This window comes from Oerskovia paurometabola (assembly GCF_016907365.1).
Classification (GTDB): domain Bacteria; phylum Actinomycetota; class Actinomycetes; order Actinomycetales; family Cellulomonadaceae; genus Oerskovia; species Oerskovia paurometabola.
In genome coordinates this window covers 4,066,126-4,293,322 of the sequence record NZ_JAFBBV010000001.1, presented here as the reverse complement: position 1 = coordinate 4,293,322, position 227,197 = coordinate 4,066,126, and the positions used below count along the sequence as shown (strand labels likewise).

At 73.0% G+C, this 227,197-nt stretch carries 210 protein-coding genes (2 of these 210 running past the window's edge); 128 read left to right on the top strand and 82 right to left on the bottom strand.

The genetic code is table 11. The features are described 5' to 3' along the window. The 4 genes from JOD48_RS19165 to JOD48_RS19150 form a co-directional block, all read right to left on the bottom strand. Positions 1 to 77, bottom strand: partial view of a GNAT family N-acetyltransferase gene (locus tag JOD48_RS19165; protein WP_204810168.1) — the 5' end (the start) only. The gene continues 454 nt to the left of window position 1, outside the view; the window shows 77 of its 531 coding nt (coding positions 1-77); its start codon is at positions 75 to 77; its stop codon lies beyond the left edge, outside the window. Positions 78 to 99: 22 nt separating this feature from the next. Next, on the bottom strand, positions 100 to 1,491 hold the full coding sequence (locus tag JOD48_RS19160) for a DUF1254 domain-containing protein (protein ID WP_204810166.1): 1,392 nt from the start codon (positions 1,489 to 1,491) through the stop codon (positions 100 to 102). 152 nt (positions 1,492 to 1,643) lie between these two features. After that, positions 1,644 to 2,942: an AI-2E family transporter gene (locus JOD48_RS19155; RefSeq protein ID WP_225226859.1), complete on the bottom strand. Its 1,299-nt coding sequence runs from the start codon at positions 2,940 to 2,942 to the stop codon at positions 1,644 to 1,646. Between the two features lie 67 nt (positions 2,943 to 3,009). Beyond that, positions 3,010 to 4,236 (bottom strand): cation:proton antiporter, encoded by a 1,227-nt coding sequence (locus JOD48_RS19150; protein ID WP_204810164.1) that lies wholly within the window; start codon positions 4,234 to 4,236, stop codon positions 3,010 to 3,012. 151 nt (positions 4,237 to 4,387) lie between these two features. On the opposite strand from JOD48_RS19150, the gene JOD48_RS19145 reads away from it, so the two are divergent. From JOD48_RS19145 to JOD48_RS19130, 4 genes are all read left to right on the top strand, one after another. Next, a complete protein-coding gene (locus JOD48_RS19145) occupies positions 4,388 to 4,807 on the top strand; it encodes a DUF7144 family membrane protein (RefSeq protein WP_191790077.1) in 420 nt (139 codons plus the stop codon). 87 nt (positions 4,808 to 4,894) lie between these two features. After that, a complete protein-coding gene (locus tag JOD48_RS19140; RefSeq protein WP_191790078.1) occupies positions 4,895 to 5,329 on the top strand; it encodes a DUF6325 family protein in 435 nt (144 codons plus the stop codon). Between the two features lie 81 nt (positions 5,330 to 5,410). Further along, on the top strand, positions 5,411 to 5,758 hold the full coding sequence (locus JOD48_RS19135; RefSeq protein ID WP_204810154.1) for an SHOCT domain-containing protein: 348 nt from the start codon (positions 5,411 to 5,413) through the stop codon (positions 5,756 to 5,758). Positions 5,759 to 5,841: 83 nt separating this feature from the next. Next, positions 5,842 to 6,324 carry a DUF1269 domain-containing protein gene (locus JOD48_RS19130; protein ID WP_191790080.1) on the top strand — a complete coding sequence of 161 codons (483 nt, stop codon included), beginning with the start codon at positions 5,842 to 5,844 and terminating at the stop codon, positions 6,322 to 6,324. 60 nt (positions 6,325 to 6,384) lie between these two features. Here the strand turns inward: JOD48_RS19130 and JOD48_RS19125 are convergent, their stop codons facing one another. Next, positions 6,385 to 7,398, bottom strand: a complete 1,014-nt coding sequence (locus tag JOD48_RS19125) for a sigma-70 family RNA polymerase sigma factor (protein ID WP_191790081.1) — start codon at positions 7,396 to 7,398, stop codon at positions 6,385 to 6,387. Positions 7,399 to 7,464: 66 nt separating this feature from the next. Continuing rightward, on the bottom strand, positions 7,465 to 9,630 hold the full coding sequence (locus JOD48_RS19120) for a SpoIIE family protein phosphatase (protein WP_191790082.1): 2,166 nt from the start codon (positions 9,628 to 9,630) through the stop codon (positions 7,465 to 7,467). Positions 9,631 to 9,900: 270 nt separating this feature from the next. On the opposite strand from JOD48_RS19120, the gene JOD48_RS19115 reads away from it, so the two are divergent. The 11 genes from JOD48_RS19115 to JOD48_RS19065 all read left to right on the top strand — a co-directional run bounded on the left by JOD48_RS19115 (position 9,901) and on the right by JOD48_RS19065 (position 20,893). Beyond that, positions 9,901 to 10,281, top strand: coding sequence for an SHOCT domain-containing protein (locus JOD48_RS19115; protein WP_191790083.1), 381 nt, complete (start codon positions 9,901 to 9,903; stop codon positions 10,279 to 10,281). Positions 10,282 to 10,450: 169 nt separating this feature from the next. Next, complete coding sequence (gene zapE, locus JOD48_RS19110; protein WP_204810152.1) at positions 10,451 to 11,545, top strand: cell division protein ZapE; 1,095 nt, start codon at positions 10,451 to 10,453, stop codon at positions 11,543 to 11,545. Positions 11,546 to 11,687: 142 nt separating this feature from the next. Beyond that, complete coding sequence (locus JOD48_RS19105; protein ID WP_191790084.1) at positions 11,688 to 12,272, top strand: dienelactone hydrolase family protein; 585 nt, start codon at positions 11,688 to 11,690, stop codon at positions 12,270 to 12,272. Between the two features lie 55 nt (positions 12,273 to 12,327). After that, positions 12,328 to 14,976 carry a helix-turn-helix transcriptional regulator gene (locus JOD48_RS19990; RefSeq protein ID WP_204810143.1) on the top strand — a complete coding sequence of 883 codons (2,649 nt, stop codon included), beginning with the start codon at positions 12,328 to 12,330 and terminating at the stop codon, positions 14,974 to 14,976. Between the two features lie 179 nt (positions 14,977 to 15,155). Beyond that, positions 15,156 to 15,317 (top strand): hypothetical protein, encoded by a 162-nt coding sequence (locus JOD48_RS19095; RefSeq protein WP_204810141.1) that lies wholly within the window; start codon positions 15,156 to 15,158, stop codon positions 15,315 to 15,317. Next, positions 15,314 to 16,396: a glycosyltransferase family 2 protein gene (locus tag JOD48_RS19090; protein WP_204810139.1), complete on the top strand. Its 1,083-nt coding sequence runs from the start codon at positions 15,314 to 15,316 to the stop codon at positions 16,394 to 16,396. The genes JOD48_RS19095 and JOD48_RS19090 overlap by 4 nt, the downstream gene beginning before the upstream one ends. A gap of 73 nt (positions 16,397 to 16,469) precedes the next feature. Then, the gene (locus JOD48_RS19085; protein ID WP_191790087.1) at positions 16,470 to 17,558 is read left to right on the top strand and encodes a hypothetical protein; all 1,089 of its coding nucleotides are present in this window, start codon (positions 16,470 to 16,472) and stop codon (positions 17,556 to 17,558) included. Positions 17,559 to 17,680: 122 nt separating this feature from the next. Continuing rightward, entirely contained in the window at positions 17,681 to 18,580 is a 900-nt protein-coding gene (locus JOD48_RS19080; protein WP_204810137.1) for a universal stress protein, read from the top strand. 208 nt (positions 18,581 to 18,788) lie between these two features. Further along, positions 18,789 to 19,358: a SigE family RNA polymerase sigma factor gene (locus tag JOD48_RS19795; RefSeq protein ID WP_307824271.1), complete on the top strand. Its 570-nt coding sequence runs from the start codon at positions 18,789 to 18,791 to the stop codon at positions 19,356 to 19,358. Continuing rightward, the gene (locus JOD48_RS19070) at positions 19,355 to 20,368 is read left to right on the top strand and encodes a hypothetical protein (protein WP_204810133.1); all 1,014 of its coding nucleotides are present in this window, start codon (positions 19,355 to 19,357) and stop codon (positions 20,366 to 20,368) included. The genes JOD48_RS19795 and JOD48_RS19070 overlap by 4 nt, the downstream gene beginning before the upstream one ends. Before the next feature lie 126 nt (positions 20,369 to 20,494). After that, positions 20,495 to 20,893: an arsenate-mycothiol transferase ArsC gene (locus JOD48_RS19065; protein ID WP_204810131.1), complete on the top strand. Its 399-nt coding sequence runs from the start codon at positions 20,495 to 20,497 to the stop codon at positions 20,891 to 20,893. Between the two features lie 16 nt (positions 20,894 to 20,909). Here JOD48_RS19065 and JOD48_RS19060 read toward each other — a convergent pair whose 3' ends face one another. Beyond that, complete coding sequence (locus JOD48_RS19060) at positions 20,910 to 22,697, bottom strand: AMP-binding protein (protein WP_307824270.1); 1,788 nt, start codon at positions 22,695 to 22,697, stop codon at positions 20,910 to 20,912. A gap of 364 nt (positions 22,698 to 23,061) precedes the next feature. Here JOD48_RS19060 and JOD48_RS19790 point away from each other — a divergent pair, with 364 nt between their 5' ends. From JOD48_RS19790 to JOD48_RS19050, 3 genes are read left to right on the top strand one after another with little or no spacing between them, the layout of a single operon-like run. After that, positions 23,062 to 23,532 carry a hypothetical protein gene (locus JOD48_RS19790; RefSeq protein ID WP_239527501.1) on the top strand — a complete coding sequence of 157 codons (471 nt, stop codon included), beginning with the start codon at positions 23,062 to 23,064 and terminating at the stop codon, positions 23,530 to 23,532. After that, positions 23,529 to 24,218 carry a SigE family RNA polymerase sigma factor gene (locus JOD48_RS19055; RefSeq protein ID WP_307824269.1) on the top strand — a complete coding sequence of 230 codons (690 nt, stop codon included), beginning with the start codon at positions 23,529 to 23,531 and terminating at the stop codon, positions 24,216 to 24,218. Before JOD48_RS19790 ends, JOD48_RS19055 begins: the two co-directional genes overlap by 4 nt. After that, the gene (locus tag JOD48_RS19050; RefSeq protein ID WP_204810127.1) at positions 24,215 to 25,447 is read left to right on the top strand and encodes a hypothetical protein; all 1,233 of its coding nucleotides are present in this window, start codon (positions 24,215 to 24,217) and stop codon (positions 25,445 to 25,447) included. Before JOD48_RS19055 ends, JOD48_RS19050 begins: the two co-directional genes overlap by 4 nt. Before the next feature lies 1 nt (position 25,448). On the opposite strand, the gene JOD48_RS19045 is transcribed toward JOD48_RS19050, so the two are convergent. From JOD48_RS19045 to JOD48_RS19035, 3 genes are all read right to left on the bottom strand, one after another. Next, positions 25,449 to 26,309, bottom strand: a complete 861-nt coding sequence (locus JOD48_RS19045; RefSeq protein WP_204810125.1) for a 2,3-bisphosphoglycerate-dependent phosphoglycerate mutase — start codon at positions 26,307 to 26,309, stop codon at positions 25,449 to 25,451. Between the two features lie 28 nt (positions 26,310 to 26,337). Further along, positions 26,338 to 29,304, bottom strand: coding sequence for a helix-turn-helix transcriptional regulator (locus tag JOD48_RS19040; RefSeq protein ID WP_204810123.1), 2,967 nt, complete (start codon positions 29,302 to 29,304; stop codon positions 26,338 to 26,340). Between the two features lie 161 nt (positions 29,305 to 29,465). After that, entirely contained in the window at positions 29,466 to 29,636 is a 171-nt protein-coding gene (locus JOD48_RS19035; RefSeq protein ID WP_191790096.1) for a hypothetical protein, read from the bottom strand. A 391-nt stretch (positions 29,637 to 30,027) separates the two neighbouring features. Here JOD48_RS19035 and JOD48_RS19030 point away from each other — a divergent pair, with 391 nt between their 5' ends. Together JOD48_RS19030 and JOD48_RS19025 are read left to right on the top strand one after the other, a co-directional pair. Beyond that, positions 30,028 to 30,690, top strand: coding sequence for a hypothetical protein (locus tag JOD48_RS19030; RefSeq protein WP_191790097.1), 663 nt, complete (start codon positions 30,028 to 30,030; stop codon positions 30,688 to 30,690). Continuing rightward, complete coding sequence (locus JOD48_RS19025; RefSeq protein ID WP_191790098.1) at positions 30,687 to 31,061, top strand: UBP-type zinc finger domain-containing protein; 375 nt, start codon at positions 30,687 to 30,689, stop codon at positions 31,059 to 31,061. The genes JOD48_RS19030 and JOD48_RS19025 overlap by 4 nt, the downstream gene beginning before the upstream one ends. A gap of 58 nt (positions 31,062 to 31,119) precedes the next feature. Here JOD48_RS19025 and JOD48_RS19020 read toward each other — a convergent pair whose 3' ends face one another. Then, positions 31,120 to 32,130, bottom strand: coding sequence for an LLM class flavin-dependent oxidoreductase (locus JOD48_RS19020; RefSeq protein ID WP_204810121.1), 1,011 nt, complete (start codon positions 32,128 to 32,130; stop codon positions 31,120 to 31,122). Between the two features lie 33 nt (positions 32,131 to 32,163). Continuing rightward, positions 32,164 to 32,748: a sugar O-acetyltransferase gene (locus JOD48_RS19015; protein WP_191790099.1), complete on the bottom strand. Its 585-nt coding sequence runs from the start codon at positions 32,746 to 32,748 to the stop codon at positions 32,164 to 32,166. 66 nt (positions 32,749 to 32,814) lie between these two features. Here JOD48_RS19015 and JOD48_RS19010 point away from each other — a divergent pair, with 66 nt between their 5' ends. Beyond that, a complete protein-coding gene (locus JOD48_RS19010; protein WP_204810119.1) occupies positions 32,815 to 33,963 on the top strand; it encodes a serine hydrolase domain-containing protein in 1,149 nt (382 codons plus the stop codon). Here the strand turns inward: JOD48_RS19010 and JOD48_RS19005 are convergent. The 3 genes from JOD48_RS19005 to JOD48_RS18995 form a co-directional block, all read right to left on the bottom strand. Then, positions 33,950 to 35,719, bottom strand: a complete 1,770-nt coding sequence (locus tag JOD48_RS19005) for a SulP family inorganic anion transporter (RefSeq protein ID WP_204810705.1) — start codon at positions 35,717 to 35,719, stop codon at positions 33,950 to 33,952. The two genes, JOD48_RS19010 and JOD48_RS19005, sit on opposite strands and share 14 nt — an antisense overlap. Continuing rightward, a complete protein-coding gene (locus tag JOD48_RS19000; RefSeq protein WP_204810116.1) occupies positions 35,716 to 36,711 on the bottom strand; it encodes an HAD family hydrolase in 996 nt (331 codons plus the stop codon). The genes JOD48_RS19005 and JOD48_RS19000 overlap by 4 nt, the downstream gene beginning before the upstream one ends. 79 nt (positions 36,712 to 36,790) lie before the next feature. Beyond that, positions 36,791 to 39,136: an arylsulfatase gene (locus JOD48_RS18995; RefSeq protein ID WP_204810114.1), complete on the bottom strand. Its 2,346-nt coding sequence runs from the start codon at positions 39,134 to 39,136 to the stop codon at positions 36,791 to 36,793. A gap of 301 nt (positions 39,137 to 39,437) precedes the next feature. Here JOD48_RS18995 and JOD48_RS20270 point away from each other — a divergent pair, with 301 nt between their 5' ends. The 6 genes from JOD48_RS20270 (at position 39,438) to JOD48_RS18965 (ending at position 44,750) form a co-directional block, all read left to right on the top strand. Continuing rightward, positions 39,438 to 39,794, top strand: coding sequence for an S-adenosylmethionine decarboxylase family protein (locus tag JOD48_RS20270; protein ID WP_191790101.1), 357 nt, complete (start codon positions 39,438 to 39,440; stop codon positions 39,792 to 39,794). A 23-nt stretch (positions 39,795 to 39,817) separates the two neighbouring features. Further along, complete coding sequence (locus JOD48_RS18985; RefSeq protein ID WP_191790102.1) at positions 39,818 to 40,534, top strand: DUF4178 domain-containing protein; 717 nt, start codon at positions 39,818 to 39,820, stop codon at positions 40,532 to 40,534. 79 nt (positions 40,535 to 40,613) lie between these two features. Beyond that, positions 40,614 to 40,835: a DUF350 domain-containing protein gene (locus JOD48_RS18980; RefSeq protein WP_191790103.1), complete on the top strand. Its 222-nt coding sequence runs from the start codon at positions 40,614 to 40,616 to the stop codon at positions 40,833 to 40,835. 2 nt (positions 40,836 to 40,837) lie between these two features. Next, positions 40,838 to 42,526, top strand: coding sequence for a polyamine aminopropyltransferase (locus tag JOD48_RS18975; protein WP_307824267.1), 1,689 nt, complete (start codon positions 40,838 to 40,840; stop codon positions 42,524 to 42,526). 128 nt (positions 42,527 to 42,654) lie between these two features. Next, on the top strand, positions 42,655 to 43,491 hold the full coding sequence (locus JOD48_RS18970) for a DedA family protein (RefSeq protein WP_307824266.1): 837 nt from the start codon (positions 42,655 to 42,657) through the stop codon (positions 43,489 to 43,491). A 59-nt stretch (positions 43,492 to 43,550) separates the two neighbouring features. Next, a complete protein-coding gene (locus tag JOD48_RS18965) occupies positions 43,551 to 44,750 on the top strand; it encodes a MalY/PatB family protein (protein ID WP_307824265.1) in 1,200 nt (399 codons plus the stop codon). A gap of 6 nt (positions 44,751 to 44,756) precedes the next feature. On the opposite strand, the gene JOD48_RS18960 is transcribed toward JOD48_RS18965, so the two are convergent. Beyond that, the gene (locus JOD48_RS18960) at positions 44,757 to 45,407 is read right to left on the bottom strand and encodes a TMEM175 family protein (protein ID WP_191790106.1); all 651 of its coding nucleotides are present in this window, start codon (positions 45,405 to 45,407) and stop codon (positions 44,757 to 44,759) included. Between the two features lie 237 nt (positions 45,408 to 45,644). Between JOD48_RS18960 and JOD48_RS18955 the strand changes: the two genes are divergently transcribed. The 5 genes from JOD48_RS18955 to JOD48_RS18935 all read left to right on the top strand — a co-directional run bounded on the left by JOD48_RS18955 (position 45,645) and on the right by JOD48_RS18935 (position 51,677). Further along, positions 45,645 to 47,663 (top strand): penicillin-binding transpeptidase domain-containing protein, encoded by a 2,019-nt coding sequence (locus tag JOD48_RS18955; RefSeq protein WP_307824264.1) that lies wholly within the window; start codon positions 45,645 to 45,647, stop codon positions 47,661 to 47,663. A 64-nt stretch (positions 47,664 to 47,727) separates the two neighbouring features. Beyond that, the gene (locus tag JOD48_RS18950) at positions 47,728 to 48,030 is read left to right on the top strand and encodes a beta/alpha barrel domain-containing protein (protein WP_307824263.1); all 303 of its coding nucleotides are present in this window, start codon (positions 47,728 to 47,730) and stop codon (positions 48,028 to 48,030) included. 489 nt (positions 48,031 to 48,519) lie between these two features. Continuing rightward, complete coding sequence (locus JOD48_RS18945) at positions 48,520 to 50,037, top strand: dicarboxylate/amino acid:cation symporter (protein ID WP_204810112.1); 1,518 nt, start codon at positions 48,520 to 48,522, stop codon at positions 50,035 to 50,037. Between the two features lie 165 nt (positions 50,038 to 50,202). Beyond that, on the top strand, positions 50,203 to 50,757 hold the full coding sequence (locus JOD48_RS18940) for an ankyrin repeat domain-containing protein (protein ID WP_191790109.1): 555 nt from the start codon (positions 50,203 to 50,205) through the stop codon (positions 50,755 to 50,757). Beyond that, positions 50,754 to 51,677 (top strand): hypothetical protein, encoded by a 924-nt coding sequence (locus tag JOD48_RS18935; RefSeq protein ID WP_204810110.1) that lies wholly within the window; start codon positions 50,754 to 50,756, stop codon positions 51,675 to 51,677. Before JOD48_RS18940 ends, JOD48_RS18935 begins: the two co-directional genes overlap by 4 nt. Before the next feature lie 27 nt (positions 51,678 to 51,704). Here JOD48_RS18935 and JOD48_RS18930 read toward each other — a convergent pair whose 3' ends face one another. From JOD48_RS18930 to JOD48_RS18920, 3 genes are all read right to left on the bottom strand, one after another. Further along, positions 51,705 to 52,124: an MmcQ/YjbR family DNA-binding protein gene (locus JOD48_RS18930; protein ID WP_204810108.1), complete on the bottom strand. Its 420-nt coding sequence runs from the start codon at positions 52,122 to 52,124 to the stop codon at positions 51,705 to 51,707. A 55-nt stretch (positions 52,125 to 52,179) separates the two neighbouring features. Then, positions 52,180 to 53,106, bottom strand: a complete 927-nt coding sequence (locus JOD48_RS18925; protein WP_204810105.1) for a quinone oxidoreductase family protein — start codon at positions 53,104 to 53,106, stop codon at positions 52,180 to 52,182. A gap of 138 nt (positions 53,107 to 53,244) precedes the next feature. After that, positions 53,245 to 53,634, bottom strand: a complete 390-nt coding sequence (locus tag JOD48_RS18920) for a hypothetical protein (RefSeq protein WP_307824262.1) — start codon at positions 53,632 to 53,634, stop codon at positions 53,245 to 53,247. 112 nt (positions 53,635 to 53,746) lie between these two features. Here JOD48_RS18920 and JOD48_RS18915 point away from each other — a divergent pair, with 112 nt between their 5' ends. Next, positions 53,747 to 54,175 carry a TraR/DksA family transcriptional regulator gene (locus tag JOD48_RS18915; RefSeq protein WP_204810103.1) on the top strand — a complete coding sequence of 143 codons (429 nt, stop codon included), beginning with the start codon at positions 53,747 to 53,749 and terminating at the stop codon, positions 54,173 to 54,175. A 43-nt stretch (positions 54,176 to 54,218) separates the two neighbouring features. Here JOD48_RS18915 and JOD48_RS18910 read toward each other — a convergent pair whose 3' ends face one another. Together JOD48_RS18910 and JOD48_RS18905 are read right to left on the bottom strand one after the other, a co-directional pair. Next, positions 54,219 to 54,953, bottom strand: coding sequence for a glucose 1-dehydrogenase (locus JOD48_RS18910; RefSeq protein WP_204810101.1), 735 nt, complete (start codon positions 54,951 to 54,953; stop codon positions 54,219 to 54,221). 109 nt (positions 54,954 to 55,062) lie between these two features. Next, complete coding sequence (locus JOD48_RS18905) at positions 55,063 to 55,698, bottom strand: TetR/AcrR family transcriptional regulator (RefSeq protein WP_204810099.1); 636 nt, start codon at positions 55,696 to 55,698, stop codon at positions 55,063 to 55,065. Positions 55,699 to 56,051: 353 nt separating this feature from the next. Between JOD48_RS18905 and gad the strand changes: the two genes are divergently transcribed. Next, positions 56,052 to 57,452 (top strand): glutamate decarboxylase, encoded by a 1,401-nt coding sequence (gene gad, locus JOD48_RS18900; RefSeq protein WP_191790116.1) that lies wholly within the window; start codon positions 56,052 to 56,054, stop codon positions 57,450 to 57,452. A gap of 114 nt (positions 57,453 to 57,566) precedes the next feature. Here the strand turns inward: gad and JOD48_RS18895 are convergent, their stop codons facing one another. Then, positions 57,567 to 58,805, bottom strand: a complete 1,239-nt coding sequence (locus JOD48_RS18895; protein WP_191790117.1) for an amidohydrolase — start codon at positions 58,803 to 58,805, stop codon at positions 57,567 to 57,569. A 106-nt stretch (positions 58,806 to 58,911) separates the two neighbouring features. On the opposite strand from JOD48_RS18895, the gene JOD48_RS18890 reads away from it, so the two are divergent. From JOD48_RS18890 to JOD48_RS18865, 6 genes are all read left to right on the top strand, one after another. Next, on the top strand, positions 58,912 to 59,553 hold the full coding sequence (locus tag JOD48_RS18890) for a hypothetical protein (RefSeq protein WP_191790118.1): 642 nt from the start codon (positions 58,912 to 58,914) through the stop codon (positions 59,551 to 59,553). A gap of 100 nt (positions 59,554 to 59,653) precedes the next feature. Next, positions 59,654 to 60,361: a copper resistance CopC family protein gene (locus JOD48_RS18885; protein ID WP_204810097.1), complete on the top strand. Its 708-nt coding sequence runs from the start codon at positions 59,654 to 59,656 to the stop codon at positions 60,359 to 60,361. Positions 60,362 to 60,507: 146 nt separating this feature from the next. Then, positions 60,508 to 61,104: a copper chaperone PCu(A)C gene (locus JOD48_RS18880; RefSeq protein ID WP_204810094.1), complete on the top strand. Its 597-nt coding sequence runs from the start codon at positions 60,508 to 60,510 to the stop codon at positions 61,102 to 61,104. Further along, positions 61,097 to 62,389, top strand: coding sequence for a Dyp-type peroxidase (locus tag JOD48_RS18875; RefSeq protein WP_204810093.1), 1,293 nt, complete (start codon positions 61,097 to 61,099; stop codon positions 62,387 to 62,389). Before JOD48_RS18880 ends, JOD48_RS18875 begins: the two co-directional genes overlap by 8 nt. Before the next feature lie 352 nt (positions 62,390 to 62,741). Next, positions 62,742 to 63,308 (top strand): type IV toxin-antitoxin system AbiEi family antitoxin domain-containing protein, encoded by a 567-nt coding sequence (locus JOD48_RS18870; protein ID WP_191790122.1) that lies wholly within the window; start codon positions 62,742 to 62,744, stop codon positions 63,306 to 63,308. Beyond that, on the top strand, positions 63,289 to 64,302 hold the full coding sequence (locus JOD48_RS18865; protein WP_204810084.1) for a nucleotidyl transferase AbiEii/AbiGii toxin family protein: 1,014 nt from the start codon (positions 63,289 to 63,291) through the stop codon (positions 64,300 to 64,302). The genes JOD48_RS18870 and JOD48_RS18865 overlap by 20 nt, the downstream gene beginning before the upstream one ends. A gap of 140 nt (positions 64,303 to 64,442) precedes the next feature. Here the strand turns inward: JOD48_RS18865 and JOD48_RS18860 are convergent, their stop codons facing one another. Further along, a complete protein-coding gene (locus JOD48_RS18860; RefSeq protein ID WP_307824260.1) occupies positions 64,443 to 65,507 on the bottom strand; it encodes a LacI family DNA-binding transcriptional regulator in 1,065 nt (354 codons plus the stop codon). Positions 65,508 to 65,821: 314 nt separating this feature from the next. Between JOD48_RS18860 and JOD48_RS18855 the strand changes: the two genes are divergently transcribed. The 12 genes from JOD48_RS18855 to JOD48_RS18800 all read left to right on the top strand — a co-directional run bounded on the left by JOD48_RS18855 (position 65,822) and on the right by JOD48_RS18800 (position 82,860). Then, positions 65,822 to 67,129: an ABC transporter substrate-binding protein gene (locus JOD48_RS18855; protein ID WP_204810082.1), complete on the top strand. Its 1,308-nt coding sequence runs from the start codon at positions 65,822 to 65,824 to the stop codon at positions 67,127 to 67,129. A 144-nt stretch (positions 67,130 to 67,273) separates the two neighbouring features. Then, complete coding sequence (locus tag JOD48_RS18850) at positions 67,274 to 68,227, top strand: carbohydrate ABC transporter permease (protein ID WP_191790125.1); 954 nt, start codon at positions 67,274 to 67,276, stop codon at positions 68,225 to 68,227. After that, the gene (locus JOD48_RS18845; RefSeq protein WP_307824259.1) at positions 68,224 to 69,180 is read left to right on the top strand and encodes a carbohydrate ABC transporter permease; all 957 of its coding nucleotides are present in this window, start codon (positions 68,224 to 68,226) and stop codon (positions 69,178 to 69,180) included. Before JOD48_RS18850 ends, JOD48_RS18845 begins: the two co-directional genes overlap by 4 nt. Beyond that, positions 69,177 to 71,048 carry a glycoside hydrolase family 35 protein gene (locus JOD48_RS18840; protein WP_307824258.1) on the top strand — a complete coding sequence of 624 codons (1,872 nt, stop codon included), beginning with the start codon at positions 69,177 to 69,179 and terminating at the stop codon, positions 71,046 to 71,048. Before JOD48_RS18845 ends, JOD48_RS18840 begins: the two co-directional genes overlap by 4 nt. 51 nt (positions 71,049 to 71,099) lie before the next feature. After that, the gene (locus JOD48_RS18835) at positions 71,100 to 75,425 is read left to right on the top strand and encodes an endo-alpha-N-acetylgalactosaminidase family protein (protein ID WP_204810080.1); all 4,326 of its coding nucleotides are present in this window, start codon (positions 71,100 to 71,102) and stop codon (positions 75,423 to 75,425) included. A 290-nt stretch (positions 75,426 to 75,715) separates the two neighbouring features. Next, positions 75,716 to 75,952 carry a 50S ribosomal protein L28 gene (gene rpmB / locus JOD48_RS18830; protein ID WP_204810078.1) on the top strand — a complete coding sequence of 79 codons (237 nt, stop codon included), beginning with the start codon at positions 75,716 to 75,718 and terminating at the stop codon, positions 75,950 to 75,952. Beyond that, entirely contained in the window at positions 75,952 to 76,119 is a 168-nt protein-coding gene (rpmG, locus tag JOD48_RS18825) for a 50S ribosomal protein L33 (RefSeq protein WP_030150366.1), read from the top strand. Before rpmB ends, rpmG begins: the two co-directional genes overlap by 1 nt. A gap of 10 nt (positions 76,120 to 76,129) precedes the next feature. After that, positions 76,130 to 76,435, top strand: a complete 306-nt coding sequence (rpsN, locus tag JOD48_RS18820) for a 30S ribosomal protein S14 (protein WP_204810076.1) — start codon at positions 76,130 to 76,132, stop codon at positions 76,433 to 76,435. Between the two features lie 23 nt (positions 76,436 to 76,458). Further along, complete coding sequence (locus tag JOD48_RS18815; RefSeq protein WP_191790129.1) at positions 76,459 to 76,764, top strand: type B 50S ribosomal protein L31; 306 nt, start codon at positions 76,459 to 76,461, stop codon at positions 76,762 to 76,764. Between the two features lie 301 nt (positions 76,765 to 77,065). After that, positions 77,066 to 77,347, top strand: coding sequence for an HU family DNA-binding protein (locus JOD48_RS18810; protein ID WP_030150363.1), 282 nt, complete (start codon positions 77,066 to 77,068; stop codon positions 77,345 to 77,347). Positions 77,348 to 77,556: 209 nt separating this feature from the next. Further along, positions 77,557 to 78,771: a YibE/F family protein gene (locus tag JOD48_RS18805; protein ID WP_204810068.1), complete on the top strand. Its 1,215-nt coding sequence runs from the start codon at positions 77,557 to 77,559 to the stop codon at positions 78,769 to 78,771. A gap of 63 nt (positions 78,772 to 78,834) precedes the next feature. Then, a complete protein-coding gene (locus JOD48_RS18800) occupies positions 78,835 to 82,860 on the top strand; it encodes an SCO7613 C-terminal domain-containing membrane protein (protein ID WP_204810066.1) in 4,026 nt (1,341 codons plus the stop codon). Between the two features lie 122 nt (positions 82,861 to 82,982). On the opposite strand, the gene JOD48_RS18795 is transcribed toward JOD48_RS18800, so the two are convergent. Further along, positions 82,983 to 83,456, bottom strand: coding sequence for an Lrp/AsnC family transcriptional regulator (locus JOD48_RS18795; protein WP_191790132.1), 474 nt, complete (start codon positions 83,454 to 83,456; stop codon positions 82,983 to 82,985). A gap of 159 nt (positions 83,457 to 83,615) precedes the next feature. Between JOD48_RS18795 and pdhA (JOD48_RS18790) the strand changes: the two genes are divergently transcribed. The 11 genes from pdhA (JOD48_RS18790) to JOD48_RS18740 all read left to right on the top strand — a co-directional run bounded on the left by pdhA (JOD48_RS18790) (position 83,616) and on the right by JOD48_RS18740 (position 97,094). After that, positions 83,616 to 84,791: a pyruvate dehydrogenase (acetyl-transferring) E1 component subunit alpha gene (gene pdhA, locus JOD48_RS18790; protein WP_204810065.1), complete on the top strand. Its 1,176-nt coding sequence runs from the start codon at positions 83,616 to 83,618 to the stop codon at positions 84,789 to 84,791. Further along, entirely contained in the window at positions 84,788 to 85,819 is a 1,032-nt protein-coding gene (locus tag JOD48_RS18785) for an alpha-ketoacid dehydrogenase subunit beta (RefSeq protein ID WP_191790134.1), read from the top strand. The genes pdhA (JOD48_RS18790) and JOD48_RS18785 overlap by 4 nt, the downstream gene beginning before the upstream one ends. Beyond that, positions 85,819 to 87,822 carry a dihydrolipoamide acetyltransferase family protein gene (locus tag JOD48_RS18780; protein ID WP_204810064.1) on the top strand — a complete coding sequence of 668 codons (2,004 nt, stop codon included), beginning with the start codon at positions 85,819 to 85,821 and terminating at the stop codon, positions 87,820 to 87,822. The genes JOD48_RS18785 and JOD48_RS18780 overlap by 1 nt, the downstream gene beginning before the upstream one ends. Positions 87,823 to 87,866: 44 nt before the next feature. After that, the gene (locus JOD48_RS18775; protein WP_239528259.1) at positions 87,867 to 89,495 is read left to right on the top strand and encodes a carboxyl transferase domain-containing protein; all 1,629 of its coding nucleotides are present in this window, start codon (positions 87,867 to 87,869) and stop codon (positions 89,493 to 89,495) included. Between the two features lie 5 nt (positions 89,496 to 89,500). Further along, on the top strand, positions 89,501 to 91,690 hold the full coding sequence (locus JOD48_RS18770; RefSeq protein WP_204810063.1) for an acetyl/propionyl/methylcrotonyl-CoA carboxylase subunit alpha: 2,190 nt from the start codon (positions 89,501 to 89,503) through the stop codon (positions 91,688 to 91,690). Continuing rightward, the gene (locus JOD48_RS18765) at positions 91,687 to 92,871 is read left to right on the top strand and encodes an acyl-CoA dehydrogenase family protein (protein WP_204810062.1); all 1,185 of its coding nucleotides are present in this window, start codon (positions 91,687 to 91,689) and stop codon (positions 92,869 to 92,871) included. Before JOD48_RS18770 ends, JOD48_RS18765 begins: the two co-directional genes overlap by 4 nt. A 106-nt stretch (positions 92,872 to 92,977) precedes the next feature. After that, positions 92,978 to 93,532: a MaoC family dehydratase gene (locus JOD48_RS18760; RefSeq protein WP_204810061.1), complete on the top strand. Its 555-nt coding sequence runs from the start codon at positions 92,978 to 92,980 to the stop codon at positions 93,530 to 93,532. Further along, a complete protein-coding gene (locus JOD48_RS18755) occupies positions 93,529 to 94,422 on the top strand; it encodes an HpcH/HpaI aldolase/citrate lyase family protein (RefSeq protein ID WP_204810060.1) in 894 nt (297 codons plus the stop codon). The genes JOD48_RS18760 and JOD48_RS18755 overlap by 4 nt, the downstream gene beginning before the upstream one ends. Before the next feature lie 116 nt (positions 94,423 to 94,538). Next, entirely contained in the window at positions 94,539 to 95,219 is a 681-nt protein-coding gene (locus JOD48_RS18750) for a CoA transferase subunit A (protein ID WP_239528255.1), read from the top strand. Position 95,220: 1 nt separating this feature from the next. Continuing rightward, a complete protein-coding gene (locus tag JOD48_RS18745; protein ID WP_204810058.1) occupies positions 95,221 to 95,937 on the top strand; it encodes a 3-oxoacid CoA-transferase subunit B in 717 nt (238 codons plus the stop codon). Beyond that, positions 95,934 to 97,094: an acetyl-CoA C-acyltransferase gene (locus JOD48_RS18740; RefSeq protein WP_191790143.1), complete on the top strand. Its 1,161-nt coding sequence runs from the start codon at positions 95,934 to 95,936 to the stop codon at positions 97,092 to 97,094. Before JOD48_RS18745 ends, JOD48_RS18740 begins: the two co-directional genes overlap by 4 nt. Before the next feature lie 24 nt (positions 97,095 to 97,118). On the opposite strand, the gene JOD48_RS18735 is transcribed toward JOD48_RS18740, so the two are convergent. Continuing rightward, positions 97,119 to 99,986, bottom strand: a complete 2,868-nt coding sequence (locus JOD48_RS18735) for a lysylphosphatidylglycerol synthase transmembrane domain-containing protein (RefSeq protein WP_225226861.1) — start codon at positions 99,984 to 99,986, stop codon at positions 97,119 to 97,121. A 225-nt stretch (positions 99,987 to 100,211) separates the two neighbouring features. On the opposite strand from JOD48_RS18735, the gene JOD48_RS18730 reads away from it, so the two are divergent. The 5 genes from JOD48_RS18730 (at position 100,212) to JOD48_RS18710 (ending at position 107,124) form a co-directional block, all read left to right on the top strand. Then, positions 100,212 to 101,135 carry an HdeD family acid-resistance protein gene (locus tag JOD48_RS18730; RefSeq protein ID WP_204810057.1) on the top strand — a complete coding sequence of 308 codons (924 nt, stop codon included), beginning with the start codon at positions 100,212 to 100,214 and terminating at the stop codon, positions 101,133 to 101,135. 284 nt (positions 101,136 to 101,419) lie between these two features. Continuing rightward, the gene (locus tag JOD48_RS18725) at positions 101,420 to 103,063 is read left to right on the top strand and encodes an ABC transporter substrate-binding protein (RefSeq protein WP_204810056.1); all 1,644 of its coding nucleotides are present in this window, start codon (positions 101,420 to 101,422) and stop codon (positions 103,061 to 103,063) included. Positions 103,064 to 103,209: 146 nt separating this feature from the next. Further along, complete coding sequence (locus JOD48_RS18720) at positions 103,210 to 104,322, top strand: ABC transporter permease (RefSeq protein WP_191790146.1); 1,113 nt, start codon at positions 103,210 to 103,212, stop codon at positions 104,320 to 104,322. A gap of 1 nt (position 104,323) precedes the next feature. Further along, positions 104,324 to 105,373, top strand: a complete 1,050-nt coding sequence (locus JOD48_RS18715) for an ABC transporter permease (RefSeq protein WP_204810055.1) — start codon at positions 104,324 to 104,326, stop codon at positions 105,371 to 105,373. A gap of 17 nt (positions 105,374 to 105,390) precedes the next feature. Beyond that, the gene (locus JOD48_RS18710) at positions 105,391 to 107,124 is read left to right on the top strand and encodes a dipeptide ABC transporter ATP-binding protein (RefSeq protein ID WP_204810692.1); all 1,734 of its coding nucleotides are present in this window, start codon (positions 105,391 to 105,393) and stop codon (positions 107,122 to 107,124) included. 105 nt (positions 107,125 to 107,229) lie between these two features. Here the strand turns inward: JOD48_RS18710 and JOD48_RS18705 are convergent, their stop codons facing one another. Next, on the bottom strand, positions 107,230 to 108,069 hold the full coding sequence (locus tag JOD48_RS18705) for a CPBP family intramembrane glutamic endopeptidase (protein WP_372440787.1): 840 nt from the start codon (positions 108,067 to 108,069) through the stop codon (positions 107,230 to 107,232). 116 nt (positions 108,070 to 108,185) lie between these two features. Between JOD48_RS18705 and JOD48_RS18700 the strand changes: the two genes are divergently transcribed. The 7 genes from JOD48_RS18700 to JOD48_RS18670 all read left to right on the top strand — a co-directional run bounded on the left by JOD48_RS18700 (position 108,186) and on the right by JOD48_RS18670 (position 113,951). Further along, a complete protein-coding gene (locus tag JOD48_RS18700) occupies positions 108,186 to 109,301 on the top strand; it encodes a hypothetical protein (RefSeq protein ID WP_204810054.1) in 1,116 nt (371 codons plus the stop codon). A gap of 180 nt (positions 109,302 to 109,481) precedes the next feature. After that, the gene (locus JOD48_RS18695; protein WP_204810053.1) at positions 109,482 to 110,231 is read left to right on the top strand and encodes a hypothetical protein; all 750 of its coding nucleotides are present in this window, start codon (positions 109,482 to 109,484) and stop codon (positions 110,229 to 110,231) included. Beyond that, on the top strand, positions 110,224 to 110,529 hold the full coding sequence (locus tag JOD48_RS18690) for a transcriptional regulator (RefSeq protein WP_191790149.1): 306 nt from the start codon (positions 110,224 to 110,226) through the stop codon (positions 110,527 to 110,529). The genes JOD48_RS18695 and JOD48_RS18690 overlap by 8 nt, the downstream gene beginning before the upstream one ends. 62 nt (positions 110,530 to 110,591) lie before the next feature. After that, the gene (locus tag JOD48_RS18685; RefSeq protein ID WP_307824256.1) at positions 110,592 to 111,593 is read left to right on the top strand and encodes an ABC transporter ATP-binding protein; all 1,002 of its coding nucleotides are present in this window, start codon (positions 110,592 to 110,594) and stop codon (positions 111,591 to 111,593) included. Beyond that, positions 111,590 to 112,390 (top strand): ABC transporter permease, encoded by an 801-nt coding sequence (locus JOD48_RS18680; RefSeq protein WP_191790150.1) that lies wholly within the window; start codon positions 111,590 to 111,592, stop codon positions 112,388 to 112,390. The genes JOD48_RS18685 and JOD48_RS18680 overlap by 4 nt, the downstream gene beginning before the upstream one ends. A 209-nt stretch (positions 112,391 to 112,599) precedes the next feature. Next, complete coding sequence (locus JOD48_RS18675) at positions 112,600 to 113,550, top strand: SPFH domain-containing protein (protein WP_191790151.1); 951 nt, start codon at positions 112,600 to 112,602, stop codon at positions 113,548 to 113,550. Further along, entirely contained in the window at positions 113,547 to 113,951 is a 405-nt protein-coding gene (locus JOD48_RS18670; RefSeq protein ID WP_204810704.1) for a type II toxin-antitoxin system antitoxin, read from the top strand. The genes JOD48_RS18675 and JOD48_RS18670 overlap by 4 nt, the downstream gene beginning before the upstream one ends. A gap of 121 nt (positions 113,952 to 114,072) precedes the next feature. Here the strand turns inward: JOD48_RS18670 and JOD48_RS18665 are convergent, their stop codons facing one another. From JOD48_RS18665 to JOD48_RS18655, 3 genes are all read right to left on the bottom strand, one after another. Continuing rightward, on the bottom strand, positions 114,073 to 116,706 hold the full coding sequence (locus JOD48_RS18665) for a heavy metal translocating P-type ATPase (protein WP_239527499.1): 2,634 nt from the start codon (positions 116,704 to 116,706) through the stop codon (positions 114,073 to 114,075). Positions 116,707 to 116,879: 173 nt separating this feature from the next. After that, the gene (locus JOD48_RS18660; protein WP_191790153.1) at positions 116,880 to 117,248 is read right to left on the bottom strand and encodes a heavy-metal-associated domain-containing protein; all 369 of its coding nucleotides are present in this window, start codon (positions 117,246 to 117,248) and stop codon (positions 116,880 to 116,882) included. Positions 117,249 to 117,274: 26 nt separating this feature from the next. Then, a complete protein-coding gene (locus JOD48_RS18655; protein ID WP_191790154.1) occupies positions 117,275 to 117,616 on the bottom strand; it encodes a metal-sensitive transcriptional regulator in 342 nt (113 codons plus the stop codon). A gap of 224 nt (positions 117,617 to 117,840) precedes the next feature. Here JOD48_RS18655 and JOD48_RS18650 point away from each other — a divergent pair, with 224 nt between their 5' ends. Further along, positions 117,841 to 118,428 carry an HdeD family acid-resistance protein gene (locus JOD48_RS18650; protein ID WP_191790155.1) on the top strand — a complete coding sequence of 196 codons (588 nt, stop codon included), beginning with the start codon at positions 117,841 to 117,843 and terminating at the stop codon, positions 118,426 to 118,428. A gap of 131 nt (positions 118,429 to 118,559) precedes the next feature. Here JOD48_RS18650 and hemL read toward each other — a convergent pair whose 3' ends face one another. The 6 genes from hemL to hemE form a co-directional block, all read right to left on the bottom strand. Further along, positions 118,560 to 119,942 carry a glutamate-1-semialdehyde 2,1-aminomutase gene (hemL, locus tag JOD48_RS18645; RefSeq protein ID WP_204810688.1) on the bottom strand — a complete coding sequence of 461 codons (1,383 nt, stop codon included), beginning with the start codon at positions 119,940 to 119,942 and terminating at the stop codon, positions 118,560 to 118,562. 5 nt (positions 119,943 to 119,947) lie between these two features. Further along, on the bottom strand, positions 119,948 to 120,910 hold the full coding sequence (gene hemB / locus JOD48_RS18640) for a porphobilinogen synthase (protein ID WP_239528249.1): 963 nt from the start codon (positions 120,908 to 120,910) through the stop codon (positions 119,948 to 119,950). Positions 120,911 to 120,942: 32 nt separating this feature from the next. After that, positions 120,943 to 121,923, bottom strand: a complete 981-nt coding sequence (locus JOD48_RS18635) for a uroporphyrinogen-III synthase (protein ID WP_204810051.1) — start codon at positions 121,921 to 121,923, stop codon at positions 120,943 to 120,945. After that, positions 121,923 to 123,107 (bottom strand): hydroxymethylbilane synthase, encoded by a 1,185-nt coding sequence (gene hemC / locus JOD48_RS18630; protein WP_307824255.1) that lies wholly within the window; start codon positions 123,105 to 123,107, stop codon positions 121,923 to 121,925. The genes JOD48_RS18635 and hemC overlap by 1 nt, the downstream gene beginning before the upstream one ends. Before the next feature lie 163 nt (positions 123,108 to 123,270). Next, on the bottom strand, positions 123,271 to 124,800 hold the full coding sequence (locus JOD48_RS18625) for a protoporphyrinogen/coproporphyrinogen oxidase (protein ID WP_204810049.1): 1,530 nt from the start codon (positions 124,798 to 124,800) through the stop codon (positions 123,271 to 123,273). A 54-nt stretch (positions 124,801 to 124,854) separates the two neighbouring features. Continuing rightward, a complete protein-coding gene (gene hemE / locus JOD48_RS18620) occupies positions 124,855 to 125,964 on the bottom strand; it encodes a uroporphyrinogen decarboxylase (protein ID WP_204810048.1) in 1,110 nt (369 codons plus the stop codon). Positions 125,965 to 126,013: 49 nt separating this feature from the next. Here hemE and JOD48_RS18615 point away from each other — a divergent pair, with 49 nt between their 5' ends. Next, the gene (locus JOD48_RS18615) at positions 126,014 to 127,429 is read left to right on the top strand and encodes a glutamyl-tRNA reductase (protein ID WP_191790161.1); all 1,416 of its coding nucleotides are present in this window, start codon (positions 126,014 to 126,016) and stop codon (positions 127,427 to 127,429) included. Positions 127,430 to 127,608: 179 nt separating this feature from the next. On the opposite strand, the gene JOD48_RS18610 is transcribed toward JOD48_RS18615, so the two are convergent. Further along, complete coding sequence (locus JOD48_RS18610) at positions 127,609 to 128,037, bottom strand: NUDIX hydrolase (protein WP_204810047.1); 429 nt, start codon at positions 128,035 to 128,037, stop codon at positions 127,609 to 127,611. A gap of 254 nt (positions 128,038 to 128,291) precedes the next feature. On the opposite strand from JOD48_RS18610, the gene JOD48_RS18605 reads away from it, so the two are divergent. The 3 genes from JOD48_RS18605 to JOD48_RS18595 are packed head-to-tail and all read left to right on the top strand — an operon-like array spanning position 128,292 to position 131,057. Further along, on the top strand, positions 128,292 to 129,494 hold the full coding sequence (locus JOD48_RS18605) for an SHOCT domain-containing protein (protein WP_204810046.1): 1,203 nt from the start codon (positions 128,292 to 128,294) through the stop codon (positions 129,492 to 129,494). 4 nt (positions 129,495 to 129,498) lie between these two features. Next, positions 129,499 to 130,788: a TFIIB-type zinc ribbon-containing protein gene (locus tag JOD48_RS18600; RefSeq protein ID WP_204810045.1), complete on the top strand. Its 1,290-nt coding sequence runs from the start codon at positions 129,499 to 129,501 to the stop codon at positions 130,786 to 130,788. Beyond that, positions 130,788 to 131,057 carry a hypothetical protein gene (locus JOD48_RS18595; protein ID WP_204810044.1) on the top strand — a complete coding sequence of 90 codons (270 nt, stop codon included), beginning with the start codon at positions 130,788 to 130,790 and terminating at the stop codon, positions 131,055 to 131,057. The genes JOD48_RS18600 and JOD48_RS18595 overlap by 1 nt, the downstream gene beginning before the upstream one ends. Before the next feature lie 84 nt (positions 131,058 to 131,141). On the opposite strand, the gene JOD48_RS18590 is transcribed toward JOD48_RS18595, so the two are convergent. The 5 genes from JOD48_RS18590 to JOD48_RS18570 are packed head-to-tail and all read right to left on the bottom strand — an operon-like array spanning position 131,142 to position 134,687. Beyond that, positions 131,142 to 131,792: a hypothetical protein gene (locus tag JOD48_RS18590; RefSeq protein WP_191790164.1), complete on the bottom strand. Its 651-nt coding sequence runs from the start codon at positions 131,790 to 131,792 to the stop codon at positions 131,142 to 131,144. A 52-nt stretch (positions 131,793 to 131,844) separates the two neighbouring features. Next, positions 131,845 to 132,246: a hypothetical protein gene (locus JOD48_RS18585; RefSeq protein WP_204810043.1), complete on the bottom strand. Its 402-nt coding sequence runs from the start codon at positions 132,244 to 132,246 to the stop codon at positions 131,845 to 131,847. Next, on the bottom strand, positions 132,243 to 132,728 hold the full coding sequence (locus tag JOD48_RS18580) for a hypothetical protein (protein WP_138822270.1): 486 nt from the start codon (positions 132,726 to 132,728) through the stop codon (positions 132,243 to 132,245). Before JOD48_RS18580 ends, JOD48_RS18585 begins: the two co-directional genes overlap by 4 nt. Further along, positions 132,725 to 134,395: a hypothetical protein gene (locus JOD48_RS18575; RefSeq protein ID WP_191790166.1), complete on the bottom strand. Its 1,671-nt coding sequence runs from the start codon at positions 134,393 to 134,395 to the stop codon at positions 132,725 to 132,727. Before JOD48_RS18575 ends, JOD48_RS18580 begins: the two co-directional genes overlap by 4 nt. A gap of 1 nt (position 134,396) precedes the next feature. Next, the gene (locus JOD48_RS18570; RefSeq protein ID WP_191790167.1) at positions 134,397 to 134,687 is read right to left on the bottom strand and encodes a hypothetical protein; all 291 of its coding nucleotides are present in this window, start codon (positions 134,685 to 134,687) and stop codon (positions 134,397 to 134,399) included. Between the two features lie 146 nt (positions 134,688 to 134,833). Between JOD48_RS18570 and JOD48_RS18565 the strand changes: the two genes are divergently transcribed. After that, complete coding sequence (locus JOD48_RS18565; RefSeq protein WP_204810042.1) at positions 134,834 to 135,757, top strand: Ppx/GppA phosphatase family protein; 924 nt, start codon at positions 134,834 to 134,836, stop codon at positions 135,755 to 135,757. Positions 135,758 to 135,844: 87 nt separating this feature from the next. Here the strand turns inward: JOD48_RS18565 and JOD48_RS18560 are convergent, their stop codons facing one another. Further along, positions 135,845 to 137,308 (bottom strand): DUF2252 domain-containing protein, encoded by a 1,464-nt coding sequence (locus JOD48_RS18560; protein WP_204810041.1) that lies wholly within the window; start codon positions 137,306 to 137,308, stop codon positions 135,845 to 135,847. Between the two features lie 251 nt (positions 137,309 to 137,559). Between JOD48_RS18560 and JOD48_RS18555 the strand changes: the two genes are divergently transcribed. Beyond that, the gene (locus tag JOD48_RS18555; RefSeq protein WP_191790170.1) at positions 137,560 to 138,927 is read left to right on the top strand and encodes an FAD-binding oxidoreductase; all 1,368 of its coding nucleotides are present in this window, start codon (positions 137,560 to 137,562) and stop codon (positions 138,925 to 138,927) included. Positions 138,928 to 138,997: 70 nt separating this feature from the next. Here the strand turns inward: JOD48_RS18555 and JOD48_RS18550 are convergent, their stop codons facing one another. After that, complete coding sequence (locus JOD48_RS18550; protein WP_239527496.1) at positions 138,998 to 140,668, bottom strand: glycoside hydrolase family 10-like protein; 1,671 nt, start codon at positions 140,666 to 140,668, stop codon at positions 138,998 to 139,000. A 204-nt stretch (positions 140,669 to 140,872) separates the two neighbouring features. Here JOD48_RS18550 and JOD48_RS18545 point away from each other — a divergent pair, with 204 nt between their 5' ends. After that, positions 140,873 to 141,268, top strand: coding sequence for a PadR family transcriptional regulator (locus JOD48_RS18545; protein WP_204810040.1), 396 nt, complete (start codon positions 140,873 to 140,875; stop codon positions 141,266 to 141,268). Beyond that, complete coding sequence (locus JOD48_RS18540) at positions 141,265 to 142,314, top strand: hypothetical protein (RefSeq protein WP_204810039.1); 1,050 nt, start codon at positions 141,265 to 141,267, stop codon at positions 142,312 to 142,314. The genes JOD48_RS18545 and JOD48_RS18540 overlap by 4 nt, the downstream gene beginning before the upstream one ends. A 64-nt stretch (positions 142,315 to 142,378) precedes the next feature. Here the strand turns inward: JOD48_RS18540 and purB are convergent, their stop codons facing one another. Further along, positions 142,379 to 143,851 (bottom strand): adenylosuccinate lyase, encoded by a 1,473-nt coding sequence (gene purB / locus JOD48_RS18535; RefSeq protein ID WP_191790173.1) that lies wholly within the window; start codon positions 143,849 to 143,851, stop codon positions 142,379 to 142,381. Between the two features lie 214 nt (positions 143,852 to 144,065). Here purB and JOD48_RS18530 point away from each other — a divergent pair, with 214 nt between their 5' ends. Continuing rightward, positions 144,066 to 144,365, top strand: a complete 300-nt coding sequence (locus JOD48_RS18530; RefSeq protein ID WP_204810038.1) for a hypothetical protein — start codon at positions 144,066 to 144,068, stop codon at positions 144,363 to 144,365. Then, a complete protein-coding gene (locus JOD48_RS18525) occupies positions 144,362 to 145,864 on the top strand; it encodes an alpha/beta fold hydrolase (RefSeq protein ID WP_204810037.1) in 1,503 nt (500 codons plus the stop codon). The genes JOD48_RS18530 and JOD48_RS18525 overlap by 4 nt, the downstream gene beginning before the upstream one ends. On the opposite strand, the gene JOD48_RS18520 is transcribed toward JOD48_RS18525, so the two are convergent. Both JOD48_RS18520 and JOD48_RS18515 read right to left on the bottom strand, forming a co-directional pair. Further along, positions 145,819 to 146,319: a protein-tyrosine phosphatase family protein gene (locus JOD48_RS18520; protein ID WP_204810036.1), complete on the bottom strand. Its 501-nt coding sequence runs from the start codon at positions 146,317 to 146,319 to the stop codon at positions 145,819 to 145,821. The genes JOD48_RS18525 and JOD48_RS18520 overlap by 46 nt on opposite strands. Positions 146,320 to 146,352: 33 nt before the next feature. After that, positions 146,353 to 146,742: a phage holin family protein gene (locus JOD48_RS18515; protein WP_191790180.1), complete on the bottom strand. Its 390-nt coding sequence runs from the start codon at positions 146,740 to 146,742 to the stop codon at positions 146,353 to 146,355. A 127-nt stretch (positions 146,743 to 146,869) separates the two neighbouring features. Between JOD48_RS18515 and hisC the strand changes: the two genes are divergently transcribed. The 6 genes from hisC to JOD48_RS18485 all read left to right on the top strand — a co-directional run bounded on the left by hisC (position 146,870) and on the right by JOD48_RS18485 (position 153,127). Next, positions 146,870 to 147,967 (top strand): histidinol-phosphate transaminase, encoded by a 1,098-nt coding sequence (gene hisC / locus JOD48_RS18510; protein ID WP_191790181.1) that lies wholly within the window; start codon positions 146,870 to 146,872, stop codon positions 147,965 to 147,967. 50 nt (positions 147,968 to 148,017) lie between these two features. Further along, positions 148,018 to 148,287: a DUF805 domain-containing protein gene (locus JOD48_RS18505; RefSeq protein ID WP_204810035.1), complete on the top strand. Its 270-nt coding sequence runs from the start codon at positions 148,018 to 148,020 to the stop codon at positions 148,285 to 148,287. 452 nt (positions 148,288 to 148,739) lie between these two features. Then, on the top strand, positions 148,740 to 149,873 hold the full coding sequence (gene pdhA, locus JOD48_RS18500) for a pyruvate dehydrogenase (acetyl-transferring) E1 component subunit alpha (protein WP_239528238.1): 1,134 nt from the start codon (positions 148,740 to 148,742) through the stop codon (positions 149,871 to 149,873). After that, entirely contained in the window at positions 149,870 to 150,892 is a 1,023-nt protein-coding gene (locus JOD48_RS18495; RefSeq protein ID WP_204810034.1) for an alpha-ketoacid dehydrogenase subunit beta, read from the top strand. Before pdhA (JOD48_RS18500) ends, JOD48_RS18495 begins: the two co-directional genes overlap by 4 nt. 59 nt (positions 150,893 to 150,951) lie before the next feature. Next, the gene (locus JOD48_RS18490; RefSeq protein WP_191790184.1) at positions 150,952 to 152,397 is read left to right on the top strand and encodes a dihydrolipoamide acetyltransferase family protein; all 1,446 of its coding nucleotides are present in this window, start codon (positions 150,952 to 150,954) and stop codon (positions 152,395 to 152,397) included. 346 nt (positions 152,398 to 152,743) lie between these two features. Beyond that, the gene (locus JOD48_RS18485; RefSeq protein WP_204810033.1) at positions 152,744 to 153,127 is read left to right on the top strand and encodes a hypothetical protein; all 384 of its coding nucleotides are present in this window, start codon (positions 152,744 to 152,746) and stop codon (positions 153,125 to 153,127) included. Between the two features lie 52 nt (positions 153,128 to 153,179). On the opposite strand, the gene JOD48_RS18480 is transcribed toward JOD48_RS18485, so the two are convergent. Next, positions 153,180 to 153,548: a hypothetical protein gene (locus tag JOD48_RS18480; protein ID WP_191790186.1), complete on the bottom strand. Its 369-nt coding sequence runs from the start codon at positions 153,546 to 153,548 to the stop codon at positions 153,180 to 153,182. 395 nt (positions 153,549 to 153,943) lie between these two features. Here JOD48_RS18480 and JOD48_RS18475 point away from each other — a divergent pair, with 395 nt between their 5' ends. The 8 genes from JOD48_RS18475 (at position 153,944) to JOD48_RS18440 (ending at position 165,911) form a co-directional block, all read left to right on the top strand. Beyond that, positions 153,944 to 155,374, top strand: a complete 1,431-nt coding sequence (locus JOD48_RS18475; protein WP_204810032.1) for an MFS transporter — start codon at positions 153,944 to 153,946, stop codon at positions 155,372 to 155,374. 29 nt (positions 155,375 to 155,403) lie between these two features. After that, the gene (locus JOD48_RS18470; protein WP_307824320.1) at positions 155,404 to 157,698 is read left to right on the top strand and encodes a molybdopterin oxidoreductase family protein; all 2,295 of its coding nucleotides are present in this window, start codon (positions 155,404 to 155,406) and stop codon (positions 157,696 to 157,698) included. Next, the gene (locus JOD48_RS18465) at positions 157,695 to 159,617 is read left to right on the top strand and encodes an FAD-dependent oxidoreductase (RefSeq protein WP_239527492.1); all 1,923 of its coding nucleotides are present in this window, start codon (positions 157,695 to 157,697) and stop codon (positions 159,615 to 159,617) included. The genes JOD48_RS18470 and JOD48_RS18465 overlap by 4 nt, the downstream gene beginning before the upstream one ends. A 232-nt stretch (positions 159,618 to 159,849) precedes the next feature. Beyond that, positions 159,850 to 162,471 carry a nitrite reductase large subunit NirB gene (gene nirB / locus JOD48_RS18460; RefSeq protein ID WP_191790294.1) on the top strand — a complete coding sequence of 874 codons (2,622 nt, stop codon included), beginning with the start codon at positions 159,850 to 159,852 and terminating at the stop codon, positions 162,469 to 162,471. Beyond that, positions 162,468 to 162,926: a nitrite reductase small subunit NirD gene (gene nirD / locus JOD48_RS18455; RefSeq protein ID WP_239527489.1), complete on the top strand. Its 459-nt coding sequence runs from the start codon at positions 162,468 to 162,470 to the stop codon at positions 162,924 to 162,926. The genes nirB and nirD overlap by 4 nt, the downstream gene beginning before the upstream one ends. Positions 162,927 to 163,012: 86 nt before the next feature. After that, positions 163,013 to 163,813, top strand: a complete 801-nt coding sequence (gene cobA / locus JOD48_RS18450; RefSeq protein WP_204810031.1) for a uroporphyrinogen-III C-methyltransferase — start codon at positions 163,013 to 163,015, stop codon at positions 163,811 to 163,813. Between the two features lie 74 nt (positions 163,814 to 163,887). After that, a complete protein-coding gene (locus tag JOD48_RS18445) occupies positions 163,888 to 164,979 on the top strand; it encodes a uroporphyrinogen-III synthase (RefSeq protein WP_191790295.1) in 1,092 nt (363 codons plus the stop codon). After that, on the top strand, positions 164,976 to 165,911 hold the full coding sequence (locus JOD48_RS18440) for a sirohydrochlorin chelatase (RefSeq protein ID WP_191790191.1): 936 nt from the start codon (positions 164,976 to 164,978) through the stop codon (positions 165,909 to 165,911). The genes JOD48_RS18445 and JOD48_RS18440 overlap by 4 nt, the downstream gene beginning before the upstream one ends. 29 nt (positions 165,912 to 165,940) lie before the next feature. On the opposite strand, the gene JOD48_RS18435 is transcribed toward JOD48_RS18440, so the two are convergent. After that, complete coding sequence (locus JOD48_RS18435) at positions 165,941 to 167,431, bottom strand: MFS transporter (protein WP_204810030.1); 1,491 nt, start codon at positions 167,429 to 167,431, stop codon at positions 165,941 to 165,943. Positions 167,432 to 167,583: 152 nt separating this feature from the next. On the opposite strand from JOD48_RS18435, the gene soxR reads away from it, so the two are divergent. Then, on the top strand, positions 167,584 to 168,054 hold the full coding sequence (gene soxR / locus JOD48_RS18430) for a redox-sensitive transcriptional activator SoxR (protein WP_191790193.1): 471 nt from the start codon (positions 167,584 to 167,586) through the stop codon (positions 168,052 to 168,054). Between the two features lie 28 nt (positions 168,055 to 168,082). Here soxR and JOD48_RS18425 read toward each other — a convergent pair whose 3' ends face one another. The 6 genes from JOD48_RS18425 to JOD48_RS18400 are packed head-to-tail and all read right to left on the bottom strand — an operon-like array spanning position 168,083 to position 173,603. Continuing rightward, positions 168,083 to 169,048: a hypothetical protein gene (locus tag JOD48_RS18425; RefSeq protein ID WP_204810029.1), complete on the bottom strand. Its 966-nt coding sequence runs from the start codon at positions 169,046 to 169,048 to the stop codon at positions 168,083 to 168,085. Then, positions 169,045 to 170,094, bottom strand: coding sequence for a vWA domain-containing protein (locus JOD48_RS18420; RefSeq protein WP_204810028.1), 1,050 nt, complete (start codon positions 170,092 to 170,094; stop codon positions 169,045 to 169,047). The genes JOD48_RS18425 and JOD48_RS18420 overlap by 4 nt, the downstream gene beginning before the upstream one ends. Next, complete coding sequence (locus tag JOD48_RS18415; protein ID WP_191790196.1) at positions 170,091 to 171,161, bottom strand: vWA domain-containing protein; 1,071 nt, start codon at positions 171,159 to 171,161, stop codon at positions 170,091 to 170,093. Before JOD48_RS18415 ends, JOD48_RS18420 begins: the two co-directional genes overlap by 4 nt. Next, entirely contained in the window at positions 171,158 to 171,676 is a 519-nt protein-coding gene (locus JOD48_RS18410; RefSeq protein ID WP_204810027.1) for a hypothetical protein, read from the bottom strand. Before JOD48_RS18410 ends, JOD48_RS18415 begins: the two co-directional genes overlap by 4 nt. Beyond that, entirely contained in the window at positions 171,663 to 172,595 is a 933-nt protein-coding gene (locus tag JOD48_RS18405; protein ID WP_204810026.1) for a DUF58 domain-containing protein, read from the bottom strand. The genes JOD48_RS18410 and JOD48_RS18405 overlap by 14 nt, the downstream gene beginning before the upstream one ends. Positions 172,596 to 172,604: 9 nt before the next feature. Beyond that, positions 172,605 to 173,603, bottom strand: a complete 999-nt coding sequence (locus JOD48_RS18400; protein WP_191790199.1) for an AAA family ATPase — start codon at positions 173,601 to 173,603, stop codon at positions 172,605 to 172,607. 248 nt (positions 173,604 to 173,851) lie between these two features. Here JOD48_RS18400 and JOD48_RS18395 point away from each other — a divergent pair, with 248 nt between their 5' ends. Beyond that, a complete protein-coding gene (locus JOD48_RS18395) occupies positions 173,852 to 176,068 on the top strand; it encodes a bifunctional copper resistance protein CopD/cytochrome c oxidase assembly protein (protein ID WP_307824252.1) in 2,217 nt (738 codons plus the stop codon). A gap of 212 nt (positions 176,069 to 176,280) precedes the next feature. Beyond that, entirely contained in the window at positions 176,281 to 177,285 is a 1,005-nt protein-coding gene (locus JOD48_RS18390; RefSeq protein ID WP_204810025.1) for a putative endonuclease domain-containing protein, read from the top strand. Positions 177,286 to 177,321: 36 nt separating this feature from the next. On the opposite strand, the gene phnE is transcribed toward JOD48_RS18390, so the two are convergent. The 4 genes from phnE to JOD48_RS18370 all read right to left on the bottom strand — a co-directional run bounded on the left by phnE (position 177,322) and on the right by JOD48_RS18370 (position 181,482). Beyond that, the gene (gene phnE, locus JOD48_RS18385; protein WP_204810024.1) at positions 177,322 to 178,212 is read right to left on the bottom strand and encodes a phosphonate ABC transporter, permease protein PhnE; all 891 of its coding nucleotides are present in this window, start codon (positions 178,210 to 178,212) and stop codon (positions 177,322 to 177,324) included. Further along, the gene (locus JOD48_RS18380) at positions 178,209 to 179,096 is read right to left on the bottom strand and encodes a phosphonate ABC transporter ATP-binding protein (protein WP_204810023.1); all 888 of its coding nucleotides are present in this window, start codon (positions 179,094 to 179,096) and stop codon (positions 178,209 to 178,211) included. Before JOD48_RS18380 ends, phnE begins: the two co-directional genes overlap by 4 nt. A gap of 145 nt (positions 179,097 to 179,241) precedes the next feature. Continuing rightward, positions 179,242 to 180,177 (bottom strand): phosphate/phosphite/phosphonate ABC transporter substrate-binding protein, encoded by a 936-nt coding sequence (locus JOD48_RS18375; protein WP_204810022.1) that lies wholly within the window; start codon positions 180,175 to 180,177, stop codon positions 179,242 to 179,244. Positions 180,178 to 180,246: 69 nt separating this feature from the next. After that, complete coding sequence (locus JOD48_RS18370; RefSeq protein WP_204810021.1) at positions 180,247 to 181,482, bottom strand: TIGR03364 family FAD-dependent oxidoreductase; 1,236 nt, start codon at positions 181,480 to 181,482, stop codon at positions 180,247 to 180,249. Between the two features lie 165 nt (positions 181,483 to 181,647). Between JOD48_RS18370 and JOD48_RS18365 the strand changes: the two genes are divergently transcribed. Then, entirely contained in the window at positions 181,648 to 182,565 is a 918-nt protein-coding gene (locus JOD48_RS18365) for a GntR family transcriptional regulator (protein WP_191790203.1), read from the top strand. Continuing rightward, the gene (locus JOD48_RS18360; protein ID WP_204810020.1) at positions 182,562 to 183,350 is read left to right on the top strand and encodes a phosphonatase-like hydrolase; all 789 of its coding nucleotides are present in this window, start codon (positions 182,562 to 182,564) and stop codon (positions 183,348 to 183,350) included. The genes JOD48_RS18365 and JOD48_RS18360 overlap by 4 nt, the downstream gene beginning before the upstream one ends. Positions 183,351 to 183,381: 31 nt before the next feature. Here the strand turns inward: JOD48_RS18360 and JOD48_RS18355 are convergent, their stop codons facing one another. Next, complete coding sequence (locus JOD48_RS18355; protein WP_191790205.1) at positions 183,382 to 183,840, bottom strand: hypothetical protein; 459 nt, start codon at positions 183,838 to 183,840, stop codon at positions 183,382 to 183,384. Positions 183,841 to 183,896: 56 nt separating this feature from the next. On the opposite strand from JOD48_RS18355, the gene JOD48_RS18350 reads away from it, so the two are divergent. Beyond that, positions 183,897 to 186,128 carry a S9 family peptidase gene (locus tag JOD48_RS18350; protein ID WP_372440786.1) on the top strand — a complete coding sequence of 744 codons (2,232 nt, stop codon included), beginning with the start codon at positions 183,897 to 183,899 and terminating at the stop codon, positions 186,126 to 186,128. 123 nt (positions 186,129 to 186,251) lie between these two features. Here the strand turns inward: JOD48_RS18350 and JOD48_RS18345 are convergent, their stop codons facing one another. Further along, positions 186,252 to 186,440, bottom strand: coding sequence for a hypothetical protein (locus tag JOD48_RS18345; protein ID WP_191790206.1), 189 nt, complete (start codon positions 186,438 to 186,440; stop codon positions 186,252 to 186,254). A gap of 110 nt (positions 186,441 to 186,550) precedes the next feature. Then, the gene (locus tag JOD48_RS18340) at positions 186,551 to 187,285 is read right to left on the bottom strand and encodes an alpha/beta fold hydrolase (RefSeq protein WP_204810019.1); all 735 of its coding nucleotides are present in this window, start codon (positions 187,283 to 187,285) and stop codon (positions 186,551 to 186,553) included. A gap of 102 nt (positions 187,286 to 187,387) precedes the next feature. On the opposite strand from JOD48_RS18340, the gene JOD48_RS18335 reads away from it, so the two are divergent. Both JOD48_RS18335 and JOD48_RS18330 read left to right on the top strand, forming a co-directional pair. Next, the gene (locus JOD48_RS18335) at positions 187,388 to 188,170 is read left to right on the top strand and encodes a helix-turn-helix transcriptional regulator (RefSeq protein ID WP_204810018.1); all 783 of its coding nucleotides are present in this window, start codon (positions 187,388 to 187,390) and stop codon (positions 188,168 to 188,170) included. Positions 188,171 to 188,240: 70 nt separating this feature from the next. Next, positions 188,241 to 188,699, top strand: coding sequence for a YbaK/EbsC family protein (locus JOD48_RS18330; RefSeq protein ID WP_191790209.1), 459 nt, complete (start codon positions 188,241 to 188,243; stop codon positions 188,697 to 188,699). Between the two features lie 10 nt (positions 188,700 to 188,709). Here JOD48_RS18330 and JOD48_RS18325 read toward each other — a convergent pair whose 3' ends face one another. Together JOD48_RS18325 and JOD48_RS18320 are read right to left on the bottom strand one after the other, a co-directional pair. Then, positions 188,710 to 189,084, bottom strand: coding sequence for a PH domain-containing protein (locus JOD48_RS18325; protein WP_191790210.1), 375 nt, complete (start codon positions 189,082 to 189,084; stop codon positions 188,710 to 188,712). Positions 189,085 to 189,088: 4 nt separating this feature from the next. Then, on the bottom strand, positions 189,089 to 189,313 hold the full coding sequence (locus JOD48_RS18320) for a hypothetical protein (protein WP_191790211.1): 225 nt from the start codon (positions 189,311 to 189,313) through the stop codon (positions 189,089 to 189,091). A gap of 196 nt (positions 189,314 to 189,509) precedes the next feature. On the opposite strand from JOD48_RS18320, the gene JOD48_RS18315 reads away from it, so the two are divergent. The 3 genes from JOD48_RS18315 to JOD48_RS18305 all read left to right on the top strand — a co-directional run bounded on the left by JOD48_RS18315 (position 189,510) and on the right by JOD48_RS18305 (position 193,066). Beyond that, positions 189,510 to 190,550: a chymotrypsin family serine protease gene (locus JOD48_RS18315; protein WP_204810017.1), complete on the top strand. Its 1,041-nt coding sequence runs from the start codon at positions 189,510 to 189,512 to the stop codon at positions 190,548 to 190,550. 41 nt (positions 190,551 to 190,591) lie between these two features. Beyond that, complete coding sequence (locus JOD48_RS18310) at positions 190,592 to 190,861, top strand: hypothetical protein (protein WP_191790213.1); 270 nt, start codon at positions 190,592 to 190,594, stop codon at positions 190,859 to 190,861. An 81-nt stretch (positions 190,862 to 190,942) separates the two neighbouring features. Beyond that, positions 190,943 to 193,066 carry an NHL domain-containing thioredoxin family protein gene (locus tag JOD48_RS18305; protein WP_204810016.1) on the top strand — a complete coding sequence of 708 codons (2,124 nt, stop codon included), beginning with the start codon at positions 190,943 to 190,945 and terminating at the stop codon, positions 193,064 to 193,066. 88 nt (positions 193,067 to 193,154) lie between these two features. Here JOD48_RS18305 and JOD48_RS18300 read toward each other — a convergent pair whose 3' ends face one another. The 5 genes from JOD48_RS18300 to JOD48_RS18280 all read right to left on the bottom strand — a co-directional run bounded on the left by JOD48_RS18300 (position 193,155) and on the right by JOD48_RS18280 (position 195,498). After that, positions 193,155 to 193,412, bottom strand: a complete 258-nt coding sequence (locus JOD48_RS18300; RefSeq protein WP_191790215.1) for a hypothetical protein — start codon at positions 193,410 to 193,412, stop codon at positions 193,155 to 193,157. A 207-nt stretch (positions 193,413 to 193,619) separates the two neighbouring features. Then, a complete protein-coding gene (locus tag JOD48_RS18295) occupies positions 193,620 to 194,087 on the bottom strand; it encodes a PTS sugar transporter subunit IIA (RefSeq protein ID WP_204810015.1) in 468 nt (155 codons plus the stop codon). Next, entirely contained in the window at positions 194,084 to 194,314 is a 231-nt protein-coding gene (locus JOD48_RS18290; RefSeq protein ID WP_138822375.1) for a PTS sugar transporter subunit IIB, read from the bottom strand. Before JOD48_RS18290 ends, JOD48_RS18295 begins: the two co-directional genes overlap by 4 nt. 64 nt (positions 194,315 to 194,378) lie before the next feature. Beyond that, positions 194,379 to 194,624 (bottom strand): PTS sugar transporter subunit IIB, encoded by a 246-nt coding sequence (locus JOD48_RS18285; RefSeq protein WP_056644676.1) that lies wholly within the window; start codon positions 194,622 to 194,624, stop codon positions 194,379 to 194,381. Positions 194,625 to 194,685: 61 nt separating this feature from the next. Continuing rightward, positions 194,686 to 195,498, bottom strand: a complete 813-nt coding sequence (locus JOD48_RS18280) for a GntR family transcriptional regulator (RefSeq protein ID WP_191790217.1) — start codon at positions 195,496 to 195,498, stop codon at positions 194,686 to 194,688. Positions 195,499 to 195,731: 233 nt separating this feature from the next. Between JOD48_RS18280 and JOD48_RS18275 the strand changes: the two genes are divergently transcribed. Then, complete coding sequence (locus JOD48_RS18275) at positions 195,732 to 197,192, top strand: PTS transporter subunit EIIC (protein WP_191790218.1); 1,461 nt, start codon at positions 195,732 to 195,734, stop codon at positions 197,190 to 197,192. Then, positions 197,189 to 198,862: a phosphoenolpyruvate--protein phosphotransferase gene (gene ptsP, locus JOD48_RS18270; protein WP_204810014.1), complete on the top strand. Its 1,674-nt coding sequence runs from the start codon at positions 197,189 to 197,191 to the stop codon at positions 198,860 to 198,862. Before JOD48_RS18275 ends, ptsP begins: the two co-directional genes overlap by 4 nt. Before the next feature lie 121 nt (positions 198,863 to 198,983). On the opposite strand, the gene JOD48_RS18265 is transcribed toward ptsP, so the two are convergent. Both JOD48_RS18265 and JOD48_RS18260 read right to left on the bottom strand, forming a co-directional pair. Next, the gene (locus tag JOD48_RS18265) at positions 198,984 to 199,250 is read right to left on the bottom strand and encodes an HPr family phosphocarrier protein (protein ID WP_030150259.1); all 267 of its coding nucleotides are present in this window, start codon (positions 199,248 to 199,250) and stop codon (positions 198,984 to 198,986) included. A gap of 89 nt (positions 199,251 to 199,339) precedes the next feature. After that, the gene (locus tag JOD48_RS18260; RefSeq protein ID WP_191790220.1) at positions 199,340 to 199,498 is read right to left on the bottom strand and encodes a hypothetical protein; all 159 of its coding nucleotides are present in this window, start codon (positions 199,496 to 199,498) and stop codon (positions 199,340 to 199,342) included. A 112-nt stretch (positions 199,499 to 199,610) separates the two neighbouring features. Here JOD48_RS18260 and JOD48_RS18255 point away from each other — a divergent pair, with 112 nt between their 5' ends. Next, a complete protein-coding gene (locus JOD48_RS18255) occupies positions 199,611 to 200,531 on the top strand; it encodes a sugar phosphate isomerase/epimerase family protein (protein ID WP_191790221.1) in 921 nt (306 codons plus the stop codon). A 94-nt stretch (positions 200,532 to 200,625) separates the two neighbouring features. Here the strand turns inward: JOD48_RS18255 and JOD48_RS18250 are convergent, their stop codons facing one another. Further along, positions 200,626 to 201,237: an HdeD family acid-resistance protein gene (locus JOD48_RS18250; RefSeq protein ID WP_191790222.1), complete on the bottom strand. Its 612-nt coding sequence runs from the start codon at positions 201,235 to 201,237 to the stop codon at positions 200,626 to 200,628. Between the two features lie 210 nt (positions 201,238 to 201,447). Further along, positions 201,448 to 202,329: a TetR/AcrR family transcriptional regulator gene (locus tag JOD48_RS18245; protein WP_204810013.1), complete on the bottom strand. Its 882-nt coding sequence runs from the start codon at positions 202,327 to 202,329 to the stop codon at positions 201,448 to 201,450. Positions 202,330 to 202,439: 110 nt separating this feature from the next. On the opposite strand from JOD48_RS18245, the gene JOD48_RS18240 reads away from it, so the two are divergent. From JOD48_RS18240 to JOD48_RS18215, 6 genes are all read left to right on the top strand, one after another. Then, positions 202,440 to 203,471, top strand: coding sequence for an ABC transporter ATP-binding protein (locus tag JOD48_RS18240; RefSeq protein ID WP_204810012.1), 1,032 nt, complete (start codon positions 202,440 to 202,442; stop codon positions 203,469 to 203,471). Then, positions 203,471 to 204,418: an ABC transporter permease gene (locus tag JOD48_RS18235; protein WP_191790225.1), complete on the top strand. Its 948-nt coding sequence runs from the start codon at positions 203,471 to 203,473 to the stop codon at positions 204,416 to 204,418. The genes JOD48_RS18240 and JOD48_RS18235 overlap by 1 nt, the downstream gene beginning before the upstream one ends. 5 nt (positions 204,419 to 204,423) lie before the next feature. Continuing rightward, on the top strand, positions 204,424 to 205,032 hold the full coding sequence (locus JOD48_RS18230) for a dihydrofolate reductase family protein (protein WP_191790300.1): 609 nt from the start codon (positions 204,424 to 204,426) through the stop codon (positions 205,030 to 205,032). A 111-nt stretch (positions 205,033 to 205,143) separates the two neighbouring features. Further along, positions 205,144 to 205,464: a hypothetical protein gene (locus JOD48_RS18225; protein WP_204810011.1), complete on the top strand. Its 321-nt coding sequence runs from the start codon at positions 205,144 to 205,146 to the stop codon at positions 205,462 to 205,464. A gap of 22 nt (positions 205,465 to 205,486) precedes the next feature. Beyond that, complete coding sequence (locus tag JOD48_RS18220) at positions 205,487 to 206,167, top strand: HAD hydrolase-like protein (RefSeq protein ID WP_307824249.1); 681 nt, start codon at positions 205,487 to 205,489, stop codon at positions 206,165 to 206,167. 101 nt (positions 206,168 to 206,268) lie between these two features. After that, complete coding sequence (locus tag JOD48_RS18215) at positions 206,269 to 207,066, top strand: MerR family transcriptional regulator (RefSeq protein WP_191790227.1); 798 nt, start codon at positions 206,269 to 206,271, stop codon at positions 207,064 to 207,066. Positions 207,067 to 207,140: 74 nt separating this feature from the next. Here JOD48_RS18215 and JOD48_RS18210 read toward each other — a convergent pair whose 3' ends face one another. From JOD48_RS18210 to JOD48_RS18180, 7 genes are all read right to left on the bottom strand, one after another. Further along, a complete protein-coding gene (locus tag JOD48_RS18210; protein ID WP_204810010.1) occupies positions 207,141 to 208,043 on the bottom strand; it encodes a heme ABC transporter ATP-binding protein in 903 nt (300 codons plus the stop codon). Next, positions 208,040 to 209,050, bottom strand: coding sequence for a FecCD family ABC transporter permease (locus JOD48_RS18205; protein ID WP_191790302.1), 1,011 nt, complete (start codon positions 209,048 to 209,050; stop codon positions 208,040 to 208,042). The genes JOD48_RS18210 and JOD48_RS18205 overlap by 4 nt, the downstream gene beginning before the upstream one ends. A 215-nt stretch (positions 209,051 to 209,265) precedes the next feature. Beyond that, positions 209,266 to 210,507, bottom strand: a complete 1,242-nt coding sequence (locus JOD48_RS18200; protein WP_204810009.1) for a heme/hemin ABC transporter substrate-binding protein — start codon at positions 210,505 to 210,507, stop codon at positions 209,266 to 209,268. Between the two features lie 299 nt (positions 210,508 to 210,806). Continuing rightward, the gene (locus JOD48_RS18195; protein ID WP_191790230.1) at positions 210,807 to 211,472 is read right to left on the bottom strand and encodes a biliverdin-producing heme oxygenase; all 666 of its coding nucleotides are present in this window, start codon (positions 211,470 to 211,472) and stop codon (positions 210,807 to 210,809) included. Positions 211,473 to 211,663: 191 nt separating this feature from the next. Further along, complete coding sequence (locus JOD48_RS18190; protein ID WP_191790231.1) at positions 211,664 to 213,025, bottom strand: MFS transporter; 1,362 nt, start codon at positions 213,023 to 213,025, stop codon at positions 211,664 to 211,666. Positions 213,026 to 213,369: 344 nt separating this feature from the next. Then, positions 213,370 to 214,188, bottom strand: a complete 819-nt coding sequence (locus JOD48_RS20265) for a CPBP family intramembrane glutamic endopeptidase (protein ID WP_204810008.1) — start codon at positions 214,186 to 214,188, stop codon at positions 213,370 to 213,372. A 38-nt stretch (positions 214,189 to 214,226) separates the two neighbouring features. After that, positions 214,227 to 214,832 (bottom strand): TetR/AcrR family transcriptional regulator, encoded by a 606-nt coding sequence (locus JOD48_RS18180; RefSeq protein ID WP_056644728.1) that lies wholly within the window; start codon positions 214,830 to 214,832, stop codon positions 214,227 to 214,229. A gap of 132 nt (positions 214,833 to 214,964) precedes the next feature. On the opposite strand from JOD48_RS18180, the gene JOD48_RS18175 reads away from it, so the two are divergent. The 8 genes from JOD48_RS18175 to JOD48_RS18140 all read left to right on the top strand — a co-directional run bounded on the left by JOD48_RS18175 (position 214,965) and on the right by JOD48_RS18140 (position 223,982). Then, entirely contained in the window at positions 214,965 to 216,275 is a 1,311-nt protein-coding gene (locus tag JOD48_RS18175; RefSeq protein WP_204810007.1) for a sigma-54-dependent transcriptional regulator family protein, read from the top strand. 174 nt (positions 216,276 to 216,449) lie between these two features. Further along, positions 216,450 to 217,973, top strand: a complete 1,524-nt coding sequence (gene adh / locus JOD48_RS18170; RefSeq protein ID WP_191790234.1) for an aldehyde dehydrogenase — start codon at positions 216,450 to 216,452, stop codon at positions 217,971 to 217,973. A 99-nt stretch (positions 217,974 to 218,072) separates the two neighbouring features. After that, positions 218,073 to 218,645 (top strand): DUF779 domain-containing protein, encoded by a 573-nt coding sequence (locus JOD48_RS18165; protein WP_204810006.1) that lies wholly within the window; start codon positions 218,073 to 218,075, stop codon positions 218,643 to 218,645. Between the two features lie 141 nt (positions 218,646 to 218,786). Next, a complete protein-coding gene (locus tag JOD48_RS18160; protein ID WP_204810005.1) occupies positions 218,787 to 220,217 on the top strand; it encodes a sugar porter family MFS transporter in 1,431 nt (476 codons plus the stop codon). A gap of 81 nt (positions 220,218 to 220,298) precedes the next feature. Continuing rightward, a complete protein-coding gene (locus JOD48_RS18155) occupies positions 220,299 to 220,601 on the top strand; it encodes an antibiotic biosynthesis monooxygenase (protein WP_191790237.1) in 303 nt (100 codons plus the stop codon). A 57-nt stretch (positions 220,602 to 220,658) separates the two neighbouring features. Further along, the gene (locus tag JOD48_RS18150) at positions 220,659 to 221,222 is read left to right on the top strand and encodes a DinB family protein (RefSeq protein WP_204810004.1); all 564 of its coding nucleotides are present in this window, start codon (positions 220,659 to 220,661) and stop codon (positions 221,220 to 221,222) included. Between the two features lie 82 nt (positions 221,223 to 221,304). Continuing rightward, the gene (locus JOD48_RS18145) at positions 221,305 to 222,303 is read left to right on the top strand and encodes a hypothetical protein (protein WP_204810003.1); all 999 of its coding nucleotides are present in this window, start codon (positions 221,305 to 221,307) and stop codon (positions 222,301 to 222,303) included. A gap of 548 nt (positions 222,304 to 222,851) precedes the next feature. Continuing rightward, complete coding sequence (locus JOD48_RS18140) at positions 222,852 to 223,982, top strand: pirin family protein (RefSeq protein WP_204810002.1); 1,131 nt, start codon at positions 222,852 to 222,854, stop codon at positions 223,980 to 223,982. A gap of 13 nt (positions 223,983 to 223,995) precedes the next feature. Here JOD48_RS18140 and narI read toward each other — a convergent pair whose 3' ends face one another. The 3 genes in view from narI to narH are tightly spaced (each overlapping or abutting the next) and all read right to left on the bottom strand, a layout consistent with a single transcriptional unit that may run on beyond the window. Further along, positions 223,996 to 224,757: a respiratory nitrate reductase subunit gamma gene (gene narI / locus JOD48_RS18135; protein WP_204810001.1), complete on the bottom strand. Its 762-nt coding sequence runs from the start codon at positions 224,755 to 224,757 to the stop codon at positions 223,996 to 223,998. Beyond that, complete coding sequence (gene narJ / locus JOD48_RS18130) at positions 224,754 to 225,506, bottom strand: nitrate reductase molybdenum cofactor assembly chaperone (protein WP_239527488.1); 753 nt, start codon at positions 225,504 to 225,506, stop codon at positions 224,754 to 224,756. The genes narI and narJ overlap by 4 nt, the downstream gene beginning before the upstream one ends. Beyond that, positions 225,503 to 227,197: the 3' portion of a nitrate reductase subunit beta gene (gene narH, locus JOD48_RS18125; protein WP_191790246.1), read on the bottom strand. The gene runs 12 nt beyond the window's last position; 1,695 of the gene's 1,707 nt are visible here — the last part of the coding sequence; its start codon lies off the right edge, out of view; the stop codon is at positions 225,503 to 225,505. Before narH ends, narJ begins: the two co-directional genes overlap by 4 nt.

Sequence of the window (227,197 nt, the reverse complement as noted above, 5' to 3'; positions counted from 1 at the left end):
TGCGCCGCGATCTCCGCGACCACGGGCAGGTCGTCGCGGGACGCGGGACGGACGGTCACGGCAAGGGCGTCGGTCATCCGGGCACCCTAGCGCCGCCGGTCACACGGGGGTGATGTCGCCCAGCTTCCAGCTGCGGTCGAAGTAGGACTCGAGCGGGCCGTAGAACCGGAAGTAGGAGAACCAGTGCTTGCCCGGGACGGTCTGCACCCAGTTCGACTCGCCGCTCGGCGGTGGCGTGGGACCGAAGTGCAGGGTGACGGAGCCGTCGTCGTCCGGGACGAGGTCCGCGTCCCGCGAGCCACGGTCGCCGCGCTGCTGCTCGTTGTCGATCAGGCAGCGGGTCGCGGCGTCGTAGACCGTCGCGGACCAGAACAGCTTGGCGGGGACCTTCGCGGGCACGTGCAGGGTGTAGTGGCGCGCGCCGTCGAGCCACTCGCCGTCGGCGCCCGTGTACGCGCTGAGGTACGCCTGTCCGAGCCCGGGGGTGTGGCTCTTCATGGCCGCGGAGAAGCTCACGGCCTCGTAGAACCACGACGCGCGCTCCAGGAGCTCGTCGTAGAACGGCGCTCGCTGGTCGGAGGTCGAGAGCGCGATCGTCAGGTCCCACCGGCGGTCCTCCCAGTACCGAGAGCCGGCGAAGCGCTTGTCGAACGAGTTGGCCTGCGCGATGAGCTCACCGGCCGCCGCTCCCTCCTCGAGGATCGCGCGGAGGCGGGCGTCGGGCTCGAACGGTCGCTCCTTCTCGATCCCGAGCTGCTTGAGCATCGCGAGGTAGAAGCGGTCGCGCTCGTCGACGACCTCGTTCTGGTAGACGTCGTGCAGGCGCTCCCAGAACTCCAGCCCCGTGGGCTGGTCGCCCGACCACGGGCGCCCGTCCGGCGAGACGACCCGGGTCGCGGGCGGGTCCTCGCGCAGCGCGAACGGGTAGATCCGCACGGCCTCGACCAGGGCTCGTGCCCGTGCGTGGTCCGGGTCGAGGGTGCGGAAGCCGAACATGACGTTGACGCCCGTCGAGCGCAGGACGATGTGGTCCTCGGCCCCGGCCGGGACGTCGTGCCCGGGCGGGAGGACCAGGTGCTTGCCGCCCTGGTCTCCCGTGGGCCCCATCTCTCCCATGACGCCGAACTCCCGCTGCCAGAAGTCCGAGACCCCGCCCGCCGTGGGGCCGGCGGGGAGCTCGATGACGAGCGGACCCGTCTGCGACAGGTCGAAGAAGTTGAGGATGTACGGCGTGGTCGCGTTCGCCGTGATGAGGCCCAGCCGGTCGCGGTAGGTCACGTAGTGGACCAGGTCGGAGCCCGTCGCCCCGAACACCTCGTAGTGGACCTTCCTCCACTGCGCGTACGACACGATCGGCAACGCCCACAGGTACGCCTGGGTCGCGAGCTGGCGGTCCAGCTCGTCGAAGACCAGCGGCAGGTCCTCACGTCGTGGGAGCTCGCCGTCCCGGCGGACGGACCCGAGACGACCTGGAAGCTCGTGGTGCGACATCTGCTCTCCTCGACCTCGTGCACGGACCCGGCGGACGTCCGCGGGGCTTGACCTCTCGGCCACGATGGCACGGGGCCGGGACGTGCGCGCGGGCACGAGGCCGGTGCCTCGTCGCCGGGGGCCGGGCGCCGGGGACGGCTGCGGTGCGGGCGCTACTCGATGCCGTCGGCGTGGCGCTCGTCGACGGTCTTCGCGGCGTCGCGGCCGGCCTTGCGGTTCGCCCGACGGCGTCGCGCGACCCCGCCGTCCTTCTCGCCCGGGTCGTCGTCGGGGTCGTCGTCCTTCTCGTGGCCCGGGTCGTGCAGCATGTGCGAGTCCACCAGCTCGTGCCGCTGGATGTACGTGTTCGCGACGGCCTGGATGGTCGCGGCGATCGGGAGCGACAGGAACGCGCCGAGCGCACCGAACACCGCCCCGAAGGCGAGCACGACCACGAATGACACCGCAGGGTTCATCTCGAGGGCCCGCGCCGAGACCTTGGGCGAGAAGTACAGGTTCTCGAGCTGCTGGTAGGCGACGATGAAGATGAGGACCGCGAGGGCCTGCGGGAGCCCCTGCGAGGTCAGTGCCACGATCACGGGCAGCGCGCCGCCGATGTACGTACCGATCGTCGGCACGAACTGCGACACGACGCCGACGAACACCGACAGCGGCAGGGCGTAGTCCGTGCCGAGGATCAGCAGGAAGACGAACGTGAAGACGCTCGACAGTGCCGCGAGGACGATGCGGGAGTTGATGAAGTCGGAGACCTTGACCTGCGTGATCTCCCACAGGCGCAGGACCTCCTGCTGGCGGTTCGGCGTGAGCCAGCGGCAGATCGCGACGCGGAACTTGGGGCCCGCCGCGAGCAGGTAGTACGTCACGAGCATGATCGTCAGGAACGCGAAGATCACGCCCACGATCGTCGTCCCCACGACCAGGGCACCGGACGCGACGTCCTCGCCGAACTCGTTGAAGCCCTGCTTGAGGAGCTCGTCGGAGCTCGGTATGTCGACGTCGAACCTCGTCGAGAGGAACTCCTGGATGTCGGTGTAGAGGGCAGGGATCGACTGGACGAGCTGGACGAGCTGCTGCACGAACAGGTTGCCGAAGAGAGCGAAGATGCCGACGACCACCACGAGCCCGCCCAGCAGCGCCGTCGCCGCAGCCGCACCGCGCCGCCACCCGTGCCGGACCAGCCACACCACGATCGGCTCGAGCGCGAGGGCGATGAAGAACGCGATGAGGATGTTGACGCCGAGGCTCTCCAGGGTGCCGATCGCGTACCAGGCGAAGATCCCGACGAAGACCGCGACGACGGTCATGAAGAGAGCGCGCGGCAGCCAGCGGGGTGGCTTGCGCGGGTCGTCGGGGGAGAGGGCCAGGAAGTCTCGGGGCCGGTCGGGGTCGGTGACCGGGGCGGCCGACGCCCCAGGGGCCGGCTCCGGAGTGGTGCTCGCGTCGCTCGTCATGGGGCGAACGTAGCGAACGCGTGCGTGCGCGTGGTGCGCCCACGCCGTCGGGCGGGAAGGTCCGGCGTCAGCCGGGCGCGCGTTCCTCCGCGACCGGGACACCGTCGTCGTCGAGGTCCTCCGGGCCGGCTGAGCGCACGCCCAGGCGCGCCGCGACCCACGGCCCCGTGAGGCCGTACACGACCGCCGTCAGGAGGATCACCCCGAAGACCACGGGGACGAGCTGCTCGAACGGTTGGCCGTCGTCCTCGAAGCGCAGGGCGAAGACCGACGCGGTCGACGCCGCGACGATCCCGCGCGGCGCCATCCAGCCGACCATGACGCGTTCTCGGCTCGTCAGGACGCTGCCCGTCGTCGCGATCGACGCGACGAGCGGGCGCAGGACCAGGACGAGGAGCGCGACGATCCCGAGCGTCGGCAGGGCGTACGCCACGAGGGCGTCGAGGTCGACCCGTGCCGAGAGCAGGATGAAGAGCGTCCCGATGAGCAGCAGGCCGACGTGGCTGCCGAACTCGTGCAGCGGCTCGATGCGCGCCCAGCGCTGGTTCGCGAGCACGATGCCCAGCGTCGTGGTCGCGAACAGGCCGGCCTCCTCGTGGAACGCCTCGGCCACGGCGTACGTCGCGAGCGCCGTGGCGAACGCGAGCGACACCTCGGTCGCGGCCGGCACCCTGCCCCACCGGACCGCCGCGACGTAGACCGCCGCGGCGACGGCCCCCGTGAGCACCCCGGAGAGCGCGGTCGCGCCCAGGTGCTCGGGGGCCGCGTGGAGCGCGATGTTGGCCATCGCGAGCGCGACCGTCGCGCCGATCGGGTCGATGAAGATGCCCTCGAACGCGAGCACCGACTCGAGCGGCTGCTTGGGCCGGATCACCGCGAGCAGCGGCCCGACGACGGTCGGACCCGACACGATGAGGATGGCCCCGATCACCGCGGCCCGGGAGAACGGGAGGTCGAGCACCCACCAGCAGATCAGCGTCGCCCCGACCCCCGTCAGGACCGCGCCGAGCGTCACGAGCAGCGCGACCGGTCGCCGCGCCCCGCCCTGGAGCCGTTTCATGTCGAGCTTGAGCGACTCCTCGAACAGCAGGAGACCGACCGCCATCGACACGAGCGGGAACAGCTCGTCGCCCAGCAGGACGTCGGGGTCGACCAGCCCCGACACCGGACCGGCCAGCAGCCCCAGCACGAGCAGCAGCAGGATCGAGGGCACCTTGAGCGCCTTGGCAGCGACCTGACCCACGACCCCGAGCACGACGACCAGCGCGATCCCGCCCGTGAACCCGAGTTCCATGGACCCATAGTGGTGGTGGACGGCCGTCCGCGCAGCGGATGCCGACGCGGGAGTCCGGTGCCACGATCAGGGGGAGCGAGACTTCCGGGGTGACGCCGGGCCGGTCACGGCCAGGACGACGTCACCCGTTCTACGCGTGCGAGGAGGCACCATGGCACGGTCGTCACAGGTCACGGGATGGGTCGGCTGGGTGTGGTTCGCGGGCATCGTCCTGGTCACGCTCGGGCTGTTCAACGCGATCAGCGGCATGGTCGCCGCGTTCTCCCCCGAGAAGCTCGTCGGGCTGGGGGAGCAGGGCATCGTGGTGCTCGACGTGTCGACGTGGGGATGGGTCCACCTGGTCGTCGGGGTGCTCCTCGTGATCGTCGGCTTCGCGCTCCTCGCGGGGCGCGGCTGGGCACGGCTCGTCGCGATCGTGCTCGTCGTGCTCAACGTGCTGACCCAGTTCGTCGCGCTCCCGGCGAGCCCGTGGTGGTCCGTCGTCACGATCGTGCTCGGGATCTTCGTGCTGTGGGCGCTCGTCGTGCACGGTGACGAGGCCGAGCGGGCGTCGCAGTCGTCGCTGCCGTGACGACGGCCTGACCGTCACCCGTCCGCCCTCCCGAGACCAGCACCCACGCTTCCCGCACGCGCAACCCCGAAGAACGGAGCACCACTCATGGCCACGACACAGTTCGGTCCGGTCGAGTTCGTCGCGATCGCCTTCCCCTCCGAACGGGTCCCCGACGCGGTGAAGATCGCGATCGCCGACCTCCTCGGGTCCGACGTCGTCCGGCTCCTCGACCTCACCGTCATCCGCAAGGGGGTCGGGGGCGAGATCGACGTGGTCGAGGTCGAGGACCTCGGCGACGAGCTCGACATCACCGAGACCCAGCTCGGCAGCTCGGGTCTCGCGGGGCAGGAGGACATCGACGACGTCGCATCGAACCTCGAGCCCGGGACGTCCGCCCTCGTCCTGATCGTCGAGCACTCCTGGGCACGGCAGTTCGTCGGTGCCGTGCACGACGCCGGGGCAGCGGTGATCGCGCAGGAACGCATCCCCGCCGACGTCGTCAACGAGATCGTCGAGCTCGCCGAGACCGAGGTCGGCTGAACCCTGACCACCCTGACCACCCCTGACGGGCTGACGGGGGACCACCGCCGCACAGACATCGCACGAGAAACGGAGCACACCATGCCACTACGACGCGTCGGACGCCCAGGTCTGCTGGGCACCATGGCCCGTACCGCCGTCATCGCCGGGACGGCTTCCGCCACGGCCGGAGCCGTGAACCGGCACCAGCAGAGCAAGGCCGAGCAGCAGGCCGAGCAGCAGCAGTACGCGGCGCAGCAGCAGGCTCAGCAGCAGCAGCTCTACGCGCAGCAGGCCGCGGCTGCCCAGGCGGCACAGGCCGCGCCGACGGCACCTGCTGCGGGTGGGAACGACCTCCTGGCCCAGATCGAGCAGCTCGGCCAGCTCCACGCGAGCGGTGTCCTCAGCGACGCCGAGTTCGTGGCCGCCAAGGCCAAGCTGCTCGGCTGACGCAACGACGCCCCCATACCCCCGTATCAACCCACGAACCCGACCCACCCGCTCATGACCCGGCTCGGCCCGAGAGGACAACGATGGCTACCTTCACCGTCTGGTCGTTCGACACCCCCGGAGGCGCGGAGGTCGCGTCCCGTGTCCTGAAGGACGCGGCGTCCGAAGGGCTGATCAAGATCGTCGACCGTGCGATCGTGACCTGGCCCGAGGGTGCGAGCAAGCCCACGACGCGCCACACGCACGAGGACGAGTGGCGCGGTACAGGTTGGGGCGCCTTCTGGGGCCTGCTGTTCGGCGCGCTCTTCTTCGTGCCCGTGATCGGGGTCGCCGCGGGCGCGGCCCTGGGCGCGATCCACAAGTCGATGGAGGCCGTGGGACTGAACAAGGACCAGCTCGACCGCATCCGCGCCCAGGTCACGGAGGGCACGTCCGCCCTGTTCGCCGTGACCGAGGACGGCAACCTGGACCGCGTGGGTGAACGGTTCCACGGTCTGCACGGCGACCTCATCGCGACCAACCTCACCGACGAGGAGCGCCACCTGCTGCTCGAGACCTTCGACTGACCGCGACCAGCGCGACGTAGAGCGTGAGGGTGGGCCGGCTTCCCGGCCCACCCTCACGCTCTACGCGTCGAGATGGAGCGGCAGGCCGAAGAGCGGGTACCAGGCCTCGACGTCGAGGAACGCGTTGATGCCCGTCACCTTGCCGTCCGCGGTGTCGATCACCTGCAGCGCCCAGGCGTCGTACCCGCCGTCGGGCGCGACCCGGTACTGACCGAAGCCGAACGTGCCGTTGGCCCGGACCGGCACCATGCGCGAGCCGCGGCACTCCGCCCCCGGGCCGACCATCCACCGCTCGATCTGGACCGGACCCTGCATCCACAGCGCGTAGGGCGGCATCGAGAGCGTGGCCTCGTCGTGGAGGAGCGCCACCAGGGCGGGCATGTCGTAGCGCTCGAACGCGTCGAGGTACTTCTCCAGGAGCTCGTTCTTGTCCTCGTCCACGGGGACTGTCGGCAGGTTGGCGCCGTCGGCCCCGGGACCCGAGCCGTAGTGCGCCTGGGCGGACAGGGTGGCCCGCGCCCGCTGGAGCGCGCTGTTGACCGACGGCACCGAGGTCTCCAGGAGCTCGGCGACCTCGCTGGCCTGCCAGCGCAGGACCTCGCGCAGGATGAGGACGGCGCGCTGCTTGGGTGGCAGGTACTGCAGGGCGGCGACGAACGCGAGGCGGATGGACTCGCGCCCGACCGCGACGTCTGCCGGGTCGCCGTCCCGGGGCAGCACGCGGTCGTCGGGGACGGGCTCGACCCACGTCTCCTCCGAGAGCTGCTCGCCGAGGTTCCTCTCCTCGGCCGTCTGCGCCGCGCCGAGGCCCATGGGTCTTTCGCGGCGCTTGCGCTGGGCGATGTGGTCGAAGCAGACGTTGGTCGCGATGCGGTAGAGCCAGGAGCGCAGCGCGGAGCGTCCCTCGAAGCGGTCGTAAGATCGCCAGGCGCGGACCATGGTGTCCTGGACCGCATCGTCGGCCTCGAAGGAGGAGCCGAGCAGGCGGTAGCAGTAGCCCGTGAGCTGCGACCGGTACTGGTCCAGCAGCTCCCCGAGGTCCTCGTCCGCGACGGTCGCTGTGCGTTCGGTCATGGTGTCCTCTCGTGGGCGCGCGGCGATGTGCGCCACCTCACACGGTAGCGCGCACCACCCACACCGTCAGCGGGAGAGGGCGTCTTCCCGGGCGAGCTCGAACCAGACGGTCTTGCCCGGACCGTCCGACGTCTTGTGCTCGACGAACCAGCGGTCGGCGAACCGGTCGAGGAACTGGATGCCGCGGCCGCCCGTCTCGTGCGGTTCGGGGTCGTGCAGGGTCGGCTCGTCGGGGGACGCGTCCCGGACACCGACCCGGACGGTCGCGGGCCACACCTCGACGACCGCCTCGAGCGGTCCCTGCGCGTGCTGGACCGCGTTGGTCAGGGTCTCGCTCGCGAGCAGCATGATGGTGCGCCGCTGGTCGCGGTTGATCCCGCAGCTCTCCAGGATGTCGTCGACCCAGCGCCGCGCCGGTGAGATCGCCGCGGTCGAGTGCTCGACGTCGCGCGTCATCCGGGTGGGGCACGCGGGCGTCGGGTGGGAGTCGACGGCGGCCCGGACACGGACCGCGAGGACCGCGATGTCGTCGCGCTGGTCGCTGCCGACCAGGCGTTGGACCAGCGCGTTCGGGAGCGCGAGCGTCGAGCCGTGCCGCAGCGACGCGAGGGCCTGTGCCAGCCCCGACAGGCGTGCGCTCTGCGGGACCCCGCGTCGCTCGATGAGCCCGTCCGTGTAGAGCAGGAGCGTGTCTCCCGGGCCGAGGTGGGTCACGTGGTCGCTGCGCGCGGCGTTGGGGACGAACCCGAGCATCATGTCCGGCCGGGTGTCGAGGAGCTCGACCTTCCCGTCGGACCTCAGGATGAGCGGCGGCGGGTGGCCCGCGTTGGACCAGGACAGGTCGTAGAAGTCGCCGCGCCGGTCGAGCCGCACGACGACGGCGGTCCCGCTCGCGTGGAGCGAGAGCCCCGTGTTCGCACGGTCGAGGAGACGGAGCAGGGCCGAGGGCGACTCGTCGTGGCTCCAGGCGAACGTGCGGAGCATCGACCTGAGCTGCCCCATCTCGGCTGCGGCCCGCATGTCGTGACCCGTCACGTCGCCGATCATGAGGACCGAGGCGTCCTCGTCGTGCACCACGGCGTCGTACCAGTCGCCCCCGACCTGGTCCGTGAGCGTCGCGGGCGAGTAGGTCGAGGCCAGCTCGAGGTGGGGGATGTCGGGCAGGGCCGTGAGCATCGCGGCCTGGAGGGTCGTGGCGGCGTCGCGCCGTTCCTCGAGCAGCTTGACGCGTTCGAGGGCGTGCGCCACGAAGCCCGCGAGGCCCGCACGGGACAGGGACTCGTCGTCGGCGGTCTTGCCCTGCTCCCACCCGAGGAAGATGACCGCGAGCAGGGTCGTGCCGGAGAGCACGGGCAGCAGGGCCCGCGCGCCGACGCTCTCGTCGAGCGACTCGGAGACGTTCGGGAACGCCGCGAGGATCTCGCCCTCGTCCCGGAAGAACAGGGCCTCCTGGGTGCGGGCGACGAACGACAGGACGCGGTCCGGGTCGTCGAGGCGGGCGTACCGGTACGAGGGCGCGAGCGCCGGCTCCAGGTGGTCCATGCTCGTGTACGTCAGGCTCTTGCGCGACGGGTCGACGACCGCGAGCCCGGCGTACCGGGCCCCGATCGCCGACGACGCCACGTACGCGAGGGTCTCGCCCACGTCCTGCACGGAGGTCGCGTCGGCGAAGGCCTCGCTGAGCATGAGCAGCAGGCGGTTGCGCCGGGTCGCCTGGATGGCGAGGTTCTGCATCCGGGTCGCCCGCTCGTGCGCGATGCGCAGCTGGAGCTCGGACGTGCACGCGGCCGTCAGGTCGGCGAGGGTCGCGAGGTCGGTGTCGGTCCAGTCGTGGGGCTCGTCGTCCATCGCGCACAGCGTCCCGACGACGCGGCCGCGCTGGTCGAAGATCGGGAAGCCCGCGTACGCGAGGACGCCGAACTCCGGGATGGACGGGTTGTCCCAGACCCGGGCGTCCTTGCGCGTGTCCGGCACGACGAGCGGCTCGCGGTCGTTCGTCACGTGCTGGCAGAACGAATGGGTGAGCGGCATGCGCCGGCTGAGCTGGATGTCCTCGGGCATGCCGTGGGCCCCGGGATACACCTGCTCGTCGGACAGGACGAGGGACACGGCGGCCGTCGGGACGCCGAGCTGGCGCATGGCCAGGCGGGCGAAGCGGTCGAAGGACTCGTCCGCGGTCGGGGTCCCGAGACCTGCCTCGACCAGCTCGAAGATCGCCTGGGCCTCGGTCACCGCCTCAGTATGGCGTGCGGGCCGCGGTCCGTCATCGGGAAGCGCGGGGTGAATCGATCCTCCCCGGCGCGACGGGGGCCGCCGAGGTCGACGACGGGTCACCGTCGGCAGGCAAGGTGCGTCACCCTCGGCGTGCCCGCGAGACTTCGCATCAGGGGCGCTTCCCCCGGAACCCGCCCGTTTCGCCGCGCGCATCGTGACGCCCGTCACTAACCTGACGTCAGCGCCTCGCGCTCGCGAGCGCCGGAGATCGTCGAACGGGGCTTCACCATGGAATTCTGGGACTTCTTCTGGCTTCTGATCTGGTGGTTCGTCTTCATCGCGTACCTGATGGTGCTCTTCCAGATCCTCACCGACCTGTTCCGTGACCACACGCTCAGCGGCTGGTGGAAGGCGCTGTGGATCGTCGGTCTGGTCTTCATCCCGTTCCTCACGGCGCTGATCTACATCATCGCCCGCGGCCGGGGGATGACGGAGCGGCACCTCGCGGCCGCCAACGCGGCCAAGGCGCAGGCCGACTCCTACATCCGCGAGGTCGCGACGGGTGGTCAGTCCGCGACCGACCAGATCGCCACGGCCAAGGCTCTCCTGGACGCGGGCACCATCACGCCCGACGAGTTCGCGTCGCTCAAGGCCAAGGCGCTCGCCTGAGCCTGGTCCGTCCCCACGGCCCGACGACGGAGCTCGCCACCCCCGCCGGCGCACCTCCCGGGCACGCGAGCGGCTGACGGGTCCACGGACCGTCGGCAGAGGTGGCCCGGGCGCACGCCCGGGCCACCTCCGACGGACGGTCGCGAGCCCGTCGCGTACCCTCGGACGCGTGGACGAGGCGCGACCGAGGGACCTGATCGACGCCCCGGCGGACCCGCCGACCGTGGTGCGCGGCGCCGTCGGGCAGGACGCCGCCCGGCGCGGCTTCTCGCTCGACCCCGGCCAGGAACCCGCGGTCCTGGCCCTCGACGCCCTGGCGGGACGGCTCGACGCCCCGGCACCCGACGCGCTGAGCGGCCTCTACCTGTGGGGGCCCGTGGGGCGCGGCAAGACCTGGCTCATGGACGTGTTCCTCGCGACGGTCGCGGGGTCCGGCGGCAGCGGCTGCGTCCGTGTCCACTTCCACGACTTCCTGCGCCGCCTGCACGGCGAGCGTTTCCACCGCGGGTCGATCGACGCCGCGCTCGACGCGATCCTCGGCGAGGCCCGGCTCGTGTGCTTCGACGAGTTCCACGTGCACGACGCGGGCGACGCCATGCTCGTCGCCCGCGCCGTCCGCGTCCTCGACGAGCGCGGGGTGCGCGTGGTCCTGACGTCGAACTACCCGCCGTCGGGCCTCATGCCGAGCCCTGCCTACCACCACCTGTTCGTCCCGACGATCGACCTGCTGACCGCGCGCCTCGACGTCGTCGAGATCGGCGGCGACCGCGACCACCGGCGCTCGCCGAGCGAGGACCTGCGCGGATTCCGTGGCGGTGCGTTCGTGTGGCCCGCGACGGACGCCCGGCTCGCGGCCGCCGGCCTCGCACGCCCCGAGCCCGCCGAGGCGACGACCGTGCGCGTCGGGTCGCGCGAGCACCCTGTCCTCGCCCTTCGGGACGCGATCGTGTGGCTCGGTTTCGAGCACTGGTGCGCGGGGCGCACCGCGGTCTCGGACGTCCTGCACCTCGCCGACCGGTACGGGTCCGTGGTGCTCGACGGCGTACCGGCCCTGAGCGCGCGGGCCCCCGACACGGGGCAGCGGTTCGCGAACCTCGTCGACGTGCTGTGCGACCGCGACGTGCCGCTGCACGTCCTGGCCCACCAGGACCCCGACGAGACGCTGCGCCGCCACGGCGAGGAGGGCGTCGCGCTCGACGTCGAGCGCACGGCGAGCCGCCTGGCGCTGCTGCGACGGCTGGGGCCGGTGCCGGTCGGTCGCTGAGGCAGCGCCGCCCGGTGCGGCACCCAGCACTCCCGCACCTCCCGGTCCTCCCGCGCCCCCGCGCCCGGCGCGCGTGGGCGGTCTGCGCGATGATCGGGAGGGCGGCGTCGCTCCCCGGCGCCCGTGACGCGAAGGAGCCCCCATGGCCGAGGTACTGCTCTTCCACCACTCGCTCGGGCTGACGCCCGGGGTCCGCGCGTTCGCCGAGACGCTGCGCGAGGCCGGGCACGTCGTGCACCTGCCGGACCTCTACGAGGGCAGGACGTTCCCCGACATCGAGAGCGGCATGGGATACGTCGAGCAGATCGGGTTCGACACGATCCTCGCCCGCGGCGCGACGGTCGCGGACGGGCTGCCCGAGGAGCTGGTCCTCGCCGGGTTCTCGCTCGGGGTGGTGCCCGCACAGATGCTCGCCCAGACCCGCGAGGGCGCACAGGGAGCCCTGCTCTTCTCCTCGTGCATCCCGACGTCGGAGTTCGGCGACGGCTGGCCGCTCGGGGTCCCCGTGCAGATCCACGGCATGGACGCCGACCCGATCTTCGTCGACGAGGGAGACCTCGACGCCGCCCGAGCCCTGGTCGAGGCCGCGCCCGGCGAGGCCGAGCTGTTCCTCTACCCGGGGGACGCGCACCTGTTCGCGGACGCGAGCCTGCCCTCGTACGACGAGCACGCGGCTCGCCTGCTCACCGAGCGGGTCGTCCGCTTCCTCGACGGGATCGGGCGCTGAGGACCGACGGGCGCGGGCGACACCGCAGGCCGCGCCTGGTCCCCAGGGTGGGTCGATGAGCCTCCCCACGCCCCGCGTGCCCCTGCTCGACCTCGTCGCCCGGGCGATCGCTGCCGGGACGTCGGTGTCGGTGGTCGGGCTGCCGGGCTCCGGCCGGTCGACGCTCCTCGACCAGGTCCGCGATGCTGCGGACGACGACGGGTGGCACGTGGTCCGGGTTCCCGGCGCCGGTGGGACGGGGGACCGTCCGCTCGAGGGGCTCGTCCTCGCGGGTCTCGTCACGGGGCCCACCGGCTCGCTGGGCGCGTTGGCGACCGCGGTGGAGGACGTGGCCCGGGCCGCAGGGACCGGCCGGACGCTCTTCGTGCTCGACGACGTGGACGCCCTGGACGACGCGTCGGCAGCGGTGGTCGCTGCCGTCGTCCGGCGCGTCGGTGCGAGCGTCGTGGCGACCGTGCGGCCGCCGTTCCCGGGGGAGCGATCGGTCGAGCGGGTGCTCCTGGGACGCGACGCGACCGTGCTGTGGATGCCGGTGCTGCCGTTCGAGGAGGTGCACCGGATGGCGTCCGAGGTCCTCGGGGGCCAGGTGGACTCCGACGTGGCCGGTCGGGTCTACTCCCTGTCGGGCGGGCTGCCGGGAATCGCCCGGTCGATCGTGCTCGAGGCCCGTCGTGCGGGGCACCTGACGGAGTTCGAGGGACGGTGGATCGCTCGGCGCGACCTCTGGACGCCGGCTCTCACGGTGGCCGTCGGGCGCCTGCTCGGGGATCTCGGCGAGGAGGCTCGCGACGGGCTGGGCATCTTGTCGACGCTCGGCCCGGCCGAGGTCGCGACCGTGCGCCGACTCGTCCCGTGGCCCGTGGTCGTCACCCTCGACGACCACGGGCTCGTGCGGCTCGTCGAGGAGGAGGACCGCTCGCTCGTCGTCGTCTTCCCGCCGCTGCTCGCCGAGCACCTTCGGCACACCGGGCACGGGGCGAGGGGGCTCCATGCGCTCGAGGCGATCAGCGCCACGCTCGCGGTGGACGACGACGAGGCGACGGCCCTTCGACGGCCTCTGCTGGGCTCGCCCATGGGCTGGTCGTCGTCCCCTGAGTCCGCGGCGATCCTCGGCCGCATCCTGCGGGAGCGGGCCGCGACCCAGCTCCTGGTCCACCGGGAGGCGTGGCGGCGCGAGCCGACCAGCCGCAACACGGTGCTCTACCTGGACGCCCTGCTCGTCGACGGGGCCCCGGCGGAACGGATCAGCGAGGTGCTCGCCGAGACGCGCAGGCACGAGGCGGTCGAACCACCCGGGTACGTGGCGTTCGTGCGGGCCTGGGAAGCGGGCTACCGAGCGCTCGTGCTCCACGACGCGCGGGGGGCCCTGACCGGGCTGTCGGACCTCGCAGCCCACGACGTGGCCGGCGAGGCCCCGCTCTTCGACGCCATCGCGCAGCACGTCCGCCTCGTCGTGGAGGTCGGCGGGCACGCCGAGCAGGCGGCGGCCTGGTCCGAGCGTGGACAGGACGCTCCCACGGCACCTCGTGCGGACGACATGCCCTCGCGAGCGGAGGACGACGGCCTCGTCCGCGCCCAGGGCGGGATCCTGATCCAGTCCGACGACGTCGTGCGGCTCGTGCGCGGCGAGTCGCTCCTCGCGCAGGGTCGCGTCGTCGACGCCTGGCACGAGCTCGCCGAGGTGACCCTTCCCGAGACGTCGCCGAGACAGGACGCGGCGTCGCTCGTGCCCCAGGCGCAGATGCTCTCCGGGCAGATCGTCGCCGCGACCGACCGGTCCATGCGGCTCCTCGACGAGGCCCGCGGCACGCTCGAACGGGACATGATCGAGCCGCACGGCTACGTGGTAGCCCTGGGCCTGTTCCTGCAGGGTCGGTTCACGAGCCTGCGAGACCACCTGACGAGCATCTTCGCGATCAGTGCGCCCGCCCCCCTGCGGCCGACCACCCGCGCGGGACTGCTGACGCTCGCGGCGGCCCTGTCCTTCCTGGAGGGCAACGTCCGCAGCGCCAGGTCGCTGGTCTCGCAGCTCGAGTCGATGCGTCTGGTGGGAGCGTTCACCCCGCTCGCACGCCCCGCCGTACCCCGCGCGGTCCTGGCCCTCTCGTCCGGGGAGGGCCCCCGCGAGGCCACCCGGGAGGCATGGGACGACGTCTCCTCGCTCATGGACCGGGGGCATGTCCTGGCGGCTGTCTTCGACGGCGCGCTGCTCGTCGACCTCTGGCCGGACCAGGACCGTGCACCCCGGCTCGCCGCCCTCGCGCTCGGCGCGCAGGGCACCGTGCTCCCGGCCCTCGGCCGCTACCTCCTCGCCGCGGCGGAGCGCGATCCCGAGGCGCTGCTCCGGTGTGTGGACGACCTGAAGGACCGACGGCTCGTCGTCTACGCCACGCGCGCCCACACGGCGGCCGTCAGGCTCCTGCGCGAGGACGGCCAGAGCGCACGGGCGACGGCCGAGTCCGCGCGGCTGCGCACCGCCGCGGAGCAGGTCGGGGACGAGCTGGGCCTGCTCGTCGCGACGTCCGACACGTCGGGGCTCACCCCTCGGGAGGCCGAGGTGGCCAGGCTCGTCGCCGACGGGCTGAGCAACCGGGAGGTGGCCGCGCGTCTCGTGCTCAGCGAGAGGACGGTCGACAACCACGTCTACCGGATCTTCCGCAAGCTCGGTGTCGGCTCGCGCGACGAGATCGGACGGTGGCTCTAGCCGGGTCGTCGACCCAGGCCACCCCGGCAGGTACCCAGAGGGCCCGCCCCCCGGGCACCGGGCGCCGGACCGTGGTGCTCACGTGCCCCCTGCCAGGGTGCTCATGTCCTGCCATGCCCCGGCTGAGTGCCGCCCGCGTCGCGGCACGGTGGTTCCACCGACGAGGGAAAGGTGGAACCGTGTACCAGCTGGGTACGACTCAGGCAGGAGCAGCACTGGCCACGACAGGTGCCGTGGCGACGGGATTCTCCGTGGTGGCTGCGTGGACGCTGCTCGTGGTGGGTCTCGCGCTCGTCACGACGGCGCGCGTGCTGCGCAGGCGGCACGCCGTCCAGCGATGACGGCCGCGGCTGCGCCTCGGGTCGTCGCCGTGGTCCCCGCGCACGACGAGGCCGAGGCGCTGCCCGGCACGCTGGCGTCGCTGCGGGCCCAGACGCGTCCGGTCGACCGGGTGCTGGTCGTGTCCGACAACAGCACCGACCGCACGGTCGAGGTCTCACGCGCGCTGGGCGCCGACGTCGTGGAGACCGTGGGCAACACTGGCCGCAAGGCCGGTGCGCTCAACCAGGCCCTGGCGGTCGTGGACGCGGAGAACGTCCTGGTCCTCGACGCCGACACGTCGATCGCCCCGACCTTCGTCGAGGAGGGCCTGGCCCTCCTCGACGAGGATCCCGCGCTCGGAGCCGTGGGTGGCGTCTTCCGCGGCACCCCGCCCCGTTCGGTGCTCGAGCAGATGCAGTCCAACGAGTACGCGAGATACGCGGTGCAGATCGACGTGACCGGACGGACCGCGGTCCTGACGGGCACCGCTGCGCTGATCCGGACCGAGGCGCTCGCGGACGTCGCACGCCACCGCGGCGGGCGGCTCCCGGGACCGCCGGGTGCGGTGTACGACCCGGGGGCCATCACCGAGGACTCCGAGCTGACGCTCGCGCTGCGCACGCTCGGGTACGGGCTCGCGTCGCCGCTGAGCATGTCCTGCACGACCGAGCTCATGCCGACTGCCCGGGACCTCCACCGTCAGAGGGTGCGCTGGTACAAGGGGATGCTCGAAAACCTCCGCAGCTACGGGTTGACCCGGGTCACGGCGCGCTACGTCGGGCAGCAGGTCATGCTCGCGCTCAGCGCGTTCATGCTCATGTCCCTCGTGCTCCTCACCGCGCTCAGCGTCGCGACGGGTTCCTTCCGGATCGTGCCTGCGTGGATCGCGGTGGGTGCAGTGCTCGTCGCCGAGCGACTGGTGACGGTGTTGGACAACGGACCCAGGGCGCGGTTGCTCGCCGCGCTCGTGCTGCCGGAGCTCACGTACGACATGTTCCTGCAGGTCGCCTACCTGCGTGCCTGCCTTCTGGCGGTCGCTGTCCGAGACGTGGGATGGCACCACGTGCAGCACGCTCGGGGGGCTCCCGCAGCGGCCTGAGCCCCCTCCACGTGCCCGGTGCCCCGGCACTACCCCATGACCCCTGACGAACTCAGAAGAAGAGGAGTGGACCATGAACAACCCGACCATGCCGGCGGCAGCCCTGGCGCTGCTGCTCACCACGGTGCCCGTGGCTTCGCAGGCGTCGGCGGAGGGCGCGACGTCCCCCACCGCGGCCGCCGTCGACATCCCCACCGCGTCGGTGATCGACGCGATCCCGGACGCGGCGCAGGACTCGGCGCAGGCCACGACGACCGAGACCGAGTCCGGCGCCGAACAGGAGGTCCCGGACGTGGCAGAGGTCGCCGACGGCGATACCGACGAGGCGCCCGCCGAAGACTCGCCGGTCCCCACGGACCTCGTCGATACCGTCGATCCCGCTGCCGGCGAGGCGACCGTCCCGACCGAGGAAGCAACAGAGACCGAGGCGGCCCCGGAGAGCGTCGCCCAGGACTGTGCCGACTGCGAGGCGAACGGCGACCGGATCGTCGTGACCCCGGGGTACCAGGACGACGGCATCTACCGGCCGTTCTGGTGGGAGGCCGACGGACTGCACTTCGACGACCAGATTCCCGCGAGCGGCTACGTCAACATCAACGTGCCCGGCGCGCAGAACGTGAGCATCGACAGTCACCGCGAGCTCATCGGTGCGACCTTCATCCCCTGGTCGTACTTCGGGCTGGAGCCAGGGATGTGCATCAGGTGGACCGAGTCCAACGGTTACGACTATCACTTCGGTGAGGACAACTCGGGTCGAGGAGGGGTCGACGAGAAGGACTGGGAGTTCTGCGTGCCCAGCGCCCCGGAGCCGGACCCCGAGCCGGAGCCGACCCCCGAGCCGACTCCCGAGCCGGAGCCCGAGCCAAAGCCGGAGCCGGAGCCCGAGCCGGAGCAGATTCCCGAGCCCGCCGTCCCGGCGGTCCCGCTCGCGCCGACGGTCCTGGAGACCCCGTCCTTCCCGACCGTGACACTGGTCGAGCGGCCGTCCGAACAGGCCACGCCGACCTCTCTCCGTGCCGTGGAGCACGCCACGACGGCGCAAGTCCCCACCGGCTCCCTGGCGACGACCGGTGCGAGCACGGTCGCGGCGGCCCTCGCCGCGGGCGCCTTCGGCGCCGGGGCAGGGCTCGTGGGCATCGCTCGGCGTCGGCGAGGCCGATAGCCAGAGGCCGAGGCGGAGCGGAGCGACCTGACGCCGCCGGGTCGCTCCCTCCGCCCGCAACCGCAACCGCACCCGTACCCCCGCACGACCTGGCAGGTACCTGCCGGAACAGGAGAGACGTCATGACCATCGCACCGGTCGTCGTCGGCATCGACGGTTCGAGCACGAGCCGTGAGGCGCTGACGTGGGCCGCGCAGGAGGCCCGCCTGCGAGGAGCGCCTCTGCGCGTGATCCACGCCCGCCGCCGTCCCGCGTCCGACCCGGTCTTCGAGGGAGGCTTCTGCCTCCCGCCGATCGTTCCCGAGCCGGGCCCCGACGTTCCCCTCGACACTGCCCGCGACCTGGTGCACGAGACGGCTCCCGGGGTCCCCGTCGAGGCGTGGGTTCTCGAGGGAGCAGCGGCATCGGTCCTCCGGGAGGAGGCCGAGAACGGCGCCACGCTCCTCGTCGTGGGTTCACGCGGCCACGGGGCGCTCGGCTCGCTCTTCCTCGGTTCGGTGAGCGCTCGGCTCGCTGCGGACGCAGCGGCTCCCGTAGTCGTGGTCCCGCCCGGGGTGTCGCCTCGGAGCGACGGTCCGGTCGTGATCGGCGTGGACGGATCCACGCACTCGACGGCGGCGGTGCGGGCGGCTGCGCTGGAGGCGTCGGTCCGCGGGGTGCCGCTCGATCTCGTCTGCGCGTACACCGTCGCGGCGGACCTGCTGACCAGCCCCCTCGTCCCGCGGTCGGACGCGTTGCGGACCGAGTCCACAGATCGGGCGCGGCGCGTCGTCGAGGCGGCCGCGCAGACGGCGCACGAGGCGCACGAGGGCGTCGAGGTGCGGACGTTCGTCGTCGAGGGGACTCCCTCGGACGCGATCGCCCAGGTCGCGGGCGACACGGCCTCGCTCGTCGCGGTCGGTTCGAGGGGGCATGGGAGAGTGCTCGGCCCCGTCCTGGGCTCGGTCAGCCAGTCGGTCCTGCACCACGCGCGGTGGCCTGTCCTGGTGGCCCACGGCGACGTGCCCGACGGCGAGCGCTGACCCGTCCGCCGACGTGGCCTCTGCGCGCGACGCGAGCCGCGCGAGCGGTCAGACGGAGAGGTGCGTGAGCATCTTCCGGGCGCCTGTACCGTGCGGAAAGCGCGGCAGGCCGCTGCCCGCGACCGCCGCCACCAGGTCGACCGGGCAACCTCCGTGCCCGGTCGCACGTGTTTCCGGTGTGACGACATGGACAAGTGAGGGGGCGCTCGTGACGGGCGACAACGCCGAGGACCACCGGCTCCCTGTGGAACACAGCGAACGCCGGACCCGCGACGCGGAGTTCTCGGCCTTCATGGCAGAGGCAGAGCCGCTGCTCGTGCGGACGGCATGGTTGCTGTGCGGCGACGGGCACAGGGCGGAGGAGCTCGTGCAGACGGCGCTCGTGCGCACGTACGTGGCGTGGCCTCGGGCCAAGGCGACCGACCCGCTCGCCTATGCGAGACGGGTCATCGCGAACGCGCGGATCGACTCGTGGCGCAAGCACCGCCGTGAGCAGCTCCTCCCACCCGAGGACCTGCCCCCGCTGCAGGTGTCCTCCAGCGAGCATGCGCACGCCGAACGCGAGGAGCTCGTGCAGGCGCTCCTCCAGCTGAGCGTGCGTCGTCGTCGGGTGATCGTCCTGCGCTACCTGCTCGACCTGCCCGAGCGGCAGGTCGCGGACGACCTCGGCATCAGCCTGGGAACCGTGAAGTCCACCGCTTCGCGCGGCCTCGCTCAGCTTCGCGTCCTGCTCACGACGACGGACGCCCCGACCACCTCGAAGGAGACGACACGATGAACGACGACGAGCTGCTCGTCAGCAGGCTGCGGACCATGGCGGGGAACGTCCCGCCCGTGCCGATCGACCGGGCAGAGGTGCTCAGACGCGGGCGACGGCGTCGGGTGCTGCGGGCGAGCGGCACCACGATGGGTGTCGGCGTGCTGTGCGCGGGCCTGTACCTGGGCGCCGGCGGGGCCGGTGACGCGCCGGTGACGACGCTCGCGCCGGCCGCGAGCGGCCCGAGCCCGACCGCACCGGTCAGTCCTGCCGGCCCGGGGACGGTCGAGGCGCAGGGGGCCGTGGTCGACGAGGCGAGCGGGACGATCACGCTGCCTCTCGACTCCGTCCTCCTGGGGCGGCACGAGCACGCGACGATCACGTCCGCGCGCGAGGTGTATCTCGCGAGCTGCCTGACCGAGGCCGGGTTCGGGGACACCCTCGAGCTGGTCGGTCCGGTGCGCGTGCCGCCCGGGAACGGGAACGCGGAGAGGTACGGCGCGTGGCGGCTCGAGACGCTCGAGCAGACGGGGTACGGGGTCCAGGAGGAGGTCGACCCCAACGTCTTCCGGTCGTCCGGCCCCGCGGAGGCGCGTCGGGCCGAGTGCTTGGGCGAGATCCGGGCCCAGGGACTGGACTGGGACCCGAGCCAGTTCGAGGAGTCCGCTCCCACGGGGTGGACGCAGTACGACACCACGGGCGAGGGACGCGCCGTGCTCGCGGAGTGGCGGCAGTGCCTGACGGACGCGGGCGTCGAGCCGCCGGCAGAGGGCCAGGGCATGGTGCCCCCTGCCGCGGTGGGCGCCTCGCTCGACGAGCAGGTGCGGATCGGCAGGATCGACGTCGGGTGCAAGGACGAGCTCGACGTCGTCCAGCGCCTCGCGGACGTCGACGCAGCGGGGCAGTCCGAGTACATCGCGCGTGCCGGGGACCAGCTCGAGCAGCGCCGCTCGGTCGAGCAGGCGGCGCTCGCGGCGTCGCAGGCCTACCTCACGTCGCAGGGTCTCTCGATGGACGACCCGGCCTGGTGACCTCGGGGCTCTCGTGGCGCACCCTCGGGGGTGCGCCACGAGACGCCGGTAGCCTGGGTCTCGTGACCGGCACGGCCCACGGAGGGCCTGGCCACGGCCGGTCGGCCGACGACCAGGAGGACCCCTGTGAGCACCCCCCGATCCGTCCTGTTCGTCTGCGTCAAGAACGGCGGCAAGTCGCAGATGGCCGCCGGGCTGGCCCGGAAGATCGCGCCCGACGTCCAGGTCGACTCGGCCGGGACCTCCCCGGGGTCGAGCCTCAACGCGCTCTCGGTCGCCTCGCTCGAGGAGGTCGGCGTCGACCTGTCGGGCGAGCACCCCAAGCCCCTGACCCCCGAGCTGGTCGCGGCCGCGGACGTCGTGGTCGTCCTCGGCCGGGAGGCGCAGGTGACCACCGACGACGGGACGCCCGTCGTGGTCTGGGACACCGACGAGCCCTCGCTCCGGGGGATCGAAGGCATGGAGCGCATGCGGCTCGTACGTGACGACATCGCGGCGCACGTCCGGGACCTGCTGGCTCCCTGACGGACGGAGAGGACCGTCAGGCGGTCGGGGCCGCGCCGCCCGTCGGGTGCCCCGGCCCGTCGCCTTCGGTCGGCTTGCCCAGCACGTTCTCGCGGACGACGCGGCGCAGCACCTTGCCGATCTGCGAGCGGGGCAGGTCGGGCACGACGAACAGGTGCTTGGGCAGGGCGTAGCGGGCGAGCTTCTGCTCGCCCCACTCGCGCACGGCCGCGAGGTCGATCGGGAGCCCGCTCGCGGTGCTCTGGTCCTCGTCGAGCACGACGGCCGCGGCCACTCGCTCGTCCGAGCCCTCGCCGGGCAGTCCTACGACGGCGACGTCCCGGATCCCGGGCATGAGGCGCAGGTGGTCCTCGACCTGCGACGGGTAGATCTTGAACCCGCCGGTGATGATCATCTCCTTGATGCGGTCGACGAGCGTGACGACGCCGTCCGCGTCCACGGTCACGACGTCGCCCGTGCGCAGCCAGCCGCCGTCGAGGAGCTGGTGAGCCGTCTCCTCGGGGCGGTTCCAGTAGCCCTGGAAGACCTGCGGCCCGTGGATGAGCAGCTCGCCGCGGACCGTGCCGGTCTCGTCCGGTTCGACGTCCTTGGTCGGGTCGTCCTGGTCGACGACCCGGATGTCGGTGCTCGGGAACGGCAGGCCGAGCGTGCCGGGGCGGCGGTCGGCCGAGACCGGGTTGCCGAGCGCGACGGGGGACGTCTCGGTCATGCCGTAGCCCTCGATGAGCAGGCCGCCGGTCGCCTCCTCCCAGGTGCGCGCCGTCGTCGGGCTGATGGGCATGGCCCCCGCGAACGCGAGCCGGATCGAGTGCAGGTCGACAGGCTTGCCCGCCGTGCGGGCCTTGGCGGCCGCGGCGGCGATGCGGTCGAACATGGGCGCGACGCCCGGGAGGAAGGTCGCGGGGCGACGCTTCTGCGCGGCCAGGAACGACTCGGCGTCGAACTTGGGGAACGCGACGAGCGTCGCGCCGATGCGCGCGGGCAGGGTCAGGCAGAACATGAGGCCGAACGCGTGGAAGAACGGCAGGACGCCGTAGACGGTCTCCTCGCCCTCGCGGAACGACGCCCACGCCTGGCCCTGCACGGTGTTCGCGACGAGGTTGCGGTGCGTCAGGACCGCGCCCTTGGGCGTGCCCGTCGTGCCGCCCGTGTACTGGAGGAGGGCGACGTCGTCGGCCTCGGGCTGGGGGGTCGACGGGTCGAGCGGACCTGCGCTCGCGACGAGCCGGTGCAAGTCGGGGACGCCTGCCGTCGCCGGGCCTCGCAGCGCGGCCTTCTGCGTGCGCGCCGCCGTGACGGGCAGGTGCAGCGCGATGCGCTTGACGAGGGGCAGGTCACGGGCGATGTCGACCGACACGACCGTGCGCAGCCCGGTGCCCGGCTTCGCGGCGAGGACCGTCGGGACGGCCTTCTGCCAGACGAGCGCGACGGTCGCACCCGAGTCGGCGAGCTGGTGGGCCAGCTCGTCGGACGAGTAGGTGGGGTTGTGCTCGACGACCGTCGCACCCAGGCGCAGCGCGGCGTAGAACGCGACGAGGTGCGAGGAGCTGTTGGGCATGACGAGCGCGATCCGGTCGCCACGCCCCACGCCGAGCGTGGACAGGGCGCTCGCGGCGCGGTCCACCTTCTCGGCCAGGTGCGCGTACGTGACGGTCGCACCGAAGAAGTCGACCGCGACCCGGTCGGGCCAGCGGGCAGCCGCTCGGGCGAGCGCCGCGGTCACGGGCTCGTCGGGGACGTCGACGGTCGCGGGAACCCCTGGGGAGTACCGACTCAGCCAGGGCTGCTTTGCCAAGGTGTTCACTACTACACCGTAACCTACGGATGCGTAGGTTATGTGTGCGGCGCGTGCGAGGAACCTCGGCGGAGCCTGTGAGCACCCGGGGGAAGAACTGGGACCCGGCCGGGTGGAACCTTCGTGCCCTCGGCTGCGTGTACTGGTCGTGAGGACAACGTACCGACCCCCGCCGAGAGGTTCCGGCGCACGGGGGGCAGGGGGCACCAACGCGTCGTCCGGACCCGCGACAGCGAGGTCTCGAGCCGTCAGGGGGCGGCTCCGGGACAGGCTGGGCAGCGGGCCGGCGGGGTCGGTCGTCGTCGTCGCGAGCCTCGGGGGCTCGCTCCTCGCGGTCGGCCTGACCTGGCCCTCACCACAACCCGTCCTCAGCGTGGTCCTCCTCGCTCTCGCGCTGCCCGTGTGCGCGATTATCGTCCGGTGGTCGCTCGTGTCGCACCGCGTGACGGTACGCGGCGCCCGGGTCGTGACGACCGACGACGACAGGGGGTGGCTGGTCGTGCGCAGACCGCTGGGCACGGTGCTCCTGGACGGCTCGCGCTTCGGCGTCCTCGATGCGCAGCGGGCGCTCGCGGACCGGGTCGTGGCCGTGCACCTGTCCGGCCGGGCCGAACGGGCCGAGATCCTCGGACTGCTCGACCGCATCGTGGCCCTGGACCGGCTGGAGCACGGGACGCCAGGACCCGTGGCAGGCGACCGGAGCAGGTTCACGCCCGAGCAGAGATCGCTCCTGGGCAGGCACGTCCGCGACGGCCTGACACGGGACGTCGAGCTGCTCGAGTCCCGGCGGACGGGCCCCTCGACCGGAGAACTGCGGCCCTCGGTGCCCGGGGCGCTGCCGTGACGGCGGTCCTGCCGCTCGTGGGCGGCGGCGACCTGCAGGGCGGTCCGCGACGAGTGCCCGACGACGGCGCACCGGACCTCTTCGACCAGCAGTTCGACGAGGGGTTCCCCGCCGAGGAGGGCGAGGGCGGCGGCGTGATCCTGCGTGCGAGCCGGAACGCCGAGTTCACGGCGTTCATGGAGCAGGCCGTCGGCCCGCTGCACCGCATGGCCTACCTCCTGTGCGGCGACCAGCACCGCGCCGAGGAGCTCACGCAGCAGACGTTCGAACGCACGTACCGGGCATGGTCCAGGGCCCGCGACGGTGACCCGATCGTCTACGCGCGCAGGATCCTCGCGAACCTGCGGGTCGACACGTGGCGGCGTACCCGCCGCGAGGTGCTGTCCGGCCCGGACGACCTCCGCGACCACTCCGAGGGTACGACCGACGCGCCGCGCGCCGGCTCCTCGGTGGGTGCGGCGCCCGCCACCGTGGACGACCGCGACCTGGTCGTCCGCGCCCTCCTGCAGCTCCCCCTCAAGCAACGCCGTGTCGTGGTGATGCGGCACATGCTCGACCTCTCGGAGACCGAGGTCTCCACAGAGCTCGGCATCCCGGTCGGCACCGTGAAGTCGACCGCGTCCCGGGCGCTCGCCCGGCTCCGCGCGATCCTCGACGACTCCTCCCGGAAGGGCAGCTCCTCATGACCGGACCGCACGACGATCTCTTCGACCGTCTGCACGCTGCGGCCGACTCCGTCCCGCCCTCGACGCTCGACCTGCCCGTCGTGCTCGTCACGAGCCGACGCAAGGCCACAGCCCGGCGGGCCGTCACCAGGACCGCGGTGCTCACAGTGTTCGCCGTCCTGGGCGTCGGGGTCGCGAGCGGCCTCCCCAGCCAGGTGGCTCACGAGCTCGACCCCGCGGCGGCCTACGAGACCTTGAGCACCGAGATCGTGCATCGAGAGATCGCTCCCGGGATCACGGCCGTGGCGGAGGCGGCGGCCTACGAGCTGCCGGACGAGACCGTCGTGCTCGACACGGGCATCGAGACCGGTGCGCACGGCGACCGGTTCCTCATCATCTCGACGGTCGAGTTCTCGGCCGGTGGTCCGTTCGAGGACGCGACCGTCTCGATCGACCCGCGGACCGGGCAGATCCTCGATGCCGCGGTGGCAGAGGGGGCCGAGCCGTCGCAGGACCCCAAGGATCCTGCCTACATCCAGCAGATGGCAGATCTCGGCTACGCACCGCGAGAGACACAGCGCTTCCAGGTGGTCGCCGGGGACGAGGCCGAGCTCCGACGGCTCCGAGCAGGCGCCGAACCGACGACGGTCCTCGTGCCGGTCCTTTCTTCCGCCGCAGTCGTCGAAACCGAGGGGGGCGAGTTCGTCTTCGGCGCCGCGACGAACGAGCTGTTCGACGACGAGCCGAGCGCGTTCGTCTCGTCCTGGGAGCCCATCACACAGGCCGACGGGAAGACCGGCACGTTGCTGCTCGTCCCCACGCTGACGATCCCCGAGCGGGCGCAGGCCCCCTTTGCTCTCGCGCTGACGGGGGAGACCGCGTTCGAACCCCGGATGACGGCCTCGTCCGGGGACGGCCCCCGGACGACGGGGGCTTGCACGGAGCTGGTCGACGGGTGCGCGGTGTCCTACGACGCGCAGAGCCGGGTCGCGATCCAGAGCCAGGAGCAGGATCCCCGGTGGGCGGCGCTCCTTGCGACCGGGCCGTACGAGGACGTCGCCGTCCTGGACGCGGGCGGCGACCAGGTCCTGTTCCGGTGCCGCGCGGCCGACGACGCCACCGAGGGGTCCTTCCGGGAGGGCCTCACGACCGAGCAGGAGGACCGCATCATCACCAGCACCGCTGACCTGACCTACTGCAAGGTGGAGAGGAGCCCCTCGGACGACGGAGGCCTGCGCGTGGGCTCGTGACTCACGTCCCGCCGCGCCGCTCCAGGTCGGCCAGCTCGGCCGCCGCACGGTCCGCGTCGAGGTAGAGCCCGCCGCGGTGCACGGGCACGAGGTGGGCTGCGGCCGCCTGAGCACCCGGCTGCGCACCCGGGTCGGGCTCCCCGCCCGGGTGCGCGGCGTCGTCGGGCACCTGGCGCTCGAAGCGGTAGACGAGCGGGAGGCCCGTGGGGACGTTGAGGACCTGGACCTCGGGGGCCGTGAGCCGGTCGACGAGCATGACGAACGCGCGCAGCGAGTTGCCGTGCGCCACGACGAGGAGGTTCTCGCCGCGGTCGAGGGCCCGGCGCACCGTCGCCCACAGCGGCGCGAGGCGGTCGACGACGTCCGCGAGCGACTCGGTGTCGCGGCGCATGCCGACCCGGGCGGCGTCGGGCAGGCGGGAGAAGGTGTCCGCGACGGCCGCCGCGGCCTCGCTGCCCTCCTCGACGGGCGGCGGCCGGTGGTCGAACGAGCGCCGGTACTCCCAGTACGCGGTCTCGCCGAACTCGGCCCGGACGGACTCGCGCAGGTCGTCGGTGAACGCGCCGTAGTGCCGCTCGACCAGCCGCCACTCGGGGACCAGGGGAGGCGGCCCCGGGAGTCGCGCCGCGACGATCGCCGCGGTCGCCGAGGCACGCACGAGCGGCGAGGTCAGCACGCGGCGCGGGACGAGCGTCGGGTCCTGCGCACAGGCCGCGGCGAGCTCCGAGCCCGCCCGCTCGGCCTCGCGGACGCCGTGGTCGGAGAGGTCGACGTCGAGCAGGCCCGTGAACCGGTTCTCCGCGTTGTAGACGCTCTGCCCGTGACGCAGCAGGACGAGGGTGCCAGGGGCCGGGGCGCTCATGGCGACCAGCGAACCACACGTGCCGCCGTCAGACCTCGATCAGCCCCCGGTGGTGCGCGATCGAGACGGCTTCCGTGCGGCCCGAGGCGCCCAGCTTGGCCAGGACGTTCGAGACGTGGACGCTCACGGTCTTGCCGCTGATGAACAGGCGCTCGCCGATCTGCCGGTTGGTCAGGCCCTGCGCGACGAGCAGCAGGACCTCCTCCTCGCGGTCCGTCAGCACGGTCGTGGCGCCGCGGCGCAGGCCCGGCAGGTCCAGGCGCCCGCGGCGCGCGAGGTCCCGCAGCGCGCTCGCGAGGGGCGCGGCGCCCATGTCGTCGGCCTCCTCGAGAGCCTCGCCCGCCTGGGCGGCGGCGCCCTCGCGGTCCCCGACGCCCAGCAGCGACTGGGCCCAGCGCCAGCGGGACCGCGCGATCTCGTAGCGGTAGCCGTAGTCGAACGCTGCCGTGGCCTCCTGCCACAGGAGCGGGTCGTTCGTCCCCGTGAGGCGGGAGTGCTCGGCGCGGGCCCGCACGAGCCACGCGATGCCCTCGGGGCCGAGCTGGCCACCGCGAGGACGTCCCCGCTGGGCCGTGGTCTCCGCCGCCGTGAGGAGGGCGTCGCCCTGCGCGACCAGGTCGTCCACGGGGGCGCCCACGAGGCGGCGCTCCTCGGTCGCGTCGGCCAGCGCCGTCAGGGCGAGCGCCGAGATCCAGATCCGGCCCAGGAAGTAGTCGCTCCACGTGCGGCCCAGGTAGACGATGAGCTCCTGCGCGAGCGCCAGGGCCTCCTCGCGCTGGCCCGTCCAGACGAGCGCGTCGATCATGCACCCGCCCGCGATGAGCGCGATCTGCCCGTCGCGCCGCCACTCGGGACGCAGCGCGCGGGCGCGCTCGATCACGCCCTCGTCGCCGCGCGCGACGGCCGCGTAGAGCTGGGCAGCCGAGAGCGCGGCGACCGCGCTCGGGGGCATGGGGTCGGGGGACGTGGGCGGCGGGCGGAGGTCGCCCGTGGCGTACCGGACGAGCTCGCCGAAGAGGCGGAGCTCGACCCCGTACCCGTTCCAGCCGAGCCCCGCCGCGACCGCGTGCTCGAGCCCCGTGTGCGCCTCGACGAGGGCCTGCTCGAGGTCCCCCGAGTAGTAGCGGTTGGCCGCGATGTTGTACCAGCAGCGCATCTCCGTGAGGAGGTCGCCCGCGGCCTGGGCGCGCTCGCGCGCGTTGGCGAGGAGCTGGGCGGCGCGGTCCGCGTCGTCGACCTCGAGCACCGCGAGCGTGGTCAGGGCGTCGGCCTCGACGTCGGGGGCGTCGATCGCGCGGGCCACCGCGATGGCCTCTTCGGCGGTCTCCTGGGCGACCACGTCCATGTCTGCCCGGTCGAGGTTCATCGCGGCGCGGGCGCGGGTCGCGAGGGTCCACGCCCGGTCCTTCGACGGGGGCTCGGTGGGCAGCACCGCGAGGGCCGCGGCCGTGTGCTCGATGACCTCCTCGACGTGCTCGATCCCGAGCAGGTGCAGGGACAGCACGTGACGCAGCGACGCCTGCCGCAGCGGGTTCTCCGCGGTCATCTCGACGACCTTGCGCGCGATCGCGACCGCGCGGTCCGGCTCGCCCGCACGGCTCGCCGCGGACGCCGCCGCGACGGCCACGTCGACGCGGTCCTCGCCGAGCAGGTCCGCGGCCTCGGGCACCACGTCCCACAGACGCAGGACCTGCTCCAGGTGCCGCAGCTCCTCGGCGGGCGCGAGGACCCGCCCGGCACGGCGCGCAGCCTCGCGGGACGCGACGAGCGCCGTCGTCGTCTCGTGCGCCGACAGTGCGTGGTGGGCCCGCTGCGCGGGCGAGCCGAGCGCCGGGTCCTCGGTGAGCGCGGCCAGGTACGCGCGGTGCAGCGCGACCTGCTCGCCGGGCAGGAGGTCGGCCGAGATGGCCTCGGCGAGCAGGGCGTGGCGGAACGCGATCCTGCCGCCGTCGACGGTCAGCACGTGGTGGGCCACGGCCTCGCGGAGCGTCGCGTCGAACGCCTGGTCGAGCGCGCCCCGGGTCGGGAGCCCGCCGGGGGAGCGCAGGCCGCCGAGCGAGAACACGCCCAGGTCCTGCCCGACGACGGCGCGCAGCAAGGGCTCGGCGACCACGCGTCCCGCGAGCGACGCGATGCGGGCGAGCTGCTGGACGTCGGGCTCGAGCTGTTCGAGGCGAGCGTGCAGGACGTCCGCGAGCGACCAGGGCAGGGCGTCGGCCTGCGGGCCGGCCTCGACCAGCTCCTCGGCGAAGTACGCGTTGCCCTCCGAGCGCTTCATGACGCGCTCGAAGTCGTTCTTGGGCAGCGACCTGCCCGCGACGGCGGTCGTGAACTGCTTGAGCTCGCCCGGCGTGAACGGGTCCAGGGCCAGGTGGTCGACGCGCGGGTGGCGGCGCAGCTCCGCGAGCACGGGGCGCAGCGGGTGGCGACGGTGGAGGTCATCCGTGCGGTAGCTCGCGATGACGAGCAGGTGGTCGGCCCGCAGCCGCGCGAGGAGGAAGCGCAGGACGTCGCGCGTGGACGGGTCCGCCCAGTGCAGGTCCTCGATGACGAGGACGAGCGGGGCCCCGGGCCTCCCTGGGGCCGTGAGTGCGGCCGTGATGCTCTCGAAGAGCTGGAGACGTCCGGCCTGGTCCTCGCCGTTGCCGTCGAGGGACGAGGGGCCGGCGTCGAGGAGGCGGCCCAGCGCGGGCCGCGCGTCGATGGTCTCGTCGACGACCTCGTGGCTCGACCGGAGCTCGGACAGCGCCTCGGTGAACGGCAGGTAGGGCAGGCCGACGTCGCCGAGGTCGACGCAGTGGCTCACGACGACGGTTGCCCCCGTGCCCCGGGCGAGCTCTGCGGCACGGACCAGGAGGCGCGACTTGCCGACCCCGGCGTCGGCGCCGAGGAGGATCGCACCGGGGTCCCCGGCGGCAGCGCGGCCCACCGCTGCGGCGATCACGTCGAGCTGGTGCTGTCGTGCGACGAAGTGGGCCTGGGAGGGGCGCGGCATACTGCCCATCCTCGCAGCGGCCTGTGACGTCTGCCACGACGTTTCCTGATACTCGCCGACCGGTGTGACGAACCCCTCCTCCGGTCCGGCCGGGAACCGGTAGCCCGGTGGCGCCGAGGGCGATGGTCGACCTCGGCCCACCCGACCGGAGGAGGGCTCCGTCATCCGGTCTGACCTGTGGTGCTCGCGTGGGTACTGTGCGTCTTGTGCCCCAGGCGGTGGCTGCGGAGCCAGTGCATCAGCACGTTCTCGTGGTGGTCGTAGTCCGCGCGGACCTGCTGCTGGCGGTAGGCCACCTCGGTCTCGAAGCCCATCACGTACATCTCGTTCATGGTCGTCCCCGTTCGTGCTCGTCGGCCGCGGACGTGGTGCCCGCTGTGATCCTCACTCTCGTGCTGAGTGGGCGCGTGGTGCATCGGTCGAGCAGGTAGGTTCTGGGCGGCTACCACCTCAGGCCCGACGGCGTATCTCGCCTGAGGTGGTCTGAGGTGCCTTAGGGGTGAGGTCGCCGGGCGACGTCCACCGGGACGACGCGACGGACGGGCCCTGTGTGCGGCCGAGGACCGCCCTGCGATCAACGTCATGGCCATGGCGCTCCCGGCCGGGTCCGGCCGGCGGGTAGGCCCCCACCCGTTGCCAACCACGGGTGCCGGTCGCAGACTGGAATGGACCGGACCCCTTGATGGAGGTGCCCTCGTGACATCGACGTACGACGTGCTACCCATGCTAGGACGCGGCAAGCACCGCAACCCGAAGAAGGGCGCGTGCTTCATGGAGCTCGCGTCGTACCTGGCCGGCGAGCGCTGGAGCGACCATCCCCAGTGCACGCACCCGCTGGTCGCGATGCTCGCGCGAGCGGTCAACGACCTCACGAGCGATGCGGCCAGGCCACGCCTGGCGATCCTCATCCCGTCCGTGATCGGGCTGCGGTCCGACGACCCGCGGTGGAGCGTGTGGATCTCGCTGCGCGCGGCCCAGACGGCGCTGCCCGTCTCGCCGAGCGACCGGCAGGACGTCCTCGCGGTCGCGATCATCGCGGGTGAGCGCATGCTCGACCAGCTCGAGGGCCGTGAGCCCGGCACCCGGACGCAGGAGTCGCAGGACGCCCTGAACATGGTGCCCCGCACGGCGGCGTGGGCCGAGTCGTTCTGCAAGGGGTCGCGGCTGCGTCCCGCACGGTTCGCGCGCGACGCCGCTCCGAGCATCGTCGCGGCCGCGGTCCAGGGCATCTCGGAGGCGGGCTCACGTGACGCCGACGACGCGCTCTACGAGCTGCTCTCGTCGACGATCGAGGCGGCCCGCGGCTGGGCCGCGGCCGAGCCCGCCGAGCCGCTCGAGCCCAAGGACTGGGAGCCGGTCGTCCGCAGCGTCGGGGCACAGGTTTGACGGCGGCCGACGACGGCGGCACCCCGGGCCTCGAGGAGTCCCTCGACCTGACGGTGCCGCCGAGCGGTCCCGGCTGCGCCGAGTGCGAGTCCTCCGGCGGCTGGTGGGTGCACCTGCGTCGGTGCGCGCAGTGCGGCCACGTGGGCTGCTGCGACACGTCGCCCTCCCAGCACGCCACGGCGCACTACCAGGAGACCGGCCACCGGCTCATGCGCACGTACGAGCCGGGCGAGGACTGGTACTGGGACTACGTCTCGGAGCAGTCGTTCGAGGGGCCGGACCTCGCTCCGCCGATCGCGCACCCGAAGGACCAGGCGACGCCCGGGCCTGCCCAACGGGTCCCCGAGAACTGGCGAGAGCTCATCCACTGACCGCTTCCGCCGAGAAGTGAGTTGATGCCCCGGATCTGCGCGGATCAGGGGCATCAACTCACTTCTCGGCGGGCGACACGACCCGGGCGAGCGCGTCGAGTCCTGCGAACGGGTCGTCCTGGCGTCCGGGGTCGGGGCTCGTCGGCACGACGACGACGCTGCTGACGCCGTTCGCCTCGAGCGCGGCGAGCCGGGCGCGGACCACGTCGGGCGGGCCGACGATCGCGAGCTGGTCGACCCACTCGTCGGGCATGGCCCGGGAGAACTCCTGCGGTGTCGACGTCGAGTCGCGCAGCGCCCGGAACTCGGTCGCGAACGGCAGCGGGTCGATCTGCGCGGTCCAGTCCGCGGCGCCGAACGTGGCCAGCGCGGGCCGGACGATCTCGCGGGCCGTCGCGACGTCGTCGTGCACCACGGCGAGGGCGAACGCGACGAGCGTGTGCTCGGGCGGGGCGCTCGGTCCGGCTGCGGCGCGGCCGCGCTCGACGGCCGCGCGGACCACGCTCAGGTACTCGGGCGTCACGGGCATGTCGAGGATCGTGCCGTCGGCGACGCGGCCCGAGACCTCCAGGGACCTTGGCCCGCGCACCCCGTTGAGGACGGGAGGGGCGACAGCCGGAGGGCTGTACAACGCGACGTCATCGAGTTGTACGTAACGTCCGTCGGTGCTGAGCCGCTCGCCGTGCAGCAGCGAGCGGACGGCGCTCGTGGTCTCCTCCAGCAGCGTCAGGGGGCTCGCCGGCCACACCCCGATCTGCCGCATCCACGCGGGCATCCCGTGCCCGATCCCCAGCAGCAGCCGCCCCGGGTGGAGCTCGGCCAGCGTCCCGGCCTCGAGAGCCGTCATGGCGGGGCTGCGCACCGCGGCCGGCAGGATCCCGATACCGACGCGGATCGACTCCGTGCGCGCAAGGATCGTCGCGGCCTGCGCGATCCCACCCCGGAAGAAGCAGTCCTCGACCACCCAGACCTCGTCGAGGCCGATCTCCTCGGCGCGCGACACGAACGGCAGCAGGTCGGTGATCGGCAGGTCGCGCGGCACGATCACGCCGAGACGAGGACGGGGCACGGTGGTTCTCCTTCGGGTAGGGCGGCGCGGACGTCAGCCGAGCGACGCGTCGAAACCGGTGGGGCGCAGGACCTTCGCAGGCACCCCGGCGACGATCGTGTCGGCCGGGACGTCCTTGGTCACGACCGCTCCGGCACCGACGATCGCACCGTCGCCGATGGTCACGCCCGGGACCACCGTGACCGATGCCCCCAGCCAGACCTTGCGTCCGATCCTGATCGGTGCGGGGATCATGTCCGCTCGGCGGGCGGGGTCGACGGCGTGGTTCAGGGTCGTCAGGGTGCTCCCGTGCCCGATGAGGGTCCCGTCCCCGATCGTGATGCCACCGGTGTCCTGGAAGCGGCAGCCACTGTTGATGAAGACGTCCCTGCCCAGGGTCAGGTTCTTGCCGAACTCGCAGTAGAACGGCGGGAACACCGTGACCGACTCGTCCACGACGACTCCCGTCAGCCGCGACAGCAGACCGCGCACCTCGTCCGGCGTGCGGTACCCGGAGTTGAGATCGGCGACGCACCGCAGCGCCTCCTGGGCCGCTCCGTGCATGAACTCGTGCCGTGCGGACCCGCCCTCGATGAGTTCGCCGCGGTTCACGTGCTCCAGAAAGTCCTCGAGGTCCATCCTGCGATCCTGCCACTCCCACAATGCCCTGGCTCGACACGTCCCGTGAGGCCTACCGTCGAAGGCATGAGCCTCACGACAGGATCCTTCGCGGCGTTCGACGACCACCTCCGGCAGGCTGCCGCGGGGGACGACTTCTCGGGGGTCGTGCTCGTCTCCCGCGAGGGCGAGAAGCTGTTCGAGGGGGCCTACGGCCTGGCCTCGCGGCGTTGGGGTGTGCCGGTCAAGACCTCGACGCGCTTCGACGTCGCGTCGGTGACCAAGCTCTTCACCTCGGTCGCGGTCCTCCAGCAGGTCGCGGCCGGAACCCTCGACCTGGACGCCTCGATCCACGACCACGTCGACCTCGAGGGGACCCGCATCCCCCGGGAGGCGACCTTGCGCCACCTGCTGTCGCACACCTCGGGCATCGCGGACGACGCCGACGAGGAGGCCGGCGAGTCCTATGAGGCCCTGTGGGTCGACAAGCCGAACTACTCGGTCACGCAGACCGCGGACTTCCTGCCCCAGTTCGTCCACAAGACCCCGACGTTCCCTGTGGGCGAGGGCTGCCGGTACTGCAACGTGGGGTACGTCCTGGCCGGGCTGGCACTGGAGCGTGCCACGGGCCTCACCTACCGCGACTACGTCCGCGAGCACGTGTTCGCGCGCGCGGGCATGGCGTCGTCGGGCTTCTTCGACATGCGCGAGGCGGTCCCGGACGTCGCGGAGGGCTGGGAGCCCGTCCGCGCGGACGCGCCCGACGGCGACGCGGGCGACGGCGCAGCTCCCGTCGCGGACGGCGACGCGCCCATCGTGGGGTGGCGGCAGAACATCTACAGCTACCCGCCCATCGGCTCGCCCGACGGCGGTGCGCACGTGACGGCGGCAGACCTGGTCCGCTTCCTCGACGCCGTCCGGGCGGGCGAGCTCCTGCCGCCGGACCTCACGGACGCGTTCCTGAGCCCGCAGGCGCTGCACCACGAGATCCCGGACGCCCCGCCGGGCAAGGCGACCGCGGTGCACTTCGCGTTCGGCCTCGAGATCGAGGTCACCGCGGACGGGAGCGTCCGGTCGCTGTCCAAGGACGGGATCAACACGGGGTCGAGCGCGATCGTGAAGCACTACCCCGGGCAGGGCGGCGAGCCCGGTGTGACGATCGCGGTCGTGTCCAACAGCGAGGACGGCGCCTGGGACCCGATCAGACGGCTCGACGCCCTGGTCACCGGGGCGTAGGGGACAGGGCCTGGGCGGCCGCGACCGCCGCGTCGACGCTCGGCAGCAGGCGACCGTCGGTCGCGAGGGCAGCGAACCACGGCGAGGCCCCGGCCCGGGCCGCGGTCTCGGCCGGGACGCGTGCGAGCAGGAGCGTGCAGCCGATCCCGGCGAGCTGCCGGTCGAGGTCCGCGAGCCCGTCGAGCACGGTCGAGGTGACGCCGCGCTGGGCGCCGGACTCCAGGACCACGGCGCGCGGCGTCGGGGCGCTCGCCCTGGCGAGGGCAAGGATGCGTTCGACGGTGGGCCGGGTGTTCGCGGTGTAGAGGCCGGCGTCGAGGTGCAGGACCAGGACCCCGGGTGCGATGCCCGACTCCAGGGCCGCCTCGCGCGCGACCTCGCGCGTCACTGCGGCGTCCTCCTCGGAGTCGTCGCCCTCGGCCGTGCCGCGGTCGACCGGTGCCCAGCCGCCTTGCGGGGCACGCACGAGCGGGACGACGCGAGGCCGGTCGAGCTCGCGCAGCACGAGGACGAGCGTGAGCCCGACCCCGACCCCGACGGCGGGCAGCAGCCCGGCCACGAGGCCGATCCCCGTGGTCACGGCCGCGACCGCGAACTCGACGCGGTTGATGCGCCACAGGACCACGAAGTCGCCGACCTTGATGAGGCTCACGGTCGCCACGACGACCATCGCGCCGAGCGTGGCCTGCGGCAGGTCGTCGAGCACGGGGGCGAGGAAGAGCGCGACGAGGATCGCGAGGGCCGCGGTCACGAGCCCGGCGACCTGGGTCCGTGCCCCGGCCCGGAGGCTGACGGCGGTCTGCGAGAAGCCCCCCGCAGGGGGCATGGCGCGGAAGAACGCCCCGACCACGGCCGCGGCCCCGTTCGCCAGGAGCTCCCGGTCAGGCTCGATCTGGGGCTCGTCGGGTCGGCGGACACCGCGCCCCACGGCGACCGTCTCGAGGAACGCCATGATCGCGATCGCGGCGGCCCCCGCGAGCATCGACCCGACGAGCGACAGGTCGGGCAGGACGGGCAGCGGCAGTCCCGGAGGGATGGGCTCGATGACCTCGACGCCCCGGTCGGCGAGGCCGGCGAACGCCACGAGCGCGATGCCCACGGCCACGACGACGAGCGGGGCGGGGAGCCTGGGCGCGACGCGGCCGAGCAGCAGCAGGACCGCGACGCTCCCGACCGAGAGCGCGACCGTCGCCGGGACCGCCTCGTCCAGGTGGCCGAGCGCTGAGCCGAGCACCTGGAAGAAGCCCGTCGCGTCGGGGTCGGCGGGCACCCCGAGCAGGTGGGGGAGCTGGGCCGCGGCGACCGTCGCACCCACGCCTGCCTTGATCCCCACGAGCGTGGCCTGCGAGATGTTCTCGACGAGCGAGCCCAGCCGCAGCACCCGGGTGAGCAGCAGCAGCGCACCGACGAGCAGGGTGAGCGTGGACACGGCCCGCGCGGGGTCGTCGGCGCCGGCCGCGACCCCGGCCGCGAGCAGCGTGGAGGCCGACAGCGTCGCGATGGTCGACGTCGTGCTCATGCTCAGGGTCCGCGAACCGCCGAGCAGCGCGTACACGACGAGCGGGACCAAGCACGTGTACAGCCCGAACCCCACGGGCAGGTTCGCGATCGTCGCGTACGCCATGGCCTGGGGCACGACGACGGCGCCCGCCGACAGCCCGCCCACGACGTCGGCGCGGAGCCAGGCCGCGCGATAGCCGCGCAGGGTCGGGAAGAGGGCGGGCCGAGCCCTCGCGGCAGGGGCGACGGTCGTCACGGGTGCGCGGGCCGAGGATCGGGGCGTGGCGCACGCCGATGCCCCGGACGCGTCTCGTGTGCGGAGCCCTCCGGGGGGACGGGAAAGACCTGCGCCCAGTCGTCCCGCACGCTCACCACGGTCCATCCTTGCGCGGTTGCCGTCGCGAGAGCCTGCTCGGCGCCCGCGTCGTACGGCGGGTCCCCGCGGTCCGGGTCGTCGTGACGGACCAGCAGGGCCAGGCCTTGGGGGTGGCCGGCCGCGTAGGCGAGCATCGGCACGTCCCCGTTGGAGTTGCCGACCGCGAGCACGGGCCGTCGGCCGGTCCGGCTCCAGATGCGCACGGGCTTCTCGGGGCCGTCGTCCAGGAAGGAGAAGGTCGACCCGTAGACGACGTCGGCCTTCTCCTCGTCGAAGGCGAGCCCGAGGCTCGATCCCACGACCTGCTCGGGGGCCACGCCGTAGTAGTCCTCGGTGAAAGGCCGCATGAAGTCGCGGTCGCCGCCCGAGGTGATGTACGTCGTGAAGCCGCGCTCACGCAGGAGGTCGAGCAGCTCGCGCAGGGGCTGGTAGGTCGCGTACCGGTACGGGAGTCCGAGGGTCGGGTGGACCGCCGTGTCGAGGAAGGCGCGGACCTCGTCGGCGTACTCGCCCACGGACCGGCCCTCCTGGACCGCGACGACGGCCGCGATCAGAGGACGGAGGTCGGAGTCGTCGCCCGCGTAGTGCTTGTCGATCGCGGCGCCGAGCCAGGCGAGGTCCCCGGTCGACGCCGCCCGGTACGGCTCGGTCCGCGCCAGGTCCGGGTCGGTCGCGGCCGCCCGCGCCCACTGCTCGACGAGGAAGTGGAGCTGGACCGGCATGGGCTTCTCGGCCCACAGGGTGCCGTCGTTGTCGAAGACCGCGACGCGCTCCTCGACCGGGAGCGCTCCCGGACCGGTCGTGACCGCGGCCACGAGGTCGAGGATCGCCGTGCGGGTCGGGGTGTCGCGCCAGGACGGGAGGGCGGTCATCGGGGGTCCTCTCACCGGTTCGGGTACGGGGCGCCCGGGGTGGTCGGCACGAGGCCGACCACCCCGGGCGGTCAGGGCGTCAGTCGCGCGACATGGCCGCGGCCATGTGCGCCTCGAGGTCGAGGTAGGCGTCGTCGGCGATGTCGAAGACGACCCGTGCGATCTCGCCGCCCGTGAAGTCGAACCCGTAGCCGTACAGCGAGGAGACGGGGTCGGCGCTGTCGCGTCCGATCGTCAGCCCTTCGCCGCAGAGCGAGAAGTGCCCGAGCACCGTGCGGATGCGCTTCTCGCCGACCTGCTGGTCGTCGACGAAGAGCTTGAGCGGACCCACGCCCTCGCGGTTCTCGCCCATGCCCTCCTTGGTGAACTCGACACCGATGATGTGCTTGCCCGAGGTCGGCACCGGGGCCGAGACGCGGTCCTCGGGAGGGATGCCCAGGAAGTTGTACACGTAGTGCACCTGGCCGTCCTTGATCACGAGCGCGTGGCCGCCGAAGCGCGACCCGTGGGCGAAGATCACGCCCTGCGAGTCGGGCGTGAGCTCGACCTCGGCCGCGATCTTGTACGAGACGCCGTGCGTGTTGGCGGCGGACCGCTCAGGCACCTCGGACGTGCCCGGGTAGTAGACGAACTGCCCGCTCGGAGGCGCGGGCTGGTGGAACTCCATGGCCACGAACGTCTCGAAGTCCTTGGGGTTGCCGATGATCTGGAGGTCGTTGAGCGGCAGGACGTCGTTCTTCTCGGCCTCCTCGAGCCACAGGGCCTTGAGCTCCTCGAGCTTCTCGGGGTGCTCGGCGGCGAGGTTCTGCGACTCCGAGCGGTCGACCTCGGTGTGGTAGAGCTCCCACACGTCGTCGTCGAAGTGCCCCTTGCCGCTCACCGGCCCGTGCACCGAGACGGCCTTCCATCCCTCGTGCCAGATGCCGCGCTGCCCGAACATCTCGTAGTACTGCGTCTGCTTGTTCGTCGGTGCGTCCGGCGCGGCGCCGAACGACGGGACCATCGACACCCCAGAGAGCGGGGTCTGCGCGACACCGTTGTACGTGTCGGGGAACTCGACGCCGCACGCCTCGAGGATCGTCGGCACGATGTCGGTCGAGTGGTGGTACTGGTGGCGGACCTCGCCCCTGGCGGCGATGCCTGCGGGCCAGTGGATGACCAGGGGGTCGGCGACCCCACCCTGGTAGGTGTATCGCTTGAACATCTTGTACGGGGTGGAGAAGGCCGCGGCCCACCCGGTCGGGTAGTGGTTGTAGGTGTCGGGAGTGCCCAGCTTGTCGACCATCGTGAGGTTCTGCGCCTCGTCGTCGGGGTAGCCGCCGAAGATCTTGCCCTCGTTGACCGAGCCGTTCGGGCTGCCCTCGCCGGAGGCGCCGTTGTCGGCGCAGTACACGATGATCGTGTTCTCGAGCTGTCCGGACTCCTCGAGGTAGTCGACGACGCGCCCGACCTGGGCGTCGGTGTACTCGCTGAACCCGGCGAACACCTCGGCCATCCGGGAGAACATGTGCTTCTCCTCGTCGTTCAACGAGGCCCACGGGCGCACCTCGTCCGTCGGGGAGAAGGTCCCGTCGGGCATGGGGTTGAGCTCGGTGAGCACCGTGCCCTCGGGCAGGATGCCGCGCTCGACCATGCGCGGCAGGACCCACTCGCGGTAGGCCTCGTACCCGTCGTCGAACCGGCCCTTGTACTTGTCGATGTACTCCTGCGGCGCGTGGTGCGGTGCATGGTTCGCACCGGGGCAGAACCACATGTACCAGGGCTTGTCGGGCTCGGTCTGCCGGACGTCCCGGATCATCTTGAGCGCCTGGTCGGCCAGGTCCTTCGACAGGTGGTAGCCGTCCTCGGGCAGGTAGGGCTGGTCGATGTAGTGGTTGTCCTCGGCGAGCGACGGGTACCAGTTGTTGGTCTCCCCGCCGATGAAGCCGTAGAAGCGGTCGTACCCCTGGGCGAGGGGCCAGTTCTTCTTCGAAGCCCCTGCCGTCCACTCGTCGATCGGCACGTTGTGGTTCTTGCCGACCCAGAAGGTCGACCATCCCGCGTCACGCAGGACGTGCGCCATGGTGGCGTTCGACGGCGGGATGTGGGAGTTGTACCCGGGGAACCCCGTCGAGGACTCGGAGATCGTCGCGAAGCCGTTGAGGTGGTGGTTGCGGCCCGTCAGGAACGTCGACCGCGTCGGGGAGCACAGTGCCGTGGTGTGCCACTGCGAGTAGATCAGGCCGTCCCGCGCGAGGCGGTCCATGGTCGGCATCTCGATCCGGCCGCCGTAGGGCGACCACGAGGCCATGCCCGTGTCGTCGTAGAGCACGACGAGCACGTTGGGGGAGCCCGCCGGTGCCTTGGGCGGAAGGAACGCGTCCCAGTCCGGGGTCGAGTCCCGGACGTCGAGCTTGATCTCACCGCTGAACGGCTTCTTCGTCATGTCGCCTCCGTGGTCGCCATCGCTGTGGTCCGGAGGGCGGCACGCGATGCCGGGTGCCGGACCGAGTTCGAGTCGTGCGGTACGTCGAGGTGCGACGGGGTGCTGCCATCCCGTCTGGTGCGGACGAGCAGAGGGCTCCGGCGTCGTCGCCGGTGCCCCGGTCACTCACGCTAGGCCGGGTCGCCCGAGCGCGCTCGGCGAGCGGACCGCGCGAGCCCCCGTCCCAGAGGAGGTCGGCATTTTTCGGGAACGTCAGGCATCCGCTACCGTGACGCCGCCAGCCGCTGCTCAGGGAGAACATGTGCCGACCGATCCGGTCAACCGCAACCTCGTCTACGTCTTCGACATCTCGGGCGGGGACCCCGCTCTCCTCGACGACGAGACCACCGTCCGCACCTGCCTCTCCCAGGTCGTCGACCGGGCGGGACTGACCCCGCTCGGCGAGACCTCGCACCGCTTCGCGCCCCAGGGCTTCAGCATGGCGACCCTCCTGGCCGAGTCCCACCTCGCGGTCCACACGTGGCCCGAGGACGGCACGGCCTACGTGACCCTGACGACCTGCCGCGCACCGTCGTCGGGCAGCTTCGAGGAGGACACGCGCAGCCTGCTGCGCGAGACCTTCGCCGCGGCCGACGTCGCCGTCCGGACCCTCCTGTGAGGGCGCGCCGACCCCGGGCCCGCATGTCGCTCGGCAAGCACCTGATCGGTGCGCCGCCGTGGCGCTCGCTGCCGCAGGGAGTCGTCGTCTACGGCGAGCAGGACCCGAGCGACGGCGTCACGTACTACTGGGAGGAGTGGGAGGTCCTCGGGTACGAGAACCTCGACTTCTGGGTCGAGTACGACCACGACACGAAGGCCGTCACGCTCTACCGCCCTGCGGAGTCCGAGGAAGCCCTCGACCCGACGCGGATGCGCACGGGCCAGGTCGTCACCGTGACGCTCAGCGGGAAGAAGTACCGCACGAAGGTCACGGAGGTCGGGGTCGGGACCATCGCGTCGCTCGACGGGTCCTTCACCTACGACCTGACGGTGGGCCAGCGCGTCGCCTACGCCGAGCTCCGCACCCAGGACATGGTCCTGTCGCTCGAGAAGTTCGACGACCGCGTCATCGACCTCTACCACGGCACCGTCCTGGACGTCGCGGGGCAGAAGGCCCACTTCGGCAGGCGCGTCGCGCCGCGCGACACCAAGGTCAACCCCGTGGTCGCGTTCGTCCTGGTCCTCGCGGCGGGCATCGGCCTGTTCTCCGCGTGCGGGGACCGCGACGTCGACGACGACGACTGCACGCCCCGCACGGTCGAGCAGCAGTACGACGCGAGCGGCGACCCGCTCACGACCGACCAGACCTGCTACCGCCGATCCGTGTACGGCGGCGGTGGCGGCGGCCTCGGCAAGTAGCCGGCGCCAGGCACGACCCGAGCACGACCCGAGCACGACCCCTCGCACAGCGTCCGTCCCCACCACCCCTGGAGCCACCATGAGCCTCGCCGAGCTGCGCCTCGACGCCTTCCTGTCCACGATCGTCTACTCGGTGCTGGGCATCGTCCTGCTCGTCCTGACGATCGTCGTCGTCAACTACCTCTTCAAGCTCAACCTGCACCGCGAGCTCGTCGACGAGCACAACACGGCCTTCGGGATCATGATCGCCGGGCTGGCCGTCGCCATCGGCATCATCATCGCGGGGACGATCCTCTCCTGACCGTGGCCGGCGAGACGCAGACCCAGGCCGCGCAGGCCGCGCCGCCCGCAGGGGACGCGCCGCCCGCAGGAGGCGCGCCGCCCGCAGGGGACGCGCCGCCCGCGGCGGGTGCGCCGCCGTCGGGCCGCGGCATGGACAAGCCGACCGTGTTCGCGGCCGCGCTGCTCGTCGCGGTCGGCGGGATCATCTACGAGCTGATCCTCGGGACGGCCGCGTCCTACCTGTTCGGCGACTCGGTCGTCGCGTTCTCGGTCGCGACGGGCCTGACGCTGTTCGGCATGGGGATCGGATCCCTCCTCGCGACGCGCCTGGCCACGAACCCGGGCCTGAACTTCGTGCGCAACGAGGTCTCGCTCGCCCTGCTGGGCGGCAGCTCGGTCCTGATCCTCTACGCGGCGTTCAGCCTGACCGAGGTCTACTGGCTCGTCTTCGTGCTGCTGTCCCTCGCGCTCGGCGTGGGGATCGGCGTCGAGATCCCGCTGCTCGTCGCGCTGCTCAAGGAGCACGGGCGCGACGAGTCCGTGGGGCTGCTGTCGAAGGTCCTCGCGGTCGACTACTTCGGGGCGCTGGCCGCGTCGCTGCTCTTCCCGTTCGTCATGCTCCCGTACCTGGGACTCATGCGGACGGCGTACGCGGTCGCGCTGCTCAACGTGCTGGTCGCGGTGTTCATGCTGCGGCGCATGGGGCGGCGCACGCGCTGGACCTGGCTCGCGCGGCTCACGGTCGTGTTCCTCGTGGCGTGCTTCGCGGCGTCGAGCGCGATCGAGGGCGCGATCAACACCCGGCTCTACCAGGACCCGGTGGTCCACTACGAGTCGACGGCTTACCAGAAGCTCGTCCTGACGAGCTTCGGCGACGACGTCCGGCTCTACCTGAGCGACCAGCTCCAGTTCTCCTCGCTCGACGAGGCGAGGTACCACGAGACGCTCGCGCACGCGACGCTCACCTCGGTCGCGGCGCCGGCGTCGGTGGCGATCCTCGGGGGAGGGGACGGGCTGCTCGCGCGCGAGGTGCTGCGGTACCCGAGCGTCCGTGAGGTCACGGTCGTCGACCTCGACCCGGCCGTGACGGAGCTCGCCCGGACCGACCGCCTCGTGAGCGACCTCAACGAGCACTCGTTCGACGACCCGCGCGTGCGCGTCGTCAACGGCGACGCGTTCCGTTTCATGGACACCACGGACCAGACGTTCGACGCGGTCCTGATCGACCTGGTCGACCCGTCGAACGAGCGCATCGCCAAGCTGTACTCGACCGAGTTCTACGCCATGGTCGCGAACCACCTGCGGCCCGGGGGCGTGTACGCGACCCAGGCGACGTCGTCGTACTTCACGCCGCACGCGTTCTGGCAGGTCGCCTCGACCGTGCGTGCGGGCTCGCCCGGGCGGACCGTGGTCCCGCTGTCGGTCAACGTGCCGTCGTTCGGCGAGTGGGGCTTCGTGCTGTCGCTCCCTCCCGCCGGGCAGGGCGAGGCCACGGCGGACGGGACCCTCGGGCCCGACGGCGGGGCGCGCCTCTTCGCCGCGACACCGCTTCCCGAGGGCCTGCGCTTCCACACGCTCGACTCGCTGCGGGCGACCGCGACGCTCGCGGGCGACCACCCGGGACCCGAGGTCGAGATGCAGGCCTCGACGCTGCTGTCACCCGTGGTCTACCGGACCTATCAGCAGGACATGTCGCGCTGGCGGTACTGACGACCGGCCCCACCGGGCGTGCGCTCCGGGCCGTCCGGCGACGCACGCGCGTGAACAGGCCGTGAAGGTGCTCGGGTGAGACCTCGCCGAGGTCGAAATGTCCGGTCCAGGGCACATAGGGTCTGCGTATGCCCTTCGCGAACCTCCCTGTCGACCTCGTGCACGTGGCCGCCGCGGGCGATCCCGACCTGGGTGGTGTCGCGGGCTGGGCCGTGTCCCTCATGGAGACGCTCGGCGTGTTCGGTGCGGCCCTGGCCATCGCGCTCGAGAACCTGTTCCCGCCGCTGCCGAGCGAGGTCATCCTGCCGCTCGCGGGCTTCACCGCGAGCCGCGGCAGCTTCAACGTGTTCGCCGCCGTCGCCGCGACGACGGTCGGGTCGCTCGTGGGTGCGGTCGCGCTGTACTACGTGGGCGCGCTCGTCGGGCGCGAGCGCACGCGCCGGATCATCGGCTGGTTGCCGCTCGTCAAGCTCGAGGACGTCGACCGCACCGAGGCCTGGTTCCACAAGCACGGCAGCATGGCCGTGTTCTTCGGCCGCATGATCCCGATCTTCCGGAGCCTCATCTCGCTGCCCGCCGGGGTGGACCGCATGCCCCTGCCCAAGTTCGTCCTCCTGACGACCGCAGGCAGCCTCATCTGGAACAGCATCTTCGTCGGTGCGGGCTTCGCGCTGGGCGAGAGCTGGCACCTGGTCGAGGAGTACGCGGGCGTCCTGCAGAAGGTCGTCATCGGGGTCGTGGCGCTCGCGGTCGTCGCGTTCGTCGTGATGAGGGTCTCCCGGTCCGTGCTCGCGGGTGCGCCCCCGGCGCACGGTCGTCGTGCGCGCCCCGCCCAGCCCGACGACGACGAGCAGGCTCCCGAGTCGGGCACGGCCGAGCGGACCAAGACCCCCACGACCACGCTCGCGCTGCCCAAGGGCGTGTTCGAGCGGTCCGGGGTCCGGGCCGGGCCGTCCACCGACTGAGCCCCGAGCCATCCGGAGTGCGCCCGCCCCCCGGTAGCAGCCGTCGTAGGCTCGGTCCCGTGACCACCTCACCCTTCGCGACCGACAACCCGCTCGACGCCCTCACCCCGGACGCGCTGCGCCGTCGGACCAGCCTCAAGTGGCGGGCCTACGCCCCCGACGTGCTGCCCCTGTGGGTCGCCGAGATGGACGTCGAGCTCGCGACGCCCGTCGTCGAGGCCGTGACCGAGGCCATGCGGTCGGGCGACACCGGGTACGACTACGGCGACACGTACGCCGAGGCCCTCGCGGGGTTCGCGAAGCGCCGCTGGGACTGGTCGTTCGATCCGGCAGGTACGCGCATGATGCCCGACGTGATGCTCGGGCTCATGGAGATCCTCAAGGTCCTCACCGGGCCGGGCGACGCGGTCGTGGTCAGCCCGCCCGTCTACCCGCCGTTCTTCGGCTTCACGCAGAACGAGGGGCGCAGGGTCGTCACCGCGCCGCTCACCTCCGACTTCCGCCTCGACCTCGACACGCTCGACGCGGCCTTCGCCGACGCGACCGGGGCCACGCTCAACGGGACCGGACCGGGCAGCGGACGGCGCGCCGTCTACCTGCTGTGCAACCCGCACAACCCCACGGGCACCGTCCACACGCGCGCGGAGCTCGAGGCGCTCGCTGCCCTCGCCCGCCGCCACGGCGTGCGCATCGTGTCCGACGAGATCCACGCGCCCGTCACCGCACCCGGCGTCGCCTACACGCCGATCGTCACGGTCGCGGGGGCCGAGAACGCGATCGCGGTCCTCTCGGCCTCCAAGGCGTGGAACCTCGCCGGCCTCAAGGCGGCCGTCGCGGTCGGCGGACCCGAGGCGGCCGACGACCTGCGACGCATCCCCGAGGAGGTGGTGCACGGCGTCGGGCACGTCTCCGTGATCGCGCACGCCGCCGCGCTCTCGTACGGCACCCCGTGGCTCGACGCGGTCCTGCGCGGCGTCCGGCGCAACAAGCTGCTCCTCGCGGACCTGCTCGACGAGCAGCTTCCGCAGGTCCGCTACCAGCCGACGCAGGGCACCTACCTCGCGTGGCTCGACGCGTCGTCGGTCTCGGACGACCCGTACCGCTTCTTCCTCGACCGGGCCAAGGTCGCCCTCAACGACGGTCGGCACTTCGGGCCGGGTGGAGCCGGGCACGTGCGGCTCAACCTGGCGACGAGCCAGGAGGTGCTGACGGAGGCCGTCCGCCGGATGGGCGAGGCGGCGCGGACGGCGTCGGCCTAGCGGACCCTACGGGGCCCGGCCGTCCTTCCCGGCCCCCTCGTCCGTCCGGCCGGCCCTGCGCCGCCCGGCCAACCGGGTCAACGGCCCGGACAGGAAGAGGAGGAAGAGCCAGAACATCCCGATCCCCGGCGCGACCACCGCGAGCACGAGGATCACCACCAGCAGCAGCACCGCGACGAGCGCGCCCTTCACCTCGAGCTCGCCCCGGACCTCGGGACGCTGGAGGTCGGGGTCGCGGACCGCCAGCCACTCCACGAGCGCCAGGCTGCCCGTCGTCACGATCATCACCGAGATGTACAGGGCGTTGACCGCCGGGTCGTCGGTGCCCTCGTCCGCCAGGAGCTGGGTCGTGAAGGGGATGAACACGATGCTCGCGAGCCACAGGAAGTTGGCCCAGAGCATCGCGTTCGAGTAGTCCCGCAGGTGCTCGAACACCCGGTGGTGACCCACCCAGAAGTTCGCGATGACCACGAAGCTGATCCCGAACGCGAGGAAGGTCCCGCGCTCGTCGGAGAACAGGGACGCGACCGAGTGCTCCTCGCCGTCGGTGACGAGGTCGATCAGGGGGAGCACGAGCAGCGTGATCGCGATCGCGACCGACGCGTCGGTGAAGTTGACGAGGCGGTCGAGCCCCCGGTCCGTGCGGATCCTCGGCATCCGTGCCTCCTCCGGTCGTCTCCACTGTAGGAAGGGCCCGGCGTCCCGGCGCGGCGAACCGCATCGCGGCGAACCGCGTACGCGGAGAACCTGTGATGCTCCGGGGAAGACGTGCGCGCCGTGGCCACGCTCCCGCGTGGGGGTGGGCTAGCCTCGCAGGCGGGCGAGGACGCCCGGGTCAACTCTTCCGCCGACCCGTCGGCGGACCGTCTGCCGCAGGGCACCGAGGGGGAGCACGTGGTTCGCACGCAGCTGGTCGACAGGCGCATCGGGGCGCGACGCCTCGCTGCCAGGGCGCTCGGCCCGACCGCACTGGCGGTGCTCGCCCTGACGCTCACCGCGTGCAGCGAGGACGCACCCAGCCCCGACGGCGCAGCCGACGACCTCGCGGCCGCGATCGCCGAGGGGGACTTCGCGGACGTCGCGTTCACCCAGCCGAACCTCGACGTCGCGGCGCACCGTGACGCGGTGCTCGAGCCGCTGGCCGCGACCGACCACACGGTCACGGTCGCCAAGGTCGACGTCGCCACCGAGGGCGAGGACAAGGGCAAGCAGGCGACCGCCACGCTCGCCTACACCTGGAACGTCACGGACACCACGCCCTGGACCTACGAGACCACGGTCGATCTCCTGCTCCAGGACTCGCCGGACGGTGGAGCCCAGGAGTGGGCCGTGGCGTGGGAACCCGACGTGCTGGTCCCCGACCTCAAGGACGGTGACCGCCTGGCCGTCACCCGCGTGCGCGCCGAGCGCGCCCAGATCCTGGGAGCCGACGGCGGACCCATCGTCGAGTCGCGACCCGTCTACCGCATCGGCGTCGACAAGATGAACCTCGATCCCGCGCGCCAGGAGGCCGTCGCGCGCGAGGTGGGCGCCGCCGTCGGGATCGACGCCGAGGCGTACGCGAAGAAGGTCGCCGGGGCCGGAGAGAAGGCGTTCGTCGAGGCGATCGTGGTCCGTACCGACGACACCGCGGGCATCGACGTCGGGGCGGTGCGCGCGATCGACGGCGCCGCGGTCGTCGACGGTCAGCTCGACCTCGCGCCGACCCGTACCTTCGCCCGGGCCATCCTGGGCCGCGTGGGCGACGCGACCGCCGAGGCCGTCGAGGAGTCCGAGGGGCAGGTCGTCGCGGGCGACACGATCGGCCTGTCGGGGCTCCAGCGGCAGTACGACGTCCAGCTCCGCGGGACGCCCGGGATCACGGTGAGCGTCGTCGCCGACGGCAGCGCCGGCCAGGACACCGGCGTGGACCTGGACGGAGACGGCGAGCCCGACCCGGTCGAGAACGTCACCGACGTCTTCACGGTCGAACCGGTCGCGGGCGTGCCGCTCGCGACGACGCTGCGCACCGACATGCAGATCGCGGCCGAGTCCGTGCTGGCCGGCGTCCCGTCGGCGAGCGCGATCGTCGCGATCCAGCCCTCGACCGGGGACGTGCTCGCCGCGGCGAGCGGCCCGGGTGGTGACGGGACGTCGACCGCGACGACCGGCAAGTACGCCCCCGGCTCCACGTTCAAGGTCGCGTCGGCGCTCGCGATGCTGCGCGCGGGCATGACCCCCGAGACGGTCGTGTCCTGCACCCCCACCATCACGGTCGACGGCCGAGAGTTCCAGAACGTCCCCGGCTTCCCGAAGGCCGCGATCGGCGACGTGCCGTTCCGCACCGCGTTCGCCAACTCGTGCAACACCGCGATGATCGCCCAGCGCGACGCGGTCTCGCAGCAGGCTCTGCACGACGCCGGCGCGGACCTCGGCCTGGGCGTCGAAGCCGCTCTCGGGGCTCCCGGGTTCTTCGGTTCCGTCCCGGCCGAGGCAGGGGGCACCGAGCACGCCGCGTCGATGATCGGGCAGGGCAAGGTCGAGGTCTCGCCGCTGGGCATGGCGACCCTCGCGGCGAGCGTGGCCAAGGGGGAGCGGGTCTCGCCCGTCCTGGTGCGACCCGAGGTCACACCCGCCGCGGCCGAGACCCCGACACCGTCGGCGCTCACGGCCGACGAGGCCGCGACGCTGCGCAGCCTCATGCGCTCGGTCGTCACCGACGGCAGCGCGAAGCTGCTCGCGGACCTGCCCGGCGAGGTCGGGGCGAAGACCGGGACGGCGCAGTACGGAGACGGCAACCAGGCGCACGCGTGGATGATCGCGATCCAGGGGGACCTGGCCGTGGCCGTGTTCGTCGAGACCGGGGACAGCGGGTCGGGCACGGCAGGTCCGCTCCTGAAGGCCTTCCTCGACGCGCCGAACACCGGTGAGTAGCGGCGGACGAGCGACCGCACGACGGCGCAGGACCGTCCCCGGCCTCACCGTCTGCCGCCTGTGCGTGGGAGAGACGCTCGGGACCTCGGACCCGCTGCCCGGTGGCCAGCTCGCGCGCGTCGAGGCCATCGCCGCGTCGGGCGACGCCGGGCTCACGCTCGTCGACTGTCTCGACGCGTGCGAGCGCGGTGACGTGGTCGTGGTGCGTCCCGCCCCGGCAGCGCGCGCCGAGCACGGGCCCGTCTGGTTCGAGCGTCTGGCCGGCGACGCGTCGAGCGCGTCCCTCCACCGGTGGGTACGGGCCGGGGGCCCGGGACGTTCGCCCGTCCCGGAGGACCTCGCCCCGCTGCGGATCGACGCGCCCTGACGGGACGCGCGACGCGCCCTGCACGGAGGGACGCGCCGTCCCGGGGCGTCCCAGGGAATAGCGCCGTGGCCCGACGACGTTCCCTCCTCGGCTACCATCGGTAGCCGTGGGCGACGATCGCCTGCACCGCCGGCCCCCGGGCCGGCCCGAACGGGAGTCGAATCCTTGCTGAACCGGTGGAACTTCACCGCGCGCCGTGACGTCGATCTGCGACGAGTCGCCAGCGCGCTCTGTTGTTGACCCACTGAACCGCTGGGCCCCAGGCCCGCACAGCAGTCCTCCCCACCCTCCTGACGTCGGCACGCCGCCGCGCCCTGCCTCGCAGAGCGCGGGGATCTGCGCCGTGGAGCGCGTGCGCCCGTCCGCGGGGCACGGTCGTCGCGTCGGGGCTTCCCTCACCTCCCGGGCCGGGACGACTGCACTCCCTCCCTCTCGCGATCCTCGCGATCCCTGGGCACCCCACGTGCCCGTGACGAAGAAAGCAGAACCGTGCCCTCCTCCTCCTCTTCGCAGGCCGCGGCCACCACCGCGCCGGAGAAGTCCGCGAACGGTGCCCCCGCACCCAAGCGCCGCGTCAAGCTCCCCTCCTTCACCGTCCAGATCCTCGTCGCGCTCGTCCTCGGCGTCGTGCTGGGTTGGGTCGCCCTGTCGATGGGCCCCGTGTCCGGCGCAGGCACCCCCGACGAGGTCCCGAACTGGCTGACCACGACGCTCGACACGATCGGCTCGTCGTTCGTGACGCTGCTCAAGGCGATCGTGCCGCCGCTGGTGTTCACCGCGATCGTCGCGTCGATCGCGAACCTGCGGAACGTCACCAACGCCGCGCGCCTCGCAGGTCAGACCATCCTGTGGTTCGCGATCACGGCGCTGATCTCCGTCGTGATCGGCATCGGCCTGGGCCTCGTGCTCCAGCCGGGCGCCAACACGACGCTGTCGACGGCCGACGGGAGCGAGCCCTCGGGCTCCGGCTCGTGGCTCGACTTCCTCAACGGCTTCATCCCGAGCAACTTCCTGGGCATCCAGGCGCGCACGCAGCTGCAGGGTGAGGGAGCCTCGACCTCGATCTCCTTCAACGTCCTCCAGATCGTCGTGATCTCGCTGATCATCGGCATCGCGGCGCTGAAGTCGGGCAAGAAGGCCGACCCGTTCCTCGCGTTCAACCGCTCGGCGCTCTCGATCATCCAGACCGTCCTGTGGTGGATCATCCGCCTCGCGCCGCTCGGCACGCTGGGCCTCATCGGCTACGCCGTCGCGGAGTACGGCTGGGACCTCCTGTCCCCGCTCGCGACGTTCGCCGCCGCGATCTACATCGGCCTCGCGCTCGTCCTGTTCGTCGTCTACCCCGTGATCCTGCGGACCAACGGGCTGAAGATCACGAGCTACTTCAAGGGCGCGTGGCCCGCGATCCAGCTCGCGTTCGTCTCGCGCTCCTCGATCGGCACGCTGCCCGTCACGCAGCGTGTGACGGAGCGGAACCTGGGTGTCCCGCGCGAGTACGCGTCGTTCGCCGTGCCGCTCGCCGCGACGACCAAGATGGACGGTTGCGCCTCGATCTACCCGGCGATCTCCGCGATCTTCATCGCCCAGCTCTTCGGGATCGACCTGTCCTTCACGGACTACCTGCTCATCGCGTTCGTGTCCGTCGTGGGTTCGGCGGCGACCGCGGGCCTGACCGGCGCGATCGTGATGCTCACGCTGACGCTCTCGACGCTGGGCCTGCCGCTCGCGGGAGTGGGCCTGCTGCTCGCGATCGACCCGATCCTCGACATGGGCCGCACCGCGGTCAACGTCGCGGGCCAGGTGCTCGTGCCGACGGTCGTGGCCAAGCGTGAGGGCATCCTCGACGTCGAGCAGTACGACGGCGTGAACGTCGAGGACCTGTTCACGGACGACGAGGACGAGTCGAACGAGTCCGCGCTCGCGTCCGACGTCGACCCGTCGACCGCGAACGCGTCCGACAAGCCTGAGGCCTCGGCCGCCGACGAGGAGCTGGTCGGGACGCGCTGACGCCACGTCCCACCCGCCTCCCGCTGAGTGCGGAGCAGTTGTCGTCGATGCGACGCATCGACGACAACTACTCCGCACTCAGCGTCTTCCGGAGGGCGCACCATCGATGCAACGCTGCGCCGTAGCTGTTCGACCCGTGTCGGACGCGCCTGTGATCATGGCTCCATGAGCTACCCAGCGGTCTACCGCAGCGTGCGACAGAGCGAGTCCGAGTTCCTCGCCGACTACGACCTGTCCCTGGCGAACTGGGCCGACGGGCAGGGCACGACGCTGCTCATGTACGCCCTGCGCAACCCCGAGCCCGCCTCCCGCGCTGCGATCGCCGGCCGCCTGCTGGACGACGGCGCCGACCCGGCCGCGACCTCTGGCGGCACCAACGCGCTGCACGTGTTGCTCAGCGCGACGTCGCACGACTTCGCTGCCGAGCCCGCGCTGCTCACACGCCTGCTCGAGGGAGGCGCCGACATCAACGCCGACACCGGCGACCGGTGGGGAACCCCGCTGCAGACGCTCGCCCGGACGTTCAAGTTCTCCGACGAGGAACTCGCCCCGTTCTACGACGTCCTGTTCGCCCGGCCCGAGCTCGACGTCACCACGCCCAGCCACAAGGGCCGGAGCATCACCGAGAGCGCCCGGGCGGCCGGCGAGGCCCGCGCTGGTCTCCTGGAGCGGTGCCTTGCGCACGCCCAGGCGAACACCGCCCCGCTGGACGGTCGATGACGCTCGAGCAGGACGAGCTGTTCGCGTCCTGGCTCGAGGCGATGCACCCGCGTCTGGCGCGGTTCGAGGACTTCATCACCCCGCGGGAGTGGAGCGGCGGGTACACCCGGGAGTCCCTCGTCTCGCTCGAGCGGTACATCCTCGACAGGTGGCCCGACAAGAAGGCGTTCATCGACGAGAACGACACGGACTTCATCGACGGTTCGACGCGGTACATCGGGGAGACGTTCCTGCGCCTCGCGGGTGGCGGATGGTCGATCGACCACGACCCGGCGTTCATCTACACCGGGCGACCCGTGGTCCGGTTCGACACAAGGAGCCCGATGCCGGTCTCCCCGGTGCACCTCATGACGACGATCCTCGCCCGGCGCACAGGTAACGTCCTGACCCGGATCTGGGACGGCCAGGCTGCCGCCGTGGAGCGGCGGCGCGAGGCAGAGGGGCCGGGCTGGGAGCCCGTGCGCGAGCCTGTGCCGGGCCTCGTCGCGGACCGCCTGGGGTCACCCGAGCTCGACGCGTGGGTGCAGCGTGTCCCCGCGCTCGTCGACGTCGTCCGGTCTCGCGCGGGGGTGAAGCGGTCCCCGTCGCTCGATCTGTCGCCGCGGTCGCTCGAGGTCCTCGCCCAGGTCGCGCTCGAGGACGCCGACGCCGGACACCTGGCGCGGGGAACGCAGGGCGTGGTGCGGGCCGCGTACGTCGCGTACCTCGGGAGGGTCCTCATCGGCGCCGCGGGAGGTGCGTGGGTGCTGATGCCCGGTCCGGACGACCACCAGAACCCGTTCGTGGGCCGGCCGTTCGTCGAGCGCACCGACTCCGACGGCGACCGACGGGCCGCCCTCTTGGACGGCGCCGTCGAGGCTCTGCTCACGACGCGGTCGACCGGAACCTTCACGCGGACGTTCGGTGCCTACACCATGTGAGGTCTGCCGGACGTCAGGGTGGATCGGCTACCGCCCGGCCGGCGACCCCTCGGCGTCGAGCCGGGCCACGAGCCGAGGGCCTGCGACCTCGCGGTAGGACATGTCGAGGAGCTCCGCGACCTCCTGCCAGTCGACCGTGGCGGCGTCGAGATCGAGGCCGAGCCAGCCCGCCGGGCCGTAGTACGCGGGCACGTAGAACCGTGGGTCCTGCGACAGGGCCGCGTGCTCCGCGGGGTCGACCTTCACGAGCACCGAGCGCGGGTAGTGCCGGACCGGCACGGATGCAGTCGCCTTCGTCATGCCGCTGAAGACCGCGAAGATGAGCCGCGCGCGGAACGTCACGCGCCCGTGCGACATCCGCTCCTGCGCACCGGGGAACGCGAGCGCGAGGCGACGTACCTCGACGAGGAGAGCGGCGTCGTCGGGCACTGCGGGGCGGGGCGGCATGACACCCAGCGAACCACGCCCCACCCACGCGCGCCTCGGGCGCCCCCAGGGAGGGTCAGACCTCCAGGACGACCTTGCCGCGCACGTGGCCGCCCGCGACCTGCTCGACGGCGCGCGCCGCCTCCGCCAGCGGGAAGCGTGCCGAGATCTCGGACGTGAGCAGCTCGGCCTCCGCGAGCGCGAGGACCTCCGCGAGCGCGCCCTTCTGCGACACCTTGGACGCGATGCCCGCGGCGATCGACTGCTGCGACTCGACCAGGGTCACGGCGCGCGGCTTCCCGTCACGCTCCAGCCCGTCGGCGCCCAGGAGCTCGACCGTCTGCGCGACGGTCTCCGAGGAGCCGACCGTGTCGACGACCGCTGTCACGTCCGCGAGGCCGTCCGGGAGCGCGCGGACCGCGTCCACGAGGCCCGGTCCGTACGCCACGGGCGTCGCGCCGAGCCCCCGCACGTAGTCGTGGTTGCGCTCGGACGCCGTGCCGACGACGCGCGCACCGAGCGCCTTCGCGATCTGTACCGCGGCCGAACCCACGCCGCCCGACGCGCCGTGCACCAGCACGACGTCCTTGTCCCCGACGCCCGCCTGGACCAGCGCCGAGAACGCCGCGGACGCAGCGACCGGGAGCACCGCGGCCTGCTCGAACGATACGTTCGCGGGCTTGACCCGCGCCTTGGCCGCCTTGACGACCGACCTCTCACGCTGCGCGCCCGTGCCGCTCCACACGACCTCGTCGCCCACCGCGAAGCCCTCGACCCCCTCGCCGACCGCCTCGACGACCCCCGCGGCCTCGAACCCGAGCACCTGCGGGAGCTCGTCGCTGCCACCGAACTCCCCGGCGAGCTTCTTGACGTCTGCCGGGTTGACCCCGACCACGCGGTTCGCGACGACGAGCTCGCCCTCACCGGGGGCCGGCACGGGCTCGTCGCCGACGCGCAGGACGTCGACCCCGCCGTGGCGGTCGTAGAAGATCGCGGTGCTCATGGGAATACCTCTTCGAGATGCGGGGGCGCTGGGGGGAAACTGTGCGGTTCGCGCGAAACCGCACTTTCACTCTTCCATCCCGGAGCGAGTCCTGTCATGCGCGATGCCGGACCGTGACCTCGGCCGTGACCTGCGGATTCAGGTGCCGGGCAGGGAGGCGCCGGGGGCCGGTGCGGTCCGTCCGGAGGGTGTGCGACCGGGGTCCGGGGACGGTGGCGACGCGGGCCCACGGGCGGCCGCGACGACCACGGGGTCCGCACAACCACGCGCGAAACCGTCGATCCTGCGGCGGACGTCGCGGCCCAGGAGCCACGAGCCCACGCGCTCGGCCACGGGCGCGAGCCACGCGGGACGACACGTGAAGCCGTAGCGCCAGACCGCCCGGGTCGCGGCCGGGCCGGGGTGTCCGACGTCACGGCCCGGCGCGGGCGAGAACCCGCGCAGACGGACGTCTCCCGTGGTCTGCGAGACCGCGAAAGCGGTCGCGGGATCCACGGGGACGACCACGGAGGACTCGACGACGGGCACGCGCCGATCGTCGCACGGGGGACCGACAGGCCGCGCGGCGGACGGCCACCGGGTTCGCCGCCCCCAGCACTCACCGGGAAGCGTGGGCACGGTTCCCGCGTTGGACCTGACGATGACCGACACCGGCAACCCCGGCTCCGGGGAGACGAGCAGAGCGCCGGCCGCGACCCGCGCGCACGAGGCGCGCGACGCCGTCGTGCGGGCGCGGTTGCTCGCCCTGCGCGACGAGGCCCAGGCGCGGCGTGAGGCGCTGCGCGGCGAGGTGGCCGGGATCGTCGAGGCGTCCAAGGACTCGAACGCCGACGACGAGCACGACCCCGACGGCGCGACGATCGCGTTCGAGCGCGCGCAGGTCGGTGCGCTGCAGCGCCTGGCGGAGCAGCAGTCGGCCGAGGCCGAGGCGGCGCTCGCCCGGCTCGACGCCGGGACGTACGGGACCTGCGAGACGTGCGGCCGGCCGGTCGGGGACGCGCGTCTCGCGGCGCGCCCGACGGCCCGGCAGTGCATCGCCTGCGCGTCGGCGCGCCGCGCGGCGAGGTAGACCCGCAGGCCTTCCTCGCCGCGTCCGGCCGCGCCGTGCTGCCCTACTTGTGCGGCACGCCCGCGATGAGGCCGCCGTCGACGATGAACTCCGAACCGGTCGAGTAGCTCGACTCGTCGCTCGCGAGGAACAGCACGAGCTGCGAGACCTCCTCGGGCTCGGCCGCGCGACCCAGGGGGATGTGGAGGTCGTCCGAGCTGATCTTCTCCGTCATGGGGGTCTTGATGAAGCCCGGGTGGACCGAGTTCACGCGCACGCCCGACGGCCCGAGGTCCAGGGCCACCGACTTGGTGAGGCCGCGCACGCCGAACTTCGACGCGACGTACCCGTGCAGGCCCGCGCTGCCGCGCATGCCCTCGACCGACGAGATGTTGATGATCGACCCGCGCCCGGCACGGGCCATGACGGGCGAGACCGCGTGGATCCCCAGGAACGTGCCGGTGAGGTTGATGTCGATGATCTGGCGCCACATGGCGGGCGTGAACTCGGTGATGCCGGCTGCGTTCGCGATGCCCGCGTTGTTCACGAGGACGTCGATGCGCCCGAACTTCTCGAGCGTGAACGCGACGGCCGCAGCCCAGTCCTCCTCCTTGGTGACGTCGAGGTGGACGTAGGCGGCGTTCTCGCCGAGCTCGGCGACGAGCGCCTCGCCCTTGGCGTCGTCGAGGTCCGCGACGACGACCTTCGCGCCCTCGGCGACGAGCGCCTTGGCGTGGGTGACGCCCATGCCTCCGGTTCCTCCGGTGACGATGGCGACCTTGTTGTAGACACGGCCCATGGTGGGGCCTCCTTTCGGTGTGCCCGGGGTCGGGGAACCCTCGTGGGGTGCCCGACGGCGGAGCGTGCGGTGTGCGGTGCGGCTCGCCGGGGCGGGTGGTCGCGTCGGGTCAGTTCGGCGCGGTCCACCAGGGGGCGAGCGAGGTGCGGGTGATCCGGGGGAAGAAGTCCGGGTCACGGGGGGACGGGGTGGCGAGCCACGCCTCGAGGGCGCCGACCGAGCCGAGCGCGACGTAGCAGGCGTACGCGCGGGCGGCCTGCTCGACCTCGGTCTGCTCGGCGTCGCACGGCACGGGCATGAGGTGCGGCTGGTCCAGGAGGAACGTGCGCAGGGTGTCGGAGAAGTGCTCCGCGAGCAGGCGGAACAGGGGGGCGCTCAGTCCTCCCTCGAGGGCGCGCTCGTAGATCGAGGTGTGCGTGTCGACGTGGCCGACGATCGCCTGCGTGATGGTGTCGACGAGCTGGCGGGGGTCGGTGCGCTGGCGCGCGTCGGGGCCGGCGTCGGGGTCGGGGGTCAGGCCGCGGGCGGCCGCGAGGAAGTCGCTGCGGATCGCGTCGAGCTCGGTGCGCAGGATGGTCGTGAGCAGGTCCGCGGGGTTGTTCGCGTAGTCGTAGAACGTGGCGCGGTTGATCCCGGCGTGGGCAGAGACCTGCGAGACCGTGAGCTCGTCGATGTCCTGCTCGGCGGCGAGCTCGAGGACTGCGGTGCGCAGGGCTGCGGTGGTGCGCTCGGTGCGGGGGTCCATGTCGCCTCCTTCGGGGGGCCTGGTGGCTGTGCCCGGCACGGGGTGCCTGGCGGGTGGTGCGGCCGCTCGTCGGGACGACGGAACGTGCTGACATTTTGACGGTACGCCCGTGCCATTAGTTTGGCAACACGTGTCGCTTAGGCTCGTCGGCGGTCGGCCGGGTGTGCACCTCGGGTCGTCCGTGGGCCCCAGGGGCGACCCGAGCTGCACACTCTGCGTGCGGGGCTCCCCAGGCGCTCGGCCGACTGCCGACCTACCGTGGAGGGAGCGGGCTGGGAGCGGCGGCACGACGGCGTCGGCCCACCCGGTGGGCGTGCCGACCGACCCGCCCCCGCCCTGCCAGAGGAACGAACATGTCCGGATCGAACCGCGGTGCAGAGTCCGAGGAGCGCGACGTCGTCGCCATGAACCCGTTGTTCTCCCGGCCGGGGGAGGCGACCGAGCTCCCGCGCAACGTCCTGCCGCCGGGGGAGTCCTTCCCCGAGACGGCCTACCAGATCGTGCACGACGAGGCGATGCTCGACGGCAACGCCCGGCTGAACCTGGCGACGTTCGTCGGCACCTGGATGGACCCGTACGCGCAGCGGCTCAACGCGGAGACCGCCGACAAGAACATGATCGACAAGGACGAGTACCCGGCCACGGCGGCGATCGAGACGCGGTGCTGGAAGATCCTGGCGGACCTGTGGAACGCCCCGGACCCGGCGAACGCGATCGGGACCTCGACCATCGGGTCCTCCGAGGCCGCCATGCTGGGCGGGCTCGCGCTCAAGCGACGCTGGCAGCACGCGCGCCGGGCCGCGGGGAAGTCGACCGAGAAGCCCAACCTCGTGCTGTCGAGCGCGGTCCAGGTCTGCTGGGAGAAGTTCTGCAACTACTGGGACGTCGAGGCCCGCTACGTCCCCATCTCGCTCGAGCACAAGGTGCTCGACGGGTTCGAGCTCGAGAAGTACGTCGACGAGAACACGATCGGGGTCGTCGCGATCCTCGGGGTCACCTACACGGGGGCCTACGAGCCGGTCGAGAAGATCGCGGCCGTGCTCGACGAGATCCAGGCCGCGACCGGGCTCGACGTCCCGATCCACGTCGACGGCGCGTCGGGGGCCATGATCGCGCCGTTCCTCCAGCCGGACCTCGTCTGGGACTTCCAGGTCGACCGTGTGGCGTCCATCAACACCTCGGCCCACAAGTACGGGCTCGTCTACCCGGGGCTCGGGTGGGTCGTCTGGCGGGACACGGCGGCGTTGCCCGAGGACCTCGTCTTCTCGGTGAGCTACCTGGGCGGCGACATGCCGACGTTCGCGCTGAACTTCTCCCGGCCCGGCTCGCAGGTCCTGCTCCAGTACTACCTGTTCCTGCGCCTCGGCTACGACGGCTACTACAAGGTGCAGAAGGCCTCGCAGGACGTCGCGCTCTACCTCTCGGGCGAGATCGCGAAGATGCCGCCGTTCGACCTGTGGAACGACGGGAGCGACATCCCGGTCTTCGCGTGGAGCCTCAAGGAGGGCTACACCGACAAGTGGACGCTCTACCACCTGTCCGAGCGGCTGCGGACCAAGGGGTGGCTGCTGCCGTCGTACCCCATGCCCGTGGACCTGCAGGACCTGACGGTCCAGCGCATCGTGGTGCGCAACGGGCTGAGCCGCGACCTGGCGGCCAGCCTGCTCGGCGACATCCGGACCGAGGTCGCGTTCCTCGACGCGCTCGAGTCGCCCATGCCCGTCGAGGCCGTGAGCAAGGGGTTCCACCACTGACGTGCGGGTGGGTAGGTCCTTGCGGGACGTGAGGTAGAACGTGCTGCGCGACGTAGTGCTCGGCGGGCTCTACCTCGCGCAGCACGTTCTACCTCGGGCCTGGCACCCCGCGGGTCAGTCCGCGAAGCGCTCGCCGCGCTCGACGACCGTGCCCGCACCGCGACCGCCGGCCGCCGCGCGGTCCCACGTGTAGACCTCGGTGCCGGTCACGAACACGTTCTCGGCGCGCGAGGTCACCTCCAGCGGGTCGCCCGACCAGATCACGACGTCGCCGTCGAGGCCCGGGCGCAGCGAGCCGACCCGGTCGTCGAGGCCCAGGAACGCGGCCGGGTTCGTCGTGAGCGCCTCGATCGCGACGTCGCGGTCCAGGCCCTCCTTGACCGCGAGCGACGCCTGGTGCACCAGGAAGTTGATGGGCACCACGGGGTGGTCGGTCGTGATCGCGACGCGCACCCCCGCGCGGGCGAGCGCCCCGAGGTTGGCGATGTCGCGGTTGCGCAGCTCGATCTTGGTCCGCGACGTGAACAGCGGGCCGAAGATGACCGGCACGTCGCGCTCGGCCAGGACGTCGGCGACCGCGGCGCCGTCGGTCCCGTGGTTGATGACGAGCTTGTAGCCGAACTCGTCCGCGAGGCGCAGCGCGGTCGCGATGTCGTCGGCACGGTGCGTGTGCTGGTCCCAGTAGAGCTCGCCCGCGAGCACGCGGCCCAGGGTCTCCTTGGCGAGGTCGCGGTCGAACGGTTCGCCCTTGGCCTGCGCCGCATCACGCTTGGCGACGTAGTTCTGCGCGTCGACGAACGCCTTGCGGATCACGTTCGCCACGCCCAGGCGCGTGGACGGGAGCTTCTTCTGGTCGCCGTAGACGCGCTTGGGGTTCTCGCCCAGCGCCGACTTCACGGACACGGCCTCGCGGATGACCTGCTCGTCGACGGTCCGACCGCCCCAGGTCTTGATCGCGACGGTCTGCCCGCCGATCGGGTTGCCCGAGCCGGGCTTGATGACGGCCGAGGTCACGCCGCCCACGAGCGCGTCGCGGAAGCCCTCGTCCTCGATGTTGATGGCGTCGAGCGCGCGCAGCGCGGCGCCGTTGGGGTCGGTCATCTCGTTGGTGTCGTTGCCGGCCCAGCCCTCGGCCTCCTCCATGACGCCCATGTGGCCGTGGGCCTCGACGAACCCGGGCAGGACCCAGCGGCCCCCGGCGTCGACCGTGCGGACACCGTCGGGCACGACGACGTCGTGGCCGACGGCCGTGATGACGCCGTCCTCGACGAGGACGGTCGCGTTCTCCAGGGGTGCGGAGGCGACGGGGACGACGTAGCCGTTCGTGATGGCGATGCTGTTGCGTGTGGTCATGCGTCCATCCTCTCAGCGGGGTGCCGGGCGGGAGGGGCGTCGGGCGACCGACCGCCCTGCGCCCCTCGGATCCGACGTCGCGTCATGTCCCGCTAGGGTGGTCCCCGTGCTCACCCAGGTCGCCGGTCCGTTGCGCGTCGCGCGCGCCGGTCTCGTCGCGGCCCTGGTGCTCGCCCTCGCGGCGCTCGCGCACCGCGTGGGCGGTGGCACGCTCCCGCACCCGCTGATCCTGCTCGCCCTGGCGTCGTTCACGATGGCCGGCGCGACGTTCGCGGCCCGCTTCCGTCTCACGTTCGGTCGGCTGGTCGCGATCCTCGGCACGGGCCAGGTGGCGCTGCACTACGGTCTGAGCTTCTCCGCGCCCGCGTCGTGCGCGCCGGTCGGCGGCGCTCACGCTGGCCACGCCGTGGCGGGCACGCTCGCGGCCTGCACGGCGAGCACCCCCGTGCCCGACGGCGTCGCGCACCTCCCGCACGAGACCCCCGCGGGAGCGTGGATGGTCCTGGCGCACGTGCTCGCGACCGTGGTCGTGGCCGTGGTGGTCGCGCACGGCGAGCGCGCACTGGGCCTGCTGCTGACGTGGCTCGCGCCCCGTGGCCCGCTGGCGGACCTCCTGCCGGCCCTGCCCGTCGCGCTCCGGCTCCTCGCTCCGGCTCCCGCACCGTCCCGTGCGGCGACGGTCCACCTGCGGACCCCGACGACGCGCGGACCGCCGCTGCTCGCCCGGCCCGTCGCCCTTCCTTCCTGACCCTGGTCCGCGTTCGCGCGCTGACCGTCGACGAGGCCGGCCGTCCCCCGGGTGCCCCCCGTGCGCGAGCTCGTGCCGCGCCTCATCGAGAGCGTCTTCCATGTCTTCGCAGACCAACCAGTCCCACCCGTCCACCCTGTCCACGGTCGCCGACCGCGGCGGGCGAGCGGTCGCCCTCGCGCGCCCGACCTCCCGCTCTGCCCGCCTCCTGGTCGCCCTGCTCGCGGCCCTCGCCACGCTGGCAGCGGCCCTGCTGCTCGGCATCGGCGGGGCCGTCCCGGCCCAGGCGCACGACCGCATCATCAGCTCCGACCCGGCGGACGGCGCGCAGCTCGACGCCGCGCCCGCCGCGCTCACCATGACGTTCAGCACCGAGCCCCTCGCGGTCGAGCCGCAGGTCGTCGTGACCGACACGGCTGGGACCGTGGTCGCGCAGGGCAGCCCCACGATCGAGGGGACCGCGGCGACGTTCCCGTGGCCCGCCGAGCTGACCGGTGACACGTACACGGTCGCGTGGCGCGTCGTCTCCTCGGACGGTCACCCGATCGAGGGCACGTTCTCGTTCGCGGTCGCGGCGGCTCCCGAGCCGGCCGCGCCCGTGGCGACCGACGAGCCCGCCGTCGTGACGCCGTCGGCCACCGAGGGCACGACCGAGGCGACCACGGCGGCAACGTCCGACGCGTCCGACGAGACCGGCGACGAGGCGCGCTCGGTCGTGCCGCTGCTCGTCGGGCTCGCGGTGCTCGCGGCCGCGGTCGTGGTCGTCGCCGTGCTGATCGTCCGTCGCCGCCAGCAGCAGCAGGACTGACCCTCCCCACCTCTTTCCCGGCGACGAAGTCGCCCGGGCGTCCCCGCGACCCCGCGGCGCCCCTGGTCCTGCCTGGATCTCGGGGCGCCGCGGCGCGGGCTGCTCCCGCGCGCCCCGACGCCGGGTCCCTGACCGAAGGACCCACCATGTCTGCACGCACCACCACCCGCCGCGCGACCCTGCTCGGCGCGACCGTCACGACGCTCGCCCTCCTCGCGGTCGCGGGCTGCTCGGGCACCCCGTCCGGAACCTCGTCCGGCACCTCTTCGGGCACGGCGTCGCCGAGCGCGTCGGCTGACGCCGCGTCGAGCACCGCGGCCGACCGGCTGACCGCGACCGACCCCTGGATCAAGGCCGCCGAGTCGGGCATGACCGCGGCCTTCGCCGTCCTGCACAACGACGGCGACCAGGACGTCACGGTCGTCGGCGCGACGTCCGACCTGTCTCCCGTCGAGCTCCACGAGATGGCGACCGACGCCTCGGGCGCCATGGTCATGCGCCAGAAGGAGGGCGGCCTGACGATCCCTGCGGGCGGCGAGCACGCGCTCGAGCCCGGCGGCGACCACCTCATGCTCATGGAGCTGTCCGCGCCGGTCCAGGCCGGGGCCGAGTACGAGGTCACGCTCGAGCTGAGCGACGGTTCCACGCTCGTCGTCACCGCCCCGGCGCGCACGTTCGCGGGCGCCAAGGAGAGCTACGACGAGGGCCACGGCGAGGATCACGACATGAGTCACGATGGCTGACGTCGGCCCCGGGCCCGGCCCCGCTAGTCCGGATGGCAGGACCTCCCCGGTCCCGCAGGCCAGGGTCTCGCGGCGTGCGTTCCTGGTCGGCGGGGCCGCCGCCGGGGCGGTCGCGGTCGCCGGTGCGGGAGGTGCGTGGGCCGGGAGGGCCACGGCTCCCGCGACGGGAGCGGCGTCGTCGGGCACGGGGGAGACCTCGCTGCACGGCGACGCGCGCGTCCCGTTCCACGGCCTGCGGCAGGCGGGCGTCGAGACACCTCCTCAGGCGTACCTGACGCTCGTCGCGCTGACGCTCGCACCCGGTACGGACCGGGACGCGCTGGTGCGGCTCATGCGGATCTGGACCGACGACGTCGCGCGCCTCACGCAGGGACGGCCCGGTCTGACCGACACCGAGCCCGAGCTCGCCGAGGTGCCCGCGCGCCTCACCGTCACGGTCGGCTACGGGCCTGCGGTCTTCACGGCCGCGGGGCTCGACGACCGGCGCCCGTCGTGGCTCCGCCCCCTGCCCGCGTTCGGCGTGGACCGGCTCGAGGACCGCTGGAACGACGGCGACCTGGTGCTCCAGGTCTGCGCCGACGACGAGGTGACGGTCTCCCACACGGTCCGGATGCTGCTGCGCGAGGCGCGCGACTTCGCGTCGGTGCGCTGGTTGCAGAGGGGTTTCCGGCGGTCGGTCGGGAGCGAGCCCGCGGGGCGGACCATGCGCAACCTCATGGGGCAGATCGACGGGACACGGAACGTGGACCCGGTCGCGGACGCCCCGCTCGTGTGGTCGGACGGCACGGACGGGTGGCTCGCGGGCGGCACGTCGATGGTCGTGCGGCGCATCCGCATGGAGCTCGACACGTGGGACGAGGTCGACCGTCCCACGCGCGAGGCCGTCATGGGGCGCCGCCTCGTGGACGGGGCTCCGCTCACGGGCGTCCGCGAGCTCGACGAGCCGGACCTCGACGCGGTCGGGCCGCACGGGCTGACCGTGATCGGGCCGGCCGCGCACGTGCGGCGGGCCCGGACCGACGACCCGACCGAGCGTTTCCTCCGCCGCGCGTACAGCTACGACGACGCTCCGGACGTCGCGGCCGACCCGGGCGCGCTCAGCAGCTCGGGCCTGGTGTTCGTGACGTTCCAGGCCGACGTCGACCGCCAGTTCGTGCCGGTCCAGCGTCGGCTCGACGAGGTGGACCTGCTCAACGAGTGGACCACGCCCATCGGGTCGGCGGTGTTCGCGGTGCCGCCGGGGTGCGCCGAGGGCGAGTTCCTGGGGCAGGCGCTGCTGGGCTGACGGGTGCGCGGACGGACGGCTCGTGCGGGGTGCTCGTGGCGCCCCGGGCGGGCCGTCCTGCTGCGGCCGGTGACACTCGATGTCAGAATGTGACGGGGGTCACGTCGACAGCATGTATCAAACGGGTGCCACCCCCCTCTGCTCAGGTGAACGCTCGGTCGTCGATGGGGGTCGTGACGGGCGTGAGGGTCGGAGGCGGCCCGTGGCGTGAGCCCTGCAGGGGGGTGCTCACGCGACGGGCCGCCTCCGGCGCGTCCGGGGCAGGTCGAGGGCGCTCTTCCTCTGATCCCTGACCAAGACCCCTCGCTGCCAAGCAATGTCAAAAGGGTGCCACTAGCGGTACCCTTTTGACATGCCGCACACCCGCGACCGCCTGCTCGAAGAGGCCTTCGACCGCCACGGGTTCATCCGCCGCGCCGACGCCCTGCGTGAAGGTCACAGTCCGCACGCACTCAAGCAGCTCGTCGCGCGCGGCTACCTGGAGAAGGTCGCTCACGGCGTCTACCGCGTGAACGTCGTCCCCGTCAGTGAGTACGACGATCTTCACCTGGCAGTGCTGTGGACCGGTGTCGACGAGGCCGCTCTGTCCCACGAGACCGCCCTGGCTCTCTACGGGCTCGGCGACGTCAACCCCGACCGGATCCACGTCACCGTTCCCCGACGCCACCGAATCCGCCGTGCCGGCGCCAACGGGATCGAGGTCCACCACCAAGACCTCGATCCCCGCCATATCGGGTGGTTCGAACAGATCCCGACAGTGAAACCCGCGACCGCGATCGCGCAGTGCATCGAGACCGGCACCCCGACCTATCTTCTCCGCCAGGCCCTCACGACGGCTCGTGAGACCGGGCGCATCACCGCGAGCGAGAGCGCCGCCCTGCAGAGGAAGTTGACGAACCGTGACACCCCCGCACGCTGATGTGCCCCTTGGCCTGGCCGACCTGCCCGAGAAGACCAAGGAACCGGCGTCGGTCGCCATGCTCAACTCTTGGCTCCAGCAAGCCGAGAGACGCTTGGGCAGCCGCGGCGGACGCTTGGCATGGCTCGTTGCGTCCACGATTGTCATCGCTGCACTGCAGCGAGCGCTCGACGCCACCGGTCAGCCGCACTTCCTGCTCAAGGGTGGAACCCTGCTGCAACACCGGCTCCCCAGTGCGCCCACGCGTGCGACGAAGGACGTGGACGGGCTCATCCGCGGTGACATCGACGACTTCCTCGTCAAGCTCGATGACGAGCTCGCCGAGCCCTGGGGCCCGCTGACGCTACGGCGAGACGCCGTCGAGGTCATCCAGATCCCTACTCGCGTCATCAAACCGCGTCGCTTCGACGTCGTCGTCGAGCTCAGAGGCAAGACGTGGCGAAGGGTCCAGGTCGAGATCGCGCCAGATGAAGGGGGCGCTGGAGCCGCGCCTGAACCGTTCGCACCGCCTACGCTGGCAGGCCTCGGGCTGCCGGGCCCCGTTGTGATGGTGGGCATCGCGATGCGCTATCAGGTCGCGCAGAAAATTCACGCCTGCACCGACCCCCACGACCCGCCGGCTGCGACCAACGACCGGGCGCGCGACCTCGTCGACCTGCTGCTGCTTCGCGACCTCGCCGAAATCGGTGAGAACCTGGCTGGCGTTCGTGCAGCCGTCATGGACGTCTTCGACGTGCGTGCGCGCGATGCCCAGGCTCTTGGTCGAGCTGAGCGTACGTGGCCATGCGTCGTGGTCGCCCACCCGCATTGGCCGACCGACTTCGAACGCGCCGCGGCCGACGTGCAGATCGATATCGGGCTCGACGAGGCGGTCGCACAGCTCAACGCGTGGCTAGCGCAGATCGACGCCGCCGTGCTGCCGACCAGAGGTGCGGACGATGACGATGACGTTGCACGTGAGGAAGAGGACGAAGACGACGGTGAAACAGGGTAGGGGAGAGCAGGCGTGCCGGCGCCAGCAGCAACCTCCACCTCACGCGGCGAGGCTGAGGATGTTGTCTCGGACAGGGGGCATGGCAGGCTGTGCTCTCCATCTGCGCTCGGTCGGCCGGGCCTGCTCCGTGCCCGCGAGGCTCAGCGCGGCGGCGCCGTGCTGAGGCGCACCGCGAGCTCGGGCAGCACGACCTCGGGCTCGTGCACGCTCGTCGGGTCCGCGATGAGCGCGATCACGTGCTCGACCGCGAGGCGGCCGGTCAGGTGGAACGGCTGCCGCACCGTGGTGAGCGGGGGCGAGCAGTACTCGGCGAGCGCGATGTCGTCCATGCCCACGACCGACACGTCCTCGGGGACTCGCCGGCCCATCTCCGTCAGGCCCCGGATCAGCCCGAACGCCATCTCGTCGCTCGCGACGAACACGGCGGTGACCTCGGGCAGACGGCCCAGGACCAGGCCGTTGCGGTACCCGGACTCGGGGCTCCAGTCGCCGTAGAGCACGGGCGGCTCGGTGCGTCCGGCGTCGTGCAGCGCGGCCTGCCACCCGGCGGTGCGGCCGTTGGCGTCGTTCCACGAGGCGGGTCCGGCGAGGTGCCACACGGTCTCGTGGCCCAGCGCCAGGAGGTGCTCGGTCGCGACGCGCCCCGCGGCGACCTGGTCGACCGCGACGACCTCGGTCGCCGACGACTGCATGCCGTCCACGACGACGGTCGGGGTGCCGTGGATGAGGTCGCCGAGCGACTCGTCGTCGCGCACGGGGACGGCGATGACGAGCCCGTCGACGCCCTGGTCGAGGAGGCGGTCGACGGCCTGGGCGATCGAGGCGGGGGAGAGCGAGGCGGTGCTCGCGGTGCTCACGAAGTAGCCGCCGTCGCGGGCCGCGCGCTGCATGCCGAGCATCATGGCGCTGCCCGAGTAGAAGTCGGTCTCGTGCGTGATGACGCCGATGGTCTTGCTGCGCCCGGTCACGAGCGCGCGCGCGAGGCTGTTGCGGCGGTACCCGGTCTGCTCGACGGCGGCGCGCACCCGGTCGCGGGTCGTCTCGTTGACGTTGGGGTGCCCCGACAGGACGCGGGAGACGGTCTGGGCGGAGACGCCGGCGACGCGGGCGACGTCGGCCATCGCGGGGCCGCGGCCCCGGGCGGGAACGGCCGTGGTCTTCCCCTGCGCCGGCTCCGTCCGCGTGGGCGGTGACGGTCGTTCCACGTGCTCTCCTTCGGGCGATGAGGGCTCGGCGTGGAGCGTCGGGCACCTCGGTGTGCGGGGCCGCGGGTGTGCACCGCAGCGTAGTGGACGCCAACAGCGCGAGCCTCTCCGGCCCGGGTCGTCGTCATCCTTCTGTTATCAGTGTTGACCATAACAGCCAGAACATGCAGCCGAAAGTGACGGCTTTGCGCACCTCGCGGCACGCCGTGATGAGTGGGTTGTGATCCATATCAACGTGTGCCAGAGTGTGCTCCACGCAGACCGCGGCGCCGTCGCCGCTCCATCCTCAGCACAGTGTGGTCAGAAGGAGAGTCATGAAGTCATCGATCGTCAAGGCAGTCGGGGTCGCGTCGATCCTCACCCTCGCTGCGGGCGGCCTGACCGCCTGCTCGTCGGACACGACGTCCGGTGGCTCGGCAGGCGGCGACGGCAAGGTCAAGGAGGTCGAGGTCTGGACCTGGGCCGCGGGCTACGACGAGTCGGCCAAGATCTTCAACGACACGCACGACGACATCAAGATCAAGTACACGCAGATCGAGCCCGGCAACAAGGGCGGCTACGACAAGATCCGCAACTCGATCACCGCGGGCAACGCCCCGTGCATCGCCCAGGTCGGCTTCGAGACGCTCCCCAGCTTCGTCGCCGAGGGCAACGTCGTGGACGTCACCGAGTTCGCGGCGAAGGACAAGGACCTCTACGCCCCCGCGGGCTGGGCCGGCGTCAACGTGGGCGGCAAGACCTACGGCGCCCCGCAGGACCAGGGCCCCATGGTGCTCTTCTACAACAAGACCGTGTTCGAGGCGAACGGCATCGCCGTCCCCACCACGTGGGCCGAGTACCAGGCCGCGGGCGAGCAGCTCAAGGCCGCGGGCATCAAGCTGACCGGCACGTACGAGGACTACGACTACTCGGGCTTCGCCTGGCAGGCCGGCGCCCCCTGGTACGAGATCAAGGACGACGCGTGGTCCATCACGCCCGACTCCCCGGCCAACCTCGAGGTCGCCGACTACTGGCAGGGCCTCATCGACGCCGACGTGATCGGCGCGAGCATCTGGAGCGACGACTGGGCCGCAGGCCTCGGTGACGGCTCGATCGCCACGATCGTCGGCGCCGCCTGGTTCGCCGGCATCCTCAAGGACTCCGCCGCGGCCTCGTCGGGAGACTGGGCCGTGGCCGAGCTCCCGCAGTGGGAGGCGGGCGACGCCAAGACCGGCAACGTGGGCGGCAGCCTGTCCGCGGTCCTCAAGGGCTGCGACGACCCGGAGGCGGCCTGGACCGTCGCCAACTGGATCAGCACCGACCCCGCGTCGGTCGACGAGCTCGTCAAGGGTGGCGGCGTCTACCCGGCGTCGGTCGCGGGCCTCGAGTCCGAGCTCCTCGCCACGGGCGACGAGTACTTCGGCGGCCAGGTCATCAGCGACGTGTTCAAGACCGCGTCCGGCCAGGTCAACGAGGACTGGGCCTGGGGCCCCGGCGTCTCGACCCTCGTGGGCACGCTCGGCACGGGCATGAAGCAGGCCTACGCCAAGGAGGGCGGCGCGACCGTCGCGACCGCGCTCACGGGCGCCCGCGAGGCCACGGTCTCCGAGCTCACGCAGCAGGGCATCGCCGTCAACGAGTGACCTGACGGTCCCAGCACCACCCGCGCGGTTCTCGCCGCGCACGAGCAGCACAAGGCCCGACGACGCCACGCACCTGCGAGCACCGGTGCACCTGGGCGCGTGACGTCGTCGGGCACCACGACGCATCCCCCTGAGGAACCCACCATGACCACGAGCCTGACGTCGGCGGCACCGCCGCCGGTCGAGACGAAGCGCGCGGCGACCACGCCGCCCAAGCGACCGCGCAGCCGGACCAGCCGGTACGCGATCTGGTTCGTCGGTCCGTTCGTGGTGCTGTTCGTCGGGATGTACGTCGCGCCCATCCTGTTCGCGATCTACAAGAGCATGTTCCGCATCCAGCGCGACGCGCTCGGGCTGGGCGGCACGCAGGAGATCTTCGACCCGCTGTTCAACTACGCGTACGCGCTGGGCGACTCGACGTTCATCACCTCGATCGGCCGCGTGCTCCTGTTCGGCGTCGTGCAGGTGCCCGTGATGCTGGGCCTCGCGCTCGGGATCGCGCTCCTCATCGACTCGGCCTCGGCGCGGGCCAAGGGCTTCTTCCGCCTCTCGAGCTTCGCGCCCTACGCGGTGCCGACCGTGGTCTCGGCGCTCATGTGGTCGTTCCTCTACTCGCCCACGAACAACCCGTTCAACCAGCTCCTCGGGCTGGTCGGGATCGACGTCAACTTCCTCAGCCAGGACTTCGCCCTGTGGGCCGTCGCGAACGTCGTGACGTGGGGCTGGACCGGCTACAACATGATCATCATCTACGCCGCGCTCCAGGGGGTCCCGGGCGAGGTGCTCGAGGCCGCCAAGCTCGACGGCGCCTCGCCGTGGCGCACCGCGTGGAGCATCAAGATCCCGCTCGTGCGGCCCGCGATCCTCCTCACCACGATCTTCTCGATCATCGGCTCCGCGCAGCTCTACAACGAGCCGTTCGTGCTCAAGCAGAGCACCGGGGCGATCGACGCGAGCTACACGCCGATCATGGCCGCGCAGGCCTCGCTCCAGTCGGCCAACTACCCGTACGCCGCGGCCCAGTCGGTGCTGCTCGCGGTCGGCGTGGCCGTGCTGTCCGTCCTCTTCTTCCGTCTGACGTCCAGGAGGTCCTCGTGACCACGAGCACCGCACCCGCCCGGGCCGAGAAGACCACGGGCAACCGGAGGCGCCGCCGGCGCACCGACGCCAAGGGGAGCCAGGGCGCCACGGGCGGCCTGCGCGGCGACTCGATCGAGACCACGGCCACGAGCCGCATCGCGGTCACGGCCGTCCTCGCGCTCACCGCCGTGTACTTCCTGTTCCCGCTGTGGTGGCTGTTCGTCGCGGCCACCAAGGACGCCGGGTACACGTTCGCGGGCAGCCCCCTGTGGTTCTCGAACTTCGACCTGTTCGGCAACATCGGCGACCTGTTCGCGTACAAGGACGGGATCTTCGCCGTCTGGATGGCCAACTCCGCGCTCTACTCGATCGTCGGCGCGGGCCTCGGGACGCTCATCGCGGTCTCGACGGGCTACGCCCTGGCGAAGTACGAGTTCCGCGGCAAGGGCGTGCTGTTCGGCGTGGTCCTCGGCGCGGTCCTGATCCCCAAGGTCCTGTTCACGCTGCCCCTGTTCCTCATGTTCTCCGCGACGGGCATCGTCAACACGTACCTCGCGGTGCTCCTGCCCAGCATCGTGAGCCCGTTCGGCGTCTACCTGGGGCGCATCTTCGCCGCGAGCTCGGTGCCCGACGAGGTCATCGAGGCCGCCCGCCTCGACGGCGCGAGCGAGGGCCGCATCTTCTTCGGGGTCAGCCTCAAGATGATGGCCCCCGCGCTCGTCACGATCTTCCTCTTCCAGTTCGTCGAGATCTGGAACAACTTCCTGCTCCCCTCGCAGGTCCTCATCTCCGAGAACCTGCGGCCCGTCACGGTCGGGCTGGTGAGCTGGAACGCCCTGGTCCAGGCCGGCCAGATCGAACGGCACATGGTCATCATCGGCGCGTTCGTGGCGGTCGTCCCGCTCATCGTCGCGTTCCTCTCCCTCCAGCGCTTCTGGCGCTCCGGACTCGCAGCGGGGGCCATCAAGTGAACCAGCAGCACCCAGCCGACCAGGCCTCGAGCCCGGTCGGCGGACCGACCCTGCGCGCCGACGGCGCGACCCTCCTGCGGGACGGTGCGCCGCACCGCCTGCTCTCGGGCTCGATCCACTACTTCCGCGTGCACCCCGACCAGTGGGAGGACCGCCTGCTGCGCGTGCGCGCCATGGGCCTCAACACGGTCGACACCTACGTCCCGTGGAACTGGCACGAGGCCGAGCGCGGTTCGTTCGACTTCACCGGGTGGCGCGACGTCGAGCGGTTCGTGCGGCTCGCGGGCGACCTGGGGCTCGACGTCGTGGTGCGCCCCGGCCCGTACATCTGCGCCGAGTGGGACAACGGCGGCCTGCCCGCGTGGCTCACCGCGACGCCCGGGATCCGGCTGCGGTGCAGCGACGAGACGTACCTCGCGGCGGTCGCGGCCTGGTTCGACGAGCTGGTACCACGTCTCGCGGCGCTCCAGGCGAGCCGGGGCGGGCCGATCGTGGCCGTCCAGGTCGAGAACGAGTACGGCAGCTATGGCGACGACCACGCCTACATGGCCTGGGTCCACGACGCGCTCGCTGCCCGCGGCATCGACGAGCTCCTGTTCACGGCCGACGGACCCACCGACCTCATGCTCGACGGCGGCACGCTCCCGGGCGTGCTGGCCGCGGCCACGTTCGGCAGCCGTCCGGGGCAGGCGCTCGACAAGCTCACGGGCCGCCGCGGCGAGCAGCCGTTCGTGTGCGCCGAGTTCTGGAACGGTTGGTTCGACCACTGGGGCGACCCGCACCACGTGCGCGGCGCCGACAGCGCCGCGTCCGACGTGCGCGAGCTCCTCGACCTCGGCGGGTCCGTGAGCCTGTACATGGCGCACGGCGGCACGAACTTCGGGCTGACCGCAGGGGCCAACCACGACGGCACGCGGATCCAGCCGACCGTCACGAGCTACGACTCCGACGCCGCGGTCGCCGAGGACGGCACCGTGACGCCCAAGTTCTTCGCGCTGCGCAAGGTGCTCACCGAGCACCGGGGCGACGTCGGGGACACCCAGGACGACCGGTGGATCCAGCCTCCCGTCCGGCTCCCGGCGCAGGCCCTGCCTCCGGTGAGCACGCGCCCGCTCCTGCCCGCCCTGTGGGCGCTCGGTGCCGCGACCGCCGCTTCGTCGCCCCTGACGTTCGAGCAGCTCGGGCAGAACGCCGGGCTCGTGCTCCACACGGCCACGCCGATCCTCCCGCGCGGCAGCAGCACGCTCTCGATCCTCGGGCTGCACGACCGCGCGACCGTCTACGTCGACGGCCACGAGGTCGGCGTCCTGGAGCGCGAGACCTCGCACCGCGGGCTCACGGTCCACGGGCAGGGCGTCCCTGTCCGGCTCGAGATCCTCGTCGAGAACCTCGGCCGCATCAACTACGGGCCCCGGCTCGGCGAGCACAAGGGCATCCTCGGCGACGTCCTGGTCGAGCGGCGCATCGTGCACGGCTGGACCTCGCGGTCCCTGCCGCTCGACCTGCTGCCCGTGGACGGGCTGTGGGCGGGCGGGGCCACCGGTGAGCCCGGTGCCGCCGACTCCGACAGAGCCGACGCCGTCGGGCCGCAGGGCGTGATCGCCCGGACGACGCTCGACGTCGACGAACCCGCCGACGCCTTCCTCGCCCTGCCCGGCTGGACCAAGGGGTTCGTCTGGGTCAACGACGTGCTGCTCGGCCGCTACTGGGAGCGCGGCCCGCAGCACACCCTCTACGTCCCCGCGCCTCTGCTGCGCGCGGGGAGCAACACCGTCACGGTCCTCGAGCTGCACGAGGTCGGCTCCGACCTCGAGCTGAAGGACGAGGCCGTCCTCGGCGAGCCCGAGGAGTACGTCGAAGAGCTGTGACGCCCGTCGGTCGGGGGACGGCCGATGAACTGCTATCGAAGGAGACAGCACATGGTTCGACATTCCCCTGGCCCCCGGGCCGGTTCCCTCCCGGGCGGCGGCTCGCGCCGCGCCCGCCGGCTCGTGGCGCTCGCCACCGCGGTCGTGGTGCCGTTCGCGGCGCTGCCGGTCGCCGCCCTCCCCGCGGCGGCGAGCAGCATCAACCAGCTCTCGGCCCTGGGCCTGACGGCCGAGCAGGTCGCGGCGGCGAGCGTCGAGGGCGCGGCGACGCTGCGCTCTCCTCAGCTCGACGTCCAGGTCGCCGCGGACTTCCCACGGGTCCTGAGCTACACCGACCGCGCGTCGGGGGCCTCGCTCGCGGGCAGCACCGCGACCGTGGCGAAGGTGCGCCTCAACGGCACCGACCGCACCGTCGCGGTCGAGCCGGGCGAACCCGGTGAGACGAGCCGCGACTACCGCCTGACGTTCCCCGACCTCGCGGGCGTCAGCATCGACACGCGCCTGGAGGTCGACGGCAGCGCCGTGACGTTCCGCGTCACGGGCGTGACCGACACCGAGGCCTTCCGCGTCGGGACCATCGAGGTCCCGGGCCACGACCTGCTCTCCGTCTCGTCGGCCGACCCGTCGGCCGTGGTCGCCTCGGCCGTGATCAGCCCGGACCGTGGCAAGGTCGGCGACACGTTCACGACCGTCACGGGGCAGACCCCCGTCAACGCGAACCCGGTCGGGTCCGCGTACGCGATCGTCAGCACCAGCAAGCTGTCGGCCACGATCGTGACCAACAGCGTCTACGACGAGGCGAACGGCAAGGCCGCCGCGGACGGCAACCGCCTGCAGCGTCAGGCCCGCGCGGCCGACGGCGGCGTGCGCGTGGGCGTCTGGAGCGGCGCGTGGACCTACCGGGCCCAGGGCTCGCCGGTCACCGAGGAGCTCCCGTACGCGACCGTCGTCGTGACGGCCGACGCCAACGCCGACGACAAGGTCGACTGGCAGGACGGCGCGATCGCGTTCCGCGCGACCGCCCCCAAGGCGCTCGGCGCCGACCAGGTCGCCGACCGCGTCGTGACCCACATCCCGTTCAACTTCGCCTCGCAGGCCACGCACCCGTTCCTGCGTACGCTCGACGACGTCAAGCGCATCTCGCTCGCGACCGACGGCCTGGGCCAGATGGCGCTGCTCAAGGGCTACGGCTCCGAGGGCCACGACTCCGCGCACCCCGACTACGGCGGCAACTACAACGAGCGCGCGGGCGGCCTCGAGGACATGAACACGCTCCTCGAGCAGGGCGGCGACTGGAACGCGGACTTCGGCGTCCACATCAACGCGACCGAGGCCTACGCCGAGGCGAACGCCTTCTCCGACGAGCTCGTCGACCCGTCGGCCAAGGGCTGGAACTGGCTCGGCCAGTCGTACTACATCGACCAGCGCCGCGACGTGAACAGCGGTGATCTGGCCGCGCGCATCGGCCAGCTCGCCGACGAGACCCAGGGCAACCTGGACCTCCTCTACGTCGACGTCTACTACAACTTCGGCTGGCAGGCCCGCGCCCTCGCGGACGCGGCCCGCGCGAACGACCTCCAGATCGCGACCGAGTGGTCCGACAAGTTCGAGGCGAGCTCGCTGTGGAGCCACTGGTCCGCGGACGAGAACTACGGCGGCGCGGCGAACAAGGGCCTGAACTCCCAGATCGTGCGCTTCATCGACAACGCCGAGAAGGACACCTGGAACCCGCACCCGCTGCTCGGCAACGCGCGGCTCGTCGAGTTCGAGGGCTGGACCGGGCAGACCGACTGGAACGCGTTCTACAAGAACATCTGGACGACCAACGTCCCGACCAAGTTCCTCCAGCACCAGGAGATCGTGCGCTGGGGCACCGACCGGATCGACTTCACGGGTGACGTCTCGGCGCGTGGCCAGGCCGCGGCCGACCGGCAGATCCTCGTCGGGGACGCCGTGGTCGCCACGGGCGGCACCTACCTCCTGCCGTGGAACGCGTCCGACGCCCCCGGGCTCGAGGGACAGGCCGCCGAGGGCGGGAAGCTCTACCACTACAACCCGGCCGGCGGCTCGACCACGTGGACCCTCACGGACGAGTTCTCCGGGGCCACGAGCCTGACTCTGTACAAGCTCACGACGACGGGCCGCGAGAAGGTCGCGGACGTCCCGGTCACGGGCGGCAAGGTCACGGTCGAGGCGACCGCGGGCCAGCCCTACGTGCTGTACCCGCAGGGCGTCACGACCCCCTCGGCCGAGGACGTCGCGTGGGGCACCGGGAGCGGCATCGTCGACCCCGGCTTCAACGCCGCGACGCTCGACGCGTACGAGACGACCGGCACCACGGGCATCGAGACCCTGTCCAACGGGCAGCGCGTCGCGACGCTCGGTGCGGGCGCCTCGTCGCTGAGCCAGCAGCTCGGTGAGCTCTCGACCGGCACCTACGCCGTGAGTGCGTGGGTCGAGGTCCAGCCCGGGAAGTCCCGCACGACCACGCTGTCCGTCTCGGGCGAGGGCGTCGCGCAGACCGCGAGCACCGTCGTCGAGCGGTCGACCGCCAAGAACCTCGTCGCGGCCGACGAGAAGAACAACCGCTACTACCAGCGCGTCCAGGTGCTCGTCGACGTCACGGGCCCGGCCCGACCGACGCTGACGGTCTCCGCCTCGGCGGGAGACGCCGTCGTGCGGGTCGACGACCTGCGCGTCGTGAGCGCCACGCGCTCGGTGGCCCCGGCCGTCGAGGGCGAAGCGGTCGTCGCGTTCGAGGACTTCGAGAACGTGCCCCAGGGCTGGGGACCGTTCGTCAAGGGCGACGCGGGCGGCGTGACCGACCCGCGCACGCACATCGCCAAGCGCAACGCGCCCTACACGCAGGCCGGCTGGAACGGGAAGCTCGTCGACGACGCGCTGTCCGGCGACTGGTCGCTCAAGGCGCACGAGGAGAACAAGGGCCTCGTCTACCGCACCGTGCCCAGCACCGTGAAGCTCGAGGCGGGGCGTCAGTACCGCGTGAGCTTCGACTACCAGTCGGGCAACGGCGGCGAGTACCAGTGGGTCACGGGCTACGACTCGGTCGCGAGCGGCGCCCCGGCGTCGGTCGAGACGCACGCGACCCCGCTGGGTCAGCAGCGCACGACCGCGACGTTCTCCGAGGACGTCGTGGCCAGCGGCTGCGGCGACACCTGGGTGGGGCTGCGCAAGCTCACCGCGGGCGGCAACCAGTCCGACCTGATCCTCGACGACTTCCGCGTCGTGGACCTGGGCCCCGCGGAGGCCACCCCGGCCTGCGCGTCCCTCACGGTCTCCCCGGGACCTGTCGCGTTCGAGCCCGACGTCGCGAGCACCGTCACGACGCGGCTCACGGTCCACGAGCCCGTGGCCGTCGCGGACGTCGCCGTGACGCTCGACGTGCCCGAGGGCTGGGAGGTCGAGGCGACCAACGCCTCGACCGCGGCCACGCTGCCGGCCGGCGGCGTCCTGACCACGACGTGGCAGGTCACCCCGCACGGCAAGATCACGGCCGACGCCTACACGCTCACCGCGGGCGGCTCGTACACGACCACGGCTGCGCCCGTCGGCAAGCGGTCGGTCGAGGCCGGCCAGTCGGTGTGGGTCGTCGTCCCGCCGAACGGCGGCGAGAACTGGGTCAGCGACCTGCCGTTCGTCTCGACGACCAACGGGTGGGGACCGGTCGAGCGCGACCTGTCCAACGGCGAGCAGGGCGAGAAGGACGGCAAGCCGCTCACGTTGCGTGGCGTCGTCCACGAGAAGGGGCTGGGCACGCACGCGAGCTCGACCGTCCGGGTCTTCCTCGCCGCGCAGTGCGAGGCCTTCACGGCCACCGTGGGCGTCGACGACGTCCAGGCGACCAAGGGTTCCGTGCAGTTCACGGTCCTCGGTGACGGCACGCAGCTCGCCCAGACCGAGGTGCTCAGGGGCGGCGGCAAGACCGTCGACCTGAACGTGCCCGTCACGGGGGTCCGCTACCTCGACCTGGTCGTCGGGGACGGCGGCGACGGCAACGGCAACGACCACGCCGACTGGGGCTCCGCCAAGGTGTCCTGCGCCGACCCGGTCGACCCGCCCGAGCCCGAGCTCGAGGTCACCACGACGGCCACCTCGCAGTGCACGGGCGCTCGCGCCCAGGTCACGGCGCGCGCGGTCAACGAGGAGGACTTCCCGGTCGACGTGCTGGTCACGACGCCCTACGGCACCAAGACCTTCAACAACGTCCAGCCCGGCAAGAGCGCGAGCCAGAAGTTCAACTCCCGCAGCGAGGCGATCGAGGCGGGGACGGTGACGTTCACCGCGACCGCCACGGTCGACGGCAAGGAGGTCTCGACCACGACCGAGAGGCAGTTCGAGGCCACGAGCTGCCGCTAGCCGCTCGGGTCCTCCTCCGAGGGGGGCCGCTCGACCCGGACGCCCCGGGACTCTTCACGAGTCCCGGGGCGTCCGGGTCCCCGCGTCGCGCAGCACGGGGTCGACCGGGGCGAGCACGCTGAGCGGGACACGGGTCCCGGACGTGCGGGGGTCCCGGGAATATCTGCGGGCATGCGGACGCTCCACCTCTACAGAGAACGGTTCTCATCAGTCGGGAGCACACCTCTTGACGAGAACGGTTCTCAATAACTAGGGTCGGGTCTCTGCGACCCACCGAAGGGAAGTCCGTCATGTCCGCCGTCTGCCAGGTGCTCGGCACCTCGCCGGGGTTCGGCCGCTCGATCTCGCACTCGCACGTGCGGACCCGGCGTCGTGTCGAGCCCCACGTCCAGCACAAGCGTTACTGGGTGCCGTCCCTGGGCCGGCATGTCAGGCTGAGAGTGAGCGCCCAGGGGATCAGGACGATCGACCGTCGAGGGACCGACGCGGTCGTCGCCGGAATCATCGCTCGAGGGGAGAAGGTCTGATGGCAGCACGCACCGAGCTGCGCCCCGTGGTCAGGATGCGTTCGACCGCAGGGACCGGGTACACCTACGTGACCCGCAAGAACCGCCGCAACGACCCGGACCGGCTGACCCTGCTCAAGTACGACCCGGTGGCGCGACGACACGTCGCGTTCCGTGAGGAACGGTAAGGGGAGCCGCATGGCCAAGAAGTCCAAGATCGCGCGCAACGAGCAGCGCGAGGTGATCGTCGCCCGGTACGCCGAGAGGCGCGCCGAGCTCAAGAAGATCATCGCGTCGCCCAGCGCCTCGGACGCCGACAAGGAGGCCGCCGTGACCGAGCTGCGCAAGCAGCCCCGCGACGCGAGCGCGACCCGCCTGCGCAACCGCGACGTCGTCGACGGCCGTCCGCGCGCGTACAACCGGCGCTTCGGGCTCTCCCGCATCAGGCTGCGTGACATGGCGCACCGCGGCGAGCTCCCGGGCGTCACCAAGTCCAGCTGGTAGTCGAGACACGTAGAGGAGCACCCATGAAGAAGGACATCCACCCCGAGTACGGGCCGGTCGTGTTCCGCGACATCTCGGCCGACTTCGCCTTCCTGACCAGGTCCACGCTCGCCGGCGGCTCGGCGTCCGGTCCTGGGCGCCCGGACAAGACGATCGAGTGGACGGACGGCAACACCTACCCGGTGGTCGACGTCGACATCTCGAGCGCGAGCCACCCGTTCTACACGGGCACCGCGCGCGTCGTGGACACCGCCGGACGCGTCGAGAAGTTCCGTCAGCGGTACGGCAAGGGCGCCACGGGTGGCGCGGCGAAGAGCGACGGTCGCTGATCCCGCCCTTCGCCCGGCCGACGTGCCGAGGCCCTCGACGAGCCGTCCACCCTGCGGGGTGGACGGCTCGTCGCACGTCGGGGAGGGCGCGCGGAGGAGGTCAGGACGCGCCCAGTAGGTCACATTCGGCGCGGATCGGACAAGATTCTGCGCTCAGAGGAACCGTTTCGGCGCGGAAACGCGCGCAGAACCCCGTAGATTCCTTAGTGTTGTCCACGAAGTCCCGCCTCAGGGCTGGCAAACTGAGACCTCAACGTCCCGTGGTGCCCACTGCGGGGCGTGAACCGATGAAGGGATCCGCATGTCGCTCAACAAGTCTGAGCTCGTCTCGGCCATCGCCGCAAAGTCCGACCTCACCAAGGCTCAGGCCGAGAACGCCCTCAACGCGTTCCAGGAAGTCCTCGTCGAGTCGCTCGGCAAGGGCGAGGCCGTCAAGGTCACCGGCCTTCTCTCCGTCGAGCGCGTCGAGCGTGCCGCTCGCACGGGCCGCAACCCCCGCACCGGCGAGGAGATCCAGATCCCCGCTGGCTTCGGTGTCAAGATCAGCGCCGGCAGCCTCCTGAAGAAGGCCGTCACCAAGTGATCTTCGCGGCGCGCTGAGGCGTGCCGCACCGCGGGGCCGTGGCCCCGCACCCGTGCAGAGGCCCGGGTGCCCGACGACGTCGGTCACCCGGGCCTCTGTCGTCCGTGGGGAGCGGGGGCGCGGCGCGTCGCTCGCAGCGATAACCGTTCTCATTCTCTAGGGTGGGTGGGTCCTGGGCGTGCGCCCGACCAGCCGATCCGAAGGGCGCCATGAGCCACCACCCCCACGGGCACTCCCACGGGAGCGGCCCGGCGCTGCCAGCGACGCGACGGGTCAGGGTCGTGCTCGCGGCGATCCTGGTCCCGGCACTGCTCCTGACGATCGTCGGGCTCGTCGCGCTCTGGCCCCGCGCGGCCGACCTGCCCGACCAGATCCCGTTCACGGCCCAGGGCACCCACGTGGTGCGGGGGGTCGTGACGGGGGAGGCCGAGGTCGAGACCGGGCTCGTGCCCATGCGCCTCGACGACGGCACGCAGACCGAGGTCGTGGCCCCGCCCGAGTACGTCCACCACGGCTTCGAGGTCGGCGACCGTCTCAGGATGCTCTACATCTCCCAGGCCGAGGGCGACGGCAGCACCCCCTACGCCTTCCTCGACTTCGAACGCGGGATCCCGATCGCCGTGCTCGCGATCGCCTACGCCGCGCTCGTGCTCGCGGTCGCCCGGCTGCGAGGGCTGGCGGCGCTCGCGGGACTCGTCGTCGCCCTCGTGACGATCGGTCAGTTCACGCTGCCCGCGCTCCTCTCGGGCCAGAACACCCTGTACGTGGCGCTCGTGACGTCGTCGGCCGTCATGTTCGTCGTGCTCTACGTCGCCCACGGGTTCACGGCCCGGACGTCGACCGCGATGGTCGGGACCCTCGTCGGGCTCGTCCTGACCGCGGTCCTCGCCTGGTGGGGCGCCTCGACCTCGCACATCACCGGGCTCACGTCCGAGGAGTCTCTGTGGCTCCCGTCCTACGCCCCCGCGATCGACCTGCAGGGCATCGCGATCTGCGGGATCGTCCTCGCGGGCATGGGCGTGCTCAACGACGTGACGATCACGCAGGCCTCGACCGTCTGGGAGCTGCGCGCGCTCGCGCCCTGGGCGTCGCGGCGCGAGCTCTTCACGCGGGCCATGCGGATCGGGCGCGACCACATCGCGTCGACGGTCTACACCATCGCGTTCGCCTACGTCGGAGCGGCCCTGCCGCTGCTCATGGCCGTCTGGCTGTCCGACCAGGCGCTCGGCGTGAACCTCACGTCGGGGGAGATCGCGGAGGAGGTCGTCCGGACGCTCGTCGGGTCGATCGGGCTCGTGCTCGCGATCCCGCTCACCACGGCCATCGCGGCCGTGACTGTGCCGACCGGACCTGCCCCGTCCCGGGTGCCCGCCGAGCCTGCCGGACCGGCCCAGGAGCTGGCCCGGAGCACGCCCTTCACCTGATCCGCACCGACACCCCACGGGTCGGCCCTGTGGGCGACCCTGGGAGTTCGCCATGATGTGCGCATGAGCGAACAGTGGGTCGAGGTCGCGACGACGCGGCTTCGTGACCAGCACGCCTGCCCGGGCTGCGGAGCCGACCTGACGTCGACCCGCTGCGGTGACTGCGGCCTGGTCCTGACGGGCCCGTGGGCGGTCGAGGTGCTGAGGACGTCGCGTGAGGCGGCCTTCGCGCTCGAGCGACGTGCCTCGGCGCTGCGCGCGCTGCGGTCGGCCGGCGTCCCGCGCCCCGCTTCACCGCACCCCGTGGCCCCGCGCCCCCTGACGCCCGTGCACACCGGCGTCCCGCGCCCCGCTTCACCGCGCCCCGTGGCCCCGCGCCCAGAGGGCGGCGCTGCGAACCCCGCCCCTGCGCGGTCGAGCCTCGGGCTCCAGCCCATCCTCGCGAGCGCCGGAGCGGGCCTCCTCGCGGTCGCCACGATCGTGTTCGTCTTCTTCACGCTCGCCGACGACCTCGCGGTGCGTGCGCTCGTCACGGGCGTCGTGACGCTTCTCGCGCTCGCGACGGCCGCGTTCCTGCGGACGCGCGGGATGGCCGCGTCGGCAGAGTCGATCGGCGCGCTCGGCGTCGTGCTGCTGCTCGTCGACGTCGAGCTCTTCCTCAGCGCACGCCCGCTCGGCGGCGCGGACCCCGCGCTCGTGCGCGGCCTCCTGCTGCTCCTGGTGGTCGTCGGGCTCCTGGCGGCCGGGCTCCGGGTCCGGGTGCGGGCCTGGGTCGCGGCTGGGCTGATCCTCAGCCCGGTCGTGCCCGTGATCCTCGCGGGCACGTTCCCCGGCCTGAGCGCCTCGACCTTCGCCGCGTTCTCGGTCGCCCTCCTGGCCGCCTCGCTCGTCACCGTGCTCGACCTGCCCGTCCTGCGGTGGTCCCGCGAGCGGCTCGGCTCGCCGCTGACCCTCGAGCAGACCGTGCTCGAGGTCGCGCGCTTCCTCGCGTTCCCCACGGCCGTCGTCCTGGCGCTGCTCGTGCCTCCGCTCCCGGGCGTCCCGGGCTGGAGCGGCGCGGCGGCGCTCGTGCTCCTCGCCGCGGGCACGGCCTGCGTGCTGGCCCGGTCCACCGGGCAGCGCGTGTGGTGGTGGGCCACGGGAGGGGCGACGGTCCTCGCGGGGGCGCTCCTCGGCGTCGGCTCCCATCCGGTGTGGCTGGCGACCGTGCCGGCCGCCGCGCTGCTCGCGGGGAGCGTCCTGGTCGGCGTCGCGACGTGGGTCCGGGCCGACGGTCGGACCCGCTCCGCGCTCGTGGCCGGCGGGTCGGCGGTGCTCGGGCTCGCCGCGCTGCCCGCGACCGCGTACGGGCTGACGGGCCCGCTCGTGTCGGTCTCGACGATCCGGCCGACCGGCACCACGTGGTCGTTCACGACGGACCGCCTCGCCGTGGCCGGGACGCTCGACGACGCCGCGACCACGGCTGCGCTCGTCGGCGTCGCGGCGCTCCTGCTCGCGATGCTCGGCGTCGGCCGCCTGGACCTGGGGACGGCGGAGTCGACGGCCGCGACCTGCGGCCCTGCGGCCGGTTCGGCGGTCGGCTCGGCGACCTCGCCGTCGGCACCTGCCCGGAGCGGGCTCGTGCACGCCGCGGGGGAGGCCGCACCGTGGGTCGCGCTGGTCCTTGCCCTGGGGGTGGCGCTGCACCCGGCCTGGGCGGCGGTCACGAGCTTCGCGGCGCTCGCTGTCCTGGCGCTCGCACTCTTCGTGGGTGCGGGCCGGTTCGCCCGGGCGCGCCGTGGTGGGCCCGCCACCGGCGCGTCGGTCGTCCCGGCCACGGCGACGCCGGCTTCGGCACCACGCGCCCCGTGGCCCCTGGGCGCCTGGACCGCGGCCGCCCTCACGGGCGGATTCGTCGCGACGGGGCTCGCGGCCCTCGTGTCCTGGGCGGCGCGCCCGACCGTGGTGCTGAGCGGCGCCGTCGTGCTCGCCTTGCTGCTGGTCGCTCGCCGCGTGGTGCCCGCCCTGGCGCACCCGTTCCTCGTGGGGGTGGGCTACGCGTACGCGCTGCTGGTCCTCGGGACGACGCTCGGCTGGGTGGGCCTCGGCACGACCGAGGCCGTCGCGGTCGTGTCGGTCACGGCCTCGGTCGTCGCGATCGTCGTCACCCGGGTCCGCGCGGTCGGGCAGCCGTCGTGGTGGGCCGTGCTCGTCACGACGTCGGTGCCCTTCCTGCTGGGCGTCGCGACCGTGCTCGACGAGCGCAGCTGGTGGTCCGCCGCCGCCGCGGCGACCATGCTCGCGCTCGAGGGTGTGCTCGTCCTGACCCGGCGGTCCGAGATGGCGCGAGCGGTCCGCGTGGCCGCGGCAGGCCTCCTGCTCCCGACGGCGTCGGTCGTCCTGGTCTGCCTCGGCGCCGAGCTCGTGCCCGGCAGCGCGTCGCCCGTGGTGCTGCCGCTCGTCGCGATCCTGACCGTCGCGGCCGTGGTCGGTGTCCCGTCCGCCCAGGCGTACCTGACCGTGCGCGGCCTCCCCGACCGGCACGTGCTCGACGCGGGACGCGCGGTCGAGGTGAGCGTGCTCGTGACCGCGTCCCTCACGGTCGTGCTCGCCCTGGTGCGCGTCGCGGCGGGCCCTGAGACCACGGCGATCGTGCTCCTCGTCCTCGGCACGGGGGCCGCGGTCGTCGCCGGACGCCCGGACCGCCGCTGGGCGTGGTGGGTCGCGGGCGGGCTGTGGGTCGGCGCCCTGTGGTCGTTGCTCGCCCTGCTCGACGTCGGGCTCGTCGAGGCGTACACGGCGCCGCCCGCGCTCGCGGCCGTGGTCGTCGGCGGGATGCTGGCCGCCCGGCGCTCGTCCGTCGGCGGGCGTCTGGCCGGGTGCGGGCTCGGGCTGCTCGTCCTGCCGTCGCTGCTCGTGTCGATCCTCGTCCCGCAGGACGTCGCGTGGCGCAACCCCGCGGTCCTCGCACTGGGCCTGGTCCTCGTCGCGGGCGGCGAGACGGCCCGGCGTCTCGCGGCGCGCGGCACCCGCGTGAGCGAGGCCTGGGCGGCGGGCGCGGCGTCGCAGCTCGCCCTGGCGGCGATCCTCGCGTCCGTCGCGGGGCTCGTCGCGGCGCTCCAGTCGGTCCAGCAGGCGGGGGCGACCGACCCGACCCGCGTCTACCTCGTCGCGCTCGCCTGGTCCGCGGCGGGGGCAGCGCTCGCGGCGCTCGCGGGCGACCGCCTCGTCGCGGCCGTCGCACCCTGGGGCGGTACCCCCCGAGGGGTCGAGGGGCCCGACGGCGCCGCTCCTCCCGCGCTCGACCCGGCCCTTCGTCGGTGGTGGGCCGCGCCCGCGCTGGTGCTCGCCGTCGTCGGGCCGGTCGGGGCCGTGGGCGAGAGCTGGACCGTGATCGTCCTCGCATGGCTCGTCGAGGTCGCGCTGCTCGTGCTCGTGGTGCACACCGTGCGCCGGGCCGTGGCGGCCGGGCGGCGCGAGGACCTGCGGTGGCCGCCCACATGGTTCGTGTGGCTCCTCGCGCTCACGGCCGCGATCGGGGCGTGGAGACCGCGCGAGCTGCGCGTCGAGGTCTTCTCGCTGCCGCTCGGCGCGGGGCTGCTCGTCGCGGGCTACCTGGCGTTCGCGGCGACGACGCGGGCCGCCGCCCGAGCGGGGGAAGCGGGCTCGGTGGCCGGCGGGTCTGCCGGTGCGGTGCCGGACGCTGCGTCAGCCGTGACCTGGCCCCGGCTCGCCGACTGGCCCGTCGGGTACGCCGGGTCGTGGCGCACCCTCGCGGTGGGGATCGCGGCGACGCTCGGGCCGTCGGTCCTCGCGACCTACACCGACGCCCGCACGTGGCGGGCCGTGCTCGTGATCGGGCTCGCCCTGGCCGCCGTGCTGATCGGGACGAGGTTCCACCTCGCCGCACCGTTCGTGCTGGGCGTCGTGGTGCTGCCGATCGAGATCCTCGTGGTGTTCGTGAGCCAGCTCGGCACGGCCATCTCGGCCGGGCCGTGGATGCTCACCCTGACGGCCGCGGGCGGGCTGCTCCTCATCATCGCGGTGTACTACGAGCGGCGCATGGCCGCGTTCGACGGCGCTGCGGCGTACCTGCGCGACCTACGGTAGGGGGGCCACCGCGCGAGACGGGTGGTTCGGCACGAGACGGGTGCTCGCGTCGGTGGCGTAGGCACCCGTCTCGTGCAGGACCACCCATCTCGCGGCCAGGCCCCGTCCGACGGGTGCCAGTCCTAGAGGGTCTTGCGTGCCCGCTCGATCAGGGGCCGCACCCGGTACGGGATGAGCTCTCCCATCGAGAGCGACGTCTCGGTGCGCTCGACCCCGTCGATCGCGAGGATCGCCGCGTCGATGCGGAACAGGTGGTCCGTGGTGCGGCACGCGACCAGCACCCTCAGGTCGGAGGTGCCGCTGCGCCCGTGCGCCTGGAGCACCTCGGGGATCTCCGCGAGCGTCGCCACGATGCGGCTGAGCTCCTTCTGCTTGACCTCGACCTCGATGAACGCGGTCAGGGGGTGGCCCAGGAACTCCGGGCTGATGCGCCGGTCGAAGTCGAGGAACGCCCCGGCCTCCTCGAGGTGGGCCATGCGTGCGTGCACCGTGTTCCGGGAGAGCCGCAGGCGCTCGGCCAGCGCGACGATCGTGCCGCGCGGGTCCTTCGCGAGCGCGACGAGGAGATCGAGGTCGACGGCATCGTAGCTGCGCACAGTGTTCAGCCTAGCCCGACATCCGGGAGCAGAACGCGCAGCCTTCTCGCGATGACTGGAGCCATGTGCGGGGTGGGGTTACGTTCGCGGTATCCGGTGCTCGACGGTGAGCGGCGGGGTGCTCGACGACGAGCACGGGAGCAGACGCGAGGTGACGCGATGACGCCCAGCAAGGTGGACAGCCGTGTCGAGCCGCGGACGACACAGGACGTCGTCCAGGTGCTCGACGAGGCCGGTGCACGCCACGGATCGGCGGAGCAGGACCGGTGGCTGGAAGGACTCGACGCAGACCCCGCGTCGGCCCTTCGACTGTACGAGGACATGGTCGTGGTGCGTCGGATCGACGCCGAGGCCACGGCTCTCCAGCGGCAGGGCGAGCTCGCGCTGTGGCCCCCGCTGCTGGGGCAGGAGGCCGCGCAGATCGGCTCGGGCCGGGCGTTGCGTGCCGACGACTTCGTGTTCTCGAGCTACCGCGAGCACGCCGTGGCGTACACGCGGGGGGTCGCCCTCGTGGACCTCGTGCGGGTGTGGCGCGGCGTGACGGCGTCGGGCTGGGACCCGTACGCCGTGAACATGGCGACGCCGCAGGTCATCATCGGCGCGCAGACGTTGCACGCGACGGGCTACGCGATGGGCATCCAGAACGACGGGGCCGACGCCGTAGCGGTCGCCTACCTGGGCGACGGGGCCATGAGCCAGGGCGACGTCAACGAGGCGTTCGTGTTCGCCGCGACCTACCGGTCGCCCGTGGTGTTCCTGTGCCAGAACAACCAGTGGGCCATCTCCGAGCCCGTGGCGCTCCAGTCGCCCGTGCCGCTCGTGGACCGCGCCGCGGGCTTCGGCCTCCCGGGCGTGCGCGTCGACGGGAACGACGTCCTCGCGGTGCACGCCGTGACCCTCGAGGCCCTCGACCGGGCCCGCACGGGCGGCGGTCCCACGTTCATCGAGGCCGTGACCTACCGCATGGGCCCGCACACCACGGCCGACGACCCCACGCGGTACCGCGACCCCGCCGAGCTCGAGACGTGGGCCGGGCGCGACCCGATCTCCCGCTACCGGGCCTACCTCACGGACCGCGGCCTGCTGACCGAGGACGAGGAGACGCGCGTCCAGGGTGCCGCCGACCGGGCCGCGGCCGAGCTGCGCGCCGGGTGCATCGGGCTGGAGGACCCGTCGGCGCTCTCGATCTTCGACCACGTGTACGCCGAGCCGCACGCGGCGCTCGCGGCCGAGCGTGCCGCGTACGCGCAGTACCTGGAGGGGTTCGCCGACTCCCCGGAGCCCCACGGCGCCAGCGCCTCCGACGCCTCCCACGTGAAGGACGGTGCCCGATGACCACGCTGACGCTCGCCAAGGCCCTCAACGCAGGCCTGCGCCGCTCGCTCGCGACCGACGACAAGGTCGTCGTCATGGGGGAGGACGTCGGCCGCCTCGGCGGCGTGTACCGGGTCACGGACGGCCTCCAGACCGAGTTCGGCCCCCGTCGCGTGCTCGACACGCCGCTCGCGGAGTCGGGCATCCTCGGCACGGCCGTGGGGCTCGCGTACCGCGGCTACCGACCCGTGTGCGAGATCCAGTTCGACGGGTTCGTGTACGTCGCGTTCGACCAGATCGTGTCCCAGCTCGCCAAGATGCACGCCCGCACGGGCGGCGCGGTGCGCCTGCCGATCACGATCCGCATCCCCGTGGGCGGCGGCCTGGGGGCGGCCGAGCACCACTCGGAGTCGCCCGAGGCGTACTTCGCGCACACCGCGGGCCTGCGCGTCGTGACCGTCTCCGACCCGCAGGACGCGTACACCGTGCTCCAGCAGGCCATCGCGTGCGACGACCCGGTCGTCTTCTTCGAGCCCAAGCGGCGCTACCACCTCAAGGGCGAGGTCAACGAGGCGGCGGACCTGCGCTCGGCCGACCCCATGGACGCGGCGCGCGTCGTCGTGCCCGGGACCGACGTCACCCTGGTGACGTTCGGGTCGCTCGTGACGACGGCCCGGGACGCCGCGGTCGCGGCCGCCGACGAGGGCGTCTCGATCGAGGTCGTGGACCTGCGTTCGCTCTCGCCGATCGACCACGCGACGGTCGCGGCGTCGGTCCGCAAGACGGGTCGGCTGGTCGTCACGCACGAGGCCCCGCACCAGGCAGGCCTGGGCGCCGAGGTCGCGGCCGCGGCGACCGAGCGCTGCTTCGACCACCTCGAGGCCGCGCCGGTGCGCGTCACGGGGCACGACGTCCCGTACCCCCCGGCCAAGGCCGAGCAGCACCAGGTCCCGGACCTGGACCGGATCCTCGACGGCGTGGACCGCGTCCTGGGGCGCGGGGCGTACGCGTCGTCGGAGTACGCAGCCTTCGAGGGGGTGGCACGGTGATGGCCACGCGCGAGTTCCTCCTGCCCGACCTCGGTGAGGGCCTCACCGAGTCCGACCTGGTGAGCTGGCACGTCGCCGCGGGCGACCGGGTCGAGCTCAACCAGGTCATCGCGGAGGTCGAGACGGCCAAGGCCCTGGTCGACCTCCCGTCGCCCTACGCGGGCGTCGTCACGGTCCTGCACGCCGAGCCGGGGCAGACGGTCAACGTGGGGGAGCCGCTCGTCACGTTCGAGGTCCCGGACGAGGCGGGGGCGCCGGGCGCAGTGCCCGCCGCCGGGCGGTCGGCCGGCGGCGGGCGTGCGGCCCGCGGTGCCGGGAACCCGTCGCCTGACGGCGTCACCACCGATCGTTCGCCGGCGTCCCCGTCCGCCGTGGTCTCCACGCCCGACGGCGCCACGCCCGGCGGTCTCGCGGCCCACGGCGGCCAGGACGCGGCCGAGGAGGCGCCCCAGCCGAACCTCGTCGGGTACGGTGCGCGACCAGAACGATCGGGCCGACCCACGAGGCGAGCACGCCGGTCCCCGGCTCCGGCCGCTGCCGAGATGCGGCCAACTGGGGTCGAGAACAGGGTCAGCACCCCAGATGGCCGCATCTCGGCGGACGGGGTCGAGCACGGGCAGCCTTCCGACGACGACATGGCCGGAGCCGGTGCCGGCCCGGGGGCGGGGGCTGGTGCGAGCGCGGCAGCGGGCTCGAGTACCGGTATGCCCCCCATCGAGCGACCACGCTCGACCCCGCCCGTGCGCCGGCTGGCCAAGCAGCTCGGGGTCCACCTCGAACGGATCGTCGGGACCGGCGCTCGCGGCCTCGTGACCCGCGAGGACGTCCTCGCGGCGGTGAGCTGTGCGCAGGCCGGGTCCCGTGAGGGGACCGCAGCCGGGACGGGGCAGGGCGCGGTGTCCGGGCGACGTGCGGGCACGGGCAGGGAGCGCAACGGCGTCCACGGCCTTCCCAGCGACGCGTCGAGGGGACCGGCGTCCCGGGGCTTCGGCACCGCGGGCCCGCCCGACGAGTGGGACGACGACGACGAGGACGCTGCCGCTGCCGACGAGCCCACGCCCCGGACCACGGGCCGCCACTCACCGACCTCGCTGCGCGACATCCTCGGTCAGTCCGGGCTGGCCCGCGCGGCCTCCCGGCGCGCCGGCGGGTTCCCGCTGCCCGGAACGAGCGCCGCGCCGGCCGAGCCGGACGACAGGAGGGGAGCGGCGCCGTCGGGCCGGGCGGACAACGGTGAGACCCGCACCCCCGTGCGCGGCGTGCGCAAGCACACCGCCGCCGCGATGGTCGCGAGCGCCTTCACCGCCCCCCACGCGACCGTGTTCCTCACGGTCGACGTCACGCCCAGCACCGAGCTCCTCGACCGCCTGCGGACCCACCCGCTCGCCCGCGGGACCAGGATCACGGTCCTGGCGCTCGTCGCTCGCGCGCTGTGCGTCGTGCTGCCGCGGCACCCCTCGCTCAACAGCCGGTGGGAGGACCTGCCCGACGGTGGCGCGGAGATCGTCCACAGCCCGCGCGTCCACCTGGGGACGGCGGTCGCGACCGAGCGCGGGCTCGTCGTGCCCCACGTGCCCGACGCGCACACGCTCGGGCTCACAGGACTCGCGCAGGCGCTCGCGGACCTCACCGCGACGGCCCGCAGCGGGCGCACCGCGCCCGAGCGGCTCACGGGCGGGACCATCACGATCACCAACGTCGGGGTGTTCGGCGTCGACGCCGGGACGCCGATCCTGGTCCCGGGGGAGGCCGCGATCCTGGGCGTCGGGGCCGTGCGGAAGCGCCCCTGGGAGCACGAGGGACAGGTCGCGCTGCGCGACGTCGTGACGCTGAGCCTGTCGTTCGACCACCGCGTGGTCGACGGCGAGCAGGGCGCCCGTTTCCTTTCCGAGCTCGGGGCGCTGCTCGCGGACCCGGCGCTCGCGCTGCTCCTGGTGGGCGACCCCGGCGACCCCGGTACCCCCGGCGACCAGGGTCCGTCCCGGACGGGGGCGCCCTCGTGACCGCGACCCTGCCGACCACGCGCTCCCCAGGCGTCGGCGACGTCCTGGGGACGACGGTCGACCCGTTCTCTGCGGACGCCCGTGCCAACGACGTGGCGCAGCGTTCGCTCGTCGCCGGGCTGCGCGAGCGCACGGCCCGCGCCGCGCTCGGCGGCCCCGAGCCGTCGCGGGCCCGGCACGTCGCGCGCGGCAAGCTGCTGCCGCGCGAGCGCGTCGAGCACCTGCTCGACGAGGGCAGCCCGTTCCTGGAGATCGCACCGCTCGCGGCCGAGGGGATGCTGGGCGGCGAGTGGCCCGGGGCGGGCGTGATCGCGGGGATCGGGGTCGTCGAGGGGCGCCAGGTCCTGGTCGTGTGCAACGACGCGACGGTCAAGGGCGGCACGTACCACCCGCTCACGGTCAAGAAGCACCTGCGGGCGCAGGAGATCGCGCTCGAGAACCGGCTGCCGTGCATCTACCTCGTCGACTCGGGCGGCGCGTTCCTGCCGCTCCAGGCCGAGGTCTTCCCCGACCGCGACCACTTCGGCCGGATCTTCTACCACCAGGCCCGGCTCTCGGCCGCGGGCGTCCCGCAGATCGCGGCGGTCCTGGGCTCGTGCACCGCGGGCGGCGCGTACGTGCCCGCGATGAGCGACGAGACGGTGATCGTGCGGAACCAGGGCACGATCTTCCTCGGCGGCCCGCCGCTCGTGAAGGCCGCGATCGGTGAGGTCGTCACGGCCGAGGAGCTGGGTGGCGGCGACCTGCACGCGCGCCGCTCGGGCGTCACCGACCACCTGGCGGAGGACGACGAGCACGCGCTCGCGATCGTGCGCCGCATCGTCTCGACGCTCCCGCCCGACCCGGCGCCCGCGTGGGCGGTCCACGAGAGCGCCCCGCCGGTCGTCGGGCAGGACGACCCGGGCGGCCCTGGCGAGAGCCTGTACGGCGCGGTGCCGGTCGACGTCCAGGCGCCGTACGACGCGCGCGAGATCGTCGCGCGGCTCGTCGACGGCAGCGTGTTCCACGAGTTCAAGCGCGAGTACGGCGACACCCTGGTCACGGGGTTCGCGCACCTGCACGGGCACCCCGTGGGGATCGTCGCGAACAACGGGGTCCTGTTCAGCCCGTCGGCGCTCAAGGGCGCGCACTTCGTCGAGCTGTGCGACCAGCGCGGCATCCCGCTCGTGTTCCTGCAGAACATCTCGGGGTTCATGGTCGGCACCGACGCCGAGGCCGGGGGCATCGCCAAGGACGGCGCCAAGATGGTCACGGCCGTCGCGACGACGCGCGTGCCCAAGCTGACGGTCGTGGTCGGCGGGTCGTTCGGGGCGGGCAACTACTCGATGTGCGGGCGCGCGTACTCGCCGCGCTTCCTGTGGTCGTGGCCCGCGAGCCGGATCTCGGTCATGGGCGGCCCGCAGGCCGCGTCGGTGCTCGCGACGGTCAAGGCCGACCAGCTCGCGGCGCGCGGCGAGCAGTGGGCGCCCGACGACGAGGCCGCCTTCCGCGAGGACATCCGTTCGCGCTACGAGGAGCAGGGCGATCCGTACTACGCGACGGCCCGGCTCTGGGACGACGGCGTCATCGACCCCGCCGACACGCGCCGCGTGCTGGGGCTCGCGCTCGACGTGTGCGCCCGCACGCCCCTGGCACCGACCGAGGGCCCGCGCTTCGGGCTCTTCAGGATGTGAGGGCCATGCTCCCGCTGCGCACCCCCACCCCGGGCTCGCGCCCCTTCGGCACGGTCCTCGTCGCCAACCGTGGCGAGATCGCGTGCCGCATCATCGGCACGCTGCGCCGCCTCGGCATCCGCTCGGTCGCGGTCCACAGCGACGCCGACGCCGGCGCGCGCCACGTGTCCCTCGCCGACGTCGCGGTACGCATCGGCCCGGCCGCCGCGACGGGGTCGTACCTGAGCGTGCCCGCGATCATCGACGCGGCCCGCGCGACGGGCGCCGACGCGATCCACCCCGGCTACGGCTTCCTGTCCGAGAACCCCGAGCTCGCGCGGGCCTGCGCGGCCGCGGGCATCGTGTTCGTCGGGCCCAGTGTCGCGGCGCTCGAGGCCATGGCCGACAAGATCACGGCCAAGGAGATCGTCGCGGCGCGCGGTGTCCCGGTCGTGCCGGGCAGCACGGGCCGTGACCCCGCGACCGGCCAGGCGCTCGACGACGAGGCCCTCGCCCGGGCCGCGCGCGACGTCGGCTTCCCGCTGTTCGTCAAGCCCTCGGCGGGCGGCGGCGGCAAGGGCATGCAGGTCGTGACCTCGGCCGACGACCTCCCGGCCGCGCTCGCGAGCGCCCGCCGCGTCGCGACCCGGTCGTTCGGCGACGGCACGCTGCTCGTCGAGCGCCTCGTCGCCCGACCGCGCCACATCGAGGTGCAGGTGCTCGCGGACTCGCGCGGCGCCGTCGTGCACCTGGGGGAGCGCGAGTGCTCGCTCCAGCGTCGCCACCAGAAGGTCGTCGAGGAGGCGCCGTCGCCGCTGCTCGACGCCGCGACGCGCGCCCGCATCGGGGAGGCCGCGTGCGAGGTCGCGCGCGGCGTCGACTACGAGGGCGCCGGGACGGTCGAGTTCCTCGTGCCTGCCGACGACCCGGCGACGTTCTTCTTCATCGAGATGAACACGCGCCTGCAGGTCGAGCACCCCGTGACGGAGATGGTCACGGGCCTCGACCTGGTCGAGGCCCAGCTCCGCGTCGCAGCGGGAGAGGCGCTGGGGTTCGCGCAGGAGGACGTCGTGCTGGTGGGCCACGCGATCGAGGCCCGCGTCTACGCCGAGTCCCCGGCGCGCGGCTTCCTGCCCGCGACGGGCGAGGTCCTCGCGCTCACCGAGCCCGACGGCGCCGGGTGGCGTCTCGACAGCAGCCTCGCCGAGGGCGTGGACGTCGGGGGCGACTACGACCCGCTGCTCGCGAAGGCCGTCGCGCACGGCGCCGACCGCGCCCAGGCGCTCGACCGGCTCGACGGCCTGCTCGGGGAGACGGTCGTGCTGGGCGTCGACACGAACATCGGCTTCCTGCGGGCGCTCCTCGCGTCCCCGGACGTCCGGGCGGGAAACCTCGACACGGGGCTCATCGAGCGGTTCGTCGCGGACGGCGGAGTCCCGCCGGAGGCCGCGGCCGAGGGCGACCTCGTGGCGGTCGCGCTGTTCTCGCTCGCGGGGTCGGACGCTCGCGGCGCCACGCCGCACGCGACCGGCCAGTGGGGCGTCGGCGACGGCTGGCGGCTCAACGCCGCGCCCCGCCCGCGCCGGGTCGCGCTGCTCGCCCCGGCCGACGAGCCCCACGAGGTGACCGTGACGGGGGACGCGAGCGACGCCGTCGTGCACGTGGACGACGGCGAGCCCCGGCATGCCTCGCTGACACCGGTCGCGGGGCACGCGTGGCGGTTGGTCGTGGACGGCACGGGCGAGCCCGTGCGCCTCGCGACCGGCCCCGACGGGAGCGTCTGGCTCGCGCGCGACGGCCGGGTGGTCCAGGTCGCCGTCCCGACGCGCGCCGAGCGCCTCGCGCGACGCGCCGCCGCCCGCCCTGACGCGTCCGACCGACCGGACGCCCCCCTGAGCCCCGACGTCCGCGCGGGCATGCCCGGCACGGTCGTCGCGGTCGCCGTCACCGACGGCGAGAGCGTCGCCGCGGGCACGGTCCTCGTCGTGGTCGAGGCCATGAAGATGGAGCACCCGCTCACGGCGCCGCACGCGGGCGTCGTGCGGCTCACGGCCCGCCCAGGTGACCTGGTGCGGCGCGACGAGGTGGTCGCCCGCGTCGAACCACGGCCTGACGACGACGCCCCCGTCCCGGCCGACGGGTCCGCGATCCTGCAGCACCCCCAGGCCGACATCCCGGCCGTCCCCGTCCCCTCCCACACCCCAGGAGCGCCATGAACACCGAGCTCACCGACGACCAGCGCAAGCTCAGCGACACCGTGCGCGAGTTCGCGGACACCGTCGTCGCGCCCGCCGCGTACACGTACGACACCGAGCGCCGCCTGCCGCTCGACATCATCCGCGAGATGGGCGACCTGGGGCTCTTCGGCCTGCCGTTCCCCGTCGAGCACGGCGGCCAGGGCAAGGACTACCTGTCGCTGTGCCTCGCGGTCGAGGCGCTCGCGCGCGTCGACCAGAGCATCGCGGTGACCCTGGAGGCCGGTGTGGGGCTCGGGATCATGCCGATCGTGCGGCACGGGACCGCGGAGCAGCGCGAGCGGTGGCTGCCGGACCTCGTCACGGGGCGGGCCCTCGCGGCATTCGGGCTGACCGAGGCCGAGGCGGGCTCCGACGCGGGCGCCACCCGCACGACGGCGCGGCACGAGCCCGGCCCGGACGGCGGCGGCGGGGTGTGGGTCATCGACGGCAGCAAGCAGTTCATCACCAACTCCGGGACGCCCATCACGAGCGTCGTCACGGTCACCGCGGTCACGGCGGAGGAGGTGCGCACCGACGGGTCGGTGAAGAAGGAGCTGTCGTCGATCCTCGTGCCGTCCGGGACGGCCGGGTTCACGGTCGGGCCGGCGTACGACAAGGTCGGGTGGCACACGTCCGACACGCACCCCCTGACGTTCGAGGACGTCCGGGTCCCCACGGCGAACCTCCTGGGCGAGCTGGGCCGCGGGTACGCGAACTTCCTGCACGCCCTCGACGAGGGGCGCATCGCGTTCGCGGCGCTCGCCACGGGCGCCGCCCAAGGGTGCCTGGAGGAGGCGCTGCGGTACGCGCGGACGCGCAACGTCTTCGGACGCGACATCGGCTCGAACCAGCACATCGCGTTCACGCTCTCGCGCATGGCGGCCCGCGTCCACCAGGCGCGGCTCTGCTACTACGACGCGGCCTCGAAGCTCGCGAACGACGTCCCGTTCAAGGTCGAGGCGTCCATGGCGAAGCTCGTGGGCAGCGAGGCGGCCATGGCGAACGCGCGCGACGCGGCGCAGATCTTCGGCGGCTACGGCTTCCTGAACGAGAACCCGGTGGCTCGCCACTACCGGGACTCCAAGGTGCTCGAGATCGGGGAGGGGACGTCCGAGGTGCAGCTCATGATCATCGCGCGCGGGCTGGGCCTCACGGCCTAGGCCGGGTGCCGAGAACGAGGTTGAGGCCGGCAACCTGCCCAGAACGACCGCAACCTCGTTCTCGGCAGCCCGGGACACACAGCAGACCAGCAGGAAGGAGTGCAGGATGCGGGAGATCGTGCAGCGCGGGCTCTACTACGACGAGCTCGACGAGGAGGTCCGCTACGTCCACCGCCCGGGGCGCACGCTGACCGAGGCCGACAACGTCCTGTTCACGACGCTGACCATGAACACCCAGTCGCTCCACCTCGACGCCGCGTGGGCCGCGACCCAGCCGTTCGGGCAGCGCCTCGTGAATTCGATGCTCACGCTCTCGACGCTCGTCGGGGCCTCGGTCGCGCAGCTCACGCAGGGCACGATCGTCGCCAACCTCGGGTTCGCCGAGGTCGCGTTCCCGCACCCGGTGTTCCACGGCGACACCCTGTACTCCTCGACCGTGGTGCTCGAGAAGCGGCCGTCCGCCTCACGACCCGGGCAGGGGGTCGTGACGTTCGAGCACCGGGGGCACAACCAGGACGGCGTGCTCGTGGCGCGGGCCGTGCGGTCGACGCTCGTGTGGACGCGACCGGCGCACGAGGCGGCCCTCGCCACGACCGCCGCACAAGGCGCGCCGGACGCGGTGGCGCGCGACGTCGTCGGGCAGGAGGGCGGTGCACCGTGACGACCTTCGACCTGGGGCCCGCGCTCCTCTTCTGCCCCGCCGACCGGCCCGACCGCTACCGCAAGGCCGCGGACCGTGCCGACGCCGTGATCCTCGACCTCGAGGACGCCGTCGCGCCGGACCGCAAGGCCGCGGCGCGCGACGCGCTCCTCGCCGAACCCCTCGACCCGGCGCGGACCGTCGTGCGCGTCAACGCGGTCGGGACCCCGGAGCACGCAGCCGACCTGGCCGTGCTCGCCCGCACCGCCTACCGGACCGTCATGGTCCCCAAGGCCGACGAGCGGCTGCCGCTCGACGTGGGCGGGCTCCGCGTCGTCGCGCTGTGCGAGACGGCCGCGGGCGTGCTGGCCGCACCCGAGCTCGCCCGTCGGCCCGGCGTCGTCGCCCTCATGTGGGGTGCCGACGACCTGGTCGCGTCGCTCGGTGGGACGTCGAGCCGGTTCCCCGACGGGACCTACCGGGACGTCGCCCGCGCCGCCCGCTCCGCGGTGCTGCTCGCCGCGGGGGCCGCGGGCGTCGCCGCGATCGACGCGGTGCACCTCGCGATCGACGACCTCGACGGCCTGCGCGACGAGGCGCTCGACGCCGCAGCCGTCGGCTTCGCCGCGACCGCGTGCATCCACCCCTCGCACGTGCCGGTCGTCCGGGCCGCGTACGCGCCCCCGCCGGGCGCCGTCGCGGCCGCCCGTTCGCTGCTCGCCGCGGCCACCGGACACGACGGCGTGTTCGTGCACGACGGCGTGATGATCGACGGCCCCTCGCTGCGGCACGCCGAGGCCGTGCTGCGACGGGCGCGCCTGGCTGGTGCCGCCGACGCCGCCACCGCGGCCGACGCAGCCGCCGACCGCCCAGCACCCGAGTCCCTCCGCACAGGAAGCAGGCCGACATGACGACCGACGGAACCCGGCCGGCGAGCGCGCCGGCCCCCCGGACGACCCCGCGCGCGCCGGGCGTCGCCCACCTCCCTGACGCGGCCACCGCGCTCGACGGCCTGCTGCGCGACGGCATGACGATCGCGGTCGGCGGGTTCGGTCTGTGCGGCATCCCGGCCGACCTCATCGAGGCCGTGCGTGACTCGGGCGTGCGGGGGCTCACCGTGGTGTCCAACAACATGGGCGTCGACGGCAAAGGGCTCGGGCTGCTGCTCGAGAGCGACCAGGTCGACAAGGTCCTGTCGTCCTACGTGGGCGAGAACAAGCTGTTCGCGCAGCGGTACCTCGACGGCGACCTCAAGGTCGAGTTCGTGCCGCAGGGCACGCTCGCCGAGCGGCTGCGCGCGGGGGGCGCGGGCATCCCCGCGTTCTACACCGCCACGGGCGTCGGGACACCGGTCGCCGAGGGCAAGCCCGTCGAGGAGTTCGACGGGCGCCGCTACGTCCTGGAGCGCGGCATCGTCGCGGACCTGGCCCTGGTGCACGCGCACCGCGCCGACCCCTGGGGCAACCTCACGTACCGGTTCACGGCCCGGAACTTCAACCCGCTCGTCGCGACCGCCGGGCGCGTCACGGTGGTCGAGGCCGAGCTCGTCCTGGACGAGCCCCTCGACCCCGACGTCGTCGTCACGCCCGGGATCTTCGTCGACCGGCTCGTGCCCGCGCGGCCACGGGTCAAGGACATCGAGCAGCGCACGGTGCGGCCGCAGGCGGTCGCGGTCGGCGCGCCGACAGCCGCAGGAAAGGACGCCTGACATGCCCTGGGACCGGGACGAGATGGCCGCGATCGCCGCGGCCGAGCTGCACGACGGCGACTACGTGAACCTCGGGATCGGCATCCCCACGCTCGTCGCGAACCACCTGCCGCCCGGCGTGTCCATCACGCTGCAGAGCGAGAACGGGATGCTGGGCATCGGGCCGTTCCCGGTCGAGGGCGACGAGGACGCCGACCTGATCAACGCGGGCAAGCAGACCGTCACGGCCCTGCCGGGTGCGAGCTATTTCGACTCGGCGACGTCGTTCGCCATGATCCGCGGCGGGCACGTCGACATCGCGATCCTCGGGGCCCTGGAGGTCTCCCAGACCGGCGACCTGGCGAACTGGACCGTACCGGGGAAGCTCGTCAAGGGCATGGGCGGGGCCATGGACCTCGTCGCGGGCACGCCCCGGATCGTCGTGCTCATGGACCACGTCGCGCGTGACGGGTCGCCCAAGCTCCGGCACGAGTGCGCGCTGCCGCTCACGGGCGAGGGCGTGGTGGACCGGATCATCACGGACCGCGCGGTCTTCGACGTCCTGCCCGGTCCCGACGACCCGGGTCGTCACCTCGTGCTGCGCGCCGTCGCGCCCGGCGTGACGCTCGACGAGGTGCGGGACGTGACCGAGGCGAGCTACGTCGTCGGGCTGGAAGAACCGGGCGACCCTGCCGGAGTTCCCACACAGTCCCGCACCGGACACCAGGAGGAGTCATGACCGTCGTCGTGGGGTACGCGCGCACCCCGTTCGTGCGCTTCAACGGGGCCTTCGCGACCGTGCCCGCCGCGGTCCTCGGAGCCCACGCGCTGGGCGCGGCGCTCGCGGACGCGAGGCTCACGCCCGACGACGTCGAGCTCGTCCTCGCCGGGCAGGTGCTCCAGGGCGGGGCCGGCCAGAACCCGGCACGGCAGGCCGCCGTCGGCGCCGGCGTGCCCTTCTCCGTACCCGCGATGACGCTCAACGCGGTGTGCCTGTCCGGCATGGAGGCCGTGGTGCAGGCGCACCGGCTGATCACCGCGGGCGAGGCGCACGTCGTCGTGGCCGTGGGGCAGGAGTCCATGAGCCTCGCGCCGCACGCGTGGGTCGGGTCGCGCGCGGGCCAGAGGTTCGGCGACGTGACCCTCGTGGACACGCTCGCGCACGACGGGCTGCGCGACGCGTTCGAGCAGGAGTCGATGGGGCTCAGCACCGAGCGGCACGGCGAGGGGCTCGCGATCGGCCGGGAGGCGCAGGACGCGTTCGCGGCGTCGTCGCACGCGCGGGCCGCCGCGGCCGCGGACTTCCTGCGGGGCGAGATCGCGCCCTTCCAGACGCCCGGGCGCGGCGGCCGGCTCGTCGACGCGGACGACGGCGTACGCGCCGACACCACGGTCGAGGTCCTGGCGCGGCTGCGCCCCGCCTTCCGTGAGGACGGCACCATCACGGCCGGGAACGCCTCGCAGATCTCCGACGGCGCCGCGGCCCTCGTGCTCGTGAGCGACGAGGAGGCCGCACGGCGGGGCCTGACCGGCGCGCGCCTCCTGGGGCACGCGCTCGTCGCCGGGCCCGACGTCTCGCTGCACGCGCAGCCCGCGAACGCGATCCGTGCGGCCTGCGGGCGCGCCGGCCTCGCGGTCGACACGCTGTCCGCGATCGAGATCAACGAGGCCTTCGCCGCGGTGGCCATCGCGTCGACGGACCTCCTGGGCGTCGATCCCGCGATCGTCGACGCCAACGGGGGTGCCATCGCGCTCGGGCACCCCATCGGGGCGTCGGGCGCGCGGATCGTGGGTCACCTCGCGCGGCGGCTCGCGGCGCTCGGCGGCGACGCCGTGGGCGCGGCGGCGCTGTGCGGCGGCGGGGGCCAGGGCTCGGCGGTGGTGCTGCAGGGGTAGCGGCTACCGCCCGACGACCAGCTGCTACAGGTCGCCCTTGCGCTGCAGGTAGCGCATGGCGCCCCAGCCGATCGGGATGCGGGCCCAGTAGGTCGCGAGGCGGAAGAGGAACGTCGCCGACGTGGCGAGCGCGGGCGGGATGCCGGCCGCCGTCAGGCCGACGATGAGCGCCCCCTCGATCGCACCCAGGCCACCGGGTGTCGGGACGGCTGCGCCCGCCGCGTTGCCGACCAGGTAGATCACGGCCACGTCGACGAGCGCGAGCTCCTGGCCGAACGCCGCGAGGGCCGCGTCGAACGCGAGCACGTAGCCGAGGGTCATGACGATGTTCCCGCCGAAGCCGAGGGCCAGTCGGCCCGGCTGGCTGAGCATCTCGGACAGACGCGGCCACACCTGCTGGACGGTCGGCCGGATCTTGGCGAGCACCCAGCGCCGCACCGCAGGGACGAGCAGCGTCGCGATGACAGCGAGGGCCACCCCGGTGATGGCGAGCAGGACCGTGGTCGAGGGCAGCTTGATGAGTCCGCCCGACCGGGCCGTCATCGACAGGACCACCAGCAGCAGGATCGTGATGACGAACTGCGACACCTGCACCAGGGCGACGGTCGCGACGGCCATGGGCGTCGACACGCCGCGCTTGGTGAGCATGCGCAGGTTGAGCGCCGCGGGCCCGATCCCGGCCGGGGCCGCGAGGGCCACGAACGACCCGGCCATCTGGGTCAGCGTCGCCCGCATCATGGGCAGCTTGACGGGCGAGAAGGCCACGAAGGTCAGGGCGGCGCCGAACCAGGTGAGGACGCCCAGCGCGAACGAGACGACCGCCCACCAGGGGTTGGCCTCGGAGACCGCCGCGGTGATCTGCTGGAAGTTCATGGTCGTGACGACCACGGTCACCGCGACGATCGTCAGGGTCAGCGTGATGATGGTCCGCGCCCCGAAGCGCGTGATGCGCTGGGGCTCGACGTCGGTCTCGGGGAGCCGCTCGACGAGCGCGGCGCGCAGGTCCTTGAAGAGCTCCTTGTTGGCGCGCATCTCCTCGCGCGTGCTGACGGGCAGCGCGATCGACTGGAGCAACGGGCCGATCGCCGCGATGTCCTCGCCCGGCAGCACGCTCACGGCCGAGGCCACGGCGCGCTCGGCACCCACGCGCAGCGCGAGGAGCGCGACCATCTGTGTGAGGTCCATGCGGCGCGACAGCTCGGAGGACGCGATGTCGCCCTGCTCCCAGCCGGTCAGCCAGACCTTGACCTCGGAGTCGTCGGGGATCTCCGTGCCGCTCCGGGGGCTCAGGTCGACGGCTGCGGACCCGGTGCCCGGTCCCGACCCGGCGGGGTGCGTCGCGGCCCCTCCGGGTTCGCCGCGGCTCACGAGCATGACGTCGGAGGTCAGCGCGCGGTGCGAGAGCCCGGCGTCGTGCGCGAGCTGGATCTGGTGCCAGGCCTCGGTGAGGACGGCGTCCGTGACCTCGTCGTCGGGCAGGTCGCGCAGCGACACGGCACCCACCGCGTGCTCCTGGACCAGGATCATCGAGTCGTCCGACTCGGCGACGCCGAGCAGTCGCGGCGTGCGGACGCCCGCGGCCCTCGCCGCGTAGGCGAGGAGGGCGGTGCGCTCGGCCACGGCCTTGAGCGAGATGGCGGCGCGTCCCTCGATGCCGCGCAGGCGCAGCGAGCGCCAGAGCCGGGTGAGGAAGCCGACCACCTGCCGGTCGCCGTCGAGCACGACGACGTCGCGGCGCACCCCGTCCTCGGTGAACATCGCGTAGACGCGGTTGTCCCCGGACCGGGCGAGGGCGATGGCGGCGGGGTCGGACGGTGCCTCGGCAGGTTCCACGACTCCCTCGCCCAGGGCGCCCGAGAGGTGGTCGCCCGTGATCCGCGCGTCGGCGGTCAGCGCCGAGTCCTCGTCGGACCCGGCGACCCGGACGACGCCGACGTGGACCTCGCCCGTGATCTCGCCGTCGGCGTTGACCTCGGTGATGGGGTCCTCGGCGGCCTCCGCGAGCTCGGCGGGCTGGGATACGTCGCGGACGCGCACGAGCGCGGTGGGCGAGTAGCCGGCCCGGCGGACGCCGTCCACCAGGTGCGGGCCGTAGGCGCGTTCGCTGCGGACGCCGGACACCCACCGGACCGTGTTTCCCGCGATGCGGCCGAGCAGGAGCGTGATGATCGCACCGGGCAGGGACACCTGGGCCGTGATCAGGACGACGCCGAGCGCGATGAACAGCAGGTTCCAGGACCAGGCCACCGTCCGGCGTCGGGTGCGGGGACCCGCTGCGGTGAGGAGCCCGCTGATCGCGGCGACGTAGCCGGGGATGCTGAGCTGCCACTCGCCCCGGATCCGGACCGAGAGACCCTGCACGAGGTCGTCGGACCCGAACGTGAGCACCGAGTAGGTCACGGCGATGCCGAGGATCATGCCCAGCGCGGCGGCGGCGATCGACTCGACGACCTGCCGTCCGAGCTTGCGGATCCCCAGCTCGATGAGGACCGCCGTGGGGATCGCGAGGGTCACGAGACCTTCGAGGACCGCGACCGGGATGAACAGGATCCGCGCGAGGAGGTCGGAGAAGCCCTGGACGTCCTCGGCGACGCCCGCGGTGGTGCCGTGCGCGTACACGGACATGAACATGACGAGCGCGACCCCCAGCGCGCACAGCACGATCCCTACGAGGTCGCTGGGGTGGCGGACGCGGGACTCGGGGGTGTCGACGACCATGACGGTCGGGTCGGTGCCGTCGCCGGCGGGGCGCGGGGTCGTGAGGAACGAGCGGAACGAGCGGGGGTCCGGCGCGGGATGCTCGACGCCGGAGCGTGCCCCGACCTCGTGCACCTGCGGGCGCGGCCCGGCCGTCGCCGGAGGGCCGGCCGGGTCGTGAGCGCGCGCAGACATGCTTGCGAGTCTAGGGCTGAGGGTCCCGGGAGGCGCGGTATTACGCCACTTTCGGTCGGGTGATTTGCCCGTTTGGCCCCGGTGTTCCGGGTGCTTCGGCGCGCGAGTGTGACCAACGTCCAGCACGATGAACGCAGGCAGCGCTCCCACCTGACCTGCGACGACGAGGGTCGCGGACGTCCACGACCAGGTGCTCGGGCGCACGACGCGAACGGTGGTGGGCCCGTGGTGCAGAGCAGGGGCAGGGCGAGCGGCAGCGACGTGCACGAGCCGCCCAACGCGTTCAAGAACGTCTGGTGGCTCCCGGTGGTGCGCGGCGTGCTCCTGGTGGTCCTGGGCCTGCTGCTCATGATCGAGCCGCTCGAGGCGCTCGAGACGCTGCGCTGGGTGTTCGGGATCTTCCTCGTCGCCGACGCGGCCCTCGTCGCGGCCCAGGGGCTGGCGCACCGCAAGCAGGTGGGCTGGCGGTGGTGGCTCGCGCAGGCGGTCGTGGACCTGCTCTTCGGGGTCGCGATCATGTTCTGGCCCGACCTCAGCGCGACCGCGCTCTACTACGTCCTGGTCGTGTGGGTCCTGGTCCTGGGGATCACGGCGGTCGTCGGGGCGGCGGGGCTGGTGCGCAACCGGGACCTGGGGTGGCCGTGGATGCTCACGGTCGGCATCGTGTCGGCGCTGTTCGGCCTGCTGCTCGTCACGCGCCCGGTGGACGCGGGCGACGTCCTGAGCCTGACGGTCGTCGTGTTCGGGTTGTACGCGTTCGTCGCGGGAGCGATCCACGTGGTCTCGGGCTTCGGGGTCCGTTCGGTCGCACGTGAGCTCGCCGACCTGCGTGCCCGGGCGGTCGCGGCCGGTGTCGTCGTCACGGGCGGGTCGGTCCTGGGGGCCGGGCCGTCGGCCCCGGTGGTCGCGGAGGCGGCGGCGGCCCCCGCGCCGGTCCCGGGGGCGCCCTCCGGCCCGACGGCGGACCTCGCCCCGGGCAGGGACGTCGCGGGCGAGGTGGCCGGGTCGGGCGACGCGCCGACCGGCGACCCGCTCCTCGCCGGCGACCCGCTCCCCGCCGGTGACCCGCTCCCCGCCGGTGACCCGGACGAGGTGACCCGGCCGCGCGAGCCGGGCTCCGGCGTCGGGCAGGGGACGCCCCCTCGGTGAGAGGCCGGGATGACAGCGCTGCCACCACGACGCGTCGCACCGTGAAACGGCCGTGACGCACCGGAACGTACTCCTGGGTAACTTCACCCGTGTGATCTGTCTCACCATGTGGAGCATGGGGTTACGACCCGGTAACAACATCACCGGAACCGCACCATCTCGCCCTTCGGGGGTGCTTGACCGAAACAACGGTGTGTTAGACATCACGCACCTTGGTCACAGCGCCAGGTCGTGGGAGCGCCACCGCGCACCCACCTGACGACCCCGAAGAAGAGGTGTGACGGATGACGACCGTTTCCAGGAAGCGGCTCCTCGCCGCAACGGCGGGCATCGCCGTCGTGACGCTCACGCTCACGGCGTGCGGCGGCAGCGGCGGGAACGACGACGACGGCGGCGGCGCCGCGAGCGCCGGCGGCGCGCTGACCATCGGCACGACCGACAAGGTCACGACCCTCGACCCCGCGGGCTCCTACGACAACGGGTCCTTCGCGGTCATGAACCAGGTGTTCCCGTTCCTCCTGAACACCCCCTACGGCAGCCCCGACGTCGAGCCGGACATCGCCGAGTCCGCCGAGTTCACCGGCCCCACCGAGTACACCGTGAAGCTCAAGCCGGGCCTGAAGTTCGCCAACGGCAACGACCTCACGTCCTCCGACGTGAAGTTCACGTTCGACCGTCAGGTCGCGATCAACGACGAGAACGGCCCCGCCTCGCTGCTCTACAACCTGGACAGCGTCGCCGCGCCCGACGACACGACCGTCGTCTTCACGCTCAAGTCGCCCGACGACCAGGTCTTCCCGCAGATCCTGTCGAGCCCGGCCGGCCCCATCGTCGACGAGGACGTGTTCGCGGCCGACGCGCTGACACCCGACGCCGACATCGTCTCGGGCAAGGCGTTCGCCGGTCAGTACTCGATCGCGAAGTACGACTTCAACAACCTCATCTCCTACGAGGCCAACCCCGACTACCAGGGCGTGCTCGGCAAGGCCGCGACCGCCAAGGTCAACACCAAGTACTACGCCGACGCGTCGAACCTGAAGCTGGACATCCAGGAGGGCAACATCGACGTCGCCTTCCGCAGCCTGTCCGCGACCGACATCGACGACCTGCGGGGCAACGACAAGGTCGAGGTCGTCGACGGCCCCGGCGGCGAGATCCGCTACATCACGTTCAACTTCGACTCCCAGCCCTACGGCGCCAAGGCCGAGGGGGCAGACCCCGCCAAGGCCCTCGCCGTGCGCCAGGCCGTCGCGGACCTCATCGACCGCGAGGCCATCGCGAGCCAGGTCTACAAGGGCACCTACACGCCGCTGTACTCGTACGTCCCCGCAGGCCTGACCGGAGCGGTCGAGCCGCTCAAGGAGCTCTACGGCGACGGCCAGGGCGGACCCGACGCCGACAAGGCCAAGGCAGCCCTCGAGGCCGCCGGGGTCACGGTTCCCGTCGTGCTCGACCTGCAGTACAGCAACGACCACTACGGCCCGTCCTCGGGTGAGGAGTATGCGCTCATCAAGGACCAGCTCGAGGAGAGCGGCCTGTTCACGGTCAACCTGCAGACGACCGAGTGGGTCCAGTACGCCAAGGACCGCACCGCCGACGTCTACCCCGCGTACCAGCTCGGCTGGTTCCCGGACTACTCCGACGCCGACAACTACCTCACGCCGTTCTTCCTCCAGGAGAACTTCCTCGCGAACCACTACCACGACCAGGAGGTCAACGACCTGATCCTCCAGCAGGCCGCCACGCCCGACCCGGCAGCCCGCACGGCTCTCATCGAGGAGATCCAGGGCAAGGTCGCCGAGGACCTCTCGACCGTCCCCTACCTCCAGGGCGCGCAGGTCGCGGTCGTGGGCACCGGTGTCGAGGGGACCGAGAAGACGCTCGACGCGTCCTTCAAGTTCCGCTACGGAGCGCTCTCGAAGGGCTGACCCCACAGGCGCTCGGGGTGGTCCGGCCGACGATCGTCGTCGGCCGGACCACCGCTCCGAGCCCAGCCGGCTCGGGTCGCCCGAGCCCGCGCAGCAGCATCGCAGGCCACCGAGCAGCGCGGCTCGGACCACGACGAACGGACGACATGACCACGACGACCGACCAGGTGACCACGGCCGACCCGCCGGGCACCGGGACCTCCCGCTCCACACCCCCGCGGAAGAAGACGTCCGGAGGAGGTGGGCTGGGACGGTACGTCCTGGTCCGGTTCCTCCTCATCATCCCGACCGTCTTCATCCTCGTGACGACCGTGTTCGTCGTCATGCGCTCGACCGGCGACCCCATCACGGCCGCGCTCGGCGGGCGCCTGCGGGCCGACCAGCTCGCCGAGCGCATCCACGAGGCCGGCTACGACCGCCCGATCATCGTCCAGTACCTCGAGTACCTGGGCGGGATCGTACGTGGCGACTTCGGCACCACGATCAGCGACAACCGCCCGGTGTCCGAGGTCCTGACGACCTACGGCGCCGCGACGCTCGAGCTCGCGGTCTACGCCCTGATCATCGCGTTCCTGGTCGGCGTGCCCCTCGGGCTCCTCGCCGCGCACCACCGCGACCGGATCCCCGACGCGTTCCTGCGCGTCTTCGCGATCCTCTGCTACGCGACGCCAGTGTTCTTCGCGGGACTCCTGCTCAAGCTCGTCTTCTCGGTGGGCCTCGGGTGGTTCCCCGTCGCGGGGCGCGCGTCCACGGGGGCCGAGCTGCAGATGATGGCCCTGCCGGACCCGTCGGGCTTCTACGTCGTCGACGCGATCCGCACGGGCGACCCTGCGGTCCTGGGTGACGTGCTGATGCACGCGGTCCTGCCGGGCGTGGCCCTGGGGCTGCTGACCGCCGGGGTCTTCCTGCGGCTCGTGCGCACCAACGTCATCGGGACCCTCGCGACCGACTACGTCGACGCGGCCCGCTCGCGCGGAGTGTCCGAGCGCCGGCTGGTGCGCACGCACGCGTGGCGTCCCGCGCTCATCCCGATCATCACGGTCATGGGCATGCAGATCGCCCTGCTCCTGGCCGGGGCGGTCCTGACCGAGACGACGTTCGAGTGGAAGGGCCTCGGGTTCATGCTCGCGCAGTACCTGCAGGCCCGGGACTTCGTCGCGGTCCAGGGGATCGTCGTCCTGCTGGCCGTGATCGTCGCGGTCACGAACTTCCTCGTGGACGTCCTCGCGGCGTTCATCGACCCGAGGGTGAGGTACTGACATGGCACGCCGACTCTCCTGGGGCCGTCTGCCCGTGGTCCACCAGCTCCGTCAGAGCGTGGGCCTCCAGCGCGGCATGCTCGTCGCGGGCCTGGTCATCACGGCGCTCTTCCTGCTCACGGCGCTGGCCGCCCCGTGGCTCGCGCCGTACGGGTTCAGCCAGCTCCGCAGCGGCGACGTGCTGTTCGGGGCGCAGCAGCCGCCGTCGGCCGAGCACCTGCTCGGCACGACCGTCGGCGGGTACGACGTCCTGTCCCGCGTCATCTGGGGAGCGCGCACCGCGGCCCTCGTGATCGTGGTCGCGATCGCGGCGTCGATCGTGATCGGCGTCCTGCTGGGCCTGGTCTCGGGGTACTTCGGGGGCTGGCTCGACCGCGTGCTCGTCGTCGTGTGCGACGCGGTCTACGCGTTCCCGTCGCTGCTGCTCGCGATCCTGCTCGCGATCGTCATCAGCGGCGGGCAGTCGGACCTGTGGGGCGGCATCCTGGCGGCCGCGTTCTCGATCACCGTGGTCTTCATCCCGCAGTACTTCCGCGTGATCCGGGCGGAGACCGTGCGGATCAAGGCCGAGGCGTTCATCGACTCGGCGCGCGTCATCGGCACGCCGCACCGCCGGATCATGGGGCGGCACGTGCTGCGCAACGCGACGCGCACGCTGCCGCTCATCGTGACGCTCAACGCGTCCGAGGCGATCCTCACGCTCGCGGGGCTCGGGTTCCTGGGCTTCGGCATCGAGCCGACGGCCGCGGCCGAGTGGGGCTACGACCTCAACAAGTCGTTGTCCGACGTCACGAGCGGCATCTGGTGGACCGCGCTCTTCCCGGGCCTCGCGATCGTGCTCGCGGTCCTGGGCATCACGCTCGTGGGCGAGAGCCTCAACGACCTGGCGGACCCGCGGCTGCGCAGCCGCCGGGCGGCCGCCGTCGGGGCGGGCGAGGTCGCGGAGACGTCGGTCGTGCCGGGCGGCACGCTCGCGGCGGGCCCCGCGGGGCTGGGCGGGCTGGAAGGTTCGGGGACGCTGGGCGACGAGGGAATCGAGGTGCGCCCGTGAGCGCGCAGCAGGACGCGGTGCCGGGGTCGGCACCGGCACAGGCTTCACGCCCGACGACGTCACGCACCTCGGGTGCGGTCGTCACCGTCCGGGACCTCACGGTCTCGTTCGCGACCGACGCCGGGCCGATCCTCGCGGTCGACGGGGTGGACCTCGAGGTCGCCCCGGGCGAGGTGCTCGCGGTCGTGGGCGAGAGCGGCAGCGGGAAGACCGTGACCGCCAAGACGATCCTCGGCCTGCTGCCGGAGACCGCGACGGCGAGGGGCGCCGTCGTGCTGGCGAACAAGGCGGGGTCGAGCGAGTCCGACGTCGTCGCGCTGAGCCGGTCCCAGCTGCGGGCCGTGCGCGGCACGGACGTCGCGATGGTCTTCCAGGAGCCGTCGGCCGCGCTCAACCCGGTCTTCACCGTCGGCTGGCAGATCGTCGAGGGGCTCCGCGCGCACCGGCGCGTGCGACGCGCGGAAGGGCGCAGGCAGGCGATCGACGTGCTGCGCCGGGTCGGCATCCCCGACCCCGAGACGGCGGTGGACAAGTACCCGCACCAGTTCTCGGGCGGGCAGAAGCAGCGCGTCGTGATCGCGATGGCGCTCGCGCTCGACCCCGGGCTGATCGTCGCCGACGAGCCGACGACCGCGCTCGACGTGACCGTGCAGGCCGAGATCCTCGACCTGCTGCGGCGCTGCCGCGACGAGTTCGGGACCGCGATCGTCCTCATCACGCACAACATGGGCGTCGTCGCGGACCTCGCGGACCGTGTGGCCGTGATGTACCAGGGCAAGGTCGTGGAGCAGGCGGACGTCCGGTCGCTGTTCGAGGACCCCCAGGCCGAGTACACGCGGTCGCTGCTCGGGGCCGTGCCCCGCGTCGGCGGGGGCGTGGTCAACGCGGCCGCACGGGTCGAGGCGCGCGCCGACGGCTGGGCAGAGGGCGCGCCCGTGGTCGTGGCCGAGGGGCTGCGGATCGAGTACCCGGGCCGCTTCCGCAAGCCCGCGTTCGTGGCCGTCGACGGCGTGGACCTGTCGATCCGGCCCGGCGAGGTGCTGGGACTCGTGGGGGAGTCGGGCTCGGGCAAGACGACCATCGGCCGGGCCATCGGCGGGCTCACGCCCGTGACGGGCGGGTCGCTGTCGGTGCTGGGCATCGAGATGCGGGGTGCGCGCGAGCGCGACGTGCGACCCGTGCGGCCGCGCATCGGGTTCGTCTTCCAGGACCCCGCGTCGAGCTTCAACCCGCTGCTCACGATCGCCGAGTGCGTGGCCGAGCCGCTCGTGGTGCACGGGCGGGCGGGGGACGCGCGCGACGCGCGCGGACGGGTCGACGAGCTGCTCGAGTCGGTCCAGCTCCCGCGCTCGTACGGCGACCGGTACCCGCACGAGCTGAGCGGCGGGCAGCGCCAGCGCGCGAGCCTGGCCCGGGCGCTCGCGCTCGACCCCGAGCTCTTGGTCGCGGACGAGCCCACGTCGGCGCTCGACGTGTCGGTCCAGGCGCGCGTGCTCGACCTCTTCGCCGAGCTCCAGCGCGAGCTGGGGTTCGCGTGCCTGTTCATCAGTCACGACCTCGCGGTCGTGGACCTGCTCGCCGACCGGATCGCGGTGCTCTACCGGGGCCGGCTCGTGGAGGAGGGCACGTCGGCCGAGGTGCTGGGGGCCCCGCATCACACGTACACCAAGCAGCTCCTGGCGTCGCTGCCCGTGCCGGACCCGGTGCTCCAGGCCGCGCGCCGGGAGGAGCTGGCGGCGCTGCGCGCCTGACGGTCCTCGCGCCCGTCCGCCGAGTGCGGAGCAGTTGCTGTCGAACGGCGGTTCTGACGACAGCTGCTCCGCACTCAGCGGCGTGCCGCGGCAACTGAGTTTCGGCTAGCCGACGCCCAGTGCCTCGAGCCACTCGCGCGGAAGCAGGGCGTAGCCCACGAACGCGACCACGTCGAGGATCGTGTGGGCGATCACGAGCGGCACGACGCGGTTTCGCCCCCATCTGCTGGTGTAGAACCACGAGAACACGACACCCATGACCACGTTCCCGACGAACGGGCCGATGCCCTGGTACAGGTGGTACGAGCCGCGCAGCAGCGAGCTCCACACGACGAACTTCACGCGCCCCCAGCCCAGGTCCTTGGTGCGCTCGAACAGGTAGGAGACCGCGATGACCTCCTCGAGCAGGCCGTTCTGGAGGGCCGCGAGGATCAGGATCGGCACGGTCCACCAGTAGTCGGCGAGGTTGGCGGGGTTGACCTCGACCGTGATCCCCAGGGCCCGCCCCACCACGTACAGCCCCAGGCCCGGGATGCCGATGACCGCGGCGAGCGCGAACCCCCACCCGGTGTCGCGCCAGGGGCGGCTGCCGTCGAGCCCGATGGCCCGGGTGACCGACCGGCCGCGCGCCGAGAGCAGGTAGAGCGCGAGCGCGACCGGGATGAGCGCGAAGCCGATGCTGAGGATCTGATAGGTCAGGTCGAGGTACGGGCGGGGTGACTGGGAGTTGTTGAGGCTCGTGCTCTGCTCGGCGAGCGGGGTGCCCTCGGTCAGGCGCGCGACGATGTTGACGATCGCGTACACGCCCGACCGGCCGAGGCTCAGTCCCAGCAGGATCCAGATCTCGGCACCGATGCGGCGCCGGGTCTCGGGGTGGTCGGCCGTCGTCGGGGCCCAGCGCGAGCGCTTGCCGGTCTCGGGGGGAGTGCCGGGAGGAGTGGTCACCTGGCCGTTATAGCACCCGCCGCGGGGGAGCGCTGCGCGGTCTTCACACAATCCTCGTCGGTTGGTCAACAGGCGTCCGGAGGGCGTGCAGACGCGTTTCCTACCCTGGGAGGACCGTGACTTCGCACAGACCCCCCTCCATCAGCCCGACCGCCCGAGACGCCCCCGCACCGGGCGCCGCCGACGACGACCTCGACGAGAAGCCGCCAGGCCTCTCCGTCACGCAGGTCGTCGCGAGCGCGCTCGCTGCCGTGAGCTCGACGGTCCTGCTGTCCTACCTGGGCGTGGCCGGGACGATCATCGGTGCGGGCGTGGCGTCGGTCCTGACGGTCGTCGGGAACAACCTCTACACGCGTTCGATCCTCAAGACGCGTCGGCAGATGAAGGCCGCGATGAAGGCGGGCGTGGTGCTGCCCGTGGGCAAGAACGGCCGCAAGGTCCTGCTGCCGACGCTCGCGGGGTCGCACTCGGCGAGCGACGGTCGCGCGGACGACACCACAGAGAGCACCGGTGTGCTGCCCGCGGTCGGCGCGGACGGTCAGGCTGCCGACACCGCGGTCCTCTCGGCCGACGACGTGGGCGGCACGCGCCTCGACGACCTGCGCACCGCGGCCACGGACGGGCCCGACGACGGCACGGACGGCCAGCAGGACGGCGTCACCTCGGACGACACCCGGGACGGCGACGACACGGACGGCGACGACACGGACGGCGACGACACGACGTCCCGCCGTCCGAGCCGCAAGACGCTGATCCTCTCGGCCGTCGGTGTCTTCCTCGTGCTGATCGTGGGCGTGACGCTCGTCGAGGTCGTCGCCGGACGCCCGCTGAGCGAGATCCTGCGCGGCGAGGAGGGCTCGGGCACGTCGATCAGCCACGTCGTCTCGCGCGAGCCCGCGACGACCGGAGACACGGGAGACACGACCGGCGACACGACGGACAACTCGACCGACGCGCCGAGCTCGGGCACGACGCCGAGCCCGGCCCCGAGCGAGGTCCCGACCCAGGCGCCGACCGACGCGCCGACCACCCCGGAGCCCGAGCCGACCACGCCTGTCACGCCGGAGCCGAACCCGACGCCGGGGACGGGCGGCGACACTGGCGGGACCGGTGGCACGGGTGCGGGTTCCGGCTCAGGAGCCACCGACCTCGAGCAGCAGCCCGGCACAGGTGCAGGCACGGGGGCCGGGAGCACTCCGGGGACCGGGACCTCGGGCTCCGCGACGTCCTGACGCGCAGCAGCTCCGTCCTCGCCTGACGCCGAGAAGTGAGTTGAGGCCCCTGATCCACGTGGATCAGGGGCCTCAACTCACTTCTCGGCGTAGGGAGGCTCTTGCGCGCAGGCCGTACTCCTGGCAGGCTACAAAGTAGTTTGCAACACAAACCACAATCCTCGTGGAGGAGGAGCCCCTGTGCCGGACCAGATGCCCGACCAGACGTCCGACCGGCCCGCCGGACCCGCCCAGGGGCCCGACGACGACCAGCCGCTCGACCCCGCCGCGAGCCTGCGCCTCATCGCGGCCCAGCAGGAGAAGGCCAAGGACGTCGAACCCGACGGCCGGGTCCTCTACGGCGTCTGGGGGCTGGCCTGGCTCCTGGGCTACACGACGCTCTACGTCAGCTCGCTGCGCTCGGCCGCCCCTCCCGCCACGGCGACCCTGCAGATCGGGGCGAGCGACGTCGTCGGGCAGCCCGAGCCCTGGGCCCTCCTCGCCTTCACCTTCCTCATCGTGGGCGCCGTGGCGATCACGATCGTGCACATCATGACCCGCGTGAGCGGCGTGCGCGGCGCGAGCGCCCGCTCGGGCGCGCTCTACGGCTGGGCCTGGTTCATCTCGTTCGCAGCCATGAGCATGGTCCTGGGCGGGCTCGCCCGCGCCGGGGCGAGCCCCGAGGTCATGTCCCTCGCGAGCAACTCCCTGTCGTGCCTGGTCGTCGGGATCATGTACCTCGCAGGCGGGGCCATGTGGCAGGAGGTGCGCCTGTACGTCCTGGGCGTGTGGATCCTGCTCGTCGCCGGGGCCGCGACGATCGTGGGCCTGCCCGGCCTCTACCTCGTCATGGCCGCCGCAGGCGGTGGCGGGTTCCTGCTCATGGCGCTCGTCGAACAGGTCCTGCGCGTACGGACGCGGCGCCGGATCGCGGGAGGGGCTCGTGCCTGACGTCGAGCTCGACCCGGTCATCCACGCCCAGGCGCGGCTGCGCGTCGTCGCGACGCTCTCGGCGCTGGGCGCGGGCGACCAGATCGCGTTCCCCAAGCTCCGCAAGCTCCTCGACATGACCGCAGGCAACCTCTCGACGCACCTGCGCAAGCTCGAGGACGCCGAGTACGTGACCGTCACCAAGACCCACGAGGGCCGCACCCCGGCCACCTACATCAGCCTCACCCCCCGCGGGCGCCGCGCCTTCGAGGTCTACACCGAGTCCCTGAGCATGCTCCTGAGAGGAGCCGGATCGTGACCAGCCAGCACTCAGCCGTCAGTCCGGGGCGGGCTGCCGCCGCGACACGAGGAGGCCCGGCCGTGCCGCACGGGTCCCTCGTGTCCGCGCAGCACGTGACCCGCCACTTCGGCGAGGTCGTCGCGCTCGACGACGTGACCCTCGAGGTCGGGGCCGGGGAGCTCGTCGGGCTCCTGGGCCCCAACGGCGCCGGGAAGTCGACGCTGCTCTCGCTCGTGAGCGGGCAGCGCAAGCCGGACTCGGGCGTCGTGCGCCTCTTCGGCGGCGACCCGCGCGACGCCTCGTCCCGCCAAGGCCTGGGCCTCACGCCGCAGGAGACAGGCCTGCCCGCGACGCTCAAGGTGCGCGAGGTCGTCGACTTCGTCGGCAAGCACTACGCGAACCCCGTGCCCACGGGCGAGCTGCTCGAGCAGTTCGGGCTGTCCGACCTCGCCGGGCGCCAGACCGGGGCCATGTCCGGCGGGCAGAAGCGACGCCTCGCGGTCGCGCTCTCGCTCGTCGGGCGCCCGCGGGTCGTGCTGCTCGACGAGCCCACCACGGGCCTCGACGTCGGCGCACGCCAGGCGCTGTGGGCCGCGATCCGCGAGTACCACGCGGGCGGCGGGACCGTGCTCCTCACGAGCCACTACCTCGAGGAGGTGCAGGCGCTCGCGCAGCGCGTCGTCGTGATCGACCAGGGCGTGGTCAAGGCCGACGACACGCTCGACGCGATCCTGCGCCGCGTCGGGCTGCGGCGCGTGGTCGTGCGCAGCACCGCTGACCTGGGGACCGACCTGCCGGGCGTGGTGCGGTCCGAGCGCGCCGCAGACAAGGACGCGGGGGAGTCCGGCGCCTGGCGCTACGAGCTGTACACGGCCGACGCCGACGAGCTGGTCCGCACGCTCGTGACGTCGGGTCTGCCGTTCCACGGGCTCGAGATCCGGGGCGCGAGCCTCGAGGAGGCGTTCGAGCAGATGGTCTCCCGCGCAGCACCCACCGACCACGGCGAGGCCGGGACCCCGACGGGCGCGACGCCGTCGGGCGCCGCGGACCAGCAGACCTCCGAGGAGGAGAGCGCGCGATGAGCACCCACGCAGCCACCACGACCCCCGGCGTGAGCGGGCGCCCGCCCAGCGCCGCGACCCTCACCTGGATCCACCTCAAGTACCAGTTCCTCGAGACCGTGCGCGTGCCCATCGCGGTCCTCGGGAACCTGCTGTTCCCTGCGCTCGCGATGTTCTTCTTCGTCGTGCCGCAGAAGGAGGTCGCGGGCGACCCCGTCGCGGCGACCACGGCCGTCGCGTCGCTCGGGCTGTTCGCGATCTGCTCCGCGAGCCTGTTCACCTACGGGCTGGGCGTCGCGGAGGACCGGGCGCTGCCGTTCGACCCGTTCCTGCGCTCGCTGCCCGCGGGCCCCGCGCCGCGCATGGTCGCGCGCATCCTCAACGGCGGGGTCTTCTCGCTGTTCGGGCTCGTGCCGCTCATCCTCATCGGGTGGCTCCTGACCGCTGCGAGCGTCACGTGGCCCCAGCTGCTCGCGGGCGTGGGGACGGTGCTGCTCGTGTCGGTGCCGTTCGTGCTGCTGGGCATCGCGATCGGGTACTCGCTCTCGGCCAAGGCCGCGCTGCCCGTGGTGCAGGTCATCCTGTTCCCGCTCGCGTTCGCGGGCGGGCTGTTCCTGCCGCCGTTCCTGTTCCCGCCGTGGCTCGACGCGATCTCGATGGCCACCCCCACGCGCGCCGGCCGCGACCTGCTGGTCCAGGCGCTCACGGGCGAGCCGGCGTACGCGCTCGCGTGGGTCGTGCTGCTGGGGTGGACCGTGGTGTTCGCGGTCCTGGCGGTGTGGGCGTACCGCCGCGACGAGGGCCGCCGCTTCAAGTAGGCCCCCCGTCCGCCCCGTCCGGGCGCCGAGCATGCGGTGGGCGTCGTGAATCCCGTGATTCGCGACGCCCACCGCATGCTCGGGCAGCGGTAACCGCATGTTCGGCGCCGACGGCGCTGCGCACCTCGATTCCGCCCGCCGCGTTAATGTGATATCACTTTGATAGACGCGGGGCGCCCGGCACCCGTCAGCGACGAGAGGAACACGTCATGAGCGACACCACCGTCCCCCCGCAGGAGTCCCTGGGCGGAGAGCCGAGCGGACGCCCCGTCGGGCACGACGGCACCCGCGTGGACGTCACCGAGCAGCCCGCGTGGTCGCTCGGCGCCGGCGGAGGTGGCCTCGCGATCCTCCTCGTCCTCGCCCTTCTCGGCGGGTCGGTCCCCCTGTTCATGAGCAGCACCCCGGTCGGCACCCTGCTCGGCGTGGTCGCGATCGTGCTCGGTCTCCTCGTGCTCACCGCCGTCAAGGTCATCAACCCGGGCCAGACGCTCGTCGTCCAGTTCTTCGGCCGGTACCTCGGGACGATCCGCCGTACCGGGCTCGTCGCCACCGTGCCGCTCTCGACGCGCAAGCGCGTGTCCGTCCGCGTCCGCAACTTCGAGACGAGCGAGCTCAAGGTCAACGACGCCGACGGCAACCCGATCAACATCGCGGCGATCGTCGTGTGGCAGGTGGCCGACACCGCGAAGGCGAGCTTCGCCGTCGAGGACTACACCGACTTCGTCCGCGTCCAGGCCGAGTCGGCGCTGCGTCACGTGGCCATGTCCCACCCGTACGACGACGCCGAGGCCGGCGAGCAGTCGCTGCGCGGCGCGACGGAGGTCGTGTCGGCGGAGATCGCCGCGGAGGTCGCCGCACGTGTCGTGGTGGCGGGCGTCGAGGTCATCGAGGCCCGCATCTCCAACCTCGCGTACGCCCCCGAGATCGCGCAGGCCATGCTGCAGCGCCAGCAGGCCGGGGCGATCATCGCGGCCCGGTCGAGGATCGTCGAGGGTGCCGTGTCCATGGTCGAGGACGCGCTCCAGCGCCTCGAGGCCGAGTCGATCGTCACGCTCGACGACGAGCGCCGCGCCGCCATGGTGTCGAACCTCCTCGTCGTGCTGTGCAGCGACAGCCGCGCGACCCCCGTCGTCAACGCCGGGTCGCTCTACTCGTGACCCCCGAGGTCCCGGCACCCGCCCCCGGCGGGTCGCCGGGGGCCGGCGCGCAGGGGCCCGACGGCGGAGCGGACGCCGGGCGTGAGGGTGCGTCGCGCGTGGGTGGGCCCGACGGCGGTGCGGACGTCGGGCGTGAGGGTGCGCCGCGCGTGGGTGGGCCCGACGGCGGTGCGGACGCCGGGCGTGAGGGTGCGCCGCGACGCCCCCGGACCGACCGGAAGCAGGTCCTGCTGCGCCTCGACCCGGCGGTTCACGACGCGCTCGCGCGCTGGGCGTCGGACGAGCTGCGGAGCGTCAACGCGCAGATCGACATGGTGCTGCGCCGGGCACTCGACGCCGAGGGGCGGCTCCCACGAGACGTGCGTCCGCCGCGCCGCCCGGGCCGCCCGTCGGCGGACTGACCGGCACTCGCTGCCGAGCAGAGTGCCGAGAACGAGGTTGAGGTCGCCATCCTCACGATGACGACCTCCACCTCGTTCTCGGCAGCCGGGTTCAGCCGGGGGCAGCCGGGGGCAGCCGGGTTCAGCCCGCTCGGCGCAGGCGCAGCGAGTTGCCGACGACCAGGACCGAGCTCATCGCCATCGCGGCCCCCGCGATCATCGGGTTGAGCAGCCCGGCGGCGGCGAGCGGGATCGCGGCTACGTTGTAGGCGAAGGCCCAGAACAGGTTCTGCTTGATGACGCGCAGCGTCTGGCGAGAGAGCCGGATCGCCGTCGCGGTCGCGCGCAGGTCGCCGCGGACCAGCGTGATGTCGCTCGCCTCGATCGCGACGTCGGTGCCCGTGCCCATGGCCAGGCCGAGGTCGGCCCCGGCGAGCGCGGCGGCGTCGTTCACGCCGTCCCCGACCATCGCGACGACCCGACCTTCGGCGCGCAGGCGTGCGACGACGTCGACCTTGTCCTGCGGCAGGACCTGCGCGATCACGTCCTCCTCCGCGATGCCGACCTGCCGGGCGGCGACCCGCGCCGCGCCCGCGTTGTCGCCCGTGAGGAGGATCGGACGCAGCCCCAGCGCGCGGAGCTCGGCCACGGCCTGGGCCGAGGTCTCCTTGACGGGGTCGCGCAGGACGAGGACGCCCTGGGCGGTTCCGTTCCAGGCGACGACGACGGCGGTCGCGCCCGTGGCCTCGGCCTCGTCGAACGCGCGGCGCAGGTCGGTCCCCGCGTTGTCAGTGCGGGCGTGACCCTGAGGCCTCGCTGGTTCTGGCACGTCGAACGCGACGCCCTGCTCGGCGAGCCACGACGGGCGCCCGACCAGGACCCGCTGCGCGTTGAGCGCGCCTGCGGGGGACAGGCCCGAGTGCGCGGTGCGGACCAGGCCGCTCACGCCGCCGCCAGGGGAGCTCACGAAGTCGAAGACCTGCGCGGAACCGATGACGACGCCGTCGGCCCCGGTCTCGACGGGCGCACCGGCCGAGGGGTCGTCGACGCTCCCTGAGACTCGCGTGGCAGCAGATGCGATCGCCTGCGCGATCGGGTGCTCGCTGAGCCCCTCCACCGCGCCGGCGAGGCGCAGGGCGTGGCGGGCGGCGGCGTCGGGCGCCTCGCTCGACGAGCCTGCTGCGGCCCTCGCCGCGTCCGAGGACAGGTCGAGCGTGCCCTCGCGGGTGACCACGCGCTCGAGGGCCATGCGGCCCTGCGTCACGGTGCCGGTCTTGTCGAGCACGATCACCTCGACACGGCGCGTGGACTCGAGGACCTCGGGGCCCTTGATGAGGATGCCGAGCTGGGCGCCACGCCCCGTGCCGACGAGCAGGGCGGTCGGCGTCGCGAGGCCCAGGGCGCACGGGCACGCGATGATCAGCACGGCCACGGCGGCCGTGAAGGCGAACTGCGTGCTCGCCCCCGCGAGCAGCCAGCCCCCCAGGGTGAGCACGGCCAGGACCAGGACGATCGGCACGAACACCGCCGAGATCCGGTCCGCGAGGCGCTGCACGGGGGCCTTGCCCGTCTGCGCCTGGCTCACGAGGCGACCGATCTGCGCGAGCGTCGTCTCCTCGCCCACGCGCGTCGCGCGGACGAGCAGGTGGCCCGAGGTGTTGACGGTCGCGCCCGTGACGTCGTCGCCGGGCGTCACGTCGACGGGCACGGGCTCGCCCGTCAGGAGCGAGGTGTCGACGGCGGAGGCGCCCTCGACCACGACGCCGTCGGTCGCGACCTTCTCGCCCGGGCGGACCGTGAACAGGTCGCCCTCGCGCAGGGCCGCGACGGGCACGCGCTCGGTCACGCGCTGGCCGTCGGGACCGGTCGTGACGCGCTCGGCGTCCTTGGCGCCCATCGCGAGCAGGGAGCGCAGCGCGTCGCCGGCCTTGCGGCGCGAGCGGTGCTCGGACCAGCGGCCCGCGAGGAGGAACGTCGTGACGACGGCCGCGACCTCGAAGTAGAGCTCGGGCATGGAGCCGTGCGCGCGCGAGGGCAGCAGAGAGACCGACATGCGCATGCCGATCTCGCCCGCGCCGCCCAGCAGCAGGGCCCACAGGGACCACAGGGTCGCGGCGACCACGCCGATCGACACGAGCGTGTCCATGGTCGAGGCGCCGTGGCGGGCCGCGCGGAAGGCGGCGGTGTGGAAGGGCCACGCACCCCACGTGACGACGGGCAGCGCGAGGGCCGTGACGACCCACTGCCAGCCCGGGAACTGCAGGGCAGGGACCATCGACAGCAGCACGACCGGCAGCGTGAGGACCGCGGCGACCTTGAGGCGGCGCCCGAGGTCGGCGCCGCGGTCGCGCGTGGGGGCCGAGGTGTCGGTCGCGGTGGGCGCGGTCCCGGCCGCCGCCGGGTCGTCGGAAGCCGGGTCGTCCGAAGCCGGGTCGTCAGAACCAGCGTGAGCCGGGGTGCTCGCTTGTTCTGACACGACGGGGACAGGTTCGGGCGCAGGCGCCGCCCCGACCGCAGGCGCTGCCGCGCGACGCCCCGTGACCCGCGCCTGGTAGCCGGCCTTCTCGACGGCAGCGACGAGCTCGGCGTCCGTCACTCCCTCGGGGAGCACGACGTGCGCGCTCTCGAGCGGCAGGTTCACGGTGGCCTCGACGCCGTCGACGCGGTTGAGCCGCTTCTCGACGCGCGCGACGCACGACGCGCACGTCATGCCCTCGATCGCGAGGTCGACCTCGACGAGCGTCGGGCCGGCGGTCAGGCCGGTGGGGGTGGTCATCGGTGCTCCTCGACAGTGTGGTGCGTCCGGCGGGTCTCGCCGGGTGGGGTGCTCCGTCGCGGCCCGCGGCCCGCGGTCGGCGGGCGGGGGGCGGGTGCGGTCCGAGCGGTGCCCGACGACGGAGCGGCGGCCGGGAGTCCGGCCGGTGCTCCGTCGTCGGGCGGGTCGAGCGGTCAGGCCTGGGGGACCTGGAGGTCGTACGTCTTCTGGGCGGGCGCGGCGTCCGCGGCGGAGTCCGTGCCGCAGCCGCAGCCGCAGTTGTGGGCCTTGCGGTCGGCGGCCTGCTCGGCCGACTGCGCGGCCTGGGCGTCGAGCTGGACGTCGTAGCTCACGACCTCGTAGCCGGCCTCGTCGACGGCCTCGCGCAGCGCGGCCTCGTCGAGCGGGTCGTCCGAGAAGACGGTGACCTCGGAGGCGCCGCCGACGTTCAGGTCGACGCTGATGTTCTCCACGCCGGGGACGGCGCCCACGTCCTTGGTGACGTGCGAGACGCAGTTGCCACAGGTCATGCCGGTGACGCCGAGGGTGGTGACGGTGCTCATGGTGCTCCTTGGGGAGGGGTGGGGTGTCAGCTGCGGACGAGACGGGCGATGGCGTCGGACGCCTCGCGGACCTTGGCGGCGCCCTCGGCCTCGGAGGACCGGGCGGCGTCGACGACGCAGTGGCCGAGGTGGTCCTCGACGAGTCCGATGGACACCGCCTGGAGAGCCTTGGTCACCGCGGAGACCTGGGTGAGGATGTCGATGCAGTAGACGTCCTCGTCGATCATGCGGGCGATGCCGCGGACCTGGCCCTCGATGCGGCGCATGCGCTTGAGGTAGGCCTCCTTGTCGGAGGCGTACCCGTGGGGGCCGGTGTGGGCGGGGGCAGGGCCCGGCTCGACCGGGCGCTGGGTGGTCGTGTCGCTCATGCTGGGCCTCCGTGTCACTCGCTCGGATACCCCTACTGGGTACCAACCCTCCAAGGTACCCCGGCGGGGTATCGCCTTGTCAAGGGGGCGAAGGTCCCTCCGCGACGAATGCGCGGTTCGCCACGACATGCGGCCGTTTCAGGTGTTCGATGAGAGTCGAACAGCCCGCACGGACGGTGCTCCAGCGTTCCTGGCGGGACACGACACGACGTCAGGAGCCCGCCATGACCACGCAGGACCCGATCCTCACCGCCTTCTCCACCACCGCCAAGCAGGTCTGGTACTGGCCAGTGATCCGCGGCGTCGTCGCGATCCTCTTCGGCATCGTCGCGCTCGTGTGGCCCGAGATCACGGCCGTCGTCTTCATCTGGATCGTCGCGATCTTCACGCTCGTCGACGGCCTGTTCGAGATCGTCGAGGGTATCCGCCGCCGAGGGACCGGCGGCACGGCGGCCCTGGTCACGATCGGCCTCGTGAGCGTCGCGGTCGGCATCGTGCTGCTCGTGTGGCCCGGCAAGACCGCCGAGGTCCTCGTGTGGATCATCGGTCTGTGGGCCGTCGTCCTGGGCATCTTCCAGACGATCGCGAGCGTCGAGCTCCGCAAGGTCCCCGGCAGCGGCTGGGGCTGGGGAGTCTTCGCGGGTCTGCTGTCCCTCGTCTTCGGTGTCCTGGTCCTGTTCAACGTGGGCGCAGGCGTCGTGTCGATCGTGTGGATCCTCGCGATCGTCGCCCTGGTCTGGGGCGTCGCGCTCATCGCGTTCGGCTTCCAGATCCGCAGCCTGGGCAAGAAGGTCGGCCAGATCAGCTACTGACCGAGCCGGAGCCGCCTGCCGAGCCGTTCACGACGGCGAGGTCGGGCGTGAGGTGAGCGGCGCCGTCGGGCACGGAGGAAGGTGCCCGACGGCGCAGCTCACCCCGCCGGGCACCTCGCCCCGTGCGAGGTCTAGCGCTGGGCGCGCGCCGCAGCCCTCGCCCCGGCCGGGAGCGCGGCGAGGATGCGCTCGACCGCGTCGTCGTCGTGCGCGGACGACACGAACCACGCCTCGAAGACCGACGGCGGCAGGTTGACCCCCGCGTCCAGCATCGCGTGGAAGAACGCCTTGTAGCGGAACACGTCCTGCGCCTGGGCCTGCGCGTAGGTACGCACCCCGGCCGCGGCGGCGAAGTCGCCGAACATGATCGAGAACAGGTTCCCCGAGCGCTGCAGGGCGTGCGGGACCCCCTCGGCGGCGAGGGCCGCGCTCGCGGCGTCCCCCACGACATGGGCGACGTGGTCGACGCGGGCGTACACGGCGTCGTCGGCCAGGCGCAGCGTCGCGAGGCCCGCCGCGACCGCGACCGGGTTACCGGACAGGGTGCCCGCCTGGTAGACCGGGCCGAGCGGCGCGAGCTGGTCCATGATCGCGGCCGGACCACCCAGGGCCGCGACGGGCATGCCACCGCCGACGACCTTGCCGAACGTGAACAGGTCGGGCGTGTACGAGGGCTGCTCGCCCGCGGTCACGCCCGCCGCTGCACCCGACTCCAGGCCCCACCAGCCGCTCGGCCCCACGCGGAAGCCCGTGAGGACCTCGTCGAGGATCAGCAGGGCGCCGTGCTCGGCCGTGATGCGGCGCAGGCCCTCGTTGAAGCCCGGGCCGGGCGGCACGATGCCCATGTTCGCCGGTGCCGCCTCGGTGATGACCGCGGCGATCTCCGAGCCGCGCTCGGTGAACGCACGCTCGACGGCCTCGAGGTCGTTGTACGGCAGGACCAGGGTCTCGGCCGCGCTGGCCTCGGTCACGCCGGCCGACCCGGGCAGGGCGAGCGTCGCGACGCCCGAGCCCGCCTCGGCGAGCAGCGCGTCGACGTGCCCGTGGTAGCAGCCGGCGAACTTCACCAGCAGGTTGCGACCCGTGACGCCGCGCGCCAGGCGCACCGCGGTCATGGTCGCCTCGGTGCCCGTCGAGACGAGACGCACGCGCTCGGCCGCGGGGACCCGGCGGCGGACCTCCTCCGCGAGGTCGACCTCGCCGAGCGTCGGGGCGCCGAACGACAGGCCGCGCGCGGCGGCGTCCTGCACGGCCGCGACGACCGCGGGGTGAGCGTGCCCCAGGAGCGCGGGACCCCACGAGCACACCAGGTCGACGTACTCGCGGCCCGTCACGTCGGTGACGTACGCGCCGCGCGCGCTCGCGATGAAGCGCGGGTCGCCCCCGACCGAGCCGTAGGCCCGCACGGGCGAGTTCACGCCGCCCGGGATCGCGCCCTGGGCGCGCACGAACGCCTCGTGGTTGTCGTGGAGGGTGGTCGCGCGCAGCGGCGAACCGGTCGGGTGGATGGTCATCGGTGTCACCGAATCCATTCTGCGATCTCGAGGGCCCAGTAGGTCAGGACGATGTCGGCGCCCGCGCGCTTGATGCCGAGCACGGACTCCAGGACGGCGCCGCGCCGGTCGATCCAGCCGTTCGCGGCGGCCGCCTCGATCATCGCGTACTCGCCCGACACCTGGTACGCCGCCACGGGGACGTCGCTGCGCTCGGCCACGGCCGCGAGCACGTCGAGGTACGAGCCCGCGGGCTTGACCATGACCATGTCGGCGCCCTCGGCCAGGTCCAGGTCCGCTTCGCGCAGGCCCTCGCGGAAGTTCGCCGAGTCCATCTGGTAGGTGCGGCGGTCGCCCTGGAGCGTCGAGTCGACGGCCTCGCGGAACGGCCCGTAGAACGCGCTCGCGTACTTGGCGCTGTACGCCAGGATGCTCACGCCCGTGTGCCCGGCGTCGTCGAGGGTCTCCCGGATCACGGCGACCTGGCCGTCCATCATGCCCGACGGCGCCACGACCTCCGCGCCCGCCTCGGCCTGGGTGAGTGCCACCGACGCGTAGCGGACGAGGGTCGCGTCGTTGTCGACGATCACGTCGCCGTCCGGGCCCGGCGAGAGGACGCCGCAGTGCCCGTGGTCGGTGAACTCGTCGAGGCACAGGTCGGCCATGACGACGGGGGCGGGACGGCCCGTGCCCGCGGCGGCGTCCCGAGCGGCGTCGCGTGCGATGCGGATCGCACGGTTGAGGATGCCGTCGGGGGCGTCCGCCTGCGAGCCGGTCGCGTCGCGGTGCGCGGGGATGCCGAACAGCATCACGCCGCCCAGCCCGGCCGCGGTCGCCTGCGCGACGGCGCCGGCGAGGCTCTCCTCGGTGTGCTGCACGATGCCGGGCATGGACCCGAGCGGCTTGGGCTCGGTCAGGCCCTCCTTGACGAACAGGGGGAGGACCAGGTCGGCGGCGTGCAGCCGGGTCTCGGCGACGAGCCGGCGCATCTGCGGGGTCGAGCGCAGGCGGCGGGGACGGATCACGGGTGGTTCCTGCCTTCTGTCGGGGATGAGTCGTCAGGACGAGGTTCTGACGGGTGGGCGGCGACGCGCAGCACGGCCTCCGCCAGGGAGTCGTCGGTCGCCTGGGCGGCTACGGCGTCGATCCGCAGCCCGACGGCGTGCGCGGCCTCCGCCGTCGGCTCGCCGATCGCGACGCCCGCGACGTGCGGGTCCGCACCGAGCTGGTTCGCGACCTCGCGCGCGACGCTGCCCGACGTCAGCACGACCACGTCGACCTCGCCCGCGCGCCACGCGTCCGCGACCTCCGGGGAGAGCGTGTGCGCGACCGTCCGGTACGCGGTCACGACGTGCGGGACCCAGCCGCGGTCCCGCAGGCCGTCGGCCATGGTGGGCTTCGCGAGGTCGCCCTGCGGGAGCAGGACGTCCCGCGTCGCGTCGGCGGCCGGGTGGTCGAGCGTGGTCCGGGCCTCGGGCCCGTGGTCGGGAGCCTCGGTGAGCGCGTCGAACGCCGCGAGCAGCCCGCGCGCCGAGTTCACGCCCGCCTCGAGATCCACCTGGACCCCCGCGGCCTCGAGCGCTCGCCGAGTCGCGGGCCCGACCGCGGCCCACCTCGTGCCAGAACCAGGGTGCGCTCCGGTCCTCGCTCGTCCTGACAGCTCGGCGAGCGTGCGGCCCCGGCGTGCGGCGCTCGCGATCAGCTCGTCGATCGCGTTGACGCTCGTGACCACGACCCACGCGAAGCCCGCGAGGTCTGCCACGGCGGCGTCCATCGCCACGGTGTCCTCGATGGGGGCACGCTCGATCGCGGGGCTCACGAGGACGGTCGCGCCCTGGGCGCGCAGCCGCGCCGCGAGGGGAGCGGCACGCTCGGGGGAGCGCGGCAGGAGGACGGTGGTCCCGGTCAGCGGGCCGGAGGTCGCGGTGTTCGCGGCGGCCGGGGCCGGGCCTGCTGGCGGCAGGGCGCGACCGCGCTGCGGGTCGCGCAGTCGGCCTGGCATCAGCGCCGCTCCGAGCGCACGGGGGCGTCGGTGCCGCCGACCGTGGGCTCGTCGTCCGAGCCGTGGGCGTCGTCCGAGGGCGCGGTGCCAGGGGCCCAGAGCGCAGGCGCCTCGGCCTGGGGGAGCGAGCCACCTCCTGGCCCGGTCGCGCGCAGCGGCGCGAGCTCGGCGGCTCCGGCGGCCAGCAGCGCGTCGGCGACCTGGACCCCGAGCCCCCTCGCGAGCGCGTCGGTGACGTCGCGCCCCTCGGCGGACGGACCCCCCGCGCCAGCGGCCCTGCCTGCGACGCCCGCAGGTGACGGCAGCGCGACCCGTGCCGAGTGCGTGAGGACCTGCCCGCCGTCGAGCCGGGCGACGACGGCCGAGAGCCGGATCTCGTCGTCCTCGACCACGGCGTGCGCTCCGACGGGCGCCGCGCAGCCCGCTTCGAGGCGTGCGAGGAGAGCGCGTTCGGCGAGCACCGCGAGGCGGGTCGGGAGGTGGTCGAGGCCGGCGACGACGTCGGCGAGGTCGAGCGGACGGTCCGTGGCGCCGTCGGGCCGGAGGTCGAACGAGGACAGCGGCGAGAGGTCCGCGGTCCGGACCTCGACGCCCAGCGCCCCCTGGCCGGGGGCCGGCGCCATGACCCGCACGTCGATGACCTCGGAGACCGCGTCGAGGCGGCCGAGGCGCGAGAGCCCGGCGTAGGCGAGGACGACCGCGTCGAGGTCGGCGTCGGGGCCGAGCGCCCGTGCGAGACGCGTGTCGACGTTGCCGCGGATGTCGAGCACGTCGAGGTCGGGGCGCACCGCGAGGAGCTGGGCCGCGCGGCGGGGCGAGCCCGTGCCGACCTTGGCGCCGCGGGGAAGGGTCTCCAGCGTCCAGCCGTTGCGTGCGCACAGCACGTCGCGCGGGTTCTCCCGCTCGGGCGTCACGAGGGTCAGGCCCTCGGCCGCGCCGGTCGGGAGATCCTTGAGGGAGTGCACGGCGACGTCGCAGCGGCCGTCGAGCAGAGCCTCGCGCAGCGCGGTCACGAACACCCCGGTGCCGCCCATCTGGGCGAGCGAGCCGGTGCGGACGTCACCCTCGGTGCGGACGCGCACGATCTCGACCGGCCGTCCGGTCAGGGTCTCGATGCGCCTGGCGACCAGACCCGTCTGGGTCGTCGCGAGGGCGCTGCCACGGGTTCCGACACGAATGCTCACGCTTCCAGTGTCCTCTGCCGGGCGGTGATGTCGAAATGCGCACCAACCCGTCCGGTGCGGATTTCCGGGGAATTGTCCACCGAGTGACATCGACCTGACATGAAGTCATGACAAAGAGACGAATTGTCAGCACGTCGGGAAATGTCGCCGACGCGACAAATGCTCAGAGCTGCTCGGCGGACTCCTGCGCGTGCCCCACGATCGCCGCGAGCCCCGTGCCCGCGATCCAGCCTCCCGTGACCCCCAGGCCGTCGACGTGCGACACCCGCTCCACGAACGCCCCGACCTCGCGCCGGTACACGGGCGTGGGCGGCGGGAGCGACCCGTTCCACCGCGTCGACAGGTGCTCGCGCACCTTGCCCTCCAGGTCCACGCCCAGCAGCACCGACGCGTCGCGGACCACCTGGTCGACGGTCGGCTCGACCGTCTCCCCGATGCGCCCGTAGCTCAGGCGCACCACGTGGTTCCCCGGCCCGACGGCGTCCGCCACCCGGGCCGCCAGCCACGGCCACTTCGCGGTCGAGTGGGTCAGGGCCTTGGCCTGGACCGGGTCGTGCGCGCCCGCCCGGTGGTTCTCGTCGCGCGTCGACCACGTGCGCGGCTTCGGAGCGATCAGGAGGCCGCTCCCGCGCGGGGCCGCGTCGAGCGCGGGGGCCTCGAGCAGCAGCGTCACGAGCCGGATGTCGGCGCCCGGCTCGGGGTCCGGGACCGGGTCGGCCGTGCGGCCCGCAAGCGGGGACACGAGGTCCACGACCGCGGGGGTCGTCACGAGCAGACGCGGGGCACGGAACGTCTCCGGGCCGCTGGGGGTCTCGACCTGGACGTTCCAGCCCCCGCCCACGGCGCGGCTCAGGTCCACCACCTCGTGGCGCGTGAGCAGCACCCCGGCAGGGCCGGTGCTCCCGGCCGGTGCGGCGCCGTCGGGGCCCTCGCTCGTCACGGCGAGCACGAGCTCCTCGACCAGGCGGTGCATGCCGCCCTCGATGCCGCGCACCGCCGAGCCGGCCGGCGCCTGCGCGCGCATCGCCGCGACCGCGCGCGTCAGCGAACCCTCCCGGGCGTACGCCTCGCGCAGGCCCGGGGCGACCGCGTCGACGTCGAGCCGCTCGAGCGGAGCCGAGTGCACCCCCGCGGCGACCGGGGCCACCAGGCGCTCCGCGACACGGCGCCCCAGGCGCGAGCGCGCGAACGTCTCGAGGTTCTCCTCGTCGACCCAGCGGCGCGGCTTGACCCGGTCCAGCCCGGCCCGCAGTGCACCGGGCCAACCCACCGCGCGCCGCACGTCCGCCGCGAACGGGTGGGCCGGGATGCCCATGATCCCGGCCTTCGGCAGCGGGAACGCGCGGCTCGCGGCGTAACCCCACGCGCTGAGCGGAGCGGGCTCGACGACCGTCAGACCCAGGCCGGTGACCAGGTCGCCCACCGCGGAGCCGCGCGCCGCGAACGACTCGGCTCCCACGTCGACGGACAGGCCGGTCGAGCCGAGCTTGTCGCCGTGCACGGGACCGCCCGGGCGGTCGGCCGCCTCCAGGACGAGGACCCGCAGGCCGCGACGGCGCAGGGTGCGCGCAGCGGTCAGACCGGCGATGCCGGCGCCGACGACCACGGCGTCGAACGAGCCGTGAGACGAGGCGTCGGACGTGGCGTCGGACGACGGGGAAGGGCCGGACGATCCATCAGCAACGGGGTGCACACGTCAAGTGTGCCCCCGCTGCGAGGGTGTGTCAGACCGTGCGTGACCCCGAGGTCACGCAGGTTCTGACACGTTCCGGACGGAATGGACCAGCTCGACCACGCGGGTCAGGACCGTCGGGTCCGTCTCGGGCGGCACGCCGTGACCGAGGTTCACGACGTGCCCCGGAGCCGCGCCCCCCCGACGCAGCACGTCGCGCACGTGCGCCTCGAGCACGGGCCACGGTGCCGCGAGCAGCGCCGGGTCGATGTTGCCCTGGACCGGCACGTACCCGCCGAGCGTGGCCGCGGCCTCGTCGAGCGGCGTGCGGTAGTCGACACCCACGGTCGGGTGCGTCACGCCCGCCTCCGTGAGCGAGTCACGCATGGCGCCCAACAGGTGCCCCGTGCCCGTCCCGAAGTGGATCGCGGGCACACCCAGGTCGCTGACCTGCGACAACGCGACCGTGCTCCCCGGCTTGGCGCCCGCGAGGTAGTCCTCCAGGGACAGGCTCCCGGCCCACGAGTCGAACAGCTGGGCCGCGCTGGCCCCCGCGAGGACCTGAGCGCGCAGGAACGCGCCCGTGATCTGCGCCGTCCACGCCGTGAGCCGCGCCCACGACTCGGGGTCCGCGTGCATGAGGGTGCGCGCCGCGAGGTGGTCGCGCGACGGCCGCCCCTCGACCAGGTACGCCGCGAGCGTGAACGGCGCCCCCGCGAAACCGATGAGAGGAGTCGACCCGAGCGCCGCGACCGTGAGCGCGACCGCCTCCGTCACCGGGGCGAGCGACTCCGGGGTGAGCTCGTGCTCCACGAGGCGCGCGACGTCGTCGGGCGTCCGGTACGCCTGGCCCATGACCGGGCCCACGCCCGGGACGATGTCCACCTCGACCCCCGCGAGCTTGAGCGGGATCACGATGTCCGAGAAGAAGATCCCCGCGTCCACGCCGTGCCGGCGCACCGGCTGGAGCGTGATCTCGCTCGCCATGTCCGGGCGCAGGCACGAGTCCAGCATCCCGATGCCCTGGCGCAGCTCGCGGTACTCGGGCAGCGACCTCCCGGCCTGTCGCATGAACCACACGGGGGTGGTCTCCGGCCGCTCGCCGCGCAATGCGCGCACGAGCGGAGAATTCGTCGTCCGACCGTCGACGAGAGGGTGGTTGTCGGAAAGCGCGGTGAACGTCACAAGAACCGATTCTGCCTTGTGCCCGACGCGGTGATTGAATCGGAGCACTGTGGTTCTCCTGTCGATGACTGCAAGTCACCACGAGCTGGACATGTCCACCCTCGAGCTCCTGTCCACCGGAGCCGGGTCGGTCGGACGGGCAGCCGTCGCGACCTGCGAAGCGATCACCGGTGCCGTCGTCGTCTCGACGTGCAACCGGTTCGAGGTGTACCTGGACGTCGAGTCGCCCGTCGACGGCTGGGGCGTGCAGCACGCGTCGCACGAGGTCGCGCGCCTGGTCGCCGCGGCGTCGGGCGTCAGCGAGGACGTCGCGGTCCGCGCGTTCTCGACCCGCACCGGGCCCGACGTCGCCGCCCACCTCTTCGAGGTCGCCGCGGGCCTCGACTCGATGGTCGTGGGCGAGCGGGAGATCGCCGGGCAGGTCAAGCGCGCCCTGGAGGAAGCACGCGAGGGCGGCGTGACCTCGTCCACGCTCGAGCTCCTCTTCCAGACCGCGTCGCGGACCTCCAAGAAGATCAGCAACGAGACGACGCTCGGGGGCAACGGCCGGTCCGTCGTGTCCCTCGGGCTCGACCTCGCGAGCGCCGAGCTGCCGCCGTGGCGCCAGGTCCGCGCCGTGCTCATCGGCACCGGGTCCTACGCCGGGGCGTCGCTCGCGGCGCTGCGGGCCCGCGGCTGCGACGACGTGCGCGTGTACTCGGGTTCGGGGCGCGCCGAGCAGTTCGCGGCCGACCGCGGCGTCGCCGCCGTGACCGACCTCGTGGCGGCCCTCGAGGACGCCGACCTCGTCGTGTCGTGCAGCGGTGCGCGGGGACGGGCGCTGGCTGGTGCTGGTGCTGGTGCTGGTGCGCCGACGGTGACCGGGGTGGGTGGCGAGGGTGACGTGCTGGGCCACGTGCTCGACGCCGCCGCGGTCGTCCGCGCCCGGTCCCGCGCCGCGGAGGCCGCCGGCGACGAGGCGCCGCACCGGCCCATGGTCGTCCTCGACCTGGCCCTTCACCGCGACGTGGACCCGCGGGTCGCGGACCTCGACGGCGTCCTGCTCTACGACCTGGCCTCCCTCAAGGCGCACTCACCCGCCCTGGGGTCGCTCGTCGTCGGGCAGGCGCGGACGATCGTGGACCGTGCGACGCAGGACTTCGAGGAGACCCGCCTGGGGCGCGCGGCCGACACGGCCGTGGTCGCGCTGCTCGACGACGCCGACCGGCGCATCGCGGCCGAGGTCGCCGAACGTGTGGCCGAGCGTCGTGCCGCGGGCGGCGAGGTCGACGATGCAGACACCGAGGCGCTCGCCCGCTCCGTCCGGCGACGCGTGCACGCCGAGCTGCACGACGCGATCGTCGCGGCACGGGCGTCGGCGCTGGCCGCGGCCCGCGAGGAGGCCTCGGCCGTGGTGGCCGACGCCGAGGCGGCGATCCTGGGTGCCGACGTGTCGGGCCGCGACGAGGTGTGCGCCGGCCGCTGAGCCGACCTCTCGGTGCCGAACATGCGGTCGGCGTCGCGATCGGGCCGGATCCGGACGCTGACCGCATGCTCGGCGAACGGCAACCGCATGTTCGCCGCAGGCCCGCTCGGCTGGCCGGCTCGGCTGGCCGGCCCGGCCCGCCCGCTCGGCCGGCCCGCTCGGCCGGCCGGCCCGCAGGGTCAGGCCGCGAGCTCGCCGGTCGCCGCCAGGCGCTCCAGGACGATCCGGCCCGCGGGCGGCACCCGGTGCGCGTCCTGCGCACCGACCCAGGTGAGCTCGCCGACCTCGGCACGGGGTGCCGGCTCGGGGGACCCGGGCAGCGGCTCGGCGTAGAGGCAGTGCATGTGCACGAGCCGCCCGCCGAGGCCGTGACCGGGCGCCTCGGCGACGAACCCGGACCGCACCGTGGTCGGGTCGAGCAGCACGCCGAGCTCCTCCTCGATCTCCCGGACCAGGGCCTGCTCGTCGCTCTCGCCGGGATCGAGCTTGCCGCCCGGCATGAAGAACAGGTCGTTGTCCCGGCTGCGGACGACGAGCAGCCGACCGTCCACGACGTGGATCCAGCCAACGGTCTTCAGGGGTTCTGCGAGGGGGGAGGGGGAGGTCACGGGGAACATCCTGTCATCCGGCGCGTCACCGTCGGCGGGCTGGTCGGTCACCCGTCGGCGGTCGGGCGCGTCACCGTCGGCGGTCCCGTGCGTCACCCTCGACCGCAGCACGGGACGAGTGGTCCCGTATCCACGCGATCGTTCCGTTCCGGGGCAGAACTCCGATACTGTGCGGGTCGCGGGCGGGCCCCCCGGCCCGACGCGACGAAACAGGTCACGCGCGGCGCCGTCCGCCCGATCGGACGGAGAGCTCGATGGGATTCATCAAGGCCTTTGCTGGTGCCCTCGGAGGCACGCTCGCGGACCAGTGGAAGGACTTCCTGACGCCGCCGACGAACCTCGCGCCGACCGCCGCGCTCTTCCCGGCCGTCGCGCAGGGGCGCAACGCCGGGCGCGGGGCGAACACCAAGGGCTCGGCGAACATCATCACCAACGGGAGCCGCTTCGTCGTCCCCGAGGGCTACGGGCTCCTGACCTTCCAGGACGGTGCCCTCACGGGCTTCGTGGCCGAGCCGGGCGGGTACCTGTACACGTCCGACGACCAGAACTCCCAGTCGATCTTCGCCGCCAACGGCTTCCTGAGCCCGCTGATCAAGACCACGTGGGAGCGGTTCAAGTTCGGCGGGCAGCCCGGGTCGCAGCAGCTCGGCTTCTACGTGAACCTCAAGGAGCTGCCGAACAACAGGTTCGGCACGCAGTCCGAGATCTACTGGGACGACGCCTACCTCGGCGCCCAGGTCGGCGCGATCACGCGCGGCACGTACTCCCTGCGCATCGTCGACCCGATCCTCTTCGTCAAGCAGTTCGTGCCGCTCACGTACCTCGGGGCGAGCGCGAAGGTCTTCGACTTCTCCGACCTCGACAACGACGCCGCGAGCCAGCTCTTCACCGAGGTCGTCGGCTCGCTCGCGGCGGCCTTCTCGAGCTACACCAACGACCCCGACAAGGGGAACCGGATCACCCGGATCCAGAGCGACTCGGTCGGCTTTGCGCTGTCCTTGGCGGGGGCCGTCGAGGAGGGCTACCAGTGGACGTCCTACCGCGGACTGTCGATCGTCAAGGTCGCCCTCGCCGCGATCGAGTACGACGACGACACGCGCGCGCTGCTGAGTGACGTCAAGAAGGCCGACGCGCTCGCAGGGGCCCGTGGGAACTCGTTCCTGCAGCAGGCCGCCGCGCGCGGCATCCAAGCCGCGGGGGAGAACCCGGGCGGCGCCGCGAACATGGCGATCCTCGGCATGGGGATGAACGCCGCCGGCGGCGCCATGTCCGGTCTGCAGCAGCCCGTCGTGCCGGTCCAGCAGGTCCCGGTCCAGCAGGCGGCGGCGCCGGCCGCGCCCGCCCCGGCCGCGGAGGACCCGGTCGCGAAGCTCACCCAGTTCAAGTCGTTGCTCGACCAGGGCCTCATCACCCAGGCCGACTACGACGCCGCCAAGGCCAAGATCCTCGGGTTCTGAGGCCATGACCGTTCACGAGCCGCAGTCGGCTCCCGTCCCCGAGGGCCCGCCCCCGCCGGGAGCCGGCCCGACGACGAACGCCGGGCCTCCGTCGGCTGGCGGCCCGACGGGCGGCCCGACCGTCGTGCGGACCGACACCGGCGCGACCGACGGCCTCGTCAAGTGCATCCGGTGCGGCGCGACCGAGATCGCGTACGACGTCGCCAAGGCGACGCTGCGGTGCGGTTTCTGTCGCTACGAGTGGGTGAGCACGGTGACGCTCGCCGACCTCGGGCTCGACGGGAACATCGGCGGGCTCGAGGGCGTCGTCCTGGGCTCGGGCAGCGCCGACATCGTGCCGTCCGCCGAGGAGATCCTGACGTTCCGCTGCGCGGGCTGCGGGGCCGACGTCGTCGTCGACACCGCGCACGGCACCCAGGCCCGCTGCCACTGGTGCCGCAACGTCCTGTCGGTGAACCAGCAGGTCCCCAACGGGGCCGTGCCCGACGTCCTGCTGCCGTTCCGCCTCCCCAAGGAGGACGCGGTCGTGGGCATCCGGCAGTTCGTCGGCCGACGCCAGTTCTACGCGCACCCCCGGTTCCGGGCGGAGTTCAGCCCGGAGAACGTCGTCGGCGTCTACCTTCCGTACCTCGTCGCGGACCTCAATGCGAAGGCGCGCCTCGAGGGGCAGGGTGAGCACCTCGTGCGCAGGTACACCGTGACCGTCCGGGGCTCCGACGGCAAGGACACGACGGAGACCCGCTACGACTACGACCTGTACGACGTCGTGCGCGAGTTCGACCTGCACGTCGACGACCTCACGATCGAGTCCTCGGCCGACCGGCGAGACCACGGCGGCAAGGCCCGGACGAACAACGTCATCAACACGATCCTGCCGTTCGACGTCGAGAACGCCGTGCGCTACGACTCGAACTACCTGTCGGGGTTCACGGCCGAGCGCCGCGACAGCGACGTCGACGACCTGCGCGATCCCGCGTTCGCGCAGGCGAAGGAGATTGCCCGGTTCCGGGCGCGCGACATGATCGACTTCTACGACCGCGGGGTGCGGTGGGACCGCGAACGGCTCGACGTCGTCGGGCAGCGGTGGGTCGCGGCCTACCTGCCCGTGTGGTTGTACTCGTACCACGAGGTCCGCAAGAACGGGTCGTCGCTGCTGCACTACGTCGCGGTCAACGGCCGCACGGGCGAGACCATGGGGTCTGTCCCGGTCAACCACCGCCGCCTGCTCGCGGTGTCCGTCGTCGTCGAGGCCGTGGCGGCCGTCGCGGCCCTCTTCGTCATGATCGGGTTCTGATGCACGCGCTCGCCCTGGACGCACTCACCGTCGCCTCCTCCTCCGGGGAGGAGGAGGCCGTGAAGGCCGTCGTCGTGGTGGTGCTGCTGCTCGCAGGGCCGCTGTTCTACTGGTTCACGTGGGCGCGGTACCGCAACACGGGCAAGCGGCACGACCACCGCCGCGACACCAAGTCCGTCACGCTCGACGAGCGCGGGTCGGATGCGCACGTCAGGCGCGTCACCGGGCGGTCGAACAGCTCGATGAACGACGCCAACCACCTGACGTAGACGCCGCCACCAGCCGCTCCGGCGGCACCGGCGGCTCGTGCGACGGGGAGGGCCAGCCCCGGCGATGCCGGCGCGCGGCTGGTGTCACTCCCAGGAGCTGACGCGCACGATCTGGTCGAAGAGCCCCGTGAGCGGTTCCTCGAGCTCGCCGGCCGGAGTGCTGAAGGCCACGAGGACGAACCGCTTGGTGCCGGGGACCGTCATCCAGTACTCGACGGCGACCGTCGGGAGGGTCTCGTCGCTGTCCGGGTCGACGAGGACGTGCCTGCGCGTCCGCCGGGCGACCTCGGAGGGACCCGCCGTGAAGCGGTGAAGCGCCCCGGCCCCGCCCGGGGTGAGGTCCGCGAGGCCGCGTTCGAGGATCGCCATGGTCGCGGTCGCGCTCGTGCCGACCGCGGGAGTGAGCTGCTGCGCGGGGAGCGAGACCATCGCGGTCACGGGGATCGGCGCCCCCGGGACGATCGACAGGGCCACGTGGAACGCCTGTCCGTCCCCGTCGATGGCGTCGTCGAGCGCTCCCAGGACGCGCCGTTCGAGCTCGATCCTCAGGGCGGCACGGTCGTCGGCGGGGCCCACCGTGGCGGCGACCAGGCGTCGCACCGAGGCGCGCGCCTCGGTGCGGTCGTGCAACGGGACCTGCCACCAGTTCCCCGGCAGGCGCAGGCGAAGCCGCGGGAGGGGAGCGGGCACAAGAGGCTCCTGCGGGGCGGACGGGCCGGTCGTCGCGGCGCTCATCGTGGGTCTGCCTCGTCTCGGGTCGTGGTGCGGACGCTCAGCGCGTGGTGGGTCACGGGGCCACCTGCGGTCCGTAGCGTTGCGCGAGTTCGTGTGTGGGAACGGACAGGGTGAACCTGTAGGCGTCGTTCTCGAGTCCGAGGGACGTGTCGAGTGCTCTGCCTTCGAGCCGGATGCTGAGGTTGTTGACGAAAACGTCGGTGCTGTATCGCACCATGGCGTCCTCGACGCCGGGGGCGTTGTCGATGATGGCTTCCCGGATCTTCTCGGCGTCCTTCTCGGAGGAGCCTGAACACCCGGTCAGGAGCAGGAGCGCGGCGAGGACGACACCGGTCGTGGTGCGACGCTGCTGGTCACGACGGACGTCGCTGCGACCGGTGCCATGGATGAGATGTGCGTGACCTGGACGAACACTGCGAGGCAGGCTTGGGCGGCTTGACTGGTTGACGCTCACGAGCCGTCCCGTGGCCCGAAGCGCTCGGTCAGTTCTTCCGTTGAGACAGTCAGGACGTCCCAGGACACGTCGGAGTAGAGGCCTAGCGCCTCGTCGACTCCTCGGCCGTTCAAGGTGACGGCAGATGGATCTCCGATGCGGTCGCCTTCGGCGAAGGGGACGACGCTGACACGGATGCGGATGTTCGAGGGTTCTGAGGGTGAGGTGTTCCAGGCCTGTTCAAGGGTTTCGACGATGGCGGTGGTCAGGGCTTCGTCGTCTGTGCTGCTTGTCGTGGGCATGGAGAGCTGGATGCTGAGGTTGTTGGTGAAGATGTCGGTGTTGTAGCGCACGATGGCGTCCTCGACGCCGGGGGCGTTGTCGAGGATGGCTTCGCGGATCTTCTCTGCGTCCTTCTCGGAGGAGCCCGAGCAGCCGGTCAGGAGCAGGAGTGCGGCAAGGGCGACACCGGTCGCGGTGCGACGCCGAGGGGAGAAAGTCACTGTTCGCTTCCTTCGTAGGTGTAGTAGGTCTCGGTGTCGGCGAAGAACATCGCCTGGTCCGCCCTGATGGCCTCGAAGGTCGACTGGGTGGCGGACGGGACGTAGCCGCCATCGTGGAGCGACCCGTTGGAGAGATGCTCGGCAGTGATGGAGTACTTCGCGGCGTCGTGGCGACCTGCGTCGAAGAACGGGCTGGATGCAGGTGCGGTGGGTCCCGCCCACGTGTCCGTCTCTACTGTGGCCCAGTTGTCGTGCGGTGGGGGCGGTGCCATCCCGTCCAGTCGGTGAACCGGGTCGCCCCGGTGCTGGAGCGAGACGACAGAGACGTCCGAGGGGATGCCCATGGCGTCGATCGGCGCTCCCGCTACGACGATGGCCTCGATGTTGTACGGGAGGTCCGGATCAGCGGCGAACTTGCCGGCCAGGATGCCGCCCTGGCTGAAGCCGACCATCATGACGTGGTCCTCCGGCCCGATACCGGCCTTCTCCATGGCCTGCAGCACCATGCGCTCGTACGCGGCCTTCTGGTCAGGAGCCAGCATGAGGGTCAGGTTGGACCCCAGGTCGTTCGCGGCCCCCGTGTCGCTGCCCAGCTCCCAGTCCTGCGTGCTGGGCGGGATCACCCGCCAGATGGGCAGGCCGTCTGGCCCAGTCCCGACTCTGACGATCTGAACGACCGTCGTGTCGGCTTCGCCGAGTTCGTCCACGGTCGCGGCGTCCTCGAAGGCTCGGTAGTACGGGTCGTTCGTGGGCGACTTCGCCGTCGCCCCCGTGAGCCGCATCTCCGGCGTCGGCTTGCCCACCTCGGTCTGCAGCACGGGCACGAGGATTGGCGCGAGCCCCTTGAGGAAGAGCATCGTGGCGCCGATCCCGGCGTCGAGGACCTGGTCCCAGGTCATCACCCCGAACAGGACCGAGAGCGAGTACAGGACGAACGCGGTCACCAGGACGGTGAGGGCGAGGACGACGATCACCAGGTCGGACAGCCACTGCAGCACCTGCTCCAGGACGCTGTCTATCCACGTGTCGATCATCGCGAGGAAGTCCCCGACGGGGGCGAAGAACGCCCCGACCTTGTCCCCGAAGCTGTCGTTGAGCTGGTCGAGGACGGGCTGGATCGCGTCGGCGGCGCGGCGGGCCGCGAGGTCCTTCGTCTCCTCGGCCTCCGCGAAGCTGTGGAGCGCGATGTCGAGAGAGCCCTCGTGCTCCTGGATCTGGAGGGTGAGCCCGCGAAGGGCGTCGTACAGGGCGTCCACGACGTGTGCGGGGGCGCCGGACGCCGTTGCGTCGCGAAGGTCCGACTCGGCCTCGTCGCGCTTCGTGTACAGGGGCCACAGGTGGGTGCGGGCGTCCTCGATGACGACGAGCGAGGCGTCGGCCTGTGCCTGGGAGTCGCGGAGCACGACCGCGTACTCCTTCATCGCGTGCGCGGTGGTCTCGTAGCGGGGGACGGTCGCGTCGATGTCGTCGGCGAGGTCGAGGGCCCGGTCGTCGAGGGCGTCCGCCGCCCGACCGAAGGACTCGCTGCGGTCGGCGAGGTCGGCGAGCCCGCGGCTCACCGCCCGGATCTGTTCCGCGACCGACAGGTAGCGGTCCGCTGCCAGGGCGAGCGTGTCGGGCTCTCCTGTGAGCGGCGGCATGAGGTGGACGGCCGAGGCGTGGACCATGTCAGAGCTCCACGGTGCGCAGCTGGGCGGCCATGGCGGCGTCGACCTCGTGGAACGTGTCGCACACCGCTTGCGTCAGGTCGGCGACGGCCTGGATCTCCTCGCCGAGCTGCTCGCGTCGCACGTTCCACGCGCTCGCGAAGTCGCCGATCGCGCCGCTCAGGTGCCAGTGTCCTGCGGCGTCGGCGAGGCCACGGTTGAACTCCTCGGCGGCGAGGAACTCCTCGCGCAGCCTGCGCAGGAGGGTCGCGGTGTCCGCCATGGCGGCGAGGTCGAGCTGGATGTCGGGCATGCCTACTTCGTCTCTCGGGGCTGGACGGCGGGCCACACCCTAGCGGACGGGGCGTAGGCGTCGACAGGGAGAGAACTCCCCATGTGGGGCGGCAGCCGCGGTGCGGGCTCCCGCGTGCCCCAGGCGGGGGCGGTTACCGTGGGCGGATGCGACTGGGAGTGCTCGACATCGGTTCCAACACGGTCCACATGCTCGTCGTGGACGCCGAGCGGGGCGCGCGTCCGGACCCGGCGGCGTCGGGCAGGTCCGTGGTCCGCCTCATGCGGTACCTCCAGCCGGACGGCTCGATCTCGGCCGAGGGGGTCGACGCCCTCCTGGATGCGGCCGACAAGGCTGCGGCCCTGGCCCGCGAGTACGAGGTCGAGGAGTCGTTGGCGCTCGCCACGTCGGCGCTGCGCGAGGCGAGCAACGGCGCCGAGGTGCTGGCCGCGATCGAGGAGCGCGTGGGCGTGCCGATCGAGGTCCTCTCTGGGCCCGAGGAAGCGCGCCTGACGTTCCTCGCCGCGCGCCGCTGGCACGGCTGGGCGTCGGGTCGGCTCATGGTGCTCGACATCGGTGGGGGCTCGCTCGAGATCGCGTCGGGCCTCGACGAGGAGCCGGACGTCGCGGTCTCGGTGCCGCTCGGCGCCGGACGGATGACGATCGAGTTCCTGCCGGACGACCCGCCCTCGGCCAAGCAGGTCGCCGCGCTCCGGGCTCATGTCCGGGAGGTGCTGGCCGGGGCGCTCGGCGAGGTCAAGCGGCTGCCGCGCCCGGACCACGTGGTCGCGACGTCCAAGACGTTCCGGTCGCTCGCGCGGCTCGCGGGCATGAAGGTCGCGGTCGTCGGGCCGGAGGAGCGGTGGCGCATGGAGCGCTCGCAGCTCTCCGACTGGGTTCCGCGCCTCGCGCGCATCCCCGCCACGGGCCGCACCGAGCTGCCGGGCATCACGGCCGAGAGGACGTACCAGATCGTGGCCGGAGGCGTCGTCGCGGAGGAGACCATGAAGGCGCTCAAGGTCGCCGAGGTCGAGATCTGCCCGTGGGCCCTGCGCGAGGGCGCGATCCTGCGCCGCCTCGACCAGATCTGACCCCACCGCGGCGAGTCGCCCCCGCGTCCTGCCGACGGTGCCGCCCGGGGTGAGCGGCGCCGTCGGGCCTGGAAGACAGCCCAGGCGTCAGACGCCCAGGACCGCCTCCACGTCGCCCGCGGCGATCGCGTCCACGAGCGCCCGGTGGTCCAGGGCGTTCTGGTCCGCGTAGCGCTTCGCGAACTCGGCGAACGAGCGGTCCGCGACGTCGCCCTTGCCGAGGTACGCGCTGATCGCGAGGGCGTCGCCCGAGCGGGCGTGGCCGCGCGCGAGGACCCACGCGCACATCTGCGCGTACGCGGCCATGGCGACCGGGAGCATGGTCTCGAGGTCGGCCGAGACCTTCCAGTCCCAGAGCTGGCGGAAGTAGTAGTCGTGGCGACGGTCGTCGGCGCCGTGCACGGTGTTCCAGCCCAGCAGGGCGTCGCTCGTCGCCTGCAGGAGGCGCTGCCCCTCGACCACGCGCCGCCCGTTCTCGGGGTAGGGGCTCGCCGAGGTGTACGGCTCGAGCACCGACGGCTCGGCCTCCTTGACCTGCAGGAACAGCGGGTCGTCGTTGTCCCGGCCCACGAGCAGCGCGACCCAGCAGCGCGTCCCGACGCTCCCCACCCCGACCACGCGCCGCGCCAGGTCGACCAGGCGGTAGCGCTCGAGCAGGATGCGGCGGGCTCCCGTGAGCGACTCGCCGTACGTCGCGAGGGCCGTGGTCACGACGCCGAGGAGACGGGCCTGCTCGTCGGCGTCGAAGAGCTCGCGCACGGGCACGAGCAGGGGCGGGTTGCTCTGGAAGCGCAGCTCGCCGTCGTCGTGGAGGACCGTGAGCCGACGGCGGGCCTTCTGCCGGTCCTTCGTGCGCGCCTTCCGCAGGGCCTTGCGGAGGTTCTCCATGACGGCCGGCGGGACCGAGCCGCGCCACCTGTCGACGATCTCGTCGCCACGCAGCTGCACGTGCCACAGGTCGAGGTGGCCCAGGTCCGCGAAGGACCGCAGGGTCTCGCGGTAGGCCCGCCCCGCGCCCAGCACGATCCGCTCGCGCTCGTGGTGCGACATGCCGCGGTGACGGCCCCCGATCTCGAGGCTCGCGACGAGCCGTTGCACGTCCCACTCGAAGGGGCCGCGGTGCGTCTCGTCGAAGTCGTTGATGTCGAACACGAGCGAACGCTCCGGGGAGGCGAAGCCGCCGAAGTTCGCGAGGTGCGCGTCGCCGCACAGCTGGACGGTCAGTCCCGTCCTGGGCCCGACCCCGAGGTCTCCCGCCATGACCGCCGCGGCCCCGCGGTAGAACGAGAACGGCGTCGCGGCCATGCGACCCATGCGCAGCGGGACGAGCTCGGGGACGCGGCTGGCGTTCTGGGCCTGGAGGATCGCGACGGGGTCGCGGCGGTCGGCGGCAGGCTCCCAGGAAGCGGTCCCGCGGCGGTGCAGGAGCGCGCGGGCGGCGCGGCCCTCCTCCTTGCGCTGCTCGGGGGACGGCGTCCCGCGCAGGGGCGGGCGGCCGTCGGGCCGGGTGGGGGGCTGGGGGGTGGGCTGGTCCGTCGCGGGGTGGGGCATCGTCGCTCCTCGGGTCCGGGGCGTGCGGCGCGCCCTCGCTCATCATGGCGCGCGGGGTCACCGTGCGCGCGGTCACCGTGGGCGCGGGGGAGCGTCACCGTCGGCGGACGTTTCGGGCACCCTGGGCGCAGGCGGGCGTCACCCTCGGCGGACATTTCCGTCACCCTCGGCGGACATGTCACCGGGAGCGCTCCCAACCCTCTCTCTGGGGTAGCGCTGCTCCGCGCTCCCATCGTCCGAGAGGGACTTCCATGACTGCCCACGAGACCACGCAGGACGTCGTGCTCGCCGCGCTCGCACAGGGCGTGACCGGCCGGGTCCTCGCCGGCACCGACCCCGACGCCCGGCTCTCCGGGATGAACGTCGCGGTCGAGCACCGCCCCGACTACGTCGTCCACGCCACGTCCGCCGACGACGTCCAGGCGACCGTCCGCACCGCCCAGCGCTTCGGCCTGCCGGTGACCGTCTTCAGCACGGGTCACGGCTTCGCGCGCGGGATCGACGGCGGTATCGCCCTGAGCACCGCAGGCCTGACCGGAGTCGAGGTCGACGAGCCGGCGCGCACGGCCCGCATCGCCGCAGGATCGAGATGGAGGGACGTGCTCGACGCCGTCACGCCGCTCGGTCTCGCGGCCGTCACGGGGTCGTCCCCCGACGTGGGAGCCGTCGGATTCCTCCTCGGCGGCGGGATCGGGCCGCTCGCGCGCGAGGTCGGTTTCGGGTCGAACTACCTCGTCGCGGCCGACCTCGTCACGGGCGACGGCTCCCTGCTCCACGTCGACGACGAGCACCACCCCGAGATCCTGCGGGCGCTGCGTGGCGGCAAGTGGGGGCTGGGCGTCGTGACCTCGGTGACGGTGCGCCTGCTGAACCTCGAGACCGTCACCGGCGGGAGCTTCTTCGCCCTCGGGGACGACGCCGCGACGCTCTTCCGGACCTACGCCGACTGGGTCCAGAGCGCGCCGTCGGACATCACGACGTCCATCGCGCTGCTGCGCCTGCCTCCGCTCGACTTCCTGCCTGAGCCGCTGCGCGGCCAGTACGTGGCGAACCTCCGCGTCGCCTCGACCCGGCCTCTGGCCGAGGTCGAGCGGGCCATCGCGCCCTTGCGCACCGCGGTGCCGATCCTCCTGGACTCGATCGCCGAGATCCCATACGCGGCGATCGGGGGAGTGCACGCCGACCCGACCGACCCCATGCCGATCCTCGACGGGTCCACCCTGCTGCACACGTTCGGGCCGCAGACCGCCGAGGCCGTGCTCGCGGTCGCGGGGCCGCAGTCGCAGGCCCCGCTCATGATGACCGAGATCCGCCAGCTCGGCGGGGCGCTCGCCGACGGGTCGCACGGCGCCGACTCGGTCACGGGGCGCGACGCCGCGTTCGCGCTCTTCACGATCGGGCTCCCCGTCCCCGAGCTCTTCGAGACGGCCGTCCCGGCAGCGATCAACGGCCTGCTCGAGGCGGCGCAGCCCTGGTCGCTCGGGCGCACCCAGGCGAACTTCGCCGGCGCGATCAGCGAGGCCGCGCCGATCGACCTGTGGTCCCCGGCGGACCAGGCGCACCTGGCGACCGTGCGCCGCGAGCTCGACCCCGACGGGAGGTTCGCGCTGCCCGCCTGAGGCGGCGTGACCCGCCCCGATGCCGAGGGAGCACCGTGCTCCCTCGGCATCGTGGAGCGGGACGTCAGGGTCAGACCGACCAGCGGACCTCGCTCGGCCGCGACTCGTTCCACAGCCGGTCGAGCGCCGTGACCACGTAGGTGTACTTCTTGCCGCGCAGCGCGGTCTCGTCGAGGTAGTCCTGCAGGATCCGCCCCTCGGCGCGCTGCGTCGCGACCAGGTGCGCGGGGTTCTCGACGTCGACCTTCTTGACCCATCCGTCGACGCGGTAGATCGCGAACGAGGTCGCGGGGAAGCGGCGGCCCCCGGCGTCGGTCCAGTGGACGCGGACGCCGTCGTCGCGCCACCCGGCCCATGCGAGCACGGGGGTGCGCAGCGGCTGCGCGGGCAGCCTGGGGGAGGCGGGCACGAGCGCGGGGTGGCGGTAGTGGTCCTCGAGCACGCGGCTCATGGAGCCCTGCGGGTCGGCGGGCACGTGCTTGGCCGAGAAGTAGACGTTCCCGAGCACGGGGCCGACCTCGGCGTCGACCTGCTGGCTGAACGTCAGGTGGTTCGACATCTCGGCGGGGTCGGTGAAGACGCCCGACGTGACCTTGTAGAGCGCCTCGCCGACGAAGAGCTGCGTGCCGGACTGCGCCGCGACCTCGGCCCACCACGGCACGAGCTTCGCGTAGTCCGCGACCGCGAGACCGATCTGCCAGTAGATCTGCGGGTTGATGTAGTCGAGCCACCCCTCGGTGACCCACTTGCGCGTGTCGGCGAACTGCATGTCGTACGACTGCGAGCCGCTGGTCGCCGAGCCCCGCGGGTCGGTCGAGGCGTTGCGCCAGATCCCGAACGGGCTGATCCCGAACTTGACCCACGGCTTGACCTGCTTGATGCGCTGCGAGATGGACTGCACGAACGTGTCGACGTTGTGGCGGCGCCACTCCTCGACCGTCGCGAAACCCGTGCCGTGCGTCGCATAGGTGTGCGCGTCGGGGATGGTCTGCCCCGCGACCGCGTAGGGGTAGAAGTAGTCGTCGAAGTGCACGCCGTCGAGGTCGTAGTTCTCGACCGAGTGGAGGATCGCGCGCTGGATGTGCTCCTGGGCCTCGGGCAGGCCCGGGTCGAAGTAGAGCTTGCCGCCGTAGGCCCATACCCACTCAGGGTGCTGGCGGGCGGGGTGCTCGGGGACGAGCTGGGCAGGGTCTGCCTGCATCGAGACGCGGTACGGGTTGTACCAGGCGTGGATCTCGATGTTGCGCTTGTGCGACTCCTCGACGACGAACGCGAGCGGGTCGTAGCCGGGGTCCTTGCCCTGGGTGCCCGTGAGGTACTGCGACCACGGTTCGTAGGGGCTGGGCCAGAACGCGTCGGCCGTCGGCCTGACCTGCACGAACACGGCGTTGAGCCGGTACTGCTCGGCGACGTCGAGCCAGTGCAGGTACTCGGCCTTCTGCTGCTCGGCGCTCAGCCCGGGGGCCGAGGGCCAGTCGATGTTGACGACGCTCGAGATCCACATGGCGCGCAGCTCGCGCTTGCGCGGCACGGGGCCCGACGGCGCCGCTCCCGTCGCAGGGGCGGGCGCCGCCGCGGCGGGGGAGAAGGAGCCGATCGTCACGCTCAGCGTGCTGGCCGCGACGCCAGCGGTCGCGAGCGTGAGGAAACCGCGGCGGCCGAGGCCCGGGGTCTCGGGCGAGGGGGTGGTGGGAGCGGGGGCGACCGCGGTGGGGTCGCTCGGGTGGTGCGTCATGTCCATGCCTCCGTTGGTACGGGTCCGATGCATGGAAGAGAATTTCACAGTTCCGCTTGATTGTGAAGGAATCTGCCGCGTGAGCCTGTGTCGAGACGTGAACAGACGCCCCTGATCCGACGGGATCGGGGGCGTCTGCTCACTTCTCGGCGCTCGGCGCCATCGGAGTGTCGCTGTTCATAGGTTCGTGACGAGAGTATGTTCCTCAGCATGGCATCCAAACCTCTCCAGGAACCGGCGTTCCTCATCCTGTCGGCGCTCGCTGCCGGCCCGCTGCACGGCTACGGCATCGCCAAGGACGTCGAGGCCAGCTCGGACGGTCGCATCACGCTGCGCGTCGGCACCCTCTACGGCGCGATCGACCGGCTCGTCGCGGCGGGTCTCGTCGAGGTCGACCACGAACAGGTCGTCGACTCGCGACTGCGCCGGTACTACCGGCTCACGGCCGAGGGCGGCGTGCGGCTCGAGGCCGAGGCGCACCGGGCCGAGGCGCACGCACGACGCGCCCTCGCACGACTGGCCGCCCGCGAGTCGCTCGCGAGCGCGCCCGGTCGCTCGACCGGAGCGGCGCCGTCGGGCCTGGGTGCCGGGCCGGTGCCCGCATGACCGCCGACGGCCCGCAGCAGACGGGATCCGCCGACGAGGCTCTGCCCGTCGTGCCCGTGCTGCCCGTCGCGCCCGTGCTCGTCCGCGACTACCGCCGCCTCGTGCGACTCTTCCCGTTCGCCTACCGCCGCGAGCACGAGGCCGAGATGCTCGGGCACCTGCTCGACGGTGCGCGCCCCGGGCAGTCGCGTCCGTCGTCGGCCGAGCGCCGCGACCTGGTGCTGGCCGCGGTGCGCGAGTGGGTGGTCGTCCCGCTCGGACCGACCCCGGGCCGCCGACGATCGGCCGCGACGTTCCTCGTGCTCGTGCTGCCGCTCCTGCTGATGGTTCCGGCCGCCAAGACCTTCGTGGCGGCCGCCGTCACGTTCGAATACCGCGGCCCGTGGCTCGCCGTGTCCAGCCACCCGTTCGCGCCGGGGTGGGTCCTGTGGGGGGCGGGCCTCGTCCTGGTGCTGTGCGGTCTCGTCCGTACCGGCCGGACCCTCGTCGTCGCGGGAACCGTCGTCTCGACGGTCGCGCTGGGTGTGATGATCTGGCAGGACGCGTTGCAGGCGGCCTATGTCGAGGCCGTGTGGGTCGTGGGCATGGCGGCGTTCGCGCTCGCCCTGGTCGAACGGACCCGGACGGGCGAACGGCCGTACGGGTGGCGCTGGGGCATCGCTCCAGCCGGTATCGCCGCGCTGCTCGCCGCGCTGACCTGGGGCGAGTTCACGGGGGCCGGGCCGTCGTGGCGATACGTCTCACCGTTCTGGCATCTCACGACGGGCACGATCGTCGTGCCGGTGGTCGTGGGGCTGGTCGTGCTCGTGGTGATCCCGGCGACGCGCGACGCGGTGCCGTTGCTCGGTGGGATCTTCGCGGCGTTCATGATCGGACGCGTGGGGATCTTCGGGTCGCGCACCTACCCCTTCTACGGGTACGAGCGCGTGGACGTCGCCGTCCTGCTGCTGGTCGCGGCCGCGACGTTCCTGGCACTGCGCTGGACGGTCGACCGGCCCCACCCCGGCCTGACGCTGCGGGTCAGCACCAGCCCCGCCGAGAAGTGAGTAGATGCCCCTGATCCGGCGGGATCAGGGGCATCTACTCACTTCTCGGCGAACGAGCCGAGGCTCAGTCCAGGTAGTCGCCCACCAGCTGCTCCGCGATGCCCGTGTACGTGCCCGGGGTGAGGTCGGTGAGGCGGCGCGTGACGTCGTCGGGCAGGCCGAGGCCCTGGACGAACTCCCGCATCTCCTCGCCCGTCAGGCGGTGCCCGCGCGTGAGGTCCTTGAGGCGCTCGTACGGGTTCTCCATGCCGGGCACGCCCGCGACCGACGCCGCACGCATGGCCGACTGGATGGGCTCGCCGAGCACCTCCCAGTTGGCGTCGAGGTCCGCGGCGAGCAGGTCCGCGTTGACCGCGAGGGCGCGCAGGCCGCGCGAGACGTTGTCCACCGCGAGCAGCGAGTGGCCGAACGCCGGGCCGATGTTGCGCTGCGTCGTCGAGTCCGTGAGGTCGCGCTGCAGGCGCGAGGTCACGAGCGTCGAGGCGAGCGTGTCGAGCAGCGCGCAGGAGATCTCGAGGTTCGCCTCGGCGTTCTCGAAGCGGATCGGGTTGACCTTGTGCGGCATGGTCGAGGACCCCGTCGCGCCCGGCACCGGGATCTGCTTGAAGAAGCCCAGCGAGATGTACGTCCACACGTCGGTGCTGAGGTTGTGGAGGATGCGGTTGAAGCGGGCCATGTCGCTGTAGAGCTCGGCCTGCCAGTCGTGCGACTCGATCTGCGTCGTCAGCGGGTTCCACGTGAGGCCGAGGCTCTCGACGAAGGACCTCGAGACCGCGGGCCAGTCGACGCCGGGGACCGCGACCGTGTGCGCCCCGTAGGTGCCCGTCGCGCCGTTGAGCTTGCCGAGGTACTCGGCGCCCTCGATGCGGCGCAGCTGGCGGCGCAGGCGGTGCGCGAGCACGGCAAGCTCCTTGCCGAGCGTCGACGGCGTCGCGGGCTGGCCGTGGGTGCGGCTCAGCAGCGGGACGGCCGCGTGCTCGCGGGCCATCTCGGCGAGCTGGTCCGCGAGGGCCGTCGCGGCGGGCAGCCACACGTCGCGCACCGCACCCTGCACCATGAGCGCGTACGACAGGTTGTTGATGTCCTCGCTCGTGCACGCGAAGTGCACCAGCTCGCCCGCCGACGGCAGGACCGTGCCCTCGCCCAGCACGCCCGGCGCCGCCTCGAGGCGACGCTTGATGTAGTACTCGATCGCCTTGACGTCGTGCACCGTGACGCGCTCGATCTCGCCCAGCTCGGCGATGCCCGCGGCGTCGAAGTCGGTGACGATCGCGCGCAGGTACGCCTTCTCGGCGTCGCTCAGCGTGGGCGCGCCCGGGACCACGGGGCCCTCGGTGAGGCGGATGAGCCACTCGACCTCGACGTGGAGGCGCTCGCGGTTGAGCGCGGCCTCGCTCAGGTGGTCGACGAGGGGCGCGACGGCGCCGCGGTAGCGCCCGTCGAGCGGCCCCAGGGCGATGGGCGGGGTGATGTCGGCGAGCGTGGCGCGCTGGGTGGTGGTCACAGGCGCGGCGGAGTCGGCGGAGTCCGTAGGCATGGCGCCATTCTCCCACGGGCGCCCGACGGCGGAGCGGGCGTCTCGCGGTCGTCGCGTCGCTCGGAGGGGTCGGGAGTCGGGCGGCCCGGCTCGTCTCCGGCACCTGCGCGGCGCAGGAGTCCTGGCCGTGCACAGGCACGGCCCGCGGACGACTGCCCACAGCCGCGCGCGCGGGCCGGGCGGGACCTCGCGGACCTTCCCTACGGTCGTGCGCATGTCGACCTCCTTCGCCCTCGCCGGCGCCGTGTCGGGCGGGTCACCCGCCCTCGACGTGGTCGATCCACGACCCGAGCTGCGCCGCGCCGCCGACCTCGCCGCGGAGGCGATCGCGATCGTCAGCCGGACCGCGGGCACCGCGTGGGAAGGGCCGGCTTCGGACGGGTACCGAGACCTCGTCGTCGACGCGGTCCACGAGCTGTACCGGACGGACCTCGCCGCCGACCGGGCCGTGGGGGCTGCCGCGCGCTACGTCAGGACGCTCGAGGCAGCCAACGCCGAGGCGAGCCTGCGATGAGCAGGCCGCCGGACCCGACCGCGGGCATCGTCGTCTCCGGAGGAGTGACCCGGGTCGAGACGGCCCACCTGGTCGAGGCCGCCGCCACCGTCCTCGAGGCGGCGCTGCACGTCGAGGCCGCCGCCGACGAGAGCCGGCGCGCGTACGGGCTCGTCAGCGGTCTCGTGGACGGGCCGTCGTCGTCGGTGCGGTGGGTCGGCGGGATCGCGGCGTGCTACAGCACGCTCGGTACGGGGACCTCGTCGGCGTGGGTGCCCGTCCCGCCCGAGGTCGTCGCCGCCCGCTCCGCGCTGCTCGACGAGACCGTGGCCTACACCGACGCGCTGCTCCGGGCGCAGGGGGTGCTCCTGGGGCTGTTCGACCGGCTCCGGAAGGCCGCCGGGATCTACGAGGAGGGCGAGTCGGGCGCGGAGCGCTTCCTCTCGTGGCTCGCGGGCATCCCCGGGACCGGGGTCGGGCTGACGGTGGGAGCAGGGCTCGCGGACGTCGCGGTGTGGGCGGCCGCTGGGCGCGGCGTCCGCTGGGACCGGTTCGTCAGCGGCTCCGGGGCGTATCACGACGAGGCCGTCCGTGACCTGGGCGCCGTCCTCACGGTCCTGAGTCCTGTGCCGGACCTCGAGGGGCGCTCGGACGTGGGAGAGGCCGCGGGCATGCTGCGTGGTGTGTCCGACGCCTACCGGCGGAACTTCGCCGCGGAGGTCGTCACGACCGAGCTGACGGACGACACCCTGCCCGACGGCTTCAGCAAGCCCGCCGCGCGCAGCGCGGAGGATCTCCTGTCCGGGATCGACGTGGTCTACGGCAAGGGCAACGACCTCCCGGACTCGGTCGTCTCGGTCGAGAAGTACGTCGGCGACGACCAGCGGGCGACGTGGGTGGTGACGGTTCCCGGGACGCAGCTCGGCAGGCTGACGACACCGTTCAGCATGACGTCGAACTTCGACCTGGTGCAGGGGGAGCCCGCCGACAGCACCGCGCACGTCCTCGACGCGATGCGCCAGGCCGAGATCCCCGAGGGGGAGGAGGTCGTCCTGGTGGGCCACTCGCAGGGCGGCATGGTCGCGATGGCCGTCGCGGCGGCGGCGACCGGTGCGAGGGGGGCTGCGGGCTCGGCAGGGGCCGTGCCCCGCTACGACGTCCGTCAGGTCCTGACCGCCGGGGCGCCGGTCGGGCTGGCGGCCTTGCCCTCAGGCGTCCGCGCCACGCACGTCGAGAACGAGCAGGAGGTGGTCTCGCAGCTCGACGGCGCCGACAACCCGGTCGGTCCGCACCAGGTCACGGTCCGCGCGGACCTCGACGCCCCGGGCGCGCCCAGGAGGCAGGACGGCATCCCGCACGGCGTGCCGCACCACGTCGACGTCCTGACCCGGGCCCGGGAGATCGGCCACCCAGGCCTCATGGACAACCTCGACGCGCTCGAGAAGGCCGTCTCGGGTGACCGCGTCGAGGCGCGCTACTTCCGTGGGGCGCTCGACCCGCTGCCGGTCGCGCCGCCATGACCCCGGGGGGAGCGAGCGGGGTCCAGGTCGAGGTCGAGGTCGGCGACGAGACGCTCCTGCGCCGCCGTCTCGACCGCTCGCGGACGGTAGCTGTCGCGCACCCACGCCACGGCACGGTCGGCGGGCACCCCGGCCCACCGTGCGAGGAGCGCGATCGCGGTGCCCGTGCGCCCCGTGCCGCCGTCGCACGCGATCTCCACGCGTTGCGCGGACGAGCGCTCGTACACGTCGCGGAGCGCCTCGACCGCGTCCGGCGTCCAACGGGGCAGGCCGAAGTCGGGCCAGGAGACCCACCGGGACTCCCAGGCCTCCGCGTGCGGTCGTGCCGTGAGGTAGAGCCCGAGCTCAGGGAGCTCGGTGGCGTCGGGAGGTCCGGCGGCCAGGCCGCGGCCGCGGAGGCGGCGCCCGTCGGGCAGGACGACGAGTCCGGCCGTCGTGCTGCTCCAGAGGCTCATGGTCTCCTCGGCCGGGGTCGTGACCGCTCCGGGTCAGACCCGCGACTTGGGTGCGACCACCGCGGAGATCGCGAAGTTCAGGACGCCGATGATGAGCGCGGCCAGCAGCGCCCACCAGAACCCACCCTCGATCCGGATGCCCCAGTCCGTCTGCTCGGTGATCCACGCCGTGAGCATCAGCATGAGGGCGTTCACGACGAGCGTGAACAGTCCCAGGGTGAGGATGTAGAGCGGGATCGAGATGATCGCCACGATCGGCTTGATGATCGCGTTGACCAGCGAGTAGATGAGGGCCACGGCCAGGACGATCACGATCTGGCCGCCGACGGTGTCGGAGCCGACGATCGAGAAGTGGTCGTCGATGAACAGGCTCGTGAGCCAGATCGCGATGCCGGTGACGATGACGCGGATGACGAAGCTCATGCGTGTCATCCTGCCATCGGCTGGCGTGGGTCGGCATCCACACACGCGGTCTCCGTGCGAAGCGCGCACCCGGCCCACGACGTGAGCGACGCCGTCGGGCGGCGAGGGACGGTGGCATCCTGGTGGCGTGACCAGCCCCGCGCCCTCCGTCCCCACGCCCCCCGCCGCAGGCGTCCCCCTCCGTCCCGCCGTCGCCGCGCTGCCCGCCTACGTGCCGGGCGCGCGCCTCGCTCCCGGGTCGAGCGCGTTCAAGCTGTCGTCCAACGAGAACCCGTACCCGCCGCCCGCCGCGGTCGTCGCGGCCATCGTCGACGCGGCCGCGGACACCAACCGCTACCCGGACATGTATGCGACGGACCTGACCGAGGCGCTCGCGACCGACCTGGGCGTGGACGCGGCGCAGGTCGTCGTGGGCAACGGCTCGGTGGCCGTGCTCGCGCACATCCTGTCGGCCGTCGTGGACGCGGGGGACGAGGTCGTCTACCCGTGGCGCTCGTTCGAGGCGTACCCGATCGCGGTCGCGGTCGCGGGCGGCACGTCGGTGCGCGTCCCGGTGACCCGGGACGGTCGCCTCGACCTGCCCGCGATGGCCGCGGCGATCAGCGACCGCACGCGCGTCGTCCTGGTCTGCACGCCCAACAACCCGACGGGCCCCGTGGTGCACGCGGGCGAGCTCGACGCGTTCCTCGCGGCGGTCCCGACCGACGTCCTGGTGGTCCTCGACGAGGCCTACCTGGAGTTCGTGCGCGACCCGCAGGCGCCCGACGGCCTCGCGGTCCTCGCGGCGCACCCCAACGTGGTCCTGCTGCGCACGCTGTCCAAGGCCTACGGGCTGGCGGGGCTGCGGGTCGGATACGCGGTCGCCGAGCCCGCGCTCGCGGCGGGCGTCCGCGCGGTCTCGACGCCGTTCGGCGTCTCGCACGTCGCGCAGCGCGCGGCGCTCGCGGCCTTGTCGGTCAAGGGCGAGCTGCTGGAGCGCGTCGAGCACCTGGTCGCGCGGCGCGAGCGCCTGGTCGAGGGGCTGCGGGACCAGGGCTGGGACCTGCCGGAGACGCAGGCGAACTTCGTGTGGTTCCCGCTCGGCGGCCCGACGGCGGAGCTCGCCGCGGGCGCTTCAGCGGCAGGTCTCCTGGTGCGCCCGTTCGCGGGCGAGGGCATCCGGGTGAGCGTGGGTGAGGAGGAGGCGACCGAGGCGTTCCTGAGGGTCGCGGCACGCTGGCGGTAGCGGCACCGGTACCTGTTGCCGGAGCGGGCCCCTGGGAGAAGACTCCCGGTATGGACACTCCCTCGTACGACCAGCTCCAGGACGACTACGGCTGGCTCTTCGGCACGGCGGCGCTGATCGTCTGGGCGGCCGTCGCGATCATCTTCCTGATCGCCTACATCCAGATCATCCGCAAGGCCGGCTACTCGGGCTGGTGGGTCCTGGTGGGGATCGTGCCGCTGCTGAACGTCGTGATGTTCCTGGTGTTCGCGTTCTCGACGTGGCCGGTCGTCCGGGAGCGGGACGCCCTCCGTGCGCGGGCGGGGTACACCGGTCCGTAGCCGCAGGGCTGACCCCCGAGTCCCGTCGTGCGGACGCGCGGTGCGGGCGGTGCTTGCGGTGGCCGTCGTGCTGCGGGGCTCGCCTGTTCTGAGGGGTTGCGCCAACGGATCCGTCCGCGACGCCCTGGTTCGTGGCGAGACGTGGACGTGCAGTTGGAGGGAACCTCCAAAGACGACCGGGGAAGGTTTGTCCTCCAATGGCGCAGGAGGCTACCCGCTCGTAGCCTACGCTTGCGTAAGCTACGGTGTCGTAGGTTCGGTCGGGAACGGCCGAGGACCGCCCCCGAGCGACCCGGGCTCACGCCTCGGGCCGCACCGAAGGAGAACGCGTGAACCAGCAGCACACGGCCCCTGCGGCCGACCTCGCAGCCGAGCCTGCCGGCGGTCCCCTGGCGGCCTCGACGGACTCCGGAACGACGGACACCGGGGCGACCCTCCCCGTCGACGCGGACCTGCTCCAGCTCCTGACCCCGACCGGTGTGCGGGTCGAGACCCCGGAGAACGCGGCCTACCGCGAGCGCGTCGCCCACCTGGACGCCGACGCCCTGCGCGGCCTGTACCGCGACATGGTCCTGACCCGCCGCTTCGACGACGAGTCGACGTCGCTCCAGCGGCAGGGCGAGCTCGGGCTCTTTCCCCAGGCGCTCGGCCAGGAGGCCGCGCAGATCGGCTCGGGTCGGGCGCTCGCCCCGCAGGACTACGTCTTCCCGTCCTACCGCGAGCACGGGGTCGCGTACACGCGCGGCGTGGACGTCGCCGACATCCTGCGCCAGTTCCGCGGCATCGACCACGGCGGCTGGGACCCGGAGGAGCACAACTTCCACCTCTACACGCTCGTGATCGGCTCGCACACGCTGCACGCGACGGGCTATGCGATGGGCGTCCAGCGCGACGGGCTCGTCGGCACGGGCGACCCGGCCAAGGACACCGCGGTCGTGACGTACTTCGGCGACGGCGCGACGTCCCAGGGCGACGTGAGCGAGGCCCTCGTCTTCGCCGCGGTCAACGAGTCCCCGGTCGTGTTCTTCTGCCAGAACAACCAGTGGGCCATCTCCGAGCCCACGACCAAGCAGTCGCGCGTGCCGATCCACCAGCGGGCCCACGGCTTCGGCATCCCGAGCCTGCGGGTCGACGGCAACGACGTCCTCGCGTGCTACGCCGCGACGGCCGAGGCGCTCGAGCGCGCGCACTCGGGCGGCGGCCCCACGTTCATCGAGGCCTACACGTACCGCATGGGCGCGCACACGACCTCGGACGACCCCACCCGTTACCGCACCTCCGAGCAGGAGGAGCTGTGGCGCCGTCGGGACCCGATCGACCGCCTGCGCCTCCTCCTGGAGGCCGAGGGTGCGTGGGACGAGCAGTGGGCCGCAGACCTCGAGGCCGAGGGCGACGCGCTCGGGGAGCGCCTGCGGACGTTCGTGCGCGGCCTGGGCCGCCCGTCGACCGAGTCGATGTTCGAGCACGTGTACGCGACCGAGCACGCGGTCGTCACGACCGAGCGCCGGTGGTTCGAGGAGTACGAGGCGTCCTTCGCGGACGAGGGAGCCTCGAGGACGCACGACCAGCACGGAGGAGCACGATGAGCGCGCCGACCACCACCGCACCGGCCACGGCGACCGGCACGGCCCGCCTCACGCTGGGCAAGGCCATCAATGAGGGCATGCGCGCCTCGCTCGCGAGCGACCCCAAGGTCCTGCTCATGGGCGAGGACATCGGCAAGCTCGGCGGCGTCTTCCGCGTGACCGACGGGCTCCAGGCGAGCTTCGGCGAGGACCGCGTGGTCGACACGCCGCTCGCCGAGTCGGGCATCGTCGGGACCGCGATCGGTCTGGCGTTGCGCGGCTACCGGCCCGTGTGCGAGATCCAGTTCGACGGCTTCATCTTCCCGGCCTACGACCAGATCACGACGCAGCTCGCCAAGATGCACTACCGCTCGCGCGGTCGCTTGAACCTGCCCGTGGTGATCCGGGTGCCGTTCGGCGGCGGGATCGGCGCGGTCGAGCACCACAGCGAGAGCCCCGAGGCGCTGTTCGCGCACACCCCCGGGCTGCGCGTCGTCTCGCCGTCGACGCCGCGGGACGCGTACACGATGATCCGCGAGGCCATCGCGTCCCCGGACCCCGTGCTGTTCTTCGAGCCCAAGGGCCGCTACTGGGACAAGGGCGACGTCGTGCTCGACGCTCCCGTCGGCGACTCGACCCTCAACTCCGCGGTCGTGGTGCGCGAGGGCACGGACCTCACGCTCGTGGCGTACGGCCCCACGGTGCCGACCGCGCTCAAGGTCGCCGCCGCGGCAGCGGCCGAGGGGCGGTCGATCGAGGTCGTGGACCTGCGCGCCATCTCCCCGCTCGACACCGCGACGGTCGTCGCGTCGGTGCGCAAGACCGGGCGCTGCGTCGTCGTGCACGAGGCCGCGACGTTCCTTGGCTCGGGCGCCGAGATCGCGGCCCGCGTGACCGAGGAGTGCTTCTACGAGCTCGAGTCGCCCGTGCTGCGCGTCGGCGGCTTCCACACGCCGTACCCCGTCGCGAAGCTCGAGCACGAGTATCTGCCGAGCCTCGACCGGGTGCTCGACGCGGTCGACCGCGCCATGGCGTTCTGACGGCCCCGCGCCGCACCCGACCTTCCGACCCGCAGACCAGTTCACACGAGGAGCAGGCAGTGCCCACCTTCGAGCAGTTCAAGCTCCCCGACGCCGGCGAGGGACTCACCGAGGCGGAGATCGTGCAGTGGCACGTCGCCGTCGGCGACGAGGTCACGGTCAACCAGACGATCGTGGAGATCGAGACCGCCAAGTCGCTCGTCGAGCTCCCTTCGCCCTACACGGGCGTCGTGACCGAGCTCCTCGCGGCCGAGGGCGACACGGTCGAGGTCGGCGTGCCGATCATCGTGGTCGACACCGACCCGACGGGCGGGCCGTCGGCTCCCGCCGCCCCCGCGGAGCAAGCCCCCGCTGCCGAGGGCAGCGGTGCGGTCCTGGTCGGCTACGGCGTCGCCGAGCAGGCGAGCGCGCGTCGCCCGCGCCGCGGCGCCGCGACGGCCTCCGCCGCAGGCCCGACGGCGCAGCGCCCCGCTCCCGCCGACGCGCCCTCCGCTCCGGCGACCCCGGCGCCCGGCGCACCCGCGCAGGCGACGCGACCGGCGCCGTCGGGCCCCATCCGTGCCCTGGTCTCCGCCGCGACCGCCGGACGGACCGTCCTCGCCAAGCCCCCCGTGCGCAAGCTCGCGCGCGACCTGGGCGTCGAGCTCGCGTCCGTGCCCGCGACCGGGCCCGGCGGGATCATCACGCGCGAGGACGTGCTCGCCTACAACGCGCGCTCCGAGCCGCGCACGCTCGCGACCTACGCGGGCGACGACTCGCCCTGGCTCAACGACGCGGGCACCGGGTCGTCCGTGACCCCCGACGGACGCCAGACCCGCGTGCCCGTGAAGTCCGTCCGCAAGCGCACGGCCGAAGCGATGGTCCAGAGCGCGTTCACGGCACCGCACGTGACCGAGTTCCACACGGTCGACGTCACCAAGACCATGAAGCTCGTCGCGAGGCTCCGCGAGGACCGCGAGTTCAAGGACGTGCGCGTCACACCCCTGCTCATCACGGCCCGCGCGCTGCTGCTCGCGGTGCGCCGCCACCCCGACATCAACGCGAGCTGGGACGAGGCCGCGCAGGAGATCGTCTACAAGCACTACGTGAACCTGGGGATCGCGGCCGCGACGCCCCGCGGGCTCGTCGTGCCGAACATCAAGGACGCGCACCGCCTCGACCTCAAGGGTCTCGCCCAAGGGCTCTCCGACCTCACGGCCACGGCCCGCGCGGGTCGCACGTCGCCCGCCGACATGTCCGACGGGACGATCACGATCACCAACGTGGGCGTGTTCGGGATCGACACGGGCACCCCGATCCTCAACCCGGGCGAGGCCGCGATCCTCGCGTTCGGCGCGATCCGCGAGCAGCCCTGGGTCCACAAGGGCAAGATCAAGAAGCGCTGGGTCACGCAGCTCGCGCTGAGCTTCGACCACCGCCTGGTCGACGGCGCGCTCGGAGCGTACGTGCTGAGCGACGTCGCGAAGATCCTCGAGGACCCGGCCCAGGCGCTCGTCTGGGGTTGACGGCCCCGCCGGGCGCTGCGGAGAGACCGCCGACGCCTCAGCGGATGCACGATGATCGGTGTGCGGTCGGGCAGTCCCCTCGCCGCTAGGGTGTGCGCATGCGAAGTCGCTCAGGCCTGGTGATCGGTGCGTTGTTCGTGACCCTCTCGGTGACCGGCTGTGCCGCCCCCGCCCCCGCCTCCGCCCCCGCCCCGTCTCCGTCCCCGCCGCCGGTGACGACGGCGACGGCGGGCCGGCGACCCCAGGCCCCGTCGCCGTCACGTCGAGCGGTGAGGCGACCTCCGCACCGGGGGCCGACGGTGCAGCAGCACGCGAGCGGGCCCAGGCCTGGCTGGACGCGGCGGTCGTGCCGCCCGGAGCGATCCGATCCGACTCCAGCGTCGCCACCTTCACCTCCTTCACCGGCTGGTCGTGCGGGCCGGTCGAAGAGCTCGAGGCGTTCTGGAAGATCCCTGGTGCGACCGTCAGCGAGACGGCCAACTGGCTGAGGGAGAACCCGACCGCGGACCTCGTCACGACAGCCTGGGCGCCCGTGCCCGACGATCCGCCGGTCGACTCCGCGATGGTCGGCAACGCGCCTGCGTCGAGCTCGCACGAAGGAGTCGTCTACACCGTCATGAGGACAGGCGACGGCGTGGCGGTGCGGGCCGAGATCGCGGCGCTCGTCGCCCCCGGCCCCTGTGCCCCGCCCCCTGGCGGAGGGACGTGGGGAGCACCCGGCCAGGGGTAGGACCTCACGGCGGCCGGGAGCGGCCGGGCGTGGCAGGTGGTGCGGGGAGACGTCAGTGACTCGCGGCGCTCCAGCGGTCCTGCGTGTCCGACGGCAGGCCGTCGTCGTAGGTCCAGCCGGCGGGTCGTCGCGTGGGGTCGAACCAGACGTGGCCCCCACGGGTCCAGCGGCGGCGGTAGGCGATGATGCGCTCGGGGGTCGTGTCGTCGATCCCGCTCTCGGACCCGCAGCAGTCGCAGATCGTGTGGGTGGGGCCGTCGAGCGTCCAGCCCGGCTCGTCGAGGTACCAGGCGCACACGCGGCACAGGGCCGCGCTGTGGTCGACGTCCTTCGGTGCGGACGCACTCGTCAGGCGGACGAGCGCGGCGAGCGCGCGCAGCGGGTTGACCGCTCCGGATGCAGCGGTGCTCTGTCGCGGCATGCGTGGATCCTTTTCTCGAATCTCAACCCCTGGACGTGGGTCCAGCGGTTCGCCCCGTCGTGCAGCGGTCGGAGCGCGCCCAGCCCGGCCGCCGTCGAAGGGACTGGCGCGAGTCTAAACCGGGTCGGTCGGGCTCGGGCAGGATGAAACGCCGGACGGCCCGGATATCACCTGACGGTTTGGTCACTGTGCTCCCCCGCAGTCCTCCGAGCGGGTGCTGCAGAGGCTCTCACAGCGGGGCCGGCCGCGGTGTGCGCAAACCCTTACGGACGGGAAACGGGCGCCGCGTCCGGCAGAAACACGCGCTTCCTACGGTCACGGGTACCGGTCGGGCGTCGCTCGACGTGCCGGTTCACCCGGTCCCAGGTCCCACCCCGGTCCCACCAGGAGGCGCCATGTCCGTCCCCGCAGGCCCTACCCCGCAGGTCACGACCGCAACGCCCAGGCGGCCGTCGGTGCCACCGGCGGCCCCGTCCGCCGCAGCGACCCCGTCGTCTCGTCGTCGTGGCCGCTGGATCGAGCACTGGGACCCCGAGGACCCGACCTTCTGGCGCGACGGCGGCCGCGCCGTCGCCACCCGCAACCTGTGGATCTCGGTCTTCGCCGAGTTCCTCGGGTTCGCCGTGTGGGCCCTGTGGTCGATCGTCGTGCCGCAGCTCGGCACGGCCGGCTTCGCCTTCACCGTGGACCAGCAGTTCTGGCTCATCGCCGTCCCGAGCCTCGTGGGCGCGACCCTGCGCATCCCGTACACGTTCGCGGTGCCGCTGTTCGGCGGACGCAACTGGACGATCGCGTCCGCGCTGCTGCTCCTGGTGCCCACGGTCTCGCTCGCGGTCGTCGTGCAGGACCCGCAGACGCCGTTCGGCGTGATGCTGCTCGTCGCGGCGCTCGCCGGGGTCGGCGGCGGCAACTTCGCGTCCTCCATGGCCAACATCTCGTTCTTCTACCCGGAGAGGGAGAAGGGCAGAGCGCTCGGCCTCAACGCCGCAGGCGGCAACCTCGGGACCGCCGCCGTCCAGCTCGCGGTGCCGCTCGTGATCGTCACGGGGGCGGGCATCGCCCTGGAACGTGCGGGTCTCATGATGATCCCGTTCGTCCTGGTCGCGGCGTTCCTCGCCTGGCGGTACATGGACAACCTGTCGCACGCCACGGCCGACGTCCGCTCGTTCGCGTCCGCGACCCGCAACCGGCACACGTGGATCATCTCGTTCCTCTACATCGGGACGTTCGGGTCGTTCATCGGCTACTCGGGTGCGTTCCCGACGCTCCTCAAGAACCAGTTCCCCGAGGTCACGCTCTCGATCGCCTTCCTCGGTGCGCTCGTGGGTGCGGTGTCCCGCCCGCTCGGCGGGATCGTCGCCGACAGGGTGGGGGGCGCACGCGTGACGATCGCGGCGTTCGGTGTCATGGCCGTCGGGGCGTTCGGCGCGATCCAGGCCCTGGGGTCGCACTCGTTCGGGCTGTTCTTCGGCTCGTTCCTGCTGCTGTTCGTCGCGACGGGCATCGGCAACGGCGCGACCTACCGCATGATCCCCGCGGTCTTCGCGGCGTCGGGGGAGGCGACGGCGAAGGGGCTGCCCGACGACGAGCGCGCCGCCCACCGCACCCGCGTCCGCAAGGCGGCCGCGGGCTGCATCGGGATCGCAGGGGCCGTCGGGGCGTTCGGCGGGTTCCTCATCCCGCGCGGCTTCGCGGTCTCGAACGACCTCGCGGGGTCGCTCGTCCCGGCGCTGTGGATCTTCATCGGCGTGTACGCGGTCATGGCCGCGGTCACGTGGGCCGTCTACCAGCGCCGGGGTGCGGCACTGGCCTCGGCGGGGATCTGAGCGTGGCCCGCTCGGCTCCCGGCCCCGGCGTGGCCGCACTCCCCGGGCGAGCGGCGCCGTCGGGCAGGGACACGCACTGCCCCTACTGCGCGCTGCAGTGCGGCATGACGCTCACGCCCGCGCAGGACCGTGGGCCCGACGGCGCGGGCTCGCCCCGCGCGGTCGTCGCACCGCGCGAGTTCCCCACCAACAAGGGCGGGCTGTGCCAGAAGGGCTGGACCAGCGCGAGCCTGCTCACGGCGAGCGACCGGCTCACGGTCCCGCTCGTGCGCGACCGCACGGTCGACGCGGCGGGCGACGTGACCCGCGGCGAGCTGCGGCCCGCGACGTGGGACGAGGCGCTCGACCGGGTCGCCCGCGAGATCACCGCGATCCAGGGTGACTCCGGGCGGGACGCGGTCGCGGTCTTCGGCGGCGGGGGACTCACCAACGAGAAGGCGTACGCGCTGGGAAAGCTCGCACGGACCGTCCTGCGGACCGCGAACATCGACTACAACGGGCGCTTCTGCATGGCGAGCGCGGCGGCCGGGGCGAACCGGGCGTTCGGTGCCGACCGGGGGCTGCCGTTCCCGCTCGCGGACCTCGCGGGGGCCGACGCGGTGCTGCTGCTCGGCTCGAACCCGGCCGAGACCATGCCGCCCTCGGTCCAGCACCTCGCGGGGGTGCGCTCGCGCGGCGGGCTCGTGGTCGTGGACCCACGACGCACGGCGACGGCCGCGCTCACGGGCGCGGGGGCGCCCGGCGGTGCGGCGGACGCGCCGCCGCAGGGCGTCCACCTGCAGCCGGTGCCGGGCACCGACCTCGTGGTGCTGCTCGCGCTCCTGCACGTCGTGTGGGCCGAGGGTCTCGCCGACGAGGAGTACCTCGCCGCGCGCGTGTCCGGGGTCGAGGACGTGCGCCGCGCGGTCGCGGCCTGGTGGCCCGAGCGCGCCGAGACCGTGTGCGGGATCGCGGCCGACGACCTCCGCCGGGTCGCGCGGCTGCTCGCGGCGGCCTCGCCCTCGCGCGGCGGGCGCGGTGCGTACGTCCTGACGGGGCGGGGCGTCGAGCAGTCGACGCAGGGCACCGCGACCGTCACCGCGGCGATCGACCTGGCGCTCGTGCTCGGCCTGCCCGGTCGGACCGGTTCCGGGTACGGCGCGATCACGGGGCAGGGCAACGGGCAGGGCGGCCGGGAGCACGGACAGAAGGCCGACCAGCTCCCCGGCTACCGCAAGATCGACGACCCGGCCGCGCGCGCCCACGTCGCCGCGGTGTGGGGCGTGGACCCCGCCTCGCTGCCCGGGCCGGGCAAGCCTGCGGTCGAGCTGCTGCGCTCGCTCGGGACACCGGGAGGGCCGCGCGCGCTGCTCGTGCACGGGTCCAACGTGCTGGTCAGCGCCCCGAACGCGACGTCCGTCGCCGAGCGGCTCGACGCCCTGGACCTGCTCGTGGTGTGCGACCTGGTGCCGTCCGAGACCGCGCTGCGCGCCGACGTCGTGCTGCCCGTGACGCAGTGGGCCGAGGAGGAGGGGACCATGACCTCGCTCGAGGGGCGCGTGATCCGCCGCCGGCAGGCCGTGACGCCGCCGGCCGGCGTGCGGTCCGAGCTGTGGGTCTTCGCCGAGCTCGCGCGCAGGCTGGGCTCGACCGTGCCCTTCCCGCTGGAACCGGCCGAGGTGTTCGACGAGCTGGCCCGGGCCTCGGCGGGCGGCGTCGCGGACTACTCGGGGCTCAGCCACGCGCGGCTCGACGCCGACGAGGCCGCGGGCGGGCCGGGGCTGTTCTGGCCGGTGCCGGCCGGCCCGGTCGGGGGAGAGGCGCACCCCGGCACCCCGCGGATGTTCCTCGACCGCTTCCACACCCCCGACGGGCGCGCGCGCATGGTCGCGGTCGACCACGTCGGCCCCAGCGACGACCTGCGGCCCGACGCCCCGGTCTACCTCGTGACGGGCCGCGTCCTGCAGCACTACCAGTCGGGAGCGCAGACCCGCCGCGTCGCCGACCTCGACCGGATCGTGCCCGGTCCGTTCGTCGAGATGCACCCGATCCTCGGCTTCCGCCTGGGTGTCCAGGACGGGGACCCGGTGCGCCTCACGTCGGCGCGAGGCGAGGTCCGGGCGCCCGCGCGGTGGAGCGACAGGATCCGCCCCGACACGGTCTTCATGCCCTTCCACTGGAGCGGCGCCGGGAGCGTCAACCGCATCACGACCGACGCGACGGACCCGATCTCCGGGATGCCCGAGTTCAAGGTCTGCGCGGTCGCGGTCGCGCCGGATCCTGACGCGGACCCGGATGCGCACGTGGGCCGGACTCTCGAGCGCTCCGGGGAGGTGGTCGCATGACCGACACCATGTTCCGGGTCGTCGTCGTGGGCGACGGCATGGTCGGGTCGAGGTTCGTGGCCGACCTGCTCGCGAGCGTCGGACCGGGTCGGGTCCGCGTCACGGTGCTCGGCGGCGAGGAGTACGAGCCGTACAACCGCGTCCTGCTGAGCGAGGTCGTCGCGGGTCGGGCCGACATCGGTGCGCTGACCATGCCCTCGGCGGGCGACGGGAGGGTCGAGGTGCACCGCGGTGCGCCCGCGATCGCGATCGACCGCGCCGCGCGCACCGTGCTCACGAGCGACGGGGCCTTCGGCTACGACGCGGTGGTGCTCGCGACGGGCTCTGCCGCGCGCGTCCCGGACGTCCCGGGCCTGCGGTCGGGACCCGGCGGGTCGCTGCCCGCGGGGGTGCACGCCCTGCGCACGCTCGACGACGCGCGCGAGATCGTCGCAGCGACCGCCAACGCGCGACGCGCCGTCGTGATCGGGGCCGGGGTCCTGGGGCTCGAGGTCGCGTGCGGCCTGGCTCGCCGCGGTCTCGCGGTGACCGTGGTGCACGGTGGTGCGAGCCCCATGGACCGTCAGCTCGGCCCCGACGCGGGCCTCGCGGCCCTGCGCACGCTCGCCGAGCTCGGGATCACGGTACGGATCGGGGCACGCACACGCGAGGTCGTGGTGCGCCGCGTCGGCGACGGGGGCGCGGCGCTCTCGGGGCTCGTCCTCGTGCCCGACGGCGGACGCACGCCTCGCGCGACCGGCGCACCGGGGGCTGGGGCCACCGGAGGGCCCGCTGCCGCGGGCCCGTCCGGACCGGCCGACGAGATCCCGGCCGACCTGCTCGTGCTCGCGTGCGGGACGGTGCCCGAGGCGACTCTCGCCCGGACCGCTGGCCTGACGGTGGACCGGGGCGTCGTCGTCGGGCAGGGGCTGTCGAGCCCCGACGACCCGGACGTCCACGCGATCGGTGACTGCGCGCAGCCGCCCGAGGGCGGGACGGGGCTGATCGCGCAGGGGTGGGAGCAGTCGCGGCGGCTCGCGGCGCGGCTCGCCCTCCGGGTGTCCCGGACGGAACCTGGGGGCGCGCCGGGGCGTCCTGCGCACGACCCCGCCGGGGCGAGGCCGCGACCCCGCGTCCGGTTCGTCGACGAGGACCGGCCGAGCATGGCGCTGCGGATCGCGCTCGACGTCGAGCGGAGCGCAGGGGGTCCGCCGAGTCGCGGCCTGCGCGAGACGCGGCCAACGGGGGGCCACGGCGCCCAGGAACCCCGGCTGGCCGCACCTGGGGACGACCCTCGCGGCGGTGGGGCGAGGTCGTCGCCCGGAGAGATGCCGGCGCGAGAGGTGCCACCCGCGCCCAGCGCACCGCCCTCGCCGCCCACGGCGCCACCCACGGACGTCGTGCGGCTCAAGGCCGCGGGCCTCGACGTGGTCGCGATGGGTGTCTGCGGGTCACGGCGTCCCCACGACCCGACCCATCGGACGCTCCGCCTGACCGACCCCGACGCGGGCCGGCACGTCGAGGTCGTGGTCGCGGGCGGGTTCCTCGTCGGGGCGACCGTGGTCGGCGCCCCGCAGATCGGTGCCGACCTCACCGCGGCCTACACACGCCGGGTCCCCGTGCCCGCGGACCCGGCCCACCTGCTGCTGCGACCCGTCGCGCAGGCGGCCGCTCCGGCGTCGGACCCCACGCACATGCCCGACCGGACCACGGTGTGCAGCTGCAACGGGGTGACCAAGGGCGACGTCGTCGCGAGCTGGCGCGAGGGGGCGCGCAGCACCATGGACATCGCCCGCACGACGCGCGCGACGACCGGGTGCGGCGGGTGCAAGGACGTCGTGTGCGGGCTCGCCGACTGGTTGCGGCGCGCGGACCCGGAGCAGGGCGGCCCCGCACCCGCGCTCCCCGCCGCCCCGGAACCGGCTGGCGCCCCGCGCTGACAGGACTCCCGGGGCGCCGCTCGAGGGCGCGCGGCGCGTTCTCACGTGCGGGCCCAGGCGGGCGTGAGAAGAACGTTACGGCGGGGCAAAGGGGCGGGAGCGGCGCGGAAACCGCGCATCCCTAGTGTCCGGAGCAGCAGCCGCTTCCCGGACACCCGGACCGCACCCCCCAGGAGCCCCCGTGACCGCATCATCGAGATCTTCCCGTCACCTCGTGGTCGTCGGCGGCGGCATGGTCGCCCAGCGTCTCGTCGAGGCGTTGCGCGCCCGTGACACCGCCGGCGAGTGGCGGGTCACCGTCTTCGCCGAGGAGCCTCGCCACCCGTACGACCGCGTGGCGCTGACCTCGTACTTCTCGGCGCGCGACCCCGAGGAGCTCACCCTCGGCGACCCCGCGCTGTGGGACGACCCGCTCGTGCGCCTGGTGCGCGACTGCCGCGTCGACTCGATCGACCGCGAGGCACGTCAGGTCACCGACCGCCTGGGCCGGGTCCACGACTACGACGAGCTCGTGCTCGCGACGGGCTCCGACGCGGCGCGCCCCCCGATCCCGGGCAACGAGCTGCCGGGCGTGTTCGTGTACCGCACGATCGACGACGTCGCGGCCCTGCGCGGGTGGGTCGAGGCCAAGCGCGAGGAGCGGGCCGGGACGTCGTACGACCGCCCGGTGCGCGGCGCGGTCATCGGTGGCGGCCTCCTGGGGCTCGAGGCCGCGGGAGCGCTCAAGGCGCTCGGCGCCCAGGCGACCGTCATCCAGTTCGGGACGCACCTCATGGACGCGCAGGTCGACCTGGGCGGCGGGCAGGCGCTCGGTCGCCTCATCAACGACATGGGCATCGCGGTGCGCGTGAGCACCGCGACCCAGCAGATGCGGCCCGCGCGCGCCACGGGTCACGTGGGCCGCCTCGACTTCGTGGACGGCGGGCGGCTCGACGTCGACGTGGTCGTCCTGGCGACGGGCGTCCGGCCGCGCGACGAGCTGGCCCGGGACGCGGGCCTGCCGGTCGGCGAGCGCGGCGGCGCGGTCGTCGACCTGTCGTGCCGGACGCCGGACCCGCACGTGTGGGCGGTCGGCGAGGTCGCGTGCATCGAGGGCAGGTGCCTGGGGCTCGTGGCCCCGGGGTACGCGATGGCCGAGGTCGTCGTGGACCGGTTGCTGGGCGGCGCGGCGACGTTCCCTGGCGCGGACACCGCGACCAGGCTCAAGCTGCGGGGCGTGGACGTCGCGAGCTTCGGCGACGCGTTCGCGCGCACCGAGGGCGCCATGGAGCTCGTCTGGGCGGACCCCGTCGCGGGCGTCTACAAGAAGCTCGTCCTGTCCGACGACGCGCGCACGCTCCTGGGCGGCGTGTTCGTGGGCGACGCGACGCCGTACGCGGCCCTGCGGCCCATGGTCGGGCGCGAGCTGCCGGGCGACCCCGGCTCGTACCTCCTGCCCGAGGGCGCTGCGGCCGGCGGCGCGGCGGGGCTCGAGCTGCCCGACGACGCCACGGTGTGCTCGTGCAACAACGTCGCCGCAGGGACGATCCGCGGGGCCGTGACCGAGCACGCGTGCACCGACGTCGCCGCGGTCAAGGCCTGCACCCGGGCGGGCACGAGCTGCGGCTCGTGCCTCCCTCTCGTCAAGAGGCTCACGACGACCGAGCTCGAGAAGGCCGGGATCGAGGTCTCGAACGCGCTGTGCGAGCACTTCGAGCTCTCGCGGGCGCAGCTCTTCGACGCGGTCCGCGTCGCGGACCTGCACACGTTCAGCGAGATCATCGCGCGGTTCGGTCGCGTCCCGGCCGCCGTCGAGGAGATGCCCGACGGCGTCGCCCCGGCCGGGCTCCCGGCCGCGGGCCCCGGCCGTGGGTGCGACATCTGCAAGCCGGTCGTGGCGTCGGTCCTGGCCTCGTTGGGCAACGGTCACATCCTGACGGGCGAGCAGGCCGCGCTCCAGGACACCAACGACCACGTCATGGCGAACATGCAGAAGGACGGCACGTACTCGGTGGTCCCGCGCATCCCGGGCGGGGAGATCACGCCCGAGGGGCTGCTCGTGATCGGGCAGGTCGCGAAGGACTTCGGGCTCTACACCAAGATCACGGGCGGCCAGCGGATCGACATGTTCGGGGCGCGGATCGAGCAGCTCCCGCTGATCTGGCGCCGGCTGGTCGACGCGGGCATGGAGTCGGGGCAGGCGTACGGGAAGTCGCTGCGGACCGTGAAGTCGTGCGTGGGGTCGACGTGGTGCCGGTTCGGGGTGCAGGACTCGGTGGGCATGGCCGTCCGCCTCGAGCTGCGGTACCGCGGCCTGCGTTCGCCGCACAAGATCAAGCTCGGCGTCTCGGGCTGCGCACGCGAGTGCGCCGAGGCGCGCGGCAAGGACGTGGGCGTGATCGCGACCGACAAGGGCTGGAACGTGTACGTGGGCGGCAACGGCGGCTTCACGCCCCGGCACGCGCGGCTCCTCGCGGAGGACCTCGACGACGAGACGCTGATCAGGACGATCGACCGTTTCCTGCTGTACTACGTGCGCACCGCGGACCGGCTCCAGCGCACGTCGGTGTGGGTCGAGGAGGTCGAGGGCGGGCTCGACGGGATCCGCGCCGTGATCCTCGAGGACTCGCTGGGCATCGCGGCCGACCTCGACGCCGCGATGGCGCTCCACGTGGACGCGTACGAGGACGAGTGGCGCGCGGTCCTGGAGGACCCCGAGAAGCTCAAGCGGTTCGGGTCGTTCGTCAACGCGCCCACGACGGCGGACCCGGACCTCGCGTACGTGGCCGAGCGCGGGCAGCCACGGCCGGCGACGACCGCGGAGCGTGCAGGTGCCGTGCTGATCGCCGGGACGACGTTGGAGGTGCGGGCATGAGCGCGCAGATCGTGGGCACGACGGGCACGATGGCCCCGACGACTGCGTCGGTGGGCGCGTCGGTGGGTGCGGCGCAGGACGCACAGGTCGGCCCGGCGTGGCAGCCCGTGTGCCGCGTCGCGGACCTCGCGGTCGAGCGCGGGGCCGCGGCGCTCGTCGGCGGGCAGCAGGTCGCGCTCTTCCGCCTGACCGACGACCGCGTGCTCGCGGTCCAGCAGCTCGACCCGTTCAGCGGCGCGAACGTCATGTCGCGCGGCATCGTCGGGACGCGCCGCGGGGTGCCGACCGTCGCGTCGCCGATGTACAAGCAGGTCTTCGCGCTCGAGACGGGAGAGTGCCTCGACGCGGTCGGGTTCCTCCCCGTGCTCGTGGCGGGCCCGGACCTGGCGACGTGGCCGGTCGAGGTGCGCGACGGCGTCGTGCACGTCGCGGCGCCGACCGGCCCCACCCCGTGAGGGCCGCCTCGGTGCCGAGCATGCGGTTGTCGTCGGGATCCGGCCCGGATCGGACGCCCACCGCATGCTCGGCGGACGGTCACCGCATGTTCGGCGCCGGCGGCACCGGGCACGGCGGCTCGGTCGTGCTCGTGGGCGGCGGACCTGGTGCCGTCGACCTCCTCACGGTGCGCGCCTGGCGTGCGCTCGTGAGCGCCGACGTCGTCGTGACCGACCGCCTCGGGCCTACCGAGGTCCTCGCCGAACTGCCCGCGGGCGTCGAGATCATCGACGTCGGCAAGACCCCGGGCCACCACCCTGTCCCGCAGCACGAGATCAACGCGATCCTCGTCGAGCAGGCCCGCCGCGGGCGACGCGTGGTCCGGCTCAAGGGCGGCGACCCGTTCGTCTACGGGCGGGGCGGGGAGGAGGTCCTCGCGTGCCGGGCCGCGGGCGTCCCGGTCGAGGTCGTGCCCGGCGTGAGCAGCGCGCTGTCCGTGCCGGCGCTCGCGGGCATCCCGCTCACGCACCGCGGGACGGTCGGCGCGTTCCTGGTCGTCAACGGTCATGAGCCCCTGGGCGTGGTCGCGCTGGCCGCGGTGCGCGACCGCACGGCTACCCTGGTGATCCTCATGGGAGTGTCGATGCTGAGCGAGATCACGGACCAGGCGGTCACCGCCGGGGCCGACGTCGCCACGCCCGTCGCCGTGGTCGAGTCCGGTTCCACGCAGCACCAGCGGGTCACGCGCGCCACCCTCGGGACGCTCGTCCGCCGCGCGGCCGACGCCGGGATCCGCGCGCCGGCGGTCGTCGTCGTGGGCGACGTCGCGGCCGAGGGGCTGCTCGTCCCGGACGCGACGACGCCCCTGCCCGGGCTGACCGTGCTCGTGCCGGAGCCCGCCCTGTGACGGGGCAGGCCACGGACGTCACCGATGCCACGGACGAGCCCACCGGCGAGCACCGGCCCACGCTGGGCCAGGTCATGGCCGGCTGCACGGTCCTCGTCACGGCCGACCGCCGTTCGGCCGAGCTCGCCGCGGCCCTGTCCCGCCGGGGCGCCGAGGTGCGGCACGCGCCGGCCCTGAGCATGGTGCCCAACGAGGACGACGAGGCGTTGCTCGCGGGTACGCGCGACCTGATCGCACGCCCGCCCGACGTCGTGGTCGTGACCACGGGCATCGGTTTCCGCGGCTGGATCGAGGCCGCCGACGCGCACGGCCTGGCCGACGAGCTGCTCGACGTCATGAGCCGCGCCCGACTGGTCGCGCGCGGTCCCAAGGCGCGCGGCGCGATCCAGGCCGCAGGACTCCAGGCCGACTGGGTCGCCGAGTCGGAGACGTCGGGCGAGATCGCCGACGTGCTGCTCGGGGAAGGGGTCGACGGGCTGCGGATCGCGGTCCAGCACCACGGGGCGGGGGCCGACGGCCTCGACGTGGTCTTCGCACAGGCGGGGGCCGACGTCGCGAGCCTCATCGTGTACCGCTGGGGGCCGCCGCCGGACGAGACCGCGCTCCGGTCGTCGGTCCACGCGGCAGCGGGCGGCGAGATCGACGCGGTCGTCTTCACGTCGGCCCCGGGCGCCGAGGCATGGCTCGCGGCGGCCGAGTCCGCGGGCGTCGGCGACGCGGTCGTGGCGCGGTTCACGCGCGGCGCCATGATCGCGGCCGCGGTCGGCCCCATCACGGCCCGACCCCTCGCGCACCGCGGCATCCCGACGCTCCAGCCGGACCGCGGCCGCCTCGGGGCGCTGGTCCGCACGCTCGTCGGGCACTACGAGCACGCCGAGACCCTGGCGCTCGTGACCGTCGCGGGCAACCTGCAGATCCGCTCGCGCGTCGCGGTGCTCGACGGCCGCGTCCTGCCGCTCTCGCCCACGGGCCTCGACGTACTGCGTCTGCTGGCCGCCCGTGCCGGGGACATCGTGACGCGGGACCAGGTCCTCGCGGCCCTGCCCGGCGACTCGCGCGACCCGCACGCCGCCGAGGTCGCGGTCGCCCGGCTGCGCGAGGCGGTCGGTGACCGCACCCTCGTCAAGACCGTCGTCAAACGTGGCTATCGACTGGAGCTGGCATGAGCACGGAGATCCTGGGTTTCCCCTCCGACGCGACCGAGGGGAGCGCGCCGTCCGCCGCCGCGGGCAGCCGTGCGAGCGGCGTGGGCGCAGCCGTGCTCGTCGGCTGCTCGCACGGCACCAACAACCCGGACGGTCAGGCCGCGATCCGCGCGATCCTCGCGGACGTCCGCGCGACCCGCCCCGACCTCGACGTCCGCGAGGCGTTCGTCGACGTCCAGCAGCCCGAGGTCGCCGACGTCGTCACGCAGGCCGTCGCGCCGCCCGCCACGGGCGCGGGCCCCGGCGGGGCGGCCGTCGTCGTGCCGCTGCTGCTGTCCACGGGCTTCCACGTGGACGTCGACATCACCGAGGCCGTCTCGCCCGCGCACTCCGGTCGCGGCCCCCAGCACGGACCCGCGACCGCGGCCCGTGCGCTCGGCCCCGACCCGCGCCTCGCCGAGATCCTCGCCGACCGCCTGGCCGAGGCCGGGGTCCGCCCGCACGACGCCGTGGTCCTGGCAGCGGCCGGGTCGAGCAAGGCGGGCGCCGCGCGCGACGTCGAGGACGTCGCCGAGCTCCTGCGCGCGCACCATGACGGCCCCGTCACGGTCGGGTTCGGCGCCATGGCCACCCCGTCCGTGCGCGAGGCCGTCGCGTCCGCCCGCGAGACGCTCGCCGCGACGCCTCCTCGGGGTCGGACGACCACCGCCCCGGGCGAGCCCTTCGACGACGACCTCGCGGCGTCGTCGGGCAGCGAGCCGACCGACGTCCCGCGCGTGGTCGTCGCCGCCTACCTGCTCGCCCCCGGCTTCTTCCACGACCGCCTCCTCGAGACCGGTGCCGACCTCGTCACGGCCCCGCTCGCGCCCGACGCGCGCCTGGCAGCGATCGTGCTCGACCGCTACGCCGAGGGCGCCGCGGCGCTCGCGGGCGGTGTCGACGACCCGCGCTGACCCGGCAGGGCGTCGAGAAGCCGGTCGGCTCAGGCCGGGACCCGGGTCCGCGGTGACACGAACGCCGCGAGCAGCGCGATCGCGACCATGACCCCGAAGCACACGACGTACGCCCCGAGCCCCAGGGGCTCGCGCAGCACGACGAGCATCGACCCGGCCACGGCGAGGGCGATGGCCGCGGACAGCGCGTCGGACACCTGGAGCGCCGAGCTGTTCGCGCCCTGCTGGTCCTCGGGGGACAGTGCGAGCGTGAGCACCGAGAGCGTCGGATGGACCAGGCCCATGCCCAGGCCCGCGAACGTCCAGGCGAGCATGCCGACGATCGGCGGCACCGCGGCCCAGGCGAGCAGCACCGTGCCGGAGATGCCGCCCGCGACGAACAACGACCCGACGAGGACGAACCGCGCGTGCGACCAGCCCCAGTGCGCCTTGCCGCGCAGCCACGCGCCGACCGACCAGCCGATCGCCCCGAAGGTGAGGATCCCGCCGGCCTGGGTCGGGGACAGGGCTCTCTCGGACTGGAGGAGCAGGGGCAGCAGGACCTCGGTCCCGGTGAACGCCGCGGCGACCAGGCCGCGGATCGCGATGACCGACGGGAGGCCTCGGGCGGCACGGGCCGTGCCGCGCGGGAGCAGGCGCGGGACGGCGGCGACGACGAGCGCGAGCGCGACGACGAGCGGGACGTACAGTCGCGCCCCCTCCTGCTGGCCGGCGAAGTGCAGCAGCCCGATGCCCACGGCAGCGGCGACCGCCCACCACAGGGCGGCGTTCCGGGACGTGTCGGGGGTGACCTCGCGGCGGTCCTGGCCGACGGCGCGTAGTCCCGGGCGCATCATGAGCACTGCCGGGACGGCGAGCACGGGGACGGCGAGGAAGACCCAGCGCCACCCGAGGTGCTGGACCATGAGCCCCGAGATCACCGGGCCGACGAGCGAGGGCACGACCCATGCTGCGGCGAAGGCAGCGAACACGGCGGGCCGACGGGCCTCGGGGAAGACGCGGGCGACGAGCACGTACAGCGCCACGATGTACATGCCGGTGCCGAGCCCCTGCACCACGCGACCCGCGACGAAGACCTCCATGGTCGGGGCGAGCCCCGAGACGACCAGGCCCGCGAGGAACATGCCCACGCCGCCCCACAGCGACGGGCTCGGTCCGAACCGGTCGCTCCAGCGGCCTGCTGCGACCATGCCGACGACGCTCGCCGCGATCGAGCCCGCGAACGCGACGGCGTAGAGCGCCATGCCGTCGAGGGCCGTGGCGACCGTGTGCATCGCGGTCGCCACCGCGAGGGCCTCGAACGCCCCGAGCAGCACCAGGGCCACCATCCCGACGAGGACGGTGCGCTGGGTCGCGGGCGACAGGCCCGCGCCGGCGGGGGCCTGTGCCGCAGAGGTGGCGGTGGACGGTTCGGTCGGTGCGGACGTCCCTGCGGTCGACGGGGGAGCGGTCGGCGTGTGGGCGTCGCCGATCGCGGCGGCGACCTCGGCCTCGGGGGCCTCGGGGCGTGGCGGTTCCATGTTTCCTCGCAGGGGTGGGCGCGGCCCCGTGGGGGCTGCGCGGTGGGGTGTGCTCGAACGAGCGCTTCGGTTAGTCTCGAACCTCAACCATTGTCGAGGTCAAGTGCTGTTCGTCTCGTCGATGGACGGATTGACGAATGCCTGGAGCAATCATGCCTGACGACGGGCCGCACCCCGATGACGAGCTCACGGTCGGCGAGCTCGCACGCCGCAGCGGCGTCTCGGTGTCCGCCCTGCACTTCTACGAGCGCGAAGGCCTGCTCACGTCCCGCCGCACGCCCGGCAACCAGCGTCGCTACCCCCGGGAGACCTTGCGCCGCGTCTCGTTCATCCGCGTCTCGCAGCGCGTCGGGATCCCGCTCGCCCTGGTCCGCGAGGCCCTCGGCACGCTCCCGCAGAACCGCACGCCGACCGCCAAGGACTGGCGACGCCTGTCGCGGATGTGGCACGCCGACCTCGACGCCCGGATCGAACAGCTCGTGCGCCTGCGTGACCACCTCACGGACTGCATCGGGTGCGGGTGCCTGTCGCTGCGCAAGTGCGTCCTGGCCAACCCGCACGACGTGCTCGCGGAGGAGGGCCCCGGTCCACGGACCCTGCTCGTCGAGGCGCTCGACGACTGACCGCCCGACGACCTACGCCGCGAGACCCTCACCAGTTCTTGGTGGACCCTCCGGAGTCGCCCGGCCCGCCGGCCGGGTCGTCGCCGAAGAACTCCTGGTACTCCTGCCGGCTCTGGTCCTCGTCGTCGCGGGCCTCGGAGTTCTGCTGCTGGAGCTTCTCCTGCCGCTCGGCCTCGGCCCGCTCCTGCTCGCTCTGGTCGGTCTCGGGCGGCGGCTCCGCACCCTCGGTGCCGCCCTGCGGGTCCTGGGGCTGCTGCGGCTGTGCGTCCTTCGCCTGCTGCTGCTTGTCCTGCAGGCGCTGGACCGATGCCTCGTTCTGCTCCTTCTCCGGGGGCGGCTGCTCCTCGCAGCCCGGCCACCCGCGGACCTGCTCGGCCGTCGCGTAGGAACGCTCGGCGTACGAGAACCACTGGGCGGCCTGGTCCTGGAGGTCCTGGGGGACGAGCTCCTCGCCCGTGCCGTACGGGTCGATGAGGTAGGAGTTGTAGTCCTGGCCCGCCGCCCGCGCGGCGAGCGCCTCCTCGAGCGCGGCCTTCTGCGACAGGTAGTCCTCGCCCGTGGTCGACTCGTAGTCGCCCGCGGTCTCGTAGGAGATCGACAGGTTGACCTGGATCTCGCAGCGGACCATGGGCGCCTCGTGCTCGGCGAGGTCGTAGGCGCGGTGGAGCTCGGAGATGGCGGCGGTGTCGTCGCCCGCCCGGTGGTTTGAGGTCCCCGTGTTGAACCACGCCTTCCACGGGTCGACGACGTTCATCGTCTTCTGGAGGCCGAAGTTCGTGGCGGCCTCCGAGAAGTCGCTCGCCTCGTACCGGCCGGACGCGTAGGACGCGATCACGGGGAGGAAGGCCAGCTTGGTGCCGAGCACGAGCGCGGCGACCAGCAGGGGCAGGGGCAGCAGGAGCATCAGTGCCCGACGGCGCAGCCGCCGTCCGCGCATCGCCGCGGCCTGGGCAGAGCGTTCGCCCGGCCGCGGGGGCAGGCTCTTGTCGGTCATGCGCGCACCCCCACCCGGCGCGCCGCCGACCGGCCCGCCGCCCACGCCTCGAACCCGAGCAGGGCGGCGCCCACGAGCGCGAGAGGCCACACGACCGGACGGTACGCCGTGACCAGGCGCCTGCCGTCCGCCGCGACCTGCTGCGGGTCCACGCCTGCGACGAGCTCCGCCGTCGGGCCCGTGGTCTCGCGGTGCACGTACGGCACGCCGAGCTGGGTGGCGACCGCGCGCAGGTTGTCCTCGTCGATCACCGAGAGCGCGTCGGGCGACTCGGGGTCGTCGAGGGTCGCCCGGGACGGGTCCTTGAGGTAGGCGGCGTCGGCCGGGTCCTCGTCGGGCGCGTACTCCTTCATGCGTCCACCCTCCGGGGTGCCGTAGCCGAGGACGGCGCCGCCGTCGACGAAGGGCGCGAGGTCCTCGTACGAGCGGGGCTCGCCGTCTGCGGTCTGCTCGCCGTCCGACAGGAAGAAGACGAGCCGGACGTTCGACGGGTGGTCGGTCGCTGCGCCCTCGAGCGCTGAGCGGAGCGCATCGAGCGGCCGGTCGGTGAGCGACCCCTTCGAGTAGAGCGTGATCTCGCGCTTGAAGGTGTCGGCCCAGGACGTGATGGCCCGGGCGTCCGTCGTGAGCGGGACCTGGCGGCTGGCCTGGGAGTCGAACGAGATGATCGAGTAGCGGGCGCCCGGGGTGTCGGCCGTGAGGCTTGCGACGTCGTGCCGGACGCCCACGAGGCGCTCGTTCGTGCCGTCGAAGTCCTCGGCCGCCATGGAGCCCGTGCGGTCGACCACGAAGAACATGTCCACGTTCGCGACCGACGTGTCGCGGTCCGTCACGGGGACCGAGGGGCCGAGCCCGATCACGGCGAGGACCGCGACGAGGGCCGTGCGCCGGACCCACGCACCGCGCGGCCCGGCGGGCACGCCCTGACCGGCTGCACCGCGCGACGGACCACGGAGCGCGACGACGAGCTGCCACCCGGCGAGGCCGAGCAGCGGGACGAACACGACGGCCCACGCCCACAGCGGGATCAACGGCTGGAAGGTCATTCGCGCAGCCTCCAGGCGACGACGACGAGCAGGGCGGCACCGGCGGTCGCCACGAGGAACCAGATCGTGGGCAGGTCCGTCACGACGACTTCCGGGCTCGCGTCGAGCTCGACGGCCTGCTGCGCGACCACGTCCTCGACCATGCCCTCGACGGCCCGCGGGTCGCCCGCGAGGAAGTACAGCCCGCCGCCGGCCTCGACGACCTCGCGGTACTGCGTCTCCTCGGGGGTGCCCTCGTAGAGCTCCGAGCCGCCGTAGATGCCGTGCAGCGTGATGTCGCGCGAGGCGACGAGCGCCGAGGCCTCCTCGAGCGAGTAGATGGGCTCGCCCGCGACGTAGTTGTCCGTCGCGAGGATGATCGAGCGCGACCGGTCGGTGGTCTCCTCGTCGAACTGCAGCGCGCAGTTCGCGAGCCCGTCGCCGATGAGGCTCGCCGCGGACTCGTTCGCGAGGGTCCCCGCGGTGTACGTGAGGAACTCCAGGACGTCCTTCTGGTCGCGCTCGCTGCTGAAGTCGAGCGTGCTGGGGTCCTTGTCGAACGCCGCGATGCCCGCCGCGAGCTCCTCCTGGACCAACGTGTAGTCGTCCGTCAGGGGGAACACGGTCCTCGACGTCGAGTTGAAGATCGACAGCGCGATGCGCTCGCCCTCGAAGCTGTCGACGAGCTCCGAGTACACCTTGAGGATCTCGCCGTCGTACGCCGTCATGGACCCGGACACGTCGAGGCACAGGACGATGTCCCGCGTCCCCAGGCGGTCCACGACCAGGTCCGTCTCGACCGGCCGGGCGGCGACCGCGCCGACGCCGACGAGCGCGACGAGCAGCCCCGCGAGCCCCGCGACCTGGAGCCTGCGGTAGCGGCGCACCCACGCCGCGAAGGCCGGGACCTGCGCGAGGTAGGAAGAGTTCGCGACCCACGTGACGTCGTCGGGCTGCGCCTTGAGCGCCCGTGCCCGACGACGGCGCGCGAGCCACCACGCCGCCGCACCCGCGGCCAGGACCAGGACCACGACCGCGGCGAGCAGCCACGGCCACAGGATCGAGGCGCCCTGCGGCCCCGGCGTCACCACGTCCTCACCACCGAGCGGGCGCGGTTGATCGACTCCCGGCCGTCGGGCGAGCCGCCCGGCCCCGGCCGGGACGACGCGTCGAGGGCCTCGTCCTCCGCGAACGACGGGTGGTAGTACCGCGCGATCAGGCGCGTCAGGTGCGCCGTGCCCGTCATGCGCTCGATCTCGGACAGGGTCAGCACCGAGGCGTCCACGCCCAGGCGGCCCGACGCGAACCCGCGGACCTCCTTCGACAGCGCCAGGTGCAGCCCGCGCTCGTCGAGCCCACCCGCGAGGTAGGCCCCCTCGACCGCGTCGAGGTGCGCCTCGAACTCGGTCCGCAGCCCCGCGTACGGGTCGAGGGAACCCGTCGCCCACGACGGCCTGAACCGCAGGGCCTTCTCCTCGGCCGACGCCCGGGTCGAGCGGAACGCGAGCACGACCCACGCCACGACCAGCAGCACGATCACCACCCCGAGGGCAGCCCACCAGCCGCTGTAGAGGGCCGGCGCGTAGAGCTCATCGTCGGGCACGCTTCGCCCTCCCCAGCAGCTCGACGAAACGAGGCACGACGTCGTCGGTCCCGGTGACGCTCACGGCCTCCACCTGGAGGGCGTGCAGCAGGTCCACGACCGACGCCCGCCGGGACACGGCGGCCTGCGCCGCGCCCGCCACGATGTCCGCGCGCCCCCGCAGGAACGGCGGCAGGTCGAGCGTGCCGTCGACGTCCGCGACCTGCCCGGGGGCGCGGTGCGCCACTGCGGCGCCGCCCAGGGCCGAGTCCGGGGTCGGGACCCCGACGGGCGACAGGTCCGCGACCGCGACGACCATGACCTCGTGGCGCACGCGCAGGCGCCGCAGCAGGGCCTCGTGCTCGGGCCCCGGTCGTGCCTCGTCCGTCACGACGACCATGATCGAGCGGCGTCGGAACGCGTTGAGCGCCCGGTCGAGCGCCCGGTTCAGGTCGCTCGGCGGGGCCTCGACCCGCAGCTGCCGCTCGACCGTGCGGAGCAGGAGCTCGAGGTCCTGCGTGCTGGCCCGAGGCGGGAGCTGGACGAGGCGCTGCGCGTCCCCCGCGACGAGCGCGACCCGGTCCCCGCGGTCGCGCGCCAGGTAGGCCACGAGCGCGCAGCAGAAGCTCACGACGTCGGCCTTGGGCTCGCCGCTCGCGGCCGTCGCCCCCATGTTGCGGCCCGTGTCCACGACGAGGACCAGGTTGACGTTGGACTCGCGCACGAACCGGCGCACCACGGGGATGCCCGCGCGGGCGCTCGACTTCCAGTCGATGTCGCCCACGTCCTCACCCGGCGCGTACAGGTGGAGGTCGTCGAAGTCCTGCCCGTGCCCCTTGAGGATCGAGCGGTGCCGCCCCTCGAGTAGCCCCGAGGCCCGCCGGGCCAGCGGGAGCTCGAGCCTGGCCCGGACCTGGGCCAGCCGCGACACGTCGGTCATGGGCCGGGCCTACGGGGTCGGGACCGCGTCGAACACGGCGTCGATGAGCTGCTCGGGCTGCACGTTCGTGGCGAGCGCGTCGAACGTGCGCACCAGGCGGTGGCGCAGGACCGAGTAGCGGACGGCCTTGATGTCGTCCGGGACGACGTACGCGCGCCCGGCCTGGATCGCGAGCGCCTGGCCCACGCGCATGAGCGCGATACCGCCGCGCGGGCTCGCGCCGACGCGCACGTGCTGGTCGAGACCAGGGACGGGCCGCGGGCCCGACAGGCGCGTCGTGTTGATCAGGTCGACGATGTACCGCTTGATCGACTCGTCCACGTACACGTCGTCGACCAGTCGCTGGAGGAAGACCACGTCGTCGATGCTGATCGGCTCGGCCGTGATGGGTGCCGTCATGCGGCCCGTCGAGATGCGGTCGAGGATCTCCAGCTCCTGCGCCGGGGCCGGGTACGTGAGCACCTCCTTCATGAGGAAGCGGTCCATCTGGGCCTCGGGCAGCACGTACGTGCCCTCCTCCTCGATGGGGTTCTGCGTCGCGAGGACCATGAACGGCGAGGGCAGCGGGAAGTTCTCGCCGCCGATCGACGTCTGCTTCTCCTGCATGGCCTCGAGCATCGCCGACTGCGTCTTGGCGCTCGACCGGTTGATCTCGTCGAGCAGCACGAGGTTCGCGTGCACGGGCCCGAGCTGCGTCGTGAACGACCCGGTCGCGTAGTTGTAGATCTGCGTGCCCACGATGTCGTTCGGCATGAGGTCCGGCGTGCACTGGATGCGACGGAACGAGCCGTTGATCGCGGACGCGAGGGTCTGTGCGGCGGTGGTCTTGGCGAGCCCCGGCACGGACTCCAGCAGGATGTGGCCACCAGCGAGGAGCGAGCTGACCAGGGCCGTGCGCAGCGCCTCCTGCCCGACGACCCGCTGGTCGAACACCTGCTCGACACGCTTGAGAAGGTGACCCGCGCGGTCCAGGTCGGTCGTGGAGATGCTGCCGTGACCTGTGGCCATGGTGAGGTCCTTCGCGTGTGCTCGGGTTCTGCCGGAGATGTCGTCACGGCCGTCCCTCACGAGGAGGACGCCGTGCGAACCCGGCCCAGTATGCCAGCGGCACCTCTCGGCACGCCGCTCTCTCCACAGCCGAGCCAGGGGGAGAGGTGCCCACCGCGCGGCCCGACGCCGCTCCGACGGCTCCGCGAGGGGACCCCGCTCCCCGAGGGGAATACCGCGATGACCCGCATGCCGCCTACCCTGGTCGGGTGACCGCCACCGCCCCCCGCAGCACCTCAGGAACCGCGCCCGACCGGGCCGCGCAGCCCCCCGGTCGGGGCGCTGCCGACGCTCCCCGCAACCCCTGGTGGCTCGTGCTCGCCGGACCTGCGGCCGTGGTCGTCGCGATCGTCTCGGTCGTCGCCGCGGGAGCCTTCTCCGGGGCGTTCCAGCCCCTCGCAGGTTTCGCCGACCCGGGGGCGCTCGCTCGCTGGGGACTGCCGGTCTCGACCACCTTGACCGAGCTCGCGATCGCCCTGACGATCGGCTCGCTCGTGCTCGCGGCCTGCGTGCTGCCCGCCGGACCGCCGCTCCGCAAGGCCCTCGGGGTCGCCGGGGCCGCGTCGGCCGTGTGGGCCGTGCTCACCGTGGTCCAGACCGTCCTGCGCTACTCGGTCCTGTCGAGCATGCCCGTCACGAGCATCGGCTTCGGTGAGCAGCTCGCGGCGTTCGTCACGCAGATCTCGCTGGGCCGCAGCCTCCTCGGCGTCATCGTCGTCGCGGCCCTGACGTCGGCGTGCGCCTTCGCGGTCCGCACCGCGACCGGAGCCCTGTGGACGGCCCTGCTCGCGATCTCGGCCCTCGCGTTCCAGGCCAACACCGGTCACACGGCCGGCGCCGCGAGCCACGAGCTCGCGATCTCCTCGATGTTCCTCCACCTCGGCGGGGCGGCCCTGTGGATCGGCGGGCTCGGGGTGCTCGCGATCGTGCGGCTGCGCGGCGGCCTCGACCGCACGGCCTTCGCGTCCTCGGTCGCGCGCTACTCCTCGATCGCCGGCTGGTCCTTCGTCGCGGTCGCCGTCTCCGGCGTCGCCAACGCCTGGATCCGGCTCGGCGGCGTCGCCGGGCTCAGCACCGACTACGGCGTGCTCATCCTCACGAAGGTCGGGCTCATCGTCGTGCTCGGAGCGATCGGGTTCGCGCACCGCGAGCTCGTCGTCCGACGGCTCCAGGGCGTGGGCGGTCCCGCCCGCGGCCCGCGCGCGACCAGCACATCCGCCGGGACGGCCACCGCGGCGGGTGAGGCCAGGACGGCGGGAGGCTCCGGCGTCGGGCACGAGGACGCCGGGAAGCGTCCGGCCGCCGCCGGCAAGGGCGGTGCGGCGGCCGCCACCGAGAAGGCCGCGACGTGGCTGTTCTGGCGGCTCGTCGCGGTCGAGCTGCTCGTCATGGGCGCGGTGTCGGGCGTGGCCGTCGCACTCGGTTCGACGGCGCCCCCCGTGCCCGACGAGCCGATCGCGCTGCCGACGCCCGCCGAGCTCGTGACCGGGCACCCCCTGCCCCCCGAGCCCGACCTCGGGCGCTGGTTCTCCGAGTGGCGCTGGGACCTGCTGCCCGCGTTCGCGTGCGTCGCGGCCCTCGTCGTGTACCTGCGCTGGGTCCGGCGGCTCGCGAAGCGCGGCGACCGGTGGCCCGTCGGGCGGACGATCTCGTGGACGCTCGGCATCGTCGTCCTGTTCTGGGTGACCAACGGTGGGCCCGCGGTGTACGGGCACGTGCTGTTCAGCGCGCACATGGTCCAGCACATGGTGCTCGCGATGGTCGTGCCCATCTTCCTCGTGCTGGCCGCGCCCGTGACCCTGCTGCTGCGGGCCGTGCCCGTGCGCAAGGACGGCTCGCGCGGACCGCGCGAGTGGGTGCTCGCGCTCGTGACCTCGAAGTGGGGGCAGTTCTTCGCCAACCCGATCGTCGCCGCGATCAACTTCGCCGGGTCGATGATCGTCTTCTACTACACGCCCGCGTTCGAGCTCGCGATGACGACGTACATCGGGCACCTCGCGATGCTCCTGCACTTCACGCTCGCCGGGTACCTGTTCGCGAACGCGCTCGTCGGGATCGACCCCGGGCCGCACCGGCCCGGCTGGCCCCAGCGGCTCCTGCTCCTGCTCGTCACCATGGCGTTCCACGCCTTCTTCGGCGTGTCCCTCACGACCGGGACGCAGCTCCTCGTGCCCGAGTGGTTCGGGCTCATGGGGCACGACTGGGGGATCACCGCGATCGCCGACCAGCAGCGCGGCGGCGGCGTCGCGTGGGGCATCGGGGAGCTGCCGACGCTGTCGCTCGCGATCGTCGTCGCGGTCATGTGGGCGCGCTCCGACGAGAAGGACGCCAAGCGCCGCGACCGCCGGGTCGACAAGGACGGCGACGTCGAGATGGACGAGTACAACCAGATGCTCGCGAAGATGGCGGAGCAGGACAAGCCCTGAGCGGCGCTCTCCCGGTGCCCTCGAGGTGCCCGGTACCCGGGTGCCGAACACGGGGTTGAGGTCGTCATTCGCTCGATGACGACCTCAACCCCGTCCTGGACCGCGCGGTTTCCCGTGTTGGCGGTCGTCCACAGGGGGCCAGCCAAGAGGGCCGTCCACAGTGCACCACCGGGCGGCGGCGCGTGGTCGGCGTCACCTGCTGGGATGCCTCGATGCGCCACCTGTCGCCGGTACCTGAGGAGCTGCTCGTCGTCGCGCGCCGTCAGGAGGGGCTCGTGTCGGCGGCGCAGTGCGAAGAGCACGGACTCCGTTCGCACCGACGCTCTCGGCTCGTCGAGCAACGGCGATGGACGCAGGTGACACGTGGTGTCTACGACATCGACCCGGTGCCACCGGCCCGCCGGGAAGGGCCGGGGGTCCCGGACCATCGCCGTCGACGCGCCGCCTGGGCAGGTCTCCTCGCCTTCGGGCCGGAGGCGATCGCGGTCGGCCCGTGCGCAGTGGCTCTGCTCGGCATCCAGGGACTCCCGCTGCAGATCACTGCGCAGGCGGCGCTCCCGGGCGGGCGTGCGACAGGTTCACGGGACGGCATCCTGCTGAGGCAGTTCGACGACGGGATGACCGTCACGCGCGTCGTCGGCCGGTACGTCGCCACCCCGGACTGGGCGCTCGCCCAGACCGTCCCGGAGGTCGGGCGCCGCACCGCGGTCGCCCTGATGGACAGTGCGCAGCACCGCGGCCTGCTCGACGTCCGTGGACTCGACCGCGCGCACGACATGGCCCGAGGTCGACGAGGGGTCGCCAGGACGCATTCGTGGTGGGAGATCAGTGACCGGCGCGCCGAGTCCCCGCTCGAGACCCTTGCCCGGCTCGACTGCCTCGACGCCGGTGTCCCGCCCGACGAGCTCCAGGTGGTGATCTCGGGCGACGAGGGTCAGTTCCTGGCCCGGGGCGACCTGGGCTGGCGCCTCCCGGACGAGCGGTGGTTGATCGCCGAGGTCGACGGGGCCGAGGTGCACGGAGCTCCCGAAGCCCTGTTCGTCGACCGTCGACGGCAGAACCTGCTCGTCGCGTCACGAGGCGTCGCGTTGCTCCGCTTCACGGCCCGGGACCTTGCGGTCGTGGGGCGGGTGGGGCTGGAGATCCGCGCCTTCCTGGACCGAGCACGACGTTCCGTGCGATCCAGAACGGGGTTGAGGCCGCCATCCGACGGATAACGACCTCAACCCCGTTCTCGGCACCGACGGCAGGCCTCAGACCGCGATCCTTGCCCTCGCCCATGACGAGAAGCGGTCCACTACCCACACCAGCACGAGGACCATGAGGATGTAGGTCAGCATCTCGTCGAACCGGAACAGCTTGATCGACTTGTTGATGAGGAACCCGATCCCGCCCGCGCCCACGAGCCCCAGCACGAGCGAGGACCGCACGTTGACGTCGAACCGGTAGAGCAGCAGCCCCAGGAACTGCGGCACGACCGCGGGCAGCACCGCGTGCGTGACGACCTGGGTGCGGCCCGCACCGTTGGTGCGCAGCGCGTCGGCGGGCCCGGGGTCGATCTCCTCCATGGCCTCGGCCCACAGCTTGCCCATGACGCCCGTGTTGTGGACGACGAGCGCGAGCACCCCCGCGAACGGTCCGAGCCCCACGGCGGTCACGAAGATCAGGGCGAACACGACGTCGGGCACGGCGCGGAAGAACGACAGGATCGCGCGCGACCCCTGGTACCAGACCGACCCCGGCGTGCTGCCGCGCGCGGCGAGCACCGCGAGCAGGAGCGACAGCGGGACGGACAGCGTGGTCCCGAGCAGCCCGATCCACAGGGTCACGAGCGTGGCCTGGAGGCCGGGGGCCACGACGGTCGACCAGTCGAGGTCGGGCGGGAACGCCTCGCCGACGAACCGGGCCATGCCCTCCCAGCCGCCCACGAGCGCGCTGATCGAGAAGCCCGTGCCCTGCCAGGCGAGGACGTGCAGCCCGAGCAGCACCGCGCCCGCGATGACCCAGGTCGTGACCTGTCGGCCCGAGCGGTGGGCCGTGGGCACGACGACGTGCGCGAGCGTCTCGGACGACGGCCCCTCGGCCCGGGCGGGGGAGCCGCCGCGCGGGGAGCGGGGCGAGCGGGTGGGGGCGGTGGCGGTCATGCGGGGACCCTCGTTCCGACGGTCGTCCGTGTGACGGTCACGGTCGCCGTCTCGGCCGAGTACAGGTGCTCGACGGCGTCGCGCGTCACCGCGTCCGGCGCACCGTTGAGGCGCTCGCGTCCGGCGACCATCCCGACGAGACGGTCGGCGTGCTCGCGTGCGAGCTCGGGGTCGTGGAGGACGGCGACGACCGCGAGCCCCTCGTCGTGCGCGAGGGTCGCGAGCAGCTCCATGACCTGGGTCGAGGCGGCAGGGTCGAGGGCCGAGGTCGGCTCGTCGGCCAGCAGGACGCTCGCCCGCTGGCACAGGGCGCGTGCGACGGCCACGCGCTGCTGCTGGCCGCCCGAGAGCTGGCCGACCCGGTCGAGCGCGCGGTCGGCGAGGCCGACGCGGTCGAGGCAGAGCATGGCTTCGGCGCGCAGCTCGCGGGGGAACAGCGACGCGACGAGCGACCGTCGCAGCGGAAGCCGCCCGAGCGCCCCGGCGCACACGTTGTCGAGCACGGTGCGTCGCCGCACGAGGTTGACCTGCTGGAAGATCATCGCGACCCGGCGCCTGGCCTCGTGCTGCTCCGCCGCCGAGGTCCGGTGGTGGGGGAGGACCTGCTCGCCGTCGACCCACACCTCGCCCGACGTCACGGGCGCGAGCCCGATCACGGACTTGAGCGTGGTCGACTTGCCGCAGCCGTTGGCGCCCAGGATCGCGACGAGCTCGCCCGCCGCGACGTCGAGGTCCATGCCGTCGACCGCGCTGCGCAGCACGGCGTCGCCGGTCTCGGAGCGCGTGCTGAACTGGACCCGCAGGTCACGGACGTGCAGACCGGGTGAGCGGACGCCGTCGGGCGGGTGCAGCACGCCCTCGGCTGCGCCGTGGTGTGAAGCCATCTGGAACAACTCCTTGCTGGAGCGGGACGCGAGCCCGCGAGGGAGAGAGGGCGGTCGACCGGGATCGCGGCCGACCGGACGGGACGAGCGGGGTGGGCCGCCGGGCCCGGTGGACCCGGCGTCCACCCGCACCGTCCGCGAGGGGTCAGACGTCGTCGGCGGTCAGCTTCAGCGTCTTCGCGAGGTCGAACAGCGGCTGGTACGTGTCGACGTCGACCTCGACGAGCGGGCCCGCCGGATCGACGTCGAGGAACGCGCCGATGGCCTCGACGTCGGCGGTGTCGAGCGTGAGGAGGGCCTCGCGCACGGCGTCCTTGAACTCCTGGCTCTGCGACCCGGCGACCGTGATGGGGTCGTTCGGGATGGCGTCGGACTCCCAGACCTGGCGGAACGTCGAGGAGTCGAACGTGCCCTCGCGCTCGGCGGTCGCGAGCGTCTGGGAGTTGATCTGCGCGGCGTCGACCTGGCCGTTGGTCAGGGCGAGCAGCGCCTCGGGGTGGCCGCCCGCATAGGTGATCTCGACGTCGGTCTCGGCGAGACCCGCGTCGAGGATCGCGAAGCGCGGCAGCGCGTCGCCCGAGGTCGAGCCGGTCGAGCCGAGCGCGAGCGAGTGGCCCGGCAGGTCCTCGATGCTCTGGATCGGGGAGTCGACGGGGACCCAGATGCCCGCGGTGTAGCTCGAGAGCGAGCCGTCGGCGAGGCCGAACGAGGCGAGGGGCTCGGCGTCGGCGCGCTCGCTCGCGAACACGAACCCGAGCGGGCCGAACTGCGCGAGCTCGAGCTTGCCGTTCTCCATGGCGAGGACCTCGGCCGAGTAGTCCTCGACGATCGTCAGCTCGACGGGGCAGTCGAGCTTCTCCGACAGGGCGTCGGCGAGGTGCTGGTAGGCGGGCTCGAGCTTGGCGGGGTCCTCGTAGGGCTCGATGCCGAACCGGATCGCGCCGTTCGGGCACGTCGCGGACGCGGCACCGTCGGTGCTGGTCCCTGCGTCGGCCGTGCCGGTCGAGCAGGCGCTGAGGGCGCCGAGGAGCAGTGCGGCGGCGAGGACCGAGGTGGCCTGGCCGGTGCGGCTGCGGTGCATGTCTTCTCCTGGGGTGGGGGTTTCGCGAGAGAGGCTGGACTGGTCGGAGGGGCGAGAGAGGGTCGTCTGTCAGAGGAAGCCGTCGAGCACGCGCGGGGCGAGCCCGAGCGCGGTGGTCATGCCGATGCCGGACGTGACCGACACCGCGCGCACGCCTGGCATGGGCGTGACGTCGAGGAACGGCGCGGGCGCGGAGGCGTAGACGCCCTGCCAGCGCTCGCGGACCGTGAGGGGACCGCTGCCGAGGAGCCGCGCGGCCTCGGTGAGCAGGAGCTCGTCGAGGGCCTCGGGGTGGAACGGCCCGGGAGTGGTCGCGTAGGCGTGCGTGTCGCCGAGCGTGAGCGTCCCGTCGGGGCGCTGGGTGATCATGAGGTTCACCGCGGCGTCGATCAGGGCGGGGTGCTGGACCCTCAGGCGCTCGCGGACGGCGGCGGTCGCGGGGGAGTGGCGGAAGCCGTCGTAGCGCAGCAGCGAGGTGCCGGTGAAGATCGCGGGGCCGATCTCCCGGGGGCCGCCGTCTGCGCCCGCGGGGGCGTCGACGCGCAGCATCTGCAGCGTGCACCGCTGGATGCCCGCGGCGGCGGCGGTGTCGGGGAAGAACCGGTCCACGTCGTGCCCGACGGCGAGGATCACCTTGGTCGCGACGACGTCGCCCCGGGAGGTGCGCACGAGGGTCACGCCGCTGCCGGCCTCGAAGCCCTGGACGGTCGTGGACCAGGCGAGGTGCGCGCCGCGCTGCTCGGCGTACCAGCGGGCGATCGCGGGGACCGCCTCGCGGGGGTCGACGCGGATGTCCTGGGACAGGAACGCGCCGCCGACGACCTCGGCGGGGTCGCCCGGGACGCGGTCGAGGACCTGGTCGCGGTCGAGCAGCCGGACGTGGCCGTCGCGGCCGTGGGCGAAGTCCTCGAGGACCTGCCGCTCGTCGTCCGCGCGGGCCACGACGACGGTCCCGGACTCGCGCAGCCAGAAGTCGGCCTCCTTGGCGAGCTGGATCCAGCGCTCGCGGGCCGCGAAGGCGTACGTGAGGGCCGTGCCGTCCTGCGCGGTGAAGCAGCCGTGCCCGAAGTTGCGGACCGAGGCGCCGACGGCGCGGTCGTCGCGCTCGACCACGAGGACGGACAGGCCGCGGCCGACGGCCTCGACGGCGTGCGCGAGGCCGACGATCCCGGCGCCGACGACCACGAGGTCGACGCGGGCGGGGAGGTCGTTCCCGGTGGACGGGCTGCGCGTGCCGGGGTGGCCGGCGGGGAGGGCGTGGGTGCGGCCGGACGGGGCGGGGCGTCGAGGTGCTGTGCTGCTCACGACACGGACACTGCCGTGCAGAACGAGCACGGAGCAAGCGATTCCAGGACTTGTCCAGACAAGTTTCCGGAGTGTTCACCTGGCGTTGACGCTCCGTGCGCGGGGTTCACGCGGCCGTCATCGGTACGCCGTTCTCGGTGCGGGAGCGGCCTGTATGGTCAAGTCATGGCTCCGTCCTCGTCGTCCCCGCGTACCGCCCCGTCCCCGCCGAACCAACAGGCCCGGCCGTCGTCGTCAGCCCGTCCGCCCCACCCGCCCCAGCCGTCGAACGGCCCGCTGCACCAGCACGTCCTGGGCGAGCTGCGCCGTCGGATCGTGTCCGGCACCTACGCGATCGGCGACTCCCTGCCGTCCGAGTCCGCGCTGTGCGCCGAGTTCTCGATCTCGCGCGGCACGGTCCGCCAGGCGCTCGGGACGCTGCGCAGCGAGGGGCTCATCGGCGGGGGACAGGGACGTCCGCCGGTCGTGCGCTCGCGCGCGGTCCCGCAGCCGTTCGAGACGTTCCTGTCGTTCAGCCGCTGGGCCGCGGGGGTGGGGCGCGTGCCCGGGCAGCGGACGGTCGAGGTCGCACGACGCGGTGTGCACGGCGTCGCGGCCGACGCCCTGGGGCTCGAGGAGGGCACGCCCGTGGTCGAGGTGCTGCGCCTGCGCCTGCTCGACGGGGTCCCGGCGATGGTCGAGCGCGACACCTTCATCGAGCCCGTGGGGCGCCTCATCTTCGAGTTCGACCCGGACACCGGTTCGATCTACGACCACCTCATCTCGCGCGGCGCGGACCTGCACGCGGCGCGCCACGTGATCGACGCCGTCGCGGCCGACGAGACCGACGCCGACCTGCTCGAGGTGCCCGCGGGCGCCCCGCTGCTGCGCGAGCGCCGCACCACGCGCAACGCCGCGGGCGTCCCCGTCGAGTACGCCGACGACCGCTACCTGCCCGAGCTCGCGGCCTTCACGATCGACAACACCCAGGACACGTCGCTCTCGATGGTCCGCTTCCCGACGGCGTCGGTCGCCGCGGCGTCCCTCGTGTCGCCCACCACCGGCACCACCGAAATCGAACCGACCCAGGAGCCCTCCGCATGACCAGCAACAGCACCAGCACTCCCGGCACCGTGCCCGCCCCGCGCCCGCCCCTCGCGATCGAGCTCGTCGCGCTCGACGTCGCGGGCACGACCGTCGAGGAGGGTGGCGCGGTCTACGACGCGCTGCACACGGCGGTCCTCGAGCACGGGAGCGGTGCGACGTCGTCGGACATCCAGCACTGGATGGGGGCCGAGAAGCGCGCGGCGATCACCGCCCTGCTCGCGATCGGTGCCAGCACCTCCGGCGCGCCGGGGGACGCTCCCGACGACGCGACGGTCGACGCCGCGTTCGCGCGCTTCACCGCGCTGCTCCACGAGGCCTACCGATTGAACCCGCCGACCCCGGTCCCCGGCGCGCCCGAGGCCTTCGCGGCCCTGCGCGCCGCGGGCGTCAAGGTCGCGCTGACCACGGGCTTCACGCGCGACGTGACCCGAGGGATCCTCGACGTGCTCGGTTGGACCGTCGCGTCCGGCCCTGAGCAGTGGCTCTCGCCCGAGGTCACGCTCGACGCCGTGACGTGTGCCGACGAGGTGCCGCTGGGCCGCCCGGCGCCCTACATGGTCCACCGCGACATGGAGCGCACGGGCGTCCTCGACGTCGCGCGCGTCCTCGTCGCGGGCGACACCGTGCTCGACCTGCGGTCGGGGGTCAACGCGCGCGCAGGGGCGGTCGTCGGGGTGCTCACGGGCAAGCTCGGCGCGGCGGACCTGGGGCGCGAGCGCCACGACTTCCTGCTCGACTCGGTCGCCGACCTGCCGGAGCTCGTGGCGCGCCTCAACGCCTGACCCCCACCCGGCACCCCGGAGCGCGGGGGTCTCAGCCCCGGGTGACGACCCAGCCGTCGCCCGTGCCGCGGGCGACGTGCAGGCTCGCGCCCGGGCTCAGGACGCGGTTCGCGATCGAGAGGTCCTCGGAGCACACGTCGGCCTGGGCGAGCCGCAGGTCCGCGACCTGCGCGACCTCGTCGTCGTTGACGAACACGAGGTAGCCCGTGCCGACGTCGACCGTGCTCGGGAGCTCGCCCTGCACGGGGCCGTCGGCCCCGGCTGCCTCCGCGACCTCGGTCGGATCGTCACCGGGGCACACGATCACGGCCTTCTGCCAGTCGAAGTGGGTCGTGGAGATGAGGTCGAGGTCGCCGTCCGCGCGGCCGGCGGCGGCGATCCCGGCGAGCACGGTGTCGTCGAGGTCCTGCGCGGGCTCGGACCCGCACCCGGTCAGGAGCAGCCCGACGACGGCGCTCACGGTCAGGGGGAGGAAGGGAGCCTTGGGCACGGGTCCAGTATGCGCTGCTCGGCACCGAGGGCGGGGCGTCGTGATAGGACGGTGCAGTGACCACTGACGACGCAGACTCCGTCCCGACCCCCTTCCACGACCTCGACCGGTACGTCGCGATCCCCCGCACGGGCGGCCTCGTGATGTCGCCCGACGGGCGGCGCCTCGTGACGAGCGTGTCGACGCTCGACGCCAAGCGCACGGCCTACGTCTCGGCGCTGTGGGAGGTCGACCCGACGGGTCAGTCGCCCGCCCGTCGCCTGACGCGCAGCACCAAGGGAGAGTCGGGCGCCGCCTTCACGGCCGAGGGGGACCTGCTCTTCACCTCGGCCCGGCCCGACAGCGACGCCTCGGCATCGACCGAGGGCGACCCGACGTCGGCCCTGTGGCTCCTGCCCGCGACGGGTGGCGAGGCGCGCGTCGTCGCCTCGGCCCCCGCCGGGGTATCGGCCCCGCTCGTCGCGCGCAGCGCGCCCGTCCTCTCGCTCGCGGCCGACGTCCTGCCGAGCGCGCGCGACCTCGCGCACGACGCCGAGCTGCGCACGGCCCGCAAGGACAAGAAGGTCGCCGCGATCCTCCACACGGGCTACCCCGTGCGGTACTGGGACCACGACCTGGGCCCGTCCGAGCCGCACCGCTTCGTCGCCGACCTCTCGCACCTGACCGACGAGCCGGCCCGTCCGCTCCCGGCGGACGACAGCACCGCCGAGGACGCCGCCCCCGACCTCCCCGCAGGACGCGTCGAGCTGCGCGACGTGACCTCCGCCGTCGGGCCCGCGCTGCGCGAGCACTCCGCGGACCTGTCCGCGGACGGGACCACGCTCGTGACGACCTGGACCGTCGCCGGACCGGGCGCGTCCCAGCGCTCGATCCTCGTCGCGATCGACACCTCGACCGGGGAGCGCCGCACGCTCGTCGACGAGCCCGGCGCCGAGGCGTCCTCGCCCGTGATCTCGCCCGACGGTGCGTGGGTCGTGTTCGTGCGCGAGACCCTCTCGACCCCGCAGGACGCGCCCGAGCAGGGCCTCGCCGTCGTGCCGCTGCGCCCGGGCGACGGCTCGGACGGCGACCCCGACGACGGTGGCGCGAACCACGGCCTGCGCTCCCTCGCGGCGAGCTGGGACCGCTGGCCGACGTCGGCCGCGTGGCTGCCGGACGGCTCGGGCCTCCTCGTGACGGCCGACGACGACGGGCGCGGCCCGGTCTTCCACGTCGCGTTCACGCCCGACGGGTCGGGGGCCGACGGCACGGTGTCACGCCTCACCTCGGACGACGCGACGTTCACCGACGTCCGCGTCGCCCCCGACGCCTCGGCCGCGTACGCCCAGCGCACGAGCTACCTCGAGCCCTCGCACCCCGTGCGGATCGAGCTCGCGGACTTCCTCGCGGCCCCCGCCGGCGAGCGCACGCCCGTCGCGGCGACCGCGCTGCGCGGGCCCGTGGAGAGCCCGGACCTGCCCGGCACGCTCACCGAGATCGAGACCGCGGCGTCGGACGACGTGCGCGTCCGGGGCTGGCTGGCCCTGCCGCACGGCGCGAGCGCCGAGAACCCCGCGCCGCTGCTGCTGTGGATCCACGGCGGGCCGCTCGGCTCGTGGAACGCGTGGAGCTGGCGCTGGAACCCGTGGATCCTCGTGGCCCAGGGCTACGCGGTCCTGCTGCCGGACCCCGCGCTGTCGACGGGGTACGGGCAGGACTTCGTGCAGCGCGGCTGGGGGTCGTGGGGTGCGGCGCCCTACACGGACCTGCTCGCGATCACCGACGCGGCCGAGGAGCTGCCCGAGGTCGACGAGACCCGCACCGCCGCGATGGGCGGCTCGTTCGGCGGGTACATGGCGAACTGGGTCGCGGGACACACGGACCGGTTCAAGGCCATCGTGACGCACGCGAGCCTGTGGGCCCTGGACCAGTTCGGTCCCACGACCGACGCGTCGTACTACTGGCAGCGGGAGATGACGCCCGAGATGGCGGCCGAGCACTCCCCGCACCGCTACGTCGGGGACATCGTGACGCCCATGCTCGTGATCCACGGCGACAAGGACTACCGCGTCCCGATCGGCGAGGGCCTGCGCCTCTGGTACGAGCTGCTGTCGGCGTCGGGGCTCCCCGCGGCCGCGGACGGGAGCACCGACCACCGGTTCCTGTACTTCCCCGACGAGAACCACTGGGTGCTCCAGCCGCAGCACTCGATCGTCTGGTACCAGGTGGTGCAGGCGTTCCTGGCCGAGCGCGTGCTCGGCCAGGCCCCGGGCGAGGGTGCGGCCCGGCTCCCGTCGACGCTGGGCTGACCGGGTACCCGCGGCCGCGCGAGGTAGGACGTGCTGGGGCGAGGCAGGGCGCGTCGCGCCCTACCTCGCCCCAGCACGTCCTCCCTCGGCGGGGCGCCGGCCGTCTGCGACCCGACCTCGCGGTCAGTGCGACAGGCGCCGGTGCGGCGGGAGGCGCCGGTCGTGCGCGGCACGGACCAGCTCGACGACCATGAACACGATGATGGACGCGACGAGCACGATGCCGAAGAGCAGGAACCAGTTCGCGGGGCCCGACCCCGTGGGCACGTAGACCGCGGCGTCGACGCTGGCGGCGAGCGTGAGACCGGACATGACGTTCCTCCCTGAGCGGGGAGCTCCGGGCGGAACCCCTTCCTTCCAGGATGCACCCGTTCGGCGGTGCTGCACCCGGTGGGACGGCTCGGCCCCGGAACGGCTCGGGACTACGCCCTCGCCGCCCGGACGATCTCGGCCGCGAGGTCGGCGGGCCGCGAGAACATGGGCCAGTGCCCGGTCGGGAGGTCGACGTACGTGACGTCGAGCTCGCCGAGCTCGGTGTGCAGGGGCGGCCCGGGGTGCGCCATCTGCTTCAGCACCTCCGAGGGCAGGCTCGTGCAGATCGCGGTCGCCGGGACGTCGAGCCGCCCGGGGTCGCTCACGTGCACCCGGCCGCCGGCGACGCCGCCCGGGTGGGGGACGGCCCGTGCGCGGAACCGGGCGAGCCCGGCCTCGTCGATCCCGTCGAGGCTCGACCCCGCGGCCGCGAGCTCGTCCCACGAGGGCAGGGGGACCTCGACCGTCCCCGCGGGCAGGTCCGGGGAGAGCGACGCGCCGTCGACCAGCGGCCCCGTGTCGACGTGGATCGTGCGACGGATGCGCGCGGGGTCGCGGTCGACGACCTCGTGGATCACGGGCCCCCCGCCGCTGTGCCCCACGAGCACGACGTCCCCGTCGAGGGGCGCGATCACGTCGCGCACGGCCTGGACGTGGTCCTCGCGGGTGAGGTGGCTGCGGTCGGTCGCGACGTCGTCGAGCCCGGGGAGCGTCACGGCGTGCGGTACGAGGCCCGCGGCCTCGAGGTGGGGGACGACGTCGTCCCACGCCCACGCCCCGAGCCAGAAGCCCGGGACGAGGACGACGTGGACCTGCTGGTCTTCGCTGTGCTGTGTGGTGGTCATGCCCCCAGCCTGCCGGGGCGCTGGTGACACCTGTCTGTCACCATTGTTCGAGGGGTTCCGGGCGAGATGCGTCCGCTGCCCCGGACCCGACGGAGGCGGCACGTGAACAAGACCGAGCGGCTCTACGCCGTGGCAGAGGAGCTGCGCCGCGCAGGGCCCGGCGGGACCACGGGACCCCGGCTCGCACGCCTGCTCGAGGTGAGCGAGCGCACGATCAAGCGCGACGTCTCGGCGCTCCAGCAGGCCGGCCTGCCGATCTGGGCGCAGGCCGGGCCGGGCGGCGGCTACGTGCTCGACCCGTCCGCGTCCCTGCCACCCGTCAACTTCACGCCGCAGCAGGCGGTCGCGGTCGCGGTCGCGCTCGCCGCCCTCCCACCTGGCAGCCCGTTCGCGGTGGACGCAGCGGCCGCGCAGGGCAAGGTCTGGGACGCGCTCGGTCCGCAGGCGCGCGAGCGGGCGGCGGCCCTCGCGGCGAGGGTGTGGATCGACCGGGGTGCCGGGGCGCGGCCTGCCCCGGACGGGACGATCCCCCCGCCCGGCGGCGCGACGACCGACGGCGACGGCACGACAGGCGGACCCGTGCCGCGCGCCCGGGTGCACCTACAGGTCCTGCGTGCGGTCGAGCAGGCCCTCGCGCGGTCGCTCGTGCTCGCGATCCGGTACCGCGACGCGCGGGGCCACGAGTCGGCCCGCCGGGTCGAGCCCGTGATCCTGGCGCACAGGGAGGATGCCTGGTACCTCGTCGCGTGGTGCCGGTCCCGGGACGCCGTCCGCTGGTTCCGCCTGGACCGCGTCGAGCGCGCGGACCTCACGGGCGAGACGTACGTGCCGCGGCCGGTCGCGGAGGTGGGGACCCCGCCGTCGGGCGCGGTGCCCGTCGCCTGAACGGTCGAGGGTTTCGCGTTCCAGGAGTCCGCGCGATGATGGCCACCTGCCGACCCCGAGGAGACCTGCCGTGAGCACCGACCGCACCCGCGCCTTCTTCGACGCCCAGGCCCCCGACCTCACGGTCCTCGACACGGGCGAGGACACCGCGACGGTCCAGATGGCCGCGGCGACGCTCGGGGTCGAGCCGGGGCAGATCGCGAAGACGCTCGCGCTGCGCGACGGCGAGCGCAGCTTCCTGCTCGTGACGCGGGGCGACGCACGGGTCGACAACGCGAAGTTCAAGGCGACGTTCGGGACCAAGCCGCGCATGCTCGACGCCGAGAGCGCGACCGCTCTGACGGGGCAGCCGATCGGCGGGGTGGGGCCGTTCGGGCACAGCGGGCCCGTGACGGTGTACTGCGACGTGTCGTTGCAGGGCTTCGAGACGGTCTACCCGGCGGCGGGCAGCCCGACGAGCGCGTTCGCGATCACGCCCGGACGGCTCGCGGAGCTCGCCGGGGCGCAGTGGGTCGACGTCAGCCGGTAGACGGCGGAGGTCAGAGGACCTTGTCGCCCAGGAGCCGGTTCACGGTGTAGATGTCGACGCCGCGCCCGAACTCGAGCGTGACCCTGCCCAGCCCCGAGAACCACAGGACGAGCTCGGAGTCGAGGTCGATCGTCCCGGCGGTCTCGACCGAGTACGCCTGGATCTTGCTGTACGGCAGCGTCGTGAAGTCCTTCTTCCTGCCCGTCATGCCCTGGACGTTGAGCGCGAGGATGCGCTTGCTCGTGAACGTCACGGAGTCACGGATGCCCTTGAAGGCCAGGTAGACCTGCTCGTCGGCGTGCAGGATCTGCTGGAGGTCCTTCTGGGCGCTCGTCAGGTCCCAGGGGCTGAGCTTGACGAACGAGGCGTTGTCGAAGTCGATCACGCGGTCATGCTGCCATGGCCAGGGAGCTGGTCATGACGGACGACACGGCCGAGGCCTCGAGCCAGCGGCGCACGAGGCGGGCGTCCGCGGCCCGGCGCACCGGGCTGCGCAGGTTGAGGTGCGCGTAGGCCCGGTGCTCGACGAGGGCGGCACGGTCGTGGTCGAGGGCCCAGAGGATGGCGCAACGGAGCTCGTCGGTCGAGGGCCGGAACGCGTGGTCGAGGTGCATGATCACTCTCAAGGTGAGGGCCGCGGGTCTCGCGGCGGAGAAACTGTGTACACCTCTCAAGAGGGGCGAACCCGGACTTCATGACGCGACTTCACGGAAGAAGTTTTCCTGACAGTCTGTTTTGTGAAGCGAACGGCCTCAGCGACACGGTGACGCTCGTCACGTGCGTGTCGGTGGACCGTGCCACTCTCGACGCATGGACAGGGACGAGGCACGGGAGATCAAGAGCCAGCTCGCGGACTTCGCGCGCGATCTCGCCGCGGGCACGCACGCGACGGCGAGCGCGGCGCAGCCGGCCGGTGACGGAGAGCAGGAAGCACCCGACGGCCGGGACGCGTGGGCTCCCACGCTCGCGCTCGGGCTGGCGCCGCGCGAGGGCGGCGGGTACGGCATCGCGGTCCGCTACCGCCTGGGGGTCCCGGCCGTGCGCAGCATCGCCCGACGCGTCGCGTCCGAGGCGGGCCCGGTCGTGGACGTCCGCCGGACGGGGCGGATCCGTGCGCTCTCCCGGTCGACGGGCACCGGCCCGCGTCCGCCGGTCGTGACCGCCTTGGCGGCGGGGGAGACCGGCCGGGTGCGGCCGTTGCGCCCCGGGGTCTCGATCGCGCACGTCGACGTCACGGCAGGCACGCTCGGCGCGTTCGTCCTCGTCGGGGACACGTTGCACGCCCTGTCCAACTACCACGTGCTCGCGGGCTCGCCGCGCGCGCAGGTGGGGGACGCCGTCGTGCAGCCCGGGCCCGCCGACGGCGGACGCGCCCCCGCCGACCAGGTGGGCACCCTCGCCGCGACCGTGCCCCTCGCGCGCGGGCGGACCGCGACGGTCGACGCCGCGGTCGCCCTGCTCGACGACCCCGACGTCGACCTCGACTACCCCGTGGGCCTCATCACGACCACGGCCGTCGCGCTCGGCGGCGAGACGGTCGGCAAGATCGGCCGGACGACCGCCGTCACCGCGGGGCGTGTCACCGCGATCGAGCTCGACGACGTCGTGGTCGGCTACGGCGAGGACCTCGGCGCCTTGCGCTTCGACGACCAGATCGAGGTCGAGTCGACCGGTACCGGACCGTTCTCGCGCGGCGGCGACTCGGGGTCGCTCGTGTACCGCGCGGACGGCGTCGCGCTCGGGCTGCTCTTTGCCGGGTCGGAGACCGGGGGAGAGAATGGGACCGGGCTGACGTACGTCAACCCGATCGACACCGTCCTCGCCGCGCTCGACGCCCGGCTCGCGCGCTGAGCCCGCCTCGACCCGCGGCGGACGGTCGGAGGGTGGTACCGGTGGCGAGCATCGAGCAGGCCCGCGAGGCCAAGGCCGCGCTCAAGCAGGCCCTCGCGGGCCAGGACGGCGTGACGGGGATCGGCCTGAGGCACGAGGGGGCTGACGCGGCCGGGCGTTCCGGTGCTGCGAAGGCACGGTCAGAGGCCGCCGACACCTGGTGCCTCCAGGTCAACGTCGTCGACGCCGCCGCGACGGGCGACGTACCGCAGGAGGTCGACGGCGTCGCAGTCGTCGTGCGCGTCACGGGGCGGATCGACCGATCGGGCTAGGGCTCGTACTGCTCGTCCGTGGGTAGCCGCTGCCGACAGGGCGAGGTCGAGCGCTGCCCGGCGTGCGAGCAGAATGGTCCGGTGACCTCCACGACCCCCCACGCCCGCCTGCCCCGCGTCCGCGCCTCCGAGCTCGTCGGCCGGGGGTGGCTCAACACCGGCGGCCGTGACGTCTCGCTCGCGGACCTGCGCGGGCGGGTCGTCGTCCTCGACTTCTGGACGTTCTGCTGCGTCAACTGCCTGCACGTCCTCGACGAGCTGCGCGAGCTCGAGGAGGCGCGCCGCGACGACCTCGTCATCATCGGCGTCCACTCGCCGAAGTTCGAGCACGAGGCAGACCCGGTCGCGCTCGCCGCCGCGGTCGAGCGCTACGAGGTGCGCCACCCCGTCCTCGACGACCCCGAGCTCGTCACCTGGTCCGCGTACACCGCGCGGGCCTGGCCGACGCTCGTCGTGATCGACCCCGAGGGCTACGTCGTCGCGCAGATGGCGGGCGAGGGGCACGCGTCGGCGCTCACCGCGCTCGTCGACGAGCTCGTGACCGAGCACCGCGCCAAGGGCACGCTGCGCTCGGTGGCCGCGGGGGCGGGCGACGTCTACGTGCCTCCCGCGCCGACGTCGGGCACGCTGCGCTTCCCCGCCAAGGCGATCGCGCTCCCGGGAGGCAACCTTCTGGTCGCGGACGCGGGGCACCACTCGCTCGCCGAGCTCGGGCCCGACGGCGAGACGCTCGTCCGGCGCATCGGCTCGGGCGAGCGCGGGCTCGTCGACGGCGGGCCGGACGTGGCGCGGTTCAGCGAGCCCAACGGGCTCTGCCTGGTCCCGACCGAGCTGCGCGCCCACCTCGGCTACGACGTCCTGGTCGCGGACACGGTCAACCACGCGCTGCGCGGCGTGCGCCTCGCGGACGGCCGGGTGACGACGGTCGCGGGGAACGGCCAGCAGTACATGGTGGGGGCGGTCGACAACGTGCTCGCGGCCGCTGACGGTGGTGCGCCGGTCGGTGGGACGCTCGCCGAGGTCGACGGTCCGTTCGGGTCGCGACTCACGGTCCTCGTCGGCGCGAACACGCCGGAGCAGCCCAGGCCCGCGGGCCTGCCCGCGACGATCGAGAACGCGGGCGGCGCGGTGCTGCAGAAGCTGTCCTCGCCCTGGGACGTGGCCTGGGTCGAGCAGATGGGGGCCTTCCTCGTCGCGATGGCGGGCAACCACTCGCTGTGGGCCTTCGACGGCGAGCAGGGATCGATCGACCTCGTCGGCGGCACCATGAACGAAGGTCTGCTCGACGGGCCGCTCGTCGACGCCTGGTTCGCGCAGCCGTCCGGGCTGGCCGTCGGCCCGGACCGGCGCGTGTGGGTCGCGGACTCGGAGACGTCGGCGCTGCGCGTGGTGACCCCGGTCGCCGGGACGACGCAGGGAGAGGTGCGCACCGCCGTCGGGCAGGGGCTGTTCGACTTCGGGCACCGCGACGGGGCCGCCGACCAGGCGATGCTCCAGCACCCCCTCGGGGTCGCGACGCTGCCCGACGGCAGCGTGGTCGTCGCCGATACCTACAACGGGGCGATCCGTCGCTACGTCCCCGCGGACACCGGGGTGGACGCGTCACCGGCCACGGTGACGACCCTGGCGACGGGCCTCGCGGAGCCGAGCGACGTCGTCGTGCTCCTGGACGGGGAGCCCTGGGCTCCCGGTGAGGCCACCGCGGCGGGGGCGCGCGTCGACCTGCTCGTCGTGGAGTCCGCCGCGCACCGCATCACGCGCGTCGCGCTCCCGGCGACGCTCGCGGGAGAGGTGCTCGACGGCGGCGCGCACCGCACGCAGCGACCCGTCACCGACGTCGTGGCCGGGGAACTGCGGCTCGACGTGCCGTTCTCGCCCGCACCCGGGCAGAAGCTCGACGACCGGTACGGGCCCTCGACGCGCCTGACCGTGAGCGCGACGCCGCCCGAGCTGCTGCTCGACGGCGCCGGGACCGGGACCGACCTCGTCCGAGCCCTCGTCGTGAACCCTGCGGTGGGCGAGGGCGTGCTGCACGTGACCGCCCAGGCCGCGTCGTGCGACGTCGTGCCGCTGCTCGACGACGGGACGCCCGACCCCGACGTGTTCCCTGCCTGCCACCTCGCGCAGCAGGACTGGGGCGTGCCGGTGCGGGTCGTGGACGGTTCCCCGGACGATCGGGTGCTGACGCTCCCGCTCCGGGGGTGAGCCCGCGCCGTCGGACAGGCTGAGATCGGACGGGGACACGCCCAGGGCCGGGCTTCGGCGACGAAGCCCGGCCCCGGGGATGAGTACGTCAGAAGCAGCCCGGCGTCCACTTGTGGCTCAGGATGTGACCCGCGGTGCTGAAGGTCTTGGACTGGCCGCTGTTGACGGCATAGGTCGAGTTGAACGGGCCGCCACCCCCGGCGTTGACCCAGGTGACCACGAGAAGACGGCAGCTCGAGGCCGTGTTCGTGTACGTCTTGGTCTCGGCGGCGTTGGCGGCGGTGGGTGCTGCCAGCATCAGTGCGGCGGTCGTGGCGATGACGGCGATGGCCTTCTTGAACTTCATCGTTCTCCTTGAAGGGTCGTGATGCACGAGGCATCGTGACACCATGCTCGCCCCCTGTGGACGTGGCGTCGATCACAGAGCCTGGCATAAGGAAGGACCGCGCACCATTTATAGGCGCGCGACCGCTCGGCCGCCGGTCCAGCGCCACGGGCGCAGACATGCCAGAACGAGCGTGACCTCGAGGTCACGCTCGTTCTGACGCCAGCATCACTCCCAGATCAGGAGCTCTTCGCCGCGCGCGACCCAGGTCCCGACCGGGGCCAGCGGGGTCACGGCGTCGGGCTTGCCCTCGAGCGCGACGACGGGGCAGACGGCCGAGCGGCCACCCTCCTCGATCGCGGCAGGGTCCCAGGTGACCAGCGTCGTGCCCTGGTGGACCACGTCACCCTGGGCGACGTGCAGCGTGAAGCCCTCGTCCGCGAGCTGGACCGTGTTGATGCCCAGGTGCACCAGCACGGCCTGGCCGCTGTCGTGCTTGATGACGAACGCGTGCGGGTGGACCTTGACGACCGTCCCGCTGACCGGGGCCGACACGAGGCCGCCCTCGGCGGGGTCGGGAGCGATCGCGGTACCCGGACCGACGAGTCCCGCGGAGAACACCGGGTCGTCGACGTCCGACAGGGCGACGACGGTCCCGGTGACCGGGGAGAGGACGGTCAGGGGCGCTGCGGTCAACGGAGGTCCTCGATGTCCGAGGCGAGGTTGTCGGCCTCGGGGCCGACGATCACCTGGATCGCGTTGCCCGTCCGGACGACCGCGATGGCCCCGGCGCCCGTGAGGGTCTTCTCGTCGACCAGGCTCGGGTCCTCGACCTCCACGCGCAGACGCGTGATGCAGGGTTCGAGGTCGAGGATGTTCGCATCCCCGCCGAGGCCCTTGAGGATCTGCTCTGCCTTGCTCATGTCGTGCTCCTTCGTGTGCTGGTGCGGACGTACGTCGAGGTGCCCGCGGACAGCGGGCACGGGGTCACATGAGGTCTGCGAGGTCCGAGGCGATCGTGTCGACCTGGGGGCCGACGACGACCTGGACCACTCGTCCCGTCGTCATGACCCCGAAGGCGCCGGCGGCGCGCAGGGCGGCCACGTCGACGAGGCTGGGGTCCTTGACGAGCGACCGCAGTCGGGTGGTGCAGGGGTCGATCTCCTCGATGTTGCTCACCCCGCCGAGGCCGGCGAGTATCGCGGCGGCCCGTGCTGCATCGGCTGCAGTCATCGTTGCATCCTCTCTGGTGCGTGGGTCGTGGGTACGGCGTCGGTCGCGCCGGTCGTGGGGGTCATGCGGTCTCGGCCGTGCCGGACCCGGAGGTGGGCTCGGCCTCGAGCTCCGGTGCGGGGGCGGGCCGGGGGACGATCGTGGGCCGCGCCTCGCGGAGCGGGACGACGACCGAGTACCGGTCGCCCCGGTAGCACATCTGGGAGTACATGCAGGCGCCGTCGTCCGAGTAGGTCTTGCGGTGCGCGCGCAGGACGGCCCGGACGCTCGTCATGGCGAGGATCGTCTGCTCGGCCGCGCTGGCCTCGGCCGCCATGATCGTGTCCTCGCCCCAGGTCGGGGAGTGGCCGCGCTCGCGCAGTGCGCCGTACAGGCTGTCGGGGACACCGTTGTCGAGCAGGTCGGGGGCGAGCGTCACAGGCACCCACGCGCGCTCGACGGCCATGGGCGTGCCGTCCGCGAAGCGCAGGCGCTCGACGTAGTGCACGCGGTCCTCGGGAGCGATGCCGAGGGCCTCGGCGACGACCCGGCCCGCGGCGAGGGTGTCGCTGTCGATGACCTGGGTGCTGGGCACCAGACCGAGACGTCGTGCTTCCTCGCCGAACGTCGTCAGGCGCATCTCGAAGTCGGTGTGCTGCGGGGCGACGAACGTGCCGCGGCCCTGCTCTCGCTGGAGGACGCCGTCGGCCACGAGGGACTCGAGGGCCTGGCGGACCGTCATGCGGGAGACGCCGAACTTCTCGGTGAGCACGCGCTCGGAGGGGACGGCGTCGCCGATGGTCAGCTCGTTCGCGATCAGGTCGCTGAGGTAGGCGCGCACGATCTGGTGCTTGTGCCCGCCTTTAGGTGCTCTGGCCTGCGTCGTCGCTGCCACGTGTTCCTCGCTCTCGGTCGCCCCGGAGTTGCCGGGGCTTGACACATCATGATGTCTAGACCACTCTGTCCGCAAGTGGTCCAGACAACTATCCCACCACAGACGGTGGTGATGGCTCGGGTTACAGCAACGACGCGCTCCAGAGTCCGGGCCGGCGTCGTGATCAAGGCAGTTCCCAGTTCAAGCGGTGCGGTCCGACGGCCTCGGATGCACCCGATCAACGAGGAGTGAACATGACGTCCGTGGCCGAAACACCCAAGGTGAAGAAGGGGATTCCCGGCTTCGCCCAGCTGCAGAGGGTCGGTCGATCCCTCATGCTGCCCATCGCCTCCCTGCCCGCCGCAGCACTGCTGCTGCGCCTCGGTCAGGCCGACATGCTCGGTGCCGACGGCGCCGCGGGCACCTTCCCCTGGCTGCAGCCCGTCGCCGACGTGTTCGCGTCCGCCGGCAACGCGCTGTTCGCGAACCTCGCGCTGCTCTTCGCGGTCGGTGTCGCGGTCGGCTACGCCAAGAAGGCCGACGGCTCGACCGGCCTGGCCGCCGTCATCGGGTACCTGGTCTTCAAGGGCGTGAGCGACGCGCTCTCGCCGTACGTGCTCGGCAAGCCCGACACCCCGGCCGCATGGCTGGCCGGGGCCGACCCCGACGCCATCACCGCGGCGCAGGACGGGAACTTCCTCGACCTGGTCACGGCGGCCATCACGGGCGGGCCGGAGCAGAAGCTCATCAACTACGGCGTCCTCGGCGGCATCGTCATCGGTCTGACCGCCGCGATCATGTTCCAGAAGTACAGCCGCATCAAGCTGCCGCCCTACCTGGCCTTCTTCGGTGGCCGCCGCTTCGTGCCGATCGTCACCGCGGGTGCCGCAGTCATCATCGCCGTGATCGGCGCGCTCATCTACCCCTGGTTCGACGCGGGCTTCACGGCCATCGGTGACTGGGTCACAGGCTCCACGGTCCTCGGGGCCTTCGTCTACGGCACGGCCAACCGCCTGCTCGTCCCGATCGGCCTGCACCACCTGCTCAACTCGCTGCCCTGGTTCCAGTTCGGCAGCTACACCGACGCGAGCGGCGCCGTCTGGCACGGCGACATCGCGCGCTTCCTGCACGGCGACCCCACGGCCGGCACCTTCATGACGGGCTTCTTCCCGATCTTCATGTTCGCCCTCCCGGCGGCCGCGCTCGCGATCATCCACACGTCGAAGCCCAAGAACCGCAAGCTCATCGGCGGCATCATGGGCTCGGCCGCGCTCGTCGCGTTCGTCACCGGCGTGACCGAGCCCCTCGAGTTCGCGTTCGTGTACGTCGCCTACCCGCTGTACGCGATCCACGCCGTCCTCACGGGCACCTCGCTCGCCCTTGTCAACGCCCTGGGGATCAAGTCCGGCTTCGGGTTCTCGGCCGGTGCGATCGACTACATCCTGAACTTCCGCATCGCGACGATGCCCCTGTGGATCATCGTGATCGGCCTCGGGTACGCGGTGATCTACTACTTCCTGTTCCGGTGGGTCATCACCAAGTGGAACCTGCGCACGCCGGGCCGCGAGGACGACGACTCGGCCGTGGGCGCCGACCCGACCGCAGACCCGGTCCTGGTCGCCGAGGAGAAGAAGGCGGCCGAGGCCGACCTGTCTCCCGCGGAGCTCGATGCCCGAGGCTCCGGGGCGAAGGCCGACGGCGGAGGCGGCAGGTGACCTCCGTCCTCGACGGTGTGGGCGTCAGCCCCGGGCGGGGGGCCGGTGTCGTCGTGACGATGCCGGCCCCCGTGCCCGAGCCCGCCGCGGCGACTCTCGGGCCGGACGCGGACGTCGAGGCGGCGGTCGCCGCGATCGACGACGCGGTCCGCAGCGTCCAGGCGGACCTCGCGGCACGCGCCGCGAGGGCGACCGGCACCGCCGTCGAGGTCCTCACGGTCACGGCCGCCATGGCCGCCGACACCACGCTGTCCAAGGAGTCCGCCCGCAAGGTCCGCGACGAGCGGACCGTCCCCGAGCGGGCCGTGTGGGAGGCGGCCGGTGATCTCGCGGCCCGCCTCGAGTCGCTCGGCGGCATGATGGCCGAGCGCGCGCACGACGTCCGTGACGTGCGCGAGCGCATCGTCGCGGCTCTCACGGGCCGCCGGGCGCCGGGTGTCCCGGACCTCGACCACCCGTTCGTGCTCGTCGCGACCGACCTCGCGCCCGCCGACACCGCGACCCTCGACCCCGCGCGGGTCCTCGCGATCGTGACGAGCGGAGGAGGCCCGACGTCGCACACCGCGATCCTGGCCCGCTCGCTCGGGATCCCGGCTGTCGTCGCGGCGCCCCGAGCCACCGAGCTCGCGGACGGCGAGACCGTGCTGGTCGACGGTTCGCAGGGCACGGTCGAGCGCGACCCGTCGCCCGAGGACGTCGCCCGTGTGCTCGACCGCCCGCGCGGTCCGCGTGCGTTCGACGGCCAGGGCAGGACGGCCGACGGCGTGCGGGTCCAGCTCCTCGCCAACGTCGCGGACCCGGCCGGGGCCGAGGCCGCGGTGGCCGCAGGCGCGGAGGGGGTCGGTCTGTTCCGGACCGAGTTCTGCTTCCTGGGACGCACCGAGGAGCCCGGTGTCGACGAGCAGGTCGCGGCGTACCGGGCCGTGCTGAGCGCGTTCGGGGGCCGCAAGGTCGTCGTCCGCACGCTCGACGCGGGCGCCGACAAGCCCCTGCCGTTCGTCACGGCCGACGACGAGCCCAACCCCGCGCTCGGCGTCCGTGGGCTGCGCACCGCGGTGCGCCACCCCGAGGTCCTGGCGCGCCAGCTCGACGCGATCGCCCAGGCCGCTGCCGCCGAGGAGGCCGACGTATGGGTCATGGCCCCCATGGTCGCGACCCCGGACGAGGCCCAGGAGTTCGCGGCAGCCTGCCGTGAGCGGGGTCTGGCGACCGCGGGCGTCATGATCGAGGTCCCCGCCGCGGCCATCCAGTCGCGCTGGGTCCTGGAGCAGGTCGACTTCGCGAGCATCGGCACGAACGACCTGACCCAGTACACGATGGCCGCGGACCGGGAGACGGCGGACCTCGCCGCGCTCTCGACGCCGTGGCAGCCCGCGGTGCTCTCACTCGTCGGTGCCGCGTGCGCGGGCGGGGCCGAGCACGGCCGCCCGGTCGGCGTCTGCGGGGAGGCTGCGGCCGACCCGGCCCTGGCGCCGGTCCTCGTGGGCCTCGGGGTCACGTCGTTGTCGATGACGCCGCGCGCGCTCGGCGACGTCGCGGCCGTCCTCGCGGCGACGACCTCCGAGCAGTGCGCGGCGCTCGCGAAGATCGCGGTGGCCTCGCCGACCGCGTCGGCCGCCCGCGACGCGGTCCGTGCGCAGCTGCCCGTGCTGGAGGAGCTGGGGCTGTAGCCCTGCGGCGGTGCTGCCTCACCGTCCGCCACTCAGCACTCAGCCCGTGCCCCCTCGGACGAGGGGCCACGGGCTGAGTGCTGTCGTGCGTGGGCCCGGCGACGGCGCCGGGACGAGAAGGTCAGACCGTCTCGCGCCCGAGGAACTCGGCGAGGGCGTCGAGGGCCGCCTCGGCCTCCGCGCCGTCGGTCTCGGTCGCGAGCACGACCTGGTCGCCTGCTGCCGCGCCGAGCGTCATGACGCCGAGGATGCTCGCGGCGTCGACGGTCTCGGCGCCTTCCTTGGTGAGGGTCACGGCGACGGGCTGCTTGCCCGCCTCGGCCACGAACAGCGCCGCGGGGCGTGCGTGGAGTCCCTCGGCGATGGCGACGGTGACGGTTCGTTCCATGACGTGCTCCTCCTGGAAGTGGTATAGACCAGTCCACTGTAGCGGAGGCGGACGACGGCGGCGGCCGGAGCCCGGCCCGACCCGCCCGCTCAGGCCGAGTCCTGCTCCAGGTACGCCACGAGCGACTCGAGGGCGGCGAGCGCGCGCGCGTCGTCGGTCTCGGTCGAGAGGACGACGTCGTCGCCCGGGCCGAAGCCCGGACGCGTCGTACCGACGGTCGAGGACGAGACGGCGTCGGGACGGTCCATGCGCACTCCAGTGCTCCGGGAGGTTCGGTCGAGCAGCATCCTGCCAGAGTTCGAGCGGCGCCCAGGACGCCCCTGTGAACACCGCTCACCCGCTGGGTCTAGGGTGTCGGACATGCGTGAAGCGACGACGCCCGACGCCCAGCCGCCCGCCCAGGGCGAGGCCAGAGGGGGTGAAGCAGGCAGGGGAGAGGAGCCCCGGATCAAGGTCACGCTGTCCAGCGCCAGCGTCTACCCGCGCAAGGCGCCGTTCGCCTTCGAGGCCGCAGCCCACCTGGGCTACGACGGCATGGAGGTCATGGTCTGGTCGGACACGACCACGCAGGACGCGAAGGCGCTCGGCAAGCTCTCGGCCGACGTCGGCATCCCCATCCGCAGCGTCCACGCCCCGACGCTCCTCGTGAGCCAGCGCGTGTGGGGACGGTTGCCCGGACCCAAGCTCGAGCAGACCGTCGACCTGGCGCTCGAGCTCGGGGCGCAGACCGTCGTCGTGCACCCGCCGTTCCGCTGGCAGGGCCTGTACGCGCGCGGCTTTGCCGACCACGTGCGCGAGCTCAACGCCGCCACCGGTGTCACGGTCGCGGTCGAGAACATGTACCCGTGGCGAGGGCGCAAGCGCGAGGTCCAGGCCTACCTGCCCGGCTGGGACCCGACCGACCACCCCTACGACGCCGTGACGCTCGACCTCTCGCACGCGGCCGTCGCCCGGCAGAACAGTCTCGACCTGCTCGACGTGTTCGGTGACCGGCTGGCCCACGTCCACCTCGCCGACGGCACCGACTCCATGAAGGACGAGCACATGGTCCCCGGGCGGGGCACCCAGCCGTGCGACAAGGTGCTCGGCGAGCTCGTGCGCCGCGGCTGGGAGGGGGACGTCGTCGTCGAGATCGCGACCCGGCGCGCCCGCACTGCCGCAGAACGCTACGAGGACCTCGCGGCGTCGCTCGCGTTCGCGCGCACCTACCTCCAGCCCGAGCCGCACGCCGACTACCAGCCGCCGCCCGGCCACGAGCACCGGCACCTCGACGCCTGGTAGGACCGACGTGCCGAGCACGGGGTCGAGGTCGTCCTGTCGCCGATCCCGACCTCGACCCCGTGCTCGACCGCTCACCCGCCAACGGGCTCGACCGCTAGCCCGCAGGGGTCGGCCCCGCGAGGGCCGCCTTGGCGTCCTTCGCGGCCGTGCTCTGCGCGAACGCGGCCACCAGGATCACGACGCCCGTGACGACCAGGTACAGGCCCAGCAGCACCGTGATGGTCTGCAGCCCGGTCACGGGGCTCACGAGCACCAGGACGCCGAACACGACCCACAGCGCGGCCGTCGCTAGCTCCCAGTCCCAGCCGGGCTCGCGCGTGCGGCGAGCGCGCAGCGCCCCGACCAGGCCGATCACCCCCGCGACGAGCGCCCAGACCCCGACGAGCCGCAGCACGAGCGTCACGCTCGCCGACGGCCAGAACGCGAGGACGAGACCCACGACGATGCTCAGGCCGCCCACGACCCAGCGCCACACCGCGCCCTCGCCGTCCTTGCGCTGCCGCCCGGCCTCGACCAGGAAGAGGATCCCCTGGAGGACGGCCATCGCCGCGACGAGCCACGTGAGCCACTGGATGCCGCGGTCCGGCGCGACGAACAGCACGACGCCGATCACGAGGAACAGGGCTCCGCGCAGGTAGGCGAGGCCCCACAGGCGTCGGGCGATCTTGGTGGTGCGTCCGGTGAGCGTCTCGTCCTGCTCGGTCATGGGATCCACCGTCCTCGCGCGGCCGGCCCCGCAGCGGGTCCGTGGGGCGTCGCAGACCTCGTCCTCGGAACGTAGCGCGCGGGTGCGGCGGGCGCGCGGCGGACCCGTCGAAAGGCTGCCCCGCCGACCACGAGGTTCCCTGCGGTCGAGAACGGGGTAGAGGTCGCTACGGGCGCCAGGACGACCTCAACCTCGTTCTCGGCACCCGGGTCAGGCCCGGTCGATCGTCATCTCGACGCCGTCGAGCAGCCGGTCGAGCGACGCGTCGAACGGGTCGCTCGGCGCGTGGAACCCGCCCTCCTCCCAGATGCGCGTCATGACGGGGTACCGCTCGACGTCGAACCAGTCGGCCCAGAAGCTGCTCATCGACGTCCAGTACTCGTCGCTGCTCATGCCGCTCGCGTCGTTCTCGACGGACTCGGCGACGGCTGCCCGCGCGAGCCCGCGCACGAACGCGTCGACCAGCCCCAGGATCTCGACGACCCGCTCCGCGGACAGGCCGGTGTCGACGAGCGTCCGCAGCCCGGCCTCCTGGGCGTCGAGCACGTGCGGCGCGAGGGGCAGGCGCCACATGTTGGTCTGGAGGATCCAGGGGTGGCGCTGGTACAGGTGCCAGACCTCGCGCGCGTAGCGCGAGAGCCCGTCGCGCCAGGGGGCGTCGGCCGCAGGGAGGTCGAGCTCGGCGAACGCCCGGTCGATCATGAGGTCGACGAGCTCGGTGCGCCCGGGGACGTACGTGTAGAGGGACATCGCGCCCACGCCCAGGCGGGCGGCGACGCGGCGCATCGAGAGGGCGTCGAGGCCGACCTCCTGCGCGACGGCGATCCCGGCGGTCACGACCTCGTCGAGCGTCAGGCGTGCCTTGCGGCCGCGGGTCGGCGGAGCGGGCGGGTCCCACAGGAGTGCGAGGCGCCGGGTCACGTCGGCGGGTCGGGGGACCTGGTCGGTGGGGTCCGGGGCGGTGTCGTCGTCGGGTGCGTCGTCCTCGGGGGTGCCGAGCGAGACGTCGAGCGGCGCGTCCGCCGATGAGTCCTGGGCCCGCGCGGAGTCCACCCCGTCGGAGGGGACCGGGGCGACGGTGTTGCTGGCCATGGTGCCTGATCCTCCCACTTTCGCGCTGTGCCGGGGACCCTTCAATTCCCGTACACCGTATGCTAGCGTGAAAACCTATTCCAGTACACCGTACGCGAGAGGCGTGAGCCATGATCCACACCGAAGGGCTGGCCAAGACCTTCCATCGCAAGAAGGAGGTGGTCGAGGCGGTCAAGGGCATCGACGTCGACGTCCGTGAGGGCGAGCTCGTCGCGTTCCTCGGCCCCAACGGCGCCGGCAAGTCCACGACGCTGCGCATGCTCACGAGCCTCCTCGAACCCACGTCGGGCCGGGCCGAGGTCGCGGGCTTCGACATCCGCACCCAGCCCGCCGAGGTCAGGTCGCGCATCGGGTACATCGGCCAGGGCAACGGGGGAGGGTTCTCCTACCGCGTCGCCGACGAGCTCCACAACCAGGGCCGTTTCTACGGCCTGGCGGCCTCGGAGTACCAGCGCCGGGCCGCGGACCTCCTCGAGGCGCTCGAGCTCGACGGCCTCGGCAAGCGCACGGTCCAGAGCCTGTCGGGTGGTCAGCGTCGCCGCCTCGACGTCGCGCTCGGCCTCATGAACCACCCGCCGCTGCTGTTCCTCGACGAGCCCACCACGGGCCTCGACCCGCACAGCCGCGCGAACCTGTGGGAGCACATCGGCGTCCTGCGCGAGCGGTACGGCATGACGATCGTCCTCACCACGCACTACCTCGACGAGGCCGACTCCATGGCCGAGCGCGTCGTCGTCATCGACCACGGCACGATCGTCGCCGACGCCCCGCCCGCCACGCTCAAGCGCGACCACGCCGACGACGTCGTGACGCTCGTCGTCGCCGGCACGCCCGGCTCCCAGGGCGAGGTGCCCGACGACGTCACGCGCGTCCGCGCAGCCCTCGCCCCGGTCGTGGGCGAGGGCGGGGCAGGCGACGGTGCCGAACGTACCGAGGACGGGAGGCTGCAGGCGACCGTCGGGGCCGGGGGAGACGTCACGGTGACCCTGTCCACGACGCACGGCGCGGACCGCCTGCCCGAGGCGATCGAGTCCCTGCGGGTCGCGGGCCTCTCGGTCCGGTCGGCCGGGCTCAAGCAGGCGAGCCTCGACGACGTGTTCCTCAACCTGACCGGTCGGAGCCTGCGCGAGGAGGCGGCGTGATGGACGAGCAGACGAACCCCGGCCAGGGGGCCGAGCCCGAGGTCGGGCAGGGCACCGGGCAGGCCACCGGGCAGCGCAGCCTGACGCACCCCGGGCTCGACACCCGGACCGCACCACAGGCCACGGCGAGGCAGGCGACCGACCGGCGCTCCGACGTCGGGCGCTCGGGGGCCGCGAAGTTCCTCGGCGACACCTGGGCGGTCTTCACGCGCGAGATCCTCCTGGTCCTGCGCGACCCCTTCACCCTGATCTTCTCGCTGCTCCAGCCGCTGATCTTCCTGGGGCTGTTCGGGCCGCTGCTGACCGGCGCCGTGGGCGGCGGCATGGGCGGACCCGGCGGGTCCACGGCCGCGACCCTCCAGTGGTTCGTGCCCGGCGTGATCGTCATGATCTCCCTGTTCGGGACCTCCATGACGGGCTCGAACCTGCTCTACGAGATGATGACCGGCTCGTACGAGCGCGTCCTCGCGACCCCGCTCGACCGGTCCGCGATCCTCGTGGGCCGCGCGCTCAAGGAGTTCGCGCCGCTCGTGGTCCAGGGCCTGCTCATCGCGCTCGTGTGCATCCCGTTCGGGTTCACGTTCTACCCGCTGCACGCGCTCGCGGGGCTCGCCCTCCTGGGGCTGTTCGGGGTCGGCGTCGGGGCCCTGTCCTGCGCGCTCGCGCTCGCCGCGAAGAACCGCGAGTGGCTGTTCTGGGGCGTCCAGCAGTCGCTCCTGTTCCCGCTGCTCATCCTGTCCGGCATGATGCTCCCGCTCGAGGCCGGGCCGTCGTGGATGCAGACTGCCGCGAAGTTCAACCCGCTGACCTACATGGTCGACGCCGAGCGCGAGCTGTTCGGCGGGACGTTCGCGAGCACCACGGTCCTGTGGGGCGTCGTCGCGGCCGCGGTCACGTGCGCCGTCGGTCTGTGGGTCGGCATCCGTCGGACTAGGAAGTCGGTGTGAGCGCCGTGGGCAGGGTCACGTTCGACGTCGGGCTGTCCCTCGACGGGTTCGTCGCGGGACCGCACCAGTCCCTCGAGAACCCGCTCGGCGAGGGCGGTGAGCAGCTCCACCGGTGGATGTTCGAGGAGCCCGAGGCCAACACGGCCGCGCTCGAGTCCGTCGCGGCCCCCACCGCGTTCGTCATGGGGCGCAACATGTTCGCGCCCGGACGCGGCCCGTGGGACGAGTCGTGGCGGGGCTGGTGGGGCGACGAGCCGCCGTACCACGCACCCGTGTTCGTGCTCACGCACCACCCGCGCGACCCCCTCGTCATGGAGGGCGGGACGACGTTCTTCTTCGTGACCGACGGGATCGAGTCCGCGCTGTCGCAGGCGCTCGCCGCGTCGCGGGACGGGCACGTCGGGATCGCGGGCGGCGCCTCGACCATGCGGGCGTACCTCGCCGCGGGGCTCGTCGACGAGTTCGGGCTGCACGTCGCCCCTGTGCTCCTGGGGGCGGGCGAGCGGTTGCTCGAGGGCCTGGGAGGCCTGCGCGTCGAGCCCGGGCCGGTGAGCAGCAACCACCTCGTCACGCACCTGTCGTACCGCGTGGTGCGGGGGCTCGTCGGGGAGTGACGGGTGCTTGACTGACGCGATGATCACCGCGACGCCGCGCACACGCAGGCCCGAGATAGAGGTCGGCGCGGGGCGTTGCGACCGCGCGGTGGCCACGCCAGGATGTGCGGCATGACGCCGCCCGCACCCGCCCCCGCCCCCGCCCCCCGTCCTCGTCCCCGCAGCCGTGGCGCCGTGCTCGGGCTCGCGGGCGGGGTGCTCCTCGTGGGCGTGGGGGCGTGGCTCGCGTCGCGGTCCTACTGGTGGACCTCGTTCGGGTGGTTCGCCTACGCGCCGCTGTCGGGCGAGACGTTCGCGCCGCCAAGGCCGTGGGCGCAGACCCTCGGGATGGTCGCGGTCGGCGTCGGGCTGCTGGTGCTCGGCTTCGTCGCCGGGTGGGTGGTCGCGAGGCGTCGGGGCGGACAGGCTGAGCCGAGCGACCCGTCGAGGTAGAGGGCCGCGGGAGAATCGTCCCGTGACCACCGTGAACCCTCCCTACCGACTGGCCCTCCTCGACCTCGACGGCACCCTGACCGACTCGGCCCCCGGCATCCTGTCCTCGGTCCGCCACGCCTACGCGACCCTCGACATCGAGCCGCCGACCGACGAAGCCCTGCGCCTGTTCGTCGGACCGCCGCTCGCCGAGACGTTCGCGCGGCACGGTGTCCCGGCGCACCGCGTCCCCGAGGCGGTCGCGGCGTACCGCGACGTCTACTCCGCCGGTCGCATGATGGAGAACTCCCTCTATCCCGGCATCCTCGAGGGCCTGACGGCGGTACGCGACGCAGGCGTCCGGCTCGTGGTCGCGACGTCCAAGCCCGAGGTCTACGCGCGCCGCATCACCGCGCACTTCGGGATCGACGACCTGGTCGAGGGCGTCTACGGCGCGACCCTCGACGGTTCGCGTGGCACCAAGGCCGACGTGATCGAGCACGCGCTCGCATCGCTGGCCGAGTCACCTGCCGGTGCAGCGGCGCGCGAGGAGACCGTCATGGTCGGCGACCGGGAGCACGACGTGCTCGGGGCCGCCGCGCACGGCATCGGCTGCCTCGGCGTCTCGTGGGGCTATGCGGTGCCGGGCGAGCTCGAGGAGGCGGGCGCCCTCCGGGTCGTGACGACCACCGAGGAGCTGGCACGGGTCCTGCGAGGGGAGTGACGCCGTCGGAAACGGGGTTGACCTTGACGTAACGTCAACTTCTAGGGTCGATCGTGCTGCCTCACCCGAGGCGTCCAGCACCCAGGAAAGGAGGAGAGCGCATGACCGCACGCACACCGGGGACCGCGACCGACTGGTCCATCCAGGAGATCGCCCGCCTCGCCGGGACCACGAGCCGCACGCTGCGTCACTACGACGACGTCGGGCTGCTCGCGCCCAGCAGGGTCGGGCACAACGGCTACCGGTACTACGACGGGCCTGCGCTCGTCCGCCTCCAGCGGATCCTCCTCCTGCGGGACCTCGGCGTGAGCCTCCCGGCCGTCGCCGAGATCCTGGGGCGGGACGACGAGGAGAGCCCTGCCGTGCAGGCGCGGGCTCTGCGTACCCACCTGGACGCCCTCCGGGCCGAGCAGCAGCGGCTGGCGCGACAGATCGCGTCGGTCGAGCGCACGATCACGACCATGGAAGGAGGTGGGCGACTCATGGCGGACGACATGTTCGACGGGTTCGACCACACGAAGCACGAGGCAGAGGTCACCGAGCGGTGGGGGGCCGAGGCCTACCGGACGGGCGACACCTGGTGGCGCGGGCTCTCCGCGCAGGACAAGACGGCCTACCAGGAACGGACCCGGCAGCTCGCGGCGGACTGGACGGCCGCCGCGCAGGCGGGCGTCACCCCGGACAGCGACGAGGCGCAGGCGCTCGCGCAGCGCCACGTCGAGTGGCTGAGCAGCATCCCGGGCACCCCGGGCCACGGTGGGGCGCCGGTCAAGGAGTACGTCGTCGGGCTCGGTGAGATGTACGTGGCCGACGAGCGGTTCGCGGCGAACTACGGCGGCGAGGAGGGTGCGCGCCTGGTTCGCGACGCCCTGGCGGTGTACGCGGAGCGGAACCTGTAGGCACCGAGGTAGAACGTGCTGCGCGAGGTAGAACCCGGGGAGTTCTATCTCGCGCGGCACGTTCTACCTCGGCCTCAGGACGTCAGAGACCGCGTCGGCAGGATGATCGGCGCACCGCCGTCGGGGTGCTCGACCACCTCGACCGGGTAGTCGTACACCTCGCTCAGCAGCTCGGCCGTCAGGACCTCGCGAGGAGAGCCGTCTGCCACGACGCGCCCGCCGGACAGCAGGGTGACCTGGTCCGCGTAGGCCGACGCGAGGCCCAGGTCGTGCACGACCACGACCACGGCGCCACCGGCCGCCGCGTGCCGGCGCGCGATCTGCAGCACGAGCTCCTGGTGCTTGAGGTCGAGCGCGGCGGTCGGCTCGTCGAGCATGAGCAGCCCGGTCCGCTGGGCCAGGACGCGGGCGAGCGCGACGCGCGCCTTCTCGCCCCCGGACAGCGACGGGAAGTGCCGGCCCGCGAGGTGCGACACGTCGGTCGCGGCGAGGGACTCGGCCACGACCTCGTCGTCGAGCTCCTCCAGGGGCGTCCCGCGCCAGGGCGCGCGACCCATCTGGACCACGTCGAGCGACGTGAACGGGAAGCTGAGGTGGATCTGCTGCATGAGCACGGCCCGGCGCATCGCGAGCTCGGTCGGCGTCCAGGACCGCAGGGGTGCGCCGTCGACCAGCACCGCCCCGCCGTCGAGCGGCAGGTCGCCCGTGAGCGCCCCGAGCAGCGAGGACTTGCCCGCGCCGTTGGGGCCGAGCAGCGCGCGGACCTCGCCCGCGCGCACCTGGACGGACACGTCGCGCAGCACGGGCGTCCCGTCGAGCGAGAGCGTCGCGTCGCGCGCCTCGGTCACGACGTCGCCGGCCGCCGCGACAGAGGGCAGCCGTGAGGAGCGTCGCCGCCCCGTGACCGCGGTCCGCAGCGACGACAGGAAGCTGCTGCCCTCGTGCCGCGAGTCGAGCTCGACCAGCGTGCGGCTCATGCCCAGCCTCCTTGCCGCGAGCGCGTGCGGCGCAGCAGGTAGAAGAAGAACGGCCCGCCCACGAGCGAGGTGATCATGCCGAGCGGCAGCTCGACGTTCGCGACGAGCGAGCGTGAGACCAGGTCCGCGAGGAGCAGCACCACGGCGCCGCCGAGCGTCGAGGCCGGGATGAGCCAGCGGTGGCTCGGCCCGCAGACCATGCGGACCAGGTGCGGCACGACGAGCCCGACGAACGCGATGATCCCCGTGAACGCCACGCCCGCGGAGACGAGCAGCGCGACGAGGACGATGACGATCTGGCGCAGCCGCTCGACGTCCACGCCCAGGTGGTGCGCGGCGCGCTCACCGAGGGACAGGAGGTCCATCTGGCGGCGCAGCAGCATCGCGCCGGTCACGCCGACGACCGCGATGGGTGCGACGACCGCGACCGACCCCCACGTGGCCCCACCGAGGGAGCCGAGCTGCCAGAACACGATCTGCTCGCGCGCGGCGGGGTCGGCGACGAACGTGAAGAACGCGAGCAGCCCGCCCGCGAACGCGTTGACCGCGATGCCCGTGAGCACGAGCGTCACGACCTCGGTCCGGCCTCCTGAGCGGGAGAGCGCGTAGACGAGGAACGTCGTGATCAGTCCGCCCAGGAAGGCCGCGGCGGCGACCCAGGTCCCCGACACGAGCGAGCCCGCGGTGACGATGACGGCGCAGGCGCCCACGGCCGCGCCCGCCGAGACCCCGATCACGCCGGGCTCGGCGAGCGGGTTGCCGAACACGCCCTGCATGAGCGCGCCCGAGCACGCGAGCGCGGCCCCGACCAGGATCGCGAGGACCACGCGCGGGAAGCGCACGACCCACAGCGTGTTCTCGCCCTGCGGGTGCGAGGGCATGGGGCCGATGTTCAGGCCCATGTGGTGCATGAGCGAGCCGAGGACCTCCGACGGGGACACGGGCACCTGCCCGGTCATGCCGGACAGCACCGTGAGCACGACCAGCGCGACGCCCAGCCCGATCATGAGCCAGGTCGCGGCACTTCGCCGCGACCTCCCTGCGCCGGGGAGCGCGTCCTGCGCACCGGCGGCACCCGCGGCACCCGGCCCGACGGCGCCGCTCACCGGTCCGTCCGGCGCGCCGCCGGTGGTGCTCGTCGCGGGCGGGGTGCGCTGCTCGGTGGTGAGGGAGCCCGCGGTGGTGCGTGACGTCGTCGGGCCGGCGGGGCGGGTGCCTTGCGTCACGGGGTGGTCGACCCTGCGTCCGCCGCGGCGGCGGCCGAGCCGACCGTGCTCAGGTCCGGTGCGGGCACGCCGTAGAACGCCTCGACGAGCGACGCGATGGTCTCGCCCGTGCGGGGGCCGAACGTCAGGAGGCGGCTGCCGTCCATGTCGATCACGCGCTGGTTCTGGCCCGCAGGGGTCTGGGCGAGGCCCGGGATCGCCATCATGGCGTCGAGGCCGCCGCTCGACTCGAGGCCGTCGGTCATGACGAGGTACGCGGCCGGGGCCGCGGAGATGATGGCCTCGCTCGTCACGGGGGCGTACTGCTGGGTGAGGCCGATCGCGGTGCCGGCGTCCTGGCCGCCGATCTCGCGGACCAGGTCGTCGGCGCCCGAGCCCGGGCCGAACAGCATCTTGATGTTGGAACCACGCAGGTACAGGAACGCGACGAGCGGGTTGCCCGTGTCCGCCGGGACGCCCGCGAGGGCCGCGCAGACCTGCTGGTCGGTGCGTGCGACGAGCGCCGCGCCGGCCTCGGGGACGCCGAGCGTGGTCGCGACCGCGACGATGCGGTCGTCGATGCCGTCGAGCGTGCGGGCCTCGTCGAAGTAGACGACGGGGATGCCCGAGGACTCGAGCTGGGTGCGGGCGGTGTCCGTGAGGAGCGTGGCGTCCGTGAGGATGACGCTCGGGTTCAGGCCGAGGATGGTCTCGATGTTGAGGGCGTGCCCGGCGCCCGTGACCACGGGGACGTCGGCGGCCTCGGGGAAGCCGGTCGGCAGGTCGCGACCGACGACGTTGTCGCCGAGCCCCAGGCTGTAGACGATCTCGCCGAGCGTGCCGTACAGGTCCACGGCGATGATCCGGGAGGCGTCGGTGACGGTGACCTGGCGGCCGTCGTGCGACTGGACCGTCACGGGCAGCGTCGGGGCGGGCGCCGTGGTGATCGGGTCGATCACGTTGTCGGCGAACGTCGCGGTCGTGGGGCCGGTCGGGAACGTCGCGGGGTCCACGGCGGGGCGCTCGCCCGTCTCGAGGGCCGCGCACGCGTCGAGGGTGACCGCCTCGGCCTCGGCGGGCGCGGAGTCGGTGGTGGGTGCGGACGTCGGTGTCGGTGCCTCGTACGGGAGCGGCGCGCAGCCTGCGGCGAGCAGCACCGCGGCGAGCGTCGCGACACCGGCGACGGACGAGCGGCGCAGGCCACGCGTCAGCGGACGGCGTCGCTGCTCGGGGGACGGGACGCGGGCAGGGTGCGACATCACAGGGCTCCAGCAGAGGTCGGCCGCCCACGCGAGAGGGCGGCTTCGGGTAAGTTGAGGCTAACCTACGCAGCCCGTCAGGAGGCATGCCGGTCCCCAGGATCTTCTGTGATCTTGGAGACGTCGGGCGCGGCCGCCCCCGGTGCCGAACATGCGGTTGTGGTCGAGAATCCTGGGAATCTCGACCACAACCGCATGCTCGGCCGACGCCAACCGCATGCTCGGCAACCGCGAGGGCCGAGGGGCCGGGGTGAAGCGGCAGCAGCGCTCGGTGGTGCCCGGTGCTGCTCAGTGCGCAGTCAGCAGTGGACCGCGCCGAGCTCCGCGAACAGTGCGCTGTTGAGGCGGAACGCCAGCTTGGCCTCCTCGACCGTCTCGGCGATCTGCTCGTCCGTGAGGTCGAGGGCGTCGAGGCGCTCGCGGTAGACGTCCTTGAAGGGCTTGGCCTTGGGGATCTCGTCGAACGTGTAGAACGCCAGGCCGTCGGGGCCGAGCCCGTAGTGGCGCTCCATCATGCGCTTGATGATCTGGCCGCCCGATAGGTCGCCGAGGTAGCGCGTGTAGGCGTGCGCCGCGTAGGCGGACAGCGACGTGCCGACCTGGAGGAGGCGGGCCACGTAGGCCTCGGTCGCGGGCAGGATGCGGATCTCGGTGGCCCAGTCGGGGCCGACGAGGAACGCGAGGTCCTTCTCGATCGAGGGTGTGCGGGTCAGCTCGTCGAACACGAGGGTCGCGCCCTGGGCGTCGTCGCGGATCTGGGCGCTGGCCTGCTCGAGCGCGCCGTAGATCGCGTACTGCTGCGCGGCGAGGTCGGTGTAGGCGGCGACATCGAGCTCGCCGCCCATGAGCTTCTCGACGAAGCCCGTGGTCTCGGCCTGCTCGTGCTCGGGGCGGGTGCCCTCGCGCAGGCGCAGCGACAGGGACGCGGGTGCGGCATCCACGGGGGGAAGGGTCTCGGCGGTCATCTCAGCGGGCTCCTGCGGTTCGTCGTGTCACGTGCACGACGTCGGCACGTGCGCCAGGGGGTCGGCGCCGGTCCGCGGTGTGTCGTGACACATCGTCATGACGTCGTGTCAGGAACGATACAACAGTGAGGTGAGGTTTACCTATGCTCTGTGGGGGAGGTCTCACGGAGTGGGCAGGCGGCGACGGAGCCTCACCGCGTGGGCAGCGCGTGCTCTGCGACGTCCTCCGGGTTGGGCAGGCCGTGCAGGAACCGGTAGCCGACGGCCGCGACGACGACAGTGAGCCCGCCCGCGACGAGCAGCGGCGTCGTGAGGTCGACGCGTGCGAGCAGCCCGCCCAGCAGCGAGCCGAGCGGCATGGTCCCCCACAGCAGCGTGCGCCACGTGCCGTGGACCCGGCCCAGCAGGTGCCCCGGGATCGCTGCCTGCCGCAGCGACATGACCAGGACGTTCCACACCGACGTCGAGCCGAACGACACCGCGAAGCACACGACCGCGACCGGGACCGTCGGGAAGAACCCCATGACCACGAGGGCAACCGGCCCGACGAAGTTCGCCGCCGCCATGACCGGGCCCGCCCCGAACCGGACCTTGAGCGGGCTCACGACCACGGCGCCGACGATCCCGCCCACGGCCCCCGAGAGCATGAACACGCCGAACCACCGCTCGGGCACGTCGAGCCGTTCGAGCACGAACAGCACGTCGGTCGCGATGGCCGCCGCGAAGAACAGCGCGATCAGGATGCTGAGGAACCACAGCGGGCGCAGCATGGGGTGGCTCATGATGAAGCGGAAGCCGTCGGTGAGCTGGCGGGCGAAGGTCGTGCGGACGGGCGCGAGCACCGCGGGATCGCCGGGCCCGTCGGGTCTGTCGGCGCGGCGCAGCCGGTTCCGGTGCGCCCGGTGGGCGCCGGCCGCCGCGGCGGGAAGGAAGAACGCGAGCACCCCCGCGACCGCGTAGGACAGGGCACCGATCCCGAGCGGGATCACGACGGCCACCGCGAACAGCGCCGACGTCAGGGGCACGGCGAGGAAGTTCTGCACCACGAGCTCGCCCGCCTCGATGCGGGAGTTGGCGCGCGGCAGGTCGGGGCGGCGCACGATCGCGGGGACGACGGCCCGGATCGCGCCGTCGTACAGCGTCTCGAGCGCGCCGTACGCGAAGATCACGACGTACAGCCACCAGATGGTCAGCGTGCCGGTCGCGAACAGCGTGAGGAGCAGGGCCGCGAGCAGGGTGCGGGCGCCGTTGGCGATCACCATGGCGTGGCGGCGGTCGATGCGGTCGAGCAGCACCCCGGACGGGATCGCGAAGAACAGCCAGGGGAGCATCGCGACGGCCGCGATGCCGGCGATGAGCAGCGGGTCGTCGGTGAGGCGGGTGGCGAGGAGCGGCGCGGCGACGCGCGCGATCCCGTCGGCCAGGCTCGAGCTGATGTTCGCCGTGAAGACGTTGGTGAAGGACCGGCCGAGCCCCCGGCGGGTGGGTTCCTCGGGGCGCCCGGGGGGCGTCGGGGTGTCGTCAGGGGGGAGCGGGGGGAGGGCTGGGGGCACCGGAAGACTCTAGGCGCCCGTCGGCGCGAGCCCGCGACGGCCCGACGGCGGAGCGCCGGCCGCGTCGGTCGGGTGCGGTCCTGCCGCGCCACGGCAGCGGATCCTGACGGCTCCGGGAGGGTTCGTCTACTGCGGGGCCGCAACAATTGTTGCGGCTTCGTAGAACCACACCCCTGGGGGAGGGCCGTGTGGCGAGCGACGACGGTGGGCGCCGGTGAGACAGGCCGAAAGCGGTCGGGACGGCGACGAGGGCACTGGCTCGCTCGGAGCGGTGAGCCGACGGCGGGAGGCGCGCTCCGTCGTCGGGCCGGGACACCGCGGCCCGCTCGCGCCGGGCGTGCGACCTATGCCGCGACGTCCTGCGTCCGGCGTGCCACGAGCGCGCTCCTGCCGCGCTTGCGCTGGGCCGCGGCGAACATCGCCATGAAGACGGCCGTGGTCACGAGCGCGGCGACCGCGTTGGCGATCGTTCCGTCGGGCGTCCCGTGCCGGTCGCCGAGCGTGACGAGCAGCGCGAGGTTCACGAGCCAGTGCACGAGGGTCGCGAGCGCGACGCGCTGCCGCACGGTTCCGCGGCCGAAGTGGCCGAGGAGCACCGACAGGGCGACGGTCGCGAGGAGGAAGCCCACGATCACGACGGGGCCGGCCGTGAAGATCTGCACGTGCCACACGCCCCACACGAGGCCCGTCACGATGCTCGCGACCAGGAGCGAGAACCGGTTCTCGAGCAGCGGCTGGAGCATGCCGCGCCACCCGATCTCCTCGCCGGCCGCACCCACGAGGTACGTGAGCGTCAGCACGACGAACGGCACGCCCGCGACGCCGTGCGCGCCTTCGAGGGGCTCACCCTGCACCAGGAGCACGGCCACGAGCACGCCCCAGTAGAGCAGGCACGCGGCGAACGCCAGGACCAGGTGAGCGACGACCTGACGGCGCGGGACGGCGTCGGGCAGGAGCGGTGCGAGGCGGCTGCGGAAGATCGCGAACGTGACCCCGGCCCCGACCGCGGGGGCGAGCTGGACGAGCGCGAGCACCGACGGGTCGATCCCCGAGGCCGGCTGGAGGAGGAGCAGCGCGCCCGACGCGACGAACGTCGCCAGGACGAACGTGAGGGTCGGGGCGAGGAAGGCGCGGGGCGCTGGGGTCGGGGCGGTCGAGGTCACGCCGCAGGCTCGCAGCCTGTTGCGCGGGGTGTCAACCCTCAGCCGGCGACGAGCTCCTGGGTGCCCACGGCCCGCAGGACGAACGCCTCGGTCGCCTCGATCGCGCGCTCGCGCTGGGCGGGGTCCTCGGGGATGAGGCGGCCCGAGAGGCACGCGTTGACGAGCTGGACCGTGGTGCCGAGGTCCTGCTCGGGGAACTCGCCGCACGCGATGCCCGCGGTGAGGATGCGGCGCAGCGTGTCCTCGACGATCACGGCGTGCTCGCGCAGGCGCTGCTGCGTACCGCGCGAGAGCACGGTGCGCAGGTCGGGTCCGGGGGCCAGGTGGAAGACGCGCTTGAGCTGCGCCTGCTGGCGGATGTAGGTGCGCAGCTGCTCGACCGGGTCGTCGACGCCTTCCAGCGCACGCTCCAGCGTCCCGACGTACTGCTCGGTCTCGTGCGTGATGAACCCCAGGAGCAGCGACTCCTTGTCGGGGAAGTGGTTGTACACCGCGGTGCGTCCCACGCCCGCCGCGGCGGCGATGTCCGCGAGGGAGATCGCGTCGAAGCCGCGGTCCATCATGAGGTTCGAGAGCGCCGCGAAGAGCTTCTGACGGGTCTGTGCGCGGTGCTCGTGGAGCGAACCGCCGATGATCTTCGGCATGCTGACATCATAGGCACTACGTGTCAGATTGCTAATTCGCGTCGTTCCGCGGCCCAGGACGCCGCGCCCCGAGCCACCTACACTGGGCCCCAGGACCGGCAGGACTCGACGAAGGCGTCGAAGGAGGCGATCATGACCGACCCCACGGCCGTGAGCGCCGCGCACGCCGCCTTCCTGAGCACGGGAGCGCTCCCGCCCGGCGTCCGCCCCCTCGTCGCCGCGTCGTGGCGGCGCAGCGCCCGCAGCGGCGTCGACCCCGACGTCCCGCACCCCGACGTGTCCATGTCGGACGCCGACCTCGGCCCCTACCGCGCCCGGCACCCGCTCGCGCGCGCCATGCCGATCGTGCGCGACCTCCTCGTCGCGGGGCTCGCGGGGGAGAGCGCGGTCGTCGCGATGACCGACGACGCCGGCCGGTTGCTGTGGGTCGAGGGCAGCGCCAGCGTGCGCGACGACGTCGGACGCATCGGCTTCGTCGAGGGCGCGGTGTGGCGCGAGGAGCGCGTGGGGACCAACGCACCCGGCACGGCCCTCGCGACGGGCCGTCCCGTCCAGGTCCTCGGTGCCGAGCACTTCACACGCCCCGTCCAGTCGTTCAACTGCGCGGCCGCCCCCGTGCGAGACCTGCGCACGGGGCGCATCCTCGGGGTCCTCGACGTCACGGGCGGCCAGGTCGCGGCGTCAGGCCTCGTGCTGTCCCTCGTGCGCGCCTCGGTCGCCGCGGTCGAGCGCGAGCTCGCCGAGCGGTCCGAGCAGTTCGAGCAGAGTGCCGCCGGCTCGCCGATCGGCCCCTTCGCGCCGCGCCTCGACGTGCTGGGCGTGTCCAACGGGGTGCTCCGCGCCGCGGCGGGCGCAGCAGCGGGCTGGCCCGCACCGGGCACCTACGCGTCCGCGCCCGACGGCGGCACGCACGCTGCGCCGTCGGGCCGGCTGAGCCTTCGCCACAGCGAGATCCTGCTGCTGCTCGCCGCGTCGCCGCGGGGGCTCGGCGCCGACGAGCTGGCCGTCCTGCTGCACCCCGGCGAGCTGTCCGACGTGACGGTGCGCGCGGAGGTGTCGCGGCTGCGGCGGGCCGTCGGGCCGTTGCTGGGCGGGTCGCGGCCCTACCGGCTCGGGGCGCCGCTGCGCACCGACCTCGACACCGTGCGGGACCTCCTCGCCGCGGGCGACGTCCACGCCGCGCTCACCGCGTACCCGGGCCCGGTGCTGCCGCGGTCGGTCGCGCCGGGCGTCGAGCGGCTGCGCGACGAGCTGTCGGCCGAGGTGCGCGGGGCGGTCGTCGCGTCGGGCGACGTCGGGGTGCTGGGGCGCTGGCTCGCGAGCGACGAGGGCGCCGACGACCACGCGGCGTGGCGCCGGCTCGCGGCGCTCGCGGCCCCCGGGACCCCGGCGGCGGCCCGGGCCCGCGCGCGCCTCGCGCTGCTGGACCGCTCGCTGCGCTGACGCCGGGATCGTTCTGACACCGTGACTGCAACCCTCCTGCAACCCTGCGCTGCGTAACGTCCGGTGCACCCGGGCGCAACGGTGCGCCCCGGGATGTGGATCGCGCCGGACGGCGGGCAGACGGCAGGCGGCGGGCCACGCACGGCACAGAGCACTGCAAGGAGGCAGACGCACATGACCGTCTACGCTGCCCCGGGCACCCCCGGAGCCATCGCCGAGTACAAGTCTCGCTACGACCACTGGATCGGCGGCGAGTACGTCGCCCCGGCGAGCGGCCGCTACTTCGAGAACCCGAGCCCCGTCACGGGCCGCACCTTCACCGAGGTCGCGCGCGGCACGGCCGAGGACATCGACCGCGCCCTGGACGCCGCGCACGGCGCCGCCCGGACCTGGGGGAAGACGACCGCGACCGAGCGCGCCGTGATCCTCAACAAGATCGCCGACCGCATGGAGGCGAACCTCGAGAAGATCGCGGTCGCCGAGACGTGGGAGAACGGCAAGCCCGTGCGCGAGACCCTCGCCGCGGACATCCCCCTCGCGATCGACCACTTCCGCTACTTCGCGGGCGCGATCCGGGCCCAGGAGGGGTCGATCTCCGAGATCGACGAGGACACCATCGCCTACCACTTCCACGAGCCGCTGGGCGTGGTCGGGCAGATCATCCCGTGGAACTTCCCCATCCTCATGGCGGTGTGGAAGCTGGCCCCGGCGCTCGCTGCGGGCAACTGCGTGGTCCTCAAGCCCGCCGAGCAGACGCCCGCGTCGATCCTGTTCCTGATCGACATCATCGGGGACCTGCTGCCGCCGGGCGTCCTCAACGTGGTCAACGGGTTCGGGGTCGAGGCAGGCAAGCCGCTCGCGTCGAGCCCCCGCATCCGCAAGATCGCGTTCACGGGCGAGACCACGACGGGCCGGCTCATCATGCAGTACGCGAGCCAGAACATCATCCCGGTCACGCTCGAGCTGGGCGGCAAGTCGCCCAACCTGTTCTTCGAGGACGTCGCGCGCGAGAAGGACGACTTCTACGACAAGGCGCTCGAGGGGTTTACGATGTTCGCCCTCAACCAGGGCGAGGTGTGCACGTGCCCGTCGCGTGCGCTCATCCAGACGTCGATCTACGACCAGTTTTTGGGCGACGCGATCGAGCGGACCCGGGCCGTGAAGCAGGGCAACCCCCTGGACACCGAGACCATGATCGGCGCGCAGGCGTCGAACGACCAGCTCGAGAAGATCCTCAGCTACATCGACATCGGCAAGGCCGAGGGGGCCAAGGTCCTCACGGGCGGCACCCGGGCCGAGATGAGCGGCGACCTCGCGGGCGGCTACTACGTGACGCCGACGATCTTCGAGGGCAAGAACTCGATGCGCATCTTCCAGGAGGAGATCTTCGGGCCCGTCGTCGCGGTCACGGACTTCGCGGACTTCGACGACGCGATCACGGTCGCGAACGACACCTTGTACGGCCTGGGTGCGGGCGTGTGGTCGCGCGAGGCCAACATCGCCTACCGCGCGGGCCGCGAGATCCAGGCGGGCCGCGTGTGGACGAACTGCTACCACGCGTACCCCGCGGCGGCCGCGTTCGGCGGGTACAAGGGCTCGGGCGTAGGCCGCGAGAACCACAAGATGATGCTCGACCACTACCAGCAGACCAAGAACCTCCTGGTCAGCTACTCGGCCACGAGGCTCGGCTTCTTCTAGGCCGTGCCCGCCGTCGTGGGCGGGGCCAGAAAGCACGGCCCCGCCCGCTCGTCCAGTCAGCGGCTCCGCCGTCCAGTCCGCCACGAGGGGAGAAGGATCATGCCCGACGACGTCACGTCCGGCCCGCAGGTCACCGCACCCGGGGCGGTGGGGTCCTCGCCCGGCCGGGTGCTGCCCGAGCGGGTGGCGCTGACCCCCGCCGCGGCCGAGCTGCTCGCCCGCCTGCGGGTCCAGTACGGCGAGCTCATGTTCCACCAGTCCGGGGGGTGCTGCGACGGGTCGTCACCCATGTGCTACCCGCAGGGCGAGTTCCTCACGTCGGAGGCCGACGTGCACCTGGGCGACCTGGTCGTCGTCGACTCGTTCTCGGAGCTCGCGGAGCCCGAGCTGGCAGACGTCGCGCTGAGCGGCCCCGCGGGTCCGCTGGGTGCCGGGATCGTGCTCGACGGGGGCGCGGACGCCGTCGACCTCGCGGGGCCGACGTTCACCGTGCCGTTCTGGATGAGCCGCAGCCAGTTCGAGTACTGGAGCCACACGCACCTGACGGTCGACGTGGTGCCGGGGCGCGGCTCGGGGTTCAGCGTCGAGGCGCCCGAGGGCGTGCGGTTCATCATCCGGTCCCGGCTCTTCTCGGACGAGGAGTCGGCGGCGCTCGCGGGCCAGGTGCTCTGAGGTCCTGTCAGGACGCGCGTGGTCCCGGGGGCTCGCCGGTTCTGGCACGTGCGACCGCGGCGAGGATCACCCGCCGTGCGCTGCACCCGGCCCGCCACCCCGTGGCAGTGTTCGGACCATGAGCAGCGAACGGTTCCGACCATGACCACCGACACGCAGCCGCGACCCCGCGTCCCCGGCAAGGTCGTCCTCGCGTGCCTCGCCGCGGCGCTCGGCGGGCTGCTGTTCGGGTTCGACACCTCGGTCGTGAACTCGGCGGTCGGTGCGCTCAGCGAGCACTTCGAGCTGAGCGCGAGCCTGCGCGGCATGGTGGCCTCGCTCTCGCTGCTCGGGTGCGCGGTGGGTGCGTGGTTCGCCGGGTCGGTGTCCGAGCGTCTGGGGCGCGTGCGCGTCATGCTGCTCTCCGCGCTGCTGTTCGGCCTCTGCGCGGTGGCTGCTGCGTTCGCCCCGTCGGTGGGCGTGCTCCTGCCCGTGCGCTTCCTCGCGGGCGTGGGGATCGGCGCGGCGTCGGTCATGGCCCCCGCGTACATCGCCGAGATCGCGCCGCCGCGCTCTCGCGGTCGCCTCGGCGGGCTGCAGCAGCTCTTCATCACGATCGGGATCTTCGTGGCCCTCGCGGTCGGGCTGGCGATGTCGCGCGCGGCCGGGGGAGCGGTGCACGACCTCTGGGCGGGCATTCCCGCGTGGCGGTGGATGTTCCTGGCCGAGCTCGTCCCCGCAGCGCTGTACGGGCTTGCGGCCCTGCGACTGCCCGAGTCGCCTCGCTACCTCGTGGGCCGTGGTCGCGAGATCGAGGCCCAGCGCGTCCTGCAGGGGTTCACCGGCCTCGGCGACGACGAGGTGGACGAGGAGGTCGACCGCCTTCGCGCCTCGATCGGGGCGCACGCCACGTCCTCGCTCCGGGACCTCCGCGGCCCGGCCCTGGGGCTTCGGCCCATCGTGTGGATCGGCCTGGGCGTCGCTGCCCTCATCCAGCTCAGCGGCATCAACGCCGTGTTCGTCTACTCGACGTCGCTGTGGGAGTCGGTCGGCTTCACCGAGTCCGAGGCCCTGACGATGTCGCTCGTGACGGCCGGCGTCAACATCGCGGTCACGGTCGTGGCGATCGGGCTCGCGGACCGGTTCGGGCGCCGGCCCATGCTCGCGGCCGGGTCCGTGGGCATGGCGGTCGCGCTCGCGGTGACCGCGTTCGCGTTCGGGCAGGCGACGACGTCGGCCTCGGGCGAGCTGGTCTTCCCGATGGCGTGGGCGATGACGGCGCTCGTCGCGGTCAACCTCATGGTCGTCTCGTTCGGGCTCACGTGGGGCCCCCTCGGCTGGGTGCTGCTCGGGGAGATGTTCCCGCCCGCGATCCGGGCGACGGCGCTGGCGGTCGCGACGGCCGTGCAGTGGTTCGTGAACTACGCCGTGACGCGGTCGTTCCCCGTGGTCAGCGAGGCGTGGGGGCTGCCCGCGACCTACGGGACCTTCGCCGCCGTCTCGGCGTTCGCGGTGTTCTTCGTGCTGCGGTTCCTCCCGGAGACCAAGGGACGGTCCCTCGACCAGATGGGCGACGGGGCCCGGGCAGCATGACGTTCAGGACATCACCCTGTCGTACTCTTCCCAGGGGTCGCCAGCGGCTCGTAGCGTTGAAGCCGAGACCGGGGAGGACCGATGTTCACGCAGGTCGTCGTGCACCGTCCGCGCCCCGAGTTCCGCGACGTGACGCTCGCCTACCTCCAGCAGGCTGCCCTCGTCACGCGGTCGATCACCGGGCTCGTACAGGCAGCGGTGTGGTCCGAGGGCGACGAGGAGCGGCTGGTCCTCACGACGACCTGGGAGTCGTCGGAAGCCTTCACCGCGGGCGAGGACGCGTTGTTCGACCTGTTCCGGAGCGTGCCGTTCGAGGAGTGGATGCTCGAGCCGCTCGACGTCCTCCTCCTCGACGAGATCCCGCCACCCGCCCCGCAGGAGTGAGGCCCACGGGATGGACCGGGGGTTCCGCGCCGCGCGACGGGGCCCTAGCATCCCGGCATGACGACGCCTCAGCAGCCCGGCCCGGCCGACCCCTCCGGCATCACCCCTGACACCAAGGACTGGACCTGGGTCCTGGACCGCCCGTGCCCCGAGTGCGGGTTCGAGTCGGGGACGGTCGACCCGGACAGGGTGGGGCCTACGGTCCGTGCGACGATCCCGCGCTGGCTGGACGTGCTGGCTCGCCCCGACGTCGCGGTGCGCCCCGACGAGCGCACGTGGTCCCCGCTCGAGTACGCGGCGCACGTGCGGGACGTGTTCGGCATCTTCGACGTGCGTCTCGCGTCGATGGTCGAGGGCGACGACCCGCTGTTCGCGAACTGGGACCAGGACGCGGCGGCGCTCGCGGGCGACTACGAGCACCAGGACCCGCAGCTCCTCGCCCGGGAGATCGAGATCGCGGGCGACCGGGTCGCGGGGCGGTTCGACGCCGTCGGGCCCGACGACTGGGAGCGGCCCGGCCGCCGGTCGAACGGCTCGGTCTTCACGGTGCGCACCCTGGGCCAGTACTTCCTGCACGACGTCGTCCACCACCTGCACGACGTCGGCGCCCCCACCTCCTGACCCGAGCCCGGCGCCCGCACCCGACCCACGCCCGTAACCTCCCGGCATTCTGCGCGGTCCTCGGGGCGCCTAGCGTCACGTCATGACGCTTCCTCCGACGGGGTGGGTCCCCGACCTGTACCGCAGTGACCACCTGCTCGCGCTGCCGCGTTCGCGCGGCGTCGCGCGTCCGGGGATCGAGGTGCTCGCGCGAGCCTGGTTCCCGGAGGCGGGTTGGGTGAGCGAGCCGACGAGCGGCCCGGCGGAGCGACCCATGGCGGGCGCACGCTTCCGCGGCGTGGTGCCCGACGACGTCCGTCGCCCCGGGGTGCTCCGGCTCACCGAGGGCGTCGAGGTCGTCGGGCCGTTCGTGGTGCTGTCGCCCGGCGCGCAGGACCTGGGCCTGGCCTCCTCGGCCGCGGAGGTGTGGGCGGTCCGGGTCGCGCGCTCCTCGCGGGGGCGGGTGCCGCTCGACACCGAGGACCGCGACGGCCTCGGTCGGGTCTTCGCGACGGGCCTGCCCGACGACCTGGAGCTGCGGGTCGTGCGGTGGGCGGTCGCGGCGGCACGCAAGGTCGGCGGCAGCGTCGCGGTGGACGGGACGCAGGTGCTCACGCCGGACCCGGCCCGGGGGGTGGACCTGACGGTGTTCAGCGCGCACGCGCTCACGCCCGACTCGGCCCTGGGGGTGCTGCGGACCTTCGTCCCGGGCGCGCGCGTGGCGGCGGTCGAGGAGCGGGAGGACAGCCTGGTCGACTTCGTGCTGGTCGGGGAGACGGCGTACGACGGCGCGGTGAAGGTCGTGGTGCAGAAGGTGGACAGGGTGCCGGCGGCGTTGGCGCCGCTCGACTGGCGCGAGTACGGCCCGTTCGCGTACCGGCTGCTGTGGCTCCCGACGGACGTCTACGAGCTGGAGGTCGAGGAGCCGTCGGGGCTGCACCTCATCGCTCGGGCACGCATGCGGGCGTCGCTCGCCCGCCTCGCGGCCGTGCTGCAGGGCCGGGTCCAGGGCGTCCTGGTCGACGACGGCGGCTTCGAGGTGTCCGCGGCGGAGGTCGAGGAACGCATCGCAGCGGAGAGCACGGCGAGGTTCTGGGTGTGAACAGCCCCCAGAGTTATCCACAGATTCTGTGCACAAGCCTGTGGGTGGCGACGTGAGGACGGTGTTCTCGTTGTGGACGAACCTGTGGTGAACGAGCCCGCCGAAAAAGGGTCCGTCGACCTCTTGCACGGTCGGCCCGAGCAGGACTAGAAACGTCACTATCGGCTTCGAAGGGTAAGGCAGCAGCCCCCAACGACGCCCTCCCGTACGGGAGGACGGACCGGCAAGGACGCTGGAACCACATCCCCCGAGAGCCCCAGGCTGACCGGAGAACGGTGAGACGTCCCGCGGGTCCCAACAACCCCGGGCTGCGGGTGACGACGCAGGTCCCGACCGGAACCGGAAGGCCGATCGTGAGAGGCGCCTTCCAGGAGAACAGGACGAGCACCCGCTCGTCCTGGGGAGGGCGCCGAGCCGCGACGTCGACGCGGAGCCCGGCCGGACCGTCAGGTCCGGCCGTCTCAGGGCACACGGTCATCAGCGAGGCTCCCGGCCCCCGCCGGGAGCCTCGCTGAGTACCCGGGTGACGCCAGGCCTAGGCTCGTCCCATGAGCAACCTCGAGACCCGGCCCCGCGAAGAGGTGTGTGCGGCGGGAAGCCACGCTGCGCCGTCGGGCACCCCTGTGGACGGAGCGCCCGCCGACCGCACGCCCGTCGAGATCCTCGACCACCGCCAGGTCCCGCTCGGTGGGACCCGCGCCATGGACGTGCGCCGCACGCTTCCGCAGCGCGTGCGCTCGCTCGTGGGGGCATGGTGCTTCCTGGACCACTACGGGCCCGACGACGTCCGCGCCTCCGACGGCATGCAGGTCCCGCCGCACCCGCACACGGGCCTCCAGACCGTGAGCTGGCTGTTCGACGGCGAGATCCTGCACCGCGACTCGGTCGGCTCGTTGCAGACCGTGCGGCCGGGCGAGCTCAACCTCATGACGGCCGGACGCGGCATCTCGCACTCGGAGGAGTCGCCCGCGGGCGTGCGCCCGCCCCTGCTGCACGGTGTGCAGCTCTGGGTCGCGCTGCCGGGGGACCGGCTCGGGGACGAGCCCTTCTTCGAGCACCACGGCGACCTGCCCGCGTGGAGCGGGGCCGGAGGCGAGCGGGTCCAGGTGCTCGTGGGTTCGCTGAGCGTGGGCGGTGTCGCGCTGCGGTCGGCCGCGACGGTCTTCACGCCGCTCGTCGGGGCGCAGGTCGACCTGCCCGCGGGCGCGTCGGTCGAGATCGAGGTGGACCCGGGGTTCGAGCACGCGCTGCTCGTCGACACGGGAGACGCGTCGTTCGAGGGCGTGACCGTGCCAGTCGCGTCGCTCGGCTACGTCGAGCCCGGCCGCTCGGTCGTGACCGTCTCGGCGGGAACCTCGCCCGTGCGGGCCGTGCTGATCGGCGGCGAGCCGTTCGCCGAGGAGATCGTCATGTGGTGGAACTTCGTGGGCCGCTCGCACGACGACGTCGCGGCGGCGCGTGCGGACTGGATGGCGCAGGTCGAGGTCGCCCGGGGCGACGGGGCGGAGATGCCCGGAGCGGGCGGTCCCGAGGTCCCCGTGCCCGGGGACGGCGGCACGCACTACGCCGCAGGGGCGTCGGGCCGAAGGTTCGGGCAGGTCCTCGGGTACGACGGCGGGCCGCTGCCCGCCCCGGTGCTGCCGGACGTGCGGCTCAAGCCGCGCAGACGGCCGGCCTGAGGGCGCCGACGACCTACCGCTTGGTACCCGGCCGTTCCGACGGGTCCCACCCCGGCCGCGGCTCGCGGGACGCCACGGACGCGTCGCGCGAGCGGTACACGATGTAGGGCCGGAAGATGTACGGCACGGGTGCCGAGAACGCGTGCACGAGCCGCGTGAAGGGCCACAGGATGAACAGCAGGTTCGCGGCGACGATGTGGAGCTGGAACGCCGCGGGCACGCCTTCCATGAGCGCGGGCTGGGGCTGGAAGTACCAGAGGGACCTGAACCACGGCGAGATGGTCTCGCGGTAGTTGTACCCGTGGTTCTCGGCGAGGAGCTGGGTCTGGACGGTCGCCCACGCGCCGAGCAGGATCGATGCGGCGAGGAACACGTACATGACCTTGTCCATGCGCGTGGTCGCGAGGAACACGGGCCCGGTGGTCCGCCGCCGGTAGACGAGGATGAGCAGCCCGGCGACGAGCGCGAGGGCCGCGAGCGAGCCCATGTAGGTGGCCACGAAGTGGTACGCGCCCTCGTCGATCCCCACGGCCTCGGTCCAGGTCTCGGGGATCACGAGCCCCAGGACGTGGCCGAGGATGACGAACAGCAGGCCGAAGTGGAACAGCGGCGACCCGAGCCGCAGGAGCTTCTTCTCGTAGAGCTCGCTCGACCGCGTGGTCCACCCGAACTTGTCGTAGCGGTACCGCCACACGGACCCGACGACGAACACCGCGAAGGTCACGTAGGGGAAGACGACCCACAGCAGGATGTCGCCCGTGCTCGCTCCGGTCATCGTCGTACCTCCTCGGGCGGCGCCCCTGCGGGGGCGAACGGTTCGAGCGGCCCCATGGCCGACAGCCCGACCATCTCGGTCGGCGGGCCCGACGTCACGAGCTCGAGGTACCGGCGCTCGGTCTCGGCGTCGAGCGGGGGCAGGGTCAGGCACACGGCCTCGACCACGAGCGCGTACGGGCTGGCCATCGCGGCGAGGGCAGAGCGCAGCACCTCGATGCCCTGGCGGTGCGAGCCGAGCAGCCCCGCGGCGATGCGCTCCTCGTCGCGCGTGGTCGCGCGCGCGGAGAACTCGAGGGCCATGGGGAGGTAGTCGGGCAGCTCCTCGCCGTCGACCTCCCACCCGGCGGCCCGGTAGGCCTGCACGAACCGCACGAGCGCCATGCCGCGCTTCCGGGTGTCCCCGGCGGCGTAGTACGACAGGTACATCGAGCACTTGCGCTTGAGGTCGAACGTCGCGACGTAGCGCGCCTCGAGGGCGGCGGGCTCGCCGGTCTCCAGGTCGTCGAGGAACGTGTCGAGCCGCGCCTGCACGGAATCGGGAAGCTGCCCGACGACGTCGCGCACCTCGCGCGCGGCGGCGAGCGTCCCGGCGTCGGGGTAGTCGAGCAGGAGCGAGGCGGCCATGTGGGTGGTGCGCCGCTGCGCGGGCGTGGCCCGGACCGGCGTGAGGGGCTCCAGGAGGGGCGTGCGCGCCGTCGGGCGGGGCAGGAAGGTCGTCGCCGGGGACTTCGTGAACAGGCCCATCATCGGGCCGCCGTGCCGTCGCCGGACGTGTCCGGCCCGGGGCCGTCCGAGCCACCGGGAGACCCCGGCGGGAACAGGCCAGGGGGCCGGCCGTTGCCGTCCCAGTTGAGCAGGTTGACGCGCCCGGACGTCGACGGCCCGTTGGGGGAGTCGGCCGTCTGACGGGCCTGGAGCACGTGGAAGTTCTCGACCGCGACGGGCACCGGGGTCCCGCTCGACGAGCCGAACGGCCCGGCGCCGCCCATGCCGCCCATCCCGGGGCCGCCGTCGAAGTCGAGCGAGCAGCTGATCTCCTCGAGCTCGCGCGCGATCTCCTGGTGGGCGGTCGGGATGACGTAGCGGTCCTCGTACTTGGCGATCGCGAGCAGGCGGTACATCTCCTGGATCTCGGTGCCCGTCATGCCGACCGCACGGGCGACGGCCTCGTTGGGCTCGTCGCCCAGGTTGATGTCGCGCATGTAGGTGCGCATCGCGGCCAGACGGCGCAGCGTGCGCTCGACCGGCACGGTGTCGCCCGCGGTGAAGAGCCCCGCGAGGTACTCGAGCGGGATGCGGAGCTTGGAGATCGCCGCGAACAGGGTCCGCGGGTCCTCGCCGTCGTTGCCCGACGACCCGACCACGTCGACCACGGGCGACAGCGGCGGGATGTACCAGACCATGGGCATGGTCCGGTACTCGGGGTGCAGCGGCAGGGCCACGCGGTACTTCTGGATGAGCGCCCAGATGGGCGAGGCCTGCGCGGCCGCGATCCAGTCCTCGGGGATGCCCTCGGCGCGCGCGGCCTCGACGACCGCGGGGTCGTTCGGGTCGAGGAAGACCGAGCGTTGCGACTCGAGGAGGTCGTGCTCGTCCTCCACGGCTGCGGCCTCGGTCACGCGGTCCGCGTCGTACAGGACCAGGCCCAGGTAGCGCAGGCGCCCCACGCACGTCTCGGAGCAGACCGTGGGCAGGCCGACCTCGAGGCGGGGGTAGCACAGCGTGCACTTCTCGGCCTTGCCGGTCTTGTGGTTGAAGTAGACCTTCTTGTACGGGCAGCCCGTGACGCACATGCGCCACCCGCGGCACTGGTCCTGGTCCACCAGGACGATCCCGTCCTCGGCCCGCTTGTACATGGCCCCCGACGGGCACGAGGCGACGCACGCGGGGTTGAGGCAGTGCTCGCAGATGCGCGGCAGGTAGAACATGAACGTCTGCTCGAACTCCGAGGCCACGTGCTCGCTCATGTGCTGCAGGATGGGGTCGTCCTGCATGGTCTCCTTGGACCCGCCCAGGTCGTCGTCCCAGTTGGCCGACCACTCGATCTTCATGTCCTCGCCCGTCAGGAGCGACTTCGGCTTGGCGACCGGGGTGTGCGGGCCCTGCGGGGCCGAGAGCAGCATGTCGTACTCGTACGTCCACGGCTCGTAGTACTCGTGGATCGACGGGAGCTTGGGGTTGGAGAAGATCGTCGCGAGCTTCTTGGCCCGCCCGCCCGCGCGGAGCTTGAGCTTCCCGCGCCGGGTGCGGACCCAGCCGCCCTGCCACTTCTCCTGGTCCTGGTAGGTCCGGGGGTAGCCGAGACCGGGCCGCGTCTCGACGTTGTTGAACCACACGTACTCGACGCCCGTACGGTTCGTCCACGCCTGCTTGCACGTGACCGAGCACGTGTGGCACCCGATGCACTTGTCGAGGTTCATGACCATCGACATCTGAGC

Coding starts and splice junctions, on each gene's coding strand:
- JOD48_RS18750 (WP_239528255.1), top strand. CDS start 94,539: ATGACGATCGCGGTCGGCGGGTTCGGTCTGTGCGGCATCCCGGCCGAC.
- purB (WP_191790173.1), bottom strand. CDS start 143,851: ATGCCTACGGACTCCGCCGACTCCGCCGCGCCTGTGACCACCACCCAG.
- JOD48_RS18360 (WP_204810020.1), top strand. CDS start 182,562: ATGACCAGCAACAGCACCAGCACTCCCGGCACCGTGCCCGCCCCGCGC.
- JOD48_RS18680 (WP_191790150.1), top strand. CDS start 111,590: ATGAGCACCCACGCAGCCACCACGACCCCCGGCGTGAGCGGGCGCCCG.
- JOD48_RS18195 (WP_191790230.1), bottom strand. CDS start 211,472: ATGACCGCCGAGACCCTTCCCCCCGTGGATGCCGCACCCGCGTCCCTG.
- JOD48_RS18145 (WP_204810003.1), top strand. CDS start 221,305: ATGACGCTTCCTCCGACGGGGTGGGTCCCCGACCTGTACCGCAGTGAC.
- JOD48_RS18835 (WP_204810080.1), top strand. CDS start 71,100: ATGGTTCGACATTCCCCTGGCCCCCGGGCCGGTTCCCTCCCGGGCGGC.
- JOD48_RS18380 (WP_204810023.1), bottom strand. CDS start 179,096: ATGGCTTCACACCACGGCGCAGCCGAGGGCGTGCTGCACCCGCCCGAC.
- rpmG (WP_030150366.1), top strand. CDS start 75,952: ATGGCAGCACGCACCGAGCTGCGCCCCGTGGTCAGGATGCGTTCGACC.
- JOD48_RS19150 (WP_204810164.1), bottom strand. CDS start 4,236: ATGGAACTCGGGTTCACGGGCGGGATCGCGCTGGTCGTCGTGCTCGGG.
- JOD48_RS18340 (WP_204810019.1), bottom strand. CDS start 187,285: ATGACCACCACACAGCACAGCGAAGACCAGCAGGTCCACGTCGTCCTC.
- JOD48_RS18345 (WP_191790206.1), bottom strand. CDS start 186,440: ATGTCCGGTCTCACGCTCGCCGCCAGCGTCGACGCCGCGGTCTACGTG.
- JOD48_RS18285 (WP_056644676.1), bottom strand. CDS start 194,624: ATGACTGCAGCCGATGCAGCACGGGCCGCCGCGATACTCGCCGGCCTC.
- hemL (WP_204810688.1), bottom strand. CDS start 119,942: ATGACCATCCACCCGACCGGTTCGCCGCTGCGCGCGACCACCCTCCAC.
- JOD48_RS18530 (WP_204810038.1), top strand. CDS start 144,066: ATGTCGACCTCCTTCGCCCTCGCCGGCGCCGTGTCGGGCGGGTCACCC.
- JOD48_RS18375 (WP_204810022.1), bottom strand. CDS start 180,177: ATGCACCGCAGCCGCACCGGCCAGGCCACCTCGGTCCTCGCCGCCGCA.
- JOD48_RS18545 (WP_204810040.1), top strand. CDS start 140,873: ATGGCATCCAAACCTCTCCAGGAACCGGCGTTCCTCATCCTGTCGGCG.
- adh (WP_191790234.1), top strand. CDS start 216,450: ATGACCGTCTACGCTGCCCCGGGCACCCCCGGAGCCATCGCCGAGTAC.
- JOD48_RS18650 (WP_191790155.1), top strand. CDS start 117,841: ATGACCACGCAGGACCCGATCCTCACCGCCTTCTCCACCACCGCCAAG.
- JOD48_RS18930 (WP_204810108.1), bottom strand. CDS start 52,124: ATGCCGCCCCGCCCCGCAGTGCCCGACGACGCCGCTCTCCTCGTCGAG.
- JOD48_RS18870 (WP_191790122.1), top strand. CDS start 62,742: ATGCCGCACACCCGCGACCGCCTGCTCGAAGAGGCCTTCGACCGCCAC.
- JOD48_RS19050 (WP_204810127.1), top strand. CDS start 24,215: ATGACCGGACCGCACGACGATCTCTTCGACCGTCTGCACGCTGCGGCC.
- JOD48_RS18595 (WP_204810044.1), top strand. CDS start 130,788: ATGCACGCGCTCGCCCTGGACGCACTCACCGTCGCCTCCTCCTCCGGG.
- JOD48_RS19015 (WP_191790099.1), bottom strand. CDS start 32,748: ATGGACCTCGAGGACTTTCTGGAGCACGTGAACCGCGGCGAACTCATC.
- JOD48_RS19040 (WP_204810123.1), bottom strand. CDS start 29,304: ATGCCGCGCCCCTCCCAGGCCCACTTCGTCGCACGACAGCACCAGCTC.
- JOD48_RS19085 (WP_191790087.1), top strand. CDS start 16,470: ATGAACAACCCGACCATGCCGGCGGCAGCCCTGGCGCTGCTGCTCACC.
- JOD48_RS18590 (WP_191790164.1), bottom strand. CDS start 131,792: ATGAGCGCCGCGACGACCGGCCCGTCCGCCCCGCAGGAGCCTCTTGTG.
- JOD48_RS18855 (WP_204810082.1), top strand. CDS start 65,822: ATGAAGTCATCGATCGTCAAGGCAGTCGGGGTCGCGTCGATCCTCACC.
- JOD48_RS18225 (WP_204810011.1), top strand. CDS start 205,144: ATGACGCCGCCCGCACCCGCCCCCGCCCCCGCCCCCCGTCCTCGTCCC.
- JOD48_RS18275 (WP_191790218.1), top strand. CDS start 195,732: ATGACGTCCGTGGCCGAAACACCCAAGGTGAAGAAGGGGATTCCCGGC.
- JOD48_RS18635 (WP_204810051.1), bottom strand. CDS start 121,923: ATGCCAGGCCGACTGCGCGACCCGCAGCGCGGTCGCGCCCTGCCGCCA.
- JOD48_RS18675 (WP_191790151.1), top strand. CDS start 112,600: ATGAGCGACACCACCGTCCCCCCGCAGGAGTCCCTGGGCGGAGAGCCG.
- JOD48_RS18745 (WP_204810058.1), top strand. CDS start 95,221: ATGCCCTGGGACCGGGACGAGATGGCCGCGATCGCCGCGGCCGAGCTG.
- JOD48_RS18655 (WP_191790154.1), bottom strand. CDS start 117,616: ATGAGCGACACGACCACCCAGCGCCCGGTCGAGCCGGGCCCTGCCCCC.
- JOD48_RS18925 (WP_204810105.1), bottom strand. CDS start 53,106: ATGAGCACCGCGATCTTCTACGACCGCCACGGCGGGGTCGACGTCCTG.
- rpmB (WP_204810078.1), top strand. CDS start 75,716: ATGTCCGCCGTCTGCCAGGTGCTCGGCACCTCGCCGGGGTTCGGCCGC.
- JOD48_RS19130 (WP_191790080.1), top strand. CDS start 5,842: ATGGCTACCTTCACCGTCTGGTCGTTCGACACCCCCGGAGGCGCGGAG.
- gad (WP_191790116.1), top strand. CDS start 56,052: ATGTCCGGATCGAACCGCGGTGCAGAGTCCGAGGAGCGCGACGTCGTC.
- JOD48_RS18210 (WP_204810010.1), bottom strand. CDS start 208,043: ATGAGCCGCACGCTGGTCGAGCTCGACTCGCGGCACGAGGGCAGCAGC.
- JOD48_RS19125 (WP_191790081.1), bottom strand. CDS start 7,398: ATGACCGAACGCACAGCGACCGTCGCGGACGAGGACCTCGGGGAGCTG.
- nirD (WP_239527489.1), top strand. CDS start 162,468: ATGAGCGCGCAGATCGTGGGCACGACGGGCACGATGGCCCCGACGACT.
- JOD48_RS18215 (WP_191790227.1), top strand. CDS start 206,269: ATGACCGCACGCACACCGGGGACCGCGACCGACTGGTCCATCCAGGAG.
- JOD48_RS18765 (WP_204810062.1), top strand. CDS start 91,687: ATGAACACCGAGCTCACCGACGACCAGCGCAAGCTCAGCGACACCGTG.
- JOD48_RS18960 (WP_191790106.1), bottom strand. CDS start 45,407: ATGCCGAGGATCCGCACGGACCGGGGGCTCGACCGCCTCGTCAACTTC.
- JOD48_RS18390 (WP_204810025.1), top strand. CDS start 176,281: ATGCGCCACCTGTCGCCGGTACCTGAGGAGCTGCTCGTCGTCGCGCGC.
- JOD48_RS19010 (WP_204810119.1), top strand. CDS start 32,815: ATGAGCCTCACGACAGGATCCTTCGCGGCGTTCGACGACCACCTCCGG.
- JOD48_RS18600 (WP_204810045.1), top strand. CDS start 129,499: ATGACCGTTCACGAGCCGCAGTCGGCTCCCGTCCCCGAGGGCCCGCCC.
- JOD48_RS18895 (WP_191790117.1), bottom strand. CDS start 58,805: ATGACCACACGCAACAGCATCGCCATCACGAACGGCTACGTCGTCCCC.
- rpsN (WP_204810076.1), top strand. CDS start 76,130: ATGGCCAAGAAGTCCAAGATCGCGCGCAACGAGCAGCGCGAGGTGATC.
- JOD48_RS18540 (WP_204810039.1), top strand. CDS start 141,265: ATGACCGCCGACGGCCCGCAGCAGACGGGATCCGCCGACGAGGCTCTG.
- JOD48_RS18290 (WP_138822375.1), bottom strand. CDS start 194,314: ATGAGCAAGGCAGAGCAGATCCTCAAGGGCCTCGGCGGGGATGCGAAC.
- JOD48_RS18435 (WP_204810030.1), bottom strand. CDS start 167,431: ATGGAACCGCCACGCCCCGAGGCCCCCGAGGCCGAGGTCGCCGCCGCG.
- JOD48_RS18980 (WP_191790103.1), top strand. CDS start 40,614: ATGAGCCTCGCCGAGCTGCGCCTCGACGCCTTCCTGTCCACGATCGTC.
- JOD48_RS19145 (WP_191790077.1), top strand. CDS start 4,388: ATGGCACGGTCGTCACAGGTCACGGGATGGGTCGGCTGGGTGTGGTTC.
- JOD48_RS18155 (WP_191790237.1), top strand. CDS start 220,299: ATGTTCACGCAGGTCGTCGTGCACCGTCCGCGCCCCGAGTTCCGCGAC.
- JOD48_RS18440 (WP_191790191.1), top strand. CDS start 164,976: ATGAGCACGGAGATCCTGGGTTTCCCCTCCGACGCGACCGAGGGGAGC.
- JOD48_RS18515 (WP_191790180.1), bottom strand. CDS start 146,742: ATGAGCTTCGTCATCCGCGTCATCGTCACCGGCATCGCGATCTGGCTC.
- JOD48_RS18985 (WP_191790102.1), top strand. CDS start 39,818: ATGTCGCTCGGCAAGCACCTGATCGGTGCGCCGCCGTGGCGCTCGCTG.
- JOD48_RS18720 (WP_191790146.1), top strand. CDS start 103,210: ATGACCACGACGACCGACCAGGTGACCACGGCCGACCCGCCGGGCACC.
- JOD48_RS18565 (WP_204810042.1), top strand. CDS start 134,834: ATGCGACTGGGAGTGCTCGACATCGGTTCCAACACGGTCCACATGCTC.
- JOD48_RS18160 (WP_204810005.1), top strand. CDS start 218,787: ATGACCACCGACACGCAGCCGCGACCCCGCGTCCCCGGCAAGGTCGTC.
- JOD48_RS18420 (WP_204810028.1), bottom strand. CDS start 170,094: ATGACCTTCCAGCCGTTGATCCCGCTGTGGGCGTGGGCCGTCGTGTTC.
- JOD48_RS18480 (WP_191790186.1), bottom strand. CDS start 153,548: ATGCCGCGACAGAGCACCGCTGCATCCGGAGCGGTCAACCCGCTGCGC.
- narI (WP_204810001.1), bottom strand. CDS start 224,757: ATGACCGGAGCGAGCACGGGCGACATCCTGCTGTGGGTCGTCTTCCCC.
- JOD48_RS18200 (WP_204810009.1), bottom strand. CDS start 210,507: ATGTCGCACCCTGCCCGCGTCCCGTCCCCCGAGCAGCGACGCCGTCCG.
- JOD48_RS19155 (WP_225226859.1), bottom strand. CDS start 2,942: ATGACGAGCGACGCGAGCACCACTCCGGAGCCGGCCCCTGGGGCGTCG.
- JOD48_RS18260 (WP_191790220.1), bottom strand. CDS start 199,498: ATGGACCGTCCCGACGCCGTCTCGTCCTCGACCGTCGGTACGACGCGT.
- JOD48_RS18425 (WP_204810029.1), bottom strand. CDS start 169,048: ATGACCGACAAGAGCCTGCCCCCGCGGCCGGGCGAACGCTCTGCCCAG.
- JOD48_RS19030 (WP_191790097.1), top strand. CDS start 30,028: ATGCTAGGACGCGGCAAGCACCGCAACCCGAAGAAGGGCGCGTGCTTC.
- JOD48_RS18180 (WP_056644728.1), bottom strand. CDS start 214,832: ATGCCGAAGATCATCGGCGGTTCGCTCCACGAGCACCGCGCACAGACC.
- JOD48_RS18150 (WP_204810004.1), top strand. CDS start 220,659: ATGACGACGCCTCAGCAGCCCGGCCCGGCCGACCCCTCCGGCATCACC.
- JOD48_RS18605 (WP_204810046.1), top strand. CDS start 128,292: ATGGGATTCATCAAGGCCTTTGCTGGTGCCCTCGGAGGCACGCTCGCG.
- JOD48_RS18970 (WP_307824266.1), top strand. CDS start 42,655: ATGCCCTTCGCGAACCTCCCTGTCGACCTCGTGCACGTGGCCGCCGCG.
- JOD48_RS18660 (WP_191790153.1), bottom strand. CDS start 117,248: ATGAGCACCGTCACCACCCTCGGCGTCACCGGCATGACCTGTGGCAAC.
- JOD48_RS18320 (WP_191790211.1), bottom strand. CDS start 189,313: ATGCACCTCGACCACGCGTTCCGGCCCTCGACCGACGAGCTCCGTTGC.
- JOD48_RS18935 (WP_204810110.1), top strand. CDS start 50,754: ATGACGCTCGAGCAGGACGAGCTGTTCGCGTCCTGGCTCGAGGCGATG.
- JOD48_RS18735 (WP_225226861.1), bottom strand. CDS start 99,986: ATGTCTGCGCGCGCTCACGACCCGGCCGGCCCTCCGGCGACGGCCGGG.
- JOD48_RS19000 (WP_204810116.1), bottom strand. CDS start 36,711: ATGACCGCCCTCCCGTCCTGGCGCGACACCCCGACCCGCACGGCGATC.
- JOD48_RS19990 (WP_204810143.1), top strand. CDS start 12,328: ATGAGCCTCCCCACGCCCCGCGTGCCCCTGCTCGACCTCGTCGCCCGG.
- JOD48_RS18850 (WP_191790125.1), top strand. CDS start 67,274: ATGACCACGAGCCTGACGTCGGCGGCACCGCCGCCGGTCGAGACGAAG.
- JOD48_RS18905 (WP_204810099.1), bottom strand. CDS start 55,698: ATGGACCCCCGCACCGAGCGCACCACCGCAGCCCTGCGCACCGCAGTC.
- JOD48_RS18800 (WP_204810066.1), top strand. CDS start 78,835: ATGAGCGAACAGTGGGTCGAGGTCGCGACGACGCGGCTTCGTGACCAG.
- JOD48_RS18725 (WP_204810056.1), top strand. CDS start 101,420: ATGACGACCGTTTCCAGGAAGCGGCTCCTCGCCGCAACGGCGGGCATC.
- JOD48_RS19035 (WP_191790096.1), bottom strand. CDS start 29,636: ATGAACGAGATGTACGTGATGGGCTTCGAGACCGAGGTGGCCTACCGC.
- JOD48_RS18255 (WP_191790221.1), top strand. CDS start 199,611: ATGCGTGAAGCGACGACGCCCGACGCCCAGCCGCCCGCCCAGGGCGAG.
- JOD48_RS18475 (WP_204810032.1), top strand. CDS start 153,944: ATGTCCGTCCCCGCAGGCCCTACCCCGCAGGTCACGACCGCAACGCCC.
- JOD48_RS19105 (WP_191790084.1), top strand. CDS start 11,688: ATGGCCGAGGTACTGCTCTTCCACCACTCGCTCGGGCTGACGCCCGGG.
- JOD48_RS18740 (WP_191790143.1), top strand. CDS start 95,934: ATGACCGTCGTCGTGGGGTACGCGCGCACCCCGTTCGTGCGCTTCAAC.
- JOD48_RS18240 (WP_204810012.1), top strand. CDS start 202,440: ATGATCCACACCGAAGGGCTGGCCAAGACCTTCCATCGCAAGAAGGAG.
- JOD48_RS18770 (WP_204810063.1), top strand. CDS start 89,501: ATGCTCCCGCTGCGCACCCCCACCCCGGGCTCGCGCCCCTTCGGCACG.
- JOD48_RS18445 (WP_191790295.1), top strand. CDS start 163,888: ATGGCCGGCTGCACGGTCCTCGTCACGGCCGACCGCCGTTCGGCCGAG.
- JOD48_RS18665 (WP_239527499.1), bottom strand. CDS start 116,706: ATGACCACCCCCACCGGCCTGACCGCCGGCCCGACGCTCGTCGAGGTC.
- JOD48_RS18885 (WP_204810097.1), top strand. CDS start 59,654: ATGTCTTCGCAGACCAACCAGTCCCACCCGTCCACCCTGTCCACGGTC.
- JOD48_RS18875 (WP_204810093.1), top strand. CDS start 61,097: ATGGCTGACGTCGGCCCCGGGCCCGGCCCCGCTAGTCCGGATGGCAGG.
- JOD48_RS19090 (WP_204810139.1), top strand. CDS start 15,314: ATGACGGCCGCGGCTGCGCCTCGGGTCGTCGCCGTGGTCCCCGCGCAC.
- JOD48_RS18315 (WP_204810017.1), top strand. CDS start 189,510: ATGGACAGGGACGAGGCACGGGAGATCAAGAGCCAGCTCGCGGACTTC.
- JOD48_RS18465 (WP_239527492.1), top strand. CDS start 157,695: ATGACCGACACCATGTTCCGGGTCGTCGTCGTGGGCGACGGCATGGTC.
- JOD48_RS18550 (WP_239527496.1), bottom strand. CDS start 140,668: ATGGACATGACGCACCACCCGAGCGACCCCACCGCGGTCGCCCCCGCT.
- JOD48_RS18140 (WP_204810002.1), top strand. CDS start 222,852: ATGAGCAACCTCGAGACCCGGCCCCGCGAAGAGGTGTGTGCGGCGGGA.
- JOD48_RS19160 (WP_204810166.1), bottom strand. CDS start 1,491: ATGTCGCACCACGAGCTTCCAGGTCGTCTCGGGTCCGTCCGCCGGGAC.
- JOD48_RS18915 (WP_204810103.1), top strand. CDS start 53,747: ATGACCGACACCGGCAACCCCGGCTCCGGGGAGACGAGCAGAGCGCCG.
- JOD48_RS18235 (WP_191790225.1), top strand. CDS start 203,471: ATGGACGAGCAGACGAACCCCGGCCAGGGGGCCGAGCCCGAGGTCGGG.
- JOD48_RS18815 (WP_191790129.1), top strand. CDS start 76,459: ATGAAGAAGGACATCCACCCCGAGTACGGGCCGGTCGTGTTCCGCGAC.
- JOD48_RS18175 (WP_204810007.1), top strand. CDS start 214,965: ATGACCGACCCCACGGCCGTGAGCGCCGCGCACGCCGCCTTCCTGAGC.
- JOD48_RS18245 (WP_204810013.1), bottom strand. CDS start 202,329: ATGGCCAGCAACACCGTCGCCCCGGTCCCCTCCGACGGGGTGGACTCC.
- JOD48_RS18780 (WP_204810064.1), top strand. CDS start 85,819: ATGGCCACGCGCGAGTTCCTCCTGCCCGACCTCGGTGAGGGCCTCACC.
- JOD48_RS18940 (WP_191790109.1), top strand. CDS start 50,203: ATGAGCTACCCAGCGGTCTACCGCAGCGTGCGACAGAGCGAGTCCGAG.
- JOD48_RS18165 (WP_204810006.1), top strand. CDS start 218,073: ATGCCCGACGACGTCACGTCCGGCCCGCAGGTCACCGCACCCGGGGCG.
- JOD48_RS18910 (WP_204810101.1), bottom strand. CDS start 54,953: ATGGGCCGTGTCTACAACAAGGTCGCCATCGTCACCGGAGGAACCGGA.
- JOD48_RS18810 (WP_030150363.1), top strand. CDS start 77,066: ATGTCGCTCAACAAGTCTGAGCTCGTCTCGGCCATCGCCGCAAAGTCC.
- JOD48_RS18505 (WP_204810035.1), top strand. CDS start 148,018: ATGGACACTCCCTCGTACGACCAGCTCCAGGACGACTACGGCTGGCTC.
- JOD48_RS18205 (WP_191790302.1), bottom strand. CDS start 209,050: ATGATCGGGCTGGGCGTCGCGCTGGTCGTGCTCACGGTGCTGTCCGGC.
- JOD48_RS19045 (WP_204810125.1), bottom strand. CDS start 26,309: ATGAGCGCCCCGGCCCCTGGCACCCTCGTCCTGCTGCGTCACGGGCAG.
- JOD48_RS18365 (WP_191790203.1), top strand. CDS start 181,648: ATGGCTCCGTCCTCGTCGTCCCCGCGTACCGCCCCGTCCCCGCCGAAC.
- JOD48_RS18575 (WP_191790166.1), bottom strand. CDS start 134,395: ATGGTCCACGCCTCGGCCGTCCACCTCATGCCGCCGCTCACAGGAGAG.
- JOD48_RS18265 (WP_030150259.1), bottom strand. CDS start 199,250: ATGGAACGAACCGTCACCGTCGCCATCGCCGAGGGACTCCACGCACGC.
- JOD48_RS18880 (WP_204810094.1), top strand. CDS start 60,508: ATGTCTGCACGCACCACCACCCGCCGCGCGACCCTGCTCGGCGCGACC.
- JOD48_RS19140 (WP_191790078.1), top strand. CDS start 4,895: ATGGCCACGACACAGTTCGGTCCGGTCGAGTTCGTCGCGATCGCCTTC.
- JOD48_RS18525 (WP_204810037.1), top strand. CDS start 144,362: ATGAGCAGGCCGCCGGACCCGACCGCGGGCATCGTCGTCTCCGGAGGA.
- JOD48_RS18560 (WP_204810041.1), bottom strand. CDS start 137,308: ATGCCCCACCCCGCGACGGACCAGCCCACCCCCCAGCCCCCCACCCGG.
- JOD48_RS18760 (WP_204810061.1), top strand. CDS start 92,978: ATGCGGGAGATCGTGCAGCGCGGGCTCTACTACGACGAGCTCGACGAG.
- JOD48_RS18715 (WP_204810055.1), top strand. CDS start 104,324: ATGGCACGCCGACTCTCCTGGGGCCGTCTGCCCGTGGTCCACCAGCTC.
- JOD48_RS18570 (WP_191790167.1), bottom strand. CDS start 134,687: ATGCCCGACATCCAGCTCGACCTCGCCGCCATGGCGGACACCGCGACC.
- JOD48_RS18995 (WP_204810114.1), bottom strand. CDS start 39,136: ATGACGAAGAAGCCGTTCAGCGGTGAGATCAAGCTCGACGTCCGGGAC.
- JOD48_RS18785 (WP_191790134.1), top strand. CDS start 84,788: ATGACCACGCTGACGCTCGCCAAGGCCCTCAACGCAGGCCTGCGCCGC.
- JOD48_RS18805 (WP_204810068.1), top strand. CDS start 77,557: ATGAGCCACCACCCCCACGGGCACTCCCACGGGAGCGGCCCGGCGCTG.
- JOD48_RS18495 (WP_204810034.1), top strand. CDS start 149,870: ATGAGCGCGCCGACCACCACCGCACCGGCCACGGCGACCGGCACGGCC.
- JOD48_RS18300 (WP_191790215.1), bottom strand. CDS start 193,412: ATGAAGTTCAAGAAGGCCATCGCCGTCATCGCCACGACCGCCGCACTG.
- JOD48_RS18520 (WP_204810036.1), bottom strand. CDS start 146,319: ATGAGCCTCTGGAGCAGCACGACGGCCGGACTCGTCGTCCTGCCCGAC.
- narJ (WP_239527488.1), bottom strand. CDS start 225,506: ATGATGGGCCTGTTCACGAAGTCCCCGGCGACGACCTTCCTGCCCCGC.
- JOD48_RS18555 (WP_191790170.1), top strand. CDS start 137,560: ATGACTGCCCACGAGACCACGCAGGACGTCGTGCTCGCCGCGCTCGCA.
- JOD48_RS19135 (WP_204810154.1), top strand. CDS start 5,411: ATGCCACTACGACGCGTCGGACGCCCAGGTCTGCTGGGCACCATGGCC.
- JOD48_RS19080 (WP_204810137.1), top strand. CDS start 17,681: ATGACCATCGCACCGGTCGTCGTCGGCATCGACGGTTCGAGCACGAGC.
- JOD48_RS19115 (WP_191790083.1), top strand. CDS start 9,901: ATGGAATTCTGGGACTTCTTCTGGCTTCTGATCTGGTGGTTCGTCTTC.
- JOD48_RS18250 (WP_191790222.1), bottom strand. CDS start 201,237: ATGACCGAGCAGGACGAGACGCTCACCGGACGCACCACCAAGATCGCC.
- JOD48_RS19070 (WP_204810133.1), top strand. CDS start 19,355: ATGAACGACGACGAGCTGCTCGTCAGCAGGCTGCGGACCATGGCGGGG.
- JOD48_RS18400 (WP_191790199.1), bottom strand. CDS start 173,603: ATGGCCACAGGTCACGGCAGCATCTCCACGACCGACCTGGACCGCGCG.
- nirB (WP_191790294.1), top strand. CDS start 159,850: ATGGTCGCCCAGCGTCTCGTCGAGGCGTTGCGCGCCCGTGACACCGCC.
- phnE (WP_204810024.1), bottom strand. CDS start 178,212: ATGACCGCCACCGCCCCCACCCGCTCGCCCCGCTCCCCGCGCGGCGGC.
- hemB (WP_239528249.1), bottom strand. CDS start 120,910: ATGCGCCGGCTCGTCGCCGAGACCCGGCTGCACGCCGCCGACCTGGTC.
- JOD48_RS18405 (WP_204810026.1), bottom strand. CDS start 172,595: ATGACCGACGTGTCGCGGCTGGCCCAGGTCCGGGCCAGGCTCGAGCTC.
- pdhA (WP_204810065.1), top strand. CDS start 83,616: ATGACGCCCAGCAAGGTGGACAGCCGTGTCGAGCCGCGGACGACACAG.
- soxR (WP_191790193.1), top strand. CDS start 167,584: ATGCCTGACGACGGGCCGCACCCCGATGACGAGCTCACGGTCGGCGAG.
- cobA (WP_204810031.1), top strand. CDS start 163,013: ATGTTCGGCGCCGGCGGCACCGGGCACGGCGGCTCGGTCGTGCTCGTG.